This window comes from Neisseria sp. 27098_8_112 (genome assembly GCF_041433235.1).
Lineage (GTDB): Bacteria > Pseudomonadota > Gammaproteobacteria > Burkholderiales > Neisseriaceae > Neisseria.
In genome coordinates this window covers 57,672-288,357 of the sequence record NZ_JAPWBB010000001.1, presented here as the reverse complement: position 1 = coordinate 288,357, position 230,686 = coordinate 57,672, and the positions used below count along the sequence as shown (strand labels likewise).

Below are 230,686 nucleotides of genomic sequence, written 5' to 3'. Positions count from 1 at the left end.
AGACGGCAAAAACCAGGCTGTCATTGATGAAGATATCGGCATTCAGATTGACGGGCTACCCGAATCGGAACATTTGGCAAACAAAGCAGCGGCAGATTTTTGCGTCCCCGCCGCCAAACTTGACAGCTATATTGTCCGCGTAGGTGCCTATATTTTTTCCGAAAGGAAAATTATTGCCTTTGCAGGTGTCAATGAAATACACCCGGGCTTGGTGGTCGGGCAGCTTCACAACCGCACAGGAAAATATCAGCAATTGCGCAAACATCTTGTTCCGGTACGGAATTTCATTTTAAACGGCTCAACCTATGACGGCTGGGGTTTTGCAAATAGGAGTAATGATGAGTAACGCCACAAAAAAACAAATCACAGAAATCGTAGAACAATACAAACAGGCCAAAGGCATTGAAGACGGAAGAGTAGATGTTCATGATTTGGCAGGATGGGCATTGGACAACAAACTTTACCAGCCCAATATGCGCGATGAAATCCAGCTTGCCGCCAATACATTTTCACGCCACTTCAGAGAAGAGCTGCGCGCAGACCCTAAAGGACGCAGCTATCGTGCCAAACACGCGGTAAGAGAAAGTGTTAATGGCAAACAATTGACGCTATGGGCTGATTTAGATGACCCCAACGTCCCCGTAGAACATTTTCATAAAGCATTTTCACAGCGCCGACAACAAATTGTCGGAGATTGTGTCCAGCTTAAAACCGACGTTGACGTATGCAATGATAAAAAAGGCAGTGATATTCCACTTTCTCTCAACTTTGAAGACGACGTAGCAGAAGCTGAATATCTGCGTGACAATCCAGATGCTGCAGCCTAAGTAATATTTTTTACCAGCCCGCCACAAAGCGGGTTTTTCTTTTCCCTATACTTGGCCGTCTGAATATTCAGACGGCCTTTATTTATATAATATTTTCCCTGTAGGTAAAATAAATATCCAAAATAATCAATTAAATGTATTATTATTTACCCTTAGGTATTGTAATTAAATTTCCCCTTGGGTATTATCTCGACATCGAAGCAAAAACAAAGGAAACCGCCATGACTTCAGAAAAATATACCGACCGCGCCCTACGCGCCAAACAAGTCGCCGAAAAGCTGGGGGTCAGCATTCCCTTTGTCTGGGCGAAATGCAACCCCGACAACACCCGCTATGACGCCACTTTCCCCAAACCCTTCAAAATCGCCTGCAACGTAACAGTATGGCTTGAATCCAACATAGACGCATGGTTGGCCGCTCAAGCCGCAAAAACCAACAACCCAAAAGGAGCCGTCGCATGACTACCCAAGTCCAAGAAACCTACCTATTGCGGATTGACGTAAACGCTAACACCACAACCAACTATCTGACCTACTACAGCTGCATCATCCGCAACGAATCCGGCGAAAAACTCGTTAAAACCGGCGGACACCGCGAACCACAGCAAGCAGTCAAAACTGCATTAAAAGAATTAGTACAAACCATCCATTTAGGGAGCATGTGAAATGCAAAATAATTTAGAGATTAAAACAGGCCGAACCTATTCAGCCAAACGCCCAAAAATCATCCGCCTCCCCTTTGAAGGAGATTTTTATAACGATCGACAAGTTATTTATTTTGACGGCATCACTGTTCAATACGATAGCTTAGAAGTCAAACCCGGACAAAATTACCCCAAAGTCCCATTAGAAAAATTTCAAAAATGGGCAAATGAAGATATTACCGAAATTATGCCCAAAGGCTCATGGAGAAAGGCTGATTAAATGAAACGTAAAATCTACCGCACAAAATATGGCCGGCTCATGCTGAAAATTCAAACACAGCATCGCAATAACTACCAATCGATATTCGTGCTTAATATCCCGAATTCACATTTCGAAGCAAGTGGGACAGTTAAATCGATCAACTCCACATGGCAATTCAAATTTCCAAATCGCTCAAAGCAAGACCGAATTTTTAAAGCATTAACGCAAGACCGCGCCGAAATGGTTGCAGAATCATTAATGGACGCAATCCCCGATATTTTTAAGAAAGGCCGTCTGAAATGAAAATCCGATACACACTAATCATCGCCATCCTAGCCGCCGCGCTCGGTTATGGTTGCGCCCCAGCCATTGCCCACCACGAAAATACAGCCGCCCAAGAGTGCAATCCCGATCATGGCTGCATCGATTTTGACGCTCATCCCGAATTAATCGGCGGCGGCATCGTATACGAATAAAACATGCCCACCATCATTAAATTGGCCCTAATCATCATCCAAATCATCATCGAACGCATTATCCGCCATCGGTTCAGCTACTGGGCCGATGGCACACCAAGGAAACAGCATGCAAAAGAGAAAACGGCACCAACCCAAAACCTTTGACGGCATACCACCACACATGATAGCCATCATGAAAACCAGCCGTCGCAGCCTGACCGTCAACGAAATCGACAAAACCATTGGTCCACTACTGAAGTACATCGACCACCTGAAAGCAGGAACAGCCAACGAGACCGACTTATGGGCTGCATGCTGTACCAATTACCTCATGGTTGAATTAGTCCTCATCCTACAAAGTACCAAAATCCAAGCCGATGACACCGTACAAGAAATCGCCCGCATCAAACTAAGCATCGCCCGCGATTATTTTGTAAACCACGTCAGCGACACACTCGAAGCCCAACAAATCCGAAAAAACAACATTGGCCGCTTCGTAGCCACCGGCGACGAAATCAAAATACTCGAATCCGCCACCGAACAAGCAATCGAAATATTAAGCCTGGCCGACTACGGCCACTTAATCCAAGCCCACGCTCAAACCGCGCCGCTACTGAACAAACTAACCAACGACATAAACCACAGAAATCAAAAACAGCAACAAAAACCAAACTAATGACAACACAAAGGCCGTCTGTATGTTCAGACGGCCTGTTTAACCTTAAATCTTCTTAATACTTTCTTCCCACTGCAAACGCTCCTCCTCAATCGCCCGCTTTTCGGCCTCTTCTTTTTCCTTTTTCTCGTCCTGAAGCCTATTCTCTATTTTCTCCACTTCATCGGATACATTGCTGTCATAAACCATAACGGATATTGCATTATCAGGGCATCTTCTTCGATCATACAAATATAGTTTTCTCCCACTTAACGGATTTCCTGACAAATCATCTAAAAAGTTTTTGAATATGCCCGCATTCACGCCCTCTATGGAGGGTAATAAAATGATAAATCTCTTCGCCTCTTTTACATGAATGCAACTTGAGCTGTTTATCGCTTCTTCCTCGACAGATTCAATACCGTACTTATCCGTCAAAGCCTTAGCAATATGGAAAGCCTCATTCCTATCTTCAACAGCCCTTGCAACACCACCCATATCTCCAAGGTTATACGCATCAAGCGTATAATGTATTGCTATGTAGTACAACCTGCCTTGATGAAACTTCATCAATATTTCTGGAGCGGTAAAATCTTCGGTCAAAGCCAAATCTTCATACAACCATCCGTAAGACGACGGATAAAGATCATCTCCTTTCAAAAGCCTCGGTTTCTTACCCTGCTTCTTGGCAATCATTTGTTTGACGTACTGCTCGGAATCACCAATCTTCAAAAAACCGATACCGTCCACCAATGGTTGCGCAACCGTAGCAGCAGATACCAAACAACCAACTACCAAAGCTGCAAAGCGTTTCATCTTTACTTTTCCTTGCGTGATTTAATCGAATTTCATCATGCCAAATTATATTTCCCTTGACAAGCATTTTCTTTCTGCTTTACATTCCGATTCACGAGGTGTCGAAGCCTCTAAATAGTTCAGTTTTGTACAAGGCCGCATCACGGCGGAATCGTGATTTTTTTGCGTCCGTAGTTTTCTTGGTTTCCTTTAGTTTGTTTGTTTCGATACGCCAAGTTTCCTATGGCCGCGAGGGCGACTAATACAATACCCGCTTTGGCGGGGAATACGTCCACCCTAACCTTGTACAGGGCTTCGAACCTCGCGGCCGCCCGTTCCGGGCACACTCGAAAATTAAGTACAAGGAAACTTCAAATGAACCAAGTTCAAAACATCTCTTTCCACGGCCAAACCGTGCCTGTTTTTTCCCAAAATAACCAACACTACGTCGCCATGAAGCCGATCTGCGAAAACATCGGTTTGGACTGGGTATCACAACATAAAAAAATTCAGCGCAACTCTATTCTAAAATCACGAATGGTCATGATGACCATTCGTGGCGAAGATGGCCGACCCCGCGAAACTACCTGCCTACCCATCGAATACCTAAACGGCTGGCTGTTCGGGGTAGACGCAAAGCGCGTCAAACCCGAAATCCGCGAACGGCTATTACAATATCAAGATGAATGCTTCAAGGTTTTAAACGCCCATTTCAACAAACCCATCAACCCGCCGCGCATAGCCTTACCATCAGTGACCGACCAAATGCCCAACCGCAAAGAATTGGAACAGGTCGTCATGATGTTGGGCGACCGCCTGAAAGAAATCCACAACTGGGGCAGTAGCAATTTGGACAGCTATATCGAACGTCAGGCAGGGAAACCCTTAAACCGCTGTACTTATCAAGAAATCGTCGCCCTTATCCGCCGCATGCACCGCGATACGCAGGACCCATCAGGCCGCCCGATTGTGAAAGGCTCGGCAACCACAAATAGAATCAACAGCGAAACCCTGCCCGATGCCGTCAACACAATGGAAACGTCCAATAGCCTAATTCTGTCTGCTGTGGCCGCAACAATGAAAGGCGGCACAAAATGGCGTAACAAAGCCAATCAGGCACTATACGAAGCAGCCAATCTACATGAAGTGCTGCTAAACATCCTGGAAGGAAAACGCTACCGAAACGAATGCCCAGACATCACGGAAACACAAATCGTTACCGCATTGATGGAGGCAGGAAGGCAGCACAACTTTATCAGCTTCCTGATTACTGAATAAATAATACAGCACAGGCCGTCTGAAATTTCAGACGGCCTGTTTCATAATCTCAACGCTGATAAAACATCTTCCAATTACTAAAGAAATCAGTTATCCCTTCCCCATGCAGCCGCGCTACTGCCTGATCATAATCCCGGCGCAAATAATCACTATACCATTGCGCCAGTTCACGCCGCTCATTAAATCTGAATTCTTGAGCTGTCAGATAATGCGGTAAAGAAGAAAACCCCGCCCTCTTTAACGCCGATTTGCTCACATGCCCAAGCGCCAAATCCATCGTCAGAATATCCTTGCCGTTCACCAGGCAGATATTCGTCATCAAGTGTCGGAAGCCGTGCATGGTAGCATTCGATTTACCGGCATGCCGGCCATCATAACCACACCGCTTGATCGCCTGATGCCCAAGCTTTACGCCGACAGTACCCGATACACTATCATCCCTCATGGCCGGAAAAACAAATTCATGCCGACCCGTTACCTCACGCAGCTCAGACAGCAATGCCACCGACCAATCAGACAGCGGAATCAAAAAATCATTCCGCATCTTCATATCTTCGCCTGGCATAAGCCAGACTTTACGATCCAAATCCACATTTTCCCACCGGCTGGCCACTATCGACCCACTCCGTGGCGCAATCAGCGCGGTAAGCAATACCAGATACTTGGCCAAAGCCGTAATTCTTTCATCTTTCAAGAGCGAATAAAAAAACAATGCCAACTCGCTCTCAGCCAAATGCCCTTCAGGCTTGGATTGATAAGGAGTAAGCAAACCCTTGGCCGTTTCGACAGGATTACGCCTATCACTGATAACTATGCCCTTACGAACAGCATAATCCCACACCGCTTCAGCAATCTGCATTACACGCGTTGCCCGCGCTGGTATATTCTTGGCATTCAGCCATTCCACAAACTCAGACATATCCAGCGCCGTAATGGCATTAATATCCGTATTCTTTCGGAAAAATTCATTGATATGCGTAAGGCTAGCCCTGTCGCCATCCAATGTATTTTTAGCCAGCTTGCCTACTCGCGATTCATACCATGCCGCGCCCAAATCGACCATACTTTGCCCACCGGCCGCCACCCGTGCCGCCTGTTTTGCAGACCTTTTCAGCGCCCCCGGGTCTATCCCATCATAAAGCTGCCGCTTTGCCTCAAAAGCCGCATCACGCGCCGCCTTAAGCGTCACGACCGGATAAACACCGATAGACAACACCTTTTCACGGCCACCGTACCGATATTTCAGCCTCCAGTATTTCCCACCGGCAGGATGCACAAACAAAAACAGCCCGCCGCCATCGTAAAGCTTATATGCCTTATCCCTTGGCTTGGCCGTGTCAATTTTCCGCTGCGTCAAACGGTTGGATTCCGCCATTTTTCCTAACCTTTACAAAATATACCCCAGAAAATCCCCCCTAATTAATGTTGCTTTGAGTGGTTTTCCGTATATCGCCGTATATTACAGGCAAAATAAAAACCCGCTTAATATACTGTTTATAAGCAGGTTTGTACACTTCTATATACGGCTGTATATTGTGACCGAATTTAGAAACCATTTTCCATCATAATTTCGCCGGGGATGCGGTTGCGGTGCATAGCGTAGCCCAAATCCATCAGGGCTTGGAAAGTGTCTTTGACCATTGCCGGATTGCCGCAGACCATAAAGCGCGTATCGGCTTTGGTGAACTTGAAGCCGACTTTTTCTTCCAAGCCGCCATTCTTCAGCAATTCGGGAATCCGTTTGCCGCTCAATGCGCCTTCCGTTTCCTCACGCGTGGTAACTGGAACAAAAGTGAATTTATGGAAATATTCTTCAATCAGCGGATGCCCTTTCAAATCAGCAAGGCGCTGGTTGAAAATCAACTCGTCGGCATAAGAGACGGAATGCGCCAAAACCAAACGGTCGAAACGCTGCCAAATTTCAGGCTGCTCGATAATGGAGAGGAAAGGCGCAATGCCAGAACCCGTGCAGAGCATGACCAAGTCTTTGCCGTCGGGGAATCGCTCGGGCAAGAGGAAACCGGTAGCCGTTTTATCCAGCAAAATGGTGTCGCCCTCTTTCATCGCAGCAAAACGCGCCGACATCGGGCCGCCTTCGATTAACACCGCGAAATACTCAAGCGTATCGGCGTATTCGGCAGACACGACAGAATACGCGCGCCAAATAAAGCCCTCGCCGTCACGGAAACCAAGGCGCGAAAACTGTCCTGCCGAAAAACGGTAGGACTCAGAGCGGCTGATGGCAAAAGTCATCAACTTGGGCGTATGGTGTTTGATCCACAAGACTTTTTCTTCGGTAAACTTGGCTTCTGGAGAAGCTGCCATAATAGGTTTCCTTGATATTCGGTATCAGTTTCAAATAGGGCTTATTATAAAGATTCAAAAGGCCGTCTGAAATATTTATTTTCAGACGGCCTTTAATATCATTCACGGCGCAAACGGATGCTGATGCCTTTTTGTTCCAAAATCAAATCGTTACCGTCAAAACGATAGTTCCACACGCTTTGTTTGCGCAAAAACGCATCTTCCAGCTTCATATCTTCACACAGCATCATGCTTACCACAATATGGCCAAAATCAATTTTGTCCGAACCAATCGTATTGGCTTGAAACATCATACCGTTACACCCCATCTTGCCATACGCCTTAGGCATCTCGCTCAAATCCAGATAGGCATCAGTACCGGCCAAATCTTTTTCAGTAAATTTATTGAAAGCAACAACACGCCATTTGGCGGCTAAAGTAGGTTGCGTCGTTTGTTGAGTTTGTACCTGCACTTTAGAGGCTTGTTCAGGCTGAGATGCTGAAGGAGATGTACAAGCTGCCAAAACTACCATACTCATTAATGCGCCGAATAATGTTTTCATATCCATTCCTTAATCATTGCTAAAGGCCGTCTGAAAAACTATTCACCTTCAGACGGCCTTTAAGCCTTATTTACAAAGTCGTATCCAATGCTTTGGAAATATCGTTCCAAATATCGTCCACATCTTCGATGCCAACCGAGAAACGCAGCAGGCCGACTTTGATGCCCATTTCCATTTTCACATCATGCGGCACGCCGCTATGGGATTGGGAATAGCAATGGTTGACCAGACTTTCCACGCCGCCGAGGCTGGAAGCCATTTTGACCAGTTTCATGTTTTTAATCACGCTATTGGCCGCTTCACGCGTGTCGTTTTTGAGATAAACCGTAACCACGCCGCCGATGCCTTTGGGCATTTGTGCTTGGGCGAGTTCGTAATGTTCGTGAGACGGCAGGCCGGGATAGAACACTTTTTCAATGGCAGGATGGGCTTCCAAACGGCGCGCGATTTCGAGTGCGTTTTGGCAATGTGCGTTCATGCGCAAGGCCAGCGTTTTGATGCCGCGCAACACCAGCCAGCAGTCCATCGGACCTGCAATCGCGCCGGTATGCACCATCATGTCGTGCAAAGGCTGAGCCAGCTCTTTGGTTTTAGCAACGACTACGCCCATCAATACGTCGGAATGGCCGCACAAATATTTGGTTGCGGAATGGAACACAAAATCGCACCCCATATCCAACGGCTGTTGCAGATATGGCGTGGCAAAAGTGTTGTCGATACCGACCAGCGCACCGGCTGCTTTGGCTTTCGCGGCAAGCGCTTTAATGTCCACCAAGCGCAAAAGCGGATTGGACGGCGTTTCCAGCCAAACCAGTTTGACATTGTGCGCTTTGAGCAGCTCGTCCAGATTATCCGGATTGCCCAAATCGGCAAAAACAACGTTCACACCCCATTTTTGATAAACATCGACCAATAAATCATAAGCGCCGCCGTAAATATCGGCGACGGCGACAATCGTATCGCCCGGGCGCAGGAAAGTGCGCCATACGGCATCAATCCCCGCCATACCGCTGGAAAATGCGAAACCGGCCGCACCATGCTCCAAATCGGCAACGGTATCTTCCAATACCTGACGTGTCGGGTTGCTCAGGCGCGAATAGCGGTAAGGCACATTTTCGCCAATCTCGTGCAACGCAAACATACTGTTTTGATAAATCGGCGGCATCAGCGCACGGTTGTGTTCGTCGCAATCGTAGCTGGAATGAATGGCTTTCGTGGCGAATTTCATTTGGTCTCTGCCTATGTAGATGTGAATAATCGAAGATTTTATCACTATCTGAAAAATAGAAACAATCAATGCAGGCGGATAAAGCAAGTGATATAATCTCGCATTTGCAAATCGGCCGACACGAGCCGATTCCCTCCACACGCATCTCAACAATCCTATCATGAAGGACATACCACGCATGAACGCCATTGCAGACGTGCAATCCAGCCGCGATTTACGCAACCTGCCGATTAATCAGGTCGGCATCAAAGACCTGCGCTTTCCAATCTCCCTTAAAAGCAAAGAAGGCGAACAATCCACCGTCGCCCGCCTGACCATGACGGTTTTCCTGCCTGCCGACCAAAAAGGCACGCATATGTCGCGCTTTGTCGCCCTGATGGAAAAACAAACCGATGCTTTGGATTTCGATACGCTGCACAAGCTGACCGCCGATATGGTTGCCCTGTTGGATTCGCATTCCGGCAAAATCAGCGTTTCCTTCCCGTTTTTCCGCAAGAAAAGTGCGCCTGTCTCCGGTATCCAATCGCTGCTGGACTATGATGTCACCCTGACCGGCGAAATCAAAAACGGCACATACAGCCACAATCTGAAAGTAATGGTTCCGGTTACTTCATTGTGTCCGTGTTCCAAAGAAATTTCCCAATACGGCGCGCACAACCAACGTTCGCATGTGACCGTCAGCCTGATTGCAAACGCGGATGTAGACATTGAAGAAATCATCGATTACGTCGAAGCGCAAGCAAGCTGCCAGCTCTACGGCTTGCTCAAACGCCCTGACGAGAAGTATGTAACGGAAAAAGCGTACGAAAATCCGAAGTTTGTCGAAGATATGGTTCGCGATGTGGCCACTGCGCTGATTGCCGACAAACGCATCGAGTCGTTTGTTGTCGAAAGCGAAAACTTCGAATCGATACACAACCATTCCGCTTACGCTTATATCGCTTATCCTTAAAAGCCGAGCCGAATAGAAACAAAGGCCGTCTGAAAATTTCAGACGGCCTTTGGCATAGATTGAACGATAACATGAGACTATCGGTCATATATGGGCAACCCTATTTCGATATAATTCAAAAGTATTAGATTTCTCTCGCAATATTTGACATAAATTAAGCCGATTGTTTTTCCATCATTTATAATGACGGTTCCTCAACGGCATCTCCGTAGATACTATGAAAAAATTCCTTTATTTCCTCATTGCATTTTTAGGCTTGAGCAGCTTCGCATTTGCAGTAGATGCCAATGATTTGCTGCCTCCAGAGCAAGCCTTTGTGCCTCAAGTCAATGTAACCGATCAAGGCATCAGCGTGCAGTTCAAGATCGCTGACGGCTACTATATGTACCAGTCCAAAATCGTTGCAGCGACCAATCCTGACAAAGTCTTGGCCGAACCCAAATTCAGCAAAGGCGAAGAAAAAGAAGACGAATTCTTCGGCAAACAAACGGTTTACCACCATACCGCACAGGTTGACCTGCCTTACAAACAAGCCGCGCCGCAATACAAACTGACGCTGACTTATCAAGGCTGTGCCGAAGTGGGTGTGTGTTATCCGCCTGTGGACACCGAGTTTGACGTAAAAGGCAACGGGGTTTACCAGCCTCAAAGCGACGAGCCGGTTTCTGCCAAAGACCGCTTTTTGCAACCGTCTGCCTCTTCAGACGGCCAAATGCCCACGCAACCGAGTACAAACAATCCCGACAGCAGCCGTTTCAAGCTCTCTTGGGATACTTTAAACGCCAACCTGTTGGCGTTTTTTGTCGCAGGTTTGGGTTTAAGCTTTACCGCCTGTATGTATCCGCTTCTGCCGATTGTTTCCAGCATTGTTGTGGGCGATAAAAAAGCCGGCAAAGGCCGCGCGTTCACCTTGTCTATGGTGTATGTACAAGGTTTGGCATTGACCTATACCTTGGTTGGCGTGATTGCCGGTTTGACAGGTGCGCTGTTGACCGTATGGCTGCAACAGCCGTGGGTGGTACTTGCCGCCGCCGCGTTGATGGTGATACTGGCGCTGTCCATGTTCGGCCTCTTTAATATCCAACTGCCAAACTCCGTCCAATCCTATTTCCAAAACCAAAGCAACAAACTCTCCGGCGGCAAAATCATTTCCGTCTTCATCATGGGTATTTTGTCCGCCCTGATTGTCGGCCCTTGCGTTGCGCCTCCGCTGGCATTTGCTCTGGGCTATATCGGCCAGACCGGCGATGCCGTATTGGGTGGCCTTGCGCTCTATACATTAGCACTCGGCACCGGCGTGCCGCTCATCATCATCGGCACATTCGGCGGCCATATCCTGCCCAAAGCAGGCGACTGGATGAACGGTATCAAATACGCATTTGGCTTTATTTTGCTGGCCGTTGCCGTATACCTTGCCACACCGCATCTGCCTTATTTCGCAGTAGTCGGCCTCTACACCTTGCTGATGATTGTTCCCGCCCTTATGCTTTTGGCGAAATCCGGCAAACAAAAAGGCCGTCTGAAAACAGTTGCCGCCGTATTGGGCTTTTTACTGCTAATTGGCGGCTCATGGTTTGGCTGGCAAAGCTTTAATAAACAAACCACTGCCCTGCACCACTTCTTAACGCTGGTTCCGCCATCCGAAGCCGGCCAAGAAACCGACCACGGCAAGATGTTTACCGATGTCGGCGAACTCAAAGCCGCTATGGATGCCGCTTTGAAAGCCGACCCAAGCAAGCCCGTGCTGATTGATTTCTACGCCGACTGGTGCGTATCCTGCAAAGAAATGGCTGCCTACACGCTCAACCAACCGCAGGTACACGAAGCAGTCGATATGCAGCGCTTCTTCCAAATCGACGTGACCGCCAATACTCCCGACCATCAGGCCTTACTGAAAGAATACGGCCTCTTCGGCCCTCCGGGCGTGTTTGTTGTCCGCGCCGACGGCAGTCATAGCGAAGCCTTATTAGGCTTTGTCAAACCCGATGCCTTCATCGAATGGTATCGCAAAAACGAGAAATAGCCGCCTATAAAAAGGCCGTCTGAAAACAGATTTTCAGACGGCCTTTTCCTATGTTCAAAAATTAAAATTCATCTTGATGCCAACGCGTAGAACGCAAAATGCTGGAATCCACATCTTGAATATTGCGGTGACCGGTAAACGCCATGGAAATATCCATTTCTTTATACAGGATTTCCAGCGCACGGGTTACGCCTTCTTCACCATACGCACCCAAACCATACAGGAACGCCCGGCCAATCATCGTACCTTTCGCACCCAAAGCCCAAGCCTTCAAAATATCCTGACCGCTGCGGATGCCGCTGTCCATCCAAACCTCGATGTCGCTGCCCACCGCGCTGACCACATCAGGCAAAGCCTTAATGGCAGACACAGTATCGTCAAGCTGACGGCCGCCATGATTGGAAACGACCAATGCGTCCGCACCGCTTTTCGCTGCCTTTTCCGCATCTTCAGGTTCCATAATACCTTTGATAATCAGCTTGCCGCCCCACAAATCCTTAATGCGCGCCACATCGTCCCAGCTCAGGCGCGGGTCGAATTGTTCGGAAGTCCATGAAGACAGCGAAGACAAATCGCCCACGTTTTTCGCATGACCGACAATATTGCGGAAAGTGCGACGTTCCGTGTTCAGCATTTTCATGCACCATTCGGGCTTAGTCGCCAAATTGATTAAATTGGCGATGGTCGGTTTCGGTGGCGCAGACAAGCCGTTTTTGATGTCTTTGTGGCGTTGACCCAAAACCTGCAAATCGGCTGTCAAAACCAAAGCCGAACATTTGGCATCTTTTGCACGCTTAATCAGGTTTTCCATAAACTCGCGGTCGCGCATCACATAAAGCTGAAACCAAAACGGCGAGCTGGTGTTTTCAGCCACATCTTCAATCGAACAAATAGACATGGTCGACAGCGTAAACGGAATACCAAATTTTTCCGCCGCCCGCGCCGCCAAGATTTCCCCATCAGCGTGCGCCATACCCGTAAAACCGGTCGGCGCAATCGCTACCGGCATTTTCACATCCTGCCCAATCATTTTGGTTTCGAGACTGCGCCCCTCCATATTAACCAATACCTTTTGGCGGAAACGGATATCTTTGAAATCCGAAGTATTTTCACGATAAGTAGTTTCCGTCCAAGAGCCTGAGTCAATATAGTCATAAAACATACGCGGCATTTTACGTTTGGCAACAAGGCGCAAGTCTTCGATACAGGTTATTTTGCTTAAATCACATTTCATTGTCGATTGCCTCTGTTAAGGTAAAGACGGATGGTTCAGGCCGTCTGAACATTTCAAACACCTCATTATTTTACTCCATCAAAACAACTAAATTTTAAGAATAATTTTGATAATCTATATTACTATCAATATTAAATCAAAACATTTTAACCCTGCCATTTGTAGGGTTGATAGCCTTTTTTCAGACGGCCTCAAGTCCAAATTACAGAAAAATAAAGAAAATATTTTCCGATTTAAAAATCAACCCATGCCACCATTTAAACAAACAATCAAACCGAGCCGCTACATACTTGACTGAAACACTCAGATATTAGACAATTCCCCCACTAATAAAAACGCCCACACAGGCAACCACACCATGAGACTGACTACCAAAGGGCGATTTGCAGTAACCGCCATGATAGATTTGGCGATGAACGCGCAAACCGGCGCTGTCAAACTCAGTGCCATTAGTGAACGACAAAGCATATCGCTTTCCTACCTCGAACAATTATTCAGCAAGCTGCGCCGTGCCGGATTGGTTGAAAGCCTACGCGGCCCAGGCGGAGGCTATATCCTTGCCGCACCCGCCGAGCAAATCAATATTGCACAAATCATCTCCGCAGCCGAAGACCGACTGGATGCCACGCAGTGCGGCAGCAAAGCAAACTGCCACCACGGTGCCCCCTGTCTGACCCATGACCTTTGGGAAAACTTAAACAAAACCATCAATGATTACCTCAGCAGCGTTACGCTGCAAAGCATCATTGAACAAAAAAACTGCAGCGACAGCAGTCATGTCGTTACCTTTACACACATTCATTAAACCGACTTGCGGCAAAGACCGCAGGCAGATGACCAAACGAAAGAGCAAACCATGACCGTCAAAACCCCCGTATACCTCGACTACGCCGCCACCACTCCCGTTGACCGCCGCGTTGCCGAAAAAATGATTCCCTACCTGTCCGATATTTTCGGCAACCCAGCCTCCAACAGCCACAGCTTCGGCTGGGAAGCAGAAGAAGCGGTAGAAAAAGCACGCGCAGACATTGCAGCCCTGATTAACGCCGACTCCAAAGAAATCGTTTTTACCAGCGGCGCGACCGAATCCAACAACCTTGCCATTAAAGGCGCGGCGCACTTCTACAAATCCAAAGGCAACCACCTCATCACCGTAAAAACCGAGCACAAAGCCGTGCTCGACACCATGCGCGAACTCGAACGCCAAGGTTACGAAGTGACTTACCTGGACGTACAAGAAAACGGTTTGGTTGATTTAGACGTACTGAAAGCCGCCATCCGCGAAGACACCATCCTCGTTTCCGTCATGTGGGTAAACAACGAAATCGGCGTGGTTCAAGATATTCCTGCCATCGGCGAAATCTGCCGCGAACGCAAAATCATTTTCCACGTTGACGCAGCACAAGCATGCGGTAAAGTACCTGTTGACGTTGAAGCCGCCAAAGTTGATTTGTTGTCTATGTCCGGCCACAAAGTATACGGCCCTAAAGGCATCGGCGCCCTATATGTACGCCGTAAACCACGCGTCCGCCTCGAAGCCCAAATGCACGGCGGCGGCCACGAGCGCGGTTTCCGTTCCGGCACATTGCCGACCCACCAAATCGTCGGCATGGGCGAAGCCTTCCGCATTGCCAAAGAAGAATTGGCACAAGACACTGCACACTACTTAAAACTGCGCGATATCTTCCTCAAAGGCATCGAAGGCATCGAAGAAGTCTATATCAACGGCGACCTCGAACACCGCGCTCCGAACAACCTGAACGTCAGCTTCAACTTCGTCGAAGGCGAAAGCCTGATTATGGCGGTCAAAGAACTCGCCGTATCCAGCGGCTCCGCCTGTACTTCTGCCAGTCTCGAACCAAGCTACGTCCTGCGCGCACTCGGCCGCAACGACGAATTGGCACACTCATCCCTGCGTATCACCTTCGGCCGCATGACCACCGAAGAAGAAGTGCAATTCGCCGCCGAACTGATCAAATCCAAAATCGGCAAACTGCGCGAACTGTCGCCGCTGTGGGAAATGTTTAAAGAAGGTATCGATTTGAACTCGATTGAATGGGCAGCGCATTAATCCGCATTTATAAAAGGCCGTCTGAAAATCAAATTGAGAAAGGTTTTCAGACGACCTAAATATAAAAATTTTATTTCATATTGAACACTGATTACAAATGGAAGAAATAAATACTGTTATTAATATTATTGCAGGTCTTGTCAGTATTTTCTCGGCTGTTAAAGCATGGGGATGGAAAAATGAAACAGAGAAATTAAGAGATGAAATATCTAATCGTAGAGATTTGCATGATATGGTTTTGAATCTACGCTACTGTTATGAAAAAATTGGGAAATTACCTGCTAAACATTTACGAGGAGTGAAAATTGATGCAGAGATCGCAGAAATTGAGAAACTTATGGCAGAAGTATCGCAATTAGCTATTGCTAGTGATGATAAATTTTCGAATCCTATGCTGGGACAAAAGATCAATGGTTGGAAGAATACTCTCGCTAAATATAATCGCTATTATGAACAAGAAAATTCGGAAGAGTCTATCCTGGAAATTAAACATACCTTGCAATCAGATATTGCATCAATGATTTCAAATGGAAATAAATATTTATAAAAGGATAAAAAGATAAAAGGATTTTATGATGTTAGATGAAAGACAGTATTTTGACGTACAAAAACTTCTAGAAAATCAAAAGGAAGAAATTGCAAAAATTAAATTTCATATAAGTATGTTGAATAACTATCAAAATTATGTGAATAATCCGATCGGATCGTTAGTTATTGAGTTTGATTGGTCTGAAGAAGATTTAGATAAAGCCCATGATATATTTGAAAAATATGATAAGAAAATACTTGAAGGAGGACTAGACGGTAATCTACATTCCTTGATGGAAAAAGATTTTAATGAGGATTTAAATCTTGGTTATCAAGAGGTTAAATCTGTTGTATTAGCTTTCTTTCGAGAAAGTCGGTGGGTTAATGTCTGTGTGGAATTTGTAAAATCATATGAATATGAACCAATTGAATTTAGTGAGATTATTTCTTATATCAAAAAATTAAATCAGCAAGCGTAGGTTGGGTTGAAAACCCAACAAGCCTATCAATCTACCCGAAATGTTGGGCTTAACAACCAAACCTACCTAATAAATAAAAAGGTCGTCTTGAAAATCCCAAAAAACCTTTTTAGACGACCTAAAAACCACCACATTAGAATTAAAATCAAGGATATAGAACCATGAACGAACAAGAGCTAGACCTCGACAATCTCGACAACCTACTCGAAGATTTTGACGGCGTTACCGTGGAAGGCGGCGTCGATTCGGAAAACGACGACGGCTGCGAAGGCGGTGCGTGCAAAATCTAAACTTCAGGTCGTCAGAAAACCGGCAAACAAACCACTTAAACCATCAAAAAACATTAAGGAAACCACATCATGGCATACAGCGATAAAGTAATCGACCACTACGAAAACCCTCGCAACGTCGGCACTTTCGACAAAAACGACGAATCTGTCGGCACCGGCATGGTCGGTGCACCGGCCTGCGGCGACGTAATGCGTCTGCAAATCAAAGTTAACGATGAAGGTATTATCGAGGATGCAAAATTCAAAACTTACGGTTGCGGTTCTGCCATCGCTTCTTCCAGCCTGATTACCGAGTGGGTCAAAGGCAAAAGCCTTGACGATGCACTGGCAATCAAAAATAGCGAAATTGCCGAAGAGTTGGAATTGCCGCCTGTGAAAATCCACTGCTCCATCTTGGCTGAAGATGCGGTAAAAGCAGCCGTTGCCGACTATCGCAAACGTCAGGAAAACAAATAACCGGATTTAACGAACCCTTATCGGCAGGTGCCCAAGATTCCCGGCGAGTCTTCGAGAAAAGCAAATCTAATGGTTTCCCCCCTCTTCTTTTGTGAGGCAAAACCAACTGTACAGAAACTTAATCGTTTTGAAGTTGCTACCAAGTTTGGGATTACCTGCCAATCTATCCCCTCTCCTCGCGGGAGAGGGTTAGGGAGAGGGCAATAAGCTACAGCTTATATTTAGTCGTTATACCTGCAAAATCAAAGAAGACGATATGCCTTTTACCGATGAAAAAATCCAATCCCTACTTGCTGTCAAAGGCATAGGTAAAACCATATTGCAGCGTTTGCAGCAAATGGGATTGGATGATATTGCCACTCTGGCGGTTGCGGATTTAGACGATATTTTGGAACAGGGCACACAATTGACCGGCTCAACCTGTTGGAAAAACAGTCCGCAGGCTAAAGCTGCCATTGCCGCCGCAATAGAGTGGGCAAAACAACGTTTTCAGACGGCCTGAAAATCAAGAGGCCGTCTGAAATAAAAAAGCAGGCCAAACAGAAAATGATTGCGAAATGAGGAAAAAAGCATGATTACCATCACAGAAAACGCAGCCAAACACATCAACAGCTACCTGACCAAGCGCGGCAAAGGCTTGGGCGTGCGCTTGGGTGTGAAAACCAGCGGCTGCTCAGGCATGGCATACAACCTTGAATTTGTCGATGAAGTGAACGAGGATGACCTGATTTTTGAAGAACACGGCGCACGCGTTTATATTGACCCGAAAAGCTTGGTTTATTTGGACGGCACGCAAGTTGATTACACTAAAGAAGGTTTGCAGGAAGGTTTCAAATTTGAAAACCCAAACGTTAAAGACTCTTGCGGCTGCGGTGAGAGCTTCCACGTTTAAAATATAAAAAATGGCGGGAAAGTATCAAAACCATCCCGCCATTTTTTGGCTTCTTGCCTATTATAGCTACCCTTGCCTTTTCTTTTTCGTTCTACTTTGTGTCGGAACAAATCGGATTTGACTAAGGCTTTTAAGGCATTGTCTCGTATCTTGCCTTTATTGTGTTGCACCTTACCGGTCATATTGTTTTCCTTTCGTATAAACAGTTTCCGGATTATATCGTAAAATAATCCTCTTCTTTAGATTTTTTCCTTTAATATCATGTCTCAATACTTCAACCTCTTCCAGCTTGAGCCATCTTTCAATATTGATACCGAGGCACTCGAACAAAGCTATCGGGCTTTAGCTGCCCGATTTCATCCTGATAAATTTGCTTCTGCTTCAGCTTTTGAGCAGAAACAAGCCGTTATGATGTCTTCTACAATTAATGATGCCTACCGCACATTAAAAAGTCCTATTGATCGGGCTGCTTATCTCTTGAAAAGCCAAAATATCGATGCTGATGCACCTGAACACACTTCGTTTTCACCAGAATTCCTCATGCAGCAAATGGAATGGCGGGAAACATTGATGGATGCACAAATAGAACAAAACCATGATGCCATCCGGGCACTGGATCAAGAAATTCAAGAAGTACAAAGCAGCCTATATCAAGATTTACAACAAGCATTTGAACAACAGGATTATGAATCAGCCGCACAATGGGTACGGCATGGCCGCTTTCTTAATAAACTTCGCAATGAAATTGCTTCAATTTTATAAAGTACATATGCTGTTACGTTTACCCAAGTTTTATAGCAAATGATTTTATATGTAAAACAAAAACCGTATCAGATAAATCTGATACGGTTTTCTTATATTAACTACCGATTAGCGTTTTTTACCGGTAACAGTAGCAACAGCCAGGTTTTCATTACGTTTCAGGGAAACGCTTTCAACACCTTCTGGCAATTTGACGTCTGACAAGTGCAGAATGTCGCCGGCAACTACTGATGCACAATCCAACTCCAAGAAAGCAGGAATGTTTGCAGGCAAAGCAACTACTTCAACAGAAGTGTTCAACAGAGATACGCGACCACCTTGCAATTTAACAGCTTGAGAGTTTTCAGCGTTAACAATGTGCAGAGGAACACGGATACGTACAACTTGGTCAGCTTTTACAGCTTGAAAGTCGATGTGTTGAACTTCGCGACGGAATGGGTGCATTTGGAAGTCACGAACGATAACGTCTTTAGTCTCACCGTTCAAAGACAGTTTAATCAAAGCAGTATGGAAAGATTCTTTTTCCAATGCGTAGAATACAGTTTTGTGGTCTACAGCGATAGCAACAGGCTCTTGACCTTCACCGTACAGGATGCCAGGGATTTGGCCTTCGCGACGCAGGCGGCGGCTCGCACCAGTGCCTTGGGCTTCGCGAACAGAGGCTTGAATTTCGTAAGTCATGTTTAATACTCCAATTTAGATAAAATCGTCGTCATCGGCCGCGACCAGCTTAAGACGACATCGGGTTATGGCAGCAACATGCCGCCAGTCATCACATCTTCATTGAAAAGATATGAGACGGATTCTTCATTGCTGATACGGCGTACCGTTTCAGCCAGCAAACCGGCAATGGTAACTTGACGGATGCGTTCACATTTTTTAGCTGCTTCAGACAACGGAATCGTATCTGTCACAACTACTTGGTCAATTTCGGAAGAAGCAATTCGATTCACTGCTTCGCCGGAGAATACTGCATGGCTGGCATATGCCAATACACGATCTGCACCGCGCTCTTTCAGGGCAACAGCCGCTTTACACAAGGTGTTTGCCGTATCGATCATATCATCTACGATCAAGCAGGTACGGCCTTGAATGTCACCGATAATATTCATTACTTCAGCCACGTTGGCTTTAGGACGGCGTTTATCGATAATGGCCAAATCAGCATTTAAAGATTTAGCAACAGCACGTGCACGTACAACACCACCGATATCAGGACTGACAACAGTCAGATTGTCGATACGTTGTTGTTTAATGTCGTTCAACAAAATCGGGGTAGCGTAAATATTATCTACCGGAATATCAAAGAAACCTTGAATTTGGTCGGCATGCAAGTCAACAGTCAATACGCGGTCGATACCTGCTGAGTACAACATATTCGCTACCAATTTAGCAGAAATCGGTACACGAACAGAGCGAGGACGACGATCTTGACGCGCATAGCCAAAGTAAGGAATCGCGGCAGTAATACGACCGGCAGAAGCACGTTTGAGTGCATCAGCCATAGTCAAAATTTCCATCAGGTTGTCATTGGTTGGCGCGCAGGTAGGTTGCAAAATAAACACATCGCGACCACGCACATTTTCCAACAATTCAATGGCTACTTCGCCATCAGAGAATTTGGAAACGGTGGCTTCACCGAGTGAAATATCCAAATGTTTGACAACACGTTGCGCCAATTCCGGATTTGCATTACCGGTAAATACCATTAAACTGTCATAAGCAGCCATATCTTCACCTGATTCTAGATTTGATTTACGCTCAGAAAACATTACGCTTCCCTCTGCCCCATGTCTAAGACACTAATTATGCGATTATACGCGTAAAAACGGGTAAAAAAAAGTTTTTCAGCGTTATTTTGCTCTTAGCGTAAAAAAGCGTGTAAGAAAACTTACACGCTTTTATTTGGCTGGGGAGGAAGGATTCGAACCTTCGCATGCTGGAATCAAAATCCAGTGTCTTAACCGCTTGACGACTCCCCAATAAAGGGTGTTGGCTGGGGAGGAAGGATTCGAACCTTCGCATGCTGGAATCAAAATCCAGTGTCTTAACCGCTTGACGACTCCCCAACAAAGGGTTTGGCTGGGGAGGAAGGATTCGAACCTTCGCATGCTGGAATCAAAATCCAGTGTCTTAACCGCTTGACGACTCCCCAACTTACTAAATCATATGAAATAGCGGATGAATATCTAATCCTTCCACACAATAAGCTTCATATGATTGAGAAACCTGTTGGTAAATTGTATGTGCTTCTTGATGAGATCCACTTGCTATAAACAAACAAGCCCCGGAACCAGTCATTAATGCATGACCATATTGGGATAACTCAACATAAGCCTTCCAAACTTCAGGATATTCCTGAAACACAACCGCCTGCATATCATTTTGAAACGGCTGTAACGATTGGAAAGTCGGCATTATGCTGGGTTTGGAATCCCGTGTCAAGCCTTCATGTGCAAAAATTTTAGCTGTTGCCACATGAACGGGGGGCCTAACGATAACATACCATTGTTTAGGGACATCTATTTCAGCCAGTTTCTCGCCCACGCCTTTGGCAAAAGCACTTCTGCCAAAAATAAAAAAAGGAACATCCGCACCAAGACTTACGCCTAAATCAATCAGTTGCTGCCCGCTTAAGCCGCATTGCCACCATTGGTTTAAAATCATTAAAACTGTGGCTGCATCGGAGCTGCCACCGCCTAATCCGCCTCCGGTTGGAATCACTTTATCCAACCAGATTTCAACGCCGTGCAGTACGCTTGCATAGGGCAGTAATAATTTAGCTGCCCGATAAGTCAAGTCTTGCTCAGGCTCAAGCCCTTCGACCGGCGTATGCAGAATAATTTGCCCATCAGTACGCACTTTCAGATGAACGGTATCGTATAAGCCGATCAAACAGAAAATACTTTCCAAATTATGATAACCATCGCTCCTTCGGCCGGTAATCCTCAAATCCAAATTTAATTTGGCCGGCGCAGGAAAGGCTTGGATTTCCTCTGAAACAGACATAGTATCCTCTATTTGCGTGCTGCGCATCGGGTTTGTCCATTCTTATCTAAAGAGTGGTTTACCGTGTCAAACACCAAGCGGATATTAAACTTGGCATTCTCAAGTTGAAGCGTTTTGGGCTGCCCTGAACTATTTAAAGTGCGCGATATCGTCCAGTCAAACTGCTCCAGACGGCCATCAGGCAGAATTTTGTATGGCGCATTGGCAACGCGTTTACCATCTGCCCAAATATGCAAATATTGAACCGGCAAAGCAAAGCCCAAAAGCTGTCTGCTCAATTCCTCAGCCGTTTCCGCCTGATAAACCTTACCCTTACTGTCTACTGCCAATACACCTTCACTGTCTTGACACAGCTGGCCTACGGTATTGCCCAATGGGGTATTCACATCAATGGTTTGAACCGCGTTCTGATAAGTCCAGTCGAAATTGGCATAAGAGCCTTTGCCTTCCACTTTGACAGCCAAACGACCATCTGCGCTAAAATCCTGCACCTGCTCGGCCGCTTGCCAACTGTTTTGCTGAGGTAAGTTTGGCTGCGCACAGGCAGCTAAAAGCAATAAGGCTGCAACCGATGATAATTGTTTTAAATTCATGGATATTCCTTCATAGGCCGTCTGAAATCAAACGCTTTTCAGACGGCCTTTTGGTTTTATTTGTGTTTTTGAGTATGCGGTTTGCTGGGCGTTATACCGAATTTGGACATTGTCTCTTTTAATACTCGGAGATTGCTTCCACGTTTCAAGCCGTCATTCCAGATTTCTTTGGCCTTGTCTTGGTCGCCAAGTGCCCATAGGACTTCGCCCAAATGTGCGGCGACTTCGGCTTCAGGTTCTTTTTCGTAGGCATATTGGATATACGGCAAAGCCATTTGGGCATCGCCTTTAAGATAATAAGCCCAGCCTACACTATCATTAATGGCTGCGCTTTCCGGCTCCATTTGATAGGCCGTCTGAACCATTTTGAATGCCTCCTCCAAATCCTTGCCGTTGGACAACAAGGTATAACCCAAAGCATTCCAACCGTGCGGATTGTCCGGATACAACTCTACAACACGGCGCAAATCGGCAATCGCCTTGCCTGACTGATTCAGCTTCTCATACACCATCGAACGCTGATACAGCACATTGGCAAGCAACTCCGGAGAAGCTTGAGTTTTCAAGGATTTTTCGGTGGAATTTACCAAGCTATTCAAAGCGTTCAACGATTCTTGAAGATTGGTATTTTTAGACAATACAAACAAAGCCGTATTCAGCAAATCACCGGCTTCAAAATAACGTCCTCTTTGCTCGGGCATTTTTTGTGCACGTTGCACCAAAGCCCAAGCCTCTTTATGGTTGCCCTGTTTGGCTTCGATGGAAGCAGCCAAAATGGTTTTATCAAACGTATAAGCCGTTGCCGTTACCTTGTCCAGCCATTGTTTGGCTTTGGCAAAATCCTCTGCATCATTGTAAGAAACCGCACCAATCAACGCCGCACGGCTGCGCTGCTCTTCCGTACCGGCTTTATAAGCCTTTTCCAGATAGCTGTTTACCGCAGAAATATTTTCCGTCTTGCTGGCTGACAATAAGGCGGCCTGAATATACAAATCAGGGTTTGGGTTTTCTTCCAACAAAGTCTGCAAACGCTTGAATGCCTTATTATTTTGGCCATGGGCGATCAAATTGGCGATGTCCAACTCCTGCCAAATCGGAGATAAGGTTTTGGTGTCTGTATCTTTGAAGAAGCCGTCCAAAATATCAGGATGCCGTTGCGCCATCAGCCGCAACGTGACAAAAGTCGGCGGCAAAATTTTATTGTCTAACTTAGCCAATCGCTGCAATGCCGCAATAGCGTGTTTCTTTTGACCATCTTTTGCACTAAAAATTGCATCCGCAATCGCCGCTTCAGGGAAGTCTTTATAATTTAGTGCCGTTTTATGCACCTGTTTGACCGCATCGCTGGTCAGATTCGGCTGTTGGGCAGCGGTTTGTGCCAAAAGCAGGAACACGCGCTTTTGCTCATCTTCACTACCGCCGGCAATTACCTTATCCAATCCGCTTAAATTCTTATCGGCTTTGCCTAGCAGCAAATTGCGCAACCAAGTCATACGCTTTTGTGCTTCACCTGGCTCCGGCTCGATTTCGCGCCATTTTTGGTAAATGGCTTCAGCCTGTTCAAAGGCGTTTAAAGAGACCGCCATCTCCAAAGCGCGTTCGGCCACTTCGGGAGATTTGGTGCGATGCAACGTCAAAATATAAGTAAACAGCGCAGAAGCCGCATCGCCCTTTTGCAGGGCCAGTTCTGAATTTAACAAAGTGAAAACCTGCGAGGTGCGGTTTTGTATACCCAACAGACGTATCCGCTCCTGCTCGCGCTCTTCGGGAGAAAAACGGTCGGCACGGCTTTTCTTTTTGATAATCTTAGCCGATTCAAAAACTGCATTTGAATCGCCGGGCGCAGCAAAAGTTTGTGTAGCGAACAACATCATGACAGCCGCAGCTGCTACTCGAATACGGGATGGGGAAAACAACATAACTATCCTTTTTGAGAACCTGCCGGCATCTTCAGACGGCCTTAAGCACTTGCAAAACAGACGCAAAGCTTTATTTATCATTCAGGCATAACTGTAACACATGCACCCTATTTTGTTGACACAGCAACCGTAAACCTTGTGTAATCCTCATCTGCATAAAACGATCAGCACCAAAAATGAATACCGACCACCTTATCCATTTCTTAACTCAAGCTTCACACTTCAGCAGCCGTATGCAAGCAGAGCGCAATCAATTAGTTACTGCCCACACAGTCAAAGAAGCAGCCGTTTTGGTCGGCATTGTCTTGCATGAAGGAGCGTGGCAAATTTTACTGACCAAAAGGGCCGAGACCTTAAGGCAGCACACCGGACAAATCGCCTTTGCCGGCGGCCGCAAAGATACCCAAGACGACAGCCTAACGGCAACGGCGTTAAGAGAAGCTTATGAAGAAACCGCCATTCCGATTGCCGCATGGCAGACTTTTGCGCCGCTACCCTTTTATGACACGCCTTCCGGCTATCGTGTTACGCCTGTTCCGGCAATTTGCACCCAGCCCGTCAACCCTAAAGCCAATCCCGACGAAGTAGCTGAAATTTTTTATCTGCCTTTAGACTTCGCCTTAAACCTGCAAAACTACACATTCCGTCAACTTCATCACAACAATCAAACCCTCGCCCTCCCCGCCCTGCCTTTCCGACACTACGACATTTGGGGGCTGACAGCCATCATCCTATATGGACTGGCAGAACGTTATCAGCAATATTGCCAAGCTTTTAAATAAGGCAAGGCCGTCTGAAAACCAATATTCAGACGGCCTTGTTTGATTAATCCTCTTTATGCAGCTTCTTCATAGCATTCGACAAATTCTCCAAACCATTTCATCTCATCGCGCAGGGCAACCACTTCGCCAATTACCATTAAAGCCGGACGTTCTGCTTCGGCAGCCAACAAGCCCAAATCTTTCAGACGGCCTGTCCGCACGGTTTGATGCGGTAAAGTCCCATTGGAAATCACGGCAACAGGTGTAGAAGGCTGCCTGCCATAAGCCATCAGTTTTTCCGCAATTTCAGCCGCTTTAAGCGTCCCCATATAGATTACCAGCGTTTGGCGGCTTAAAGCCAAAGTCTGCCAATCGGGCTGATTGCCCTCATGTTTGCTGTGGCCGGTTACAAATAAAGCACTTTGGGCGCAATCGCGATGAGTTAACGGAATACCGGCATAAGCAGTAGCTCCAAGCGCGGCAGTAATACCCGGCACAATGCGGTAGGTGATTCCAGCCTGATGCAGGGTTTGCACTTCCTCCCCGCCGCGCCCGAACACAAAAGGATCGCCGCCTTTCAACCTCACCACGCGCTCGCCTTTTTGAGCGTGTTCAACCAACAGACGGTTGGTTTCTTCCTGCTGAACATGGTGTGCACCCGCCCGCTTGCCTACACTGATTTTCACCGCATCTTTACGCACCATCGCCAAAATCTCATCCGACACCAAAGCATCGTAAAACACGGTATCCGCAGCCTGTATCGCCTGCAAAGCATGTATGGTCAGTAAGCCCGGATCGCCCGGCCCTGCGCCCACCAAAACCACTTCGCCGCCAAACGGCGTTTCCCGATTCAACTGCGTGATCAACTCGCGTTCTGCCGCTTCGATATTGTTTTGAGCCGCAAAAATACCGAAACGGCTGTCGAACAACTTTTCCCAAAAATAACGGCGTCGTTCGACATGATGAATAGTCTGTTTAACCTTTTCGCGCCATTTTCCTGCAATACGCGCCATCGTACCCGTATGCAGCGGAATCAATGTTTCAATAATCTGCCGCCATTTCCGCGCCAATACAGGCGCAGTACCTCCACTGGATATGGCTATCTTCAATGGCCCCCTATCCACCACAGCAGGCACGATAAACGAACACAAGTCCGCCGTATCCACCGTATTGCACAATTTCGCCCGTCGCTCCGCCGCTTCAAAAACACAGCGGTTAAATATACCGTCATCCGTCGCCGCAATAACGAAATACACCTCGTCCAACATGGCTTCTTCAAACAAGCCGCCCAGCCAAACTATTTTCCCTTCGTCCGCCCATTGCTGAAACTGAGGATTCAAAGTTTCCGCAACAACGCGCACGCGCGCTCCGGCAGACAACAGGCTTTCCGCCTTGCGCTCGGCAACCTTGCCCGCACCTGCCAGTAAAACAGGACGGTTTCTCAAATCGGCAAACAAAGGATAATGGCTCATGGTCGTGCTCTTGCTTTATCAATGATTGTCCGCCGATATTAAAGGCCGTCTGAAAAAATAGGAAAGAATGGTTTCTGATTTTCTTATGGTGTTTGGTTATATACCTGCCACAACAAAATAAGTTATAGCGGCAAACACAAAACAGGAGCAGAAAATTTCAAAATAAATGATTGGAAAATTGTGTAACGATATAAAAATTCATTTTTTCACAAATAAATTGCGCCCTCTTCATTTTTCAGACGGCCTTTGCCTGCGTATAATATCGGTCTAATTTACAATTCAAACGAGCTTAGTCCAGCCATGACCGAATCCATCCGCCTGCCCGCTTCTACACTCAAGCCTTCCACCGTTGCCCTGCCCGGTTCCAAAAGCATCAGCAACCGCACGCTACTCTTGGCCGCACTCTCCGACAATGTTTGCGAAATTCATTCTTTGCTCAAATCCGACGATACCGACCGAATGCTTGAAGCACTCGACAAACTCGGCGTACAAATTGAATCTTTACCTGAAGGCCGTCTGAAAGTTCATGGCACCGGCGGCCGCTTTCCCAACCAAACTGCCGATTTATTTTTAGGCAACGCCGGTACGGCATTCCGTCCTTTGACTGCCGCACTTGCCGTTTTGGGCGGCGACTATCATCTGCATGGCGTGCCGCGTATGCACGAACGCCCCATCGGCGATTTGGTGGATGCGCTGCGCATTGCAGGCGCGGACGTACAATATCTGGGCAATGAAAACTATCCTCCGCTTCAGATCGGCAAACGCCAAGACAACGGCGAGCGCGTTATTCCGATTAAAGGCAATGTTTCCAGCCAATTCCTGACCGCCCTGCTGATGGCTTTGCCCTTGACCGGACAAGCCTTTGAAATCCACATGGTAGGCGAGTTGATTTCCAAGCCTTATATCGACATCACACTCAAGCTGATGGCACAGTTCGGTGTGGACATCATCAATGAAGACTACCGTGTATTTAAAATCCCGGCCGGTGCCAAATATCATGCGCCCGAACATTTATATGTAGAAGGTGATGCCTCCAGTGCGTCTTATTTCTTAGGTGCAGGTCTGATTGCCGGTACACCCATCCGCGTGATCGGCATCGGCGCGCACAGCATCCAAGGCGATGTTGCCTTCGCACGCGAACTGGAGAAAATCGGTGCGGATGTCATTTGGGGCGAAAATTTTGTTGAAATTTCCCGTCCTGCCGAGCGCAAGATTCAGGCTTTTGATTTGGATGCCAACCATATCCCCGATGCAGCCATGACCTTGGCCATTGTTGCATTGGCCACCAAACAGCCCTGCACCCTGCGCAATATCGGCTCATGGCGCGTCAAAGAAACCGACCGCATCGCCGCCATGGCAACCGAACTGCGCAAACTGGGTGCAGAAGTCGTTGAAGAAGCCGAGGCCATTCATATTACGCCGCCCGAAACACTTACCCCCGATGCCGTCATCGATACTTATGACGACCACCGTATGGCCATGTGTTTCTCTCTGGCTTCGCTTTTGGGTGTCCCCGTCATCATCAACGACCCGAAATGTACGCATAAAACTTTCCCCGACTATTTCCAAGTTTTTGCATCATTAACCAACTGATTGATTATTTAAAGTTTCAGACGGCCTGTTGCATACAAAAAACACAGGCCGTCTGAAAAATAAAAATAAAACTATACTTTTTCTTAATTTATGCGATAATAGCTAAATAAATTCTTAGCGATTCATATTTCCTTTCGGAGAGAAAACATGTCAGACGAAAAAAGCAAAGCCTTAGCCGCCGCCCTTGCCCAAATCGAAAAAAACTTCGGCAAAGGCTCCATCATGAAAATGGACGGCAGCCAACAGGAAGAAAACCTTGATGTTATTTCCACCGGCTCACTCGGCGTGGATTTGGCTCTCGGCGTTGGCGGTCTGCCCCGCGGCCGTGTGGTTGAAATTTTCGGCCCGGAATCCTCCGGTAAAACCACACTCTGTCTCGAAGCCATTGCCCAATGCCAAAAAAATGGCGGCATCTGCGCATTCATCGATGCCGAGCATGCTTTTGACCCGATTTACGCCCGCAAACTCGGCGTAAAAGTCGAAGAACTCTATCTCTCCCAACCGGATACCGGCGAGCAGGCATTGGAAATCTGCGATACATTGGTGCGCTCAGGCGGTATCGATATGGTCGTTGTCGACTCCGTAGCGGCACTTGTGCCTAAAGCCGAGATCGAAGGCGAAATGGGCGACAGCCACGTCGGCCTGCAAGCCCGCCTAATGAGCCAAGCCTTGCGCAAACTGACCGGCCACATCAAACGCACCAATACATTGGTTGTTTTCATTAACCAAATCCGTATGAAAATCGGCGTGATGTTCGGCAGCCCTGAAACCACGACCGGCGGTAACGCGCTCAAATTCTATGCCTCCGTCCGCCTCGACATCCGCCGTACCGGTCAGATTAAAAAAGGCGATGACGTTATTGGTAACGAAACCAAAGTCAAAGTCATCAAAAACAAAGTTGCGCCTCCGTTCCGTCAAGCTGAATTCGATATTCTTTACGGCGAAGGCATTAGCTGGGAAGGCGAATTGATCGACTTGGGCGTCAAACACGACATTGTTGAGAAATCCGGCGCATGGTACAGCTACAACGGCGCAAAAATCGGTCAAGGCAAAGACAACGTCCGCGTTTGGCTGAAAGAAAATCCTGATGTTGCCAACGAAATCGATGCCAAAATCCGTGCGGCAGTCGGTATCAATATGGATATCACCGAAGGCAAATTGGACGATACCGACGGCGAACGTCCTGAGGAATAAGTCTGTTTGAAATTAAAGGTTAAAAAAAGGCCAAATAAAAGGCCGTCTGAAATCTAACCATTAATCGGATTTCAGACGGCCTTTTATTCAATACTGCTTAAAGCCCTAATGCCTGAGCGTGAAATTCAACATGCGAATCGATAAAGCTGGCAATAAAGAAATAATCATGCCCATAGCCCGGACGTACTTTATATTGAATATTGAAACCTTTTTCGCGTGCTGAGCGGACAAACCCTTCCGGTTGCAGGACTTCAGGATACAAAGCATCTTCACTGCCGACATCAATCAAAACAGGCAATTTATGTGAGGCCGTCTGAAGCAGCTCTGTACTGTCATAGCGTTTCCATGTTTCCATGTTTTGACCCAAATAAGCTGAAAACGCCTGCCTGCCGCCTTCCGTATCGATAGGATGACATAAAGGCGCAAAGGCAGAAACCGCAGCATATCGGCCGGGATAGTTCAAAGCCAAATGCAGCGCGCCATGCCCGCCCATGCTGAAACCTGCAATGCTGCGCTCTTTCGTTACCGGGAAATTATGCTCAATCAAATCAGGCAACTCTTGGCTGATATAGCTTTCCATTTGGTAATGCTGCGCCCAAGGTGCTTCAGTTGCGTTAACATAAAATCCGGCACCCTGTCCAAGATAATGTTCCTCACTGTCGGCAACATGCTGACCGCGTGGCGAGGTATCCGGAAAAACCACGATAATATTCCATTGCGCCGCAAAGCGCTGGATTCCGCTTTGCCGAACCAATTCAGAACCATCACTATTTAAGCCGGAAAGAAAATATAAAACAGGCGCGGGATAACCTTTTAAGACTTGTGGCGGCAGATAGACATCAAATACCATATCCGTCTGGCAGGTTTGAGAAAAGTGGTGGTAGCGTTCCTGATGCCCGTTAAACATCTTTCTGCGTTCCAGCAAATGCAATTCTAAATTTTTCATTTTATCCTTGTAAGGAAACAGCAATAAGCAGAATGTTAGCGTAAAACCTGCCCATCGTGTTGTTACCCCATCTTTTTAAGGCAACCAAATCTGCTTTAAACAAGGCTTGACAATCATGCGAAATCATTACGCCGACAGCATTTAAAATCTATACACAATCTCTGTGGATAAATCTGTTGATAAGCTTTGGGTAATCGTAAAATTTTCTTTAGGAACAAACCAAGTCTTAAATTGACTAAAATTTAATCAAATAAAACTTAATAAAATCAAATAGTTATATTTATAAGATTTTACTATAATCATACAGTGAAAATTTATAGGTAAAACAAGGTTATGCGGCTTTGTGCATAAATTAGGGTTGACATCCCTAAAAATCGCCCCGAATCAAAAGCTGCGTAAAACAACGGCCGATTTCATCAGATGCCATTCAAAAGACGCGCGGCCACACATTTTGCGTTACAATACGCACTTATTTTCAAGAAAGAAAAATACGCCATGAAAGCCTCCCAGTTCTTCATTTCTACCCTTAAAGAAGCCCCTGCCGAAGCCGCACTTGCCAGCCACAAGCTGATGATTCGTGCCGGTTTGATCAAAGCCAACGCATCTGGTCTTTATACTTGGATGCCGATGGGTCTGCGCGTATTGCGCAAAGTTGAAAATATCGTGCGCGAAGAAATGGCCCGTGCAGGTAGTGTGGAGCTGCTGATGCCGGTGGTACAACCTGCCGAACTATGGCAGGAATCCGGCCGCTGGGAGTTTTATGGTAAAGAACTGCTGCGCCTGAAAGACCGTCATGACCGTGATTTCTGCATGGGTCCGACTTGTGAAGAAGTGATTGCCGACATCGTGCGCAAAGAAGTCAACAGCTACAAACAACTGCCGAAAAACTTTTACCACATCCAAACCAAATTCCGCGATGAAGTGCGTCCGCGCTTCGGTGTGATGCGTGCGCGCGAGTTCGTCATGAAAGACGCTTATTCCTTCCATGCCGACTATGTCTCGCTTCAGACGACCTATCAAGATATGTACGACGCTTACTACCGTATCTTCACCCGTTTGGGTTTGGAATTCCGTCCTGTTGCCGCGGATACTGGCAGCATCGGCGGTACTGGCTCTCACGAATTCCAAGTATTGGCTGAAAGCGGCGAAGACGTTATTGCATATAGCGACACTTCCGATTACGCCGCCAATATCGAGCTGGCGCCGACTTTGCCGCTTAAAGGCGAACGCGCCGCTGCTCAGGCCGAGTTAACCAAAGTACATACGCCAAACGTCAAAACCATTGAGTCTTTAGTTGAATTCCTCAATATTCCGGTTGAACAAACCCTTAAATCCATCGTGGTCGAAGGCGAAAACGAAGGCAAACTCGTCCTGCTGCTGTTACGTGGCGACCATGAATTTAACGACATCAAGGCGGAAAAACTGGCCGGCGTGAAATCGCCACTGACCATGGCAAGCCCTGCGGCGATTGTTGAACAGTTCGGCGCAAACGGCGGCTCTCTCGGCCCTGTCGGATTTAAAGGTAAAGTCTATGCGGATTTCGCTACCGAAAAAGGGGCAGATTGGGTTATCGGCGCAAACGAAGACAACTACCACTATACCGGCTTTAACTTCGGCCGAGATGCTGCCGAGCCTGAATTTGTCGATTTGCGCAATGTCATCGAAGGCGATATCAGCCCTGACGAACAAGGCCGTCTGAAACTGGCACGCGGTATTGAAGTCGGCCACGTTTTCCAATTACGCGATAAATATACCCAAGCCATGAACGTCAGCTTCTTGGACAATAACGGCAAATCCCAAATTATGGAAATGGGCTGCTACGGTATCGGTATTACCCGCGTTGTTGCCGCCGCCATCGAGCAAAACAACGACGAAAAAGGCATTGTTTGGACCAAAGCAATGGCGCCGTTTGAAGTCGTGATTGTACCGATGAACTACAAAAAATCAGATGCCGTACGCGAAGCCGCCGACAAAATCTATGCCGAGCTTTTGGCTGCCGGTGCGGATGTATTGCTGGATGACCGCGACGAACGTGCAGGCGTATTGCTGAATGACTCCGAGCTGTTGGGCATCCCTCACCGCATCGTCATCGGCGATCGCGCCTTAAAAGAAGGCAATGTCGAATATGCCGAACGCCGTGACAATCAAGCTCAAGCCGTTGCAGTATCAGAAGTTGTCGCCAAGGTTTTGGCCGCATTGAACGCTTAAGTCTTTTTCAATCATGAAAAGGCCGTCTGAAACTGATTATTTCGTTTCAGACGGCCTTTTTCTATTTTAATAAATAATATTTTTTCCGTAACTCTCTAATATTTCTTTGATTTTCAAAATGGTTTCTTTAGGCGGCGGATGTACGCCTTTTAATTTGTATTCGTCGCCGCACAAAGCCCATTTGTGTGCGCCCAATTCGTGATACGGCAAAAGCTCGACCATTTCGACATTATCCATATCACCGATAAACTCGCCCAATAAATGCGCTGAATGCTCATCATCGGTATAACCGGGAACAACCACATAGCGCACACGCGTCGGCTGATTGCGTTCGGCAAGATAGCGCGCGAATTTCAGCGTTTTGGTATTTGGGATACCGACAAGCACTTTATGAATTTCAGGATCGATTTGTTTTAAGTCGAGCATGACTAAATTGGTATGATCGAGCAAATCATCCAAAATCGAATCATAGTGCAAAGCATAGCCATTGCTGTCGAGACAGGTATGGATATCGTGCTCCCGACAGGCCGTAAACCAATCGCGTACAAACTCATATTGCAATAACGGCTCGCCGCCGGTTGCCGTTACGCCTCCGCCTGTTGCACGCAGATAATGACGATAGGTCATGACTTGCTTCATCACGGTTGCCACATCCAATTCTTGCGCCTGCTCGGTATGCAAATCCCAAGTATCGCGATTATGGCAATACAGGCAGCGCATCAGGCAACCTTGCAAAAAAAGCACGTAGCGCAAACCCGGACCATCGACAGCACCGCAAGATTCAATAGAATGAATAATGCCTTTGCCGTTATAGTGACGGTGGCCAAGGTCTTTCAGTTCCGGCTCGGGGGTAATGGCAAAAGTCGTGGACATAGTGTTCGGCTCAAAAATGTTTTTGCTTATATGGATTGTACGATAATAAAGGCCGTCTGAACATTTCAGACGGCCTTGGAGCTTTGTTTCAAAACAAACCAAATGCAAATTTAGCTTCTGGTTTGTTTCTCCACCCGGATTACATGGTTTCTGTGAACGTACGGGTAATCACGTCAAGCTGTTGTTCGCGGGTCAGCGAGTTGAAGCGAACCGCATAACCGGACACACGAATGGTCAACTGCGGATATTTCTCCGGATTGTGCATCGCATCTTCCAAAGTCTCGCGATTCAATACGTTGACGTTCAAGTGTTGGCCGCCTTCCAAAATACCGTCTTCATGGTGGAAATAACCGTCCATCAGACCGGCAAGGTTGCGTTCGCGAGAATGCTCGTCTTTACCCAACGCGCCGGGAATAATGGAGAAGGTATAAGAAATACCGTCTTTGGCAAACTCAAATGGCAGTTTGGCTACGGAAGTCAATGAAGCGACTGCACCGTTGACGTCACGGCCGTGCATTGGGTTTGCACCCGGACCAAATGGAGCACCTGCACGGCGGCCGTCTGGAGTATTACCGGTTTTCTTACCGTAAACGACGTTGGAAGTAATGGTCAGTACGGACTGAGTTGGAGTAGCGTTGCGGTAAGTTTTGTGGGTCGCCACTTTTTTCATGAAACGTTCAACCAAATCGCAGGCGATATCGTCAACGCGGTCATCGTTGTTACCAAATTGTGGGTATTCGCCTTCGATTTCAAAGTCAACGGCAATGCCGTTTTCGTCACGAATCGGTTTCACTTTGGCGTATTTAATGGCAGACAGGGAGTCGGCAGCCACAGACAAACCGGCGATACCACATGCCATTGTACGGATCACATCACGGTCATGCAATGCCATCAACGCGGCTTCGTAGCTGTATTTGTCGTGCATGTAGTGAATAATGTTCAGCGCGGTAACGTATTGGGTTGCCAACCAATCCATGAATTTGTCCATGCGCTCAAAGACAGTGTCGTAGTCCAAAACTTCGTCCATAATCGGCTCGGTTTTCGGACCAACTTGCTCTTTAGATTTCTCGTCCACGCCGCCGTTGATTGCGTACAGCAGAGTTTTAGCCAAGTTAGCACGTGCGCCGAAGAACTGCATTTGTTTGCCGACCACCATCGGGCTGACGCAGCAGGCAATGGCGTAGTCGTCGCTATTGAAGTCAGGGCGCATCAAATCGTCGTTTTCGTATTGGATGGAGGAAGTATCGATGGATACTTTGGCGCAGAATTCTTTAAAGCCTTGCGGCAGTTGTTCTGACCACAATACAGTGATGTTTGGCTCAGGAGACGGGCCCATGTTGTACAGGGTATGCAGCACGCGGAAGTTGGTGCGGGTTACCAGCGTACGGCCGTCCAAGCCCATACCGCCGATGGATTCGGTTGCCCAAATCGGGTCGCCGGAGAAGAGTTGGTCGTATTCGGGCGTACGCAGGAAACGGACCATACGCAGTTTCATCACCAAGTGGTCAATGAATTCTTGAGCTTGGGTTTCGGTAATCACACCGTTTTTCAGGTCGCGTTCGATGTAAATATCCAAGAATGAAGATACACGGCCGAAGGACATCGCTGCGCCGTTTTGAGATTTAACGGCAGCGAGGTAGGCGAAGTAAGTCCATTGGATCGCTTCTTGTGCATTTTTTGCAGGGCCGGAAATATCGTAGCCGTAAGAAGCCGCCATTTCTTTCATTTGGTTCAATGCTTTATATTGCTCATTGATTTCTTCGCGGCGGCGGATCACTTCTTCCAAGTCCACACCGTTTTCCAAATCGGCTTGCAGTGAGTTGAACTGGTTGAGTTTGTCTTTCATCAAGAAGTCGATACCGTACAATGCCACACGGCGGTAGTCACCGATAATACGGCCACGGCCATAAGCATCCGGCAGACCGGTAATCACGCCTGATTTACGGCAGCGGCGGATGTCGGGCGTATAAACGTCAAATACGCCTTGGTTGTGGGTTTTGCGGTATTTGGTGAAAATTTCGCTGACTTCGGGATTCAATTCAACGTTGTACACTTTGCACGCGTCTTGCACCATTTTCAAACCGCCAAACGGCATGATAGAGCGTTTCAAAGGCTCGTCTGTTTGCAGGCCGACGATGGTTTCCAAATCTTTGTCGATATAGCCTGGAGCATGGCTGGTAATGCCAGAGACGATTTGCGCGTCGATTTTATACGGCTCGTGTGTACGGTTTTCAACCTTGATGCCTTCCATCACTTCCGCCCACAGCTTGGTTGTGGCTTCAGTTGCAGGTGCTAAGAATGAAGCATCGCCCTCATATGGCGTGTAATTTTTTTGAATAAAATCGCGGACATCTACGTTGGTTTCCCAGTTACCACCGACAAAACCTTCCCAAGCGGCAGGACGTTGCTGAACATCATTTGACATATCAAGCTCCTAATTTTATTGAAAATATAGACTGTAAATTTTCTGAAAGGATAACATCAATACCCATTTATTTACAGAGGTTTTTGTGAAATAAAATTACAGATTTAGTTTTTCTTGATTTACGTCAATGAGAATAATTGTTACTTGGTACTACATCTCACTTTCCAAACATTCGTACTTAAAAACAGCGTAAAATACAAAATTCAGCCCTGAAGACAGATGTCGTTCAGGGCTGAATGTTTATTGCATTTCATATAAAAGGCCGTCTGAAAATTCAGACGGCCTTTTATTCACTTAATCAATTAAGCAAACGGATGATGCAAAACGATGGTTTCTTCACGGTCAGGACCGGTTGAAACAATGGCCACAGGCGCACCACACACTTCTTCGATACGTTTCAGATAAGCTTTAGCGTTTTCAGGCAGCTTGTCGTACTCTTTCACGCCGAAAGTCGACTCGCTCCAACCCGGCATGGTTTCGTAAATCGGTTTGCAGGTTTCTACCGCATCAGAGCCGCAAGGCAGAATGTCGGTTTTGCTGCCATCAGGCAATTCATAACCTACACAGATATTGATGTTTTCAATACCATCCATCACATCCAGCTTGGTAATGCACATGCCGGAAATGCCGTTAACTTGAATAGAGCGTTTCAGAGCAGCCGCGTCAAACCAACCGCAACGACGCGCACGACCGGTTACGGAGCCGAATTCATGGCCGCGCTCAGCCAAACCTGCGCCCACTTCATCAAACAATTCAGTCGGGAATGGACCGGAACCCACACGGGTGGTATAGGCTTTAACGATACCCAAAACGTAATCCAGCATTTGCGGACCTACGCCTGCACCTGCAGAAGCGGCACCAGCCAAACAGTTGGAAGAAGTTACAAACGGATAAGTACCGTAGTCGATGTCCAGCAACGTACCTTGTGCGCCTTCAAACAACAGGCTTTCGCCCTTGCGGTTTTTCTCGTTCAAAACACGGGAAACATCGGTAATCATCGGCGTAATGCGCGGTGCAACTTTTTCAATGACCGCCATCACGTCTTCAACTTTTACCGGCTTGGCATTGTGCAGGTGTTGCAACTGAACATTGTAATAAGCCAAAACAGCTTCCAGTTTTTCAACCAGTTTTTCAGGGTGCAACAAGTCCACCACGCGAATCGCGCGACGGGCAACTTTATCTTCATAGGCTGGGCCGATGCCGCGCCCGGTTGTACCAATTTTGCTTTTACCGCGGGAAGCTTCGCGAGCTTGGTCAAGCGCGATGTGGTAAGGCAGAATCAATGGGCAGGTCGGCGCAATTTTCAGACGGCCTTCAACGTTTTTCACACCGGCAGCGTTCAATTCGTCGATTTCACCCAACAATGCTTCAGGAGAAACCACGACGCCTGATCCGATGAAGCAGTCCAAAGTCTCATGCAAAATGCCGCTTGGAATCAGGCGCAAAATGGTTTTTTTGCCACCGACGACCAAAGTATGGCCGGCATTGTGGCCACCTTGGAAACGTACAACACCGCTGGTTTCTTCCGCCAGCCAGTCAACAATCTTACCTTTGCCTTCATCACCCCATTGGGCACCGATTACGACAACATTTTTAGCCATAGCCATCTAACCTTATTTCAGATACAAAATTTCAAAATAAAACTCAATCGTTCAAAGCGATTACTTTCCAAACGCCGTCTACCTGCTTCAGACGGCCTGTAACCTCTTCCGAACCGTTATAGCCGATACCGTAATCGATAACGACACATTGTCCTTGTTCGCGCAAAGCATCTACCGCTTCTTGAGCTGCGGGCATGTCTTTTACATCGACAGCCACCACGGATTCCCGTCCGATAGCAGGAAGGCGGCCGATGAAGCTGCGCAAATCAAAACTGAATCCGGCTGCAGGACGCGCTCGTCCGAAGTATCCGCCCAATCCGTCATAACGGCCGCCGCGTGCTACAGCATCATGACGGTTTGAACCATAAGCTGCGTAAAGCAAACCGGTATGGTAATTGTCAACACGCAGTTCCGACAAATCGATATGCACTTTTTGATTTGGGAACGCATCGCATACTGCCTGCAATTCATCCAAGGCCGCACTGACTGCGGACAATTCCGGTAATTTCTCTCTAGCCACAGTCAGCACTTCACGACCGCCATACAATCGGGGCAACAGTGAAAACGCTTTTGCCCACATACCGTCGAGTTTCCACTCTTTGACCAACTGGCTGACGGCCTCGGCATCTTTGTCCTGCATTGATGAAAGCAGGGTTGCCGATTGCTGCTCATTCAAATGCGCGGCATTTGCCAAAGCACGGAATACGCCGATATGGCCCAATGAAAGCAAGACTTCGCCCATATCGGCAATTTTCATGCTTTTCAGCATCAAATCAATCAATTCAATATCCGCTTCAATGCCTTCCAAGCCGTACATTTCCGCACCCGCCTGCAAAGGCTCGCGCATATTGAGCAATCCGTCAGGCCGCGCATGAAGCACCGAACCGGCATAGCATAAACGGTTGATGCCTTGGTTGGTGGAAAGCAAGTGGGCATCAATGCGCGCCACCTGCGGCGTAATATCCGCACGGATACCGAGCTGGCGGCCGCTGAGCTGATCGACGACCAAAATGGTTTTCAAAGACAAACCGGCATCGATATGCGTCAATAAGGAATGGCTGTATTCCATCAATGGCGGTTGCACCAATTCATAACCATGCACGCGGAACAAAGCCAATAGCCGCTCACGGGCGCTTTCCAGTTGTCGGGCATTGGTCGGTAACACGTCGGCAACGTGTTCAGGAAGCTGCCAAGACTTCATGAGAATCTACCTCTGTTTTTTGTAAACATAAAGGGCTGCTTAAATTTAAAACCAAATCAGCCTGACGACTGAAATTTTCCTGAATGCATCAATAGCAAATCCGATGCAGCTTCAACAAAACTGATTTTAAATTTAAACAGCCCCTGAGTAACGGCTTCAAACCGTCGAGTTATTAAAATCAGACTTTACCATATTAAAACGAATTTTGCACCCTGTTTACAGAGAGCGTAAAAAAACATTAAAAACAAAGGCCGTCTGAAAACCAAATGCATAGCTGCATCATTTTCAGACGGCCTTAATTCATGCCTGAACAACCCGACGCTTAGCGCCAGTAACGCCACCAAGGCATATCGTCAGATCGCCATTCGTGTTGCAAGAACGGGCTTTGCGGGAAGTTGGTTTCCAAAACACGGCGTGTATCGGCAGCCAGTTGCGGCTTGTCCAGTTTTTTGTATGCCAATTCCATCATCGCCAAAGCTTCTTCGACGTAACGGGTATTTTGGTAACGGCTAACGATTTTTTGCGCACGGTTGGCCGCTGCGACATAAGCACCGCGTTTCATGTAATAACGCGCCACAGATATTTCGTTACCACCCAAAGCGTCCACCAGTTTGGCCATACGCTCAGTTGCATCGGCAGCGTATTTGCTGTTTGGATAACGTTGAACCAACTCCGCAAACGCCTGATAAGCATCGCGGTTGGCTTTCGGGTCGCGGTCGGACCAGTCTTGGGAAGCCAGCTTGTTCAAGAAAGACTGGTCTTCGTTAAACAGGACCAAACCTTTCAAGTACAGCGCGTAGTCCATATTCGGGTGTTGCGGATGATGGCGTTGGAAGCGCGCAATGGCAGCCAAGGCTTTTTCCGGCTCATCGTCTTTATAATAGGCATACGCCGTATCCAACTGGGACTGCTGGGCATAGCGGCCGTTTGGAAAACGGGACTCTAAAATTTCGTATAACTTGACAGCTCGCGTATAATTGTTGCTGTTCAATTCGTCTTGCGCTTCGGCATAAAGCTTTTCCACACTCCAATCTTGAGTAATTTGGGCGTCTTTATCGATTGTGCCTTTATTTGCGCAGGCACTCAGTGCCAAACCTAAAGAAACTACTAAAAGAATTTTTTTCATGCAGAATACTTCCTTTGATAACGAAGCCGATTATAGCGATGATTTAGACTTTCCGTCATCCCCTGAAACAGAAAGTTGTGTTAATTTGACCGTTCCGCTCGAAATGGCGGGCGGAAGGCTGGATGCCGTATTGGCCAAACTCATGCCCGACTACTCGCGCAGCCGCCTGAGTTCGTGGATTAAAGAGGGTGCAGTCATTGTAAACGATAAGCCCGCGCAACCCAAAGATAAAATGATAGGCGGTGAATTGATTGCCGTTACGGTACGTCCGAGCGAAGAAAACCTTGCGTTCACGCCCGAACCCATGGATTTGGACATTATTTATGAAGACGATACCGTCATCGTCATCAACAAACCGGCCGGGTTGGTCGTCCATCCTGCCGCAGGCAACTGGAGCGGCACCCTGCTCAACGGACTGCTGGCGCACTGTCCCGAATTAAGTCAAGTGCCGCGTGCGGGCATCGTACACCGTTTGGACAAAGAAACCAGCGGCCTGATGGTGGTCGCCAAGACCTTGCCAGCGCAAAATTCATTAGTTCAACAGCTTCAAGAGCGCACAGTCAAACGCATTTACCGTGCAGTCGCCAACGGCATTGTTCCTTTCGACGGCAAAATCGAAACCCAAATCGGCCGCGATCCGCATAACCGCCTGAAAATGGCAGTCGTCAAATTCGGCGGCAAACCTGCCATTACCCACGTCAAAGTGTTGGAACGTTATCTGGCACACAGCTACATCGAATGCTCGCTCGAAACCGGCCGCACGCACCAAATCCGCGTTCATATGCGCGAAGCCAACCATCCGCTGGCCGCCGACCCGGTTTACGGCAACCTGCGCCATCCATGCAGCGACGCGGTTAAAGAAGCCATCAAAGCCCTTGGTGCGCGCCAAGCCCTGCACGCCTACCGCTTGAGCTTTGTACATCCGAAAACCGGCAAAACCGTTTCCTTTGAAGCACCTATACCTGACGATATGTACCACCTGCTTTCCGTCCTGCGTCTGGAAGCCGGTTTGGATTCGTCCCTAAGCAACGAGGAAGAATGGCAAGAGAAATTCGGCATGGACGATGACGATGATTGGAATGAAGACGACTACGATGTCGAAGTCGTTTATGTAAGGGATTAAACCCATTTTTCAGACGGCCTAAAATATTATTTCAGGCCGTCTGAAATCAATCCGTTCCAATATTTCAGCGACTCAAAGATTATGAAAACCATCACAGATACCCTAAACCTCGCCCCGCAAGACAAGAACTTTTTGACTGCCGACTGGCCTGCCCCTGCCAATGTCAAAACGCTTATTACCACACGCAACGGCGGTGTCAGCGAAGGCGTGTACCGCAGCCTGAATGTCGGTTCGCACGTCGGCGACAATCTGGAAGCCGTGCTCCGCAACCGCGAAATCGTACAGGAACAAGTCGGCCTGCCCGTTGCCTACCTCAATCAAATCCACAGCACCATTGTTGTGAACGCAGCCGAAGCGTTAGGCAATACGCCAGACGCCGATGCCTCGGTGGATACAACGGGAACAGTCGCTTGCGCTTCGATGACTGCCGATTGCCTGCCTGTCTTGTTTTGCGACAAAGCAGGGACAGTCGTTGCAGCAGCTCATGCAGGTTGGCGCGGTTTGGCCGGTGGCGTTTTGCAAAACACTATTGCAGCAATGAATGTCGAGCCGTTGGAAATCATGGCCTATCTCGCCCCTGCCATCGGCCCTGATGCGTTTGAAGTGGGGCAAGATGTATTTGATGCGTTTTGCACCTCTACGCCGGAAGCTGTCGATGCGTTTGAAGACATCGGCAGCGGCAAATACCTTGCCGACATTTACGCTTTGGCGCGCATGGTTCTGCACCGCGAAGGCGTGAACATGATTTATGGCGGCACCCATTGCACCGTCTTGGAACGCGATACTTTCTTCTCCTATCGCCGCGACGGACAAACCGGCCGCATGGTCAGCCTGATTTGGCTGGAAAAATAAGCGTTGTATCTTATAGACAAGGCCGTCTGAAATACTTTCCGTTTACGGTTTCAGACGGCCTAAACATTATTCGTTATAATCCGACGATACCGTAACCGGTTTCAACGAAGGAATATCTAATGAAAAAAATCCTATTGCCAGCACTCGCCCTATTGCTTGCCTCTTGCGGTTTCCACCTGAAAGGCACAGGCGTGACTTCTCAGCCGCTGCCTTATCAGAACTGGCATGTAGAAGGCGGAGCCGTCATGCAAAAAGCGCTGGAAAATGCCTTACGCCGTGCCGACGGCCATCCGGTTAGCGAAGCCGAATCACAAATCACCCTGCGCGTTGTCGACTTTCAAAAACGCCGCGATATCTACACCATCACCCGCGCCGCCGCAATCAACGAATACCTGCTGGCCATGACCGTCAAAGTCCAAGCCTTCCGCAACGGCGAGCCGGTTGGCGAACCGATGGAAGTTAAGGTTCACCGCACCATGGACTACGCCGACAGCGAAGTTTTGGGCAAACAGGAAGAGGAAGAAACCATTTGGTCTGAAATGCGCATCGACGCCGCAGATCAAATCGTCCGCCGCCTGACTTTCCTGAAAGCGCAATAATGGCTGCCGCGCCCATTGAGAGCCTGCGCCCCGATACGCCGCTCAAACCGTTGTACATTATTCACGGCGAAGAGGATTTGTTGCGTATCGAGGCTTTGGATACCCTGCGCGCAGCCGCAAAAAAACAAGGTTATCTCAACCGTGAAGTCTATACCGCCGAAAACAATTTTGACTGGAACGAGCTGTTGCAAAGTGCCGGCAGCGCAGGTTTGTTTGCCGATTTGAAACTGCTGGAAATCCACATTCCCAACGGCAAACCCGGAAAAAATGGAGGCGATGCCCTGCAAACCTTCGCCGAACGCCTGCCCGAAGATACGGTTACGCTCATCCTCCTGCCCAAGCTTGAAAAAGCGCAAATCCAGTCCAAATGGTTTTCCGCATTGGCAGGCAAAGGCATCGTCTTAGAAGCCAAAGCCGTTGCGCCACATGCTTTGCCGCAATGGATACAGGGCCGTCTGAAACAGCAGGGTTTGGATATCGAACCTGAAGCACTCGCCCTTTTTGCCGAGCGCGTCGAAGGCAATCTTTTGGCCGCCCGTCAGGAAATCGAAAAACTCGCTCTGCTCTATCCACAAGGCCATTTGATCAATATTGCCGACGCAGAGGCCGCGGTTGCCACCGTCGCCCGCTTCGACGTATTCCAACTGGCGGGCGCATGGATGAAAGGCGATGCCCTGCGCGTTTCCCGTTTGCTGGACGGTTTGGAAGAAGAAGGCGAAGAGCCGGTTTTGCTGTTGTGGGCGGTTGCCGAGGACATCCGCACCCTAATCCGCCTGACTGCCGCACTCAAGCAGGGACAAAACATCCAAAGCCTGCGCAACAGCCTGCGTTTATGGGGCGACAAGCAGACCCTTGCACCGATGGCAGCCAAACGCATTTCCATCAACCGCCTGCTCGACGCGCTCAAAACCTGCGCCAAAATCGACCGCATCATCAAAGGCGCGGAAGATGGCGATGCATGGACCGAGTTCAAACAGCTCGTCACTTCGCTGGCCGCTTGAAACCGTTGCCACGCGTCAAGAAACTTGCACGCAATACGCCCCAAAAACAGAAAATACTGTAAAATAGCGTAAACTCAAATTCAGGCCGTCTGAACCTCGCATTTCAGACGGCCTCTTCCAGCAAAAACAAGGAAACACCAACCATATGGATAATAAAACCAAACTTCGCATCGGCAGCCTGGCCCTGCTGACCACTGCCGTATTAAGCCTCATCATCGTTCTGATCGTCGATTCATGGCCGCTGGCCATCCTGTTGGCCGTCATCATCGTGGCCGCTGCCGCAGGTGGTTTCGTTTGGACTTCACGCCGTCAGCAACGCCAATTCCTCGAGCGCCTGAAAAAATTCGACATCGATCCGGAAAAAGGCCGTATCAACGAAGCCAACCTGCGTCGTATGTACCACAGCGGCGGCCAACATCAAAAAGACGCAATTACCTTGGTTTGCCTGTCGCAAAAATGTTCCGTTGACGAAGCGCACGCCATCTTCAAAAAACGTCCGACCCGTCAGGAAATGAACCAAATGGCTGCCCAACAGGCACGCGGTCAAAAACGTCCACATCGCTAATCCCGACAGTAACAGGCCGTCTGAACATCCCACTCCGTTTCAGACGGCCTGTTTTTATTTCCATCAAACCCATTTCCGTTTCCATCGCATTATGACCCGTCTTCCCACTGCCCCTCTCAAACGCCGCCTCGCCGCACTGGTTTACGAACTTCTGCTGACCGGCGCCGTTACCAGCATTGCCGCCCTTGCAGCCGGTATTGTCGCCATCTTTCTCAATCCCGTTTCCACGCGCCTGTCCATGCTGGCAACCTGTCTGATTTTGTTCTATGCATGGTGGCTCTACTTCCGCGCCAACTGGCACAAAAAAGGCCAAACCCTTGCCATGCAGACATGGAAAATCGGCTTAGCCGATAAAAACGATACCCAGCCGCCCCTGCCGCAGCTGCGCCTGCGCTTTATTTGGGCCAGCATTTTTATTGTTTTCATTCCCCTGTTTGCCTACGCCGGATTGCGCCATCTGCTCAATATCCCTCCTAAAGGCGCATTCGGCGCCGCGCTCATTTGGCTCATCCTGCCATGGGGCTTTGCCCTGTTCCATCCCGACCGCCAGTTCCTCTACGACTTCTTGGCCGGAACAAGGCTGGTGGATTTGAATCAGAAGAAAACAAACGAATAAAATCCAAAAGCGACTCAAGCTCTTAATAAAATAAAGGCCGTCTGAAACTCAAGATAAGTTTCAGACGGCCTTTAATCATGAAATCAAGTAATAATTATTCTTGCCAACGTTTGAACACCAGCGAAGTATTGACGCCGCCAAAAGCAAAGTTATTGCTGACCACATAATCAGTTTGAATCTCACGTCCGCCTGTTAGAATGTAATCTACCTTGCCGCAACGCGAATCGATGTTTTCCAAATTGACAGTTGGCGCAAACCAGCCATTGTTCATCATTTCAATGGTAAACCAGGCTTCCAATGCGCCACACGCGCCGAGTGTATGGCCGAGATAACTTTTTTGCGAACTCATCGGCACAAAACCAAACACTGCCTCAGTCGCCAATGTTTCGGCAATATCGCCTTTTTCAGTCGCCGTACCGTGGCCGCTGACGTAGCCGACTTTATCAGGCGTAATACCGGCGTCTTTCAGCGCAAGCTCCATACATTTCTGCATAGTTTCTTTTTGCGGTTGGGTAACGTGGCTGCCGTCGCTGTTGGCACCATAGCCGACAAGCTCGGCATAGATTTTCGCACCGCGCGCACGGGCGTGTTCCAATTCTTCCAATACGAAAATGCCTGCGCCTTCGCCGATGACCAAGCCGTCTCGAGCGTTGTCGTAAGGGCGCGGCGTCAGCTCAGGTTCGCCGTTGCGGCGGCTGGCTGCATAAAGTGAATCGAAAACATAAACTTCAGACGGACAAAACTCTTCGCCGCCACCAGCCAGCATCATATCAATCAAGCCGTATTTAATCGCTTCGTAGGCATAACCAATGCCTTGGCTGCCGGACGAACACGCGCTCGATGTCGGGATAATGCGGCCTTTCAAGCCGAAGAAAATGCCGATATTGGCGGCAGTCGTATGCGGCATCATGCGCACATAAGTATTGGCGTTGAAATTGCGCGATGTACCCGTAGTTAGAAGTTCGCCCATATCGCCGATGTCTTTGGTACTGCCGACAGACGAGCCGCACGCTACGCCCATACGGCCGTCTGTAATGCTTTCATCACCCAGCAAACCCGCATCCGTCAAGGCTTGCTCTGCCGCATCGACACACAAATGCGACACGCGCCCCATACTTCTAAGCTGCTTGCGCGTCCAGTGCTCTGGAGGGGAATAGCCTTCAATCGGCGCGCCCAGTTGCGCTTCCAATTCAGGAAAGCGTCCGCTCCAGTCCATGTATTTGACCGCATTTTTTTCGGCTTTAAAGGCCGTCTGAATACTTTGCCAATCACGGCCGAAGGCGGTAATACCGCCGATACCTGTTACTACGACTCTTCTGGTATTCAACACAAACCTCCGTTCACAGCAATCACTTGGCGCGTAATGTACGCCGCTTTCTCATCCATCAAAAAGCGCACCGCATGCGCTACTTCCTCGGGCAATCCCATGCGCGCGGCAGGGACGGCCTTTAAGATTTCTTCGACAGGCACGTTCTCATCGATAATATCGGTATCGATAAGGCCCGGCGCCACGCAGTTGACGGTAATTTTTCGTTTTGCCAACTCAACCGCCAAGGCTTTTGCCGCGCCGATTAAGCCCGCTTTGGACGCGCTGTAATTGACCTGACCGCGGTTGCCCGTCAAACCGGATACTGACGCCATGCACACAATCCGTCCGACTTTGCGGCGGCGAATCATCGGCATGGTCAAAGGGTGCAGCACATTATAAAAACCGTCCAAATTGGTACGCAACACCAAGTCCCAATCATCATCTGTAAAAGCAGGAAACGCATTGTCTCGCGTCAGGCCGGCATTCAGCACCACGCCGTAATATGTGCCGTTTGCCTCAATGTCGGCAGTCAAAATTTCTCGGCAGGCTTCGCGGTCGGACACGTCAAACTGCAACACGCGCGCATTTCTACCCAATGCACGGATTTCTTCCGCGACAGCTTCCGCTTCATCGCGGCGGCTGCGGCAGTGGACAACAATATCAAAGCCGTCCTGCGCCAAACCAAGCGCGACGGCTTTGCCGATACCGCGATTAGACCCCGTAATTAAAATAGTTTCACTCATACGTTTTCTCACTATATCGACAGGCCGTCTGAATCTTTGTCTTTTCAGACGGCCTTGTAAACGGTTTAAATGATTTGACCGTCTTTCGGACTGTACACATTTAAAGAAGCTTTTGCCAGCAAACCATCCGGCGGCAACAGATGCTTCACATCTTCCGGCGCATCCGTCCAGCGCAACTCGCAATCAAATACGCCCATGCCGCCCAAATCCTGAATGGACACATGCGCCCTGACTTCCAGCTCAGTACCGACAGGCACGGAATCGGCAAACAAATCCAGCTTGCGCGTTCCCAATAAAAAACCCAAACGGACAGGCTCTCCGGCCTTTAAAGCCTCAATGCCTGCAAACGCGCCTATGCCCTGCGCCATCAATTCCATATAAGCCATAGACGGCAACACGCCGTCCTGCAGCAAAATATGCTTGTCGCCAACCGGCGCACGGCAAACCGTATAGTCATCGCCAAATTCTTTCACACAGTCGATAAGCACCATATGTCCGCTGTGCGGAAGCAGCGAAGCCACATCATAAATCGGGGCACTCGGTATTGAAGGCATAAAATGTCATCCGGGAATAAATTACGTTACAATATGCATTATAACAGAGCCTAGCTTTTACTAACCCATTTCATTACAATGTATGAAAATGTAAAACATCGAAAGACATCATGCCTCAAAACGTTTGCCGTTTCAGCTTCAATATCGCCGCATGGCAGGCCTCCTCCAGCAAAATCAGTACGCCGGAGCAATGGCAGGACTGGGCGCAGGGAAAACTCGATACCGCCTCCCTGCCGGAGTGCAAACCCGCGCTCTCCTTTTTGCCGCCTATGCAACGCCGCCGCTTGGGAAAAGCGGCACGCTTGGTTTGTGATGCCGCATGGAATCTGGCCGACCAATATCCCGAAAGCGTACCGGTGTACATTTCGCACGACGGCGAAAGCAACCGCAGCTTTGAATTATGGCAAGAGCTTTTGAACACGCATACCGTCTCGCCGACCTCATTCGGTCTATCCGTCCACAACGCAACGATTGGACAATGGTCGATGTTGCGCAAAGACATGAGCGAACATACCGCGTTAGCCGTTGCCGCCGATTCCTTTGAAACCGCGCTGACTGAAGCATTCGCGCTTTTGCAAGACGGCGCGCCGTCTGTTTTAGTGATTGTCGCCGATGATCCGTTGTCTGAAGACTATCCCGTCTTGGCTACACGTGCGCCGTTTGCCTATGCATTGGCACTGGTCATCACAAAAGGCGAAGACTATACCTTAAGCTTGGAAAGCACATCCGCAAGGCCGTCTGAAAATCCTAACGATACAACAGTTGAGCCCTACTGGAGTAGCTTGGAGTGGGTACGCTTCCTGCTTTCAGACGGCCGACAACATACGCAACACTATATCGGTAGAAACTGGCACTGGCAGAAAAACGCATGAAGACTTTAGACTATTTCCGTCGCTTTTTTGCCACACTCTTCGGCTTTATCCTTTTCGGCGTTGCAGGCGTATTGTTCAAAATCGCACTTTTGCCCTATACGCTCAAATCGACCAAAGGCGACATCAAACGCCAACTTGAAGCAAGACGCATGATAGGCAAAGTTTGGCGTTTCTTCGTCGGCTACCTGCAATGGTCGGACGTATTGAGCGTCCGCTTCAACGGCTTGGAAAAACTCGGCAGACCCGGCCAGCTCATTCTTGCCAACCATCCCTCGCTTTTGGATGTCGTCTTGCTGATCAGCCATTATTCCGAGCCAAACGTACTGGTTAAAAAAGACCTGTTGCACAACCCCAGCATGAAAAGCCAGATTATCGCTTCAGGCTACATCCCTAACGATGAAAGTATGGAAATGCTGGAAGAAATCGACGCCGTGTTCAAAAGTGGGCAAAGTCTGCTAATTTTCCCTGAGGGCACGCGCACAGGTTGGGACGGACAGGTTAAAATGCACCGCGGCGCCGTATCACTCGGTTTGCGCAGCGCATCAGTCATCACGCCCGTGTGCATCAAGATGACGCCGCCCAATTTTAAAAAGGGGCAGCCGTGGTACAAAATCCCGCCACAAAAAATTCATTATGAAATTACCGTCGGCGACGATATCCTGCCTGAAGAATGGCTGGCAGAAAAACCCCTGCCTATCGCCGCACGACGTTTAAACGAATACCTGCAAGACTATTTTACAAGGAAAACCACATGAGCAATTTAGAAAACCAAATCAAACAATTAATCATCGACAGCTTGGGCTTGGAGGACATTACCGTTGCCGACATCGGCAGCGAAGATCCGCTTTTCGGCGACGACGGCCTGGGTCTGGATTCGGTTGATGCATTGGAACTTGGTTTGGCCGTACAAAAAACCTTCGGCTTCCAGCTCGACGGTGAAAACGACAACCTGCGCGAAAACTTCGCCAACGTCAAAACTTTAGCCGAGTTCGTCAAGAGCCGCCAAGCATAAGGGAGAGACAAGATGACCGAACAAGAAGTACGCACCCTGCTGACCGATGCACTGGTTAACCTGTTTGAAATCGAACCGGAACGCATCAAACCCGAAACCAACCTCTACGAAGATTTGGAAATCGACAGCATCGACGCCATCGACCTTATCGACCACATCAAACGCGAAACCGGCCGCAAACTGCAAGCCGAAGATTTCCGTAACGTGCGCACCGTAGAAGACGTGGTTCAAGCGGTTTTGAAAGTACAACAAGATTCCTGATTCCGCTTTGAATCAGCATATTTTCAGACGGCCTTGTCAATCCGCAAGGCCGTCTGAAAATCAATCACAACTATGAAAATATTAGGAAAACTCCTACTAACCCTCGCCAGCCTTGCCTACCCACTCCTATGGTATTACGGCAGGGAAAACGGCGCATTTTTCTGGCTTGCAGCGGCTATGTGTGTGTTATGGCTGATACGCGCCACTATGCCGCAAACCACAGCCCAACGCATTACGGCAATTATCCTTGCCGCCTTTTTTGCGGCGGTACTGGTTTTCAGACGGCCCGACTCGATGTATTGGTATCCCGTCGCCGTCAACGCGCTGATGCTTGCCGTTTTCGGCGGCAGCCTGTTTGCCAAACAAACGGTTATCGAACGCCTCGCCCGACTGCAACACCCCGACCTTCCCCCCGAAGGCGTGCGCCACACTCGGCGCGTTACGCAAATCTGGTGCGCGTTCTTTGTCTTCAACGGCGCGACTGCCGCCATTTTGGCAGGCTTGCAATATTACGATTGGTGGGCGGCTTATACGGGCATCGTGTCTTATGTGTTAATGGGAATCTTATTTGCCGGAGAGTGGATTTATCGGAAATTGGTTTTGAAGGTTTAAACCATTAAAAATATTTCATCAATTAGACGAATAACCATAATGAAAAAAATCATCCTACTTACCCTGATTTCCTTCACATTTACCGCATGTTCTTCGACATCTAAAACGCCTTTATCCCCTGAAGAAAAGGCAGAAGCCGAATACAAGAAAAATTATACGGAAGTTGCCAGCCACACCATCAAAACGCGCTCGGGAAACCTGACCGTCATTGACCGAATACACAATCGTTATTCTGACGATACTACAACCAGCAGCATGAATTTGATGATTATTCGGAAATCCAATACGGTAAAAGCAAGGGCTGCGCAAACAGCCGCATTTACAGCAACTTTTGCATTATTCATTCTTGCCGGTAGTAGCGGTCATATTGCATATGAAGGTCCTGACCTGCTGGGCAAACACAGTTTAAGCGGGAAGCCCATTAAACCGAATTTTGCGAATCCTGTTTTTGAACAATTCTCCCCCAAAGTTCGCGATTGGGCGGCAAAACGGTCATTTAAAAGCAATAGTGCCAATAAAAAACTATTTGTCCAACCGGGCCGTTTCTATTTGGTTTATGAAAAATTTAATAAACGAGACCGATTCTTTCTGAACAATGAAGTCAGCCTTTTTTTAGACGGACAAAACGGCAAAACCGATCGGTTACTCCATTGCGTCAAAAGAAGTGAAAGCCATTCATTGGAAGAGTGGCAGGCAAATGATTACGAATTGGTACGCCAAACGACAAACAAACAATACGATGAATGCTTGGCTCAATTCAAAGAAGATACCAAGGCAAATACATCAAAATTATAAAACCTTAGAACCATCATGCACCTAACCCAAATCCTATCCCCCGACCTACCCCAACACGACCTTATCGCCACGCATCCGAATTGGACGCGTGCTGATTTCAACCGTGCGGTTTTTCATCTGTCAGGCCGTCTGAAACAGGCAGGCGTGCAAACGGCCGCGTTGTGGTTTGACGATGCCGCGCTGTTTGCCTGTGCCGTGTTGGCAGTGTGGCATTCTGGCGGAAAGGTTTTATTGTTGCCCAATTTGGCGCAAGACAATTTGGAGTGGGGAAAAACGGCAGAAGCGTTTTTAATAGATTCAACAGATAAAAAGCTATCTTCAGACGGCCTGAACATCTGGCACTTGCCTAATGTATTGACTCAAACAGAATCGGAAGAACTGAGCACCTATCCTGAAAACTATCTGATTCCCGACCATGCCGAAGCATGGCTGAAAACATCAGGTTCCAGCGGCGAAGCGCAGATTATTGTGAAAACCGCCGCGCAAATGCAGGCAGAAGCCCTGACTTTGGCAAATACGCTGCCATTTGGACAACACGGTGAAACCGTGATCGGCAGCGTGATTCCGCAGCATCTTTACGGCTTCACTTTCCGCTTCGCACTCGCGTTGACAATGGGTTGGACTATGGAACGACAGCAGGCGGTTTATCCGGAAAACCTGCTTTCCAGTACGGCCGCACATGATAAAGTGGTTTGGATTGCCAGTCCGGCCGTACTCAACCGCTTGGGCGAAAACCGCAACTGGCAGAGTATCGGCCATAAAATTGCAGGCATTGTCTCAGCCGGAGGCGCGCTTCCTTCAGCCACGGCGGATTTGCTGCAACAGGCTGCCGTCCGCCCGTTTGAAGTCTATGGCAGTACCGAAACCGGCGTGATTGCCTCACGTTGCGAACGCCAAGAATGGCAGCCTTTCGAAGGCGTGGAAATCGGGCAAAACGAAGAAGGCGCACTTTGGGCTTCTTCGCCTTGGTCGCCCGAACGCCGCCAAACCGCCGATTTGATCGAACCGCAAGATGACGGTTTTCTGTTACTCGGTCGCCAAGACCGCATTATTAAATTTGAGGACAAACGCGTGTCGCTGACCCAAATCGAACACGAACTTTTACAACACCCTTGGATTGCCGACGCCCATTGCGGCCGCCATCCGCAACATCAGCGCATCGCCATATGGGCGGCATTGAACGCAGACGGTATCGCCGCCTTGCGCGAGAAAGGCCGCGCTGCGGTTGCCGATACACTCAAACGCCATCTGGCCGCCACGCAGGACACCATCGCCCTGCCGCGTTACTGGCGTTTTACCGACAACCTGCCGCGCAATGCCCAAGCCAAAATCGCTGCGGCGGATTTTCAGACGGCCTTTACCGTTGCCCAAACTTCGCCCGTTTGGTCGAAAACATCATCTGACGATGAAACCAATACCGAAACTTTTATTGGGCGCGTGCCTTTGGATTTGGTTTATTTCGGCGGCCATTTTGCCACCTTCCCGCTGGTTCCCGGCGTGGTCGAGCTGCAATGGGTGCGCAACCTAATCGCGCCCCAGCCATGGGGCAAACAGCGCGTCATCCGCATCGAAAATCTAAAATATCAGCAGTTTATCCGTCCTCACGATGAAGTGTCGGTAGAGCTGAAATTTGATGAAAGTAAAAACAAACTGAGCTTTAAAATCAACAACGGAGAGCATCCGTGTGCATCAGGACGGATTGTGTTTGAGGCCGTCTGAATATACTTATTAACTTTTTAGTGGAAAACCAACAATATGCAACTCTTCCCTGCCCTAGAACAACGCTATTCCCACGAACACCAGTCCGCAGGCGAGGCTCAACGTCTGGCTCAAGAAATCGCTTTTGCACCGATTGTGTTCCAAGTTTCCCGCCTGATGGTGAAATTTGGCATTCTGGATTTGCTGAACGACCATCCAGACGGCCTCACTCAAGCCGAAATCGCCGAAAAAGCGAAAATCAGCAACTACGCGGCACAAGTCCTGCTGGAAGCCTCGCTGTCTATCGGCACTGTCTTGACTCGCGACAACCGCTATTTCATCAGCAAGGCTGGTTGGTTTGTCCTCAAAGACAAAATGGCCCGCGTCAACATGGATTTCACGCAGGAAATCTGCTACCAAGGCATGTTTGATTTGGAAAAAACCCTGCAAACCGGCAAGCCCGAAGGCCTGAAAGTATTCGGCGACTGGCCTACCATTTACGAAGGCCTGTCTTCATTGCCAAGCATCGCGCAGGAAAAATGGTTTGCATTCGACCATTATTATTCCGACAACTCCTTCGCCGAAGCGCTCAACACAGTGTTCGCCAAACCGGTTAAAAAACTGCTCGATGTCGGCGGCAATACCGGCCGCTGGGCGGAGCAATGCGTCAACCACAATGCTGAAGTCGAAGTGACCATCATGGATCTGCCGCAACAAATCGGCTTGATGCGCGAAGCGACTAAAGGCAAAAACGGCGCGGACCGTATCCACGCCCATCCGGCCAACCTGCTTGATCCTGAAATTCCGTTCCCAACCGGTTTTGACGCGATTTGGATGAGCCAATTCCTAGACTGTTTTACCGAAGAACAAGCCACCAGCATTCTTCAACGCGCCGCTGCATCCATGAGCGAAAATACCAGCCTCTACATCATGGAGCCTTTCTGGGACAGACAACGCTATGAAACCGCCGCCTACTGCCTGACCATGACCAGCCTGTATTTCACTGCCATGGCCAACGGCAACAGCAAAATCTTCCATTCTGAAGACCTGATCCGTTGCGTTGAAAAAGCCGGATTGAAAGTAGCGGAAATTTCAGACGGCATCGGTCGCGGCCACAGCATCTTGCGCTGCGTTAAGGCCGTCTGAACATCATCTTTTAAACCCTAAAAAGCAACCGACCCCAACAGCCATTTCGGCTATCAGGGTCGGTTTGTTTTTAGGTATCAGCCTTAAAACATCAACCGCGCAACATCCATACTGCGCACACCAAAGCAATCGCTACCAACAAAGCGGCAAAAAGTTGCCCCATTCCGGCCAATTTAGGCTGCTGGGCATCGATGGTTTTAAAGCCGTTAATCATCGGCGTAATCAAATCCTGTTTTTTCACAAAGCGATACAGCAAAACAGCCGCGATATGTACGCCCGCAAAAACAGCTAAGACATTAAAGAAATTGACATGGATTTTTCGCGCCAGCGTACCGGCGTGTTCGCTGACCAAATGATTCAAAAAGCCGGAATTGGTAAACGTATTTTCATCGGCGGCAAATAAGCCTGTGGCCGTCTGAAAAACCAGGGCGGCCAATAAAGCAATGACCATCAGCGCGCCCAAAGGATTGTGGCCGACCAATTCGTCTTCAGACATTCGGCCTTGCGTATAGCGGCGGATTTCGGAGAACGGACGCATAAATCGGCAGAATTTTGCCGTATCGCTGCCCCATATCCCCCAGCACAAGCGGAAAACCACCAACGCCAGCATCAACAAACCGCCGCGCAAATGCCATACCAGCATATCGCCGCCTTGGGTTGCGCTGTACCACATGAATCCCATCAATAACACCAAGAGCCAATGAAACAGGCGCGTAGGTGCGTCCCAAACTTTTATTTTTTGCTTCATTACCTTTTACTTTCTGATTTAAAATTAAATTTCTTATCTTGGAAGGTTACGCCATGCAGCCCATCTATACGCTTCCTGAATCGCTTCAAGCTTTTCAGACGGCCTTAGCATTTCCCGACGTATTCCGCCCCCGCGCCCAAGAATCGCACAAAGGCACATACGGCACACTTGCCATTATCGGCGGCGCAACGGGAATGAGCGGCGCAGTGGTTTTGGCAGCCACAGCCGCGATGTATCAAGGATGCGGCAAGGTTTGGGTGGGTTTCAACCAAGCCACGCTGCCTTTTGCCATCATTCCCGAACGCCCTGAAATCATGCTCGCCACTGCGGCCCAACTGATGGAGCGCAACGATGTCAGCGCACGGGTAATCGGCTGCGGATTCGGTTTGGACGGATTATCAGATCAGCTGCTGCCACAAATCCTGTCTACACACCATGACCAGCCTTTATTGCTCGATGCAGATGCCTTGACACTGCTGGCCCGTTCTCCCGAATTGGCCGAACGCCTCAAATCGTACAAACATATCATCCTGACACCTCATCCGGCCGAAGCCGCCCGCCTACTCGGTACCAATACTCAATCAGTTCAAACCGACAGACCCAAAGCCGTAACCGAAATCAGCCAAAAATATGGCGCGACTGTCGTATTGAAAGGCCATCATACATTAGTTGCCGCAACTGACGGCATGACCTATACCAACACCAGCGGCAATGCCGGTTTGGCCACCGCCGGCAGCGGCGATGTCTTGAGCGGCATTATCGGCAGCCTGCTGGCACAAGGCATTCCGGCATTCCAAGCCGCCTGCGCCGGCGTATGGCTGCATGGTGCGGCGGCCGATGTTATCAAACACAGCGGCCAAATCGAAACCGGTATGCTCGCCGGAGAAATCGCACCTGCCGCCCGATGGCTGCGCAATATTTTATCAAAAGAGTAATACTGTCTATATCATAAATACAAATTGCAGGCCGTCTGAAAATTAATCCTTATTTTCAGACGGCCTTATTTATTTTAAGCCATTTTGCAAATTAAGGTTAAGGCGTGTATCCTTGGTTTCCCTTAAAAACAACTTCACAACATATTATCATGAATACCCTCAACAAAATCAGCAACTTTATTGGAAAAACATTTTCCCTTTGGGCGGCGCTCTTTGCCGGCATCGCTTTTTCCGCACCTGAAACCTTCAAATGGGTCGGTCCTTACATTCCTTGGCTTCTGGGCATCATCATGTTCGGTATGGGCTTGACGCTCAAACCTTCCGACTTCGACATTTTGTTCAAACGCCCCAAAGCCGTCATCATCGGCGTGATTGCACAATTCGCCATCATGCCAGCAACCGCCTATCTGCTGGCCAAGCTGTTGAACCTGCCTGCCGAAATCGCAGTCGGTGTGATTTTGGTCGGCTGCTGCCCGGGCGGTACGGCTTCCAATGTAATGACTTATCTGGCGCGCGGCAATGTGGCTTTGTCGGTTGCCGTTACATCGGTTTCCACCCTGATTTCCCCATTGCTGACCCCCGCCATCTTCCTGATGCTTGCCGGTGAAATGCTGGAAATACAAGCGGGCAGTATGTTGATGTCCATCGTCAAAATGGTTTTGTTCCCCATCGTTTTGGGCTTGATTGTCCATAAAGTCTTGGGCAACAAAACTGAAAAACTGACCGACGCGCTGCCGCTGGTTTCCGTTGCCGCCATCGTGCTGATTATCGGCGCGGTAGTCGGCGCCAGCAAAGGCAAGATTATTGAAAGCGGCCTGCTGATTTTCGCGGTTGTCGTACTCCACAACGGCATCGGCTATCTGCTCGGCTTCTTTGCCGCCAAATGGACCGGCCTGCCTTATGACGCACAAAAAACGCTAGCCATCGAAGTCGGTATGCAAAACTCAGGCTTGGGCGCCGCGCTTGCCGCCGCACACTTTGCCGCCGCGCCGATTGTTGCCGTTCCCAGCGCATTGTTCAGCGTGTGGCACAATATCTCCGGCTCGCTTCTGGCAACTTATTGGGCAGCCAAAGCCGATAAAAATAAAGAATCCTAAACGTCTTTAATCATAAGGCCGTCTGAACAGGGATAAACGAAATCAACGATTTCTGCCTTACCTGTTCAGACGGCCTTTATTTTAAAATCAAGCAGGATTATTGTTTGGCTGCTTCGATTTGGATATTGATGTTAACTTTTTTGCTCATACCGGCACTTACCAAATAATCCAAGCCCCATTTGGTACGGTCGATGGTGGTGCTGAAGTCGCCGCCACACACTTCTGCTTTTAACATCGGGCTTTGGTAGCAGTTGAATTTGTCGGCTTTGAGTTTCACCGGCGCAGTTTTGCCGTTCATGGTCAGGTTGCCGTCAACGGAAAGCAGTTTATTGCCGTTGAAATTGAATTTGGTGGATACAAAACGGATTTCAGGGTATTTGTCTGCATTGAAAATATCGGCAGATTTCAAATGTTGAGTAAAGCGATCTGAACCGGTTTGCAGTTTGGACAAAGGCAATACGATATCGATTGAGCCTTGGCGTTTGGCACGATCAAATTCCAAATTGCCGGTCAAACCATAAATACCGCCGACGTTGGTGCTGGTGTTGAAATGGTCGATGGCAAAGCGGGCATTGGCATGAAATTCGTCCACTTTATAAACAGCGGCAGACGCAGCAGAAGCCAACATGGCCGAACACAATGCAAACATGATTTTTTTCATCGTCTTATCCTTAGAAATGTGAGAAGTTCCCTATCATATCACTTTTTGATGCCAACATCTTTTGCAACTGGGAAAGACAGCGTTTCATCATAAGAAAACTTCAGGCCGTCTGAAGAAGTGAGCAGCAAATTCAGGTGAAGCAAATACAGTTTAGTTTTATTACAAAATAGCGTGCTTCATCGCTCGTAATTGGTATAAAATACCGAGTTATTTCTACAACGGGCCGCCAATTAACCAGCCTATTTCAGACGGCCTCAGCATAAAACAAAGGAACAAAAATGCCTGAATACCGCTCCAAAACCTCTACCCACGGCCGCAATATGGCAGGTGCGCGCGCATTGTGGCGTGCGACCGGCGTCATGGAAACCGACTTCGGCAAACCGATTATCGCCATTGCCAACTCCTTCACCCAATTCGTCCCAGGCCATGTGCACCTGCACAACATGGGCCAACTGGTTGCCCGTGAAATCGAAAAAGCCGGCGGCATTGCCAAAGAATTCAACACCATTGCCATTGACGACGGTATCGCCATGGGCCACAGCGGTATGCTCTACTCCCTGCCTAGCCGCGACCTGATTGCCGACTCCATCGAATACATGGTCAATGCCCACTGCGCCGACGCGCTGGTGTGCATTTCCAACTGTGACAAAATCACCCCGGGCATGCTGATTGCCGCCATGCGCCTGAACATTCCGACCATCTTCGTTTCCGGCGGCCCTATGGAAGCCGGTAAAGTTATCGGTGTAGCCAACATTCAACCCGAACGCCGTTTGGACTTGATTGACGCCATGATCGAATCGGCTGATGACAATATCAGCGACAAACAAGTCGAAGAAGTCGAGCAAAACGCCTGCCCGACTTGCGGCTCCTGCTCCGGCATGTTTACCGCCAACTCCATGAACTGCCTGACTGAAGCACTCGGCCTTTCCCTGCCGGGCAACGGTTCATACTTGGCGACCCACGCAGGCCGCAAAGAATTGTTCCTCGAAGCAGGCCGCATGATTGTCGAAATCACCAAACGCTACTACGAACAAGACGACGAAACCGTATTGCCGCGCAGCATTGCCACTAAAAAAGCATTTGAAAACGCCATGACCATGGACATCGCCATGGGTGGCTCTACCAATACCATTTTGCACCTGTTGGCCGTCGCCAACGAAGCCGGTGTCGATTTCAAAATGGCAGACATCGACCGCTTAAGCCGCGTTGTACCTTGCATCTGCAAAACCGCGCCAAACAATCACGACTACTATATGGAAGACGTGCACCGCGCCGGTGGCATCTTCGCCATCCTGAAAGAATTGGACAAAGCAGGAAAACTGCACACCGACGTGTACACCATCCACGCGCCGACACTGAAAGACGCGATTGAAAAATGGGACGTGACCAACCCTGAAAACACCCATGCCATCGAGCGTTTCAAAGCAGCTCCCGGCGGCGTGCGCACTACTCAGGCGTTCTCGCAAAACCGTATGTGGAAAACCCTCGATCTCGACCGCGAAAAAGGCTGTATCCGCGATGTCGAACATGCCTACTCGCAAGACGGCGGCTTGGCAGTATTGTTCGGTAATATCGCAGAACGCGGTTGTGTAGTGAAAACCGCAGGCGTGGACGAGAGCATCCTCAAATTTACCGGTCGCGCCCGCGTATTTGAAAGCCAAGAAGATGCAGTAGAAGGCATTTTGGGCAACCAAATCGTGGCTGGCGACATCGTCATCATCCGCTACGAAGGTCCTAAAGGCGGCCCGGGCATGCAAGAAATGCTGTACCCGACTTCTTACCTGAAATCCAAAGGTTTGGGCAAAGCCTGTGCCCTGCTGACCGACGGCCGCTTCTCCGGCGGTACTTCCGGTCTGTCCATCGGCCACGCCTCGCCTGAAGCGGCAGAAGGCGGCGCAATCGGTTTGGTACACGAAGGCGACACCATCGAAATCGATATTCCAAACCGCAGCATCCACCTTGTCATTTCCGATGAAGAGCTTGCCGCACGCCGTGCCGAAATGGAAGCACGCGGCAGCAAAGCGTGGAAACCGGAAAACCGCGACCGCTACGTCTCCGCAGCCCTGCGTGCCTACGGCGCGATGGCAACTTCCGCCGACAAAGGCGCTGTACGCGACGTATCGCAAATCGAACGTTAATTAACCTGACTTTAAGGCCGTCTGAACGCTTTCAAGTGTTTCAGACGGCCTTCATTCAAACGGACAAATATGGACAAATTCATTTTAGCGATGATCGGCATGGCCATTGCCCTGTTGATTATTATTGGCGGCGGATTTATCGCTGTCGAATATTTCAAATCCCATCCTGAAGCATTCCAAGTCAAGCCGCTATCAAAATAATCATTTAACGGCATGAGTTTCAAAGGAAAAGAGCCGCAGCTCAAGGCCGTCTGAACGCAGTACATATAATGAAACACATTCTTTACTGGCTGGGTGGTTTTGCCATCGCCCTCGGCATATTCCAATACTACGAAACCCATCGCTATTCCGAAGACCAGCTCATCTACGCCCAACCGCCGCAAAATCGTTCTGCCGTTGCCGATTTTGACGCCTTGGCGTATTTAAACTTCCTCCGCGACTCAGCCAATCTGCCCACACTGGCGTACTCAGCCACACTCGAACGCGCCGCACGCAATCATGCCCGCTATCTGCTGCAAAACCCTGACGACGGACATGACGAACACAATACGCGCAATCCCTTTTATACAGGCCCACGCCCATCAGACCGCACGCGCAAAGCCGGTTATGCCTATAAAGGCGTGCACGAAAACGTCAGCACCGGCCAGCATCCGCCAAATGAAAAAATCAACGACCACCTACCTGCCCAACATCAGCTGGACAACCTGATGACGGCGATTTACCACCGTCTCTCCTTACTCGATCAAAATATCGACGAAGCCGGAGCGGCATTTGAATCGCAAGGCAAACAAATCGCGCTGAGCATCAATCAGGGCGACAGCAGATTCAACAGCCTCTGCCAAAAAAACCGCCCCCTCTCCGACTTCAGCCGCTCGTTTTATCAAGATGCCTGCCATGGTCATGCCATTGTTTATGCGGATGAAATTTCCAACCGCAAACTCCGGCCTTACATCACCTATCCGCAAGGCAACTTCGCTTCGCCGGTTTTCCATGGCGAACGTCCCGACCCTATGCCGCATTATGAAATGACCGGCAATCCTGTCAGCATCGCGTTCTCAGAACAATCGCCTCCGGTCAAAATGCGTTCGTTCAAACTGTATCGGGACACAAAAGAAATCAGAGATGTCAAAATCTTAGATAAAGATAATGACCCAAACCGCCTCCTAACCGAACGCCAATTTGCACTGTTTCCTTTACAGCCATTGGAATACGACACCAACTACCGAGCCGTGTTCGAATACCGTCAAAACGGAAAAGACAAAACAGCCGAATGGACATTCAGCACGCAAAAACCCGATTATCCTTACTTCATCGTCAAAGGCGGCGAAACGCTGGCCATCGAATCCGGACAAAAATATTTTATCCATTGGCAGGATTTTTGGTGCTTGAAGCAATGCGAACGCTACAACTACCGCATGAACCGCGACACCCAACTCGACATTATCGAACGACAGGCCGGTGGTATCATTATCCGTGTTAACGGAAGCAAAGGCAGCAGCATCCGCTTAATGCCCGAAGGCGAAGACAGGCGCGCCATTACACTTTATTTATGGAAATAAAGCCGTTTTCAGACGGCATGAAGCACCAAAAAGCTGATAAAATACCGCCTCACCATCCTACGGCAAGCCATCCAATATGACCAAACATCCGCAAACAGCAACCAATACCCGCTATGCCTTTGCCAGCATTGCCACCATGTTGGCCGCGTTTTTACTGTTCGTTGCCGTCATGTTGCTGCCTTTGGGGCTGACGGCGGGCACGCAAGTAAGCCTGATACGGCTTTCACTCTACGCAATCGTGCTGTTTGCTGTACTTGGCGGTATTTTTTCTGTACGCGTTGCCTATTTGCGTAAAAAGAACGGAGCATGACATGACCCAAGCCGATAAAATCCCACAAGAAATCCGCCTCCAGCAAGAGCGGCGCGTACTGACTTTGGTCTATGTTGACGGTGCCAAAAGCCTTCCTGCCGAATACCTGCGCGTGTACTCGCCCAGCGCGGAAGTGCGCGGACACGGTCCAGGTCAAGATGTTTTGCAAACAGGCAAAGCCGAAGTCAGCATTACCGATTTAGACCCCGTCGGCCAATACGCATTGAAAATTACTTTTTCAGACGGCCACGACAGCGGCCTTTACGATTGGGACTATCTCTACCGACTGGCGCATAATCAAGATGCGCTTTGGCAAGACTATCTTGACCGCCTCGAAAAAGCCGGCGCATCCAGAACGCCAAGTGCCGAAGATTTAAAACCTAAACACACACATTCCTGCGGTAGCGGCGGTTGCGGCGGAAAGGCCGTCTGAAAAAAGGCGAGACCGTAATATTGGACGACGGCAGGATCATTGACGGCAAAGCGTTCCTCTCCCCACTCAAAAAAGGACAGGTAGCGGCTATCTTCGGCGATACCAAAGCCTGTCCTCATGCAGTGCGCGCCGCACAAAACGCAGACGTTTTGATGCATGAAGCAACCTTTGCAGCAGGCGATGAAGAGACAGTGGAACGAGTGTTCCATTCGACCGTATCCGATACAGCCAAGCTGGCTTTGCAAGCCAATGTGAAACAACTTTACCTAACCCACATCAGCGCACGTTATACCGAAGAAGAGCAACGCCTGATGCTGGAGCAGCAGGCACAAACTATATTTCCCGCGTCGAAAGTGGTTGGCGATTTCGACGTATTCGATATCTGAATCCGTATTATTTTAAGAAGGCAGACACTATGAGCGACCACAAAACCCATTTCGGCTTCTCTACCGTTGACGAAGACGAAAAAGCAGGCAAAGTTGCCGAAGTCTTCCACTCCGTGGCAAAAAACTACGACATTATGAATGACGTAATGTCCGGCGGTCTGCACCGTGTTTGGAAACATTTCACCATCAATACCGCCCGCCTGAAAAAAGGCGACAAAGTATTGGACATCGCCGGCGGTACAGGCGATTTGTCCCGAGGCTGGGCGAAACGTGTGGGTAAAGAAGGCGAAGTTTGGCTGACAGACATCAACTCCTCCATGCTGACGGTCGGCCGCGACCGCTTGCTCAACGAAGGCATGATTCTGCCCGTATCGTTGGCAGACGCTGAAAAATTGCCGTTCCCCGACAACTATTTCAATCTGGTTTCCGTTGCATTCGGCCTGCGCAACATGACGCACAAAGATGCCGCGCTGAAAGAAATGTACCGCGTATTGAAACCGGGCGGCACCCTGCTGGTGTTGGAATTCTCCAAAGTGTACAAACCTTTGGAAGGCGTGTACGACCTCTACTCTTTCAAACTGTTGCCGATTATGGGCAAACTGATTGCCAAAGATGCCGACAGCTACCAATACCTCGCCGAGTCCATCCGTATGCATCCCGACCAAGAAACCTTGAAACAAATGATGCTGGATGCAGGTTTTGACAGCGTGGATTACCACAATATGAGCGCAGGCATTGTTGCCCTGCATAAAGGCGTGAAATTCTAAGGCCGTATGAAACAAACACAAAGGGCGTGATTGATAGACACGCCCTTTGTTTTTAAACCTTACCCAAGCCAAGCTAATACAAAGCAAAGGCCGTCTGAACAGCCGTAAAACGAAATCAAGGATTTCGATTACACCATTCAGACGGCCTTAATATGTTTAAATTAGCTTAGGTTCCTGCTTTCACGCTTTGCCATTGACGGACCATAAATTTCAACGCCGCCGGTTGGATAGGCACCATGATAAAGCTGTTTTTCAAATCCTCCTCGGTTGGGAAAATTGTATTGTCGTTTCTAAACTCTTCATCCATCAGCTCTTGAGCCGGTTTGCTGGATGGCGCATAAGTAACAAAATTGCCGTTTTTAGCCGCAACTTCAGGATCTAAGAAATCATTGATATACGCATGGGCATTGGCCACATGTTTGGCATCTTTCGGAATCACAAACGAATCCACCCAAATCCCCACGCCTTCTTTCGGCATCATCACACGGATTTTTTCCTTGCCGCCTGCTTCTTCGGCACGACGTTTGGCAATGTTCAAATCACCGCCAAAGCCAATCGTTACGCAAGTATCGCCGCGCGCCAAATCATCGATAAAACCGGACGAGGTAAAGCGCTTGATGTACGGACGGTTTTTCTTCAAAACTTCCGTAGCCGCCTTAATATCCGCCGTTTCGCTGCTGTTTGGATTTTTACCCATATAGTTCAATACCATAGGATAAATTTCCGCCGCGCTGTCCAAATAGCTGATGCCGCATTGCTTGAGTTTGGACGTGTATTCGGGGTTAAACACCAAATCCCATTGATTGTCCGGTAGTTTGTCCGTACCCAAAGCCTTTTTCACACGCTCGGTATTGATGGCGAAAGTATTGGTACCCCAATAAAACGGCACTGCATATTCATGCCCCGGATCGACACCTTCCATCAGTTTCATCAACTGAGGATTCAAGTTTTTATAGTTGGGAATCAGGGATTTGTCGATTTTCTGATACGCACCTGCCTTAATCTGCCTACCGACAAACGCATTGGAAGGACCCACGATGTCGTAACCCGACTTGCCGGTCAATACCTTGCTCTCCAGTGTTTCATCGCTGTCATATACATCGTAAGTTACTGCGATACCGTGTTTTTTCTCAAACGCGGCAACCGTCTCGGGATCAACATATTCCGACCAGTTGTAAATACTCAATACCTTTTGATTATCGGTTTGAGCCGCCTTGTCGGCAGAAGTTTTGTCCGAGCCGCCGCAGCCGGCCAGCGCCAGCGCAGTCAGTACGATGAGGGGCAGATGTTTGGTCATTATCATTCCTTGCGTATCCGGTTGAAAATAGAGAGGCATTATAAAGCAGGCAAGCCCGAGCGGATAGGCTTCATTGTTAAAAGATATTGCCCCACTTAAGGCCGTCTGAAATACGGGTTGCAGCCAACTTAAAACCTTTCTGCCGATAGCTTGAAATATGGTTTTGCGGTAAGATACGCCCATTCGTTTTTAATCGCAACGTGCCGTCCGGGCCGTCTGAAATCCTTGTAAAAAATTTATCGAGACATTATGAAAACCACCGAACTACGCCAAAAATTCCTGAAATTTTTCGAATCTAAAGGCCACACCATCGTCCGCTCCTCCTCGCTCGTGCCACACGACGACCCGACCCTGCTGTTTACCAACGCAGGCATGAACCAATTTAAAGACGTATTCCTCGGCTTTGACAAACGCCCATACAACCGCGCCACTACCGCGCAAAAATGCGTACGCGCAGGCGGCAAACACAACGACTTGGAAAACGTCGGCTACACTGCCCGCCACCATACCTTCTTTGAAATGATGGGCAACTTCTCTTTCGGCGACTACTTCAAGCGCGACGCGATCCACTTCGCTTGGGAATTCCTCACTTCCCCTGAATGGTTGAACATCCCTAAAGACAAACTCTTAGCAACCGTTTACGCAGAAGACGACGAAGCCTACAACATTTGGTTGAACGAAATCGGTATGCCTGCCGAGCGCATCGTCCGCATCGGCGACAACAAAGGCGCGAAATACGCGTCCGACAACTTCTGGCAAATGGGCGACACCGGCCCTTGCGGCCCTTGCTCCGAAATTTTCTACGACCACGGCGAAGAAATCTGGGGCGGCATTCCCGGCAGCCCTGAAGAAGACGGCGACCGCTGGATCGAAATTTGGAACTGCGTGTTCATGCAGTTCAACCGCGACGAACAAGGCAATATGAATCCGCTGCCTAAACCATCCGTTGATACCGGTATGGGCTTGGAGCGCATGGCCGCCGTCATGCAGCATGTTCACAGCAACTACGAAATCGACTTGTTCCAAGACCTGCTTAAAGCCGTTGCCCGCGAAACCGGCGCACCTTTCAGCATGGAAGAACCAAGTCTGAAAGTCATCGCCGACCACATCCGCTCCTGCTCCTTCCTGATTGCAGACGGCGTATTGCCTTCCAACGAAGGCCGCGGCTACGTATTGCGCCGCATTATCCGCCGCGCCGTACGCCACGGTTACAAACTGGGTCAAAGCAAACCATTCTTCCACAAACTGGTGGACGACTTGGTCAAAGAGATGGGAGATGCCTACCCTGAATTGAAAGAAAAACAAGTTCAAATCGAAGAAGCGTTGAAAAACGAAGAAAGCCGTTTTGCCCAAACTTTGGAAACCGGTATGGCTTTGTTGGAAAACGTATTACAGTTTGGAAAAGCTAAGTTATTACTTCCTAAATATACAAATGGTAATGCCCAGCAAGGTATAGATTTTATTTCCACTGGTAATACACCGTTTAAGGCACTGAGTCATCGCACAAGAGAGGATATAGAATGTATTGTTATCCCCCTAAAAGATAGTAATACATTAGAAAGTGCTTCATATATTTACCTTCATGATTGGAATGAGAAAGTATCTAAACAAGGGACTCGCATTAACCAATGGATTGAGCCAATTCGTGAATGGAGTCGCAATATGTCTCTTCCTGAAGGAACGATTCAAAAACTCGACGGTGAAATCATCTTCAAACTCTACGATACCTACGGTTTCCCATACGACTTGACTGCCGACATCTGTCGCGAACGCAATATCGAACTGGACGAAGCAGGCTTCGAACGCGAAATGGAAGCGCAACGCGCCCGCGCCCGCGCCGCACAAAGCTTCAAAGCCAACGCCCAACTGCCTTACGAAGGCCAGGATACCGAGTTTAAAGGTTATAGCGAACGTCAAACCGAATCAAAAGTCCTAGCCCTCTACAAAGACGGCGAACAAGTTAACGAATTGAACGAAGGCGACGAAGGTGCCATCGTTATCGACTTTACCCCGTTCTATGCAGAATCCGGCGGTCAAGTCGGCGACGTCGGCTATATCTTCGCAGGCGAAAACCGCTTTGAAGTACACGATACCCAAAAAATCAAAGCGGCCGTATTTGGCCAATTCGGCGTACAAACCTCAGGCCGTCTGAAAGTCGGCGACAGCGTTACCGCCAAAGTGGATGACGAAATCCGCAATGCCAATATGCGCAACCACAGCGCAACCCACTTGATGCACAAAGTCTTGCGCGATGTATTGGGCGAACACGTTGAACAAAAAGGCTCTTTGGTTACCGCCGAATCCACCCGTTTCGACATTTCCCATCCTCAAGCGGTAACTGCCGAAGAAATCGCCGAAGTCGAACGCCGCGTCAACGAAGCCATCTTGGCCAACGTTGCCGTCAACGCAGCCATTATGAGCATGGAAGATGCCCAAAAAACCGGCGCCATGATGCTCTTCGGCGAAAAATACGGCGACGAAGTACGCGTACTGCAAATGGGCGGTTTCTCTACCGAATTGTGCGGCGGTACACACGTTTCACGCACCGGCGACATCGGCCTCTTCAAAATCATCAGTGAAGGCGGTATTGCCGCAGGCGTACGCCGTATCGAAGCCATCACCGGCCTGAACGCACTCAAATGGGCGCAAGAACAAGAGCGTTTGGTTAAAGACATCATTGCCGAAACCAAAGCCCAAACCGAAAAAGACGTACTGGCGAAAATCCAAGCAGGCGCAACACACGCCAAAGCATTGGAAAAAGAATTGGCACGCGCCAAAGCCGAACTCGCCGTCCACGCAGGTGCCAAACTCTTGGACAACGCAAAAGACCTAGGTCCAGCCAAACTCGTTGCCGCCCAAATCGAAGCCGACGCCGCAGCCCTGCGCGAAATCGTAACCGACTTGACCGGCAAATCAGAACAAGCCATCGTATTGCTCGCCGCAGTCAACGACGGCAAAGTTTCCCTGTGCGCAGGCGTATCTAAACCGTTGACTGCCAAAGTCAAAGCAGGCGATCTGGTTAAATTTGCAGCCGAACAAGTCGGCGGCAAAGGCGGCGGCCGTCCTGACTTAGCGCAAGCCGGTGGTACGGATGCTTCCCAAGTTGGCGCGATGCTGGATTCGGCAGAAGGCTGGGTTAGAGAGAAACTGTAATTAGAAAAGTACAGGCTGCCTGAAAGTGGGTTTTCAGGCAGCACAATAGTACAAGGATAAATTCAATGAAAATTAAAAAACTTACTTTACAGAATTACCGATATTTTGAAAATTTAGACATAGATTTTCATGAACGGCTAACTGTAATTGTAGGGAATAACGGTTCGGGTAAAACAGCTATACTTGATAGTATTGCTACAATTTTGTCCAAATCGTTTAATTATTTGTCTACTGCTAATCAACGATTTGAAAAACAAGGTCGTGGTATATTAGATACCGATTTTAGAGTGTATTCCCCTGAAACTACTATACAGAAGAAACTAGTTCAAGAGAAAATCAACTACCAACTTTCTTTTGATAACCCGGAGTTTAAATCACCTGACGTAATAGGATTTGAACCTAACCATATTAGGAATGATATACCTACCTTAGCAGATTTTACCTATCTGAAAATCGAAACAACGAAAGCATCATGGGATACATGGAGTTCTCCTACACAAAATAGGAATAAACCAGAAACAGTAATTGGTGAAAAAGAGTTAAAGGACTACTTATTGGATGTCATTGCAAGTTACGATCAACAAAGAAAACTAACTCCCGTTTTTGTATATTATGATGCAGGTCGTGCCAACATAGAAAATATTGAAAGATTAAAAAAGGGAAATATTAATTATGACTATCCAACAGCGGCATTAATTAATTCACTTTCCATTAATCAAAACAAAGACAGTTTGAGAGAAGCTTTAGAATGGTTTGATGCAGTAGAGGCAACCGAATTGAGAAAAGAAAGGGAAGGTAACGCAGATTATTCTAGCCTTGAAACTGTTCGTATTGCAATTTCAAAAATTTTAGGAGAAGAATACAGCAACCCTAGATTTAATAGCAAACACAAATTTGTCGTTACTAAGAAGCTAAATGGGCAGGATGGTATTGAGCTATCTATTAAACAGTTAAGTCAAGGTTATAGAAGTATGCTTGCGTTAGCAATAGATTTTTCACGCAGATTAAGTATTGCTAATAATCACTTGCAGGATAAAGCACTGGATGCTCCTGCGATTATGCTTATTGATGAAGTGGATTTACACTTACATCCATCATGGCAACAACGCGTATTATCAGACTTGATGAATACATTCCCAAATACGCAAATTATAGTTACCACACATAGCCCTCAGGTATTAACTACCGTCCCAGCGGAATGTATCCGTATAATTGACGGGCAAAATATTTATTTTGCTCCAGCTGGAACAAAGGGGGCAGAAGCCTCTCGGTTGTTAAAGAGGATTTTTGGTGTAGAAAGCCGTCCACCACAAGATGAAAACACTTTGATGTTAGCCGAATATCGCCGTTTAGTTTATAAAGACGAATGGAATAGTGGAGAGGCTTTAAAATTGCGTAAGCAATTAGATGTTATTTTTCAAAATGAAGAACCAGAACTAACAGCTTTGGATTTATACATTGATAATCGTGAATGGGAGATGAGCCTTGAAGAAAATCAATAAGTCCCTACCCCCTAATCCATTAACAGAATTTGCAGAACACAATCCAAATGGCACTTGGGATGATTTTCGTAATGCTCGTCAGCCCTATGATGATTTAAAGAGGCAAATGCTGCAAGACCAAGGAGGTATATGCGCATATTGTGAGAAAAAATTCTCAGATGCCTCACCATCACAAAGAATTGAACATTTTCACGATAAATCCGATATGAATTCGGAGCATAACTGGGCATTGGATTGGAATAATGTTTTGCTTGTGTGTTTGGGTGGTTCAACGCCTGAAGATAAAAAACAATATAGCCCCAATCACTTAAGTTGCGATGCTCATAAAGGCACCATTAAAAAATTACCTGCAGCTTGTGAAGGTTATTTTCTTAATCCAATACATATTCAAACAACTGCCTGCTTATTTATTTTTGACAAAGAAACAGGAAAATTATTAGTTAATTACGATGTTTGCCAACAATTGGCGACGGATAACCTATCAAACCAATATGGAGATAATTGGTGTATGTTAGCAGAGCAAACAATTAATATCTTAAATTTAAACTGTGAAAGATTATGTGCGGACAGATGGGAAGTCTTAAAATTCTACAATAGCCAAATCAAGAAGTATAGAGAAATGGGAGATAGAGCAGGATTGAGTAAATTATCTGAATCTATTTTTCGTAATCGGTTTCCTGAGTTCTTTACGACATGGAGAAGTTTATTAGGTAAACATGCTGAGGAATATCTGCAATCTATCAACTATAATGGGTAGTTTCATTAATTTTCTGCTTATCATCCTATAAAGATAAAATTTTTTATATTAAAAACTCGCTATAACACTATTCTTCAAAAATAAAGGCATGCTAGCAAGATGCCTTTATTTTTCAATCTAGCACTACCTGTCTATCTAGAAGCAATTCTTTAATCAATCTTTCTCAACCGTAAAAAACAGTGCTTCCTGTTTCAAAGCATTGCCGTCTGCATCGGTCATTGCTGCTTCTGCTGCGGAAAACTTGATAACGGCGAGGCTGAGGCTGCCTTGTTCTGTGAGTGCAGTGTTAAGGATGACGCCTGCTTCTTCTTCGCCGACTTTGACGGCAATACCGGCAGCTTCTAAAGAATCGCCGCTTAATACGGCCAGACCGCGTTTGACTTGGCCTCGGTATTGGGCGCGGGCGATGATTTCTTGGCCGGGGTAGCAGCCTTTACGGAAATGAACTGCGCCGATGATGTGTTGGTTAAGCATTTGGGCAACAGCTGCTTCTTTGGTTGCAGCGCAAATCCACGGATAGCCGCTGCGGATTTCGTGCAGGTTCCATGCATTTTCGGCTCCTGCTTGATATTCGGCTGCGTTTTCGGCTGCTGAAATTTTCAGACGGCCTGTGTGCGGCAAGGTAATTTCTACGGCGTTTTCTTGAATTTGAGCTGGGAAAGACAGTTGCGGTTCGGCAGCAGGATGAGGTTCTGCATTGTCTGCCAACTCGCCGCTTACTGCCAAATCAGGCATCAACTCGAAGACGACTTTTGCACGCAAGACAAACATTCTCAGGCGTTTGACGATGGCTTCGGTCAAATCTTGAGCCATGACCAACAGTAAATCTTCTCCGCGATTGACGACCAACATATTCGCCAACACACGGCCTTTAGGCGTATTGTATGTGGCGTAACAAGCCTGACCGGAAGCTAAATTATTAATATCGTTGGATAATTGGCCATGAAGAAATGAAGCTCTGTCTTCACCGCTGACGCGGACAACGCCGAAAAAAGGCAGGCGGGTTTGCATAATCGACTCCTTAAATTGTGGATGCTGAATTATCGCCCAAATTGCCGCTTATTATCAAATAAATAAATTCAGGCCGTCTGAATGTTTCAGACGGCCTATTGTTTGGATTCAAGCAATCAAAATTATTTGATGCTGACTTTACGGATAATCACGGCTTCGGTTGGAACGTCTTGATGATAGCCGCGTGTCGCTGTTTTCACTTTGCTGATTTTACGGACGACGTCCATACCGGAAGTAACTTTACCGAAAACGGCATAGCCGTAGCCTTGAGGGGTTTTGCTTTTGAAATTCAAAAAGTCGTTGTCGGCTGTATTGATAAAGAACTGGCTGGTTGCGGAATTTGGATCGCCGGTACGCGCCATGGCGATGGTGCCGACGTTATTTTTCAAGCCGTTGTCTGCTTCGTTGTTGATGGCTTTATCGGTGGATTTTTGAACCATTTTCTCGGTAAATCCGCCGCCTTGAATCATAAAATTGTCGATAACGCGGTGGAAAATCGTGTTGTCGTAAAACCCTTTTTTGGCGTAATTGACAAAGTTTGCCACGGTTTTCGGCGCTTTGACTTCATCTAGCTCCAGTTGGATGTTGCCCATATTGGTTTCAATTACGGCATGGGTAACCGCTTGCGCTTGCACGGAAAGTGAGAGTGCGAGGGCGCACAGGGTCAGTTTGATGGATTTTTTCATATGTCTTCTCGAATGATGTATTGTGAAAATGGAATATTAACCTTGTTTCGCGTGAAATCCATAAAAAACATGTAAGATTTTTCAAGCAAAAAACATAAGGCAATCAAATTAGGCCGTCTGAAAAGGGATAAAAACCAAATTCTTGCTTTTTATCATTCCCTTTCAGACGGCCTGCTATTACGGTCAAACCGAAATCAGATTAGAAATCCAATTCCGCTTTCAGCCAGTAAGTACGCGGCATACCGACGACGGCGAAGCTGCGGTCGTATTGGCCGCGCTGTACCTGCCAGTAGTTTTTGTTAAACAGGTTTTCTACCGAGCTGCTGACAGTTAAAGTATTTTTGCCGAGCTTGGTTTTGTAGCGCGCGCCTACGTCAACCAAAGTATAGGATGGGAAGGCGTATTGTTTTTGCGTGTCTTGGTAAGACTTACCGAAATACGAAACGTTTCCGTTTAAAGTCAAACCTTTGGCAAACGGTGTGTCCCACTCAATGCCTGCTTTGGCAATCACGCGCGGGTTGGCAACTTGTACGCCGTTAACCAAATTGTCGGCAAAATTCGGATAATCTTTTACGGTTGATTGCAGATACATCAGACCGAAAGTCGGACGCAGGGTTTTGTTCAACAAGTTGGCATAGGTATTGAACTCGATACCGCGGCTGCGTTCTATGCCTTGCTCCGAACCGCTATAAGCCAAGCCTGCATTTTTGCGCGCTGCGAAATCAGTTCCTGAAGTCGTGTTGCCGCGCCAGTAGCCCGGGCGTTTGATTTGGAACGCGTTTAAAGTGGTGACAAAGTCGCCCCAGTTTTTGCGTACGCCGACTTCAAATTGACGGCTGACGCGTGGATCTGCCATCGTTACATGACCGTCATCATCAGTACGGATGTCGGACGGCTCCAAATCTTCCATATAGTTTCCGTAAACCACCAAATCAGGCTGCGGAACCCATGCTGCCATCAACATCGGGCTGAAACGGCTCGCATCTGCTTTGCGGCCGTTTAATTTGTTTTTCTGCTCGACGGCTTGGAAACGTCCACCCAAAGTGAGGCGGTATTTGTTGTCGGCAAAACCAAGTGTGTCGGAAACTGCCAAACTGTTTACTTTGATCACGGTATCCAATGAAGGTGTTGCACTCCATGCACTACCTAAGTTGGAATCCAATTTTGCCAATTGAGTAGGAATGTCGATGCTCGGATCGATAACGCTGCTTCTTGTTTGACGTGCGCCTTGATAAGTAGTGCGTTTGCGGTCGATGCGGTCAAATGCGGTACTCCAGTTGTGGCTTACCGAACCGGTTTCAAATTCGCCGCGTGCAGTCAGATTCATACTGAGCGTTTTAAAACGCTGGTCGGTCAAACGCGCGCGACCGGAATTGTAGGTCAAACCGCTGCTTGTAACGGTAGGAGAGGCGAAATTGCCATAATAGCGCGCATTGTTATAACCAATACCGCCTGTAATTTGGGCATTTTCAAACGCATCCCATTCAAAAGTCAGCATATTGGTCTGACCGCGCGTGTTTTGAGCCTGCCAGCTCGGCGCCAAATTCACTTTGCCTTCAGGTGCGTCAAACAAGCGGCCGTTGGCGTTTTGAATGTCCTGCATACGCGCGCGGCCACCGTTGGTTTTGCGTTTCGCGTAGATGGAATCAAACGCCACGCGCAATTTTTCGCCGCGATAGTCGGCATTCAAAGCAAATTCTTTGTTGTCTTCGCTGTAACCGTGACGCGGAGTGTCGCCGTGGCGCAGTTTACCATTGGCGCGCACGCCGAATTCTTTGTTTTCGCCGAAGCGTTGACCTAAATCGAACGTACCTTGGGCGCGGTTGTTGCTGAACCAGCCCAAACCGATTTTGCGGTTGCCTTCATCGGCGGCTTTTTTGGTCTCGATATTGACGGAACCGGATACCGCGCCTTCAGGATCCATGCCGTTTACGGCAGTGGATGCGCCTTTAATCAGTTGCGCGGAACCGACATGTACGCTGGCCGTGCCTTGCGTGCCGTACATACCTGCCAAACCGTTGACGCTGAATTGGCGCGCATCAAGCTGATAACCGCGGAAATACAGGCCGGTCAATGTGTTGCTTTCGCCGCCGAACTGCCAAACGGAAGCGTCTTTTTTCGCTACGGCATCCACCAAAGTACGCGCTTCGGTGTTGTTGAGGGCTTGTTCGTCGTAATTGACGACGGTAATCGGAGCGGTAAAGGCATTGGCTTTACCCAATACGCCCAAGTTCACGCGGTCGCGCAAGTCGCCGTCGCTGGCGATGGAGTAAGAACGGGCGGCTTTGACGCGTTTGGCGTCGGCGCGGACATTGACTTCCTGCAACTGCTGTTGCACAGGGGTTTCGGGTGTCGCTTCATCGGCGGCGTAAGCGAATGCGCTCATAATCAAAAGCGGCATCAGGGCTAATTTGCTGTTCATAAAAATACCTTCTGGTTTGAAATATTAATAATTCTTATATCGAGTAAAAAATTACAAAGTAATTTAGTTTTATGATTATATTTGATAAGATTTCTGCTTTCCACAAAAACAAATAAGAACCGTTTGTAAATACAAAAATACAACAGTTCAGAAAACTATTATTACAGTTACCATAGTCAAATAAATTTGCCGTCCTTTCAGACGGCCTTTACATCCTTTCAGAGAACACCCCATGCAAAAATGGCAAATCGAGCTTTATTCCACGCCGTCTTGGCTATTGCAGACCTTATTTATGGTCGCCGCAGCCTCGGCGGTCATTCTGTTTTTTGCACGCAACACACGCTTCGGGCGCGAGTTTAGCTATATCCTGCGTCTTTGCCTGACGCCGAAAAGTACCGTCAAAGTTCTGCTGCTGATTACGGCAATGATTACGCTGCTGTTAACCGAAGTACGGCTGAATGTGTTGAGTACCTTTATGTCCAAAGGGCTTTACGACTCGATGCAGGATTTGAACGCCTCCGCGTTTTGGATGTTTGCAGCAATGAATGCAGGCGTGGTGTTGATACGAGCGTTTAACAACGTCGTCAACGACTTTCTCGATCAAGGCTTGGCGATTAAATGGTCAGAGCGGCTCAATGAAGTTTTGACTTCACGCTGGCTTGCCGACAAAAACTACTACCGCCTGCAAATGCGCCGCCACGCGCCAGACAACATCGACCAGCGTATCCAACAGGACGCGCAGGATTTCATCGCCTCGACCATCGAATTTGTGCGCGGCATGGTCAATTCGGTCGTTACCTCGCTGGAATTTGCCGTTGTTTTATGGGGCTTGGCAGGCATCCTGACCGTGCTCGGCTTCGACATTCCGCACGGCATCGTTTGGTTCGTCTTTATTTTTGTGATTTTGGCGACCTTTATCGCCATGTGGATAGGCAACCCGTTGATTCGTTACAACTATGAAAACGAAAAGCTCAACGGCGACTACCGTTACTCTCTTATCCGCGTACGCGACCACGCCGAAAGCGTGGCGTTTTACAGCGGCGAAAAACACGAACACGACCAGCTTTCCGACCGCTTTAAAGCCATTATCCGCAACCGTTGGCGCATTGCGCGGCAAAGCGTCTGCCTGAGCGGCTTTAACGATATGTTCACCAACGGCATCAAACTCTTCCCGATTATTTTGCAAGCTCCGCGCCTGTTTGCCGGACAAATCAAAATCGGCGACATCCAGCAGACCGTCCAAGCCTTCGCACGACTGCAAAACGCGCTGTCTTTCTTCCGGATGTTCTACAACAAATTCACCGCCTACCGCGCCCGATTGGAGCGTCTGTACGGCTTTTTGCTGAGTACGGAAGAAAAACACACCGCACGACAACCCGACCTTATCGAAGTTTCAGACGGCCTGATCTTAGAAAACGTTGCCCTATACCGTCACAACGGCGAAGTTTTATTAGACGGTATCAATATTAACCTCAAAAGCGGCAATTCCCTGCTGATACGCGGCCCGAGCGGTTGCGGCAAAACTTCGTTGCTGCGCACGCTAGCAGGGCTTTGGCCTTTCGGCAGCAGCGGTAAAGTCAGCCATCCGCCGCATCAAGACATCCTATTCCTGCCGCAACGCCCATACACGGCACAAGGCAGCCTGCGCGATGCGATTTGTTATCCCGACATCGACAAACAGCATCCCGAGTTAGCCGAAGCCATGAATACTTGTCGATTAGGTTATCTGGTCGATAAATTAGATAAAACCGATGACTGGCAGCACAAACTCTCCCCGGGCGAACTGCAACGCGTCGCCTTCGTCCGCGCCCTGCTCTCGCAGCCCAAAGTCATCCTGCTCGACGAAGCCACCGCCGCCTTGGACGAACCGACCGAAGCCATGCTCTACCGCGCCTTAAAGCAAAAACTGCCCGACAGCATCATCATCAGTATCGGCCACCGCAGCACGCTCAACGAGTTCCATGATTTATGCCTCGATGTCGGTCATGTACAATGCTGAATTAATGGCATATAAAAGGCCGTCTGAAACAGTGAAAAACGAAATCTAACGATTTTGTCCTCACCGTTTCAGACGGCCTTTTCAAACGCCATGGCATGTTTATTTGCTATACTCTGCATTGTGTTAACGTCGTCAAAAAATATTTATGAAAACCCTGGCCCTTATTCCACATTACAACCATCCGACCACCATCAGCCACGTTGCCCAAACCATGCGTGGCTTTGGTTTAAACGTTTTAATCGTGGACGACGGTTCACGCGAAGAATGCAAACCTGTATTGCAGGCTTTGGTTTCAGACGGCATTGATGTCCTTTACCGTCCCATCAACGGCGGCAAAGGTGCAGCGGTCAAAACCGGCTTGGAATACGCCGAAGAACATGGCTATACCCACGTCTTGCAGGTTGATGCAGACGGCCAACACTACTTGAACGACACTCCCAAATTCCTCGCAGCAGCAGAACAAAACCCCGAAGCCGTTGTTTGCGGCTGGCCGCAATACGGCGATGACGCGCCCAAAGCACGGCTTTACGGACGCAAAATTACCGATTTCTGGAATATGCTGCACACTTGGTCATGCGACATCAAAGACGGCATGTGCGGCTTCCGCCTCTATCCGCTTGCACCCGCGCTATCCGTTGTCCGCGAAGAAACCGTAGGCGACCGCATGGACTTCGACACGGAAATCCTTATTCGCCTGTACTGGCGCGACGTCAAGCCAGTTTGGATTAAAACGCCCGTCCAATACGCCGCCGACGGCGTGTCCCATTTCGATGCCTTTGCCGACAATGTCCGCATCAGCAAAATGCACACACGGCTGTTTTTCGGTATGTTGAAACACCGATTGGGTAAAGTTTTCGGAAAGGCCGTCTGAAACCATGACCGATAATAAACAAACCCATTGGGCGGCGCAGCCCGAACGCGGCAGCCGCTTGTTTCTCGCTCTGACCACATTGATGGTGCGCTATCTGCCGGCTTTTTTCATGAGGCCGTGTATTTGGTTTGTGGTGCTGTATTTTTATGCAACCGCGCCCAAACCGCGCCGTCATGTCTTACGCTATCAAACCCGTCTTCAGACGGCCTTTCCCCATACCGTCCTGCCGAAACACAGCGTATTCAAACAATTCATCGCATTTGGCGAAGCGGTTTGCGACCGTTTTGCCGTGTGGCAACGCAAAATCCGTTATGAAGATTTGGTAATTGAAGATCCGGACGACATCTATTCGCAAGTCAAGCGCAACGAACGCGGCCAGATTTTTGCCTGTTCGCACTTGGGCAATACCGAAGTTTGCCGTGCACTGGTGTCGCACCATAAAAATTTCAGGCTCAATGTATTGGTGCACAGCAAACACGCTCAGGCATTTAACGAGGCATTGCAAAAAGCCGGCGCAGAACATATTCGCCTGATTCAGGTGACAGATTTGGACACCACCCTGATGATGGAATTGAACCGCCGTATCGAAGACGGCGAATGGATTGCCATTGCGGCCGACCGTGTGCCTGTACGCGGCGAGAAAACCACCGACATTAATTTCTTAGGCCATACGGCTCCTATGCCGCAAGGCGCATGGCTATTGGCTTCGCTTTTAAAAACGCAGGTAAACACGCTGTTTTGCGTCAAACAAAACGGCCGCTATCATTTGAAACTGCGCCGCTTTACCGATACTTCCAGCTGGAAACGCGGCAACCGCGAGGCTGCCGTCAAAGACGCGATGCAAGGTTTTGCCGACATTCTGGCGCAAGAATGTGCGCAAAATCCGCTACAATGGTTCAATTTTTATAATTTTTGGGGCGAAGACGCCGTCTGAAACCATCACACTTACTCTTTTAAACCATGAAAAAACACATCTACTGCCAACACAGCTTTGAAACCGAAGTTCCTTTTTTTGACGTAGATGCCATGCACATCGTGTGGCACGGCAACTATGTCAAATACCTTGAAACCGCACGTTGCGCTTTTTTGTCTTCCATCGGTTACGACTACAACGAAATGGGACGGCAGGGGTACAGCTGGCCGATTGTGCAGATGAACCTCAAATACATCCGCCCTGCCCGTTTCGGCCAAAAAATCCGCGTTGATATGGACATCGTCGAGATCGAAAGCTGCCTGCGTATCGATTACACCATTTACGATGCCGAAACCAATGAAAAACTGACCCGCGCTTCGACTACCCAAGCCGCAGTGTCGCTTTCAGACGGCCTGATGCAGTTTCAAACACCGGACAGCTGGTTGGAAGCAGTAAAAAGACATCCGACTTTTAAGGCCGTCTGAAAAATTTAGTGATTAAACAACATATTGCCTGCTTATCAGTATTACCCTTTATAATTTTAAATTTCTGTTTTCAGACGGCCTTTATCCTCAAATCGCACACATTATGCTACTGAACCTCAACCGCTTTGCCTTTCCTGTTTTCTTAAAAGAAACCCGCCTGCTTACTGCCCTCGCCTTGCCTATGCTGTTGGCGCAAGTGGCGCAAGTGGGCATTGGTTTTGTCGATACGGTGATGGCCGGTGGCGCAGGCAAGGAAGATTTGGCCGCGGTGGCTTTGGGCAGCAGCGCGTTTTCCACGATTTACATTACCTTTATGGGCGTGATGGCGGCGTTGAACCCGATGATTGCCCAGCTGTACGGCGCAGGTAAAACCGAAGAAGTCGGCAAAACAGGAATGCAGGGCATTTGGTTTGGCTTATGTTTGGGTCTATTCGGCATGCTGTTGATGTGGACGATGATTACGCCGTTCCGTCATTGGCTGACATTGAACGATTATGTCGAAGACACGATGGCGCAATATATGTTCTTCACCAGTTTGGCAATGCCGGCCGCCATGATACACCGAGCCCTGCACGCCTATGCCTCCAGCTTGAACCGTCCGCGCGTAATTATGTTGGTCAGCTTCGCGGCATTTGTGTTGAATGTGCCGCTGAACTATGTGTTCGTTTACGGCAAATTCGGTATGCCTGCTTTGGGCGGCGCAGGTTGCGGCGTGGCAACGGCAGCGGTATTTTGGTTCAGCGCATTGGCTTTGTGGCTTTATATCACCAAAGAAAAATTCTTCCGCCCGTTTGGCTTGACGGCAAAAATCGGCAAACCCGATTTGGCGGCTTTCAAACAGATTTGGAAAATCGGCGCACCCATCGGCTTGTCTTATTTTCTAGAAGCCAGCGCGTTTTCATTTATCGTCTTTTTGGTGGCGCCATTCGGCGAGGATTATGTCGCCGCGCAACAAGTCGTCATCAGCCTGTCGGGCATCTTGTATATGGTTCCGCAAAGCGTCGGCTCGGCAAGCACAGTACGCGTAGGCTTTTCGCTCGGACAGCGCGATTTTTTGCGGGCACGTTATATTTCAGGCGTGTCGCTGGTGTTGGGCTGGGTACTTGCCACCTGCACCGCGCTGCTCTTGGTCATCTTTCGCTTTCAGTTGGCCGGTATGTACACCAACGATGCGGCAGTATTAGGCATTGCCGCGACCGTTTTATTTTTCGCCTCCCTATTCCAACTGGCAGACGCCACCCAATGTATCGCTTCATATGCGCTGCGCGGCTATAAAGTGACCAAAATGCCGATGTTCATTCATGCCGTGGCTTTCTGGGGTTGCGGCCTGTTGCCTGGCTACCTGCTTGCCTATCATGTCGATATGGGCATTTACGGCTTCTGGACCGCGCTGACCGTTTCCCTGACGATTGCCGCCATCGCATTGGTATGGTGCTTGGAGCTATGTAGCAAAGAGATGGTCAAATCGTATAAGGCCGTCTGAAATTTCTTTCAGACGACCTCCATTGATATTTCATTTACGGCTTATTCACTTTTAAGGAAAAAAATGTTTTCAACTTCCACTATAGAAAAACTTGCTTACTATGTTTATTGCTTGATTGACCCTAGAGACGGCAATATTTTTTATGTAGGTAAAGGCGTGGGCAATCGCGTTTTCCATCATGCCCTAGGTTCATTACAAGAAACAGAAACGCCAAGTGATAAAATTGCTTTGATTAGGGAAATACATAAAAGCGGAAACCAGCCCGTGTATTACATTCTGCGGCACAACATCCAAACAGACAAACAGGCTTTTGAATATGAGGCAATGGCAATAGACCTACTCTCCCTAGTCAAGCCGAGCCAGCAGCCGCTAACTAATATTCAAGGGGGTGCGCATTCTTCAGAAGTAGGATTAATGAGTTTGTCGGAATTAAAACGAAAGTATGATGCTCAAGAATTAAAAACTGATAAACCCATTGTTTTAATTACGATTAATAACGAATACGAGAAACTGAAAAAAGACATTAGATCTGGGAATATTCCTGAAGCCAATAGGGATAAGGAAATTTACGAACGCACACGGAAATATTGGAAAATCGGAAGCCGACGTGAAAAAGCAAAATATGCAGTTGCAGTCTATCGCGGCTGGACATTGGCAGTGTATGAAATCGAAAGATGGATTTCTGCCGACGATATTATTCAAGGCCGTTGGATGTTTGAAGGCAAGCCGTTACCAGAAGGCTCCGACATTTATGAAGAAATCGTGAATAAGCTGACCTATTCTTCCCAAGAAAATTATAAAGCGCCCCAAAACCCCATTACCTATCGTAATTGTTAAATAGTAAGTTTTCAGATGACCTGAATCCACAAAATCACAAATCATCATGCAACCCATCCAATACCAAACCGACCTTACCCCTTACAACACTTTCGGCCTGAAAGCCCAAGCCCAAGCATTTGTTGCACTCAAACACGCCGACGAGTTGCGCGATATCGTCCGGCTGCCCGAGTTCGACCGAGATACTGTTTTATGGCTCGGCGGCGGCAGCAATATCCTTTTGATGGAAGACTATGCCGGTCTGGTTGTGCATATGGAAAACAAGGGAATACGCGAAATTGAGCGTTCAGACGGCCTGGTTTATATCGAGGCTCAGGCCGGGGAAATTTGGCATGATTTTGTTTTGCATACGGTTGGACTGGGTTTAAGCGGGTTGGAAAACCTCAGCCTGATTCCGGGTACGGTCGGCGCGTCTCCGGTACAAAATATCGGTGCATATGGTGTTGAAGCGAAAGATGTTATCCATAGCGTACGCTGCTTTGATTTGGATACAGAAACCTTTGTCGAGCTTTCCAATGCCGACTGTGACTTTGCCTATCGTGAAAGCCTGTTCAAACAGGAAGGCAAAGGACGTTATGTGATTGTTTCAGTTGTCTTTGCGTTGAAAGAGCATTTTGTGCCGAACTTGGGCTATGGCGATTTGGCCGCAGCAGTTACCGAACTGAGCCAAGGCCGAGAGGCGACAGCCAAAGATGTTTCCGACGCAGTGTGTGCAATCCGCAACAGTAAACTGCCTAATCCTAACGTGCTTGGTAATGTCGGAAGTTTCTTTAAAAACCCTGTTGTCAGCGCTGAAAAAGCTGCCGATTTGTTGCAGCAATACCCCAATATGCCACGCTATCCGCAGCCTGACGGTTCGGTCAAACTCGCGGCCGGCTGGCTGATTGACCAATGCCGTCTGAAAGGCCATCAGATCGGCGGTGCGGCCGTGCATAACAGGCAGGCTTTGGTTTTGGTGAATAAAAACAACGCATCCGCGCAAGATGTCCACCAGCTGGCACAATATGTTTGTAATACAGTATTTACTCAATTTCAGGTAGAATTACACGCAGAACCCAACTGGCTGCCGACTTCATACAGCCTATAAAACAAAGGAGTGTATCCCATGCCGCGCATTGCTAAAGTCAACACTTACACACGAATCATCAATGCCAGCCTCGCCTTATTCAACGAAGAAGGCGAGCGCAATATCAGCACCAACCACATTGCCGCCCACTTAGGCATCAGCCCGGGCAACCTCTACTACCACTTCCGCAACAAAGACGAAATCATCGTCCAATTGTTTAAGCGTTACAGCGAAGCCCTGCTTGTCTACCTTAACGAAGCCGTATTGCCGTCTAATGTGGAAGACTCCATCAACTACATGGCCGGTATTTATGATGTGATGTGGGAATACCGTTTCCTTTTCAGCGATGTGAACACCCTGCTTGCCCGCAGTGCCGAATTATTGGGTGAACACAATACCTTTACCCAAGCCAAAGTGTCCCCGCTGTTGGTCAACCTGCTGACCCAGCTCAACGGTCTGAACATCATCAGCGCAGACCAAACCGCGATGAACGACCTCGCCGTCAATATGTGGATGGTAACGAAATACTGGTTCGACTTTGACAGCTCCCTGCGCGGCCGCGCCAAGTTGACCGAAGATTCCAAAGTACGGGGCATCAGCCGCACACTCAGCCTGTTGCGCCCTTACCTCCTGCCGGAACATCGTGCCGAATTCGACCAAAAAATCGGCAGCAACCATTAATTTTTCCATACAAAGGCCGTCTGAAAACGTGGCTTTAACCAAGTTAAAGCTATTTTCAGACGGCCTGTTAATTTTCGGATGCTTTATTTATGCACCTTCCCGATATTTCCATTCTCGGCTTAGGCTATCTCGGCCTGCCGCTGGCGCAAAAATTTTATGAGCAAGGCAGTCAGGTAGCCGCCGTCAAACGCAACCTGACCTCTGACGACATCAATCTGCCGATTGAACTCGACATCATCGATTTGAATCAAGACGATATTTTTCACAGTTCGGCCTTGTGGCAAAACCATATCAACAAGCCGACATGGTTTTGCCTGCTTCCGCCTTCGTCATTAAACCATTACGCCGATACCCTGAAAAAATGGATTCAACTTGCCGAGCAATCTAAGGTACAACACATCATCTTTACCAGCAGCACCAGCGTGTATGGCGACCAAGCACGCATATGCGATGAAACTACACCTCCCGATCCGCAAACCGAATCCGCCCGTCAAATCCTCACAATCGAGCAAGCCTTGCTGAAAAGCGCCGTCCCCCATATCGACATACTGCGACTGGGCGGACTTTATTCTGCCGAACGTCATCCCGTTACCAAGCTGGTTCAAAAAACACGCATTCAAGGCGGCAATCGACCCATCAATATTCTTCATAAGGATCTTGCCGTCCAAGTCCTTTTTCAGACGGCCTGCCAAGCAGACGGCAAACGCATCCGCAATATTGTCGAACCCCTCCACCCAAGCCGGGCCGAATTTTATACTGCCGAAGCGGCCAAACTCGGCCTGCCGGCTCCTGATTTCATCGTTGATGACAAAAGCAACGGCAAAATTGTAAATACCGTTTGCGCAGACGGGCTAAGCCTGTAAAATTGCGACTCAACCCATTAATCCGTTTCAGACGGCATTTAGAGTAAACCATGTCCGCCCTATTTCCCCTTATCAACCACCTGATACAGCAAAATCCAGAGCAACAGCGCGAGCTGTCTGAATTTGCAGGCAGCATCATCTGCATCAGCCTGACCGGTTTCAGACTGACCGGACGCATCAGCGAACAAGGTTTTCTTGAAACCGCACACGAAACCGCCGACACCAACATCACATTCCACAACAGCGCCATCCAAAAAATCCTCCAAGGCGGCCAGCCCGGCGTGGGCGACATCAGCCTCGAAGGCGACTTGGTATTGGGTATGTCCGTCCTTCCTATTTTGGGTGGACTGCGCTATTATCCGAGCGAAGATTTGGCGCGTGTATTCGGTCATGTGGCCGCAGAAAACATCAGCTCGCGCGCAGGCGACATCGGCCGTACCATGAAAAAAATCGGCAAAAGCATTGCCGAGCAAATCAGCGACTTTTCACGCGAACCCGAGTCCCCTGTTATCGACCAAGCCACGCTTGCCGCATGGTTGGAAGAAGTGGACAAACTGCGTGACGACGTTGCCCGCCTAAACGAACGCCTCGACCGCCTCGAGCGCGATATCTGGATAGATTAGACACTTAATTTCAGACGGCCTACTACCATGAAAAGCCCATTTAAAAACATCGGTATCGTTACACGTCCCAATACGCCCGAGATTCAAGATACCGTCCACACATTGGTTTCTTTTCTGCGCGAAAACGGCTTCACCATCTATCTGGATGAATTGAGCGTAGAAGAACACTGCGTCTATATCCAAGATTCCGCCTACTGCGAAACCGTAAACAAAGCCCAGCTGGGCAAATATTGCGACCTCGTCGTTGTACTCGGCGGCGACGGCACTTTCCTCTCCGCCGCCCGCGAAGTCGCCCCGCGCGCCGTTCCCATTATCGGCATCAATCAAGGCCACTTGGGTTTTCTTACCCAAATCTCACGCGACACCATGGTTGAGGGCATCCGCCCCGTACTGGAAGGAAAATATCTGCCCGAAGAGCGCATCCTCATCGAAGCCAGTATCATTCGTGACGGCGAAACCATCGAACGCGCCCTCGCCCTCAACGACACCGTACTGTCCCGTGGCGGCGCAGGCCAAATGATTGAATTTGAAGTATTTATCAATCGAGAATTTGTCTATACCCAACGTTCGGACGGCCTGATTATTTCCACGCCGACAGGTTCGACCGCATACGCGCTTGCCGCCGGCGGCCCCATCATGCAGGCCGGTCTGCACGCCTTCACGCTTGTGCCTATCTGCCCGCAATCCATGACCAACCGTCCGATTGCCATCCCCGACACCAGCGTGATCGAAATTCTCATTACCAAAAGCGGCGACGCACGCGCACATTTTGACGGACAATCCCATATCGACGTGCAAAACTTCGACCGCATCATCATCCGCCGCTATCACAACCCCTTGCGTGTCCTCCATCCCACCGATTACCAATACTTCAAAACCCTGCGCCAAAAGCTGCATTGGGGCGAACAATTGATTTAAACACCACTTCAATAAATAGGCTTACCATGAAAACCATTTCCCAAACCTTAATCATCGCGCTGTGCGCCCTTTCCTCCCTATCCGTCTCCGCGCACGGCATGCACAAAAGCAAACCCTTGTCCTTTGAAGAATTGCCGAAAATCTGCCAGCAATACTTTACCCGAGCAGATGCGTGTTACCAAAAAGCAGGCGATAAAGCATCGTTCCAACGTGACAACACAAAATACCTGCGCCAAATCCTGCCCGCCGCCGACGTAGGCCAACGTGAACGCATGTGCCAAATTGCCATGGATACATTCGCCGAAAAAACAAAAAACTTGAGCTGCGAATAAAGGTCTCAGTCTTAGCTCTAGTAATTTCTGATTCCATAAAAAGGCCGTCTGAAACATTGGATTGTTTCAGACGGCCTTTTAATATTTTATAACTAATTATTAATAGCTAGTCTATACTGAATTTTACAAATATTTATAATTATTGATAATAATCAAAAATAATTAAAATAGACATGTTTATTCATGATAATTACCGTAGAAAAGATATATCATGACGCCTTTCGTAATGTGATATCAATAAAGGATAAGCGGTGAAACAACAATTTTTATGTAACAAAAATAAAATGTTATGTGCCATTTTGACTGTTTTCTCAGGCCAGTCATTTGCGGAAGAACTTCCTCAAGTAGATATACCTGAAGTCAAAGTTGTCGGTAATGCGCCTTCAAGTAACTGGCGTTTGCAGCCTGGCGCAAAAGACTACCTAAGAGATGGAGAAGTTTTAACTACAAACGATTTAAAAACAAAGCGCGCCGTATCGCTCGGACAGACTGTGGAACAAGTCTCCGGCGTTCAAAACAATGCTTACGGCCCCAATACCGGCGTACCGCAAATCCGTAGCTTGAGCGGCTCGCGCGTATATGTCAGTGAAAATGGTTTGGGTATTTCGGATGCCGCTTCTGTCAGCCCTGACTTACCGCTGATGGTCAATCTGTTCATGGCGGAAAAGATTACCGTTTTAAAATCATCGGCAGCAGTCTTGTATGGCGGCAATGCGATTGGCGGCGCAGTTGATGTTGATACCGGCGTGATTGCCACAGAACTGCCTGAAAAAGATTTAAACGGCAAAGTCGAAGTCAGCGGTGGCTACAATACGCCGCGTGTCGCAGCGTTCAAATTAAACGGCAAGGTCGGCAATGTGGCTTGGCATTTATCGGGGGCAGACACTCATGCCAATGATTACCGTATTCCGGGCAATTCCAAACCGGCCGCCTGTTACGATCATGCCAATATTTATAGTTCTCGCCTGATGTGGGCATGTCAGGTTACGCCCAACATTACCGAAACCTTAAACAAAGGCTATTACCGTTATGTCGCGAAAGACATTCCGGCTTTCATTGAACAATGGAAACGCTATAACGACGGCTCGGAACCTGATGAATCTGAATTGTACAAATTAAACAAACCGTTTTGGGGCAATTGGGTAGAAAATCCGCTTTATGACGGCAGTCCAAACTTTAGAAATAAAGTCATCAATGCCATGAAAGACGATATGCCTGTTGAAAAAGGCCGTCTGAAAAACAGCCATCTGAGCAATCAAAACTTTGCTTTCGGCTTGAGCCATATCGGTGAACGCAGCTATGCAGGCTTATCCGTCAGCCGCTTCTTGAGCAAATCCGGTATTGCAGGCTTTGGCTATTACAATTTTGCCGAATCAGGCCACCACCACGGCGGTACCCGCAAAGCACCGGTACGCGAATACGCTTCCGTACGCGCCCAACAAACCCGTTGGCAGGCAGAAGCCATGTACCGTCCATTGACGCCATGGATTGAAAACATCAAATTCCAAGCCGCCTATACACAAAACCCAACATCCGAATACTTGGGCGACACCAAAATGCAAACTTTGGACAGCAAAACTTTCCAAAGCCGTTTGGAGTTCAACCACAAAGCTGGTTCTTGGTTGAAAGGTACATTGGGCGCAGATTGGAAACAGCGCAGCACCGAATCTTCAGGCATCAACGGCAAACGCACCGGAAACTATGCCTACCTGCCCGATACCGACAGCAAAGAATACGGCATTTTCGCTTTGGAAAACTTCAAGTGGAAAAACTGGAATGCATCTTTGGGTTGGCGACATGGCGAAGTCCGTCACTCGGTCGACATCGGCGATTACAAACCTGGACGCAACAGCTCGACCGTTAAAGGATTGGAAGAGAGAGGCCGTCTGAAATACAGCTTAAACCACTATCATGCAGGCTTAGGTGTAGATTTATTTGACTTCTTAAAACTGGGCGCACGATACAGCCGTTCACAACGCGCCCCTGAAGTCAACGAGTTGTATGCAGGTGGCGATCACTATGCCCTGATGGCTTCAGAATCACACTGGGGAGTCGGTGTCCTACGTCCGGAAACAGCAGGGACTTGGGAAGTAAACGGCGAAATCGGTTGGAAAGACGGCCACTTCCGTGCAAGCTGGTATAAAACCCAATTTAAAGACTACACCTTCCTCGTAGATGCCGCACATGACGGCGGCCAACGCCTGCCAACCAAATACTGGCGCTCCGGCGATACCCAGCTTCACGGCGTGGAATTGGAGGTAAACCAATGGTTTGACCTGAATAAATACGGCACATTGGAAGCCCGCCTGTTCGGCGATTTCGTACACAACCGCGCTGATTTGGACGACGAGCGCAACAGCACATTAGGCAATGGTAACCGTGTCCGCAACAACGGTTATTACATGCCCAATATGCCCGTATCCCGCTACGGCGCGGGCCTGACATGGAATAAAGGCAACTGGCAACTGGGCACCAGCCTGACACGCTACCGCCCAGCCAAACATACAGGAAACATGGCTGCTAACTACAAAGAGCCTGTTTTAGGCGGCTATACCATGTGGGATATGTACATGAGCCATACCACCAAACATGGAAAATCGACAGCCGAATGGTTCCTCGATGCACGCAACCTTGCCAACCGTACCGCAAGACCGCAAAACTCCATGCTCAAATATATCGCACCATTGCCGGGCCGCTCTGTCCGCGCCGGTGTAAGACTGACATTCTAAGTTAAAAATAAAAAAACCGGATTCCCAGTTGATGGAAATCCGGTTTTCTTTTTTGATTATTTGATTTTCAGACGGCCTGATTACAAGCCTTTTACCTGTTAAGAAGAAACCACAAAATCCACTGTATGTGCTTCACTGTAATCAGGGATTTCCAGCTTTTCTATCATGCGGTGCAACACATCATTCGGCACAGAATGTTCGCGGTTACGGTTTTGCGATAGTAATTGCGTGTAAGGCACCTCCAAATAAATGAGATGCACGCGTGCGCCGTAATCGGTAAACATCGGCAGCCATTTGCTGCGCAGGTCGCGGTTAAGATTGGTCGCATTAAAGACAAATGACGTACGGGCACGCAGGTATTCTTTTGCCTGCTCTTTACCCAAACGCACTGCTTCGGCGGTATGTTTGGAATCTGCGGGATTGAGTTTACGCTCACGGCGAATCTCATCCAGTGACAGCATAGGCAGATGGGCAAGATATTGCCTGATGTAACTATCTTTGCCGCTACCTGCTATGGCACACATGGCATACACATCAAAGGTCTGATCATCAAATGGCTGATAATCCGGCATTTCGCTACGGCCGTTAAGATAGAGATAGCGTCCGTAGTAGCTGGCAAAAGTACGTGCCTTGCCCCAACAAGCATTTTCTTCACAGAGTTCACGAAACAAATCAATGCGCAGCAAAATATCCTGTTGGTCGCAACATATACGACCCAGAACATCGGCTTTAGCCAGCATGGCAAGATGCGCAGTATTGACCTGCAAACTGGCCGCTATGACAGCTCGATCAGGATTAGGCTTATTAATCGCCCATAAGGGCAATCCGTGTAAGCGCACGAGTTTGGCGATTGATTCTCTTACGGCAAACGGAGCGGCAAGTTCGGTATACAGTAAAGTACGGGCGGTATGCTCGCCTTTTTTTGCGTGATGCGGCGAAACAATACGCTCTTTGCCGTTTTCTATTTCACGCTTGGTCGTACTGCGTTTTTCCACATCATGCAGCATGGCGGCAGCAAACAGAATATGCTGCTCCTGCTCATCAAGCGCTTGAAACTCGGGCAGTTTTAAAAGGGCTTCGCACACCATTTTGGTATGCGTAAATACATCGCCTTCGGCATGCCATTCAGGATCTTGAGGAACGTCCTTCATATCGGCAAACCAGCTGAAACGACGTTCTAATGCTTGCCAATCAGGAAGTTGACCGGGTATGTAATATGGGAATGTCCACATAATTGTCTTTCTTATTATTGGATAATTGGACTTCAGGCCGTCTGAAACTGCCAGCTTTGCCAATGGTATTTGTCGTAATCAATAAGACGGGCAGGCTTCCAAGTTTTCGTCCAATGAACGTCGGTTTTAACGTGTTTGGCTCGTACCAATTTGAAAAGATTGTCGAATTCATTGGATTGAACAGGCAGGTTGCCGTTGTTGGTGGCAAAATCAGTTGCATTACGGATAACGAAACCTTCACTACATGCCGCTCCTGTGTTCGGATCGTAGCCGCCAAGCTTGCCGGCAGTTTGTACGCTGTCCGTCCACAGCTCTCCCAAATTAGCAGCAAGCCATTGCGCTAAAGCAATATCTTCATTGGCGTATTTTTGAGTGAAATCTGCAAGCGGCTGGACGATGGAGATTTCTGGTGCAGTCGGAAAATCAAACAGCTGCGCATAAAATTTAACCTCTTCCCATGAAAGCCAATGTCCGCCGCGTCGGACTGCAAACAGGTAAAAATAGCTTTCCAGTTGTGAATAGGCAATCGAATGAATGCCATACATATTCTCGCCAAAAAGTTCCAGATCGCCTAAATCATCTTTGATTTGCTGCCATCGTTGCAGCAAAGGTTTATCCCACGGATGCTGGGTAGGCGCAGCATGACTACGGGCATAGAGGCCGTGCGCGGCAAAGCAGTTGTTTTGCCCATCTAATTTTTCGGTTAAAACCAATTTCGGCAGCTCGGCAAAATATGAAAGAAAGCCGCGCGGCATAAAGCGGTCGTCTGAAGTCGTGCCGAGGCTGATGGGCGCATGCAGGCTGCGGGCGTATTTTTGAGGTTCGGTTGTCGTCATAATATTTTTTCCTTTTTATTCATTTTTTAATTTTCTTTTCAAGTCTTCCCAGCGACTTGTTATATTTTCCCCGCCATATTTCCTTGTTTAGAAACCAAAAGTTGGTCTATTTTCAAATTTTCGGTATCGATGATTTCAAACTTATAACCGGCATAAACCAGAAAATCCGTGCGTTTCGGGATTTTTCGCAGGGAATACATCATAAAGCCGGCGATGGTTTCGTAGTTTTCCGAATTGGGAAACTCTTCAATATCCAATGCGCGCATAACATCGGTAAGCGGCGTAGCACCGTCCACCAACCATGTATCTTCGGTACGGCGGATGATTTGCGGCTCTTCTTCGGTATTAACCAGCTCGCCCATAACAATGCTCATCACATCTTTCAGCGTTACCACGCCAACCACCAGCGCGTATTCGTTCACTACTACGGCGAAGTCTTCGCCGGAAGTTTTGAAGGTCTCCAATACATCATAAAGCGACAGCGTGTCGGGGATAAACAAGGCTTTACGCAATACACGCTTGTCGGTCAGACGGACATCTTTTTCTTTTAAAAACAAGGTCAGCAGCGTATGCGATTCGATATAGCCGATGACGCGTTCCAAGTCCCCGTCACATACGAGGAATTTATTGTGCGGTTTGTCCGACATCATTTCCAACACGGTATCGCTGTCGTCGTGTTTGTCAAAATAGGCGATATATTCGCGCGTACTCATGGTAGAAGTGACCGTGCGCTCCTGCATATCGAAAATGTTTTCAATCAGATAGTGTTCTTGTTCTTTCAATACACCAGCCTGCGCGCCGGCATCAACGACGGCATAAATATCTTCCGAGGTCAGCTGCTCCTGGCGGACGGTTGAAATTTTGAAGAGTTTGAATATTGCGTTTGCCAACCCGTCAAAAACCCAGACAAGGGGTTTTAATATAAAAATCAAAAACATCATCGGACGCACAATGCGTACCGCCACCGCTTCGGGATGGGTCATTGCCATACGCTTGGGCATCAGGTCGGCAATTAAAATAAAGCTGCCTGTAACCAGCGAGAAAGTCAGCAAAGAGGCAACTGTGCTGCCCCAACTGCCTGCGTTCTCCAAAAGTTTGCCAAAATAAGGACGTATTGCTGCCTCGCCGACAATACCGGCAAGAATGGCGACGGCGTTCAAACCGATTTGGACGACAGTAATAAAACTGCCTGGCTGCTGCTGCATATTGATTACGTCAAGCGCGCGCGTATCGCCGCCGTCTTTCGCCATGACCTGCAATTTGATTTTGCGTGCCGAAGCAAGCGCTAGTTCGGAACAGGACACAAACGCGCTAATGACAATCAGCAGGCACAATAATAGTAAGGCTTCAAAAATATTCATGAAAAAGTGTGTGTATGGTATAGGTTAAAAATATTCAAACAGCAAAGGCCATCTGAAAAATTCAATTTGATTTTAGATTTGCGTTTTATTTGTCAGTGATGCGTGAAGTAAATGATGTTTTGGAATAAATTTTACTTAGAAGTAAGTCATATTTTTTTCAGATAATCTTGAGGAAAACCTCATTATCTAGACAGATAAGGCACGACACTTTCCTTCAATATTTCTATCAACTCTTCATCCATGTATCTGTAATCATCAGGAATATCTAAAACAATCATTTCCTTATATTGCAAAGCACGGGGAAACTGTGCCAGCAGACGGCTCTTATGTTTTTGTTCCATTACGAAAATCTTATCCGCCCATGCAATATCATCTATGGAAACAGTATACCGCGCATTGGGGCTGGTCCCTGCAGAACGTGCCTGTACATTTGGATAACGTCGAAATACGGTTTCAGCGGTAGGACTGCGCCATTGGTTACGACTACAAATAAAAAGTGCATTCATAAAAATTAAAAAAGGCGGAAAGTATCCGCCTTGTGAAAACCATCTCGATTGAATCGAAAATGTATCTTTTGAGTTAATCAAACCATTCAGCATCAAATTCATGCTGTCTGAACGGATAAATAAAACCCAGTTTTTGTGCACGTTTGATTTTATTGCTGCGGAGATACATCAAATCCCACTTTTTTTCGGGTTTATATTTCAAAGGATTTTTGCCATGTACACGATGACTAGGGCGTTGCTCTTGATGTCGTCGCCATGCACGGCTACGACCTTGATCTAAACTGTCCATTATCTGCTTTCTAATTTTGTTTCGGAAATCGGGTTCAGCAGCCGCGATTTTTTATGTATTCGATTATTCGGCAAGAAAATAGGATGACAAAATTATAGCGAAATTAAAGATATAATGCCAATATTAAACAATTTATCACGCTCAAAATAGCCAAAGGCCGTCTGAAACTTGAGACACATTTACTGTTTTAATCATCCAGCGCATCTTCATCCAAGGATTTCAACCATTTCAGCTTTTCGCCAATTTTGATTTCCAGTCCGCGCGGAACGGGTTGATAGAAATCAGGTTCATCCAAGCCGTCGGGCATATAGCTTTCGCCGGCGGCGTAGGCGTTCGGTTCGTCGTGGGCGTAGCGGTATTCGCGTCCGTAGCCTAATTCCTTCATCAATTTGGTCGGGGCGTTGCGCAGGTGGACGGGTACTTCGTTGCTGGCGTTTTCTTTGACGAAGCGGCGCATTTGGTTGTATGCCTTGTAGCCCGCGTTGGATTTAGCGGCGGCGGCAAGGTACAGCACGGCTTGCGCCAGCGCGAGTTCGCCTTCGGGTGAGCCTAAACGTTCGAAGGTGGCGGCGGCATCGTTGGCGATTTGGAAGGCGCGCGGGTCGGCAAGCCCAATGTCCTCCCACGCCATGCGCACGATGCGGCGGGCGAGGTAGCGCGGGTCGGTGCCGCCGTCGAGCATACGGCAAAACCAATACAGCGCGGCATTCGGATGCGAGCCGCGCACGGATTTGTGCAGGGCGGAGATTTGGTTGTAGAAACTCTCGCCGCCTTTGTCGAAACGGCGGATTTGCGCGCCCAAGCTGTCGGCGAGAAATTCGGCGGTTAAGGTTTTCAGACGACGTGTATCGGCAGCGCGTAAAAGTTGTTCTAATAAATTCAACAATCTGCGCGCATCGCCGTCGGCGGTATTGACGAGCAGCTCATGCGCATCGGCTTCAACCGTGAAATCCCGGTATTCGGGCAACGCCAACACTTTGGCAATCAGTTTCTTGAGGTCGTCTGAAGACAAGGATTGCAAAACATACACCGGCGCTCTGCTGAGCAATGCCGGATTGACTTCAAATGACGGGTTTTCCGTGGTGGCGCCGATAAAGGTTAATAGGCCACTTTCGACATAAGGCAAAAATGCGTCCTGTTGCGCTTTGTTGAAGCGGTGTACCTCGTCAACAAACAAAATTGTCGCGCGCCCTTGCTGCAAAGCGATTTCGGCTTTATCGATTGCCTCGCGTATGTCCTTCACGCCGGAGAATACGGCGGAAACAGGCAAAAACTGGGCATTGAAACTCTGCGCTAAAATCCGCGCCAACGTCGTTTTGCCCACGCCCGGCGGCCCCCACAGCAACATAGAATGCGGTTTTCCTCCCTCAACCGCCACGCGCAAAGGTTTGCCTTCGCCGATTAAGTGCTGCTGCCCAATGACATCGTCTAAAGAATGCGGGCGCAGACGTTCGGCAAGTGGCGCATCGGGTTGGCGGATAAAAAGGTCAGACATGGCAGTTTCCGTGAAAGAGGGTTTTCAGACGACGTGGATTATAGCAGGTCGTCTGAAAACGGACGGATGGCAAAGAGAACAATAAAGACAGGGAACACCACAACCGTCATTCCCGCGCAGGCGGGAATCCGTTTTTGAATTTCAGTTGATTGATTTTTATGACTTTACCTATCCTCAAAGATGGATTCCCGCCTGCGCGGGAATGACGGCATGGCTCTACCATAACTTACTGGCAGATTTTCTTGTCCGTGTATCCTATATCAGGATGACCATCCTTGTTTCTTGGCGAATCATGATTACAGCTGCCGTAATTAATCTGGATTGACATATTTTTTGCATTGGATTGTATCGGCAGGACAGGTTGAACATTGAAATTATTCAAGCCGGCATTGGATTGGGCGTTAAGGTCATTTTTGAATCTAACGTCCGTATTAATATCAATTGCAGGATCGTCATGACCGGTATTCTCAGGATTACCGTCGTCAATGCCATCAATATTGGTACTGATATAACCTTTTGGCATAATTTGCAGAGCTTTTCCGCTGATGACGATACATTCCTTACCTAATTTTTCAGCTGGTATTTTCCATTCTTCAATGTCATCGATTTTAGTATTATCAGTAGTCGGTGGGCAGAAAACCTTGGTGTCCCCCAAATTCCACGCCATATAGCCGTATAGAGCGTTGTTGCGTTGTTCGGGAATCGAAGAACATTCAATGTTTTTTTCCGTTTTTTCTTCTTCTGAAAGAATAGAACATTTGAAATTTTGTTTTAATTTTATTAAGTCATTTTTATCAATGCCGTTAGTTTCCTGAGAACCGTTGTTTTGTTGGAAGTTATTATGCAATAAGTACCATGAGGAGTTTCTAGGAATTTCAATGGCATGGGTAAAGTTTAAGATTCTTGTTTTATCTGGCAAAGCTAATATAAGTATATTCATAACTATAGCAAGTATCGTGAGTATATTAATAATAAATTCTTTGAGGTTTGAATTTTCAAAAAGCTTGTTGCGGAGAAAATTTCCTATTATTAAAAAAAATAGAGGTATAAATAAAATATATATATTCCCATCTATTTTTGGAAATAAATATTCTAAAAAAGATTTGAGGAATTTAGGAAGTAACCAAAAATTGATAGATAAGATAATTAATATATAAAATAATCCCAGAATAATTTCATTAGAGTTATCATTAGAGTTATTTTCCTTAGGAGATTTTGAGTTTCTATAGTTCTGTATTGTAAGAAGTAATTTTCTAATGAATGGAAATAATATTAAAAGCAAATGTAATGAAAGATAGTACAACAAAATTATAATAATAAAAATAGGTATGAAAATTGTAATCGCAGCTATCAAGTTAGAGGGATTGCTTATTACTTCAGGAAGAATACTTAATTGGTCAATCTTTAAGAGATAGATATATATAACAGATCCCCCGAATAGTATCCCTAATACTGTCGATATTCTGGAAATTTTGCTGAAGATTTCAAAATAGTCAATTGTTTGTGTTCTTTGTTGTGCAGGCTGTTTATTTTCAACTGAATGCTCTTGAATACCTTCATCAGTCATTTTGTTTTGATTCTCTTTAGGGTTTTGCGTGTTTTCGTTTGAGTTATCCATTGATCAATCCTCTATTTTCCCAAAAAAGACGGATTATACCCCGACTTTCCCCAATCCCCCATCTCACACTGCTTACGGTATAATACGCACCTGTTTAAATATTATGCGGGGCGTTTCAGACGACCTTGCGGCAAGGGATGGCTATGAATATAAAAAAGATTGTTGCCGTTGCTTCTGTGGCGGTGTTGTTAGGCGGTTGCGCTTATGATTCTGATTCTGCGTTCGGCGGTTTGGGCGGCGGTACGGGTATCGGCGGCAGCGTGGTGAAAATGGCGGTCGATCATCAATGCCGTTCGGAGTTGAACAAGCGCAATGAGTGGCGTTTGGTCGCGCTGACGATGAGCGCGGACAAGCAGCGCGAGTGGGAAGACAAAATCTGCGGCTGCGCGAGCGAGGAGGCGCCGAATCAGGTGTCCGCGCAAGAGTTGATGGATGTTTTGAATCCTTCTTCGCGCGATCGGGCGATTGCGTCGGTAACGGTGAAAACCGTCAATGCTTGTTTCAAGCGTTTGTATAGATAATGTTTTTCAGATGACCTCTGTGTATCGGGGTTGTCTGAAAGTTTATAGTGGATTAAGGTCAGGATAGGGCGGCTTGCGGGATGGTTCGCAGGCGGGTTTCCTGTTTTGACCGGCAATATTTTTGTTTTTATAGAGAAGAAATCATGAAATACATCAGCACCCGCGGTGCAACCGCACGCAAGCAATTCAGCGAAGTTTTATTGATGGGCTTGGCTCCTGACGGCGGTTTGATGCTACCTGAGCAATACCCTCAAATCGACCGTGCTACCTTAGACCAATGGCGCACACTCAGCTATCCTGAGCTGGCGTTTGAAGTCATGAGCCTGTTTGCCACCGACATCCCTGCTGATGATTTACGCGACATCATCAACCGCACCTACACCGAAGAAGTATTCGGTACCAAAGCCATTACTCCGGTGCGTACACTTTCAGACGGCATCAAAATTCAAGCCCTCTCCAATGGCCCGACTTTGGCATTCAAAGACATGGCCATGCAATTCTTGGGCAATGCGTTTGAATATGTATTGAACAAAGAAGGCAAAGAACTCAATATCTTGGGTGCCACCAGCGGCGACACCGGCTCTGCCGCCGAATATGCCCTGCGCGGTAAAAAAGGCGTCAATGTCTTCATGCTGTCTCCGGAAGGCAAAATGAGCGCATTCCAACGCGCGCAAATGTTCAGCCTGCAAGATGCCAACATCCACAACATCGCCGTTGAAGGCATGTTTGACGACTGCCAAGACATTGTCAAAGCCGTACAAAACGATGCCGAATTCAAAGCCAAATACCACATCGGCACTGTCAACTCCATCAACTGGGGCCGTATCGTCGCCCAAGCCGTGTACTACTTCGCCGGTTATTTCAATGCCACTTCGAGCAATGACGAAAAAGTCAGCTTCTGCGTGCCAAGCGGCAACTTCGGCAATGTCTGTGCCGGACATATCGCTCGTCAAATGGGCCTGCCTATTCACCGCTTGATTGTCGCCACCAATGAAAACGACGTATTGGACGAATTTTTCAAAACCGGCGCATACCGCCCGCGCAACAGCGAACACACCCACGTTACTTCCAGCCCGTCTATGGATATTTCCAAAGCCTCCAACTTCGAGCGTTTTGTATTTGACCTGATGGACCGCGATGCAGACGAAATCAAAACCTTATGGGCTGAAGTAGGCTCCGGCAAAGGTTTCAATTTGGAATTTGTCTTAAACAAAGTACATCAACAATATGGCTTTGTTTCCGGCAAATCGACCCATGCCAACCGCCTTGCCACCATCAAACAGGTTTACAAACAAGACCGTGAATTGATTGATCCGCATACAGCCGATGGTGTCAAAGTAGCGCGTGAAGTACGCGAAACCGGCGAAACCATTGTCTGCCTCGAAACCGCATTGGCTGCCAAATTTGAAGCCACCATCCATGAAGCCGTCGGCGAAGTTTCCATCCCCCGCCCTGCCGCATTGGAAGGCTTGGAAAACCTGCCGCAACGTGTCCGTGTTGTCCCTAATAACGCAACGACAGTAAAAGACATCATTAAGGAAGCTTTGGCTTAACCGGTTGTCTTTGACGACTAAAAAGGCCGTCTGAAACTTTTTCAGACGGCCGCGACTGGTACTTGAGAAGTGGATAACATTATTGCCAATCCTACCTCATCACAGTCGTTCTTATTATAAAATCAAGGCGTTAAAACAATACCAACTCCTTTTGACTTTCAATTGCAAACATTGTAATGACAGATATTTTCGTTTAGAATTGCATGTTTGCTCTAAATCTGGATTGATATGCAGACAACACAAGCCACATCCAACTGGGAGCTGTACAAGCGTTTGCTTGGATATTTAAAAAGCTATTGGAAGATGTTTATCGTCTCCGTAGTGGCCATGCTGATTGTCGCCGGTACGATGCCGGCTTTCGGTTACTTGCTCAAACCTTTGATTAATGAAGGTTTTGTCGATAAAAACATGAAAAGCATGTCATGGTTGCCGCTGGCAATTGTGGCGCTGTTTTTCGTTCGCGGCCTGTTCAACTTCATTAATGAATATTGCACGACTTATCTGTCCAGCCACTTGGTGCAGCGCTTGCGCGGTGAAATGTTCAACAAAATGATGCACCTGCCGACTTCGTATTTCAGTAGCAATACCGGCGGCCGTCTGATGTCGCGCATTTTAAGCGACGTCAACCAAATTACCGATGCAGGATTTAACGTCATTACCGTGATCGCCAAAGACGGTGTGAGCGTGGTCGGCCTGTTGGGCTTACTGACTTATCTAAACTGGCGTTTGACCCTGATTACTTTTATTATTTTGCCGGTCGTCGCCGTATGTATCCAAACGGTCAGCAAACGCTTGCGCAAATTGTCTGCCAACAACCAAATTTATCTTGGCCAGCTGATGCAGGTTTTGGGCGAAAGCATTAATGGTGAACGCGTTGTAAAAATCTACGGCGGTCAGGATTATGAAAACCGCCGCTTCAACCGTATTGCCGACGATGTGCGCCGCAACCTGCTCAAACAGGTTTCCGCCAGCTCTGCCGGTACCGGCATTACGCAATTAATGGCTTCAGTTGCTCTGGCTGCAATTATTTACGCAGCAGCCCGCCAAGCAGGGCTTTCAGGATTTAGTGCAGGCGATTTTATGTCGTTTTTGTCCAGCATGATCATGATGTTTGACCCCATCAAACGCATGACCGGCGTGATGCAATCCCTGCAACGCGGTTTGGCGGCAGCTGAAAGTGTCTTCACCTTTTTGGATCAACCTGAAGAAAGCAACGAAGGCAAACAGATTCTCAGCCCAAACCCTGGCGATATCGAATTTTGCAATGTTGTACACCGCTATCCTGAAGCCGAACGCAACAGCTTGAACCACATCAACCTGCTTGTACCGCAAGGAAAAGTTACCGCATTGGTCGGCGCATCAGGCTGCGGTAAAACCACCTTGGCTAATATGTTGCCGCGCTTCCTTAATCCGGATGAAGGCAAGGTTTTGATTGGCGGCGTCAACATCAATGAATATACACTCGAAAGCCTGCGCAGCCGCATGGCTTTCGTCGGCCAAAACGTTGTCCTGTTTAATGGTACGATTGCTGAAAACATTGCCTATGCTCAAGCTGACAAATTCAGTGAAGAAGAAATTATCAATGCTGCAAAAGCCGCGAATGCTTGGGAATTTATCCAAAAAATGCCGCAAGGTTTGCACACTGAAGTTGGCGAAAACGGTTTAAAACTGTCCGGCGGCCAACGTCAACGCCTCGCCATTGCGCGTGCGCTTTTGAAAAATGCGCCGATTTTGATTTTGGACGAAGCCACCAGCGCATTAGATAATGAATCCGAACGTTTGGTACAAACCGCATTGGAAAACCTGATGCAAAACCGTACCACATTGGTGATTGCCCACCGACTTTCAACCATCGAAAAAGCCGACAATATCGTTGTGATGCACGAAGGCAATGTAGTCGAACAAGGCACTCATCATGAATTGATCAACGCAGGCGGACGCTATTCCGACCTGCACAGCCTCAGCGAAAAATCAGCCAAACCGGCAAGCAAGTAGCTGAACACCATATTCCATTCTTTTTATTAACCTCGGCCGCCCCTACCTATTCTTTTCAGACGGCCTTATCCGACAGGAAATATCAATGGCAGCATTCAACACCCAGAAAGTCTTGTCCGTACACCACTGGACCGACGCTTACTTCACTTTCACCTGTACCCGTGACGAGTCTTTGCGCTTTGAAAACGGCCAATTCGTCATGGTCGGCCTGATGGTAGACGGCAAACCGCTGATGCGCGCATACAGCGTGGCTTCTGCCAACTGGGAAGAGCATCTGGAATTTTTCAGTATCAAAGTACAAGACGGCCCATTGACCAGCCGCCTGCAACACCTTAAAGTCGGCGACGATGTCCTCATCAGTAAAAAACCGACCGGTACACTGGTTGCCGGCGACCTGAATCCGGGCAAACATCTCTACCTCTTGAGCACCGGTACCGGTATCGCCCCTTTCTTGAGCATTACCAAAGACCCTGATGTTTATGAGCAATTCGAAAAAATTATCTTGGTTCACGGCGTACGCTACAAAAAAGACTTGGCATACTACGACCGCTTCACCAAAGAATTGCCCGAACACGAATACTTGGGCGACTTGGTTAAAGAAAAACTGATTTACTACCCGATCGTTTCACGCGAAGAATATGTACATCAAGGCCGTCTGACCGATTTAATGCGCAGCGGCAAACTCTTTGAAGACATCGGCCTACCTAAAATCAATCCGCAAGACGACCGCGCTATGCTGTGCGGCAGCCCAGCCATGTTGAAAGACACCTGCAACGTTTTGGACGAATTCGGACTGACCGTTTCTCCGAAAACCGGCGTTCGCGGCGACTACCTGATTGAGCGCGCATTCGTCGATCAATAACGTACGTTAGCAACAGGCCGTCTGAAACCCTTCTTTCAGGCGGCCTAAACCTTAATAATTTATCCCACATTATGCCTACTCTACTCATCATCCGTCCGTCCAACCGTCCACAGCAAGATATCCAAACCTGCCATACAGCCGGTTGGCAGGCTCAGGTATTGAGTCCGATCGAAATAGAGGCAGACCGTTCGACACTAAACAAACTTCCCGAACAATTCAAGCAAGCCGATGTGGTGTTTTGGGTCAGCCCGACCACTATTGAAACTGCAGCGCCGCACTTGAACTTTTCAGACGGCCCCAGAGCGCACATTACCGTCGGCCAAACCAGCCAACATACTTTGGCACAATTCTCCCCCTATCCCGCCTTCTCTCCCGAAGATGGTAACGACAGCGAAGCCGTCTTGAGAATGCCTATTTGGAAAAACCTGCCACCCAACGCCCGAGTTCTAATCATTCGAGGCCATAGAGGCCGTGATTTTCTAGCAGACAAACTGACCGAACTGGGTTTCCAAATCAACATTGCCGAAATCTATTTCAGACGGCCACACGCCATCGATTGGCAGAACTTTAAAACTGAAGACATCGCTGCCGCCTACGTCACATCCGGCGAGCTCGCGCGCGAATTTTTCCATCAGATTCCGCCGCAATTTTCCCGATTCTTCGAATCCTTGCTATACTTTACCCACCATCCGCGTATTGCCGATGCACTTCGCATTGTCGGCGCCAAACATGTAGAAACCGTCACTTCTTTATCCGCTGCACTTTCATCCATGCCACAAAGGAGCCAAGCAGTGAACCCAGTCGAAGACAATAAAGATACCCAACAAGTTGCCAATACGGCAGCTCCGGTGCCTGAACGTTCTGAAAACACAAGGCCGTCTGAACAAATCAAACCTACCCAACCTCAGCGAGTGGAGGCGAGCATGCCCGAGTCCAACAATCTCCCACAAAACAACGCCCCTGTTATCATCAAACAATCTGGCGGCAAAGCCTTGGCCGCAGGTGCAACCGTCTTGGCACTGCTTAGCTTGGGCGCGAGCGGATTCCTGTTTGTACAGGGCCAAAATGTTTTAAAAAACCAAGAGCTCGAATTCAACCAAAAAATCGACAAAGCTGCATTGGGCGAGTCTGAAAACGCCAGCCTTTTAAAAGACAACCTCAGCCGCCAAACCGCTATTCAAGCCGAGTTAGACCGCCTGAACAACGGTCAAAAAAACAATAGCGATCAAATCCTGCAAACGCAGAAAGCTTATCAAGAGCTGCTCAAAGGCCGTATCAACTGGCTGGTCAACGAAGCCGAATCCATGTTGAACACTGCTTCGCAACAATTGATGCTGTCAGGCAACCTCCAAGGCGCGGTCAGCGTATTGGAACACATCGACAGCCGCTTAAGCCGTTTTGAACAGCCTGAGCTTATCCCCGTCAAACAAGCCATCAGCAATGATTTGGCCGCGCTAAAAAACCGTCCTTATGTCGATATTTCCGCCACTGCCTTGCGTATCGACCGTTTGGAAACCGGTATTTCAGGCCTGCCTTTGGTTTTGGACGGCGTATTGAAACCGAGTGCCGCGCCTGTCGAAGCCGCCAATTCAGGAACTTGGTGGGAAAACACATGGGAAAAATCCCTCAATACCCTCAAAGGATTGGTTGAAGTCCGCCATCTGGACAGCAACGACGCCATGTTGATTTCACCCGATCAAACCTACTTCATCCGTGAAAACCTGCGCCTGCGCCTTTTGGATGCGCGCATTGCCCTGTTGCAACACAACGGCGAAGTGTATCAAAGCGATTTGAACAACGTTGAAGCAACCGTGAAGCAATACTTCGACAGCAAATCCCCTGCTACCCAGTCATGGCTGAAAGAGTTGGCCGAACTCAAAGCCCTTGATGTCCGTATGATTTCAGACGACAGCCTGAAAGCCAGCTTGAGCGCCGTTCGCGCTTATCAAGAAGGTTCGCGTATACAAATGACGACCGAAGAAGCTGCACAAACCCAAGCTGCCGAGAAAACCGCTTCCGCTCCGGCTGCAACTACCGAGCAAACCACAACTTCCGCACCGGCGGCCGCTTCCGCTCCTCAATCTTTAGAAGCACCTGCATTGCCCTCTGAAAACAAAAAAGAACCGGCCGCCGAAGCTGCCAAACCACAAAACCAAACCAAGCCTGCTGCCAAAATTAAAGGAGAGCAAGCATGAAAACCGTCGTTTGGATTGTCATTCTGTTTGCCGCCGCCGTCGGTTTAGCGTTGGCTTCCGGCATTTATACCGGCAACGTGTATGTCGTGGTTGAGCAAACCATGCTGCGTATCAATCTGCATGCCTTTGTTTTAGGCCTGCTGTTGAGCGTATTCGTCTTGTATTTCCTGATTAAATTCGTGTTCGGCCTCTTAAATATTCCGGCGCGTATGCAACGCTTCGGCATTGCCCGCAAAGGCCGTCAGGCTTCTGCCTCTTTGAACAGCGCAGGTTTGGCATATTTTGAAGGCCGTTTTGAAAAAGCCGAACAAGAAGCCGCCAAAGTCTTGCAAAACAAAGAAGCAGGCGACAACCGCACCCTGGCTTTGATGTTGGGCGCGCATGCGGCCGACCAAATGGAAAACTTCGAATTGCGCGACCGCTACCTGCATGAAATCGAACACCTGCCACAAAAACAACAGCTTTCCCGTCATCTTTTGCTGGCCGAATCTGCGCTGAGCCGCCGCGATTATCCGACTGCCGCACAAAACCTTGAAGCCGCAGCAAAAATCAATAGCAACTTAAGCCGCCTGGTCCGCCTGCAATTACGTTATGCCTTTGATCATAGCGATGCTTCAGATGTCTTGGCAAAAGTGGAAAAACTGGTCAAAGCCGGCGCCATCAACGATTACGAAGCCGAACAGTATCAAAATTGGGCATATCGCCGCCTCTTAAGCGAAGCAACCGATGCAGGCAGTCTGAAAGCTTGTTTGAAACACATTCCTGAAAGCATGAAATCAGGCGAATTGTGTGTTGCGATTGCCGAAAAATACGAGCGTTTAGGTTTGTATGTCGATGCAGTCAAATGGGTTAAAACCCATTATCCGCAAACCCGCCAGCCTGAGCTCTTGGAAGCATTTGTCGAATCCGTACGCTTCCTAAGCGAGCGAGAGCAACAAAAAGCCATCGACTTGGCAGACTCTTGGCTGCAGGAACAACCAAACAATGCACCGCTGTTGATGTATCTTGGCCAACTGGCTTACGGCCGCAAACTTTGGGGCAAAGCCCAAGGCTACCTCGAAGCCAGCATCGCCCTGCAACCCAGTGTATCTGCACATTTGGTCTTAGCTCGCGTGTTTGATGAAACCGATCAGCCGCAAAAAGCGCAAGAACAACGCAATCTGGTTTTGGAAAGCGTGGCCGAAGAAGAACATCCGGCAGCCCTTCCTCAACCAAATTGATGTGCTGATTTCGCATTAAGCGATAGTATGAAATCTACAACAGAACCAACTATTTAATCATTTCAGACGGCCTCAATACATATCTAAGGCCGTCTGAACTTTGTCCAACACACCAAATCAGAAAGCCTATTTATCATGACTGCTCTGAAAAACGACACTTTCCTCCGCGCCCTGCTCAAACAGCCTGTCGAATACACTCCCATCTGGATGATGCGCCAAGCCGGACGCTATCTGCCTGAATACAAAGCCACGCGCGCACGCGCAGGCAGCTTTCTCGATTTGTGCAAAAACACCGAGCTGGCGACCGAAGTCACCATCCAGCCTTTAGAACGTTTTGATCTGGACGCCGCAATTCTGTTTTCCGATATTCTGACTGTTCCCGATGCCATGGGTTTGGGCCTGTATTTTGCCGAAGGCGAAGGCCCGAAATTTGAACGCGCCTTGCAACACGAAGCCGACATTGCAAAACTGCAAGTTCCCGACATGGAAAAACTGCAATACGTCTTTGATGCCGTAACTTCCATCCGTAAAGCACTGGACGGCCGAGTTCCGCTGATCGGCTTCTCCGGCAGCCCGTTCACACTCGCCTGCTACATGGTTGAAGGCGGCAGCAGCAAAGAATTCCGCACCATCAAAACCATGATGTATTCGCGCCCTGATTTGCTGCATAAAATCCTCGACACCAATGCCCAAGCCGTTACCGCCTATCTCAACGCCCAGATTGATGCCGGCGCACAAGCCGTACAAATTTTCGACACTTGGGGCGGCGTGTTGAGCGATGCAGCGTTTAAAGAGTTCAGCCTGAAGTACATCCGACAAATCGTTGCCGGACTCAAACGCGAAAGCGAAGGCCGCCGCGTGCCTGTTATCGTATTTGCGAAAGGCGGCGGCTTATGGCTGGAAAGCATGGCAGAAATCGGCGCAGATGCATTAGGCTTGGACTGGACCTGTAACATCGGCGAAGCCCGCCGTCGCGTCGGCGAACAAGTTGCCCTGCAAGGCAATTTTGATCCGTTCGCCCTCTTTGGCACACCGGAATCTATCCGCACCGAAGTCGCACGCATCCTTGCCGACTACGGCAACGGCAGCGGCCATGTATTCAACCTCGGACACGGCATCAACCAACACACCAATCCGGAACACGCCAAAATCTTGGTCGATACCGTACACGAATTGTCCCATCAGTATCACGCTTGATTGAGCGCGTAACGTAAAAGGTCGTCTGAAACCGTATTTGTTGTTTCAGACAACCTCTTGGCTCAAACCCTGAGAACCGCATGCGTGCGTTCTGCACACATCCTACTTGTTAAGTTTAGGTTTCATATGGGCTACGGCTTGCTCATGATTCATGGTTATTCTCCTTTTCTAGTTTGCAACAAGTTGAGGTTATCTAAAACAAGATTTAATTCAGTCATAAGCTTCTCATGATGAAAAATGTAAACATGGTTTTCTATAACTTATTCTATTAATTATGTATTCAATAAACTCAAATCATCATTTGTTGGAATGGTAAGGTGATTTTCATTATTTCTAAATTCCCCATTAACATATTCTGAGAATGCACATGTTTTGCAGCAATAAACTAATCTATTAGTCTCGATTTCCTTCCATAAATCAAAACCATAGGTGCCATGGCAAATATTACATTCCATATCTGGTTCTTGAATAATAAATAAATTCTCTAAAAAATTTTGTAGCAATTGATAAATATATGGATTATTTCTTTGCATGGAAATATCTATTTGCCGTTTAAGAGCTTTTAAATCGTAAAAACTAATTAGTGATTTTTTTATTGGATAATTAGAGATATCTAAAATTTCTATATTCATAAATATAGAAATATTTGAACGGTGATCTAAAAATTCTTTCTCTAAACTAGGATAATCATGTAACCATTTAAGAATTAAAGTTGCGAGTAAGATATGATCTACATTATTACCTATACCCTCTATTTTTTCTTTTAAAGAAAGTATTATTTTTTTTTTGCATAATTACTGCCCTTTCACTGGATATGTTGTGATTAAATTTCCCATTTCGTCAGTAAATATCTTAATATATCTAGTTGATGTTCCTCCTTCCTTCAAACTAGTTATACCAATATTCTTACCAGTATCGACTACACGGACAAACTGACCGCCAGGGATGGCTGTTACTGGAGAGGATATCGTATTTCTACTTTGTAAAATAACTTTTAATTCATTTGGAGTTATTGAAAAAATAGAACGGCTATTTTCAACTGGCCTATAAAATGGCCGTCTATTAGAGTTAGCATAGGTAGTGTCGCCGCCGCTCAAGCCGATAAATAAAGGTCGTCTGAAACAGTTTCCTAGTTTTCAGCCAACCTACATTGCATAATGAGGAGAATATCTTAAATAACCAAGTATCCTCAATCATAATTTAGAGAAATTATTTTTTCAGAGTCTAACTCTGTTAATATAATTAACTTATTAACTTTATCTATTTCCCAATCTGATATTATATCGGTAAATACTGAATTCTCTCTTGTTAATTTTTTATCTGTAATAATTGCACCCAACTCATGAATAATACAAATTTTTTGATTCTCTAATAAATAAATATCAAAAAATATGCCATCTATATTTAGCATATTAACTCTTAAATTTTGTATAGAAATACAAAAAACAACTGAATCAAATCCAATAAAAATATTTTTATCACCAAATATTAATACTTTTGGGAGAACGCTTATACAGGAAATAGCCAGCCCAATACCTATATTGAATTCTTTATGAAAAGAAAGAATAAAACATCGATAAATTTCCTTTCCTTCCTCTCGTAGAATAATATATTTTTGATAGGTATTTAGTAAATAGTCTTCTAACTCTCTTATGGAATTATAAGGATATTTCGTTAATTTCATTATTTGAGACCTTTGCAAAATTCCCCCAAATCCCCTAAATTCCCACAAAGACATTTATGGGATTTCTCATGAGTACCTTCTTTCAGCAAACCGCCCAAGCCATGATTGCCAAACACATCGATCGTTTCCTACTATTGAAATTAGAGCAGGTCATTGATTGGCAGTTAACCAAGCCAGCAACTGCTTATTCAGTATACACGTTTCCGTTGCTATGTTAACCGTGTTGCACGAGCTGACAACCTTGGACTCTACAGCATTCTTTCCCCTCGTACTGATCGACCTGCCCACAGGTGCAGCATTGACTGTATTGTTTAGTGGTTTAACACCCCAAAACCGACGAAAAACAAGACCTAAAGGCCGTCTGAAAGCAAAAACACGATTATCGTGTAAATTTGTTTTCAGGCGGTTTTTCTATATACTTAATATCTGAAGCTTATCAGCTGACACCTTCAAACTTAAAAACACATCCACTCCCGCTACCGAATATGAATTTTTTAAAAGACATCACCTGGACCGAAATTTTCATCTTCGCCCACACCTGCGCCGCACTCGTCTGCATGCTGCGCGTGTTATACAAACAAAAAAACATCGGCTCAACCTTTGCCTGGCTGATTATCCTATTCCTTTTCCCCGTATTCGGAACCATCGCCTACATCCTTATCGGCGAGCCTCGTCTCGGCACGGCCCGCGCCAAACGTACCGGCGAAATGAACCGCTTCTACCGTAACTTTGCCGCCACCCATCTAGCCGATATCTATCTTGACATTGCCGACCAAGTCAAATCACGTTACCACGGCATCAGTAAAGTTGCCGAAAAAGGAACGGGGCTGGGTGCCACCAAAGGCAACGCCATGAGCCTGCTCTCGACTACCAATTCCATCATCGACAACATGCTCGCAGACATACGCGCCTCAACCCATTCCTGCCTGCTGGCCTTTTACATTATCGAGCCCAAGGGCCGCATCGAAGAAATTTTAAATGAAATTCTTGCCGCCGCAGATCGAGGCGTTGACTGCGCCATTCTGGCTGATGCCGTCGGCAGCAGGAGTTTTTTTGAAAGCGATTGGGTAGAGATACTGCGCCAAGCAGGCGTTGAAGTACATACCTCATTGCCTGTCGGCATCTGGCGTACATTATTCACGCGCACAGACCTGCGCAACCACCGCAAAATCCTCGTTATCGACAGCAAAATCGGTTACACCGGCAGCTTCAACCTTGTCGACCCGCGCTATTTCAAACAAAACTCCGGCGTCGGAGAATGGGTCGATGTCATGATGCGCTGCACAGGGCCTATGGTTTTGGAACTGTCTGCCGTCTTCTTCGCCGACCTCGCCGTCGAAACCGATGAAAACCTCCAAAACGTACAAACATACCTTAACCAAGCCCAGAGCCTGTTGCCCCAAATCCTTCCTGAAAAAATGCAGCAAGGCAATATTGTTGCCCAAATCATTCCATCTGCCCCCGAGCAAGGCAGCTTTGTCATCTACGAAACCATCATCAGCGCCATCTATGCCGCCACCAAACAAATCACAATTACCACCCCCTACTTCGTCCCCGACGAGCCGCTTCTCATGGCGTTAACCGTTGCCGCCAAACGCGGCGTCAAAGTGACCCTGATACTGCCTGCCAAAGTCGATTCACTGATGGTGCGCTATGCCTCACGCGCCTACTACCCTATGTTGCTGGAAGCCGGTGTCAAGATCGCCATGTTTGAAGGCGGTCTTCTACATGCCAAAACCATGACCATTGACGAAGACTACTCCCTCTTCGGTACGGTCAACATGGACATGCGCAGCTTCTTCCTCAACCTCGAAATCAGCCTCGCCATCTACGATCGCGACACCACTAAACAAATCTGCCACCTACAGCGCAGCTACCTTAAAAACAGCAGCTATATTGCCATCAAATCATGGCAACAACGCTCCAAACTCCGCGGCCTCGTAGAAAATGCCGTCCGCCTGATGAGCCCTTTGCTGTAAAACATAAATATTTAGGCCGTCTGAAAAATATTTTTCAGACGGCCTTTTAAATAAAACACTGATAGATAAAATTCTTTATTGACAGATATTCAAGCTATCCCTTCTCTCCCTCTCGGAAAAAGTAAGACTCAACCCATTTCCCAATCAAAGAATCTTTACTAAATTTAACTAAAATATAAACTAATTGATTTTTATAAAAATCATATTAATTTTAGATTGAAATGAAACAGAATATATTTATTAATATTTATTAAGAATTTGATAATCATTATTATAATAATTAGAATAAGCAGTCAATTTTTTACTTAGGAAAAATCATGAATAAGGTCTCCTCTCCTGTATTCCGCCTTAGTATCATTACACTCGCATTATCAACAAGCTTCGCTCATGCCGAAAATTTGCAACCCGCAGAAACTGCCGAGCTGAATGAAATTAAGGTCACCGGTACTGCCGTACCGACCCGCGTTACCCGCAATCAGCTTGACCGCGAAATTTCGACTGATTTAAAACAAGTCATGAAAGATCAAATCGGTATGGATGTCGGCGGCGGCAACGGCGTGGCGCAGTTTTACAGCATCCGTGGCGTTGGTGAAGACAAAATTAACCTAGAAGTCGACAACACCAGCCAATCCACTAAAATCTTCCACCACCAAAGCCGCTTCCAACTTGACCCCGCTTTGGTAAAAAGCATCAACGTCGAAAAAGGCACAGGTGCGGCGAGCGCGAGCTTGGGCGCGGTCGGCGGTACCATCCGCGTAACAACGGTTGACGCAAAAGACCTGCTGACCGACGGCAAACCTTTCGGTTTCAAACTGGGCGCAGGCTTGAGCAGCAATAAAGGCTCAACCGGCAGCGCAGCGGTTTACGGCTATCAAAACGGCTTCGATGCCCTGTTTGCAGGCAACTTCCTCAACAACCGTGACTACAAAGACGGCAACGGCAATGTCAATCTCGGCAGTCGTCTAAAACAGCACAGCTACCTCGCCAAACTCGGCTACGATTTCAACGACGACCACGGCATCCGCCTGACCTACCGTCAGGAATACCAAAAAGGCAACCGCACCGACAAAGCCGAGTTCCAAAACGTTGACAGCTACATCGGCGTGGACGGCACTTATCAAAAAGAGCAGACCTACAATCTGGAATACCGCGGCCGCAACGTCGGCTTTATCGACAAAATCGACGCCAATGTCTTCCAAATCAACACCGACGACACCAAACCGCCTAAAGGTGCGCCTTCTCCAAAAGCCCAAGCTTCCGGCACTGCGCAAGGCGGCGTTCCTATCGGCAAACTTGAGTTAAGCAAAATCAAAGCGACCGGCGCTAACCTGAACCTCGCCAGCTCTTTCGGCGACGGACACATGGTGAAATACGGCGTCAACTACCGCCACGAAACCTCCGAGCCGTCTGACAAAGGCGCATGGCTGAAGATTCTCGGCCTATATGACCGCGACAAAGAGAAAAAAGCCGAATACGGCGTGTACGCGGAAGGCATCTGGAACCTGAACCCCGTTACCCTGACTACGGGCTTGCGTTACGACCATTTCAAATACAACGCCGCCAGCAAACAAAGCGCGTCGCACGGACAACTCAACCCCAGCATCAGCGCGATTTGGGACATCAACGACAACTTCTCCCTCTTGGCAAACCTCAATCAGGCAAGCCGTGCGCCGCGTCTGAACGAAACCTTGTTGGCTAACGAACGCGCAGGCGCCGCCGCCGATTTGGACAGCAACCTCAAAGCTGAAACTGCCCGCCGTGCTGAAATTGGCTTCAAATGGCGCAACGACAACTTCAACGTCAGCGGCAGCGTGTTCCACCAACGCATCAAAGACCTCATCGTCTATCGTTGGGCAAAAATCAACAACAACACCGCCTCCATCACCGAACGCGGTAAGATTTACAACGGCGGCACGCTCAAAACCTACGGCTACGAACTTGACGCATCCTACCGCTGGGGCGGCCTGACCGCGCGTGCCGGCGTGTCCTACGTCAAACCCCGTCTGAACGGCGAAATGTACTACGGCGAAAGCCCGATTCAAGCGGAAGACCACGAAAGCTCGTTCACCTTCTGGAACACCGGCCGCCAATGGCTGACCGGCCTGTCTTATCAGTTTGAAAACCCCAAACTCGAAATCGGCTGGCGCGGCCGCTACGCCCAAAGCGTGAAATACACCGACGTCGCCCGCGGACAAGGCACGATACACGGCAAGAAATCAGGTTACGGCGTACACGACATCTACGCCAACTGGCAGCCGCTGAAAAAAGACAACCTGAACGTCAACTTCGCCGTCAACAACATCGGCAACAAGCAATACCGTTCGCACAGCCAACGCTTCCCCGACGGCAACGGACGCGTGCCCTTCTACGAACGCGGCCGCGAGTTTGCCTTGGGCGTGAACTATCGTTTCTGATAATACGAACGACGTTATAAAGAAACCAAAAGGCCGTCTGAAATTCAATTTTCAGACGGCCTTTTATAATTCGTAGACAATTTGATTTTAAAGTATCTCCTCTCCCTTGCTAGTTACACAACGGATTATCCAGTCTTCAAATCTTCTCCATTGGACTTCTTTTCCAAATCGGTCATGATTTGATTCCTTCTGAAAACTGACTATCAATTCTTCCAATATAAATAAAATATTATATAGATCATCTCCAGTGCCGTCTGAAAATATCAGGCTGTATTTTTACATTTAACCATACCGTTGGAGATTGATTCTATTTGTGCGTTTAAAAAATACAATGCAAATATTCATTACACTTTTACTGTAAACCATTTGACAAAGTCATCTTTAAAGCTATAATATTTCTCATATATGATTTTTGTTATATGTGTTTATTTATAGACAATCCATTCTTAAACAAGGAGCAATAAAATGAAACGAAACTTGGGTACTTTGGATCGCGTAATCCGTATTGTTATCGGTGTAGCACTAATCGCTGCAGCCGCTACCGGACAAATTGGCTGGTGGGGTTGGCTGGGCATCGTCCCTCTGGGTACAGCACTGATTGGCAACTGTGCGCTGTACAGCTTATTGGGCATCAACACCTGCCGCATCAACAAAAAATAACAAAGGCAAAACATGAGTACGGTCGGACAACTCCCGCGAATTACACCTTCCGAAGCAATGGCAAAAATCCGTGAGGGCGCGTTGGCAGTGGACATCCGAAGCCAAGCCGAATATCGGGGCGGGCATATTGGTGGTGCATTATCCCTGCCGCCTAAACGGCAGCGAGACAAGCTGCCCGATGATACAGCCCCATGCCTGATTTTTTATTGCCTGAGCGGTAAACGTACAACTCAGGCAGAAACTATATTGTCAGCGCTTGGCCAAAGTCGAGAATGCTATATTCTAGAAGGCGGCTTACAGGCATGGAAGGCTGCAGGGCTTCCTATTGTTGCCGACCGTGCCACACCGGATATCATGCGGCAGGTGCAAACCATAGCGGGCAGTTTGATTCTGTTGGGCGTGCTGGCAGGTTGGTTGGTATCGCCTTGGTTTTATCTGATAGACGTGATGGTCGGCGCAGGCCTATTAACGGCCGGACTAACCGGATTCTGCGGCATGGCACGCCTGCTGGCCAAAATGCCATGGAACCATTAAGCAAAGGCCGTCTGAAAGTTGCTGCTGAGGCCATTATGACTGATAATTCGACCTCCTCATTTGCCGACAAGCGTGAAAAATGACCACTGCCGACAATCAACCGCCCTACGAAGAAGCCAGCGCTTTTCTCAAACTTCTTGCTAATCCCAATCGCCTCGCCGTATTGTGCAAACTACATGAAAGGCCGCACAATGTAACCGAGTTGGCTGAGTCATCCGGACTGCCGCAAGCGGCAATGTCCAGCCAATTAGCACTACTGCGTGAAGCCGGTTTGGTATCGTTTGAAGTGAACCATCGTGAACGGCAATATTACATTGCCGACCCGAGAGTAACCGAGATGATACAGTTGCTGTATTCCTTTTTCTGTGCAGAAAAATCTTGAAATGTTACCGAAATAGGATAGTCAAAAAATCTATCCATTTATAATTTTAAAGGCCGTCTGAATTTTTTTCAGACTGCCTTTGCTGTAATTTTTAGTCTTGCCATATAATCTCGTGTTTAGAACCATAAGTAATCTTCTTGATATTGCTTTCAAGAGCGATTTCTTTATCTAATGTTCCTGAGTATTCCGAACCTGCTAATTTTTGAAATAAAGTAATATTCAGCTCATCGTTGCGACTCATTATTTTGATATCTGAAATACCCATTGCGCTATTGCCTAATAAACCTGTCAAATGAACCTGTCTATTATCCTTAGCTTCATTGACAGTAATTTTAAAATTCCAAATATCTTCCAACTTAATTTCATCACTGGAAAAGCAGCCGGACAATATCAAGCCTGTTACTCCCAGCATCATTACCTTCATTTTCATAATAATTCCCTGTTCGATTTAGTAATCTTAGGTTCGATTTTCAAAACTGACAGTTTCAGTATTTTCAGACGGCCTTTATTTTATACTACTTCTGTATCCGCACTTAAAGCCTGCGTGAGTATCGCTGCTACCTTCAGGTTTTATCCAGCCTACAGCTTGCTACGCGTACTCTTTTAAAATACAAGCTTGAAATATTTGGCTTAAACTTCATATATTATCAAGTAACTTATGTAAATATTCTAATTGGAGGCAAAATGCTTGAATGTGTCACAAATCCAGATATTATTAATTTTGTATGGGGAACGATCCAGAGTATGACACAGAATGCTTTGTATGATGGAGTAAAAAAAATATTAGGTACTAAGTTTGAGAAACTATTTAATTATAAGGAGAAGGATGACATGGCTAGATTTTCTCAATTATTGGGAACGGAATTAGAAGAAAATCCAAAGTTAGCTGAAGAAATAGGAAGAATCATGTTAAATAAATCTAAAACATGTATAGAATCCAAAATTAGCATAGTTGGTGATATTAATTCAAATGGTGGTCCAGTAAATATTGGAAATATTACTCATGGTTAATCAAAAAACAAGTGTATCGACAGGTAATATAAATTCCAATGGAGGGAATATATCTATTGGGAATCAACAATATATTACAAATATTTTCCACTCTTCAGAGTGGAAAAAAATGGAAGAGGAAAAAGAAAAATTAGAAAAGGATATTAATTTCTGTGAATCTTTATTATTAAAAGAGGGAAATTGTGATGATGAAGGCATTATCAAGAGATTAAGTGAAGCCAAAAACGATCTAAAAAATAAACTTAAAGAGATGGAGGATTTTAAGCATGGTATTTTACAATTAGCTGAAACATTTTCAAAAATAGAAATTGATTCTGAAAGATTGCAAGAAGCCTATAAGCTATTTTTAGAAGGGAAGTATTCGGAAGCTCGTACAATTCTAATGATGGAACAGGCTTTGAATGAACATAATGATCTCCTTGAGAAAAGAGATAAATTATCTCAAGATATAGCAGAAAATGAAAGGAAGCTAAAACAAAAAGCTAAAGAAAGCTTTCTTTTAGCTAATTTACAGGCTGTAAATTATTCTATAGGTCCATCAAGAGTTGACGAGGCTAGTAAATATTTTCAATTGGCAATAAGAGAGCATAAATGTTTCGAATATTTAATTAATTATGCTAGTTTCCTTCGTCAAAATAATAGACGTCAAGATGCTGAAAAAATTTGTCAAGAAACAATATCTTTTATTAAAGAGAATTATCAAGAAACTGATGAAGAAAAGCAGAATTTGGCTGAAATACTAACTGAATATGTACAAGTTTTAATTGTATTTCCTGATCGGTTATCTTTTGCTGAAGAGACTGCTAGGGAGGCATTAGCAATTTATTCCTCTTTAAAAATAATTCCTAAAAAGTCAATTGTTACTTTTGTAAAAATACTAAATGAATTAGGTAATGTATTAGATGAGTTGGGAAAGTACTCTGATGCAGAGAATTTTTATGAAAATGGATTTGGAATTATTAATAGTTATAGGTATAAAGATCCAATTTTATTTGCGAAACTCCTGCATGATTATGCTATTCTACTTTCCAAAAATGAGAAAAAATTTGATCAGGCAGAGAAATATTTACGAAAAGCTTTGAAAATTAGAAGTTCCATATCTTATAATGATAACTCAGTTAAAATTATTGAAATTTCTAGGGCGTTATTATCATTAGGGAACTTACTATCTAAACAAAATAGTCGTTATAAGGAAGCCAGAAATTGTTATGGTGCAGTATTGGCTAATTTAGCTAAAATTATTGAACGGGGGGATTATGAACTTATCTTTTGGGAAGCTTTATGTCTAGGTAATTTGGCAAGATTGTTAAATGATATGGCACAGGTTGATATTAGTCTTTATCCTGAGGCAGAAAAAAACTATATTTTGGCAATAAAAAAATATAAAAAATTACGGGAGATAGAGCCTGGGGCTTATACACATCATGTATCAAGACTCTTGCAAAACTATGGCACACTTCTCATGGAGCTGGGAAAGGATCAAGAAGCTGAAAATAATTTTTTGGAAGCTATCCAAATATTAGAATCTATTAAGGGGGAAGAAAATTTTGAAGTTTTTGATGATATTGTTTTAGTTAAAAAAAATTTAGCTAATTTATACATGATAAATAATAAATATGATAAGTTTAGAGAGTTATACGTTGATATTTTAGAAAAAATGATATTATTATTTATTAATAACCCTAAATTTTATGAACATGATTTGAAGGGAACTAAGAATTATATAAATAGTTTTTTACAGGCTCATAAAATAGAAAATGGGAAGTTATTTGATATGTGTGTCAATGCAAGTACTTTATTAGCTAAATATGAGCAAAAGATAAAAAGAAGAAAGTTGTATTACTAAAAAATAGATACTAAGTTCCAAACAAACCTAATTTCCAGTTAAAAGGTCGTCTGAAAATTTTTCAGACGACCTTTTAACTAGCCTCTAATTTGCTACCACTCTTTCTTTCAAAGTCTTCAACACACTCTTCACCATCTTAATTCGCGTTTCCACATCCTCCATCTGAGCCGTAAACCTCAACTTATCCGCTCCAGCCAGCCGGTATTTTTTATCTGTCTGAATTAGCAGGATGATTTCTGTCGGGTCGATTCGGTGGTGTTTGCCGAAGGTAATGGTTACGGCTTCGCTTGTGGCGTCGATGGCGTCTATACCCAATTCTTTTGCCATAAGCCGTAAGTGGTGGCTTTCAATGAGGGTTTTGACGGGTTGTTCGGGTAGGCCAAAGCGGTCGACCAGTTCTTCATGTATGGCGTTGATTTGCTGCACGGTTTCGCAGACGGCGAGGCGTTTGTAGAGGACGAGCCGTTCGTGAATGTCGGGGCAGTAGTCTTCAGGCAATAATGCCGGGCTGTGCAGTTTGATTTCGGTGGTAATACCCAATGGCGCGTCAAGGTCGGGCTGACGGCCTTTTTTGAGGTCGCGCACGGCTTGTTTGAGCATTTCAGTGTAGAGCGTGAAGCCGACCTGTATCATTTCGCCGGATTGTCCTTCGCCAAGGATTTCGCCTGCGCCGCGGATTTCCAAATCCTGCATGGCGAGGGTGAAACCTGCGCCGAGTTCGTCTGCCGCCGCGATGGCGTCGAGGCGTTTTTCTGCGTCTTTGGTGATGTATTCGGGCGTGAGCAGGTAGGCGTAGGCTTGGTGGTGGCTGCGGCCGACGCGCCCGCGAAGCTGGTGCAGTTGCGCCAGCCCGAATTTGTCGGCGCGGTTGATGATGATGGTGTTGGCGTTGGGGATGTCGATACCGGTTTCGATGATGGTGGAACAGAGCAACACGTTAAATCGTTGCTGTAAAAAGTCGCGCATGACTTGTTCCAGCTCGCGCTCGCGCAGTTGTCCGTGCGCCACGCCGATGCGGGCTTCGGGCAGCAGGGTTTCCAGCCGCTCACGCATATTCTCAATCGTATCTACTTCATTGTGCAGGAAAAACACTTGTCCGCCGCGTTTGAGTTCGCGCAATACGGCTTCGCGCACGCTGCCTTCGCTGAAGGGTTTGACAAAGGTTTTGACAGCAAGGCGGCGGCTGGGAGCGGTAGTAATCAGTGAGAAGTCGCGCAGACCTTCGAGCGCCATGCTGAGGGTGCGCGGAATCGGCGTGGCGGTCATGGTAAGGATGTCGACATTGGCGCGCAGGCGTTTGAGCTGCTCTTTCTGTCGCACGCCGAAGCGGTGTTCTTCGTCGATAATCACTAAGCCTAAGTTTTTGAATTTTATGTCGTCCTGCACCAATTTGTGCGTGCCGATAACGATATCGACCGTGCCGTTCGCCATGCCTTCCAGCGCGGCTTTGGTGGCTTTGCTGTTGTTGAAACGCGAAAGGCTGGCGACTTTCACGGGGAAATCGGCGAAGCGGTCGGCGAAGTTTTGCGCGTGCTGCTCGACCAGAAGCGTGGTCGGGGCGAGTACGGCGACTTGTTTGCCGCCCATTACCGCCACAAACGCGGCGCGCAGGGCGACTTCGGTTTTGCCGAAACCGACATCGCCGCACACAAGGCGGTCCATCGGCTTCGCCTGTGTCAAATCTTTAATCACGGCGGCAATGGCGGCGGCCTGGTCTTCGGTTTCTTCGTAGCCGAAGCCGTCGGCAAACGCCTGATAGTCCAACTCGTTGATTTCAAACTTGTGTCCCGATTGGGCGGCACGTTGGGCGTAGAGGTTGAGCAACTCGGCGGCAGTGTCACGCGCTTTTTCGGCGGCTTTGCGCTTCGCCTTGTTCCACGCGCCGCTGCCGAGCTTGTGCAAGGTAACGTTTTCATGCGCCTGACCGGAGTAGCGGCTGATTAAATGCAGCTGCGAAACAGGCACATAAAGCTGCGCCTCGCCCGCGTATTCGAGCAACATCATTTCGTTGGTTTCATCGCCCAAGTCCATTGTGACCAAGCCCATATATCGGCCGATACCGTGTTCTTCGTGAACGACAGGGTCGCCAATATTGATTTCGGCAAGGTCGCGCAACAGGCCGTCTGAAACAGCGGCGTGTTTCTTACGATGATGTTTGCGCGAGCGGGCGACGTATTGATAAAGATCGGATTCGGTAATGACCGCGATGTTTTGATCTTCTAATTTAAACCCGTAAGCCAACGGTGCCACTGTAATCATCAGCGGCTCATGCGCCGACAAAAAGCCCTGCCAGTCGGACACGCTTTTGGCTTTCAAACCGTTTTGCTGCAAGAAGCCGAGCATGGTTTCGCGCCGTCCCAAACTTTCGGCGCACAGCAAAATTCGTCCGTTAAAGGCCGTCTGAAAATCCTTCAATGCCTGCAACGGTTCATCTGCTTGGCGGTTGACGGCCAAGTTTGGCAACGTATGTTCATCACCAAAAATATCCGGCAATACCTGACCATAATTTTTCAGACGGCCTGCAAAAACATCAGCAGAGAGATACAAATACTGTGGAAGCAAAGGCGGATAGGTTTCGTCGCCCTGCGCCATGGCGTAACGCGATTTGACGTCGCTCCAAAAGCGGTTTGCCTCAGCATGAACATCGCCCAAAGAGACAAACAACGCATCTTCGCCGATATAGTCAAACAGCGTTTCCAACTCGTTTTCAAAAAACAGCGGCAGGTAATATTCCACGCCCGCACCGAAATGACCGTTGCTGACGGCTTTGTACACAGCGGCATCGTTCGGATTGCCATCGACTTCTTCGCGGAAGCGGCTGCGGAAAATCTTTTGCGCCTCGCTGTCGGTGGGGAACTCGTGCGCCGGCAGCAGGCGGATTTCGGAAACGGGAGAAATGGTGCGTTGCGTTTCGGTATCGAAAGTTTTGATGCTGTCGATTTCATCGTCAAACAAATCGATGCGGTATGGCATTTCGCTGCCCATCGGGAACAAATCGACAATGCCGCCGCGCACGGCAAATTCGCCTGCCGCAACAACGTGGGACACATGGTTATAACCTGCATCCACCAAATCACTTTTCAGACGGCCTATATCCAAAGTCTGCCCCGTTTTCAGCCAAAACGTACGGCCTGCCAGAAACGGCACAGGCGGCAGCTTCTGCATCGCCGTCGCAACCGGCACGAACAACACGTCCGCCGCGCCGCTCTTAATCTGCCACAATGCCGACAAGCGCTCCGACACCAAATCCTGATGCGGCGAAAAACGCTCGTAAGGCAGCGTTTCCCAGTCCGGCAGGAACACCGCCGTATCGTGCGGACGGAAAAACAGCCAGGCCGTCTGAAGGCGTAGCGCCTGTTCCGCATCTTGGGTCAAGACAACCTTGAGCTGCTTATGCGGCAGATAACGCGCCAAAGCCAAGGGCAGCGAGCCTTGCGAAAGATTGAGCCAACGGGATTTTTCACGGGGTTTGGGAATCGGATAGGTCATGACAAAACAGTTTGTAATAAGTAAATACAAGCACCATAGGCCGTCTGAAAAGTTTTCAGACGGCCTTTAGCGATCAAATCAATTTTCAATTTTACTGGATACAGGTTTAAAAGAATATAAGGCCCTACATTCAGACGGCCACGCCTGCCAGTTTTCCAATAAATCCGGTTATCACCAATGCCGCAACGCCCCACAGACACACGCGCAAAACAGCAGGAACGATAGGTGCCCCGCCGAGTTTGGCGGAGGCATAGCCCAGTCCGGCCAGTCCGCACAAAGTGGAAACTGCCAAGGCTGGAACAATGGCACTAGAAGCTGTCAATGCAACCAGTAAAGGCAAAATTGCGCCGGCACAAAATGAAGCGGCAGAAGCCAGCGCGGCCTGCATGGGTTGGGCGGCAGAGGCTTCGGTAATGCCGATTTCATCACGCGCGTGGGCGGCGAGTGCATCGTGTTCCATCAAGGCTTTGGCCACCTCTGCGGCGAGCGGGTCGGACAAACCGCGGCGGCGGTAAATTTCAGTCAGCTCTTCAAGTTCGGCATCAGGATTATTTGCCAATTCGTAGCATTCTTTGTGCAAATCGGCTTTTTCCGTATCCGATTGGCTGGACACGGAAACGTACTCCCCCGCCGCCATTGACACCGCGCCCCCGATAAGCGCCGAAACGCCCGTCAACAGCAGGGTTTGGAAATCAGGCGCGGCAGCGGCTACGCCCGTCAACAGCGAGGCAGTGGAAATCAGGCCGTCATTGGCACCCAATACGCTTGCCCGAAGCCAGTTGTTGCGGTCGCTGAAATGGCGTTCGCTGTGGTATGAATACATATATGCTCCGATAAATTGGCGGTTTCCAGATGATAACATTGTATTGTTTTTTGAAATCCATGTCAGTTTATCCCTTCAGATCAAGCATTCTTAAATCTTTCTGCTGCCATTCAAACCATAAAAACCAACACTCTTCTTTGGATTTTTTTCAGACGGCCTGAACGCTTTTACAAGCAAATTTATTGTTCCAAGTCATGGCATTATCACAAGGCAGTTTTGTGCTACTTGGTTTATCCGTTTAAAGATGCTATCTTTATGAATCTTTCCACTCCTCAATCCATTGAAAGGATGTATCATGGCCGAAGAAAACAAAATCAAAGTAAACGATTTGCCTGAAGATAAAAAAGAGCAAACCGAAGAAACCGAACTGCCCGTTATCAACAACGAAGAAAAACGCGGCGGTCACAGCGAAGGCGGTTGCTGCGGCGCATGCGGCGGCTAAATCTTCCCGACAAAGCCTCCGAGGCCGTCTGAAAAGTCTTACTTTTCAGACGGCCTTTTCCTTTCTAAACAATTACAGGTAAATCAATGAAAGGATGCGGGAGAAGAATTTAAACCCAACCGCGTTTGTGCTACATTCACATCTTTACAAACCACAACAATCTGCACACGCAGACACACAAGGAAGAAAAAAATGTTTTGGTATATCGTTGGTTTTTTCGCCTTCATCGTTTCCCTGCTTTCCCTTTGGGTCAATGCCAGCGCATTCGGCATGGAAGAGGATGGCACGCCGCAATCCGAATATGAAAAAATGTTGGGTTTGGGTGCGAAATTGAAAGATAAAGAGACAGCCGCAAAAGAGCGCGAAGCGGCGCGCTTTCACCCTGACGATTAAGCCTTACCGACTGGACAATCTTGCCAAACTGGGCTAATGTTCCAAACGCATAATGCACACCAACACAACTATACGAGAAGGTAAGAGAAATGACTGTACGAATCGAACACGATTTATTGGGCGACCGCGAGATCCCTACTGAAGTATATTGGGGCATCCATACTTTGCGCGCCATTGAAAACTTTAAAATTTCCACACAAAAAATTTCCGACGTACCGCAATTTGTCCGCAGCATGGTCATGGTTAAAAAAGCCACTGCGCAAGCCAACGGCGCATTGGGTGCCATCAAGCCGGAAATCGCGGCCGCCATCGAAAAAGCCTGCGATGAAGTATTGGTCAAAGGCCGCTGCCTCGACCAATTCCCGTCCGACGTTTATCAAGGCGGCGCCGGTACTTCGGTCAACATGAATACCAACGAAGTCATTGCCAACCTCGCATTGGAAGTCTTGGGACACGAAAAAGGCCACTACGACATCGTCAATCCGATGGACCATGTCAACGCCAGCCAATCCACCAACGACGCCTACCCTACCGGCTTCCGTCTTGCCGTGTATTACAGCATCGGCGAATTGCTCGACAAACTGGCCATCCTGAAAAACGCCTTTGCCACCAAAGCCGAAGAATTTAAAGACGTTTTGAAAATGGGCCGCACCCAGCTTCAAGATGCCGTGCCGATGACTGCCGGACAAGAGTTCCAATCTTTCCAAGTGTTGCTGGAAGAAGAAATCCTCAACCTCGACCGTACCCGCTCCCTGCTGCTTGAAGTCAACCTCGGCGCTACCGCCATCGGTACCGGCGTGAATACGCCTAAAGGCTATGCGGCTTTAGTCGTTGAGAAACTCTCCGAAGTCAGCGGCCTGCCTTGCAAACTGACTGAAAACCTGATCGAAGCGACCTCCGACTGCGGCGCATATGTAATGGTACACGGCGCATTGAAACGCACAGCCGTCAAACTGTCCAAAATCTGTAACGACTTGCGCCTGCTCTCTTCCGGTCCGCGCGCCGGTTTGAAAGAAATCAACCTGCCTGAATTGCAGGCCGGTTCTTCCATCATGCCTGCCAAAGTCAATCCCGTGATTCCCGAAGTCGTCAACCAAGTCTGCTTCAAAGTCATCGGCAACGACACCACCATCACTTTCGCAGCCGAAGCAGGTCAGTTGCAGCTGAACGTTATGGAGCCGGTCATCGCCCAATGTATGTTTGAAACCATTTCCCTCTTGGGCAATGCCGCGGTCAACCTGTCCGACAAATGCGTCAAAGGCATTACGGTCAACCGCGAAATCTGCGAACACTATGTCTTCAACTCCATCGGTTTGGTCACTTATCTGAACCCATACATCGGCCACCGCAATGGCGACTTGGTCGGCAAAATCTGCGCCCAAACCGGCAAAGGCGTGCGCGAAGTCGTATTGGAGCGCGGTCTGTTGAGCGAAGAAGAGCTCAACCGCATCCTCTCCCCAGAAAACCTGATTAATCCTCATCTGTAATCAGGATTTGAAATCAAAGGCCGTCTGAAACTTTAAACGTTTAAAGTTTCAGACGGCCTCTTCGTATTGATATTTATCGAATTTTTTTGCGAAATTCAGAATTAAAAGATAGCCTGACCGGCAGGTTTGATTTAACATGGTGTTGCCCCAGCCTGTTTCCTCATTAAGGTTATGCCGGTAATGATACCTCAAAAGGAACCGGATATTGGAATAACATCTTCATTTATTAGGAAAACCAGATGAATCAAATTACACGCGAACAAATGCTGCAAGTATTCGAAAATCGCTGCTCCACCCGTTATTACGATCCCAACAAAAAAATCAGCCAAGAAGATTTTGCAGCGATTTTAGAATTTGCCCGCCTCTCGCCCAGCTCTGTCGGCTCCGAGCCATGGAAATTCTTGGTGATTCAAAACAAAGCCCTGCGTGAGAAAATCAAGCCTTTCAGCTGGGGGATGCAATCCCAACTGGACGACTGCAGCCATCTGGTGATTATCCTTGCCAAGAAAAATGCCCGTTACGACACCCCTTTCTTCCGCAGTGTTGCCGAACGCAGGGGCCTGCAAGGAGAACAACTGGAAAAAGCATTGGCAAGATACAAAAGCTTCCAAGAAACCGACATTAAAATTGCCGACGACCAACGCGCACTCTTTGACTGGAGCGGCAAGCAGACCTATATTGCTTTGGCCAATATGCTCACAGGCGCAGCGGCCATCGGCATCGACTCCTGCCCAATCGAAGGCTTCAACTACGACAAAATGAACGAAGTATTGGCGGCAGAAGGCCTGTTTGATGCCAATGAATGGGGCGTATCCGTAGTGGCAACATTCGGCTATCGTGCCAAAGAAATCACCAAAAAATCACGCAAACCGATTGAAGAAATGGTGACTTGGGTCGAATAAGCAGTTTGTATTCTCAGGGCGGCAAATACCGCCCTTTTACTTTTCTAAAAAGAAAAGCAAATTCCGTAACAACAAATACTTCTAAATTTAAAATCAGAAGGCCGTCTGAAACCCTGTGTCAGAAATCCTAGATTTCATTTCACACCGTTTCAGACGGCCTGATTTAATACGCTTCTACTTAAAACGATACTTTCAAACTGCCGTAGAAGGCACGTCCATGCTCGTTGTAAGTTTGTGCGCCGGCAGTTGTGCGGTACAGTTTTTTGTCAAACAGATTGCTGATACCGCCACGGACGGCCACGCGTTTGTTCCAGTTGTAGCCTGCATTGATGCCCCAAATGCCGTAAGAGCCGACTTGCGTTTGGTTATGTTCGGAAGTTAAAGGCGTGATACCTGCACGTGGATTACCGTCTCGTTCCAGTCTATTAATCGCTACGCCACGCGGCTTGGTGCGGCCGTAATGGGTAAAGGTCAGGTTGGCATCAAAACGTTCGTTCGGCGTCCAAGACAATGTGCTGTTGATGGTATGTTTCGGCACCAAAGACAATGGATTGCCTTGATAATCTTCAGATTTGTGCATATAAGTGAAATTGTTGCTCCACTTGAGTGTGTCATGCAACGGAATCACCAAGTTACCTTCGATACCCGAAATAGTCGCTTTCGGCGTATTTTCCCATTGCAAAAGCCAGTTGCCGATATCGCTGGTGGCAATGATATTTTCACCAATCACGATTTTGTTGCGGTACGCATTATGGAAATAAGTCGCGGAAGCCTGCCAGCCGTTTTTGTTGAACTCAAGACCAATCTCTTTATTGATACTGGTTTCAGATTTCAAATTGCTGTTGCCCATGTAATAGCAACGGACTTTGTTCGGCGCATTGAGCGGACAGCCCTGACCGCGTGTGTACAGGATAAAGTCAGGATTGGTTTGATACAGGTTTGGCGCTTTGTACGCACGGGCAATACCGCCTTTGACCAACCAGTTTTCGCCGATTTGATGCGAGAAGTTCAAAGCCGGACTCCAGTTGCTGCCGCTATCGCTGTTGTGGTCGAAGCGGATGGCCGGAATCAGATGGGTTTTGTCGGTCAACGAAATATTGTCTTCAACGTAGGCAGCCCAGTTGCGTTGCGAAGCCTTGCCGCCGCGCGTTGCGGAGATACCGTTAAACACATCGGTTTTACCTTGGTCTTCAAATCCCTGAGTATTGGAGGCAGGATCGTCCAATTTGCTGTCAGTAAATTCTGCACCGACCGTCAATACATTATCGACTCCAAGTTTAAACGGAATATTCGCTTCGCTGCTGAGGCGCAGGTTTTTCAGACGGCTTTGAACAAAATCCAAGCCTGTATAGCTGCCTTCCGGACCGCCGGCCAAACCTTCAGGCAAGTGGCTGTTGACTGTACGCTCATAACTGATCACGTTTTTGGTATCGCCCCATTCCCATGCGCCATCATGAGTAAGCGAGAAAGCAGAACGATATAAGCGGGCGGTTTCAGCCTTAGAGTTAACCAGACCATTATATAGCGCTACTTTATCGCGTACTGGCGGATTGCTGTTTTGCGTATCGCCGTTGTAGATATTGCCCTGACGGCTGTAACTGCTGTCCAAAATCAGCGTTTGCGCTGGGCTGATTTTCCATTGCAGACGGCCTGCAATGTCCTTATTGCGTACGCCTTCGACACCGGCCGCGCTGTCATTGCCGTGTCCAGTATTAATATCGGCAGCATCTGCATCCGTTTTATTCAAATTGCCGTAAATGCGGAAGCCCAAAGTATCTTGGATAATTGGACCGCTCAAATTGAATCCGATACGGCGGGTTGCGCCCTCTTTGCTGTCTTGCGGCTGATTGGCGTAAAGATTGACTTGGCCTTTAAATTCCTTAGACACTTTTTTGGTAACAATATTGACCACGCCGCCCATCGCGCCGGAGCCGTAACGGGTCGCCGCCGGACCGCGCAAAACGGTAATGGATTCGATTTCTTCAACCGGTACCCAGTTGCTATCGCCACGCGTATTGCGTTCACCGCGCATACTGATACGTTCGGACTGGCGCGAATTAACCGGCTTGCCGTCAATCAGAATCAATGTGTTTTCAGGGCCCATACCGCGCAAGTCGATTTGGCGTTTGTTGCCACGCTGACCTGTTGCTGTATTGCCGGTCAGGTTGACACCCGGCATGGTGCGGACAAATTCGGAAATATCGTTGACGGCCGGACGCTTGTCGATATCGTCTTTAGAAATACGCGATACGCCAAGCGACTGTTGCAGTTGCTTCTCAGCAGTAACGTAAACGGTATCGACTTCAGCCTGTTCAACTGCTTTCTCTTCAGCTGCGTGTGAGAATGCGCTGATTAACGCCAAAGGCAAAATGGCGAGTGTGAATGTTTTCATTGCATTGTTTCTCTTGGTTTTGTTTGTTTAAAATCAAAATAAAAATTATTCGAGATTTTAAATAAACTTAACAGAGTTTTCAATGCAATTAAGAGTGATTTACAATTATTCGTTAAATTAAGCTAATAAAAATAACCAAATGCCTAATAATTAAAAAGGCCGTCTGAACCGGCATGAAAGGGAATCTGAGATTTCCATCATACCGTTCAGACGGCCTTATTCAATTTTTAATTATTTGCCTGCTGCTTTTTGCAGAAGAGCATACAATTCGTCTTTGAGTTTGAGTTTGGCTTTTTTCAGCTCTTCAATCTCTTCGGCACCGCTGGTAACAGGGTTGTTAACCAAACCGGTAATTTTATCGTCCAGCTCATTGTGCTCGTCAAACAAACGGGCAAAGTGTGCATCTTCTTGTTTCAGTTTAGAAATCAAATCGCGATATTCTGGAAACATTTTGTTTTCCTCTCTTGTTAATTAAATAAAAAAGTACTGCTGTCAAAAACTAGGACGAATCAATCTTTAGCTTCATTATAACAAACACGGGCGTTTTATCCAGTCTTTTTTAAGTCGAAACTGTTTTATGTCAAAATTAATAATATCAACATAAGTTAGTGCAAAAATAGAGAGAAACGGCTTTATAGACGGCTTGCCGACTTGGGCATACAATCGGGCTTATGCGTTTACACAATGGCCGAACCACCCTATTCCGTCATATCAACGGCATGGACGGACAATTTATCCTGCTTGAAAACCATCCTTCATGGATGCCGATCAATGATGCCGATTTCAACCATGCCGCGCCCCTGCCCGACGGTTTGGCCGTGCACGAAGAATCGTTTTATCCATTTGAAAAAATAAATGCTACTGAATCGGCAGACAATATCAAGATCTTCAGCGAAGAAGCCCTACGGCTGGAGAAAGAACGCTTAAATGCGGTAGCCTTGGTAGAACTGGCAAAAAATCTCAAAGCCGCCCAAGCCGAAGCCGATTTAGCCGCGCTTCTGGAAAAAATGGATTTTCATTTAAAACAAGATGATATTTTCAAATAAACCCTTCAATCTCAGGCCGTCTGAAACCAAACACCCGACACAATTGTTGACAATGCAAGAAAAATAGTTCATCTTGAACCAATTCGCAGCACTCCATCCCATATTTTCTTTTCAGCCCATCACAAAGGAATCGAGAACATGTTTTCAAAAAGCGTTACCCTCGCACAATATGACCCCGATTTGGCAGCAGCCATTGCCCAAGAAGACCAACGCCAGCAAGACCACGTCGAGCTGATCGCCTCTGAAAACTACGTCAGCTGTGCCGTTATGGAAGCCCAAGGTTCGCAATTGACCAACAAATACGCTGAAGGCTATCCTGGCAAACGCTACTACGGTGGCTGCGAATACGTTGATATTGTCGAACAATTGGCGATTGACCGCGCTAAAGAGTTGTTTGGCGCAGAATATGTCAATGTCCAACCGCACTCCGGCTCGCAAGCCAACCAAGCCGTATATGCTTCAGTTTTGAAACCGGGCGACACCATTTTGGGCATGTCTCTGGCACACGGCGGCCACTTGACCCATGGCGCAAGCGTTAACATCTCCGGCAAACTCTACAACGCCATTACTTATGGTTTGGATGAAAACGAAGTTCTCGATTATGCCGAAGTAGAACGCTTGGCGCTTGAACACAAACCTAAAATGATTGTGGCCGGTGCGTCTGCCTACGCGTTGCAAATCGACTGGGCAAAATTCCGCGAAATTGCCGATAAAGTCGGCGCATACCTCTTTGTCGATATGGCGCACTATGCCGGACTGATTGCCGGTGGCGAATATCTTAACCCGGTGCCATTCTGCGACTTCGTAACCACCACCACCCACAAAACCCTGCGCGGCCCTCGCGGCGGTGTGATTTTGTGCCGTGACAATACCCACGAAAAAGCGTTGAATTCCGCCATCTTCCCAAGCCTGCAAGGCGGTCCGTTGATGCACGTTATCGCTGCTAAAGCCGTAGCGTTTAAAGAAGCGTTGCAACCTGAGTTCAAACAATACGCGAAACAAGTAAAAATCAATGCTGCCGCTATGGCGGAAGAGTTAGTTAAACGCGGTTTGCGCATCGTTTCCGGCCGTACTGAAAGCCACGTTTTCCTCGTTGACCTGCAACCGATGAAAATCACCGGCAAAGCCGCCGAAGCCGCTTTGGGCAAAGCTCACATCACCGTCAACAAAAATGCCATCCCGAACGATCCGGAAAAACCATTCGTTACCTCCGGCATCCGCATCGGCTCCGCCGCCATGACCACACGCGGCTTTAACGAAGCCGACGCGCGCGTATTGGCAAACCTGGTTGCCGACGTATTGGCCAACCCTGAAGACGAAGCCAACCTCGCCAAAGTCCGCGAACAAGTGACTGCTTTGTGCGATAAATATCCGGTTTACGGCGCATAAGCATTTCGCCTTGGATAAAATAACAGGCCGTCTGAACAACAGACGGCCTTTTTTATTTCAACTTTTCTTTTAAATTTCAAAACTGTTTGTTTCGCTGACTTTGCGTATCATGCCTGCTGCGACAGTATGGTTGGTGGCTTCGTCAATCAAAATAAACGCGCCTTGGGCATGGTTGTCCTCGTATGCGGCAGCAGCAAGAGGCTGTTGGGTTTTGAAACTGACGCTGCCGATGTCGTTGAGCTTGAGCGTTTCGGCGGATTCGACGCGGCTGAGGGTGTTCACGTCCCAAACGTAGGCAATTTCGCTGATTTTTACGGGCGTGGTTTGGGTAGTGTGCTTCAGCAAATATTTACGGCGCAGATTGAGCGGAATATCGTCAAACCAGCAAAGCGCGGCTTGAAATTGTTGTTCGGGAACAATGGCACTGTCGGCTGAAACAATGCTGTTGCCGCGTGAAATATCGATGTCCGTATCCAAAACAACAGTCAACACTTCCCCTGCCTCGGCAGATTCGTTTTTACCGTTTGCATTATAGATCTCGGCAACCTTGGCAACATGGCCGCTGGGCAGGACTTTAACTTCATTGCCCACTTTCAGACGGCCCGCTTCCAATCTGCCTTGATAACCGCGGAAGTCGTCGCTGCTGCTGCCGTCTTGGCGCGCCACACGTTGTACGGGAAAATGCGTGGCTTGGTCGGCGGCGTTTTGACGGTTGACAGGCAGGCTTTCAAGCAAAGGTAGAAGCGGCAAACCTTGATACCACGGGGTTTGACTGCTTGCATTGACGATATTGTCGCCTTTTAACGCGCTGATGGGCAGGAAGTGGATTTGTGCTTTGAGGCCGATTTGTTCCGCCAGTTTGCGGTAGGCTTCGGTAATGGCTTGATATTTGACTTCGTCAAAGTCGAGCAGGTCGAGTTTGTTGACGGCGACGATGATGTTGGGGCAGCCCAAGAGTTTCAGAATCGCACTGTGGCGTTTGGTCTGCGGCAGAAGGACAGGTTCGTTGCCTGAAAAATCGACGCGTGTAGCATCAACCAAAACAATAGCAGCATCGGCAGTCGATGCGCCGGTAACCATATTACGCGTGTATTGCTCATGTCCCGGCGTATCGGCAATGATGAATTTGCGTTTGGGCGTGGCGAAATAACGGTAGGCCACGTCAATGGTAATGCCTTGTTCGCGCTCGGCGGCAAGGCCGTCTGTCAGGCTGGCGAAGTCGGGCGTTTCGCCGTTTTCAGCAGCGCGGTTGAGCTTGTCAAGCTGGTCGGTCAGTAAGGTTTTGCTGTCGTAGAGCAAGCGGCCGATGAGGGTGGATTTGCCATCATCGACACTGCCGGCGGTAATGAAGCGTAAAAGCGGAGCGGAAGCTGCGGTCATGATTCTTTCCCATTTCTCGTGATTTCTCAAACTGACTGCTACTTTAAACAGGCCGTCTGAAAATGGGAAAGAATGTTTGGTTGTTAAAAAAGCTGTTTTCGTTATATCGCAAAGCTATGGGATATTGCTTCACGCCCCCCGTTTTCTCCGGGTTGCCAACCAACACACAATCGATCCTAAACACACCATTCCCGCACCCTGCCAAAACGTCATGGACAAAGGCGCGCTAATCAAAAATGATGACACTACCGCTGACAATACGGGAATGAAATAAGATGCGCCTGCCAATACGGTCAGGTTGCCGCGTGAAATACCGATATTCCACACTGCATAGCCCAAGCCCATACAAGACGCGGCGGCAACGGCATAGCCGAACGATACGGAATCAAAACTCAACGTATCCGCGCCGCTGAGAAAATACTCTATCCACAACAGTATCGACACCAGCGCAAAGAAGAAGCCGACGCTGCTGCCTTCCGCTTTCACACGCGCCGTCAGCGTACAATATGCCGCCCAAAACACTGCGTCCGCAAATGCCATGATGTAGCCGCCGGGATTGGTGCGGACATTGTGGTAGATGCCGGAAATCGACAAGCCGACATCGCCGCCCAATACAGTGGCAATCCCTAAAAACGACAGCACAAAGCCGATGACTATCCACCATTTTGACGGCTGTTTGTTGAAATATACCGCTCCGACGATGGTAAACGTCGGCCACAAATAATTGACCATGCCGATTTCCACCGCCTGTCTCGCGTTTTGCGCAAAACCGACCGATAGCGACAAACACAGTTCGCAGCCGACAAAAAACACGCTTGCCCAAAACAAATAGCTGCGGTTGTAATTGCGCAAATGCGGCCGGCCGAAAATCAGCCAAATCAATACGGTAGACAGGGTGTACATCATTGCCGCGCCGCCCACTGCCCCCATATGCAGGCTCAAAGAGCGTATCAGAGAAATGACAAAGCTCCACAAAGCAACGGCAAGCAGCCCGATGGCAGTAGCTTGTTTGGAGGAGATGTTTTGAGATAAGAAATGAATCATGGCGTATGTGTTGAAGATGTTATTAGGTTTATCGTAGTTTGAAAATATCGTTTCTACATTAATTATTTTAACGGTTTCAAGGCCGTCTGAAAATGATTGTTTCAGACGGCCTTCTATTTGCAATTAGTCCTAAACATGACTATAATCCGCATCCAATTAGTCAATATTGAGACCAATTTATGAATCAGCTCGACCAACTCGGTATGCGCATCAGCCACATAGACAGCGCATTTGACCAATGGATTAAACAGCAAAACACCAACTACAATACCTTCGCCGTTCTCTACACCTTAGCCACCGAAGGCAGCCGCACTCAAAAATACATAGGCGAAGAATGGAGCCTGCCCAAGCAAACCGTTTCCGGCACATGCAAAACACTGGCGGAACAAGGCTTGCTGACATTTCACGAAAGCGAACAAGACAAACGCGAACGTTTATTGTCGCTGACCGAGCAAGGCAAGGAATCCGCTGCACCATTGGTGCAAAACATGCAGGAATTCAGCAAACGAATTTTTACCGCCTTCGGTGAAAAACGTGCAGCCCGACTGTTTGCCGATTTGGACGCGTTGGCCGAATTAATGGCGCAAACCCTCAATACTAAATAAGGAGGGCAACCATGTGGAAAATGTTGAAACACATCGGTCAAACACACCGCCGCAAACTCATCACAACATTCTCTCTCGTCGGCTTGGATAATCTGCTCTTGCTGGTATATCCCGTGTTTGGCGGCTGGGCGATTAATGCCGTTATGGAAGGCAACGTCTGGCAGGCAATGTTGTATGGTGTGGTGGTTTTATTAATGTGGATAATCGGCGCCGCCCGAAGGATAGCTGATACGCGCACATTTACCAAAATCTATACTGAAATAGCCGTTCCGGTCGTCTTGGAACAGCGCAAACAAGAAGTACCGCATTCCGCCATTACCGCACGCGTCACCCTATCGCGTGAGTTTGTCAGTTTTTTTGAAGAACACCTGCCCATCGCTGCTACTTCGCTGGTCTCCATCTTCGGTGCATGTATGATGTTGCTGATACTGGAATTTTGGGTGGGTGTATTGGCTGTCGCGATACTTGCCCTGTTTTTATGGTTGCTGCAGCGTTTTGCCGCCATCAGCGAAAATCTATATTTCCGTTTAAACAACCGGCTTGAACGCGACAACTACCTTATCCGCGACGGCAACGAGCATCAGCTCTACCGCCACTATGGCTGGGTTGCCAAACTACGCGTGCTGATTTCCAACCGCGAAGCCTTAGGCTATCTCAGTATCGGCATGGCAATGAGCGTATTGTTCGGCTTCGCCTTTATACACATGACGCTTAAAGGCTATGGCAGCGCCGGCCATATCTATTCCGTCAGCACTTATTTATGGATGTTTGCAATGAGCTTAGACGATGTACCGCGCTTGGTCGAACAATACTCCAATCTAAAAGATATCGGACAACGCGTTGAACTCTTGGAAGAAAACAATCTTTCCAAGGCCGTCTGAAACCTTAACACACTATCAGGATATATTATGAGTTGGTTTTATTTAATCTTAGCCGGTATGCTGGAAATCGGCTGGCCATTAGGCTTGAAGCTGGCACAACAGGAAGGCTACCGCTGGCATGGCTTTGCCGCCGCGCTTGCCTGCATCATCGGCAGCGGATACTTCCTTTACCTTGCCCAAAAAAGTATTCCGATGGGTACAGCCTACGCCGTCTGGACAGGCATAGGCGCGGCGGGGGCTTTTTTGGTAGGCGTTGTATTTTTCAACGATGCTGCCAACTTCGGCCGCTGGCTTGGCGCATTTCTCATCATCTCCGGCGTCGTAGTGATGAAACTCTCCAGCGGAAACTGAAAATCTCGTTTCTATCCAATCCAAGGCCGTCTGAACGAGCATGTTCAGACGGCCTAATACCTTCCCGAATATAACGAAATCATCTTAAATTAAAACCAAGCATTCTTTCCTTTTTTCAGACGGCCTGTTTAAAGTGGCGACTGTCCATTACTCAAACAATCGGTTATAGCCGTCCAACAAAGGAATCCAAATGAGCCAAGCCAATCCGCTTCCACCCGAACTCTCCGTCCAACTCTCCACACTATCCCCCACCCAACTTGCCTGGCTCTCCGGCTATTGCTGGGCAAAAAGCCAAGGCATATCCGGTATAGCAGCCGAACCATCTGTCCTGCAAACAGCCACTTCGACAGTCAACCGCCGCGTATTAGTCCTCTCCGCCTCACAAACCGGCAATGCCCGCAGCGTTGCCGAATCCTTACACGCCAAACTTCAAGCCGCCGGCGTAGAAGCCCGCCTCAGCAGCGCAGGCGATTTCAAAAGCAAAACCCTGCCCGACGAAGACATCGTCCTTTTAGTTACCTCCACCCAAGGCGAAGGCGAACCGCCCGAAGAAGCCCTACCCTTGTACAAATTCATCTACGGCAAAAAGAAACCTGATCTCAGCAAACTCACCTTTGCCGTCTTGGGCCTTGGCGATTCCTCCTATCCCAACTTCTGCCAAGCAGGCAAAGACTTTGATGCCAAATTTGCCGAACTGGGCGCAGGCCGTCTGAACGACTTGGGCATTTGCGACTTAGAATTCCAAGCCGATGCCGACGCATGGATTGCCGCCGTCGTACCCAAAGTAGCCGAGTTAACCGCCCAAGCAGCAAGCCCAAGTACAACCGCTGCACCAAACGGCTCAGCCACACCAAGCAACGATGCCGTCTACACCAAAGAAAGCCCCTACACAGCCACCCTATCCGTGCGCCAAAAAATCACCTCGCGCGACGCAGAAAAAGACGTCGAACACATCGAAATCGACCTCAGCGACTCAGGTCTGCATTATCAGGCAGGCGACGCACTCGGCATATGGCCGCTGAATGCCGCCGACCTCGTTCAAGAAATCCTCGACCTCAACCAACTGAACGGCAACGAAACCGTCCAACTTTCAGACGGCCGCGAAACCGACATCCGCACCGCCCTGACCGAATCCGCAGACATCACCCAAAACACACCGGCATTCGTCCAACAATACGCCGAATTAATAAACAACGAGGAACTCAAAACCATAGTTGCAGATAAAGCCCAACTGGATGCCTACCTCGCCGCCACACCGCCCGTCGGCGTATTTGCCGCCCATCCACACCCACTGGATGCACAAACCCTATACAGCCTCTTCCGCCCACAAACCCCGCGCCTCTATTCCATCGCCTCCGCACAAGACGAAGTCGGCGAAGAAGTCCACCTTACCGTAGGCGTCGTCCGTTTCAACCACCACGACCACACCTACACCGGCGCAGCATCCGGCTACTTGGGCGAACGCCTCGAAGAAGGTAGCGAAATCCGCGTCTTTGTCGAACCCAACCCCAACTTCCGCCTGCCCCAAAACGGCGATACCCCCATCATCATGATCGGCGCAGGCGCAGGCGTCGCCCCCTTCCGCTCCTTTATGCAACAACGCGCAGCCAATGGCGACAGCGGTAAAAACTGGCTCTTCTTCGGCAACCAACGCCTGGCTGACGACTTCCTCTACCAACTCGAATGGAGCGAATGGCGCAAAGACGGCCTCCTCACCCGTGCCGACCTCGCATGGAGCCGACAAGGCGAACACAAAGTCTATGTCCAACACAAAATCGCCGAACGCACCGCCGAAGTTTGGAACTGGCTGCAACAAGGCGCACACATCTACGTCTGCGGCGACGCCGCACGCATGGCACGCGATGTCGAAAACGCCCTGATCGAAGTCATCGAAACCCAAGGCAAACTCAGCCGCGACGAAGCCGACGACTACCTCAACGACTTGCGCGAAGACAAACGCTACCAACGCGACGTTTATTGATTGGATAAACAAAAATAAAGGCCGTCTGAAAGCTGAATTTCAGACGGCTTTTTTAAAGAGCCTGCTCGGATTGTTATCAATTCACTCGGTTTTGCATTATAATTGTGCAAATTTGACTCACTCGAAAGAAAATAAATTAGAAGGATTACAACAACTTGTAGATTTATTGGTGGGTTTTGTCGATTGGATATTGAAATTACTGGCATTCTTGTTTTAAACTACGTTCCATTCTTTTATACATTAAAGACGTATTTTCATCATGCAAACCGCGCAACGCTCTGCTACTTTCTTCTATTGGTACCACACAAACGTGCGGTACTTTTTTGCGCTTGTCTGAAACAGACCAAATTGAAAATACGCAAATTAGAGCCGCCTCATTTGAGCGGCTTTTTTTATACCCACCATGGCCGCTTAAATCCACCCATTTTTAAGAAATAAGGAATACAGCCATGACTGCCTCAACTAAAATCCACAGCCAAACACAAATGTTACACACCTGCCGCATGGTCGTTGACAGCAACAGCCACCACAGCATGCTCAACATGCACACTTTGCCTGATTCGCCTGACAGCCTCATCAGCGAAGCCTTGATTCCGCAAGTGCGCACCATCGCGACTTTGATTGCCGCAGAGCGCCACGACTTTAATCAAAGCAGCCCCAACGTTTTTACTGATGAAGCGGATTTCTTCGCAGCGCGTATTTTGGTTCTAGGCGTACGCCGTTTCCATTTGGATATTACCCTGCTACCTATGCTCAAAACCGCCAACAAACGCGCCGAAGCTTTCGCCAAACGCCATCACATGCCCTTCTCTCCCGCTGAAATGCAAATGTCCCTGCACACCCGCCGCCCTGCCAACCTACTGATTATCGAAACCGAACACGAAATGCCTGCACTGGGCAATCTGGCTGCTAACAGCCGTGCATTTGCAGCGCAACTTTCCAATATTATTTTGTAAAACCACTTGAAAAACAGGGAAATGGTTTAATATTAGGCAAACACACTCCGCCGAAATCTCGGCAAAGACAAACTTCTCTCAGGAAAAACAATGAAAAAACTGATTGCCTTAGCCGCCCTTTCCACTTTTGCCCTCGCTGCCTGCAAAGACAATACCCAAGCGCAGCTTGAGCAACAACAAAAACAAATCGAAGCATTGCAACAACAGTTGGCACAACAAAACGGCCAACAAGAAGACAATACGGTTTACCAGCTCACGCCTGAAGCCGTGAAAGACACCATTCCTGCCGAAGCACAAGCCAACGGCAACAACGGCCAACCGGTAACCGGTACAGACGGCCAACAATACATCTACGACCAATCCACCGGCAGCTGGCTGCTGCAAAGCTTGGTGGGTGCGGCAGCCGGTGCATTTATCGGCAACGCATTGGCGAACAAATTCACACAAGCAAGCAATCAAAACAGCCCGATTGCCCGTCAAGCCCGTACCAACTATTATCAAACCGCACGTCCAAACGGACGCACCAGCCAACAGCTGAATACGCGTACCCTGCGTGCCCAACAGCAAAATGCGCAACAACAAAATGCGCAACAACAAAACGCTCAACAGCAACAGCGTTACCGCGAAACCGCGCGCCAGCCTTCCAACTACCGCCGCCCAAGCATGGGTCGGGGCTTTGGCCGCCGTCGCTGATTCGGTTTATATTCCATCTTTCGTGCTGAAGCACACACCTTACGCATGGATTTTAGGTTTCATGCAGGCTACAGTTTGTTTGAGAATATGTTTTTTGTATTTCTTTACACTTTTTTTGATATTCAGGGTGAGCTATTAAGAAATCAGATATTGCAATATTAAAGTAATGATATGCTAAATTAATAGGTATAATTAATTCTTCAGGATTGAAATCATCTCCAACTGAAAAATAAATAGAAGGAGCTTTATCAATATACTCAAATCCATTTACCTCTTCATAATCTCCAATCCATCTGGTAGCATCTATTTTTTCATATTGAGCACCTATTACTCCAAAATGTCCGGTAGTTGTAATATTTTTAAAACACTCTAAAAGCGTATCTTTAGTTTCAAATTGGTAAATTGTTTCAAAAAAAATCGAAATAACAAAATGGTTGTTATTTATAGATTTTTTCTTTAAGTTTAGAAAAATATTATTTTTCATAATTTTTCCTTTAAATTATTCTGGGTGAATGTTTGTAATTCTTCCTGTATTTACATCAAAATATGATCTAAATTTGATTCCGTCAAAGGTTTCTGAGAATTGAATGACATTTTTTCTTTCCAATATTGATTTAGTTCTTTCATTTTGAGCAATTTTAGAGGCTTTTGAATATCCTTGTGAAGCAGCTTTTTGAGCCATTTGAAGTATTTTATCATCAGAAAATTTTTTAGGATCATAAACAGTTTTTATACTTGAAATTTCCTTAAATCCACCATCAGGTTTACCTGTCCTGTCTAGTGTAGGAATCTCATATTTAATTCGGGTAATGCCTTCAATATCAGTTTGGGTTTCAGATTTTACGCGTCCTCCTCGTGAATTTAGTTCTGCCATAAAATTGGTGCGGTTATGGGCTCCTTTAATGCCCTGTTTTTGACTAAAACCATCAGCATTTGCCAGATGTCTTTTTAGGTTTGTATCGAAACTGATGCCTTCCGGGTATTTGACATTAGTAATAGGTGTATTTTGTTTTACAAACCCTCTTGGTATTGGAATGAATCTAGGATTAACTCCTGGATATAAACGCTCCCAATATAAAAGGCCGTCTGAAAATCAGATTTTCAGACGGCCTTTGGTTTTCTCTATTTTCTTATTGCAGACTTGTCAGGTCTGTTTGTATGCGTTATGCCCAAAAGTCTCGCGGAGCGTCCAATACAGGTTTGACGATGCCGGTACGGATGGCGAAATCGCCAAAACCTTCCTCATCCAAACGGTTTCGAGACCAATCTGCCACCCAACCTTCAACAATTTCGAGGATTTCAGGTTCAGTAATGTTTTCTTTAAACAGGCGCGGGATGCGGGTGCCTTCGCGGTTGCCGCCTGCGTAAAGGTTGTAGCGGCCGACAGCTTTGCCGACCAAACCGATTTCCGCCAGCATGGCGCGGCCGCAACCGTTGGGACAACCAGTTACGCGCAAAACGATGTATTCGTCTTCCAAGCCATATTTAGCGAACATTGCGTCGATTTTATCGGAGAATGTCGGCAGGAAACGTTCCGCCTCCGCCATTGCCAGCGGACAGGTCGGCAAGGCAACGCAGGCCATCGAGTTCTCACGCTGGATGGTAATCGATTTGCTGATAAGGCCATGATCTTTGGCAATTTTATCAACCATGCCTTTCAATTCGGGCGGTACATTGGCAACCACCAGATTTTGGTTGGCCGTCAGACGGAAGTCGCCGGGATGGATTTTAGCAATTTCGCGGATACCTGTTTTCAACGGCCTGCCGGGATAATCGAGCAGGCGGCCGTTTTCAATAAACAAAGTCAAATGCCAGTTGCCTTCATGCCCTTGTACCCAGCCGATATGGTCGCCGCGATGGGTAAACTCGTAAGGGCGGATGGGCTCAAACTTAATGCCCATGCGTCTTTCGACTTCTTCTTTGAACACATCCACACCGACGCGTTGCAGCGTATAGCGTGTACGCGCTGCTTTACGGTCGCTGCGGTTGCCCCAGTCGCGCTGTGTGCTGACGACGGCTTCGGCGGCGTTGAGGGTGTATTCCAGCGGAACGAAACCAAATTCGTAAGAAGTGTTCGGATAAGTTTTGGTATTACCGTGTTCGCTGGATAAACCGCCGCCGACCAATACATTGAAGCCCACCAACTTGCCGTTTTCTGCAATCGCCACAAAACCCAAATCGTTGGAATGAATGTCCACATCATTGTCGGGCGGAATTACGACGGCAGTTTTGAATTTGCGCGGCAAATAGGTTTTACCCAAAATCGGCTCTACGTCGTCGGCAATTTCTTTATTGCGCGGCTCGGTCGGCTCGGTTGTAAACACTTTTTCACCGTCCAGCCATACATCGGCATATGCCATGGTGCGCGGCAGAAGGTGCATACTGATGCGCGCCGCCCATTCATAGGCTTCTTGGTGCAACATACTTTGCACCGGATTGCTGGTGCACAACACATTGCGGTTGACATCGCTGGCTGTGGCAATGGAATCCAAACCAAGTTTGTGCAATACCTGATGTGCCTGTTTTAGATCGGTTTTCAGAATGCCGTGGTATTGGAAAGTTTGACGGTTAGTCAGGCGGATAGAGCCGTAAATCGTATTTTCACCGGCAAATTTGTCGATACCCAGCCACTGCTTCGGCGTAATGATGCCGCCGGGCAAACGGCAACGCAACATCATGTTTTTTAAAGGCTCAAGTTTTTGTTCGGTACGCTCGGCACGAATATCGCGGTTGTCCTGTTCGTACATGCCGTGGAAGCGGATAAGCTGAAAGTTGTCGGCAGTAAAGCCGCCGGTAAAGTCGTCTTTCAACTCTTCCTTAATCGTACCGTGTAGATAATCGCTGCGCTCTTTCAAGGCTTCGTTGCCGGACAAAGGCGTCTCAGGCAGCTTGGCGCGTGGGTCGGTTGTGGTAGCAGTCATTGAAGCACTCCTTATTTTTGGTATAGGCGTTACTTTAATGAGGCCGTCTGAAAATGAGAAAGAATGGTTTGTTTGTTTTAAAGACGATTTTGTTATATTGGTTTGAAACATAAAAAGGCCGTCTGAACTTTGCTTTCAGACGGCCTTGATATTGGATGGGACAAACCGATTAAGCTTGTTTGTTCCAACGTTCGATAGATTCTTTGATAACTTGTTTCGCTTCTTCTACATCACCCCAAGATTCAACTTTAGTGGTACCTGCTTTTTTCAGGTCTTTGTAGTGGTTGAAGTGGAACTCGATTTGTTTGATCAGTTGTTGCGGCAAATCGGCCAAAGTTTTGTAGGCGTTGCCGTTGTTGCGGTCGTCGGCCGGAACGCAGACGATTTTGTCGTCCACTTCGCCGTCGTCAACGAATTTCATCACGCCGATAACGCGTGCTTCCAAGAAAATACCAGTTGCCAAAGGCTGCTCGGTAACCAGCAATACGTCCAATTCGTCGCCGTCTTCGTCCAAAGTTTGCGGAATGAAGCCGTAGTTGGTCGGTTTGGCGAAAATTGCCGGTTCAACGCGGTCGAGTTGGAAAGCGGCCAGTTTGCGGTTCCACTCGATTTTGTGGTTGCTGCCTGCTGGGATTTCGTTGACAACGTTAATGATGCCGCCGTCCACGTCGCCCGGGGTCAGGATTTTATTGAAGTCTGCCATGATGGTTTCCTTTGATTTTAAAGAGAGTCAAACGGCGAAAGTATAGCAAACCCAAGGCCGTCTGAAAATGTGAAACTGTCGTATTCAGACGGCCTTTTTGGCATTCAGCCTTTTGACCAATTCTAAAATTGCGCGTTTATTGGAAGGAGAAAACACTTTTTCCGCCGCTTCTTCCGCACCAAACCAACCGTAGGCAACGTGTTCGTCCGGTTGCAGGACGATGGGCGTATCGCGCGGAATTTGGGCGGAGAAGATGTGTTCGCGGTTTTCAAAAACGCCTTTGGGATAGCGATGGCGCCAGTGATGATAGATTTCATAAACGGTGCTGTCGTGCCAGTTTTCCAGCTGTCCTTCTGCAAGGCGGATACCGGTTTCTTCCCACACTTCGCGCCATGCGGTTTCTTCGATACGCTCGCCTTCTTCCAAGCTGCCGGTAACCGACTGCCAAAAACCTTGCGGCGCCGTGCGTTCAATCAGCAGGATATTGCCGTCTTTATCATACAAGACGACCAAAGCGGAAACGGGATACTTCAAAGGCTTACCGCTCATGACTTGTCCTTGCCGATTTGGTTGGGGAGGCTGATTTTTTGTAGTAAGTAAGCCAAAAGGTTTTCCATGTATCACTCAAAAATGGGAAATTGATATTCAGACGGCCTTTGCCGGAAATCCGCAAAGGCCGTCTGAAATTATACCTGATTTAACTGCGCCAGTTTCCGAGACACCAGCTCAGCCGCTTCTTCCGGCGAGTTGGCCTTCACCCCTGCTTCGCCAAAATACGAAATTTTAGGCAAACCACACAAAAACTTATCGACATCTTGCGCCGTCAAAAAGCGGCCGTGCAAATCGAATCCGACATTTAAAGCACGCCCTTTGATTTCCGCCACCCTGTCATGCAAATGGCCGTATAAGTGATACCAGCCCTGATAGCAACCGTCCCACTCCTGAATCGGATAGTGAAAGAGAACCAGCGTATTCTTAATTTCCGGCAATTTGAGCTTCAAATACGGCCGTATGGACGACAGCAGCGGATGGCCGTCATGCTTGGTTTGGCTGCGGAAAAAATCAGCATGCTGCCGAATCACATGATCATGATTGCCGTAAATCAAGTGATGCTGCCCGTTCAAACGCGACAAAACGCGCTCTATCTGCTTATGGTCTTGGGCAAAGGAAAAATCGCCCAAGTTGTACACCGTATCTTCAGGCGTAACGGTTTCATTCCATGTTTGGATTAAAAATTCATCCATTTCTTCCACATTGTCGAACGGTCGAAATTGCGGGCAGAATTTGGCGATGTTTTTATGTGAAAAATGTAGGTCTGATGTAAAGTAGGTTTTGCTCATGCCGTGCTCTCTGCGTTGCAAGCTTGAATCGTATCACGCGCGGGCGTATGCTGAGGAATGTTTATTGTATGCTTCAAGGAGTTTTTATGCGTTTGGTTATTGCCGCGCCGGCCAACGGCGCAATATTGAAAGGTGCGCTCAAAGCGCATCTGCAAAACGACCCGCGCGTCAACAGCTTGGTCGATTTATCCTCGCCCGGAGGGACCTATCCGCAACTCTCGTTTGCCGCGGCCGAAGAAGTAGCGGCAGGACGCGCCGACCGTGCGCTGTTGATTTGCGGCACCGGCGTGGGCACGGCAATCGCCGCCAATAAGGTGCGCGGCATACGGGCGGCGACAGCGCACGATTTGCTCACGCTCCGCGGATCGGTGGAAAACTATGATGCACAGGTTTTATGTATGGGGCAAAACGTCATTGCCGCCCCGGCCGCTTGGGCATTGGTCGATATCTGGTTGGATTTGCGCCACGACACAAACAGCGGCTATGCACCTAAAGTCGGCGAAATCGAAGCGTACGAGCGCGGAAAATAAATACGCGTTTCTCCATATATTTTCAGACGGCCTTACAACTGTCTCAAAAACGCCTGAATGAACGCGATTTTATCCAATTCCGACATGGCATTGAATGTTTCCTGATGCTCGTGGATGTAGTCGATCAAAGGATAAAATTCTTCATCAACATGGCGTTTGTCCAGTTTGCGGCCGATATTGCCTTCATTGCTTCGTCCCAGAAACTTGGAGATCAGGTAATACGGCGATTTGAGTTTGAACAGCATTTCGCCGTTTTGCGCATCAAATACCATAAAGCCTTCGTGTTCCACATTTTTCAGACGGCCTTTCAGTTCGCCGAACGTGATGTTTTTCAGCATTTCGGGACGACGGATACCGTATTGTTTGCCGATTTTGTCCAATTCCGCTTCGCTAAACTGACGGCCGGTCGCCACATCAATGCAGCCGATTAAGGTTTCGCCCAATGCTTCGCGGATGATGTGCACGTCTTTCGCATCTGTGATTTCAAACAAAAAAGTATGGTTCGGATATGCACGGAACAAGGTTTCGTATTGTACGCAATGTGCGGCGGTCATGTCGGCAAACGCGCTATCAAGCGAACCGGTAGTCGAATACAGCACTTTGCCGTCAAACGCTGCGCCGTGGGACGGATGATCGTCTGAAAGCGAGACGAAAGTGCAGCAACCGAGGAAGCCGTTTACTTTCACCACCGCATCCACCAGTCTCTCGTCGCCGACTCGGATCGGATAACGGCTGCCTTTGGCAATACGTTCCGAATAATTGAACACTTTTTTAAACGGGCGCACGATGATTCGATTATGTGCGTCGATAATCAAACCGCGCATTTCCAGCAAAGCATCATCAAAGCGGTTGTTATAGAACACGCTGCGTGCGTATTTCAACACGCGCAATTCAGGATAACGCTTGGATGCTTTGGCAGTAAAGTTACGGCTGCCGTGTTGCAGATAGTGATCGGTCACAAAGGTTTGCTGCGCCTCATCAAACACCAGCGGCTTATGCTCGATAGCCTGCATCTGTTCGATTTTTTCTAACTGTTCCGCATTTGCCGGCTGCACGGCCTCGATATGGATTTCGTTTGCCACTCGGTTTTGGTTCAACTTGATATACGCCGCCAACACGTCATGCTCTTTTACACCGTGCAGGTTGGGATAGAAATTGTGCAGTCGATAAACTTCTGTTTCAAAACCGCTTTTCTCCGCCTGATCCAATAAATGACGGCAACGCGAAGCTTTTTGATTGGTATTGGAATGAATGATCAAAATATTTCGATTCGGATTTTGGCGTCCAAGTCTCAAAGTTTCAGTCATCAAGGCATTGCCGCGTTGCTGCGCCTTATCCACTGCTTCGCCCGACCAACGATATTCACCGTATTCATCGGTAATGAACAAATCATTTTCAATACGGACCACTTCCGCATCCGGATACTGCGCTTTAAATTCGGCGGCTTTTTGTTCGGCAAACGTCGATTTTCCCGAACCTTGATGACCGCGGATTAAGATGAATTTTTGCATTTTATTTCCTTATTCTTTTTCTCAGCTTGCCCTGAATAAATAGGCCGTCTGAAAAATATTTCCACCCTTTTTTCAGACGGCCTTAGCTTCAGTTCACAGCTGCCAACTGTGTTTTCTCAATCTCTTCTACCCAGAAATCTGTACCCATACCTCGTTCGGCAAAGGAACCAATCAGGGAGAATACTTGATCGGAGAAGCCACCGATGTTCAAGATATCCTGACGGTTTCGTGCTTGAGCCTTGGTGTAGGGCTGGATATCCAGACAAACGAGTTTGGCTTCTGGGCAACGTCGTTTCAGAATATTCCACTCCTTCATCAGGCTGGTTGTTGCGCCCCATTGTTGGCTGTCATCTGCCCAACTTTCGTTGTCTGACACAATGACAACCAAATCCACTTCGGCTTTTTCACGGTTCAACATGGCGAGCGGTGCGCTGCAAGCCGTTCCGCCGCCACCGACATTGGCGAGTTTTTCGGCGTTGGTCATGATGCTGTCGCGCGGGTTGAGCTTCACGTTTACCGTGATTTGCTCAAACGGTATCACGCGGGCTTGCGGATTGGTACGCAACATAGCGGCGGACACGAGCGCGGCGATGTCGATACAGCGGGTTTTGGTGGATGCACTGCCGCAATAGCCGGTAGCCGGACTGTGCATAGAGCCGGAGACGTCCGGGCAAACCACGACTTTGCCTTGGATTACCGGTACGTTTTGTACGGCAGTTTCCATCGCATCTTGCAGGGCTTCGCGAATTTCAAACGGCATCTGTTCAGATGTCGCCTGATACGCAGTCAGCAACTGGTAAGGGAGGACACGGGCGCGGGCAATGGCGGTTTCGTCACGCAATTTTTCTGCCACCATTTTGATGTTTTTGCTTTTGGCAAACACTTCGTGGCGCAGGAAAGTGTTCAGGTTTTGACGAACCTGCTGCCATGAGCCGTTATGGGCGATTTGCGCCCAGCCGCCGCTGTTCAAGTCTAAAGCTGTAAGCATTTGGAAAGGAACATTGGGCAATTCGCCTTCTCGGCTTTGTTTGTAGTCTTCAAAAGCGCGGGTAATGGGCGGCAATGCTTCGCGGTCGTACGGTTTGCCGATCAGCCATGCAAACCATGCGGCACGCCATGCTTCACGCGGTTTCGGATGCACCATTTTGACCACGTCTGCCAGCGACGGCGAATTGCCGATGGCGGCGTTCAACAGTTGTTTTTCGGTGGCGGTCAAAAGCCAGGTCTGCATCAGTTTTTTCGGACGGTTGCCGAAGGATTTTCTGCCGACTGCGCCGCTGCGGATAATTTGTGCGAAATTGCGCAACATTTTACCGTTGTCCACCACTTGGTCGAATACGCGGGCGAGCATGTTCACATCTTTTTGCGCCAACACGGCAAGCAACAGCGCAGGCATATCTTTCATAAAACCTTTTTGACGGGCATATACGGCGGTTTTGGCGATAAACTCGGCATCCAGGCTTTCTGCCAATTTCAACACTTGGTCAAGCTGACTTTGGGCGTCGGCATAGTAGGTATTGTTCAGACAACCGGTAGCGGCAAGCTGGGCAAGCTGTTGTTTAGGTGTCAACGTGTAGGCGATGCCGCCGGCTTCATTATGGGTATCGGTTTTAGTAAAACGGTTTTTAATCGATTGAAACAAGGTAGTATTAGCCATTTTCATTTTCTTTCATATTGTTGGTTTGAGGCCGTCTGAACTTGTTTTAGCTTTGTTTTTCAGACGGCCTTGAATGGGTGGCAGTGTGGCGGCTAAAGATGAAGAGAAGCGTTTTTAACTGAAAGCTAATGTATTCTCTTCCGGGCATCCGCCTACTGCCGTAGGGCGACTAGTTTAATTAGGATCATTCGGGTTTGTAGCAAGGAAGGAATGTAATCCTAATGGTATTCGCCCATAAGGGGGTGGCACATTGGGCAACAAAGAGTGGAGAAATTTTTACGCGCTCTATCCACTAAGCTACTCTGCCATAGTTGGCGGCAGAGACGGGACTCGAACCCGCGACCTCGAGCTTTACAGGCTGTAATTTCTCCGGCATTTGCCGAATGCACCGAAAACGGTTTTTATATCGGTCCGCCCGAATATTTCAGACGGCCTCGAATGGGGGCGGCGTAGCTGATAAACATGAAGAGAAACGGTTTTAACGTGAAAGGTTAATGTACCCTCTCCGAGCATCCGCCTGCTGCCGTAAAACTAATATGGCACGCAACAAGTTTTTAAGGGAAACATGCCTTGGCTCTACCAACTGAGCTACTCTGCTATTTGGAACAACAGAGACAGGACTCGAACCTGCGACATAAGGATATCCATGTTGTAGTTTCCCTAGGCATTTGCCTGCCATATTGGAAAAGGGTGGGCGACTAAATAAACAAGATGTTCAACGTCTATCAGACGAGACAGGATTCGAACCTGTTAATCCAAATGTAGTCTTGTTGGCATTCGCCCTGTAACCACACAGCAACTAAATTTACGGAAAATTTTTCTCTGGTAACTGTATTTCCCGAAGCATCTGCTGTATCGTTACATTCACAACATAGCCAACAGCGTGCCAAGAATAAAATATTTATAAAAATAATTTTTAATTTATTGAATATAAAGAAAATATATTTTAAAGTAGCTTTTATCAGCAAAAAGCGTAGAATGCTGAAAAATATATTTATAGATAGTTATATAGAAAATAAAATATACAAGGATATATGATGAGATTCGATGATTTGGACAAACGCTTGCGACAATACGAAACTGCTTATGATTTTTGCGTACCACAGGAAAATTTTATTGTTGTCCGCTTAGACGGGCGCGGTTTTACACGACTAACCAAGGAAATTTGGCAGTTTGAAGCCCCGTTCGACATTCGTTTCCGCGATCTGATGGCGCACACCGTCCGTCATTTGATGAAATGTGGCTTCAATGTGGTGTACGGCTATTCGGAAAGCGATGAAATTTCACTATTGCTGCGTCGAGACGACGATACGTTCAAACGCAAAACGCGCAAAATCATTTCTGTATTGGCTGGTGAAGCCAGCGCCGCCTTTTCTGTGGCGCACGGGCAACCTGCTGCTTTTGATGCACGGGTTTGCGTTTTGCCGAACGAAAAACCGGTGGTCGATTATTTCCGTTGGCGACACGAAGACTCATACCGCAACGCGCTCAACGCCCACTGCTATTGGATGCTGCGCAAGAAAGGAGAAAGCGCGTCCCGCGCTACAGATGCCGTCAGCGGCCTGACACGCGTGCAAAAGCACGATTTGTTATTTGAAAACAATATTAATTTCAACGAACTGCCTGCGTGGCAGAAACGCGGCTTCGGTGTGTATTTTCAGACGGCCTTAAAAGAAGGCTTTAATCCGAAAACTGACGAAACCGTACAAGTAAAACGCCAAATCCTGCATACGGATTTCGAGCTGCCGTTGGGCGATGATTACGGCGTGTTTGTCCTGGAAAGAATTGTTTAATTTGTTTAGAGGTCGTCTAAAAATGAATACCGCTACAAAAGGACAAATCCCCGCTGTTCTTATCATTGATTTGGAAGTCGATCCAAAAACCGACAAGCCGTTCAAAATCGGTGCATTCCGCCCCGACTCAGGTTTGTTTTTTGAAAAAGTTTTTCGTGGAGAAAAGGGGTTTCATACCGCCTTGTGTGAAATGGCTCATCTGACCAGTGGATTAAAGTGGCTGATGGGGCACAACATCCTCCGGCACGATTTGAAATATTTGAAGGCCGTAGTGCCCGAAGCCGCATGGCTTAAAGTGCCTGTTATCGATACGCTGTGGCTCTCGCCTTTGGCATTTCCGCAAAATCCGTATCACCGACTAATCAAAAACCATAAAATCATCTCTTCTGAAATTAATTCCCCACTCGCCGACTGTCACGCTTGCTGGCAGCTTTTTCAAGACCAATGCACTGCGTTCGGAAAAATCAAAGCCGAAAAGCCCGAGGAGTTTGCGCTGTGGACAGCCCTGTCTGATATACCCCTGCCGTATCGTCTTTCAGAAGACATTATGATTCCCGAGCATGATACATCGCCAGATATCAAGAAACTGATCGACACTATTTGGTTGATAATGCAGGACAACAATAATCAAGGTCGTCTGAAAGTCTGCCGCACACGTTTTTTGGAGTTAATGAAAACTGACATCCGCAATCCTGCCATATATCCTTCCCTCGGCTATGCCTTATCTTGGTTAAATGTCTCTGGTGGTAATTCTGTGTTAGCTCCGTGGGTGAGGCACCAGTTTCCCGATACGGCTCGGCTGATTGCCGAATTGCGCGACCATGATTGCGGTAGTACGGAATGCCGTTATTGTCAGGATACGCTCAATCCTGAGGCGCAGTTACAGCGTTATTTCAAACTGCCTACTTTTCGCGATGTAAAAGGATTTGATGGTGGACAACGTGCTGTGGTGCAATCAGGTATGAAGGGGTTGCATACGCTGGCGGTGCTGCCCACGGGCGGCGGCAAATCCTTGTGTTATCAGTTGCCAGCACTCAACCGCTACTACCGCAACGGAGGCTTGACAATAGTTGTTTCACCTTTGCAATCGCTGATGAAAGATCAGTTGGACGGTTTGGAGAAAAAAGGAGCTACCTGCGCTGCTATGCTTAACGGCTTGGTTGAGGTGGTTGAACGCGCCCAAATTTTAGACAAAATAGCCTTAGGCGATATCGGCATTTTGTTTGTCGCGCCTGAACAGTTCCGCAACACCAGTTTTATTAACGCTATTTCGCAACGCCAAATCAACGGCTGGGTATTCGATGAGGCACATTGTCTGTCTAAATGGGGCCATGATTTCCGTCCCGATTATCTATACGCAGTTAAATTTATCGCTGAACACAGCAAAAACAACGGTACGATGGCCCCAGTAAGTTGTTTTACTGCTACTGCCAAACCCGATGTCCTCGCCGACATCACTAACCATTTCCGTGAGGAGGCTGGTATTGAGTTCCGCCAATTTATTGGTGACAACGAGCGCGACAATCTGTTTTACGATGTGCTGGAGATTTCAGATGGCCTTAAGAAGCAAAAAATCAACGAGCTGTTGCATCGTGAACTTGATCATCAAAGCGGTGGAGCCGTGGTATTTGTCGGACGGCGGAAAAGTGCGGAAACCTATTCGGCTTACCTGAAAGAACAAGGCTGGGCATGTGAGCATTTCCATGCAGGCTTGGGGAACAACGAAAAAGCCGATATTCAAAACCAGTTTATTGGCGGTAGTTTGCGCGTTATTGTCGCCACCAACGCCTTTGGTATGGGCGTGGATAAACCTGACGTACGCTTGGTTATTCACGCTGAAATCACCGGATCGCTGGAAAATTATTTGCAGGAAGCGGGCAGAGCAGGGCGTGATCAGGCAGATGCAAAATGCGTGTTGCTGTATGACGGCAAAGACGTGGACACACAGTTTTCCATCAGCAAAATGTCGCAAATCGAATTGCGCGATTTGAAATCAGTGTGGAAGAAAGTTGGTTGGCTGAATCAGGCGGCATACGGCAAAGACCATTGCGGTGAAATCGTGGCAACAGGTGGAGAAATCTTGCGCGACACCGAGGAGTACATGAGTTTTGACAGCGATGATAGACAGGCAGATACCAAAGTCAAAACCGTATTGGCATGGTTGGAACGTGCAGACTTATTAGAGCGTAAGGAAAATCAAACCCGTATTTTCCCCGCACGTTCAGGTCGTCTGAATCTAGATGAGGCACTGGCGATTATTGAAAAAAACAAGTTCAGTAAGCGTATCTCGGAAATTTACCAAACCATTGCCGAAATTGTGTTTAAAGCGCCAGAGGACGCGCCTTTGAGTACCGATGATTTGGTGCAGGCAACAGCATGTAGTTTCACCGAATTGCGAGGTCATCTAAAAAAGCTGGAGGAATTGGGTATCCTTACCAACGATACGCATATGACCGTCATTTTGCGTACCGATAACATAAAGTCTGCCGACAAACGTCTGGCACAAGTTATCGCCTGTGAGGAAAAAATCTGGCAGATTTTAAAAAACGAAATTCCAGAAGCAGATCAAGGTATTTGGCAAAACCTCTCATTGAGCGCTGTCTGCCACCAAATGCATGAGGTAGGTTTAGAAACCAATCCTGCTGAAATCAAACTTCTGATGCAGTCGCTTGCCGATGATAAAGCAGCAGAGCGAACAAACAGCAGTGGAAGTTTCCAAATCCGTGATGTTGGCAACAACCTTTTGAAAGTACGTTTCAAGAATCCCAAAAGCGACAGTTGGGAAAACCTACAAAACAATGCCGAACTTCGCCGTAATATCGGTCTGTGCCTTTTACCATTCCTGATGGCAAAAACCAATGGAGTGCGTCAAAAAGACGTAATGGTTGAAACCCGTATGGGTGAATTGGTGCAGCAGCTTGCCGACGATTTGGTATTATCGGTACAAATCCCGGCTGACCGTCGCGAGCTTCTGCTCAGGCAGACACTGCTGTTTATGCACAAACAAGGCATTATCAAACTCAATCACGGCATGACCATTCTGAGACATGCCATGACTATTACACCCAATCCAAAAGCACTCTCAGATAAACGCCAGTATCTTGCGGAGGACTATAAACCGCTTTCCATTTTTTACGGCGAAAAACGCTTTCAAATCCATGTGATGCAGGAATATGCCCTTCGCGCACTGAAAAATCTTACTGAAGGGTTGAATTTGGTGCGTGATTACTTTGGCTTGGAAGAAAAGAATTTTAAAAATAAATGGTTTAAAGGTCGTCTGAAAGAATTAGACGAGCCTGCATCGCCACAAACCCTGCGCGAAATTACAGACGGGCTGAATGAGATGCAGAAAGCCGTTGTTACCGACCAAAGCGGCAGCAACCGTCTTATTCTTGCCGGACCGGGTTCAGGAAAAACGCGAGTTATTGTACACCGTGTTGCCTACCTTTTACGGGTGCAACATGTTCCCGCATCCGCCATCATTGTATTGACTTTCAACCGTTTGGCGGCTCAGGAGGTCAAGCGCCGCCTGTTCGGACTGGTCGGCCCTCTTGCTGCTACCGTTACGGTTATGACTTATGACGGTATGGCAATGCGGCTTTTGGGTGTGCGCTTTGACGGCAACAACCGAGAATACGGCAAAAGTCAGTTTAAAGAATGGTGCAGGCAGGCTGCCGCTATGCTTTCAGACGACCTTGAAAACGATGATGGTAACGATGAAACACGCGAACGTATCATGGCAGGCTTCCGCTATATTCTGGTAGATGAATACCAAGACATCAGTGAAGAACACTACCGGCTTGTTTCTGCGCTTGCGGGTAGGAAGCGGGCTGAAGAAGACAAGCTGACCATTCTGGCGGTCGGCGACGATGACCAAAACATCTACGCCTTCAACGGCACCAGCAACGAGTACATCCACCGTTTCCAAAAAGACTACGACGTTGCCCAACCTGACTATTTGACCTACAACTACCGCAGTACGCAGCACATCATCAGCGCTGCCAACAGCGTGATAAATGGTCTGACAGGTCGTCTGAAAACACTGCATCCGATTGTTATCAACCCTGAACGTCAAACACAGCCCAACGGTGGCGTATGGGCTGCAACAGACAGCATACGGCAGGGGCGTGTGCGCCACATCAGCCTGCCGTTCGGTAGCAGCAGCAACATACAGGGACAAGCTGTTATCACTGAAATAGGTCGTCTGAAAACCTTGGGCGCAGTCGCATGGAATGAGATTGCAGTTTTATCCCGTCATAATGCTAGTCTCAAACCTCTGCAGGCATGGTGTGAACAAAACGGCATACCTTATTTTTTGAGTGCCGACAAAAGCAGCAAAATCAAATTACGCCACACCCGTGAGTTTGTCCGCCTGATTGATGGCGTGGAAAAACAAACCGAAGGCCTTACATCACAAGCTTTTGCAGAACTTATTAGTGAACAAGTGAAAAAAAGTGGGGGTAGTTGGTGCGTTTGGTTTAGGCAATTACAAACTGATTTCTTAAACGAATATCCACTGCAAGATGAGAAGCTACCTGAAAAGTCAGATAACCTTGCAGATAGTCGTGAGGCAGAAATTAAAGTGTCGCCCATAGAAGACAGCGGGTCGTGTGAAAACGGTAGTGGCACTGTTAACCGATATTCGTCCTCCTTTCTGAAAAGCTGGCTCTACGAGTATGTAGGTGATGAACATGAAACCCGTTCGGAAGGTATATTTCTAGGCACGGCACATGCAGTCAAAGGATTGGAGTTTAAGCACGTCTTTATTTTAGACGGAGGTTGGCAGGGAGCTGACGAAGCCGAACAGAGGCTTTATTACGTTGCTATGACTCGTGCCATAGAAACATTGACCCTACTGCAAACTACTCCAGAGCATCCTTGGATGGCAAAGCTACCTGATAATATTGAAAGAGTGGCTCAAATCTTTACCGAATTACCTGATTTGAATACCGAATACAGACGTTTGGCAGCTTATCGAAACACGGCAGCAGAGGGAAAAATCGACAGCAAAAGTGATTTGGATATCGACTTCATCGTTTGTCACAACAATGTCGAAACTGTGAAACAACGCCTGTTTACTGCTGCGAAACTGAAAAAAGACGATCCACTGGAAATGAAACGAACGGAGGATGGCAGATATATTTTCCTTTCTGATGATATTGAAGTTGCCCGTACCGTTAAATTACCACCATTGCCGACAAAAACTACCGCCTACGCCAACACTTTCAGAGTACGTTATTTAGACGAAGTAGGAGAATCATTTCGCCAACGTATCCCAGAAAAAATCGGTACTAAACAGCTGGAAAAATGGACGCTTGTTATTCCTATGTTAGTGATACCGCCTGAGTAAAAAGAGTTTTTCAGGCCATCTCAAACATGAAGAAGGCAGCTTGAATACAAGGCTATCTGAGACTCGAACGGAATAAACGGAATAAAAGATGAGTAACAAAAAACAAGTCGCCGTCAGCTTTCTCGGTACGGTATTGGACAGTGGTTTCGGTCAAGGGCGTTGGTTGAAATGGCGGCCGAATGTCGCCATGAATCAGCGTCAGGATTTTCATCTTGACCGCATGGAGCTGTTTTATGCTGAAAAATACCGCGAACTGGCTGATCATGTAAAAGCCGATATTCAGCAAGTATCGCCGCACACAGTCGTCAATCTCGTGCCTATGGAGCTGGCAAACCCGTGGGACTTCTCAGAGGTTTATACCAAGCTGCACGATTGGGCAGCAAGCTATCCATTTGATACAGAAGAGGAAACCTATCTCACCCACATCACGACAGGTACACACGTTGCCCAAATCTGCCTGTTTTTATTGGTGGAATCGCGTCAAATCCCCGGCGTACTGTTACAAACCGCGCCGCCGAAAAACCAAAGACGCAGTATGGAGGACGGCAATGTCGGCAGTTATGAAATTATCGATTTAGACTTGGCTCGTTACGACGTATTAGCTGAACGCCTTGCCGCCGTACGTGATGACGCAGTGCGCTACCTGAAAAGCGGCATTTCCACCCAAAACGCCGCCTTCAACCGCATGATTGCCGAAATCGAACAAGTCGCGCTCAATTCCCCTTCCCCCATTCTGCTTTCCGGCCCCACAGGCGCAGGCAAATCCATGCTGGCACGTAGGATTTTTGAATTGAAAAAAGCGCGCCATCTGATTAAAGGCACATTTATCGATGTAAACTGCGCCACCCTTCGCGGCGACGGCGCAGCGTCTGCCCTGTTCGGCCACAAAAAAGGCGCCTTTACAGGCGCTGCAGAAAAACGTGAAGGCTATTTGAAAACTGCCGATGGCGGCGTATTGTTTTTAGATGAAATCGGAGAATTGGGCTTAGACGAGCAAGCCATGTTGCTCAAAGCAATTGAAGAAAAACACTTTTATCCCGTCGGCAGCGACAGCGAAGTCAAAAGCGACTTCCAACTCATCGCCGGCACCAACCGCGACCTGCGCCATGAAATCCGCGCCGGACGCTTCCGCGAAGACCTGTTCGCCCGCATCAACATCTGGAATTACCCACTGCCCGCACTCGCCAACCGTCGCGAAGACATCGAGCCCAACGTCGAACACCAGCTTGCCCTAGCCTCACAAGAACTCGGCCGCACTACCCGCTTCAACAAAGAAGCCCTGGCCGCCTACCTCGACTTTGCCCACTCCAACCAAGCACCGTGGCGCGGCAACTTCCGCGACCTCGCCGCCAGCATCATGCGCCTGGCCACACTCGCGCCGCAAGGCAGGATACAGGTAGAACAAGTCCAAGCCGAAATCGAACGCCTCAAATGGCTATGGTCGGAAGAACCCTTTTCAGACGGCCTCCTACATAACAGGCCGTCTGAAAAAGAACAAGACTACCCCGATAAAGTCGATTGGGAGACATTGGATTTATTCGACAAACTACAACTGCAACACGTTATCGACGAATGCCGCAAACATCCCAACATGGCCGCCGCCGGCCGTGCATTGTTCAACGTCTCCCGAACAGAAAGAGCAAAAGTCAATGACAGCGACCGATTGAGGAAATATTTACAGCGATTCGGATTGGAATGGGGAGATATTTAAGCAGAGTGAGCAAGTAGGTTTTGCAAAGTCCTCCTTATGCTGATTCTAGAAAGAAGCTCATTTTAATAGTACTTTTATTATTATTTATAAAAATAAAAGGCATCAGATTGATGCCTTTTATTTTCGTTAACATAAAAAATTAACGTTCATACCAACATTTGGTCGATTCACCAATCACTTCTTCGACTTACTTCAAAAATGCCGCATGATAGGCAATATGCTCACCAATAAAACTGGCAATGAAGTAATAGCTATGATCATAGCCTTTGTGGAAGCGCACATCGGCCGGTTGATTTGCCTCACGACAGGTTTCGATAAAATCTTCAGTACGCAATTGTGTTGGCAAAAACTCATCTTCCAAGCCCTGATCAATGCGCATACCTTGCACTTTATAGCCTTGTTGGATGAGCGAGCTGGCATCATATTGCTGCCATTTTTCGCAATCTTTTCCTAAATAGGCAGAAAAGGCTTTTTCTCCCCAAGGCACAAGGCTTGGCGACAAAATGGGCGAAAAGGCAGAAACACTTTGATAACGTTCCCGGTTTCGCAATGCTAATACCAATGCGCCGTGCCCGCCCATTGAATGTCCCATAATGGAACGTTTGCCGTTGGTAGGAAATTTTTCCTCAATCAGACTAGGCAACTCATTCAAAATATAATCATACATTTGATAATTTGTCGCCCAAGGCTGTTCGGTCGCATTAAGATAAAAGCCTGCACCTTGCCCTAAATCATAAGCAGCATCGTTCGACACTTGCTCTCCGCGAGGGCTGGTATCAGGCGCAACCACAATCACTTGATGTTCTGCCGCATAACGCTGAAAGCCTGATTTGGTAATGAAATTTTGTTCAGTACACGTTAAGCCGGAAAGCCAATAAATCACACCAAGCGGTCTATTTTCCTGATTATCCGGCAAATAGACGGCAAATTTCATTTCGCATTGAAGTGTTTGGGCATAGTGTGCCCAAACTTGCTGCAAACCACCAAAAATTTGATGTTGTTCAATCAGTTTCATCGCGTACCTTAGTAATGAATAACAGCGCGGATCGATTTACCTTCGTGCATTAACTCAAAGGCTTCATTGATTTGATCGAGTGTCATTGTGTGGGTTACAAACGGTTCTAACTCGATATCGCCTTTCATTGAATCTTCCACCATTTTCGGCAGTTCAGAGCGACCTTTCACGCCGCCAAATGCCGTGCCTTTCCAAACACGACCCGTTACCAACTGGAACGGACGCGTTGAAATTTCTTGTCCTGCACCCGCTACGCCGATGATAATGGATTGTCCCCAACCACGATGTGCGCTTTCTAATGCTTGACGCATTACGTTTACATTGCCGATACATTCAAAGGTATGGTCAATGCCCCATTTATTGATGTCTAACAACACATCTTTAGATCGGTTTATCGTAATCGTTTGGGTTCAAACAATCAGTTGCACCAAACTGTTTTGCCAGCTCGAATTTTGAAGGATTGGTATCAATAGCGATAATGCGACCGGCTTTGGCTTGACGCGCACCTTGCACCACCGCCAAACCAATCGCCCCCAAGCCAAACACCGCCACAGAGTCGCCTTCTTGTACTTTTGCCGTATTATGTACCGCACCAATACCTGTGGTAACGCCGCAGCCAAGCAAACATACTTGTTCATGGTTTGCTTCTGGATTGATTTTCGCCAGTGAAACTTCGGCAACAACTGAGTATTCACTGAAAGTCGAACAGCCCATATAGTGATAGATCGGCTGACCTTGATAAGAAAAACGCGTCGTGCCGTCCGGCATTAAACCTTTACCTTGCGTATCTCGCACTGAGACGCATAAGTTGGTTTTACCTGAACGACAAAACTCACATTCGCCACATTCAGCGGTGTAAAGAGGAATGACGTGATCACCCGGTTTTACGCTTGACACACCTTCGCCCACAGCAACAACCACACCCGCACCTTCATGCCCAAGCACCACAGGGAATACGCCTTCAGGATCGCTTCCTGATAACGTAAATGCATCAGTATGACACACGCCCGTGTGAGTGTTACGAATTAACACCTCGCCTTTGCGTGGCATTTCCACGTCGATTTCCACAATTTGTAAGGGTTGATTCGGTGCGAATGCCACCGCTGCACGAGATTTGATGGTTGAATTGGTTTGTTTATTTTCCATTATTTTTGCCTTTAAATTCATTAATAAAGTTATCTAGCCTAAGTAAGATAACCACAGTTTATACTTTGGCCTCCACTCTAAAGCAAGCGTTTTATGCAATTTTGGCTCCGGCAGTAGCATGATCGACTGATGGGCCGCCATGCAATCGACGGTCAAATGGTTCCGAGTATTTCCCTAAGTCATGTAGCTTTCCCGTCTGACAGGCCTGTTCCTGCGCACCGAATACCCAAGCAAACTCCGCCGCCATTTCACCAACATTGACCGAATGGCTTTGCAAGGTTTGCCAATGTTCGTAAGGTAAGAGATTGCCGAGTTCGTCTTGCGCGGAATGGGCGTAGTAAATTAGGGGTTTCATATTGAAATTCTAAAAAATTCAGATTGATATCATGCAATGATAATATGATATTAAATTTAATATGTAAATAGAAAAAATGCCGTCTGAAACTTTTTCAGACGGCATTGTCATTTATTAACCTTTATAACTTGCTTCTAATATCCTCTACTGCTTTCACTAAAGCCTCAGAAAGCGAAGGATCAAAAGAAGAGTGGCCTGCTTAGGTAATATTTGAACATACAGCCACCCAAAGGCGGCTAACGGGATAGGTCAGCATAGAGTTCGTAGTTGCTGAAGTTTCAACACACAGCCGCCTGAAGGCGGCTGGCTGATGGCATGGTTTGTGTATAGGTAAAGCTTAGGTTTCAACACACAGCCGCCCGAAGGCGGCTGGACTTTGGTTTCAATTCCTGAATTGGAAACTTGGATTGTTTCAACACACAGCCGCCCGAAGGCGGCTGGTAGGTCAACATACTTGTCAGCCTATCAGCCGTACGGTTTCAACACACAGCCGCCCGAAGGCGGCTGGATTCCAAACACCTTTACTGAATTGGGCATTTGAAAGTTTCAACACACAGCCGCCCGAAGGCGGCTGGCAGCAACTGGCACAAAATCCGAGAATGTTGAACGTGTTTCAACACACAGCCGCCCGAAGGCGGCTGGGAAAGGGACGAAGATAATATGTACCTCACATCTCAAGTTTCAACACACAGCCGCCCGAAGGCGGCTGGAACTGTTACCCGATTCAACCGAATCAATACAGGCGTTTCAACACACAGCCGCCCGAAGGCGGCTGGATCAGACGGCCTGTTTATCAAGCTAACCTCGGACGTTTCAACACACAGCCGCCCGAAGGCGGCTGGTGCGGCGCATGGCGGCATAGGCGCAATCGATAACGGTGTTTCAACACACAGCCGCCCGAAGGCGGCTGGGAACTCTGCCGACAAGTCAACAGACATTTCTTGCAAGGTTTCAACACACAGCCGCCCGAAGGCGGCTGGGACGTAGATTGTGTCAGGTGACAGGCGATATTTAGTTTCAACACACAGCCGCCCGAAGGCGGCTGGGAAATTCGTTCACCTGAACATGGCGGATTCTACCGTTTCAACACACAGCCGCCCGAAGGCGGCTGGGAGTGTGCTGTCTTTAAGCAGGCTGCTATGAAAGTTTCAACACACAGCCGCCCGAAGGCGGCTGGGTCGTGCTATGTATTATGGCATTTCAACTGTTATTGTTTCAACACACAGCCGCCCGAAGGCGGCTGGTTTGATGAAGACAGAATCGACAAGTTGACTCAGGTTTCAACACACAGCCGCCCGAAGGCGGCTGGGCGCGCGAAGCCGAAGCCAAAGCCGCCGCCGACTACGTTTCAACACACAGCCGCCCGAAGGCGGCTGGCGAAATCCAGCCATCCCCCTAATACCCAATACCACAGTTTCAACACACAGCCGCCCGAAGGCGGCTGGGGCGAAGACGAACACGCTATCGCCCTCTACGAGGTTTCAACACACAGCCGCCCGAAGGCGGCTGGGATTGAGCTGACCAGCCAAGATTTCAGCGTAAACGTTTCAACACACAGCCGCCCGAAGGCGGCTGGGTGAAAAACGGCCTGCCTTTCAATCCCTATAAGGATGTTTCAACACACAGCCGCCCGAAGGCGGCTGGTATTCGTACATGTCGTAAGGGTCTTTATACGGCTTGTTTCAACACACAGCCGCCCGAAGGCGGCTGGACACCACTGAAGGCGCAATGGAGCATGAATACCCTGTTTCAACACACAGCCGCCCGAAGGCGGCTGGAGCCTCTCTCAAAAGCCTTGCTCCATCAGGTTTCGCAGCCCCAATTTCGCTAAGCTCCCAAGAAAAGCAGAAATGCGAGTATAACACAGCCTTTTCTGTTATACCCACATTTGCAATATCCTGATTGTTAAAGAACAATCCTAATTCGCTAATCCTGCCACATTTTCATGAGAACAACAGGTTGGCGATTCACACAATCAACGTATCCTTAAACACATCCACCGTCGGTTTTGCGCCGTGGTGTTCCACTTTCCGCCGCCATTTGCTGCCCAGATGGTAAAAGCGCAGGCTGTCGGTTTCGGGGTTGTAGGTTTTTAAGAGTTTGTCTTTTAAAACGACCCACTGATCGGGCGCGATGTCGCATTCGAACACCGAATATTGCACGCGCACGCCGTAGTCCAGACACAATTTCGCTACGCGCCGCAGCCTTGCCTGTCCTTCCGCGTCTTCCAGCGAAATATCGTAAGTAATCAGCATCAGCATTTTGTATTCCCATGTGCAAGGCTGCTTTAGAGACCGTCTGAAAACATCCAACCCGTTTTCAGACGACCTGCAAACCTATCTCATCAAAAACGGCGGATATTCCGCCAAATCCCCGCGCAAGTGTCGCGCCAACAGCATTGCCTGAATATACGGCAGCAGCCCGATTTCCACTTCTTCGCCCAAAAACGGATGCACAATTTTCTCCTGCTTTTTCGCCTGCAAGGCTTGGAACAAGAGCTTACGCGCATCGGCTTTCAGGCTAACCGCGCCGCTTGCCTCGGCAACAAAATCCTGCGGTTTGATTTGTCCGCGGTTAATCAGCGAAAGCACCAACCTATCCGCCCACCACGCGCGGAATTCTTCCAAAATATCCTGCGCCAAACTGTCGCGCCCCGGTCGGTCGGCGTGCAGAAAACCCACCTGCGGATCCAGCCCCACGCCTTGCAGCGCGCCGCTGATGTCCTTGCCCAAAATGCTGTACACAAACGACAACAGCGCATTCACCCCGTCTCTGGGCGGACGGCGGTTGCGCCCGTCAAAAGAAAAGCCGCTTTTTTCGTTCAAAAGCTGCCCGAACACACCGAAATAACGTGCCGCCGCATCGCCTTCGATGCCGCGCACTACGTCCAGCCCGTCCGCGCCCTTCAACTGCCGCAGCGAAATGTTCAAAGAATCGACCGCATTTTGAATCGCCGCATTCTCGCCGTAATTGCGAATCTGCCGCTGAAGCACCCGCTTACTCGCCTGAATCTTCGCCGCGATGATATTGCGTGCAATTGGTACGGGATTTTGCTCCGACACCCGATACTGCGCCCGACGCAAAAGCACATTGCCACTCTGCCGCCCCTGAAGCCGCCCTAAGAAACGCCCGTTTTCGGTAAAAAACGCCAAATTCACATTATTTTCGCCGCAAAACCCCAATAAAAACGGCGACACCAGCACATTCCCAAAACAGAAAATATGCCCGATGGAATGCACCGGCAACTGCGCCACCTTCTTGCGTTCCTGCTCCACCACCAACGTCTCCCGCTCCTTATGCAGATAGCTGCCTTGGGTGGTGATATAGAGCGTGTTTTGCAGTTTGCGCATGGGAAAACTCCTTGGGGTTTGACCGCACTTTTTTGGGCGTTTAACAGGGTTGGGCTACCTGAAAAATGGTAGGTCGGATTCTTGAATCCGACATTTTCAAAATTGCAGCAACAATTTTAAATTACATAAATATCAAACGGTTGTCGGATACAAGTATCCGACCTACTCTGACTTTCTTTTGTTAATGATTCGACCACCTAAAAATAATTGTTAGGTTGCTAAGATATTTCAACTAGTTTCACATTAATACAAACTTCTTTTTCAACACATCTAGTGCTATTAGGAATAACTTTACACACTTTATAATCACAACGAATAGTTTCTGAACTAATAAGTTTTAATTTTGCATCACTAGAAAATAAAACTTCTTTTTCATTTCCCTTGTCTGTACCTTTTATCTTGTAAGAAAAAACTCTTGTATCTGGTTGAGTTACTTTTAAAACTAATAAATCAATCACTCCAGCATCATAGGCTTTTCCTCCCCACTCGGCATTGCGCAAAGCAACTTGCGGGCAAAATGATGTAGAAAATGGTGATGATGTTATATATTCTGTTCCAATAGAATTCTCTCCCATCCAACAACCACCATGAAATAGGAATTGCCCGTCGCTTAAAATACAATCTATTTTATTTATCTCTTGTACAACACTATTATCAAAAGTATGTTTTCTTTGATAATTAGTTAACTGAATGGGCGTTTTGCTAGGCATAGTTTGTCGCCAAATTTTAAAATTAGAGCTTGAATTTAATGCTTTATTAATATGATCTTCTAATGCATTATCCGCTCCTATTAAAGCCATATGAACCGCCGCTTCGTATGCATTTGATATGCTTTTTTCTAACTTATCACGTACTTGAAAAATAGGACGTCCATACTCCTGTAAGTGTTGGATACCTTCATCTAAGGTTGCATTTCTGTATGTCCATATTTCATAAGGTGTTTCAAATACATCAACTATTGGTAATGAATTCATTCTTATACTCCATTAAATTTATCTTCCCCAAACAACCCCGCCACATACCCCACACTCCTATCCCGTTTCCCCAGCAATTCCGGCTGGCAAATCTCCAGCAGTGAGCAGGCTTTGCAGCGTTTGCCGTAGTTAGGCGGCGGAGTTTGTCCGCTGTTCAAGAGTTCGCGCACGGCGGCGATGGTGGTGAGTGTTTGGGCGCGCAGGTCGTCTGAAAACACGACGGGGACGCGGTGGCGGGTTTGCATATACCACAGCGCGCCCTCAGAAACGGTTTGCGCCGTCATTTCTTCCAAACACAAACCTTGGGCGCAAAGCTGGATTTCGTCCATTGGGTCGGGTTTGGGCTTGCCGCGTTTGTATTCCACGGGTTTCAGACGGCCTGTCTTCGTATCCACTTCCACCAAATCCAACACGCCGCTGATGCCCAGCTTCTCCGCCGACACATGCACCGTCCGCTCAAAGCGCACGCCTTTGCGCGTTTCCGGTTCGCCCGAATCCACCCGCTCATGCAGCGCCTTGCCCTGCGCGGTCAGATAGTTCTCCGCCCACGCCTGCTCGTTATGAATCAAGGCGCATTGGCGCGGGCAGAAGGCGTAGTGTTGCAGAGCAGAAAGGGGAATCAGGCGCATGTACTGATTTTCCCTTTGGCTTTCGGTTGAAAGTGCGGTCATTTTTTCAATATTTTCAATAAATTTTTGTTATAGACAAAAAATTCTCTCTATCCATTCATCTTTATCGTATGGACCATGGACACTCTTAAAGCACCCCCTACTTTCAACACTTCTATCCAAATCTTTAACTATCCAGTCAATAACACAAATGACTTTGTTTGTTTCGGCAATAACGCCTTTAACAATACCTATATGTAAGATTCTGATTTCAGATGATCCTTGCCCCTTCATTCGCTTGATTGCAATTCGATCACCTACTTGTATTTGTTCTCCTCTTTGAAATTGTTCAGGTTGATCTTCTGCTCCCCATCCCAGCATCCAATAACCATTTTTAACAAAAAACTGATCTTGATGATCCTGTCCTCCCCAAGAGGCTCCAACTAACCAATATTTCATATCGTTACTCCTGACTTATTAAAAACTTACAAATACTCTTCCACACTCACGCCATTCAGGCCGTCTGAAACCACGCTGATTTTGTAATCGCCAAAACCGCTTGCGGGCGTACCTGATTCGCCGTTTACGCGTTCGACTTTCACGGCGTCAAACAGTTTATGTGCAGGCTGGCTGCCGAGTGCGCTGTCGTGTTTAAAAACAATCAGTTTGCGCGCCGCCATTTCGCCACGGGCGGCGGAGCGGTCGTGTTCAAACATCAGCGTCAGGGCTTGCCAGAGTTTGGCTAAATCGTTGTCTGAAAAACCGGTTTTGGCGGCAAGGTTGGCGGAGATAAAGCCATGCACGCGGTATAGCGCGTAAGGGACGATGTATTTGCGCCCCATGGTGCGTTCTTTTTCCAAGTCTTTTTCGTTGGTTACCGCCATGCGAGTGATGGAAACTTCCAGCGGCACGATGGGGTCGATGGATTGGGCGAATGCCAGTTGCACCGGGCCGCGCACTTGCCCGCTGTTGACTTCGGTGGTCATCACGGCGCCGAAGGTACGGATATCAAAGAAGTTTTTACACATCCAAGCGGTAATGTCGCGGGCTTTGGCTTCGTCTTTTGGCAGTTTTTTTTCTTTAGTATTTGGTTCAATCCCTAAAGCCTCATAAGCGCGTTTGTTTTGCAGGTTCAACACGCTTTTTTCTTTAACGTAGATTTCATAACCGGCTTCGTTTTCGCTGCTGATTTCTACAAAATTACGGATTTTGCGTTTCAGGCAGACATCGGTTACCAAGCCTTTGCTGGATTCGGGATCGAGGCGCGGCATATTGCCCGCATCGGGATCTCCGTTGGGGTTGCCGTTGGTTACATCAAAAAAGTAAACAAATTCATAGCGGTTTTGAATGGCAGACATTTTCTGGCTCCTTAGTTTTCAATGGTTTCAGCGGTTTCTTTTTTAGCAAAATAGCTTTGTTTTTGATGGTAATAGCCGATGGCGAAGCGGCCTTGCTCATCAATGCTCAAATGGCGCGGAAAGGTCTCGGGCAGTTTGGCAATGATTTCGCCCAAATCTTTATCCAAATTCACCGCCATGCCGGCTTTGTCTTTACGCAAGCGCGACAAATGGTGTTTTGCACCCGACAAAAGACGCGGAAAAACGGAAAACGGCACAGCGGATGCAGAGCCATAATAGCGGTCGGCAATGCCGGCGTTTAATTCGCCCAACGCCTGATATTGAATGCGCTCCAACACGGCAAACAGCCGCCCTAAAAGATAGGCGCGATTCGGGCTTTCATTGTTCAAACTCATAGGAACTCCTTCTTCGATAAAATCTTTTCTAAAACGCCGCTCTAATACGGCTTTAATCATTGCCACGCGCAGTCCGTTTACATCGCCGTCGGCGCGGATTCGGGTAATCAGTTGCGACAGCAAACTTAATGGGTACGGTGTGCCGCAAATCACGGCGCGGGTCATTTCGCCTGCCAATACGGGCGAGATGTTTTCGCTTTTGCCCAACACGGCAGTTTGCAATAAGAGTCGCCAAATAGACGGCGGCGTTTTCCATGCGCAAGGTTCAATAGCTAAATCTTGCCAATGCTTCGCCAAATTTTCCGCCAACTGCCCAAACGTGGTATCCAGCCAAAACCGAACAGAAATCCGCGCGGCATTAGGGGCAAGCCCTAAGATATAAAAACGGGTATTGGCAGAAAGTTCGGGCGCAATTTCTTGCAGCGGACGACCTTTGCTGATTTGTTCCAATACGTTGAAGACTTTGGCGCTTTCTTGTTCGTCATCCGGCGGCGTGAACACTTGCGCGAAAAAGCCTTCGGCAGCCTGCGCCGTGGCGTTATCGTCGGCTTCCGCCCAAAAGACCGTGCTGGCATCGCCGATGGTCAGGCAGTGATTATTTTCGCGGCGTAACAGATAGTTCAGCGCAGTGGTGTAGGCAAAGGCGGATTGTTCGGAAACGGGCGCATTTGCGCCTTGCTCCTTGCCAAAGGAGGCAAAGGCTTCTTTATTGAATGAAATAATCGAACCACCGGAGCTTTGCCCGCCAAACACGCCTTTAATCGCCGGATGCAGCCGTGCAATCGGAGCGGTGTCGCCGCTAATCAAGCACAAGCCTTCGAGTGCTTCGTCGCGTTTCAGGCAGCCTGCCCACAAGGTTTGCGCAGCTTCGCGTTTATGGATAAGTGCGGTTGGTTTTTCAAGAGAAAATGCGATGTTGGCATCGAGCATTTCGGCAGGCAGATTTTCGGCAGCAAAATGTGCAGGCTGCCAGTTTTGCAGAAAACGGCATAAGGCTTGCAAGCCTTCATCTTCGCTGTTTTGCAGTAAATCGAGATGGTATTGCTTAAAGGCGTCAAAGGTTTTTTCAGACGGCGTAAACGGTTTTTCTTTGGCTTCGGCTTTGTTTTTATTGGCTTCTACGCCGAGCGCGTAGGCGGTTTTATCCCACAAAAAATTCGGTTTGATGCCCGATGTGCGTTTTTCAGGGCGCGGCACGCTCATCAGCTTCGGTTGCGGCTTTTTATCGACAGTCAGATTCGGCACAACGGTTTTCAGACAACCCTCTTTATCCAACACCAAAATCCAGCCGATTTTCTCCTCACTAAAGCCATAAGGCGGCACTTTCGGATTGCCCATGTCATCGTTTTCCGCTGCCAAACGGCGGTAATAGCGGGCAAGGGACGCAAGAATCATGCTTTCACCTCCTCGGCGTAAAACGGCGGCACATCAATCACACCGTCTTTCATTTCCGCACGGAAAAAATGCGGTGTGTTGCCGCGATCAAAATCAATATCGTGCAGCATCCAGCCCAAATCGCGGTTTGCCTCGCTTTCCAATAATGCCGACGGCGGCAGCAGCTCGCCTTCGTCAATCAACGCAAAATCGGCAGGAAATTCACGCACGCCCAAACAAGGCTGCTGAAAGCATTGCCCCTTTTTCGCACGGCGTTTGAACATCTCGATATGCTTGGTAACGGTCTCATCCGCCCCCGCTTTTGTCGTCAGCACCGCATGGGCTTCAATCACATAAGCCACGTCTTTAAGCACCGTCGCCGCGCGCTGCTGGCGGTCGTCTTCAATCAGCGTATATAAATCGGCAATGCTCTTACGCTTCATCGCCCCGCTGACCTTACCCGCCGAAATCTTGCCGCCCAACTCATTGCGCCGCACCGACTCAAACCGAATCGGCTTTAACACATAAATCCGGTCAATCACCCACCGAATCGCGGGTTTCCAATGCACCGCCGCCAAAATCCCGCGCGCCGCCGACGGCGTGATGACATCATAAGACACCCGCTCCACCTTCATCTCCGGACGGGTAAAACAGGCATAATCGCCCCAAATATGTAGGCGGATTTGGTTCATTTGGTTCTCCTTTTAGTTGGGACGTGTGGTTTCAGACGACGTTTTATGGATTTTCATGTTCGTCTCAATTCTTTTGGAAGAAATTTATCTATCTCCTCATCAGAAAATGTCATATCTTCCATGTTTTTAAGGGCATCCTGTGCTTTTTTATAAGCTTTAAAATTTGTACTCGGTGCGCCGGAATAAATACTATGCAAATCTTCTAGTAATTTATCCCTTTGTAAGCAAATTTCATCAAGTGATTGCTGTTTCATGTGAAGGGCAGTTAAAAGTGTCAGATATTTTTCACGAATAAGCCAAATTTCTGCGGCTACTTGACGATGTTTTTGTGCAATTGCTCCCAAGTCATAATCTTTTGTATAAGAATTAAGAACAAGTAGGATAGTGGATATTATTGCTACAATAACTTCGGCAAGTTTTTTATATTCAGGGCAAAATTCAAAAAGCATGGTAATTACTCCACCAGCAATAATTGCTGAAAGAATAATCTGTCCCCATTTTATACAAGAATTTTTTTTGATTAGAGCATCCGCATGCTTTTCATGTGTTTTATGAGTGTAAACTACTCGCCCATAACATTCTCGTAACTGCCCTTCTAAAATTTTTTCTTCATTAGTCATAATCACTTCCATCCGTAACAATTGGAACATGGATTCTATCTTTAGCTACAACCACGCCATTTTTAACGCAGTAGCATTCAACGATATGATCACCATAAAAATCTGTTTGTTCTTTTCTTTGTTTATACCCTTCATCTTTAAAGATTTGCCCTCGAATACAATCTCTTCTTTTAGCTTCTTCTCCTCTATTTAATACTTTCCAATAAATATCATAAGGTTCAGAAACTGAACATTCCACTATATGAAATAATAAGTTCTTTCTAGATTTTAGAGGAATTCTATGCAGCAAAGCATATCTGAGTAAAAATTTGCGAAAACCGTTTTGTTTTACTTCACAGTCAATCTTTAGATATTCACGAATATCAATCGGAAATTTATCTTCAATAAATTCTTCCGTATTCTTCCAACCCTGAGAATAACTTTTAGAAAGAGACTCCATTGCCATTTCAGTTTTTTTAGCAGGAAACGGTCGTCCATAAATTTTTTTCCATTTATCATTTACACTGCTTTGATTTTCGGCATCAATAGCCTTCGAGCACAAGTCATAGGCTTTTTTTGCTTTCTTCTGAAATTTTTTCTTTACCTTGACTCTTTGTTTGCTACCCAATGCAGCATATTCTGTTTGTTCTGGTAATTCAGACAAGTATTTAAAAAAGTCTCTACTGAGCCAATCATAATAAGAAAAACTTTTATCATCATAATAATCTGTTGATTTCAAAAAATTATAAGCTAGCGTATCAATAAGTAGTCCTCCCATTGCTACACCATGTTTATTTTTCCAAGCTCGTGCCATTTTGCACAAACACCGTAAATTCTGATTTTTATCTTTATCAGCAGAAGAAATTTCATCTATTTCTTCTCGTGGTTTGGTAATTTTCCAACTTCCTCCATTTTTAGTATCAGGATATTTAAAACTCCCATCTTCCTGTTCAAAAACAGGCTGAACCTCAATATAGAAATTAGAAAAAGTTACAGTAACAACTAATCTATCAACACTAACAGCCGTGCGTGGATAACGTTTTAAAATAGCCTCTTTTGTGTCAGAAAGTAGTTTGTATTGCCCATTTTGAGAATTTTTATAGGTATCCCAACGAGACTTTGGCATGATGTACAACATATCTAAGTCAGAAATTCCATTGATACCTGTTTTCCGCCCAAACGATCCCACCTTTAAGGTATTTGCTGTTTCGGAATCGGTATTGCGAAACTGCTTATTTAATGTTTTAGTTAATTCTGCATAACGATCACTTATTGTCTGTTTATTAGAAATCGCCAGGTTATCAATAAACTCTTCAAACATCTGTGAAATACTCATTTTGTTTTCCTTTATGGTTAATATAATTTTATTAATATCTCAAAAAACTAAATTCTCAGTTTTGATAAAAGCATTATCCTCCCAAGAAAGCCCTGCCACGTCATCATACAAATCCAGTCCAATCAGCGTATAAAACTGTTTACCGAAGTTTTTCTCGTTAATCGGTTCGATACGCCCGGCTTTATATAAAGCGGCGAGAGCTTTTTCGGGGATTTGGACGGTGTAGGGTTGCAGTTTGCGTAAGAGTCCGCCGATGTGGTCGGCGTGGTGCAGGCTGCTAATGAGGTTTTCTGCATCAACATCGAACGGAATAATCAGCGGCTGCATATGGCTTTCAATCATGCGGAATTGGTCGGCGATGGTTTGGAATGGGAAATCAAGGCTTTGCCCTGTATCGTTGTGCACTTTCAGAATTTTTTTATTGTCCAGTTCGCTGCCTTTTAATTGATAAAGCTCGGCGAAGTAGGCGGCGACGGCTTGGGTGGATAAGAGGTCGTCTGAAAAGCTGTCGGCGGTCAGGCGCATAACGGCGGCTTGGACGGCAAGTTCAGGCGGGGCTTTCCATTGTTCTTCGGGCGCGAATATCCAGACAAAGCTGTTTTCAGACGGCCTTTTGCCTTCGCGGTTGCAACGTCCGGCGGCTTGGGCAACGCTGTCTAAACCGGCTTCGGCGCGCATCACCAGCGGAAAATCGACATCAACGCCAGCTTCAATTAAGGAGGTGGCGATAACGCGGCAGGGTTCGCCGTTTTTCAGACGACCTCGAATCTCATCGAGCTTTTGGCTGCGGTGTTTGGCGCACATTAAGGTGGTCAGGTGGAACGTGCCGTCAAGGTGTTTGGCTTGGTCGTACAGGCTGCGGGCATGGCGGCGGTTATTGACGATAACGAGTATTTGCGGGTGTTCGGCAAGTTTGGCGAACAAGTCGGCGTCGGTTTGTGTGCCGATGTGTTGCACGGTGGTACGGCGCAGTTTGTCGAAAAGTGCGGTCGGTTTTGGGGCTATTTCACGCACGTTTTCAAAGCCGCGATAGAAGCCGTTTTCGGCTTGCACGGCTGGCTGGGTGGCGGTGCACATGACGACGCTGCAGCGGTAGTTTTGCGCCAATTCTTTGATGACTTGCATGATGGGCAGCAAAAGATTGAGCGGCAGCATTTGCGCTTCGTCGAGGATGATGACGGAGCCTGCGATGTTGTGCAGCTTGCGGCAGCGCGAGGAGCGGTCGGCAAAGAGCGATTCGAAGAATTGCACGGCGGTGGTCACGACAATCGGCACATCCCAGTTTTCCGAGGCAAGGCGAAATTTATCTTTGGTGGCCTCATTTTGCAGTTTGCCGTCGTCGAAGGTGCTGTGGTGTTCCAACACGGCTTGTTCGCCCAATTCGCCAAAGGCTTTGCGGAATTCGGCGGCATTTTGTTCGATGATGCTGGTGAACGGAATAACGTAAATTACGCGCCGCATGTCGTGCCGTTTGGCGTGTTCCAGCGCAAATGCCATGGAAGTGAAGGTTTTACCGCCGCCCGTTGGCACAGTGAGCGTGAACAGCCCTTGCGGTTGTGCCGCTTGTTCTACGGCATGATCAAGAATTTCGCTACGCAGGCGGTTTAAGGCGGCATTGCGTTTTTCGGCTTCGGTTTGCTCTGAGGCTTGGGCGATACGTCGTCTGAAATCATTGATAAATTGATTGAAATTATGTTGTAAGGCGTTTAAATCGGGATAATCGCCGCGCTCGACGGCTTCGTTTTCTAGGTTTGAATAAAAGGCTTCGGTGTCGAGGTAATCAGCATCCACCAAGCAGGAATAGAGCATTCGGGTGAAGAAGGCGTAGGAGAAAAAAGGATGATGCGCGTCGGCTTTGAGTGGTGGGGCGGACAGGTTTTGAGGGAGCTTGATTTCTTGTTGCCACAAGTTATCGAGAGCGGAAATATCTGCGCCGAATTGCAACGCTAAACGATCCTTTAACGTGCGGCGGTTATCGCCTTCACCACTCCCATTTGCTAACCCGGCATGGTGCCCCGCAATGCAAAACGCTATCAGTTTGCCAATCACATTTCCCCAGCGTTCGACAGCAATTTTGGCTCCGGCAGTAGCATGATCGACCGATGGGCCGCCATGCAATCGGTGATTAAAGGCTTCCGAATATTTCCCTAAGTCATGAAGCCGTCCCGTCTGGCAGGCAATTTCCTGTGCACCGAATACCCGAGCAAACTCCGCCGCCATTTCCCCAACATTGACCGAATGGCTTTGCAAGGTTTGCCAATGTTCGTAAGGCAAGAGATTGCCGAGTTTATCTTGCGCGGAATGGGCGTAGTAAATTAGGGGTTTCATATTGAAATTCTAAAAAATTCAAATTGATACAGATGCAATGATAATATGATATTAAATTTAATATGTAAATAGAAAAAATGCCGTCTGAAACTTTTTCAGACGGCATTGTCATTTATTAACCTTTATAACTTGCTTCTAATATCCTCCACTGCTTTCACTAAAGCTTCGGAAAGCGAAGGATCAAAAGAAGAGTGGCCTGCTTGGACGATTCTCAATTCTGCTTCAGGGAAGGCTTGCGAAAGTTCCCACGCGCTTTGCATCGGGGTGCATAGGTCGTAGCGGCCTTGGACGATGATGGTTGGGATATGGCGGATTTTGTCGATGTTTGCCAAGATAGCTTTATCGCCCTGCAGCCAGCCTTCGTTCACGAAGTAATGGTTTTCCATTCTTGCGATGGCAAGGGAGGCTTGCGGGTCTTCATCCACGTCTTTGGGTTCAAACTGAATAAGGTAGCTTTCCCAATCTGCCCATGATTTAGCTGCTTTGAGGCGCGTAGCTTCATCTTCGCTGAACAGCATTTCATGGTAGGCTTTGATTAGGGCTTGGCGTTTGTTTTCCGCTACGGGGGCGATGAATTTTTGCCATTGAGCCGGATAAATTTGGCTGACGCCGCCTGCTTCGTTCAACCATGCCATTTCAGACGGCCTGCACAGGAAAATACCGCGCAAAACTAAGCCACTGACGCGCTCGGGATGGGTTTCGGCATAAGTCAGCGACAAGGTGCTGCCCCATGAACCGCCGAAAACCAACCATTTTTGAATGCCGAGCATTTCGCGTACTTTTTCAATATCGGCAACCAAATCCCATGTAGTATTGTCTTCGATACAGGCATAAGGTTTGGAGCGTCCGCAACCTCGTTGGTCGATAATAACGATGCGGAAATACTCTGGGTTGAAAAAGCCTCGACAGGCCGGTGATGCGCCTGCTCCGGGGCCGCCATGCAGGAAAATCACGGGATGGCCATCAGGATTTCCTGATTCTTCCCAGTAGATTTCGTGAATGTCGGATACGCGCAAAAGGCCGCTATTTCTTGGTTCTTGAATCGAATGCATGAGCTTTCTCCTTTGTCTGATGAATATGTTGATTGTAACACTTTGCCTGCTGATTTTTCAGACGGCCTACATAGGTTTATCGCAACAAATGGCGTAAAATAGCACTTTTTTGACAGGATTATTTATGGCTGACAACAAACAAACACATGCTGCACCCGAAGGACAACTTTTATTGCGTACGGTAGCCATGCCGCGCGATACCAATCCTAATCAGGATATCTTCGGCGGCTGGATTATGTCGCAAATGGATCTAGGCGGTGGTATTTTGGCGGCAGAAATCGCACAGGGACGAATTGTAACCGTGGCCGTTCAAGAAATGAATTTCATCAGACCGGTAAAGGTCGGCAACGTCGTGTGCTGCTACGGTCATTGCGTCCGCGTAGGCAATACTTCTTTGCAACTGAAAATCGAAGTGTGGGTGAAGACTTTGATGAACGACATGGTAACGGAAGACCGCCAACTGGTCACCGAAGCAGTGTTCACTTACGTCGCCATCGATGCACAAGGCAATCCGCGCCCTATCCCTCGCGAAGGCAATGCAAAGCTGGCTCATTTGTAAGTTTAAAAATTCAAAACAAGGCCGTCTGAAACCTCAACGTTCAGACGGCCTTTTTTCATACAGAAGCAAAATGTAATAATATTTCTTTTGAGCTAAAGCAAGGCGAAGTATCTGTTTTTTAGGTTTAATTCAGGCTGATTGATAAAACAAAGACCGTACACCGGCTCCCTATAACACTGCCCTACCGCGACAGTTTGCGCCACTTTTGAAACGGCGTTTCCTCCTCAATCCACTTTAAGGAACATCATGGCTTCGCGCGATTTATACCCACAGGAAATTTTACAGGTTGTTCTCGACAAAAGCTGCGCCAAAGCACAATCCAGCATCCCCACTCTGGCAATCTTGAGCATTTTGGCCGGCGGATACATCGGCTTCGGTTATCTTGCCTATTTAAAAGTAGTCAGCGGCATTCCGCACGAATGGGGCGGAGTTGCAACTTTACTCGGTGCCGCCGTGTTCCCAATCGCCTTGATTTGTATCCTGCTTGGCGGCGGCGAGCTGGTAACCAGCAACATGATGATCATGTCTTTAGGCAGATTGGCCGGACGGATTTCCTCCAAAATGCTGCTGCGCAACTGGGTTATCGTTTGCATGGGCAATTTGGTGGGCACGCTGGCAATGGCTTTTTTCCTCGGATACTATGTCGGTATGATTGAAGGCAGCGTGGCAGAAAAAACCATTGCTGTGGCGGAAGCAAAAGTCCATATGGATTTCGGCCGCGCTTTTGTATCGGCGGTCGCATGTAACTGGATGGTCTGCATGGGCGCGTGGCTGCACTTTGCCGCTAAAAACACAACCGGACGAATGCTGGCCATTTGGTTCCCCGTCATGATTTTCGTATTAAACGGCTTCCAACACCTTGTCGCCAATATGTTCGTTATCCCAGCGGGTATTCTGGCAGGCGCAAACATCACTTGGGGGCAGTTTTTCTTCAATATGATTCCCGTATTCCTAGGCAATGTCGTCGGTGGCGCATCCTTTGTCGGCGCATCTTATCTTTATACTTATAAAGATACGCTGAAAGATAGTGCCGAATAGCCTGCTTTATAAACAACAAAACCTGCTTTTGAGAAAGCAGGTTTTGTTTCAGACGGCATTGGTATTAAGTTTTAAAATCTATTTGGACACATTATTCAGATAAATCATCCAAACGAAAAAAGAGCCGTTTTTAAAACGGCTCTTTCCAATTCTTTGGTCGGAGTGAAAGGATTCGAACCTTCGACCCCTTGCACCCCATGCAAGTGCGCTACCAGACTGCGCCACACTCCGACTCGATAAGCTGTGAATTTTAGTTTCAAACGCTGATTTTGACAAGTGCTTTTTAGAAAAGGAAATTTACTCGTTTGAAAACATTTAAATTATTTGTAAGCAAAAAAAGGCCGTCTGAAACCGTTCAGACGGCCTTTGATTATCCAGGCAAATATCAAGCTTCAACCGGAATAATACCGATTTTAGCCTGCCATTGTTTTGGCGCAATGGCGTGAACCGATTCGCCGTTACTATCTACCGCAACGGTAACAGGCATGTCTTTGACTTCAAATTCGTAAATCGCTTCCATGCCCAATTCTGGGAACGCCAAGACTTTAGACGCTTTAATGGCTTTGGCAACCAGATATGCCGCGCCGCCGACAGCCATCAAGTAAACGGCTTTGTTATCGGCAATGGCTTGGCAAGTTGCTGCGCCGCGCTCGGATTTACCGATCATACCCAAGAGGCCGGTTTGTTCCAGCATTTGGCGGGTAAATTTATCCATACGGGTGGAAGTAGTCGGACCGGCCGGGCCAACAACTTCGTCACGGACTGGATCAACCGGGCCAACGTAGTAAATCAGTTTGTTGGTGAAATCTACCGGCAATTCTTCGCCTTTGTTGAGCATGTCAACCAAACGTTTGTGCGCGGCATCGCGGCCGGTCAGGATTTTACCGTTCAGCAACAATACGTCACCGGTTTTCCATGTAGCCACTTCTTCTTTGGTCAGATTGTTGACATCGACACGTTTGCCGTTGTCAGGGCTGTAAGTCAGATCCGGCCAGTCTTCCAAAGATGGGGCTTCCAGTTTGGCCGGGCCTGAGCCATCCAATTCAAATTCGATGTGGCGGGTTGCCGCGCAGTTTGGAATCATGGCAATCGGTTTGGAAGCCGCGTGGGTTGGGTAGTCAAGGATTTTGACATCCAGCACGGTGCTCAAACCGCCCAAACCTTGTGCGCCGATACCCAAGGCATTTACTTTTTTGTAGAGTTCCAAACGCAGGGCTTCGGTTGTAGACAATTCTGCACCTGAATCGGCTTTTTCTTTGAGTTCCTGAATATCGATATGGCTCATCAGGCTTTCTTTGGCCATCAGCACTGCTTTTTCAGGCGTACCGCCGATACCGATACCCAAGATGCCCGGAGGACACCAGCCGGCACCCATTTGAGGAACGGTTTTCAATACCCAATCAACGATATTGTCTGAAGGGTTGAGCATGGCAACTTTGGTTTTGTTTTCAGAACCGCCGCCTTTGGCTGCGCAAGTGACTTCGACTTTGTCGCCTTTTACGATTTCCATATGTACAACGGCAGGGGTATTGTCTTTGGTATTTTGACGTTTTCCAGCCGGGTCGGCCAATACAGAGGCGCGCAGTTTGTTGTCAGGATAGGTGTATGCACGGCGTACGCCTTCGTTAACCATTTCCTGTACGCTCATCTCGGCATCCCACTGTACATCCATGCCCACTTTCAAGAATACGGTCGCAATACCAGTATCCTGACAAATCGGACGATGGCCTTCAGCACACATACGGCTATTGACCAAAATCTGCGCCATCGCATCTTTGGCGGCAGGATTTTCTTCTTTTTGGTAAGCCTTGTATAAAGCCTGAATGTAGTCTTTAGGATGGTAGTAGCTGATGAATTGGAAAGCGTCGAAAATACTTTGGATAAAGTCTTCTTGCTTGATGACGGTCATGATTGTGTTCCTTTTCGGGAGTCATGGTAGGGAGGGTTTGTTTATTTCTTAAGAGACCGATTCTTTCAGACGGCCTTCAATAATGTAATAGTGCTTTCAAATGAATGACCCAGACAATATCATTTTCATACCTTATTGATTTAAATAGAATTTAATATCGCATTAAATCACTTGGTTATTGATAATCTATATCCACTGACCACTCACTTACATAGAAATAAAATTACATTATTTTTAAATGATAATCTTATTCCAAGGCCATCTGAAAATGCTTGCCTTAAGTATCTGAGAAAAAATTTAGTATCCTGTATTTAAAAGGAAACTACCTAAATTTCAGACGGCCTTTCTTATTTTCCAATACAATACATAATTGTAAAATCTGTGTTATTTTCTCCCTCAATCTTCTTGACTGATATCAAACTTGTTTGATTTTCTGAAATTTTATAACAGTCTTTTCACTTGCTCACATACCCAAATATTATTCAATATATACAACAATCTATGCAAAATCATCTAACATATAATAATGATTTTTACTAGTAAATATACGAATATTTTAAAATTTATAATAAAAAAGTAATTTTATTTTACTTTTAAAATCAAATTTTTGTAATAAATTTGTCTAAATAATAGGCATATTTTGTTTGCAATCCTCCTTCTATAAAACCTTAGGTTACCCCTATCATCAAAACCACTAAATTCTGATACACTTCGCCTTATATAGATAAACATTGATTTTAAAAGAATTTCTGAGTAAATCACTTGGATATTTTCCTCATACGCAATAAATGTAATAAAAATACAATTAATCAAATTACCCACTATTCCAACTTCCAATTTTACAGGAACAAACCATGAGTGAAAATTTGTTAACCCTGACCATAGACGGCCATGAAGTCAAAGCTTCCGCCGACTCGTCAATCATCCAAGCCTATGCCCGTTCAGGCAATGCGATTACTGCCAATGTCGGTTGTATGGGTCAAGGCGTATGCGGTTCATGCCGCTGCATGATTCGTAAAGAAGGCGAGCGCGAAGTAACCACTGCACTGGCATGCGAGACCAAAGTCGAAGAAGGTATGCAGGTCAGCTTCTTGGATTACTTTATTCCAGAGCACATCCAATATTACGACGTCGGCGAGATTGGTGATGGCTGGAACTGGTTGGACGATACCGCCAAAGCTTTCCCTGAAGCACAAAACTGCCGTCATTGCGGCGGTTGCAATCGAGCCTGTCCTAAAGGTTTGCAAGTGGAAAACGGCGTAGCGCAGGTAGTTTCCGGCGATTTCGGCGCGGCTGCGCTGACCTTTGACCAATGCGTGATGTGCAACCTCTGCACCCTCTCCTGCCCCGAACACATCCGTCCGAACCACTTGGGCCTGTTCGCCCGCCGTATGAAAGCGGCGCGTACGTTGCGCCCTGTGGATTTGATGCGCCGCCTGCGCGAAATCGACAGCGGCAAAATGAAAGTCGAATTTGAAGAGGAGTCAGTGTAATGGTTAACAAAATCCAAGGCATAGACTACGAAACCGCCCTTGCCAACCTGCGTGCGTCCTCATTGGAGCTGCGCGGCGATTTACCTGAAAAAAACGAATTACTGAGCCAATTTCACCCTGACTATCAGGCAAATGCACGTGTGAAACTGCCTATCGGCCCAAACCAAGGCGATTACTGTCATCCTGATTTGGCCAAACTCTTAATCAGTCAGCCTCTGATTGACGACTATGATTTGTCAGGCGCAGAACATTTGAACACTGACGTATTGGTCATTGGCGGCGGCGGAGCAGGCGCGGCAGCGGCATTGTCTGCAACCGAAGCAGGAGCGCGCGTGATTATGGCGAACAAGCTGCGTATCGGCGACAGCAATACCGTAATGGCCGAAGGCGGTATTCAGGCGGCGGTCGGCGCGGAAGACAGCTTGCAGCAACACTTTGACGACACCATCAAAGGCGGCCACAACGCAGGCAAAAAAGAATTGGTGGCGCAAATGGTTACCGATGCACCATCTGCCATTCGTTGGCTGATTGGCTTGGGCATGACTTTTGACTTGGCTAAAGGTGCAGACAACAACGGAATGTTAAGCCGCAAACGCGCAGGCGGTACGACCGTACCGCGCATCCTGAGCTACCGCGACTTTACCGGCCTCGAAATGATGCGCGTGCTGCGCGAGGCGGTCGAACTCGACGAAAACATCACCCAACTCAACCGCCACCCCGCCATCGAATTATTGTCGGACGAACACGGCCGCTGCGTCGGCGCGATTTTGTACGATTTGGAAAAACGTTCTTTGGTGTTGGTTCACGCCAAAGCCGTAGTATTGGCAACCGGCGGCAGCGGACGCCTGCATTTGCAAGGTTTCGCCACTTCCAACCACTATGGCGCGACTGCAGACGGCCTGGTAATGGCTTACCGTATCGGCACCAAACTGCGCGATGTCGATTCTTTCCAATATCACCCAACCGGCGTTGCCCACCCTCCACACTTGGCAGGCGCGCTGATTTCTGAAGCCGTGCGCTCTGCAGGCACCAAGCTGGTCAACGGTTTGGGTGAACGTTTCGTTGACGAATTGCAGCCGCGCGACGTTGTTGCCGCCGCCATTTTGCGCGAGTGCCGCGAAGGCCGCGGCGTGGTACGCGACGGTCAAGTCGGCGTATTCCTCGACACCCCGCGCCTGATTGCTAATGACCCTGACGTATTGAATCGTTTGGTAACACTCGGCCACGTTGCCCACAAATGCGACATTGACCCTGTTGTTGAACCGGTCATGATTCATCCGACCCTGCACTATCAAAACGGCGGTATCGAAATCAACGGCGACGGCGCAACCTGCGTCGAAGGCCTCTATTGCGCCGGTGAAGTAACCGGCGGCATTCATGGCCGCAACCGCCTGATGGGCAATGCGCTTTTGGACATCATCAGCTTCGGCCGCCGTGCCGGTAAAGCCGCGGCAAATTGCGGCCTGCCGCTGAAAAAAGTACGCGGCGGTGTCGGTCACGTCCACGACCTGCAACGCGAAATGACCCGTGCCGGTCTGACCAGCGACATCAAAGCCCCCGTTTTATATCCCGACTACGGCAAATTCGATTTGCGCGAACACGCCGGTTTGCAGGAGCAACAATCATGAATCAAGCCAATCAAAACTTACTGCATCCTTCCCGCCAAGTCGGCGCAGATTTAGCCGCATGGCGTAAAGTCGGCGGTGGCGAAGGTCTGCTGGCTGCGCTTGCCGATCCTCAAAGCATTGTTTCCAAACTGCAAGATGCCAATCTTTGCGGTATGGGCGGTGCAGGTTTCCCGACTTGGCGCAAATGGGAGGCCGCCGTTGCCGCCCAAAGCAAAAATGGCGACAAATATGTTGTCTGCAATGCCAACGAAGACGAACCGGGTACATTTAAAGACCGAGTACTGCTGGCAAATACGCCGCACCAAGTCATCGAAGGCGTCCTGATTGCCGCCGTTGCCTGCCGTGCCAACAAAGCGATTCTGTACGTCAACCCTCATCAAACCGAATCCATCGCTTCCATCACACCGGCCATCGAGCAATGGAAAAACAGCGATTTGTTTATCCGTATCGAAAACTACTTGGGTAAACCTTTGGACTTGCAACTGGTTGAAACTTCAGGACGTTATATCGGCGGTGAAGAAACTGCCGTGATTTCATGGCTGGAAGGCGGTTTCCCCTTCCCCCGCCGCAAGCCGCCTTTCCCTGCCGAAAGCGGTGTCAACGGTGAGCCGACCCTTATCAACAATACCGAAACCTTCGCCAATATTCCACAAATCCTTGCTAAAGGTGCGGAATGGTACAAATCTTTGGGTTTGGGCGATGCAGCCGGTACGAAACTCTACTCACTCTCCGGCGACGTATTGAACCCGGGCCTGTACGAACTGCCGATGGGCACGACCCTGCAATCGCTGATTTACGATCACGGCGGCGGTATGCTTGAAGGCCGCACGTTTAAAGCCGTATTTACCGGCGGCCCGTCAAACACGCTTTTGACCGTAAAAGATTTGGATGTGCCTTTGGACTTCGTTTCCGTACGTGAACGCAAATCCAGCCTCGGCACCGGCGCGATGATTGTGATTTCCGAAGGCACCAGCGTGGTGCGCAAAGTGGCTGAGTATGTGGAATTTTTCGCTTCCAATTCATGCGGTCAATGCCCACCTTGTAAAGGCGGCACATTCCAGCTTTCCCGCCTGCTCAACCGCGTGGACACCGGCATCGGCACTCCCGACGACCTGCGCGCCCTGCAAAGCCTGTGCCAACTGTTGCCACGAAGCGGCCGTTGCGGTTTGATTGACGGCGCGGTAACTGTGTTGCAAAGCTCGTTGCGTACCTTCCCCGAAGAATACGGCCTACCGCAAGAACAGGAGTAAAACGGCGTTGTTTTCAGACGGCCTGTTACTGTGAAGGCCGTCTGAAAAACGATACCCGAATCCCTTTCTCTTCTTTCCAAGATGGAAGAGAAGCCCAATAAGAAAAATACCTTCCGAACCTACCAAAATACGTTCAGACAGGCTTCAGTAACACTCAGGCCGTCTGAAAACAGATTTCCCAATACTTCAATCCTCAAATTAGGAGATTCAACATGGGCTTCAAGCCAATTCCTGCCGCGGTCGCACTTGTGCTGACGCTGCTTATCTGGTTCGTTATCCCCGTTCCTCAAGGCGTATCGCCTGACGCATGGCATCTTTTAGCATTATTTGTCGGCATCATTGCCGGCATCATCGGCAAAGCCATGCCTATCGGCGCAATGGCGATTTTGGGCATTACCTTGGTTGCACTGACCGGCGTGACCAACGAAAAAGCCGCCGACGCAACCAAAGACGCTTTGAGCAGCCTCAACAACTCACTCATCTGGATGATCGGTATCGCCATCATCATCTCGCGCGGCCTGTTGAAAACCGGCTTGGGTATGCGTATCGGCTACCTGCTGATCTCCCTCTTCGGAAAACGCACGTTGGGCGTAGGTTACAGCTTGGCACTGGCCGACTTGGTTATCGGTCCGGTAACGCCGAGTAATACCGCGCGCGGCGGTGCCATCGTGCATCCGATTATGAAATCCATTGCCTTAAGCTTCGACTCCGACCCTAAAAAAAGTACGGAAGGCAAAATTGGTAAATACCTTTCACTGGTCAACTTCCACTCCAATGTGATTACCTGTCTGATTTTTATCACTGCCACCGCACCCAATCCGCTGGTAGTCGAATTGGTTGCCAAAGCCACCAATTCGCAAATCCAACTCTCTTGGGGCACTTGGTTCTTGGCAATGGTCGTACCCGGCCTGCTTGCCATGCTGCTGATGCCGCTGGTGCTGTATTTCCTGTATCCACCTGAAATCAAACAAACCCCTAACGCCACTGCATTGGCAAAAGAGCATTTGGCTGCCATGGGGCCGATGAAGCGTGAAGAAAAAATCATGCTGGGCATTTTCTTGGTTCTGCTGCTGTTATGGGCGGGTATTCCCGAGATGTTGTTCGGTGTGAAAGTTGATGCTACCGCCACCACCTTCCTCGGCTTGAGCCTGTGTCTGTTGACCGGCGTATTGACTTGGGAAGATGCGTTGAAAGAAAAAAGCGCGTGGGATACCATTGTTTGGTTTGCTGCCTTGGTGATGATGGCAAACTTCCTCAACAAACTGGGCCTCATCAGTTGGTTGTCCGACTCCATGCAAAACGGTATCGCCCACATGGGCTTGGGTTGGGAAGCCGGTTGTGCCCTGTTGATGCTGGCCTACCTCTACGCCCACTACGTTTTCGCCAGCGGCACGGCACACGTTACCGCCATGTTCGGCGCATTCTACGGCGCAGGCTTGGCCTTGGGTGCACCACCGATGCTGTTTGCCCTGGTTATGGCATCCGCTACCGGCATCATGATGTCGCTGACCCACTACGCCACCGGTTCCGCTCCTGTAATTTACTGCTCCAACTATGTAACCATGACCGAATGGTGGAAAGCCGGCTTCATCATGAGCGTGCTCGAAATCCTGATTTTCGGCACTGTCGGTATCTTGTGGTGGAAAGTTTTGGGCTACTGGTAACCTTCTGGCTTATTTAAAACTCAGGCCGTCTGAAAACTCCAATTTCAGACGGCCTTTTGTTACAATTTCATTTTTACCGAACACACTCAATTACCGTGAAAATACTCATCCTCGGCAGCGGCCAAGTCGGCTCGACCGTCGCCCAAAACCTTGCCTCCGTTCCCAGCAACGACGTTACCATCATCGACATCGACGAAAAAGCGCTCAACCGCATCAGCAGCCGCCTCGATGTCCAAACCATCGTCGGCAACGGCGCATCGCCCTTTACCCTCGAACAGGCAGGTGCGGCGGACTCCGACCTCCTGCTTGCCCTGACCCGCAGCGACGAAACCAACATCGTTGCCTCCAAAATCGCCGCCGACCTGTTCAACATCCCCGGCCGTATTGCACGCGTACGCTCAAGCGAATACCTCGAATATCCGGTTGCCGGCAGCGACAAACCCGAAGAAGGCAGCCTCAACATCTTCGGCATTACCGAAACCATCAGCCCAGAACAACTGGTTACAGAACAACTTGTCGGACTGCTCAGCTACACCAGCGCATTGCAAGTACTCAGCTTTGCCAACGACCAAGTCCGCATGGTGATTGTTCAAGCTCGCAAAGGCGGTTTGCTGATCGACCGTGAAATTGCCGACATCAACCAACATCTCCCCGAAGGCGCGGACTGCCAAATCTGTGCCATATACCGCAACAACCGCCTTATTGTCCCCACACCGCAAACCGTCATCATCGAAGGCGACGAGGTACTTTTTGCCGCCGACATCAGCAGCGTTGAAGCCATCATGCGCGAATTGCGTCCGAAAGAAGCGCGTACCCGCCGCATCATGATCGCCGGCGGCGGCAACATCGGCTACCGCCTCGCCAAGCAGCTCGAGTCCAAATACGACATCAAAATCATCGAATACAAACCCCACCGCGCCGAATGGCTGGCCGAGAATCTGGACAACACCCTCGTCCTACAAGGTTCTGCCACCGACGAAACTCTGCTGGACGAAGAATACATCGACGAAATCGACGTCTTCTGCGCGCTGACCAACGACGACGAAAACAACATCATGTCCAGCCTATTGGCAAAAAACCTTGGCGCCAAACGCGTGATTACCATCGTCAACCGCTCAAGCTACGTCGATTTGCTCGAAGGCAACAAAATCGATATCGTCGTTTCCCCCCACCTGATTACCATCGGCTCCATCCTCGCCCACATCCGCCGCGGCGACATTGTTGCCGTCCACCCCCTGCGCCGCGGCACGGCCGAAGCCATTGAAGTGGTGGTACACGGCGACAAAAACACTTCCGCCATCGTCGGCCGCCGTATCAGCGGCATCAAATGGCCAAGCGACTGCTACATCTCCGCCATCGTCCGCGGCGCAACCGGCGAGGTCATCATGGGACACCACACCGAAACCATCCTCCAAGACGGCGACCACATTATCTTCTTCGTCTCACGCCGCCGCGTTCTGCCGGAACTGGAGAAACTCATTCAAGTTAAAATGGGCTTTTTCGGTTAAACCCAAAATCCGTTTGCTTGAAGCCATAAAAAGGCCGTCTGAAAACCTTTTCAGACGGCCTTTATTTCTTGTTTTATTTATGCTTTGGCAACGCTGTTTTTACGGCCAAACCAAACAAAACCAATCGCACCCAATACAATCATCGGCACGCTCAACCATTGACCCATAGACAAACCCAAGGTCAGCAGGCCGAGATAATCGTCAGGCTGACGGGCAAATTCGGCAATAAAGCGGAACAAACCGTAACCGCCCAAGAACAATGCCGCCGTTTGACCGGCCGGACGCGGTTTTTTCGAGAAAATCCAAACGATGACAAACAGGCAAATGCCTTCAAGGGCAAACTGGTAAAGCTGAGACGGGTGGCGCGGCAGCATACCGTATTGTTGCAGCCATTCGGCCCACAAAGGATTGTGCGCTGCAGCTTCCGCATCTTCGTAACGCGCTTGCGGGAAACCCATTGCCCAGAAAGCATTGAGTTCGGTCACGCGTCCCCAAAGTTCGCCGTTGATAAAGTTGCCGATACGGCCGGAAGCCAAGCCCAGCGGTACGAGCGGTGCAACGGTATCCATCAATTTTAAAATACTGATGTTATGCTTGCGGCCAAACAGCCACATGGCAACGACCACGCCCAAGAAGCCGCCGTGAAACGACATACCGCCTTCCCAAACTTTGAAAATATCCAACGGGTTGGCCAGATAGTCGGAAAATTTATAAAACAAAACGTAGCCGATACGGCCGCCCAAGATGACACCCAAGATACCCCAAGTCAGGAAATCGTCGAGTGTTTCTTTGGTAAACACAGAATTGCCCTGCGCTATACGGCGGCGGCCCAAAATCGTAAACAGGATAAAGCCGACGATATAGCTCAAGGCATACCAGCGGATGGCAAGCGGGCCGATGCTGATCAGCACCGGATCAAACTGGGGATGTATCATCATAATGTGTGTTCCTTATCTTAAAGGCCGTCTGAAAGCCTGAACTTTCAGACGGCCTGTATGCGGTGTCGGATGGTTTAACGCAAATCGCCAACCACATTCAAAATAGCAGACAGCATTGCCTCGCCCAAGCGCAGCGAGCGTTGGCCGTTCCAGCCGAAATCATCGTCCGGCAGATTGGCATTGTCTTTAAACGGCATTTCCAAAGTATAGGCAAGGCAGTTGAAATGATTGCCGACCCAGTTGGTCGCCAAAGTCATGTTTGACTGACCCGGCGCATCTTTGTCATAGCCGTAATCGTCTTGGAAATCGGGGCTGGCATTGAGCAACGCAAGTTTGAATTGATCTTCTAAGGCTTCGATGCGCTCGTTGTAGTTCGGCACGCCTTCGATACCGGCCACAAAGACAAACGGCAGACCTTCATCGCCGTGAATATCCAAGAACAAATCCACGCCGGTTTCCATCATTTTTTCGCGGACGGTAAAAACTTCGGGGCTTCGCTCCAAAGTCGGGTTTTCCCATTCGCGGTTGAGGTTGGCGCCGGCGGCATTGGTGCGCAGGTTGCCCAATACCGAGCCGTCCGGATTCATATTCGGCACAATGTAGAAAGTCGCACGGTCAAGCAGCATGCGCGCAGTCGGATCTTGCGGATCGAGCAGACGGCCCAGCAAACCTTCGACAAACCATTCCGCCATGGTTTCGCCCGGATGCTGACGGGCGATAATCCAGACTTTCATGTCGCTTTCGACTTGGTTGCCGATGGTCAGAAGATTGATGTCGCGGCCTTGAACGGTGCTGCCCAAGTCATCGATACGGCACAAACCGCTGCCCTGCGCATCACCCAAAAGGTTCAAATGCTGCTCGTTGGAATAAGGCTCGAAATAGGCATAGTAAACGCTGTTGGACAAAGGCGTATGGTTGATGGTCAACACGCCGTTTTCATAGCTGGTCGGCACGCGGAACCAATTTTGGCGGTCGTAAGAAGCGCAAGCCTGATAGTCCTCCCAGCCCAAAGGATACGCAGCGTCCGCCGCATTTTCAAAATGCATCACGCAGTTTTGATAGGCCGCACCCTGCAAACGGAAGTAAAACCATTGGGCAAACTCCGAAGCATTGTCGGGACGCAGGGCGAGACGGATATCGGCAGGGTTGCTCAAGTCTTTGACAACGACCGAACCGGCATCGAATTGGGTGCTGATTTTCATCATGGGTATCCTTAGTAATCGGCAAAGAGGCCGAAGCAAACCGTCATTTTACCGTTTGCATGAGGCTGGTTTCAACCATTTAACTGATTTAACAGGATTTCAAGCGCTTGGAAATATTGTTTCAGACGGCCTTTGGGATTAAGATAAAGGCCGAAATCATGAAACAAGGTTGAAACCATGACCCAGCAACAATCTGTCTCCCCTGCCATCAAGGCGCGCGTCCTTGCCGAATCTTTACCTTATATCCGCCGTTTTTCCGGCTCCATCATCGTCATCAAATACGGCGGCAACGCCATGACCGAACCTGCCTTAAAAGAGGGTTTCGCACGCGATGTCGTCCTGCTCAAACTAATCGGTCTGCATCCCGTCATCGTTCACGGCGGCGGTCCACAAATCAATGAAATGTTGGAAAAAGTCGGCAAAAAAGGAGAATTTGTTCAAGGCATGCGCGTGACCGACAGCGAAACCATGGACATCGTAGAAATGGTTTTAGGCGGACACGTCAATAAAGAAATCGTTTCCATGATTACTACCTTCGGCGGTCGCGCCGTCGGCATTACCGGCCGGGACAACCACTTCATCAAAGCGGAAAAACTCCTGATTGACACGCCCGAACAAAAAGGTGTGGACATCGGCCAAGTCGGCACCGTGGCCGACATCGATACCCGTTTGGTGGAAGGCTTGGTCGAACGCGGCTGCATTCCTGTCATCGCACCCATCGGCGTAGGTCAAAACGGCGAAGCGTTCAACATTAATGCCGACTTGGTTGCCGGCAAACTGGCGGAAAAACTTCAAGCCGAAAAACTGCTGATGATGACTAATATCCCCGGCGTACTGGATAAAGAAGGCAAATTATTGACCACCCTGACACCAAGCCGCATCGACGAACTGATTGAAGATGGCACGCTATACGGCGGTATGCTGCCTAAAATTGCCTCCGCCGTCGAAGCCGCCAAAAGCGGCGTCAAAGCCACGCACATCATAGACGGCCGCGTTCCCAACGCCCTGCTCTTGGAAGTGCTGACTGATGACGGCGTAGGCTCAATGATTTTGGGTGAAGGCTAATCCGTTTTTCAGACGGCCTTATGCCTGATTTAATCAGCTTTTCACCCTAAAAAGGGTAAAAAATGTTACACTATACGGCTTATGTTTGTTTGAGCGATATTGACGTGAAACAAACTTACAGTCGGTTTCATACCGACGCCGATGCCATGCCCGGCAAAGACGGTATAATGGCTGCATTCATCAGACTTTGGCAATCATCCTTAAGGCCGTCTGAAACGTAACAAAGCTACTTTTCTTTTACCATCCTATTTGGAGATATTCATGAGCGCAATCGTTGATATTTTTGCACGCGAAATCTTAGACTCTCGCGGCAATCCTACCGTAGAGTGTGACGTATTGTTGGAATCCGGCGTCATGGGACGCGCAGCCGTACCAAGCGGCGCATCAACCGGCCAAAAAGAAGCTTTGGAACTGCGTGACTGCGACAAATCCCGTTACTTGGGCAAAGGCGTATTGAAAGCCGTTGACCACGTCAACAACCAAATCGCGCAAGCCCTCATCGGTATCGATGCCAACGAACAATCTTATATCGACCAAATCATGATCGAATTGGACGGTACTGAAAACAAAGGCAACTTGGGTGCCAACGCCACTTTGGCCGTTTCTATGGCCGTAGCACGCGCGGCCGCTGAAGATTCAGGCCTACCGCTGTACCGTTACTTGGGTGGCGCAGGCCCAATGGCCCTGCCGGTTCCAATGATGAACGTTATCAACGGCGGCGAACATGCCAACAACAGCCTGAACATCCAAGAATTCATGATTATGCCTGTCGGCGCAAAATCTTTCCGCGAAGCTCTGCGTTGCGGTGCCGAAATTTTCCACGCGCTGAAAAAACTGTGCGATAGCAAAGGCTTCCCAACTACCGTTGGCGACGAAGGCGGTTTCGCACCCAACCTGAACAGCCACAAAGAAGCCCTGCAACTGATCGTAGAAGCTACGGAAGCCGCCGGCTACAAAGCAGGCGAAGACGTATTGTTCGCCCTGGACTGCGCATCCAGCGAGTTCTATAAAGACGGTCAATATCATCTGGAAGCCGAAGGCCGCTCTTACACCAGCGCAGAATTTGCCGAATACTTGGAAGGCCTGGTTAACGAATTCCCAATCATTTCCATCGAAGACGGCATGGACGAAAACGACTGGGAAGGCTGGAAACTGCTGACCGAAAAATTGGGCAAAAAAGTTCAATTGGTCGGCGACGACTTGTTCGTAACCAATCCAAAAATCTTGGCCGAAGGCATCGAAAAAGGCGTGGCAAACGCATTGCTGGTCAAAGTCAACCAAATCGGTACATTGAGCGAAACCCTGCAAGCTGTTGACTTGGCCAAACGCAACCGCTACGCAAGCGTAATGAGCCACCGTTCCGGTGAAACCGAAGACAGCACTATTGCCGACTTGGCAGTTGCCACCAACTGTATGCAAATCAAAACCGGCTCCCTGTCCCGTTCTGACCGCATGGCGAAATATAACCAATTGTTGCGCATCGAAGAAGAATTGGCCGAAGCCGCTTACTACCCTGGCAAAGCCGCATTCTACCAATTGGGCAAATAAGCAGAATATAGGATATTGATTGTATGAAGTGGGTGACTTTTGTTTTAACCTTCGCACTTTTGTGCTGTCAGTACAGCCTTTGGTTTGGCAAAGGCAGCGTCGGGCATACGGAAGAATTGCAGGAGCAGCTCGTCCGTCAGGAGGAAAAAAACCAAACGCTCACTTTGCGCAACAATTTCCTCAATGCGGAAGTTGAAGATTTGGCACACGGACAAGAGGCTATCGCCGAAATTGCCCGCGTCGAATTGGGCTATGTCCAAGACGGCGAAGTGTATTACCGAATCATCGACCGCCGTTAAACCTTGCAAAACAAAGGCCGTCTGAAAACATATTTTTCAGACGGCCTTTTTTATCGCAATCGCTATATAATCACATATCCCAAAATCAAATCACACCCATCATGTATGACGTAAACACCCACGATGTCCGCCGATTCTTTGCCCACGTCTGGCAACACAGGCTCGCACCGCTCCAATTGGACGGCCTGCAACAAAAAGCATTGCGCATTATCGAAGCCCATCCCGAATACGGACACTATCTCGAAGACATCGAGCAATATTTAGATAAAGAATGGCTGCCCGAAGACGGCGAAAGCAACCCATTCCTGCATATGTCGCTACACCTTTCCCTGCAAGAACAAAGCGCCATCGACCAGCCACCGGGCATCCGTGCCATCCACCAACAACTTTGCGCCCATTACAACGGCGACTGGGTCAAAGCCGAACACGACATGATGGAAGCCTTGGCAGAAACCATCTGGGAAGCACAACGCTACGGACGTGGCCTTGACGTCAATGCCTACATGACCCGATTACGGAAATTGGTCGGCTTAGGCCAAGAAGAAAAAGCCCGCCTCAATCCCCATGAAGTCAGCCTGATGGATACAAAGTAACTTCTTTTCAGACGGCCTCAACCCATACAAATCCTTACGCTTGCCAAAGCCAACGTTTCCATATTTCATGCTAAATTATTTTTTTAAAATCCGCATTACAAGGAAAACCAAAATGCTCCGCCCAGCCATTACCGCCCTACTGCTAGCTGCCTCCCTGCCCGTAGCAGCAGAAAGCCTCAACTACAACATCGTTGAATTTTCCGAATCCGCCAACATGGAAGTGCCGCGGGATACCATGACTGCGCATTTCAGCGTCAATGCAGAAGGTAAAGACCGTCAAGCCGTCAACCAAGCCTTCATGAAGAAATTCAACCAGTTCAACAAAATCTCCCAAAACAGCAAATTTAAAACCGAGCTAATGGAGCGCAACGCTTCCCCACGCTATCAATACACCAACGGCAAACGCACCCAAACCGGCTGGGAAGAACACGCCTACTTCAAAGTAGAAAGCAAAGACTTTGAAGCACTCAACCGCCTAATTGCCGACAGCATCAATATCGCCGTTTTGGAGAGCACCTCATTTTCCGTATCCAAAGAAAAACGCGAAGAAACCGTTGATCAACTGAGCAAGGCCGTCATCCTGCGCTTCAAAGACCGCGCCCAAAACCTCGCCCAAACACTCGGTTTCTCCAGTTACAAAATCGTTAAACTCAACCTGGGCCATATCGGCAACCGCCAAGTCGGCGGCGACTTTGCACACGCCAAAATGCTGCGTGCAATCCCTGCTGCAGAAGTAGCTGCAGGAATAGAAGATGGCGTACCAACCTCCCCAGGTTCGGAAGAAATCAGCCTGACCGTCAGCGGCTCGGTGCAAATGTAGGATTTTCTTTTGAATCATTTGAAAGGCCGTCTGAAAGTATATTTTTCAGACGGCCTTTTGTAGCTTCACTTGCTTTATTCACGCATAATCAGTCAATCTTAATATATTCCACCGACAAAATCTCTATAACCTCACGACCTTCCGGTGTATCCAAGACAACTTCATCGCCTTCGCGTGCTTTTATCAGGCTGCGCGCCAAAGGGGAAATCCATGAGATTTTGTTTTTAGCGGTATCAATTTCATCTACGCCGACGATTTTGACGGTTTGTTCACGACCGTCTCCGCGCAATAAGCCAACGGTGGCGCTGAAAAAAATCTGGTCCGTGGCTTCGCGTGCTTCAGGATCGACGACGACGGCGGCTTCCAAACGTTTGGTTAGGAAGCGGATACGGCGGTCGATTTCGCGCATACGGCGTTTGCCGTAAAGATAGTCGCCATTTTCGCTGCGGTCGCCATTGCTTGCCGCCCAGTTAACGATTTGGACGATTTCCGGGCGTTCTTTGTTGACCAGATGATAAAGTTCGTCTTTCAGTGCCTGCCAACCGGTAGGTGTGATGTAATTTTTGGTTTCGGTACTCATGATGTGTCTAAAACATAATTAAAGGCCGTCTGAACATTAATTTTCAGACGGCCTTTATTGTAAGTCAATTTACTTTATTCTTCATCATCATCGCTATCGCTGATACTGATGCTGTGTTCCATTTTGCTTGGATGAACTTTCAAGCCGCCACAACCTGATTTTTCGGTAGAGAGACGGTTTAGATACACTTCATCGATATCGCCGGTTTGATAGACACCATTAAAGCATGAAGAATCAAAGGATTCGATTTTTGGATTGAGTGCTTTGACTACTGCTTCCAAGTCTTCTAAGTTTTGGAAGACGATGCCATCCGCGCCAATCTCGGCTGCGATTTCTGCCACGCTGCGGCCGTTTGCAATCAGTTCTTCACGGGTCGGCATATCGATACCGTACACATTCGGATAGCGCACTTCGGGAGCTGCAGAAGCAATATAGACTTTGCGTGCACCTGCCGCGCGTACCATTTCGACGATTTCACGGCTGGTCGTACCGCGTACAATGGAATCATCCACCAATAAAACGCTTTTGCCGTTAAACTCGGTTTCCATCGGGCTGAGTTTTTGGCGCACTGATTTTTTGCGTGTTGCTTGGCCGGGCATAATAAAGGTACGGCCGATATAGCGGTTTTTAATCAGACCTTCACGGTAAGGTTTTTCAAGATGAACGGCAAGCTCCATCGCGCTGGGTCGGCTGGTATCGGGAATCGGCATCACGACATCGATATCATCGACAGGTAGCTCGCGTTTGATTTTTTCTGCCAAAGATACGCCCATATCCATACGGGACTGATAAACGGAAACGCCATCGATGACGGAGTCTGGGCGGGCAAAATAAACATATTCAAAAAGACAAGGGCTTAATTTGGCTTTATCGCTGCATTGACGGGAAATAATCGTGCCGTCAAAACCAATAAATACGGCTTCGCCCGGCTGGATATCGCGTTCCAAATCATAGGCAAGTGCATTAAAGGCAACGGATTCGGAGGCAACGGCATAAGATTTTTTGCCGGATTCGTCAATTTGCGAACCCAAAACCAACGGACGGATACCGAAAGGATCCCGGAAAGCCAGCATGCCATATCCGGCAATCATGGCTACGACACCGTATGCGCCACGCACCAAACGGTGTACTTCGGAAACGGCGTTGAAAATATTGTCGATGGTAAGTTGATAAGGGGCTGTATTTTTAGAGACTTCGCGGCGTAATTCGTGCGCGAATACATTGAGTAATACTTCGGAATCGGAGCTGGTATTAACGTGGCGCAGGTGTTTGTTGCATACGTTTTCATACAGCTCTTCAGTATTGGTCAGATTACCGTTGTGCGCCAAAACAATGCCAAATGGTGAGCTGACATAAAACGGCTGAGCCTCTGCGCTACTGCCCGCATTGCCTGCAGTCGGATAGCGGACATGCGCGATGCCGGCATTACCGACCAAGTCGCGCATATTGCGGGTGCGGAACACTTCGCGCACCATGCCTTTGCCCTTGTGCATATGAAATATATTGCCTTCGGCAGTAACAATACCTGCTGCGTCCTGACCACGGTGTTGCAACATCTGCAAACCATCATACAACATCTGATTGACCGGCTCATGACTAACCAAACCTAATACACCACACATATCGTGCTTCTCCGAGTTTGAAGATTAAATGGGTAAGCCGTCATTATAAAATAATTTAGATGAGTTTGCTCGAATTGTTGACAATATAATGCTACCTTCAGACAAATAAAAACGGTTTCAGACGACCTTCAGGCCGTCTGAAACCATTAATATTAATCATCCGCTTCCTCATGCATATCTTCTTTTCCCGGCAGATACGGCATTGCGGCATCGGCAAGTGATTCAAAATACGGAATCGTATGGGAACTTTGCCACTCTTCCGTCTTCGGCAAATCGGTATGCGAAAAAACCATCACAGCCAGTGTTACCAAAATCACACCTTTCACTGCACCGAATACGCCGCCAAGCAAACGGTTGATGCTTCCCAAACCAATGGCAGACATTAAACTGCTCAACAGCGATCGTGCCAGTTTCTGCAACAGCCATGCCAGAAAAAACACGGCGACAAAACCCATGGCAACCGCTAAGGAATGCGGCTCAACCGATTTAAAGACCACATCGGCAAACGGCATAGCGAGCGTTCTGGCTGCAATGAACGATACCACCCACGCCACCATCGCCCCTGCTTCTGCAATAATACCCCGTGTCAACGAGATAATGATGCAAATGACGATGACGGCGGCCGCCAATAAATCGGCAACAGGCAGATTACTCACTGGTCACCTGACCGGCAATGCCATGTACACGCAATTTGTTCAAATCGCGTTCTGCATCGCGTGCATTTTTATAACTGGCTGATTTCACGCGATACACCTTACCTTTATCGGTCATCACTTCAGTAATGGTCGAATCGATACCTGCGGCTTTCATTTTACGTTGCAGGCTTTGTGCGCGTTCTTTTTCAGCATAACCAGCCTGAATAGCGGCCTTTTTAGCAGGTTTGGCTTCTGCTTTTTCTTTTTCAGCTTTAGGTTTAGCTTTTTCAGAAGGCTTCTCGGCAGTTTTTACCTTATCGGCTTTTTCTGCTTTGGCCGTTTCCGGTTTAGCTTTTTCATTTTTTGGTTTTTCAACTTTGGCTTCTGCTTTCTTGGCAGGTTCGGCCTTGTCTTTTACGCTGTCTTTGCTGTTTTTGGCAGATTTACGCTCGGCAATGGCTTTCTCTGCTTTTTCCAATTGTGCCAATTTATTGCGTTCGGCAGCGGCTTCACGCTCTGCTTTTTCAGCACGCGCTTGAAGTGCGCGTTTTTTAGCAGCCAATGCGTTTTCTTTTTCATCCGCTTCCTGTTGGGCTTGTGCCTTGCGTGCCGCAGCACGTTGTTCTGCCTGGCGTTGGCGGCGTTCTTCGGCTCGGCGTTCGGCAGCTTCGCGTTTGGCGGCCTCAGCTCGTTGAATACGCTCAGACTCTTCCAAACCTTTAATATTGCCGTCATCCAAAGTATCATTAATCAAAACCAACGGCTCGCCGACATCTTCGGGAGCAGATTCACGGTTTGGCTTCAATACTTCAACCGGCGCATTGTCTTCTTCATCGCCGGCATTTTGAGGTTTGCTTTGCGCTTCGGCATCCGCATGGCGGGCAGCTTCTTCAGCCATCGCAACATCCTCTTTATTCGGCTCTAGGACAACAGCCTTACTGGGCTCATCCGCCGTTTTGACTTGAGTCTGACCGACAGGTGCTTCCTTAAACGGTGAATTTTTATCGTCGCCCGATGTCAGCGCCAGGCCAAACAGCATACCTGAAGCCACCACCAAGCCGGAGGCCAAAACCAAGCGGCGGCGGTTGCGACGTTTGAGTTGTTCGTAACCGTCTAAATCGTATCCGTTTGGAGTTTCTTTTTGTTTATTGTCGGACATGATAATTTCCTCGTTAGTGTTCTTTCAAAACAGCCATTACATCGGCAACAGTATGGAATGAGCCGAAAACAACGATTCTATCATTTTCGGTTGCTTTCGCCAAAGCAGCGCGGTAGGCTGCGGCGACAGTTTCAAAAACATTTACATTGTCGATGCCGTGTTCAACCAATTTGGCCTGCAAAGCCTCCACCGTCATGCCGCGCGGTACATCTAAAGGCGCAATGTTCCACTCGTCAAACTGGTCTTTAACGATTTCCAGCACACCGTCAATATCTTTGTCGGACAACATACTGAATACGGCGGTCCGTTTTTGGGCAAAGGCAAGGTTAATCAGACTGCGGCGCAAAGCACGGGCTGCGTGCGGATTGTGGCCGACATCCAAGACCACCAGCGGACGGCCGGGCAAAACTTGGAAACGTCCAGGATTCTCAACCAACAGCAAACCGCGTTTAATCGCGCCGATATCAACCGGCAATTGTTCGTTCAAACATTCCAACACCGTCAATGCACACGCGGCATTGGACAACTGATAGGCACCGCGCAAAGCAGGAAACGGCAAGGAATTGCGGTTACGGCTTTGGCCGTCTGAAGATTGAGGATGGAAGCGGTAGTTCCACTGTACGCTTTCCATTGACGCAAAATCAAAATCTCGTTGAACCATCAACAGTTTTGCGCCGATTTCTTCTGCGTGTTTGAGCAATGATTCAGGCGCAGGATTCTGTCCGCATACGGCAGGTTTGCCGCTACGGAACACTCCGGCTTTTTCAAAACCGACCTGCTCGACAGTATCGCCCAAAAATGCCTGATGATCCAAATCCACGCTGGTAACGACCGAGCAGTCGCCGTCAAATACATTCACAGCATCCAACCGTCCGCCCAAACCGACTTCTAAAATCATTACGTCCACATTTTCATGCATGAAAATATCAACGGCCGCCAAAGCATTAAACTCAAAATACGTCAGAGAAATTTCGCCGCGCGCCGCTTCGATACGCTCAAATGAGGAAACAATCAATTCATCTGAAACCGGCTGAGTGTTAATGGCGATTCGTTCGTTGTAACGCAGAAGATGAGGACTGGTCAGCGTACCGACTTTAAAACCGGCTTCTTTATAAATATGCGACAAATAGGCACATACGGAACCTTTGCCATTCGTACCCGCCACCACGACGACAGGACATTGCGGCACCAAATTCATGCGTTTTTTCACTTCTCCCACGCGTTCCAAACCCATATCGATAAGGCCGGAACTATGGGCAGTCTCCAAATGAGACAGCCAGTCTTGTAATGTTTTCATTGTATTTATCGCTTCAAAAGGCCGTCTGAAACAGCCGTTTAATCCATATCTGCCGCAAGTTCTACTTTGTCTTCTTTTTCACGACACCAACGCGCCCACACTTTCAGACGGCGATAGGCATCGCGGTCGGCCATATCAGGCAAGATGCAGTGCTTGACTATTTTCCCGTCAACATTCCATTGCAAAAACAAAGCATAAACCGTCAACATACTGCTGTCTTGCAAAACCGCGCTTCTTCCCTCTTCCTCGTCATTCAAGTAAACCGTCGCACGGTATTGGCGGTCGATGATGATTTTTCCGACCGCATTTCGAGTCTGAAAATTAACGCTGCGCCAAGCATAGGCAAAACTGCCGGCCAATGCCGCCAAACCCAGCCACATCATCCAGCCGTAAAACTCAGCAAGACATAAGGCAACCGCCGAAAGGTGTAAGAAGACAATCAGAATTTTCAAAGAACGCGAGGGCTTTAAGGCCGTCTGAAAACTGCGCACGGCTTTACATCATATTGTCGAAAACAGGCGTAATGTTCAATTCCGCCTCTTCCATATCCAAAACCATATCGTGGATTTCGGTATCGAAAAATTCCCAAAAAGCCTTCAAGCTCATGTCTTGCGGCCATTTGCTTTTATCGATGTCCCAACCTGCCAATTCGGCTTCAAAAATCTGCTGGTAGCGTTCGTCAAAATAGGAAATGACGGATTCGGGTTCGTCAAATTGCGGCACAAGGAATACGGAACAGTTAGTGCGCAGTTGCTCGACGGTCAGGTCGGGCATATTTTCATCGGCGGATTTCAGCCATTCCAAAAAACGGGCGGTCGGCTTCAGCACAACAGCGGTACGGTCAACAAAATACATTATTTTCAACTTTCAAAATCATTCAAACTGACAATGCCGTCTGAAATTTCAGACGGCCCGAGTTTAATGTGTCATCACCTGTTGCAGGAACTGTTTGGCACGCTCGTGTTTCGGATTGGTAAAAAATTCTTCCGGCGTTTCATCTTCCAGAATCTGGCCTTTATCGACAAAAATCACACGGTCGGCGACTTCGCGCGCAAAACCCATCTCATGGGTTACACACATCATGGTCATGCCGCTTTCCGCCAAGTCTTTCATCACTTTCAATACTTCGCCGACCATTTCAGGATCAAGTGCGGAAGTCGGCTCGTCAAACAACATCACGCGCGGCTCCATCGCCAAACCGCGTGCAATCGCTACACGCTGCTGCTGACCGCCGGAAAGCTGGCCGGGCAGCACGTCTTTTTTATGCGCCAAACCGACGCGTTCCAAAAGCTCCATCGCTTTCTTTTCCGCCTCTTCACGGCTTTGGTTTTTCACTTTCATCGGAGAAAGAATAATATTTTCCAAGACAGTCAAATGCGGATACAGATTGAACCCTTGGAACACAAAGCCCACTTCTTCGCGCACTTTGTTCAAATCGGTTTTCGGATCGGCAACATTGATGCCGTCCACCCAAATCTCGCCGCTTTCAATGAGCTCGAGTTGGTTTACCGTACGAATCAGCGTCGATTTGCCACTGCCTGAAGGACCGCATACAACGACCACTTCGCCTTGTTTGACTTCCAGATTCACGCCGTTGATAACGTGCAAATCTTTAAAATGTTTGTGTACATTTTTGAATTTAATCATTATTTCTTTCCAAACTGCCAAAATTTTCGGGGCTTGAGTTGCGATTGCCGCTGCCAAAGCAAAGGAATAGCCGTTTCCAGCCAAAAGCGGCAACTGACTATGCCGCCGGAGATTCCGCCTTGATTATACTGATTGACTTTAAATTGCTCTTCCCTATCGAGACGATACCCGGTCAATACCCAAACTGCGCCGATAATTGCCGCTTCAAAACGGTGCCGCTCAGGCGGCATATCTTTACCGGAAAAATACTGCGCCAACTCGAGCCACAAATATGAATCACCCAGAACCCCCCATTGAATAGGAGGTTGCTTAAAAATTGCCATTACTGTTTCAGACGGCCTTTTGAACCAGATAATTGCTCAATTCCACATATTTCTCAGCGGCAATGTGTTCTGCCCTGTCCTGCGGATTAATGCCGACTGCCTGCAAATCATCATCGCCGGCAAGCTCCTTCAAATTATTGCGTATGGTTTTACGGCGTTGATGGAAAGCCAGTTTCACCAGTTTGGCAAAATGTTCAAAATCTTCCGCTTTACCGATGCGGTGTTTCACCGGAATCATGCGCACGACGGCTGAATCCACTTTCGGCGCTGGATCAAAGGATTCAGGCGGTACTTCAATCAACATTTCCATATCGAAGAAATATTGCAGCATTACGCCCAGACGGCCATAGTCGTTGGTTTTCGGCTGCGCCACCATGCGTTCGACCACTTCTTTTTGCAGCATAAAGTGCATATCGATCACATCGTCTGCCACTTCGCTCAATCGGAACAAAAGCGGCGTGGAAATATTGTACGGCAGGTTGCCGACAATTTTTTTCTTGCCTTCAATGCTGTTGAAATCAAACTGCAATACATCGCCTTCATGTATCACCAATTTATCTGCAAACGGCAAGGTCTTCAGACGGCGTACGATGTCGCGGTCGATTTCGCAGACATGCAGGCAGTTGAGTTTCTTCGCCAAAGGCTCGGTAATGGCTGCCAAGCCCGGGCCGATTTCAATCACGATATCATCGGGCTGCGGTCTTACCGCGTTGACAATATCGCTAATAATCCGCGTATCCTGCAAAAAATTCTGCCCGAAGCGTTTCCGGGCCTTATGTTCTTTCATATCTTTCTTCAAGCAAGCTGTTTAAGGCAGTATTGTAACTGAAACAGGCGTTTTTGTCGGCACGCTTTCAGACGGCATTTGCCTAATTTTAAGCAAACGGCGGCGCTTCCAAACCCAAAGATTTCAGTAGTTGCGCGGTCTCATAAACCGGCAAACCCATCACGCCCGTAAAGCTACCCTGCAAATGCTCGACAAATACGCCGCCCAAGCCCTGAATCCCATACGCACCGGCTTTATCCATCGGCTCGCCGCTGGCAACATAGGCTGCAATTTCCTCAGCCGTCAACGTTTTAAAGCGCACTTCACTCGTCTGCACCACATCATGGCGCACGCCTTGCCAGTAAACGCATACAGCCGTCAGCACTTGATGCGTCCGTCCGGACAAGCGTTCCAGCATATCGAGCGCATCCGCATCGGATTCCGGTTTACCTAAAATAGCCTCACCATCCGCCACCGTCGTATCCGCCGTCAATACGGCAAACTCAGGCTCTTGATCATGAGCAGCAAACCATTGCGCCACCGCTGCCTGATTTTTCTCGCATGCCATACGGCGCACATACTCTACTGCGGCTTCGCCTTCTTTAGGGGTTTCATCAATATCCGCAGGAAGGCGGCGTACCGTGAAACCCAAATTCTCCAAAATCTCACGACGGCGCGGACTGCCCGAAGCCAGATAAATTGCGTTCATTGTATTGGTTGTCCTTATTTTGAAATTTTATGCTGGCCGGACAGACGGACATAATGCGCAGAGGAATACGTCAAAAATGCCTTTTCCTCATCAGTTAGCGGACGCACTTGTTTCACAGGCGAGCCAACGTATAAAAAACCACTTTCCAAACGCTTGCGAGGAGGCACCAAACTGCCCGCGCCTATCATCACATCATCTTCAACAACCGTATCATCCAAAATAATCGAGCCCATGCCCACCAACACGCGATTCCCAATTCGGCAGCCATGCAGCATGACCTTATGCCCAATCGTCACATCATCGCCGATAATCAAAGGCGAACCGTCAGGCTTCGCCGCATTCTTATGCGACACATGCAAAACGCTGCCGTCCTGCACATTGCTGCGTTTGCCGATAGAAATGCTGTTCACATCGCCACGCAATACGGCATAAGGCCAAACGGATACATCTTCCGCCAGCGACACTTCACCAATCACAACCGAAGTCTCATCTATAAAGCAAGACTCATCAACCGACGGCACATAATCCAAAAACGCACGAATAGGGTTTGCCATTTCCAATTATCCTTTTCTCAAAACCAAAACTGATCAGGCCGTCTGAAAACACGGCGTAAAACGATTTTATACTACAACAATACGAAATCAAGCCAGAAAATCATCAAAAGGCCGTCTGAAACAGTTTTCAGACGGCCTTTCATCATAAACCCTTTATCTTGGCTTACGGCTCTTTATCATTAGCGCTCCAGCTATATTTTATGGAATAATCGTCTTCATTTGATTGATGGAGAAGCCGATGGAGACAGGTTCGGGAAATTATGCAGTGCCCCTATTGGTCGTCGGCTGCGTCGTCTTCGGCTTGGGCAGCTTGATCGTCAAATTTGTCGATGTCGGCTCTTACGCCATCGCATTCTGGCGCTTGCTGATTGCCGCCCCTATATTCTTCCTGCTCGGGCGTTTTTTCAGACAAAAAATGCCCACAAAAAGAAAAACAGTCGGCTACGCAATCTTATCCGGCGTTTTCCTCGCATTCGACCTCGCCCTTTGGCACGAAAGCATTCACGCCGTGGGTCCCGGCATTTCCACCTTGCTCAACAGCCTGCAGATTTTCTTTTTAGCCGCCATCGGCTTCTTCTTTTATTCAGAACGTTTAAGCACCCTGCAAATTTTAAGTTTGATATTGGCCACCATAGGCGTCGCCTTGATCGGCAGCCCAGAGTTCGATCATAACGACAATGCCGCATGGGGATTTGTCAGCGGCGTAGTATCCGGTGCCATGCTGGCCCTGTCTATGGTCTTTGTACGCAAAACCCATGAGCAGGAAAAAGTCGGTTTGTTTCCGCTGATGATGATTTTAAGCTTCGGCGGCGCAATAGCGCTGGTCATCCCATCTCTACTATTCGATGCTACCCATCTTTACCCCAAAACTTTAAACGATGTGATTCTAGTCTCCATCTACGGCATCGTTATGCAATGCTTCGCTTGGGCATTGATTGCTTACGCCATCCCGCTTTTATCCCTATCGCTGACCGGCCTACTACTGCTCTCCGAACCAGTTGCTGCCATGTTGATCGATTATTTCTGGCTGGATAAACCGATTAATATCGTCCAATGGAGTGGCGCCACTTTAACTTTATTAGCGATTTATTTAGGTTCGTTAAAAAACAAAAAATAAATACAAAAAAGGCCGTCTGAAAAATTTCAGACGGCCTTTTAATCTGTTTATTGCTTATTGGATGCTGGTACCGATACGGCTGAGTTCGCCAAAGTTCATCCAAACAAAGAAGGCTTTACCGACAATCAACTTGTCATCGACAAATCCCCAATAACGGGAGTCGGCACTATTGTCGCGGTTGTCGCCCATCGCGAAATAACGGCCTTCGGGAACTTTACAGATAAAACCATTGCCGTCTTCTGCGTATTCGCAATTTTCCAAACCGCTTGTTTCAAGCGAGTAATTGCTTTCAGGCATCACTTCGGAGGTATATTTGTTCAATACGGCAATAGATACGGAAGGCTGACCGGCCTCCTTGACCACATCAAAGTTTTTGCCATTCAAGGCCGTCTGAAAACGCTCAAGCGTATGAATCATAGACGGATCGGTATCATCTGCGTATTGATAATTGCCGTTTGGTTTTTCAGAAATAATTTCACCGTTAACAGTCAAAACCTTATCACGGTATTCCACAACGTCGCCCGGAATACCGACGATACGTTTGATGTAATTCATCTCAGGCTGAAGTGGGTAATTGAACACCACAACATCGCCTCGTGCAATGTTGCCGACAGGGATAATGACCTTATTCAAAATCGGCAGGCGGATACCGTAAGAGAATTTGTTCACCAAGATAAAATCGCCTTTGACCAAGCCCGGACGCATGGAACTGGACGGAATTTGGAACGGCTCGGCAATAAAGCTGCGCAACACAAAGATAACCAAGATGATGGGAAAAAAGCCGCCCATGTAGTCGGTAAAATGCGCATTGTCTTCGCCGGTCTCACTTTTTTTCAGACGGCCTTTATGGATTGCCCAAACAATACCAGTAAACACGACAAACACCAGCAATACGGCGGTAAAGCTCATAAATTCGGACAAAATGCCGAATACGCCGACCATGCACAAGAGATAACTCCATTGCAGGCCGGAGCTCCATTCGCCGTTTTCCTGACGCTCTTTGCTGCTTTTGAAGTTGAGGACCAAGCCGGCCAGCAGTACAACGATTGCGCCTAAAGTCAGATTTATACTCATTATTTATCACTCACTTGCAGAATAGCCAAGAACGCGCTTTGCGGGATTTCCACATTGCCCACTTGTTTCATGCGGCGCTTACCTGCTTTTTGTTTTTCAAGAAGTTTTTTCTTACGCGTAATATCGCCGCCGTAACATTTCGCCAAAACGTTTTTACGCAGGGCTTTGACGTTTTCGCGGGCGATAATCTGGCTGCCGATGGCGGCTTGGACGGCGATGTCGAACATCTGGCGCGGAATCAGTTCGCGCATTTTTGATGCCAGCTCGCGACCTCGGTGAACGGCGCTTTGACGGTGGACAATCAGGCTCAGGGCATCGACTTTTTCGCCGTTGACCATAATGTCGAGCTTAATCAAATCAGACGGTTGGAACTCTTTGAAATGGTAGTCCAACGAAGCATAGCCGCGCGAAGTCGATTTAAGCTTATCGAAGAAATCCATTACGACTTCGTTCATCGGCAAATCATAAGTCAGCATGACTTGACGGCCCATGTACTGCATATTGACCTGCACGCCGCGCTTTTGGTTACACAAAGTCATGACGTTGCCGACGTACTCCTGAGGTACAAGAATAGTCGCAGTGATAATCGGCTCAAGAATGGTTTCGATGGTACTGATTTCAGGCAGTTTGGACGGGTTTTCAACTTCGATTTTCTCGCCGTTCTTCAACACGACTTCGTAAACCACCGTCGGCGCAGTGGTAATCAAGTCCATGTCGAACTCGCGCTCCAAGCGTTCCTGCACGATTTCCAAGTGCAACAGACCCAAGAAGCCGCAACGGAAGCCGAAGCCCAATGCTTGGGAAACCTCAGGCTCAAATTTCAACGAAGCATCGTTCAGCTGCAATTTTTCCAAAGCGTCACGCAAGGCTTCGTAGTCGTGACTTTCCACGGGATAAAGGCCGGCAAATACTTGGCTTTGTACTTCTTGGAAGCCGGGCAGCGGCTCAGAAGCGGGGTTGGCAACCAACGTAACCGTATCGCCGACTTTCGCCTGTCCCAATTCTTTCACGCCGGTAATCAAAAAGCCTACTTCGCCGGCTTTCAGTTCTTGTTTTTGAACTGATTTTGGTGTGAATACGCCCAGCTGCTCGACCTGCGTTTCCGCCTTAGTACTCATAAAGCGCACTTTGTCTTTCAGCTTGATGGTGCCGTTTTTCACACGAATCAGCATAACCACGCCGACGTAGTTGTCAAACCATGAATCGACAATAACTGCTTGCAACGGCGCATTTTCATCGCCGGTCGGCGCAGGGATTTTGGCAACGATTTCTTCCAAAACATCTTCCACACCAATGCCGCTTTTAGCAGAACATTGCACCGCACCAACGGCATCAATGCCGATGATGTCTTCAATTTCCTGCTCCACGCGCTCGGGTTCTGCGGCAGGCAAGTCAATTTTGTTCAAAACAGGCACAACTTCCACACCCAAATCAATCGCGGTATAGCAGTTCGCCACGGTTTGCGCTTCCACGCCTTGCGATGCGTCAACGACCAAAAGCGCGCCTTCGCAGGCAGACAGCGAACGGGAGACTTCGTAAGAAAAGTCGACGTGTCCCGGAGTATCAATCAGGTTGAGCTGATACACCTGCCCGTCGCGTGCTTTATAGTTGAGCGCGGCGGTTTGCGCTTTAATGGTAATGCCGCGCTCTTTTTCGATGTCCATGGAATCGAGCACCTGCGTACTCATTTCGCGCAAATCCAAACCGCCGCAGTATTGGATAAAACGGTCGGCAAGCGTCGATTTGCCGTGGTCGATGTGGGCAATAATGGAGAAATTCCGTATGTTTTTCATATTGTTATTAAGATAAATGCAATTAAAGGCTGAAAGGCCGTCTGAAAAAACAGGGATTCGGTTTTCAGACGGCCTTAGAATAAGGTTGAATCGTTCCGTATTCTAACGGAAATTCAACGCTTTTGCATGGTTTTATAGCGATTTGACAATCTCGGTAACCATCTTCGCCGAGCTGACGGCAGCCGTTTTCAAAAACTCTTCAAAGCTGATGTCCGCTTTCTCATCTGCCGAATCGGATACGGCGCGAATAATCACAAACGGCACTTCCAACTGATGACAAGTTTGCGCAATCGCCGCAGCTTCCATTTCCACTGCTTTTACGTCAGGAAAATGACTGCGAATTTCCGCGACACCTTCGCTGCTGTGTACAAAACGGTCGCCACTGACAATCAAGCCTTGCGTTACAGCCGCACCTTCAAATACTTGCGCCGCCTTTTCTGCTTGACGAATCAGGTTTTCATCCGATGCGAACACAGCAGGAAGTTGCGGTACCTGCCCCCAAACATAACCAAAAGCCGTTACGTCAACATCATGATGCGCCACAGTTTCGCCGATGACCACATCACCGACCTTCAGTTCCTTACCCAAACCACCTGCACTGCCGGTATTGATGACGCAATCCGGTGCAAACTGATGAATGACCCAAGAAGTCGAAACCGCCGCATTGACCTTACCGATACCGCTCAAAACCAATACCGTGCGTTTTCCAGCCAATTCGCCTTCATATGCCGAGAATTTACCGAAGGACACATGTTTGACATTGGACATGCTTTCACGCAAAAGCTCAATTTCCTGTTCCATAGCGCCGACCACGGCAATTGTTTGTGCTGACATCTCGTTACCTTTCCATTCACTAATCGAGCAACATTATAACAGCAGAATTTAAAATCACAGGGATACTGAAAAATCTGCTATATTCCTAGCACGACACTCAATTTAAAACAGATAGCCACTTTAGTGGGCAAAACAGCAAATAATGATTGCTTCTGTTATAATTATTCTCAATAAAATAACTTAATATTAACTATCTGAATTCTTATGTTTGACGAAAATACTCCGGGCGCAAAAGAAGAATTGTTTGCTTGGCTACGCCATATGAACAAATACAAAGGCTCCGACCTTTTCATTACCACCAACTTCCCGCCGGCCATGAAAGTGGACGGCAAAATCATGCGGCTGACCGATGAGCCGCTGAGTGCTGAAAAATGTATGGAAATCGCTTTTTCGATTATGTCTTCCAAACAAATCGAAGAATTTTCTACCACCAACGAATGCAATTTCGCCATCAGCCTGCCCGACACCAGCCGCTTCCGTGTCAATGCCATGGTTCAACGCGGCGCAACTGCTTTGGTGTTCCGCTCCATTACCGGCAATATCCCTAAATTTGAAACGCTCAATCTGCCCCCTATTCTGAAAGACATCGCCCTCAGGAAACGCGGTCTGGTTATTTTTGTCGGCGGTACAGGTTCGGGCAAGTCCACCTCCCTCGCCTCCCTTATCGACTATCGAAACGAAAACAGCTTCGACCATATTATTACCATCGAAGATCCGATTGAGTTTATCCACCAACACAAAAACTGCATCATCACCCAACGTGAAATCGGCGTAGATACCGAAAATTGGCCGATTGCGCTGAAAAACACCCTGCGCCAAGCACCGGATGTCATTCTGATTGGCGAAATCCGTGACCGTGAAACCATGGACTACGCTATTTCCTTCGCGGAAACCGGCCATTTGTGTATGGCGACACTGCATGCCAACAGCACCAACCAAGCGCTCGACCGCATCATCAACTTCTTCCCCGAAGAGCGCCGTACCCAGTTGCTAACCGACTTATCGCTCAACCTGCAAGCCTTTATTTCCCAACGCCTGATTCCCCGTGAAAGCGGCCGGGGTCGTGTGGCGGCGGTCGAAGTTTTACTCAATTCGCCGATTATTGCTGACTTGATTCAAAAAGGCGAAGTCCACAACATCAAAGAAATGATGAAAAAATCAACCGGCATGGGCATGATCACTTTTGACCAAGCCTTGTATGATTTGTATGAAAACGGCGATATCAGCTATCAAGACGCTATTAAAAATGCCGACTCCGCCCATGACTTGCGCTTAGACATTCAATTACGAAGCCGTCGTGCGCAAAATGCCGGCCCGGATTTAGAATTGATTTAACAGATTTAAAGCATAAAAAAGGCCGTCTGAAACCTCACTACGAGTTTCAGACGGCCTTTATTCCATCAAATAATCAAGCCTGTTTCAGTTTTGCATCAGCATCACGCAATGCAGTACGCAGACCTTCCTCGATAACCGGATGGTAGAACGGCATATCTAGCATTTGCGGAATCGTCATCTTCATTTGATGTGCCCAAGCCATCAAGTGTGCCAAATGTTCGGCAGCAGGGCCGACAACTTCCGCACCAATGAAACGGCCGGTCGCTTTCTCAGCATACAGACGCATATGGCCTTTGTTGACCAACATAACGCGGCTGCGGCCTTGGTTTCGGAAGGAAACTTCTCCAATTACAAACTCATCAGGTTGATATTTCGCCGCAACTTGCGCGTATTTCAAACCGATAGTGGCAATTTGCGGACTGGTAAATACCACACCGATTACGCTACGGCGCAAACCGCCCTCAATATTCGGGAAAATAGCGGCATTGTGACCGGCAATTTTGCCTTGGTCGGAAGCTTCGTGCAGCAGAGGCAATTGATTGGACGCATCGCCTGCGATAAAGATGTGCGGAATGCTGGTTTGCATGGTCAGCGGATCGGCAACAGGCACGCCGCGCGTGTCTTTTTCGATATTGATGTTTTCCAAACCGATATTGTCAACGTTCGGACGACGGCCTACGGCTGCCAGCATATATTCGGCAACGAACACACCTTTTTCGCCATCTTGTTCCCAATGAACTTCAACATTGCCTTCCGCATCCAATTTGACTTCGGTTTTAGCATCCAAATGCAAAGCCAACTCTTCGCCAAAAACAGCTTTGGCTTCTTCAGCAACAACAGGGTCAGAAATACCGCCGATGGCTCCGCCTACGCCGAAAATCTCAACTTTCACGCCCAAACGGTGCAAAGCCTGACCCAACTCTAAGCCGATTACGCCAGGACCAAACACGGCCACACTCTTAGGCAGGGTATCCCAAGAGAAAACATCATCGTTCACAATCAAGCGATCGCCTAAAACTTCCCACTGAGGGAAAATCACAGGGCGCGAACCGGTAGCAATCACAAAACTCTTTGCAGTGATTTGAGTGTGGTCATCGATTTGGACGGTGCGTTCGTCAACAAATTTTGCCGTACCCATAATACGCTTGTCGGCAGGCCACTCTTCTACATCGCTGACTACAAAACCAACAAAACGGTCGCGTTCGGACTTCACGCGGTGCATGACTTCTTCGCCGTTTACCGTTACGCTGTCTTTATCCAAATGCACGCCAAACGGATCGGTATGCAAAGCATGATGGCGCGCTTCTGCTGCGGCAATCAAGAGTTTAGAAGGCATACAGCCCACACGCGCGCAGGTCGTGCCGAACACATTGTTTTCAATCAGGTAAACATTGTCTGTATGAAGGCGGGCATTGCGAAATGCGCCCATACCGGCTGTACCGCCGCCCAGTACCACCACATCTGCTTGAATCTTTTTCATATTTTATCCTTACTGTCTATATCCAAACCGATATTGCCATCAGGTTATCCGTTTTCAGACGGCCTAAACTTTATAAACTATCAAAATTTAAAAATCAATAGCCAATGCCTAAATATCGATTTAAAACAATAATCTCAAATTCTACTTGTAAATATAGAGTTATTCAGAACGCCGATTTGCAAACGTCGTCTGAATAACTCTATATTTGGGTATTTCAGACGGCCTTTTCAAGCCGTCTTAAGCATACAGGCAATTAGTTTTTAGCCAAGTAAGCTTCCAAGTCTTCGCTGCCGCCGATGTATTTGCCGCCGATGAATACTTGAGGAGCAGTCATCTTGCCGGTAATAGCGCGTACGGAAGTAACAGTTGCATCTTTGCCCAATACAATTTCTTCGTAAGACAAGCCTTTGTCTTGCAGAGCTTTTTTAGCTTTAGCACAGAACTGGCAGCCAGGTTTGGTGAAGATGGCAACAGACTCTTGAGCTTTCCACTCGGGAGCAATAAATTTCAACATAGTGTCAGCGTCAGACACTTTGAAAGGATCGCCTGGTTCTTCAGGTTCGATAAACATTTTTTCAACCACGCCGTCGTTAACCAGCATGGAGTAACGCCAAGAGCGTTTGCCGAAGCCCAAGTCTTCTTTGCCAACCAACATGCCCATGCCTTCAGTGAATTCACCGTTGCCATCAGGGATCATGTAGATGTTGTCGGCTTCTTCTTCAGCAGCCCAAGCGTTCATTACGAAAGTGTCGTTTACAGATACGCAGTAGATTGCGTCAACACCGTTTTCTTTGAACGCGCCAAACAATTCGTTGTAGCGTGGCAGGTGAGAAGAAGAGCAAGTTGGAGTAAATGCGCCAGGCAGAGAGAACACGACTACTTTTTTGCCTTTGAACAAATCATCAGTAGAAACATCTTTCCAAGTGTCGCCAACGCGAGTGCGGAATACTACGGAAGGTACTTTTTGACCGGTACGATCTTGCAAAGCCATTTTTAAGCTCCTTAAAAATTCGGGTTTGAGAAATGAATCAATGCTTGCATTCTAATGCAGGCCTATCGATTTGTATAATTTATAGTTCAAATAATATTAATTAAATCAAACTATCAATTCAATTAAACCGAAAACAGCTGTTTCTTTAAATGAAGGCCATCTGAAATAAAACAAGTACCTGACTGAAATTATTTTTTAGGTAAGGGCTGAACGGGAGAATCAGAAGCCACAATTTCGCCGATGGCTGTCTCCGCAATATCCTTCAAAGCATAGCGGTCTTTATCCGGCATGTCTGTCGGTTTGTACTGAGGCAAGAAATCCAAACGAATACGGATTTTCTTCATAGAAACAATGCGCCATAAAGACTGAAACAGATTTACCTCCGCATAGGATGGCAGATCCGTCCGTTGTCCTTCGCCATCATAATAGCGTAAGGTTACCGCCTGAATCGGCGCTTTCGCATCAATAGCCGATTGGAACAGGGCTGCCTTAAACGGCAAAATACCCAAACCGGAAGAAGTGCGCGCCTCGGGGAAGAAGCTGACATTCTGCCCTGCTTTCAATGCCGCACAAATCGCCTGATTAATCGGCTCGACATCACGGCGGGAATTGCGGTTAATAAACACCGTGCCGGCATTTTTACCCATTTTCCCCAAAACCGGCCAGCCGCTGATTTCCTTTTTTGCAATAAAACTGCTCGGATAAACGGCGCTCATGGCAAAAATATCCAACCAAGACACATGGTTAGCCACGACCAAAGTACCACTTACATTTCCTTGAGGCGGTACGCCGATTTCCAATTCGATATCCAAAGCATCCAACGCACCTTTTCCCAAAACAACCACGGCGTGATTGCGTTCCTCTGCATTGTTACCATCGATGGCACGCAAATCTCGAGCGGTTCTGAATAACCAAGCCGCCAAACGGCAAAGTCTGCCCAGTCGTTTTAAAAAAGGAGCTTTTTGTTTAGACATAAAATTTCTTCTGTATTGTGCTCATTATTTTCAGACGGCCTCTGACATTTAAGGCCGTCTGAAACTATTTCTGGCAATTTGGACAATAAAATGTTCCACGCTGCCCCAAAGTTTCTTTAAAAATCAGTCCGCCACATTGGACACAAGGCTCATTGTGGCGGCCATAGACCGTATATTCCTGCTGAAAATAGCCGCTTTTTCCATCGCTATTAACAAAGTCTCGCAGCGTACTGCCGCCGGTTTCAATCGCCCTTTGCAGAACCGCTTTAACAGTCTCTACCAATAATGCGCATTCTTTTTTGGTCAACTTATTCGCCGGACGCAATGGCGAAATACCTGCCTTAAACAGACTTTCATTCGCATAAATATTGCCGACGCCAACCACCACCGCATTATCCATCAGCGCTAATTTGACTGCACGCTTTTGGGTTTTCAATTTCTGATACAGGTAATTTGCATCAAAATCACCCGAGAGCGGCTCCGGCCCCAGTTTTTCCAACAAAGGATGATGTTCGGCAATACCCTCATACCACAACACCGCACCAAATTTACGCGGATCGTGATAACGCAATACGGTACCGTCATCAAATACAAAATCTAAATGATCGTGCTTATCCGGCGTGACGATACGCTCATCATTGGCGGTAAAAATCCGCAAACTGCCGGACATACCCAAATGAATAAGTAAAATACCCGTTTCAAAAGTAATAATCAAATACTTCGCACGCCGGTTGCATGCCAAAACTTTGCGACCGGCCAAAATTTGCGCCAAGTCTGGATGAATAGGCCATCTCAATTTAAACTGACGAATAATGACTTTTTCTATCTTTTTGCCATCAATATGCGGCACGATTCCGCGTAAAGTCGTTTCCACCTCTGGTAATTCAGGCATCATTATTCTCCAAATTCGTCATTATATATAGGCCGTCTGAAAACTATTCGGCCAAACGTGCCGTACTTAAAGCAACCGTATTGCCATCGAATGCAGATTCCAATTCAGGCAAAGGACGGACACCAATCAAATGTTTCGTTAAAACCACACCATACACCGCCGCACACTGTGGCCACCACCTATCCCCAGCCTTTTCCATAAACCGCCAGAACTTCAAAGCAGATGGCGAATTCACCGCAGGCAGATAATCCATAAACTGCCCATATTCCATTTCAAAACCAATATCTGCAATTCTTCGTTTCAACTCAGCCAGAACCAAACATTGAGATTTCATAGGCAGTCTTTTGCCATCAAACCACGAGCTCAATCCCCACAAAGATTTAGGGTTAAACCCCGTCAAAATCAACCTGCCCTCGGGTTTTAATATCCTAAATACTTCTTTCAATACCAAATCCGCAGTTGAAATTTCCAAAAAATGGGGCATCAATAACACATCCACGGAATGCGTTTCAAATGCCAATATTTCAGCATCCATCCGCACATCGCGCGGCACCACAATCATATTTTCAGACGGCCTCTGCCATATACCGCCTAATTGAACCGCCACTTGACCGTTCAAATATTGCAAATGCCGTCTAAAAAAATCCGCCTCTTTTTGAGCAAGATATTGCCCCATTGGCGTTTGCATAAAAAAAGTTTCCATTAAATGCTCCCCTATGCATCCCGACTTGTGTGACAGAATTTTAACACCACGACCACATCATACACGCAAATTCCCTGCCCGACTTGACGTTTGAATGCTGAAACGATACCATCGAAAGGACAAAATTTTATTATATATTTGATAACTCTATTTACTATGGCAAAACTAAAAACCATCGTTCTGACCGTTTCAAGCCTGTCGGCAGTTTCCGCCACAGCCTACGCGCAAAACGCTACGCCCAACCAAGTCGGCATGGCAATGATGCGCCTCAACTCTTCCCTGCTCGACCAAGCCAAAGCACAAACCTTCGGCTCTGGTAGCTTGTGGGCATCCTTACGTAAAGACTTCCGTATTAACGAAGTCAACACAGAACTGGTTCGCCGCCATGAAAACAAATTTGCTGCAAACAGTGCATATTTCGACCGCACCATCTCCCGCAGCAAACCTTATATGTACCATATTGCCAATGAAGTTAAAAAACGTAATATGCCCGCCGAAATCGCTTTGCTGCCTTTCATTGAAAGCGCATTCGTAACCAAAGCCAAATCACACGTCGGCGCATCCGGCCTGTGGCAATTTATGCCGGCTACCGGCCGCCACTTCGGCTTGGAAAAAACACCTTTGTATGACGGCCGCCACGACGTTTACGCCGCTACCGATGCTGCATTGAACTACCTGCAATACTTGCACGGTATGTTCGGCGACTGGTCTTTGGCCCTTGCCGCTTACAACTGGGGCGAAGGTAATGTTGGTCGCGCCGTAAGCCGTGCCCGCGCGCAAGGTTTGGAGCCGACATACGAAAACCTGCGTATGCCGAACGAAACACGCAACTACGTTCCAAAACTTTTGGCCGTCCGCAATATCGTTGCCAATCCGCAAACCTTCGGTATGAATATCAGCGAAATCAGCAATCAGCCGTATTTCAAATCTGTCAGCATCGACAAACCTATTGATAACAGCACAATTGCTCGCTTTGCAAACATCAGCGAAAGCGAACTGTTGGCGCTCAACCCAGGTTTCAATGCCCCGGTATTCATCCCTAAAAACAATCGTCGTCTGTTGTTACCGGTTTCTGCGGTTTCCGCATTTGAGAAGAACTACCGCAATGCCAATCCAGATACCCTGATGTCTTGGGATATTTATACTGCTTTGGGCAACAAAAAGCTTAATGCCATCGCCAACGATACCGGCATGAGCGTAGCCGAACTCAAACGCCTCAACGGCCTGAGCGGCAGCGCCATTTCTGAAGGCCGCAGCATTTTGGTGGCTAAAAACTCAGCTACCCAAAGCCAAGACATTATTAACTTTATCGACAAAGACAATACGCCGGATACTTACCAATCCAATATGCCGGCCATGTCTCCGATTATTGCTTCCAACGTAGTAGAACCGGTTAAAGTCGCTCAAAATACCGTGAACAATATTGTTGCACCTGTTGTTCCACAGTCCAGCAAACCGGTTGACTTTATTGCACGCAGCAAAGCTGAAAACGTTACTTCCGTAGCGGTAACAGAAACCAAAGCGCAGCCTCAAGTTGCAAATGCGGAAGTAGCCGCCCCTGTTGTAGCTACGCCCCACACTGCTGAGCCTGCTGCTACAAATGTTGCAGAAGCACCCAAAGCAGCTATCCCTGCAGACTTGACTGCACCGACTGTTGCCGCAAACGATGTAGCCCCTACTCCTGCAGTTGAATCTATTGCTGCTGCGCCGGCTCAAGAAGAGCATGATGACCTGATGGCCTTAGTACAAAGCCGACCTGCAGATGAACCTGCAGCGACTGTTGCTGAAGCGACTCCTGAAGCCAAACAAGTTCAAACTGTTGTCACTGCCGAAAGCGCTCGTACAGAACGTATCGCAGCCAATACCGTTAAACAACAAAGCCGAATCAATGCACGTCTTGCCCGTGTAAGTGGTCAACAAAACACACAAACTGCAGCACTTGCAGCAGGCACACACCGCGTGGAAGATGGTGATACGCTGTTTAACATCTCCAAACGTTACAACTTAAGCGTAGCCGATTTGATTATTGCCAACAACATCAAAGGCAACAATATCAAAAAAGGCCAAATCCTCCGCGTTACAGCTGCTCCGGCAAAAGTCCGCAGCAACCCGATTCAAAACGTTTCCTACACTGTACGCAAAGGCGATACTTTGAACACCATTGCCAGCCGTTTCAATGTTGATGTTAATGATATTCGTCGTTGGAACCGCAATACCCGTACGGTGACCCCTGGTCAACGTTTGAAACTGATGGGTAGCTAATACTTACTTCAAAACAAAAGCCGTCTGAATTATTCAGACGGCCTTTTTCTTTATGGTAAATAATAAATTCAATTTTTAAAAATAAAATAGCTATCTCTTCACGCCATAAACATCAATGCAATAACTACCATATAGAAAAAAGAGTGTGTAAAAACACACTCTCCTCTTCAAACAGATTGCCATCAAATTCTACTCTTAACACCTGCATTCAAACATATAAATCCTGTATACATATGATTATGCCGGTGAAAAAGCATCACAGAAGAAGGCATCTTCCGGTAAAGCGCATTTTTGAGTCAGCAAACTTTGTGCACTCTCCGTCATAGCTGGTGACCCGCAAGCATAAACTTCATATTGGCTCAAATCAGGATAATTTTGTGCGGCAACATTTTGCACGTATCCATTCTCCCCTTTCCAATCGGAATCAGGCTTAGAAAGAACAGGCGAGAATTTCGCATTTTTCAGACGGCCTATTAATGCTTCTGCTTCTTCCAATGCATACAAATCCTCCTGCTGACGTGCCCCCCAGTAAAAATGAACCTGACGTTCGCTATTCTGATGAATCAAATCAAGCAAAATACTGCGGATAGGTGCGTAACCCGTACCCGTTGCCAACAAAATCATCGGTTTATTGCTGTCTTGTTGCAAAGTAAACGTACCCAATGGGCCTTTAACGCGGACAATGCCTTTTTCTTTGATTTTAGGCTCGGCACCAAAAATCATTTCCGAACATACGCCGTTTTCACGTTTGCGGATATGCAGCTCCAAAACGCCCTCCTGGTCAGACGAATTGGCGATTGAATAGCTGCGGCTGATATTGCCGGGAAGCAGCAAATCAATATATTGTCCGGCATAAAATGCAAATGACGGCGCTTTAGGCAAAGCCAATCTCAACAAAGCAACATCCTGTTTGATTTCAATCGTCTCAATGCGCACAGGCAAAGTGCGCACAGGCAAAGCATTCGGATTAAACCCCGGCACATTGATTTTCAGGTTGCTCTTCGCAGTAGTGCAGCACAATAGCACTTTACCCTGCGCTTTTTCTTCTGCGCTGATGGCTTTATCGATATGATCGCCCATTTCAAATTCGCCACTCATTAACTCGGCCTTACATTGTCCGCAAGCGCCACTTTTGCAAGAATGGGGTAAATTTAAATTCTGACGTGTCGCGGCAGCAAGAACGGTTTCATCCTCGTTTGCCGTAAATGTGATTTGATCTGATAAGGTAATAGTATGTGTCATGGTATTTAGAATAATTTTAGAATCAAAAATAAAGGCCGTCTGAAAAATAAGACCTATTTTTCAGACGGCCTGTCCTATCTATCAAGCTAATTTGGCTTTAATCAGCTCTTGAACTTGAGCCGGATTGGCCTTGCCTTTACTTGCTTTCATCACTTGGCCGACAATCGCATTCAGGGCTTTCTCATTACCGGAACGGAATTGCTCAATGGCTTTCGCATTGTTTGCCAACACTTCATCTACCATCGCTTCAATTGCACCAGTGTCAGTAATTTGTTGCAAACCATGTTTCTCGATGATCTCAGCAATACCTGCTTCAGGCTCTGCCCACATTGCTTCAAAAGCTTTTTTCGCCAGTTTGCTGCTTAATGTTCCATCTGCAACTTTAGCAACCAACTCAGCAAGACGTGGAGCTGTAATCGGGCTTTCAGTCAGTTCCAAACCTTCTTTGTTCAAGGTAGCGGCAAGCTCGCCGTTCATCCAGTTTGCAGTCAATTTACCTTGGCCACAGGCTTTGGCCGCTTCTTCAAAATAGGCGGCTTGAGCGCGGCTGGCAGTCAACAGACGTGCATTATAGTCAGACACGCCGTAATCGGCAACAAAACGCGCCGCCATTTCATGTGGCAATTCAGGCATTTCGTCCTTGGCTTTTTGCAACTGGCCGTCTGAAATAATGACCGGCAACAAATCCGGATCCGGGAAATAGCGGTAATCGTGCGCATCTTCTTTCAAACGCATCACACGGGTTTCGCCTTTTTCAGGGTCAAACAACATGGTTGCCTGCTGTACTTTACCGCCGTCTTCCAAGATTTCAATTTGCGCTTCCACTTCATAATTGATGGCTTGTTCCAAGAAGCGGAAAGAGTTGAGGTTTTTGATTTCACGGCGTGTACCAAACTCTGCCTGACCTTTTGGACGTACAGAAACGTTGGCATCAACACGGAACGAGCCTTCCGCCATATTACCGTCGCAAATATCCAGCCAAGTCACCAAACCGTGTAACGCTTTAGCGTATGCCACGGCTTCGGCTGCGGAACGCATTTCAGGCTCGGAGACAACTTCCAACAAAGGCGTACCGGCACGGTTCAAGTCGATACCGGTGGCACCGTTCAAACCTTCATGTACGGATTTACCCGCATCTTCTTCCATGTGCGCACGGGTAACATTGATGGTTTTAACCTCATCGCCTACTACAATTTCCAGTTTGCCGTGTTCAACAATCGGCAAATCCAACTGGCTGATTTGATAGCCTTTTGGCAAATCAGGATAAAAATAGTTTTTACGGTCGAATACGTTTTTCTGGTTGATTTTCGCATCCAAAGCCAAACCGAGTTTGATGGCTTTTTCGACGACTTCGCGGTTCATTACCGGCAATACGCCCGGCAACGCACACTCAACCACGCTGGCGTGGGCATTAGGCTCGGCACCGAATGCAGTGGATGCGCCGCTGAAGATTTTGGATTGGGTGTTGAGTTGGACGTGGATTTCCAGTCCGATTACGGTTTCCCAAGTCATAAGGGCCTTTCTGTCGAAAAAAAGTTAATCGGTTAAATAAGTAATTCGTTTTTCAGACGGCCTGAATAAAAAAACATAACAGGCCGTCTGATAAGATAAGTTTATTTCCTGCGGCGTTGGAAACCAGGCAGTTGCCAATGGAAACGGTATGCAGTCAGGCGAAACAACAATCCGCCGGCAAAAAGCAGGTTTAACGTAAAGATATTAATCCAGCCCAAATGTCCGAACAGATAAATCAGCCCGCCAATTAAAATGGCCACGCTGCCGTAAAGGTCGGTGCACAAAATCATCGGCACATCATTGACCAAAATATCGCGCGCAATACCGCCGCCAACGGCTGTCACAAAAGCCAAAGAAATAACGCCGAACAGATTGAGCTGCAAGGCCATACCGATTTGTGCGCCGGTAATGCTGAACGCTGCCAAACCGACGGCATCGGCAATAATAAAAGCAGCGGCCAAATAGGTGCTGCGATAACGTTGCACCCTTATCAACCATGCAATGGCAAACGTGGCAAACACAACAATCAGCGCATCGGTTTGCAAAAATACTTGCGGAATCCGGCCGACCAAGCTATCGCGTATCATGCCGCCGCCGACAGCCGTCAGTAACGCAGTAATGACGACACCGAGTACATCCAAACGCTTGTTGTAGCCGACCAAATAGCCGGAAATGGCAAACGCGGCCGTCCCAATGATTTGAATGAAGTCGGTTGTATTCATATATATGTTTAATTCATCAGATGATAGTTTATTTTATAGGCACTAAACCATTTCTTATTTGCTCTTCTATTTCATCTAACATCTGATAACGCTTACGATACATAGACCGTTTTTTGCTTTCAATTTCCTCAAAATCTTTACGTACCGGCTCTTTTGGAAGATGCCATAATCCATCAACACCTTTTTGAGCACCATGCTCCTGCCAAAATTGGTCATAGTTCATTTTGACACGTTTCTTCAAGCGCCAACGTAGCTTAACTTGTCTATCTTGTGTGATACCAATCACACCATCCAGCTTTAATGCAATAGCAAAATATTGCAATGCATGCACCATCAATTGCTGAGGACGCAATCCATGTAGCTTCTTAGTTAAACCCCGTACAGTATCTTTCGCCTCTTCTCCTGCTGGCCCCTGAAGAGAGGCTGCAAGCAGCATATTATTTACAAAGGCGAATGTTGTCATATACAGACGTTTTCCATTGCTTTCTCGTAAAGAAAGAGACCACATTCCCTCATCGACGCAATTGTCATTTCGGTTAAGCCAAATCTCAAGGCCGTCTGAAGGTTTTGCCAAAACAATATAAAAGGAACGGGTTTTCATACCCATTACTCTTTCTTTTCCAAACAGCTTTTCTGCAGCCTCAAAATCTGACTGCATAATTTTTAGCCTATCTTGACCACCAAGTTTCTTATCAACAAACTCATGTATCAAAGGATAGGCATCTTGGGGCATTTGACTAAAAAAACTTTGGCATATTTCTGAAGCATTTACAAACTGCTCAAATGCCTTAATTTCTTTACGATACCACAATGTCCGCAATGTAAATTTTAAATGTTGCGTTTTAAACTTTGGAGCATTCTGATAAACAGTTTTAAATCCCGGAAAAGAAAACTTTTCAGGCATATAGACTCCCTACCCTTATTCCGGCGCTTTAGTGTGCCAATCGCTGTTCAATTGAACCTGATGTGCGGCACCCAAAATTTTGGCTTCGGAGAAATAGTTGCCGATAAATTGCACACCAATCGGCAGGCCGTTTGCGCTGAAACCGGCTGGCAGAGTCAATGCGGGCAAACCGGCAAGGTTCACGGCGATGGTGTAAATATCGGACAAGTACATTTGTACAGGGTCGTGGATGTCGCTGCCGAGTTTCGGCGCGGCAGTCGGCGCAGTCGGCGCCAGAATGAAATCACATTGACCAAAGGCCGTCTGAAAATCATTGGCTACAAGGTGACGCAGTTTTTGCGCTTTCAAGTAGTACGCATCGTAGTAACCATGACTCAATACATAAGTACCGATCATGATACGGCGTTTGACCTCGCTGCCGAAACCTTCGGCACGGGTGTTGCTGTACATTTCTTCCAAATCGCCGAATTGCGCTGCACGATGGCCATAACGTACGCCGTCGAAACGGGATAAGTTAGTACTTGCTTCCGCAGAGGCGAGAACGTAATAAGCAGGGATCGACAATGATGTTTGCGGCAGGGAAACCTCAACAGTCTCCGCGCCTTGTGCTTTGAGCAAATCGATAACGCTTTGTAAGGCCGTCTGAACATCGGCATCTGCGCCTTCGCCGAAATATTCTTTAGGCAAACCGATTTTCAAACCTTTGAGCGGCTTGTCCAAATCACGGGTGTAATCTTCTTTGTCGCGCTCCAAACTGGTGGAATCGCGCTCGTCAAAGCTGGCCATGGCGTTCAACAAAATCGCACAGTCTTCGGCCGTTTGCGCCATAGGGCCGGCTTGGTCGAAGCTGGAAGCATAAGCAACCATACCGAAACGTGAAACCGTACCGTAAGTCGGCTTGATACCGGTAATACCGCAATGCGATGCAGGCTGACGGATAGAACCGCCGGTATCCGAACCCAACGCAGCAGGTGCCAAACGCGCCGCAATCACGGCAGCCGAACCTCCTGACGAACCGCCGGGAACATGTTCAAGATTCCATGGGTTTTTGGTTGCGCCGTAGAACGAAGTCTCATTGGTCGAACCCATGGCAAATTCGTCCATATTGGTACGGCCAAGAGTAACCATGCCGGCATCCAACAAGTTTTGCACCACAGTGGCAGTATAAGGAGAAACAAAGTTATCCAACATTTTGGAGCTGCATGCACTGCGCCAACCTGTTTGGCAGAAAATATCTTTGTAAGCAACCGGCACACCGGTCAAAGCCGTTGCATTGCCGGCTGCGATACGCGCATCGGCTGCTTTGGCTTCAGCAAGGGTCTTATCTTGATCGATGGTAACGTAGCCGTTGATGGCAGGGTTTTTCGCAGCAATAGCGGTCAAATATTCGGTCGCCAATTCGACTGCGGAAATTTGTTTGGATTGCAGCAGGCTGCTGGCTTGTTTGAGCGTGTAAGCGGTCATTGTGCCGTACTTTCTATAAAACAGTTTTTGCTTTCAAAACAGATATTGAAAACATCCGTTTAAATCAATAAATCGGGCCGTCTGAACAAAGTATCCTTTCAGACGGCCTTGCAATAGGGGCTTGCCGATAAGCAAAGGCCGTCTGAAACCTTATTCTTCAATCACTTGAGGAACGATATACAGGCGGTTGCGCACTTCTGGGGCAACAGCCTGATATTCTGCAGCGTGGTCAGTTTCAGTCACTTTATCTTCGCGCAGACGCAAAGCGGCTTCGTGCGGATGCGCCATGGGTTCGATGCAGTCGGTATTGACGCTTTGCATGTTTTCAACCATGGCAAAAATGTCGTTCAACTCGGCAAGCGTTTTGTTTTTTTCTTCGTCCGTTAAAGTGAGGCGCGAGAGTTTTGCGATTTTTTCCACATCATTTAAGCTTAAAGCCATAAAAAATCCTTGTCTGATAGCAATGCACCTTGGGTTTGGGGTATCATTGCATTTCGTCTTCTATGAAGCGAAGAATTATAACCGAAAACCAAACAGGTTGGCATGGTGTTTTAATTCAGACGGCCTTTAAAGGGTGCATTTATCCGTCTAAAACCGTGTACCTGTTTTTCTTATTTTAAATAATGCTAAACACATCCGGGCTGGGCCGGAATTTCAGGAATCCTAATGTTTCGTCTTTTATCTCGTTTCCTCTCCAATGATATTGCCATCGACTTGGGCACGGCCAACACGCTGATTTTTGTACGCGGCAAAGGGATTGTTTTGGATGAGCCGTCCATGGTTGCGATTCAATCCGGCACAGGCAATAAAAGTAAAATTATGGCAGTGGGCACGGAAGCCAAAAAAATGCAGGGCCGCGCGCCGCGCAATATCGAAATCGTCCGCCCGATGAGAGACGGTGTAATTGCCGATTTTGTGATTACCGAGCGTATGCTGGGTATGTTGATTAAAAAAGCCACTGAAGGACGGTCTTTGGTTCCGCCCCGTGTGGTTATCTGTGTTCCGGGCGGCTCTACCCAAGTAGAACGTAAAGCGATTTTGGATTCGGCGTTTGCCGCCGGCGCGGCAAGCGTGCATTTGATTGAAGAACCGATGGCCGCCGCTTTGGGCGCAGGCTTGCCGATTGAAGATGCGGCAGGTTCGATGATTGTCGATATTGGTGGCGGTACGACTGAAATCGGCATTCTTTCACTGGGCGGTATGGCCTATTCTGCTTCTGTCCGCGCAGCCGGCGATGAATTCGATAAAAGCATCATCCATTACCTGCGTCGCCATCGCGGTGTCTTGATTGGCGAAGCTACAGCCGAAGAATTGAAGAAACAAATCGGCTCTGCCTCGGGCTTTGAAACCGAAACAGCCATGCGCATTAAAGGCCGTGATCTGGCTGAAGGCACGCCTAAATCCTTGGCAGTTACTTCAGATGAAATCCGTGAAGCATTGAGTGAAACGGTGAATCAAATCATCCGTGCCGTCCGTCTGGCTTTGGAACAGGCTCCGCCCGAACTGGCCGGCGACATCGCCGACCGCGGTATTATGCTGACCGGCGGCGGCGCGCTTCTGCACGGTATCGATACCGTCTTGGCCGACGCAACCGGCCTGCCCGTCGGTATTGCCGACCAGCCTCTGAACTGCGTCGCCTATGGTGCCGGTAAGGCTTTGGACTATATTGGCAAATGGGATACCGTGTTTACGGAAAACCCATAAGGTAGATGGTTATGGAACGCTCTTCTTTGCGCTTTGACGAGGCAAAAGGCTCTAAGCTGTTGCCTCGTTTTGTCGTTTATATCGCTCTGGCTGCCGGCCTGATGGTGGCAGATTACCGCTTTTCATTGATGCAGCCTGTACGTGCTGCAGTAATGCCCATGCTCTATCCTGTTCAATGGCTGGCAAATCAACCTGTTCAACTTTATCAATATTTTGCCGACCTCTCCCAGTCCAAATCCGAGCTCTTGGAACAAAATCGCCAACTTCTGGAAGAAAATGGCCGTCTGAAAATCGATTTGCAGCGGGATAAAGTCAATACCGATGAATTGCGCGAATTAAAAAAACTGTACGGTTTGCAACAAAAAGGTATTCACAACGTTATCGGTGCGGAAGTCATTTCCAATGGTAAAGATCCGCTTTCCGAAAGACTGATTATCGGCAAGGGCGGCCAAGATGGTTTGAAAGTTGGCGATGCGGTCATCGATCAAAGCGGTTTGATTGGCCTATTGACACAAGTTCACACACAAAGCGCGGAAATTGAACTGATCTCAAGCGGACAAAGCATTGTCCCCGTAGCCGTCAGCCGCACCGGCGAACGCAATTTGGCATACGGCAATGGCAACGGTTTGGATTTGCGCTATTTCCCAACCGGCTCAGACTTGAAACCCGGCGATATTCTGCTGACTTCCGGTTTGGACGGTACTTATCCGGCGGGGATTCCCGTTGCAACTGTCAGCAAGGTTGTCCGCGCATCAGGAACGCCTTATTACGATACGCAACTGACGTCTTTGGCCGCTTTACGCAGCAGCCGTTTTGTCTTGGTACTTTCTTCCGGCCCTTCTTCCCCACGCTGATTTCATGAACGATTTTGACGATTCTTACCGTGCAGTACCGCTGCACATCATGGCGGCCAGTCTCATTATGATGATGATACTGGACTTTATGCCGTTTTCCTTTGACGGATTCTTCTGGCTGCCTGAAATGACGGCACTGATGTTGCTGTATTGGGCATTGCACCAACCGCAACGCGCAGGCATGGGACTGGCTTTTGCCATCGGTCTGATTGTCGATGCAGCAACCGCCGCGACTTTGGGATTACATGCCCTGTCTTACGTCGTGATGACTTATTTCATCTTAAACCGCCGCCGCCAAATCATGCTTTACGGCCATATTATGCAATTGGCCGCTGTCTTGGCTGCGCTGCTTCTCAATCAGGCCGTCTTAACTGTTGCCCGTCTGTTCCTCAATCATCAGGTCATTACTTTGCAAGGCTTTGTTGCCCCATTTGTCGGCGCATTACTTTGGCCGATACTCAGCCAGCTAATGTTGATTGTGACCCGTATTTACCGCTCCCACTGAAAAGATGAAACCGACTCTTCCACGCCGTCTTTCCGGTGGTCAACATACCAAGAAACCTTCCGCTCAGGCAGCACAAGCCGACGCTTTGTTGCGCCTGCTCGTTGCTTTTATCCTGATCGTCATCTTCTTTTCCATCTTGCTGGCGCGGTTCTTTTACCTGCAAGTGACTCAGCACAACGAGTTTTCCGGTCAAGCATCGAGCAACCGCATCACCCTGATTCCAACGCCGCCCGTACGCGGCGAAATCGTCGATATCAACGGCGTTCCTTTGGCCAAAAACTATCCTGTCTTTTCGCTCGAAGTTATTCCCAGCCGCATCGAAGGCAAGATGGAAGATGTCATTGAAGCATTGAAAAAATACGTCGATATCACGCCGACAGATTTAAAACGCTTCAAAAAATACCGCGAAAGCTATAGAAAATTTGAAAATATCCCACTCAAACTCAAACTGACCGATGAAGAAGCCGCCCGTTTGTCCGTACATCTGCGCGAATTCAAAGGCGTAGAGGTCAATTCACGCACTTTCCGCGAATATCCTTACGGCAAACTGACTTCCCATTTCTTAGGCTATATCGGCCGTATTAGCGACAAAGACAAAGAAATGCTGGAAGAAGAAGGCCTGACCGCCCTCTACCGCGGCAGTACACATATCGGCAAATCCGGCTTGGAAAAATATTACGAACACCAGCTTCATGGCATTCCAGGCTATCAGGAAGTCGAAAAAGACGCTTACGGCAACATCGTCCGCGTATTGAAAAATGTTCCGTCCAAAATGGGGCAAACCTTGCGCCTAGGTATGGATATCCGTATGCAACAGGAAGCCGACCGCATCTTGGGCGACCGCCGTGGCGCATTGGTGGCCATCAATCCGCAAGACGGTACTGTTTTGGCTTTTGTTTCCAAACCTTCCTTTGATCCCAACCTCTTTATTGACGGCATCGACAGCGACACTTGGAAAATGCTGAATGACGATTGGAAAAAGCCTTTGATCAACCGCGTTACCCAAGGCCTTTATCCGCCGGGTTCTACATTCAAACCCTTTATGGGCATGGCTTTGTTGGAAAGTGGCAAAATTACTCAAAACACTATCGTCCCTGCACCCGGCGCATGGAGCATACCCGGCAGCCGCCATATCTTCCGCGACTCCGTCCGCAGCGGTCACGGCTCGGCCAACTTGAGCAAAGCCATTCAAGTATCCTCAGATACCTTCTTCTACCGTTTGGGTTACGAAATGGGTATCGATAAAGCCTCTCCGTATCTGGCGCAATTCGGTTTCGGCCAGAAAACCGGCATTGACCTGCCCAGCGAATACACAGGCGTTTTGCCCAGCCGCGAATGGAAAGCCAAACGCTTTGCCAAATCTTCCGACCCGACTGCCAAAGAATGGCGCGCCGGCGAAATGGTTTCCGTCAGTATCGGCCAAGGCTACAACGCCTACACGCCTTTGCAAATGGCACATGCGACAGCTTCTCTGGCCAACAACGGTGTCGTTCATCAGCCGCATTTGGTCAAAGAAATATTGGATTTCGGCGCGCGCAAAATTACCCGTATCAATCCTAATCCCGAACGTCAAATTCCGTTCAAAGCCGACAACTTCGAATACGTCAAACGCGCAATGGAGAAGGTATTAAAACCGGGCGGTACGGCGCACCGTATCGGTGGCGGACTCGCCTATACGATGGGCGGTAAAACAGGTACGGCCCAGGTCGTACAAATCAAACAGGGCGGCCGCTACAATGCCGCAGCCCTGCGCGAACAACACCGCGACCACGCATGGTTTATCTCGTTTGCGCCATTGGAAAAACCTGAAATCGCCATTGCCGTGATTTTGGAAAACGGCGGCTGGGGTGCGTATGCCGCGCCATTGGCTCGTGAAATGACTGATTTTTATATGTTTAACGTCAAGCCGCAACAGTTTTCAGACGGCCTTGAGTCAGATTCGGCCAAAACTAAAACAACGGACAAGCATCAGCCTATTACCAGCATTTTCCAATCTGCCTACGGACTGACTCCGACAAGCCCTGCCTCACAGCCGGAGGTTCATCATGAATAACACATCAGCGTGGAAAAATTTCAAATCCACCATTGCAGCCCCGATTGACCCTTGGCTGTTTTTTGCCATGCTCGCCATCTACATCATGAGCCTGTTCCTGCTCTATTCTGCAGACGGGCAAGAGTTCGGCCAATTGGAAAACAAAACCATCCATACCGTTTTGGGCTTTGCCCTTTTATGGATTATCGCCGTATTCAAACCGCAAACGGCTGCCAAAGTTGCCCTGCCTATTTACATTGTCGGCGTACTACTGCTGATTGGCGTCGAAATCGCTGGCGTTACCGTCAACGGCTCGACCCGTTGGCTGAGTCTCGGCTTTACCCGTATCCAACCTTCCGAAATCATGAAAATCGGTATTCCCATGACTGTGGCGTGGTATTTCCAACGCTATGAAGGCCGTCTGAAATGGATACATTATATTGTCGCCCTTGTGCTGATTCTTGCTCCTGTCGCCCTGATTTTGAAACAGCCCGACCTCGGTACAGCCGCGCTGATTATGGCTTCGGGTATTTTTGTCATCTTCTTTGCCGGATTGCCTTGGAAGGCTATTTTTGCCGCTATTATTGCCTTTGTAGCCACCTTGCCGCTCTTGTGGAATTACGGCATGCACGACTATCAGAAAACCCGCGTCCTCACCCTGCTCGACCCAACCAAAGACCCATTAGGTGCAGGCTACCACATCATCCAATCCATGATTGCCATCGGCTCGGGCGGCGTATGGGGTAAAGGTTGGCTCAATGGTACGCAAACCCATTTGGACTATATTCCCGAATCAACGACTGACTTTATTTTCGCGGTATTCGGCGAAGAATTCGGTCTGATTGGCAATATCCTTTTACTGCTGGTTTACCTTATCATTCTGGCACGCGGATTGTGGATTGCCGCGCAAGCGCAATCCCTTTACAGCCGTACTCTGGCAGGTGCGTTGACCATGACTTTTTTCTGTTATGCCTTTGTAAACATGGGCATGGTCAGCGGTATTTTGCCCGTTGTCGGCGTCCCCCTCCCCTTGGTAAGCTACGGCGGTACAGCTACGCTTTCCATCATGGTGGTACTCGCCCTGTTGATGGGTATTGCTAATGAACACAAAAACCTCCGCCGCCGTAATGCGGATAACGATGACCTAACTGAAAGCGAGGAATAATATGGAACTGGGTGTAGAAATCGGCAAGCTGCTTGTGGCATTTCTCGTGCTGATTAATCCTTTCAGCGCGCTCTCAATCTATCTTGATCTGACACAAAACCACAGCACCAAAGAAAAGCGCAGAATCGCGCGTACTGCCGCATTGGCCGTTTTCATCGTAATCATCGTCTTTGCACTGAGCGGCGGTATCTTGTTGAAAGTACTCGGCATCAGCGTCGGCTCTTTCCAAGTCGGTGGCGGGATTCTGGTTTTGCTGATTGCCATCTCCTTAATGAACGGCAACGACAACCCGGCCAAACCCAAAATTGATCCCCATTCAGAAGAACATCAAAGTGCGCAACAAGTCCGCCGCAATGAAAAAGCCATTGCCGTCGTACCCATTGCCATTCCGATTACCATCGGTCCCGGCGGTATCTCCACTGTCATCATTTATTCCTCTGCCGCCAAAAATTACAGCGATATTGCCCTAATTATCATCTCCGGCTTTTTGGTCAGCCTGATTTGCTATTTCATTTTGGTCGTGGCCGGACGCATCAGCAAACGCTTGGGCACTACCGGCCTGACCATCCTCAACCGCATCATGGGCATGATGCTTGCCGCCATTTCCGTAGAGATTATTGTTGCCGGCTTAAAATCCATTTTCCCCCAACTGGTCGCTTGAAGTACAATCATCACAATAAAAGGGCCGTCTGAAACATTTTCAGACGGCCTCATAAAAACATAAAAACAAAGGAGCCAATCATGTTTCACAGCACCCATGTCTTCACCGGAGAAACCATTTACCGCCGACCAGCGCAAAGCTATACCGAATTCACCGACGAATTAAACCGCCTCCAAACCCTTCAACAAACCTTCGCCCAATCAAGCATTATCGAGCGCACCGCACTCTTACAGCAATTTGCCGACAGCCTTACCCAAAACCAAGAACGCCTTGCCGAAATGGTTTGCGAAGAAGTCGGACGCTGCCTGCACGAATGCCGTGCCGAAATCAGCAAATCCATCGAGCTTATCCGCTACTACGTCCGCCTTGCCCCCGAACTGCTTGCCCATAAAACCATCGCCACCCAAGCCAGCCTCAGCCAAGTCCGCTTCGAGCCTTTGGGCGTTGTTTTGGCGGTCATGCCGTGGAATTACCCTGTTTGGCAGATTTTACGATTTGCCATCCCTGCCCTGTGCGCCGGCAATGCCTGTGCGGTCAAACCTGCGCCCAGTGTCGCCCGCGTCAGCGAGGTCCTCTTCGGTCTTGTCCCCGAAGGTTTGCCGCTTATCGGCGCATGGTTAAGCCATGAAGACACGCTTCAAGCCATTGAAGATACCGATGCCGTGGCATTTACCGGTTCGACCCATACCGGCCGCCTGCTGGCCGCACATGCAGGCAGACATCTGAAAAAAACTGTCCTTGAACTAGGCGGCAGCAATCCGTTTATCATCCTGCCCGATGCCGATCTGCAACGTGCAGCCATCGATGCCTGCTATTCGCGTTTCCGTGATGCCGGACAATCCTGCAATGCCGCCAAACGCATCATCGTTACCCAAGATATTGCCGAACAGTTTATCCCGCTTTTCCTTGCTGAGTGCGCCAAACTGCAAACCGGCAACCCCAAAGACCCGAACACCACCCTTGCCCCACTTCACCGCCAAGACCTGCGCCAAAACGTGCACGAGCAGGTTCAAGATGCAGTTGCACACGGCGCGCAATGCTTGAGCGGCGGCTATATTCCTGATGGACAAAGCTGGTTTTACCCGGCTACCGTCTTGGATCGAGTCAATCCAAACTGCCGCGTTTGGCACAAAGAAGTCTTCGGCCCGGTCGCCATGATCTTACGCGCCGACAATCCGGATCACGCCGTTGCGCTTGCCAATGACACACCTTTCGGCCTCGGCGCCTGTATCTACACAGCCGACACGGCAAACGCATGGCAATACGCTGAAAAAATCCAAGCAGGCTCTGTCTTTATCAACCGCCACACCAGCAGCGACTTGCGCCTCCCCTTTGGCGGCGTCAAAGATTCAGGCTACGGACGGGAACTATCCGAATTCGGACTGTACGAATTCGTCAACGTCAAAACCTATTGGCAAAAATAAACTGTTTCATTAACTCAGGCCGTCTGAAAACCCAATTTCAGACGGCCTGATGTTGTTTAAAAAGCTGGCAAAAATATTGTATTTAATCCCATACAAATTCTGCAAAATCAAAATACTTCAAAAATAAGAAACCTATCTTTTAGAAAGCAATTCATATTCCCACGTCGATTTTGAATCAGCAGATTAGTCACGATTTTTACATTAAGCCGTTTCTAAAATACCCAATAAACAAAAATGCCGTCTGAAATACAACTTTCAGACGGCATTTTCAATCAAATACTACTTACCGGATTACAATTTCAAACCGGCCAGTTTAGCAGCGTACGCATCCAAATCAGCGATTGGACGGGTAGCTACGCCGCTTTCCATAGCTGCTTTAGCGGTAGCAGAAGCAACGCGAGGCAACAGGCGGGAGTCGAATGGGGTAGGAATCAGGTATTCCGCACCGAATTCAAATTTCTTACCGTAAGCGGCAACCACTTCTTCAGTTACCTCTTCCATCGCCAAATCAGCCAAAGCATACACGCAGGCGCGTTTCATTTCTTCGTTGATGGTGGTCGCGCCGACATCCAATGCGCCACGGAAGATGAATGGGAAGCACAATACGTTGTTCACTTGGTTCGGGAAGTCTGAGCGGCCGGTACCGATCACCACATCCGGACGGGTTTCTTTTGCCAAAGGAGGCAGAATTTCCGGATTTGGGTTTGCCATGGCGAACACGATTGGTTTTTCGTTCATGGTGTTCAGCATTTCAGGAGTCAGCAGGTTTGCACCGGACAGACCCAAGAAGATATCTTTACCTTTAACGGCATCAGCCAATACGCGTTGGCCGTTATCTTCAATGGCGTAGAACTGTTTGGACTCGTCCATACGGTCTTTGTCTTCGCGAGTTTTGTAAATCACGCCTTTGGAGTCGCAAACGGTCACGTTTTCGCGTTTCAAACCCAAATCCAGCAATTGGTTCAAGCAGGCAATCGCTGCGGCACCTGCGCCGGAGCACACCAAAGTCGCTTCCTCAATTTTGCGGCCTGTATAACGCAAAGCGTTCAATACAGCGGCAGCGGTAATGATGGCAGTACCGTGTTGGTCGTCGTGGAATACAGGGATTTTGCAACGTTTGCGCAATTCGCGTTCGATGTAGAAGCACTCAGGCGCTTTGATGTCTTCGAGGTTGATGCCGCCGAAAGTTGGCTCCAAAGAAGCGATGATGTCTACCAATTTTTGTGGGTCTTTTTCATCGATTTCGATATCGAATACGTCAACACCGGCGAATTTTTTGAACAATACACCTTTGCCTTCCATTACAGGTTTACCGGCCAATGCGCCGATGTTGCCCAAACCCAACACTGCGGTACCGTTGGAAATCACGGCAACCAAGTTGCCTTTGGCTGTGTATTTGTAGGCAGTTTGAGGATCGGCATGGATTTCCATACAAGGAGCGGCTACGCCCGGAGAGTACGCCAACGCCAAATCTTTAGAAGTGGCCAGAGATTTGGTTGGGGTAACGGAGATTTTGCCCGGCACGGGGAATTCGTGGAACTGCAGGGCGGCTTCTTTTAATGAATTTTCCATTTATCGATCCTGTTTGCGAGAGAGATTTTACAGCGAACAAGTCTGAAACAGGCTGCTTCAGACGTTTAAAATTTCTAAAGTCGGGTTGTTAACAGACCGGCTTTGTAAGGGACCGTAATTTTATCATGTTCTTTTGGTGGCGCATACCGATATTTATTACATTTGTTTTGATATTTCGTTTTATTTGGTTTTATGTCTAAAAACTTCTGTAATAATATTTCTTCGCTACACTACCCTTCTTTCAGACGGCATTTTATTTAAACTTAAACATTCAATCCAAAATGACTGTCTAGCGCGGTTTCAATCTGATTTTTTACTGCATCCAGACTTTGGCTGCTGTCGATGACGGCATAGCGTTCTGGCTGTTCGTTAGCACGTTGCAGATATACTTCGCGCACCCGATTGAAAAACTCGGCTTCTTCTTGTTCAAAGCGGTCTTTCTCACGCGTTTGATTGATTCGCGCCATTGACACTTCCAAAGGCACATCCAACAGCAAAGTTAAATCTGGGCGGAAATCGCCCTGCACCCAATGCTCAAGCATGGCAATATCTTGCAAGGGAACGCCTCGTCCGCCGCCTTGATAGGCAAACGTTGCATCGGTAAAGCGGTCGGAAACGACATGTGTGCCGTTTTTTAGGGCAGGCAGAATGACGGTTTCCAAGTGTTGCTGTCTGGCGGCAAACATCAGCAGGGTTTCAGTACGCAGGCTGACTTGGGTGGCAGGGTTGAGCAGGATTTCACGCAATGCTTCTCCGGCCGGAGTGCCTCCCGGTTCGCGCGTAAACAATACGGGCAGTTGGTGTTTCTCAAACCATGCTTTCATTACGGCGAGGTTGGTGGATTTGCCTGCGCCGTCTATGCCGTCAAGGGTAATAAATCTAGGTTTCATATGGATATCGTCAATTTAAAGGCCGTCTGAAACAGGATTATAAATGTTTCAGACGGCCTATTCGGTTTATTTCTTCAAAATATATTTGCGTACGGCAGCGTTGTGTTCAGAAAGGTTGTGGCTGAACTCGCTCAAGCCCGTACCATCCATTTTTGAGACGAAATACAGATATTTTTCATCAGACGGATGACCCGCCGCTTCAAGCGCGGCCTTGCCGGGAAGCGCAATCGGCGTCGGCGTCAAACCGCTGCGCGTATAGGTATTGTAAGGCGTATCGCGTTGCAGGTCGGCTTTGCGGATTCTGCCTTTATACGCATCGCCCATGCCATAGATAACGGTCGGGTCGGTTTGCAGGCGCATGCCGATATTCAGGCGGTTGACGAATACGGCGGCCACATGGGCGCGGTCGTCTTCGTGCGCGGTTTCTTTTTCAATCAGACTCGCCATAATCAGCATTTCGTACGGATTTTTATAAGGTAGGCCGCTTTGACGATCTTCCCATGCTTCTTGCAGGTTTTCCCGCATTTTACGGTAAGCGATTTTGTAAATTTGAAGATCGCTGCCGCCGGCATCAATTTCGTAACTATCCGGGAAAAACTGTCCTTCAGGATTGCTGCTCAAAGCATCGGGCGCTACTTCGGCCATCAGTTTTTCATCGCTCCAACCGCGCGTATCGTGGGCAATATCGGCAGTGTTGTCGATAATACGGCGCATTTGTGCAAACCGCGCGCCTTCCAAAATTTGCACGCTGACCGAGTCAGGACGGCCTTTTTTAATGCGTTTTAAAATGTCCCAAGCCGATACTTTGGCAGACAGGCGGTAAGAGCCGGCATTGAGTTGGTTGTGTACGCCCATCACATATGCGGCGGCTACCAGCACATAACGGTTATAAACAATGCCGTCTTGAGCCAGTTTACGGCTGACGGAAGAGATACCTTGATTCTTAGCAACGGTAATACGGTATGGTTTGCCGTTGTTTTTCGGAACAAACAACAATGCGGCAACCACGGCGGCAAATGCCGTCAAAAATACGGCCAGCCATTTCAACAATTTTTTCAGCATGGTAGGATTCTTGGTTTGTGAACGTGTCGGGCGACAGTATAACCGAAAACAAGCGCATTAAGCCTGCCACCTTCCCCAACGTATGTTTTCCTATCCCGAAAGGCCGTCTGAAACCATGAATTCCCCTTCCAAAAACATTTGGCAAAACGGCCGTTGGCTGAATGCACGCCAAACTCATTCGCCCAATTTCAGCCCGCGCGAGCCGGATGAAAACGTCTCATTGGTTGTCCTCCACAATATTTCCCTCCCTCCTTTTGAGTACAACACAGGGGCAGTGGAAAAATTGTTTACCAACCAAATCAACCCTGACGAGCACCCTTTTTTCAGCATCATTCACACCTTGCGCGTCTCCAGCCATTTTTTCATCAGCCGTAAGGGCGAAACCGTCCAATTCGTTTCCTGCGACGACATGGCCTATCATGCCGGCGTATCGTCGTTTCAAGGCAGAGAAAAATGCAATGCCTTTTCCATCGGTATCGAATTGGAAGGCTGCGATTTCGAGCCTTTTACCGAAGCACAATACACCAGCCTGCAAGCCTTGCTGACCGCCATTTCCGAACATTACCCGATTCAGGCCGTTACCGGCCATCAAGACATCGCGCCGGACAGGAAAACCGATCCCGGACATTTCTTCGATTGGCCTCGCCTTCAAAAAGCAGGTTTCCCCATCCGGCGCGGATAACTTTCAGACGACCTGAACAATGATTGGCAGACATAATGCTGTCACAACCGTTTATTTTCGTTATAATTCAGCTATTCATTCGGACGCATAAAGTCCGGCTCCAACGAACTTCCCACGCAGCAAGATTCCGCACCCTGAAAAAGACGGAATGCTGCCTTTTTAAAAAGTGATTACTCCATGATTTTCATCGTCTTAGCCCTCGCCGCTCTTTTGGCGGTCATCGGTTACAACATGTACCAGGAAAACCAATACCGCAAACAAGTGCGCGAACAATTCGGCCATTCCGATAAGGATGCACTTTTGACCAGCAAAACCAAGCACGTCCGCGACAGCAAAGAAACCGGCGGCCAAGGTTTGTTTATCAAGAAAAACAAAAAAACCGAAGAGGCATTGCGCAACCTGCAAGAGCAAGATGAAATCTACGCGGCCAAAGCCAAACTGGCTCACCCTGCCCAACTTAAAACCGATGTCGAGTTGACTGTGGAAGACGACTTTTCCGCAGAAGAAAAAGTCCAACACACCGTTATCGGCTTAAACAACGAAATTACCGTCAGCCCTACCGAAGCCGCTTCTGCTCCGGTTGAAACCGCAGCCGAGCCTGTGGCACAAGTACCATTGATCAGCTTGGACGAATTGTCGCAAGTCGAGCTGCCTTGGTTTGACCCGCGCTTCGACTACATGGCCTACATCTCCCTGAAACAAGCCCAAGAATTGCACGCCCTGCCGCGCCTTTCCAGCACTCACCGCTTCCAAATCATCGGTTGCACCATGGACGACCATTTCCGCGTTGCCGAGCCGATTCCGGGCGTTTACTACCAAGGCTTCGTTATGGGCCTTCAGGCTGTCAGCCGCAACGGTTTGGCCGCGCGTGAAGAGCTGCAACACTTCGACCAACAGGTTGATGCTTTTGCCCAACTGATGGACGGCAAAGTTTTGCATACCGACTTGGACGCGTTCACCGAAGTCGCGCAAGCCCTCGACCAATTCTGTGCGCGTGTTGACCAAACCATCGCCATTCACTTGGTTTCCCATTCCAATATCAGCGGCGTAGAGTTGCGTGCCGCCGTGGAAGATACAGGCTTCAAACTAGGCGAAGACGGCGCGTTCCACTTCGGTGACAACAACAACCCTCAACTGTTCTCCATCCATACTTTGGACAACAAACCGTTTACCAATCCTCTGTTGGACAACCAAGCCTACCGCGGTTTCAGCATGCTTTTGGATATTCCGCATGTTCCTGCCGGCGAAAAAACTTTCGACAAATTTATGGACTTGGCAGTCAAACTCTCCGGCCAACTTAGCTTGGATTTGGTTAACGACCAAATGGAAGAAGTTTCCACTCAATGGCTTAAAGACGTACGCAACTACGTTTTAGCCCGTCAGGAAGAAATGCTTAAAGTCGGTATCAAACCCGGCAGTAAACAAGCCCTGCGCCTGTTCTCTTAAACTTCCCCAATCAAAAAGCGGATATGCAATGACGGCATATCCGCTTTTTTTCAGGTAAAATCTCTTCATCTTCAATATTCATCGATTTTCAGACGGCCTCTCTATCATCAGGCCGTCTGAAAACTCTATTTCGATTGCACATGAACCCGACCGCACAACGTATCAAATACCTGACCGACCTCCTCAACCGCTACGCCTACGAATACTACACCCTAGACGCTCCCAGCGTACCCGATGCCGAATACGACAAATTGTTCCGTGAGCTCGAGGCATTGGAGCGAAACTACCCCGAGTTCAAACTGCCCGACAGCCCGACCCAACGTGTCGGTGGCGAGCCTTTAGCAGGCTTTGCCGAAGTACGCCACGAAATACCGATGCTGTCGCTGACCAACGCCTTCTCGCCACAAGACGAAAACGGCGTGTTCGACCATGCCGAAATGTATGCTTTTGATGAGCGCGTTCGTGGCGGATTAAACGGAGAAAAACCGGAATACGTTATCGAGCCTAAATTTGACGGTCTGGCCATCAGCCTACTGTACCGCGACGGCGTATTGACTCAAGCAGCAACCCGTGGCGACGGCACAACAGGCGAAGACGTTACCCAAAACGTCAAAACCGTATCCAACATCCCCCTGCGCCTGCATGGAGAAAACATTCCCGAGCTTATCGAAATACGCGGCGAAGTACTGATGCTCAAAGCCGATTTTGCCGCTTTAAACGAACGACAGGCTGAAAACGGACAAAAACCTTTCGCCAATCCGCGCAATGCCGCCGCCGGCAGTCTGCGTCAACTCGATTCGCGCATTACGGCACAGCGCAAACTGCATTTCTTCCCCTATTCTATCGCCCGACAACAAGGCGGTTTTATCGCAGAAGAACACCTACAAGAGCTGAGCTACTGTAAAGAGCTTGGCTTCAGCCTGCCCGATGATAATTTCGGCTGCTTCCCAAATATCGACGAAGTATTGGCGTTTTACGAGCAAATGCAGCAAAAACGCCCTACTTTACCTTATGAAATCGACGGCATGGTGGTCAAAGTCAACAGCTTGGCGCAACAAGAAAAACTGGGTTTCATCTCACGCGCGCCGCGCTGGGCCATTGCCCACAAATTTCCTGCCGAAGAAGCATTGACCATTGTCGAAGCCATTGATGTACAAATCGGGCGCACCGGCGCAGTAACCCCTGTTGCCCGCCTGCAACCTGTATTCGTCGGCGGCGTTACCGTTACCAACGCCACCCTGCATAATCAGGACGAAGTATCTCGAAAAGACGTGCGCGTTGGCGACACAGTTGTCGTACGCCGCGCCGGAGACGTGATTCCCGAGGTGGTGCGCGTAATTTTTGAACGTCGCCCAATGCAGGAGACCAATATTTCCGTTTCAGACGGCCTGCAAGACGATTTGTTTGCCGAAACACCTTCTAAAACACAAGCCGAACCGCTTCACAAACCCTACCGCCTGCCTACCCATTGCCCTATCTGTCACAGCGAAATCGAACGTGAAGAAGGCGAAGCGGTTGCCCGATGCAGCGGCGGCATGCTTTGCCAAGCACAACGCGCGCAAGGTTTAATCCACTTTGCCTCACGCAAAGCCATGGACATCGACGGACTTGGTCAAAAACAAATCGAGCAGCTGGTCGCACAAGATTTGGTTCGTCATTTCGCCGACCTCTATCGCCTCGATATTCCAACCCTGCAAAAAATGAAGGAAACAGCGGATAAAGCATCGACTAATGAGGAAGAATCATTAAACAGTGATATTGAAGACTTTGAAAGCGAGACCGGCAATGCCCTGCTTAGCAA

Annotated in this window: 218 protein-coding genes, 4 tRNA genes, 4 pseudogenes and 1 CRISPR repeat array (2 of these 227 only partly in view); of the genes and pseudogenes, 122 read left to right on the top strand and 104 right to left on the bottom strand. The window is 48.1% G+C overall.

The genetic code is table 11. The features are described from left to right. The 9 genes from O3682_RS01390 to O3682_RS01350 form a co-directional block, all read left to right on the top strand. Positions 1–346, top strand: the end of a protein-coding gene (locus O3682_RS01390; protein WP_371508092.1) for a HigA family addiction module antitoxin. 797 nt of this gene lie to the left of the window's left edge; 346 of the gene's 1,143 nt are visible here — the last part of the coding sequence; the start codon falls outside the window, past its left edge; the stop codon is at positions 344–346. Beyond that, entirely contained in the window at positions 339–827 is a 489-nt protein-coding gene (locus O3682_RS01385; protein ID WP_371508091.1) for a hypothetical protein, read from the top strand. The genes O3682_RS01390 and O3682_RS01385 overlap by 8 nt, the downstream gene beginning before the upstream one ends. A 221-nt stretch (positions 828–1,048) precedes the next feature. Then, positions 1,049–1,288 carry a helix-turn-helix transcriptional regulator gene (locus O3682_RS01380; protein WP_049349602.1) on the top strand — a complete coding sequence of 80 codons (240 nt, stop codon included), beginning with the start codon at positions 1,049–1,051 and terminating at the stop codon, positions 1,286–1,288. Next, positions 1,285–1,491: a hypothetical protein gene (locus O3682_RS01375; RefSeq protein ID WP_049349604.1), complete on the top strand. Its 207-nt coding sequence runs from the start codon at positions 1,285–1,287 to the stop codon at positions 1,489–1,491. The genes O3682_RS01380 and O3682_RS01375 overlap by 4 nt, the downstream gene beginning before the upstream one ends. 1 nt (position 1,492) lies before the next feature. Next, on the top strand, positions 1,493–1,750 hold the full coding sequence (locus tag O3682_RS01370; RefSeq protein WP_308538465.1) for a hypothetical protein: 258 nt from the start codon (positions 1,493–1,495) through the stop codon (positions 1,748–1,750). Next, a complete protein-coding gene (locus O3682_RS01365; RefSeq protein ID WP_049343814.1) occupies positions 1,751–2,035 on the top strand; it encodes a hypothetical protein in 285 nt (94 codons plus the stop codon). Further along, entirely contained in the window at positions 2,032–2,208 is a 177-nt protein-coding gene (locus O3682_RS01360) for a hypothetical protein (RefSeq protein WP_314273561.1), read from the top strand. The genes O3682_RS01365 and O3682_RS01360 overlap by 4 nt, the downstream gene beginning before the upstream one ends. A gap of 3 nt (positions 2,209–2,211) precedes the next feature. Beyond that, on the top strand, positions 2,212–2,355 hold the full coding sequence (locus O3682_RS01355) for a hypothetical protein (protein ID WP_371508090.1): 144 nt from the start codon (positions 2,212–2,214) through the stop codon (positions 2,353–2,355). Then, positions 2,318–2,866 (top strand): hypothetical protein, encoded by a 549-nt coding sequence (locus O3682_RS01350; protein ID WP_371508089.1) that lies wholly within the window; start codon positions 2,318–2,320, stop codon positions 2,864–2,866. The genes O3682_RS01355 and O3682_RS01350 overlap by 38 nt, the downstream gene beginning before the upstream one ends. Positions 2,867–2,911: 45 nt before the next feature. Here O3682_RS01350 and O3682_RS01345 read toward each other — a convergent pair whose 3' ends face one another. Then, the gene (locus O3682_RS01345) at positions 2,912–3,661 is read right to left on the bottom strand and encodes a hypothetical protein (RefSeq protein WP_371508088.1); all 750 of its coding nucleotides are present in this window, start codon (positions 3,659–3,661) and stop codon (positions 2,912–2,914) included. A 354-nt stretch (positions 3,662–4,015) separates the two neighbouring features. Between O3682_RS01345 and O3682_RS01340 the strand changes: the two genes are divergently transcribed. Next, positions 4,016–4,918 (top strand): phage antirepressor N-terminal domain-containing protein, encoded by a 903-nt coding sequence (locus O3682_RS01340; RefSeq protein ID WP_371508087.1) that lies wholly within the window; start codon positions 4,016–4,018, stop codon positions 4,916–4,918. Between the two features lie 49 nt (positions 4,919–4,967). Here the strand turns inward: O3682_RS01340 and O3682_RS01335 are convergent, their stop codons facing one another. The 4 genes from O3682_RS01335 to O3682_RS01320 all read right to left on the bottom strand — a co-directional run bounded on the left by O3682_RS01335 (position 4,968) and on the right by O3682_RS01320 (position 9,013). Further along, on the bottom strand, positions 4,968–6,293 hold the full coding sequence (locus O3682_RS01335; RefSeq protein ID WP_371508086.1) for a tyrosine-type recombinase/integrase: 1,326 nt from the start codon (positions 6,291–6,293) through the stop codon (positions 4,968–4,970). 170 nt (positions 6,294–6,463) lie between these two features. Further along, complete coding sequence (locus tag O3682_RS01330; protein ID WP_371508085.1) at positions 6,464–7,243, bottom strand: ferredoxin--NADP reductase; 780 nt, start codon at positions 7,241–7,243, stop codon at positions 6,464–6,466. A gap of 98 nt (positions 7,244–7,341) precedes the next feature. After that, positions 7,342–7,785 (bottom strand): META domain-containing protein, encoded by a 444-nt coding sequence (locus O3682_RS01325; RefSeq protein WP_371508084.1) that lies wholly within the window; start codon positions 7,783–7,785, stop codon positions 7,342–7,344. A 70-nt stretch (positions 7,786–7,855) separates the two neighbouring features. After that, complete coding sequence (locus O3682_RS01320) at positions 7,856–9,013, bottom strand: trans-sulfuration enzyme family protein (RefSeq protein ID WP_049344451.1); 1,158 nt, start codon at positions 9,011–9,013, stop codon at positions 7,856–7,858. Between the two features lie 178 nt (positions 9,014–9,191). Between O3682_RS01320 and folE2 the strand changes: the two genes are divergently transcribed. Beyond that, positions 9,192–9,965 carry a GTP cyclohydrolase FolE2 gene (gene folE2, locus O3682_RS01315; protein ID WP_107791863.1) on the top strand — a complete coding sequence of 258 codons (774 nt, stop codon included), beginning with the start codon at positions 9,192–9,194 and terminating at the stop codon, positions 9,963–9,965. Positions 9,966–10,182: 217 nt separating this feature from the next. After that, positions 10,183–11,988, top strand: coding sequence for a protein-disulfide reductase DsbD (locus O3682_RS01310; RefSeq protein ID WP_371508083.1), 1,806 nt, complete (start codon positions 10,183–10,185; stop codon positions 11,986–11,988). Positions 11,989–12,049: 61 nt separating this feature from the next. Here the strand turns inward: O3682_RS01310 and O3682_RS01305 are convergent, their stop codons facing one another. Next, positions 12,050–13,222: an alpha-hydroxy acid oxidase gene (locus tag O3682_RS01305; RefSeq protein ID WP_049335278.1), complete on the bottom strand. Its 1,173-nt coding sequence runs from the start codon at positions 13,220–13,222 to the stop codon at positions 12,050–12,052. Positions 13,223–13,580: 358 nt separating this feature from the next. Between O3682_RS01305 and iscR the strand changes: the two genes are divergently transcribed. The 8 genes from iscR (at position 13,581) to iscA (ending at position 17,938) form a co-directional block, all read left to right on the top strand. After that, positions 13,581–14,027: a Fe-S cluster assembly transcriptional regulator IscR gene (gene iscR / locus O3682_RS01300; RefSeq protein WP_004519894.1), complete on the top strand. Its 447-nt coding sequence runs from the start codon at positions 13,581–13,583 to the stop codon at positions 14,025–14,027. Positions 14,028–14,078: 51 nt separating this feature from the next. Then, positions 14,079–15,293 carry an IscS subfamily cysteine desulfurase gene (locus O3682_RS01295; protein WP_004519895.1) on the top strand — a complete coding sequence of 405 codons (1,215 nt, stop codon included), beginning with the start codon at positions 14,079–14,081 and terminating at the stop codon, positions 15,291–15,293. A gap of 97 nt (positions 15,294–15,390) precedes the next feature. After that, positions 15,391–15,840 (top strand): hypothetical protein, encoded by a 450-nt coding sequence (locus O3682_RS01290; RefSeq protein ID WP_107859141.1) that lies wholly within the window; start codon positions 15,391–15,393, stop codon positions 15,838–15,840. A 25-nt stretch (positions 15,841–15,865) separates the two neighbouring features. Further along, positions 15,866–16,300 carry a hypothetical protein gene (locus O3682_RS01285; protein ID WP_141756585.1) on the top strand — a complete coding sequence of 145 codons (435 nt, stop codon included), beginning with the start codon at positions 15,866–15,868 and terminating at the stop codon, positions 16,298–16,300. Between the two features lie 161 nt (positions 16,301–16,461). Continuing rightward, positions 16,462–16,590 (top strand): hypothetical protein, encoded by a 129-nt coding sequence (locus O3682_RS01280; RefSeq protein WP_003712319.1) that lies wholly within the window; start codon positions 16,462–16,464, stop codon positions 16,588–16,590. A gap of 69 nt (positions 16,591–16,659) precedes the next feature. Beyond that, positions 16,660–17,046, top strand: a complete 387-nt coding sequence (gene iscU / locus O3682_RS01275; RefSeq protein ID WP_003674559.1) for a Fe-S cluster assembly scaffold IscU — start codon at positions 16,660–16,662, stop codon at positions 17,044–17,046. A gap of 256 nt (positions 17,047–17,302) precedes the next feature. Then, entirely contained in the window at positions 17,303–17,548 is a 246-nt protein-coding gene (locus tag O3682_RS01270) for a recombinase RecA (RefSeq protein ID WP_371508082.1), read from the top strand. Positions 17,549–17,617: 69 nt separating this feature from the next. Further along, positions 17,618–17,938, top strand: a complete 321-nt coding sequence (gene iscA, locus O3682_RS01265; protein WP_003685774.1) for an iron-sulfur cluster assembly protein IscA — start codon at positions 17,618–17,620, stop codon at positions 17,936–17,938. Here the strand turns inward: iscA and O3682_RS01260 are convergent. Beyond that, positions 17,898–18,120 (bottom strand): annotated as a pseudogene (locus tag O3682_RS01260) (alternative ribosome-rescue factor A). The gene iscA and the pseudogene O3682_RS01260 overlap by 41 nt on opposite strands. Positions 18,121–18,199: 79 nt before the next feature. Between O3682_RS01260 and hscB the strand changes: the two are divergent. Next, positions 18,200–18,700 carry a Fe-S protein assembly co-chaperone HscB gene (hscB, locus tag O3682_RS01255; RefSeq protein WP_070461776.1) on the top strand — a complete coding sequence of 167 codons (501 nt, stop codon included), beginning with the start codon at positions 18,200–18,202 and terminating at the stop codon, positions 18,698–18,700. Between the two features lie 108 nt (positions 18,701–18,808). On the opposite strand, the gene O3682_RS01250 is transcribed toward hscB, so the two are convergent. The 8 genes from O3682_RS01250 to O3682_RS01215 form a co-directional block, all read right to left on the bottom strand. Beyond that, positions 18,809–19,381, bottom strand: a complete 573-nt coding sequence (locus tag O3682_RS01250; protein WP_371508081.1) for a 50S ribosomal protein L25/general stress protein Ctc — start codon at positions 19,379–19,381, stop codon at positions 18,809–18,811. A 65-nt stretch (positions 19,382–19,446) separates the two neighbouring features. Beyond that, the gene (locus tag O3682_RS01245; protein WP_101755247.1) at positions 19,447–20,430 is read right to left on the bottom strand and encodes a ribose-phosphate pyrophosphokinase; all 984 of its coding nucleotides are present in this window, start codon (positions 20,428–20,430) and stop codon (positions 19,447–19,449) included. A 176-nt stretch (positions 20,431–20,606) separates the two neighbouring features. Then, positions 20,607–20,682, bottom strand: a tRNA-Gln gene (locus O3682_RS01240). A gap of 11 nt (positions 20,683–20,693) precedes the next feature. Further along, a tRNA-Gln gene (locus O3682_RS01235) sits at positions 20,694–20,769 on the bottom strand. Positions 20,770–20,779: 10 nt separating this feature from the next. Next, positions 20,780–20,855 (bottom strand) — tRNA-Gln (locus O3682_RS01230). A gap of 5 nt (positions 20,856–20,860) precedes the next feature. Then, a complete protein-coding gene (gene ispE / locus O3682_RS01225; RefSeq protein WP_371508126.1) occupies positions 20,861–21,709 on the bottom strand; it encodes a 4-(cytidine 5'-diphospho)-2-C-methyl-D-erythritol kinase in 849 nt (282 codons plus the stop codon). A gap of 8 nt (positions 21,710–21,717) precedes the next feature. Then, a complete protein-coding gene (gene lolB, locus O3682_RS01220) occupies positions 21,718–22,302 on the bottom strand; it encodes a lipoprotein insertase outer membrane protein LolB (protein ID WP_070824019.1) in 585 nt (194 codons plus the stop codon). A 56-nt stretch (positions 22,303–22,358) separates the two neighbouring features. After that, the gene (locus tag O3682_RS01215; protein WP_371508080.1) at positions 22,359–24,221 is read right to left on the bottom strand and encodes a tetratricopeptide repeat protein; all 1,863 of its coding nucleotides are present in this window, start codon (positions 24,219–24,221) and stop codon (positions 22,359–22,361) included. A gap of 176 nt (positions 24,222–24,397) precedes the next feature. Here O3682_RS01215 and O3682_RS01210 point away from each other — a divergent pair, with 176 nt between their 5' ends. Further along, entirely contained in the window at positions 24,398–25,003 is a 606-nt protein-coding gene (locus tag O3682_RS01210) for a CoA pyrophosphatase (RefSeq protein WP_070649757.1), read from the top strand. Positions 25,004–25,056: 53 nt separating this feature from the next. Here O3682_RS01210 and cysG read toward each other — a convergent pair whose 3' ends face one another. Further along, positions 25,057–26,454 (bottom strand): siroheme synthase CysG, encoded by a 1,398-nt coding sequence (gene cysG / locus O3682_RS01205; RefSeq protein WP_371508079.1) that lies wholly within the window; start codon positions 26,452–26,454, stop codon positions 25,057–25,059. 300 nt (positions 26,455–26,754) lie between these two features. On the opposite strand from cysG, the gene aroA reads away from it, so the two are divergent. Both aroA and recA read left to right on the top strand, forming a co-directional pair. Then, positions 26,755–28,047, top strand: a complete 1,293-nt coding sequence (aroA, locus tag O3682_RS01200) for a 3-phosphoshikimate 1-carboxyvinyltransferase (RefSeq protein ID WP_371508078.1) — start codon at positions 26,755–26,757, stop codon at positions 28,045–28,047. Positions 28,048–28,194: 147 nt separating this feature from the next. Then, entirely contained in the window at positions 28,195–29,241 is a 1,047-nt protein-coding gene (gene recA / locus O3682_RS01195) for a recombinase RecA (RefSeq protein WP_049328492.1), read from the top strand. Between the two features lie 97 nt (positions 29,242–29,338). Here the strand turns inward: recA and fghA (O3682_RS01190) are convergent, their stop codons facing one another. Next, positions 29,339–30,187: an S-formylglutathione hydrolase gene (gene fghA, locus O3682_RS01190; RefSeq protein WP_371508077.1), complete on the bottom strand. Its 849-nt coding sequence runs from the start codon at positions 30,185–30,187 to the stop codon at positions 29,339–29,341. A gap of 495 nt (positions 30,188–30,682) precedes the next feature. Here fghA (O3682_RS01190) and O3682_RS01185 point away from each other — a divergent pair, with 495 nt between their 5' ends. After that, the gene (locus O3682_RS01185) at positions 30,683–32,395 is read left to right on the top strand and encodes a proline--tRNA ligase (protein ID WP_371508076.1); all 1,713 of its coding nucleotides are present in this window, start codon (positions 30,683–30,685) and stop codon (positions 32,393–32,395) included. Positions 32,396–32,461: 66 nt separating this feature from the next. Here the strand turns inward: O3682_RS01185 and pflA are convergent, their stop codons facing one another. From pflA to bamD, 5 genes are all read right to left on the bottom strand, one after another. Beyond that, on the bottom strand, positions 32,462–33,268 hold the full coding sequence (gene pflA, locus O3682_RS01180) for a pyruvate formate lyase 1-activating protein (protein ID WP_371508075.1): 807 nt from the start codon (positions 33,266–33,268) through the stop codon (positions 32,462–32,464). A 139-nt stretch (positions 33,269–33,407) separates the two neighbouring features. Then, complete coding sequence (gene pflB, locus O3682_RS01175; RefSeq protein ID WP_371508074.1) at positions 33,408–35,693, bottom strand: formate C-acetyltransferase; 2,286 nt, start codon at positions 35,691–35,693, stop codon at positions 33,408–33,410. A gap of 302 nt (positions 35,694–35,995) precedes the next feature. Then, positions 35,996–37,294 carry an adenylosuccinate synthase gene (locus O3682_RS01170; RefSeq protein WP_371508073.1) on the bottom strand — a complete coding sequence of 433 codons (1,299 nt, stop codon included), beginning with the start codon at positions 37,292–37,294 and terminating at the stop codon, positions 35,996–35,998. Between the two features lie 43 nt (positions 37,295–37,337). Beyond that, a complete protein-coding gene (locus O3682_RS01165) occupies positions 37,338–38,495 on the bottom strand; it encodes an ATP phosphoribosyltransferase regulatory subunit (protein ID WP_371508072.1) in 1,158 nt (385 codons plus the stop codon). A gap of 322 nt (positions 38,496–38,817) precedes the next feature. Continuing rightward, positions 38,818–39,621 (bottom strand): outer membrane protein assembly factor BamD, encoded by an 804-nt coding sequence (gene bamD / locus O3682_RS01160; protein WP_003680807.1) that lies wholly within the window; start codon positions 39,619–39,621, stop codon positions 38,818–38,820. Between bamD and rluD the strand changes: the two genes are divergently transcribed. The 6 genes from rluD to O3682_RS01130 all read left to right on the top strand — a co-directional run bounded on the left by rluD (position 39,620) and on the right by O3682_RS01130 (position 44,377). Further along, on the top strand, positions 39,620–40,744 hold the full coding sequence (gene rluD, locus O3682_RS01155; protein ID WP_371508071.1) for a 23S rRNA pseudouridine(1911/1915/1917) synthase RluD: 1,125 nt from the start codon (positions 39,620–39,622) through the stop codon (positions 40,742–40,744). The two genes, bamD and rluD, sit on opposite strands and share 2 nt — an antisense overlap. Before the next feature lie 81 nt (positions 40,745–40,825). Beyond that, complete coding sequence (pgeF, locus tag O3682_RS01150; protein ID WP_371508070.1) at positions 40,826–41,596, top strand: peptidoglycan editing factor PgeF; 771 nt, start codon at positions 40,826–40,828, stop codon at positions 41,594–41,596. A 119-nt stretch (positions 41,597–41,715) separates the two neighbouring features. Further along, positions 41,716–42,195, top strand: a complete 480-nt coding sequence (locus O3682_RS01145) for an LPS-assembly lipoprotein LptE (protein ID WP_070765016.1) — start codon at positions 41,716–41,718, stop codon at positions 42,193–42,195. After that, positions 42,195–43,196: a DNA polymerase III subunit delta gene (gene holA, locus O3682_RS01140; RefSeq protein ID WP_371508069.1), complete on the top strand. Its 1,002-nt coding sequence runs from the start codon at positions 42,195–42,197 to the stop codon at positions 43,194–43,196. The genes O3682_RS01145 and holA overlap by 1 nt, the downstream gene beginning before the upstream one ends. A gap of 145 nt (positions 43,197–43,341) precedes the next feature. Next, positions 43,342–43,761: a hypothetical protein gene (locus tag O3682_RS01135; protein WP_128582562.1), complete on the top strand. Its 420-nt coding sequence runs from the start codon at positions 43,342–43,344 to the stop codon at positions 43,759–43,761. A 91-nt stretch (positions 43,762–43,852) separates the two neighbouring features. Then, positions 43,853–44,377, top strand: a complete 525-nt coding sequence (locus O3682_RS01130; RefSeq protein WP_070765014.1) for an RDD family protein — start codon at positions 43,853–43,855, stop codon at positions 44,375–44,377. A 94-nt stretch (positions 44,378–44,471) separates the two neighbouring features. On the opposite strand, the gene O3682_RS01125 is transcribed toward O3682_RS01130, so the two are convergent. From O3682_RS01125 to O3682_RS01115, 3 genes are all read right to left on the bottom strand, one after another. Further along, a complete protein-coding gene (locus tag O3682_RS01125; RefSeq protein ID WP_371508068.1) occupies positions 44,472–45,707 on the bottom strand; it encodes a beta-ketoacyl-ACP synthase in 1,236 nt (411 codons plus the stop codon). Next, entirely contained in the window at positions 45,701–46,429 is a 729-nt protein-coding gene (gene fabG / locus O3682_RS01120) for a 3-oxoacyl-ACP reductase FabG (protein ID WP_371508067.1), read from the bottom strand. Before fabG ends, O3682_RS01125 begins: the two co-directional genes overlap by 7 nt. Before the next feature lie 65 nt (positions 46,430–46,494). Next, on the bottom strand, positions 46,495–46,983 hold the full coding sequence (locus tag O3682_RS01115) for a hotdog family protein (RefSeq protein WP_049348188.1): 489 nt from the start codon (positions 46,981–46,983) through the stop codon (positions 46,495–46,497). Positions 46,984–47,093: 110 nt separating this feature from the next. Between O3682_RS01115 and O3682_RS01110 the strand changes: the two genes are divergently transcribed. From O3682_RS01110 to O3682_RS01075, 8 genes are all read left to right on the top strand, one after another. Continuing rightward, positions 47,094–47,855: a beta-ketoacyl synthase chain length factor gene (locus tag O3682_RS01110; RefSeq protein ID WP_371508066.1), complete on the top strand. Its 762-nt coding sequence runs from the start codon at positions 47,094–47,096 to the stop codon at positions 47,853–47,855. After that, on the top strand, positions 47,852–48,610 hold the full coding sequence (locus O3682_RS01105; protein ID WP_371508065.1) for a lysophospholipid acyltransferase family protein: 759 nt from the start codon (positions 47,852–47,854) through the stop codon (positions 48,608–48,610). The genes O3682_RS01110 and O3682_RS01105 overlap by 4 nt, the downstream gene beginning before the upstream one ends. Beyond that, a complete protein-coding gene (apeE, locus tag O3682_RS01100) occupies positions 48,607–48,867 on the top strand; it encodes an ApeE family acyl carrier protein (RefSeq protein WP_003680822.1) in 261 nt (86 codons plus the stop codon). The genes O3682_RS01105 and apeE overlap by 4 nt, the downstream gene beginning before the upstream one ends. A gap of 12 nt (positions 48,868–48,879) precedes the next feature. After that, entirely contained in the window at positions 48,880–49,128 is a 249-nt protein-coding gene (locus O3682_RS01095; RefSeq protein ID WP_003680823.1) for an acyl carrier protein, read from the top strand. Between the two features lie 72 nt (positions 49,129–49,200). Next, on the top strand, positions 49,201–49,740 hold the full coding sequence (locus O3682_RS01090) for a COG4648 family protein (protein ID WP_371508064.1): 540 nt from the start codon (positions 49,201–49,203) through the stop codon (positions 49,738–49,740). 39 nt (positions 49,741–49,779) lie between these two features. Further along, on the top strand, positions 49,780–50,535 hold the full coding sequence (locus tag O3682_RS01085) for a hypothetical protein (RefSeq protein ID WP_371508063.1): 756 nt from the start codon (positions 49,780–49,782) through the stop codon (positions 50,533–50,535). Positions 50,536–50,550: 15 nt separating this feature from the next. Next, a complete protein-coding gene (locus tag O3682_RS01080; protein ID WP_371508062.1) occupies positions 50,551–52,254 on the top strand; it encodes an ApeI family dehydratase in 1,704 nt (567 codons plus the stop codon). Between the two features lie 36 nt (positions 52,255–52,290). Continuing rightward, positions 52,291–53,379, top strand: coding sequence for a FlxJ family methyltransferase (locus tag O3682_RS01075; protein WP_003685414.1), 1,089 nt, complete (start codon positions 52,291–52,293; stop codon positions 53,377–53,379). A 91-nt stretch (positions 53,380–53,470) separates the two neighbouring features. Here the strand turns inward: O3682_RS01075 and O3682_RS01070 are convergent, their stop codons facing one another. Beyond that, entirely contained in the window at positions 53,471–54,127 is a 657-nt protein-coding gene (locus O3682_RS01070) for a cytochrome b/b6 domain-containing protein (protein WP_371508061.1), read from the bottom strand. Between the two features lie 53 nt (positions 54,128–54,180). Between O3682_RS01070 and O3682_RS01065 the strand changes: the two genes are divergently transcribed. Both O3682_RS01065 and O3682_RS01060 read left to right on the top strand, forming a co-directional pair. Beyond that, positions 54,181–55,062, top strand: a complete 882-nt coding sequence (locus O3682_RS01065; RefSeq protein ID WP_371508060.1) for an NAD(P)H-hydrate dehydratase — start codon at positions 54,181–54,183, stop codon at positions 55,060–55,062. A 149-nt stretch (positions 55,063–55,211) separates the two neighbouring features. Then, positions 55,212–56,159, top strand: coding sequence for a bile acid:sodium symporter family protein (locus tag O3682_RS01060; RefSeq protein ID WP_371508059.1), 948 nt, complete (start codon positions 55,212–55,214; stop codon positions 56,157–56,159). A gap of 97 nt (positions 56,160–56,256) precedes the next feature. Here the strand turns inward: O3682_RS01060 and O3682_RS01055 are convergent, their stop codons facing one another. Next, positions 56,257–56,820, bottom strand: coding sequence for a YceI family protein (locus tag O3682_RS01055; RefSeq protein WP_371508058.1), 564 nt, complete (start codon positions 56,818–56,820; stop codon positions 56,257–56,259). A 278-nt stretch (positions 56,821–57,098) separates the two neighbouring features. On the opposite strand from O3682_RS01055, the gene ilvD reads away from it, so the two are divergent. The 7 genes from ilvD to ubiE all read left to right on the top strand — a co-directional run bounded on the left by ilvD (position 57,099) and on the right by ubiE (position 62,413). Next, positions 57,099–58,958, top strand: coding sequence for a dihydroxy-acid dehydratase (gene ilvD, locus O3682_RS01050; RefSeq protein ID WP_003746398.1), 1,860 nt, complete (start codon positions 57,099–57,101; stop codon positions 58,956–58,958). 69 nt (positions 58,959–59,027) lie between these two features. Then, complete coding sequence (locus tag O3682_RS01045) at positions 59,028–59,159, top strand: hypothetical protein (protein WP_256388404.1); 132 nt, start codon at positions 59,028–59,030, stop codon at positions 59,157–59,159. Between the two features lie 68 nt (positions 59,160–59,227). Further along, entirely contained in the window at positions 59,228–60,517 is a 1,290-nt protein-coding gene (locus tag O3682_RS01040; protein WP_371508057.1) for a CAP domain-containing protein, read from the top strand. A gap of 76 nt (positions 60,518–60,593) precedes the next feature. Beyond that, positions 60,594–60,827 (top strand): cytochrome b6, encoded by a 234-nt coding sequence (locus O3682_RS01035; protein WP_371508056.1) that lies wholly within the window; start codon positions 60,594–60,596, stop codon positions 60,825–60,827. 1 nt (position 60,828) lies between these two features. Further along, the gene (locus tag O3682_RS01030) at positions 60,829–61,260 is read left to right on the top strand and encodes a gamma-butyrobetaine hydroxylase family protein (protein ID WP_063075864.1); all 432 of its coding nucleotides are present in this window, start codon (positions 60,829–60,831) and stop codon (positions 61,258–61,260) included. Continuing rightward, positions 61,239–61,646: an MBL fold metallo-hydrolase gene (locus tag O3682_RS01025; protein ID WP_371508055.1), complete on the top strand. Its 408-nt coding sequence runs from the start codon at positions 61,239–61,241 to the stop codon at positions 61,644–61,646. Before O3682_RS01030 ends, O3682_RS01025 begins: the two co-directional genes overlap by 22 nt. A 29-nt stretch (positions 61,647–61,675) precedes the next feature. Then, positions 61,676–62,413, top strand: coding sequence for a bifunctional demethylmenaquinone methyltransferase/2-methoxy-6-polyprenyl-1,4-benzoquinol methylase UbiE (gene ubiE / locus O3682_RS01020; protein WP_004519946.1), 738 nt, complete (start codon positions 61,676–61,678; stop codon positions 62,411–62,413). Positions 62,414–62,579: 166 nt separating this feature from the next. Here the strand turns inward: ubiE and O3682_RS01015 are convergent, their stop codons facing one another. Then, the gene (locus O3682_RS01015; RefSeq protein WP_107867254.1) at positions 62,580–63,710 is read right to left on the bottom strand and encodes a polyamine ABC transporter substrate-binding protein; all 1,131 of its coding nucleotides are present in this window, start codon (positions 63,708–63,710) and stop codon (positions 62,580–62,582) included. Between the two features lie 249 nt (positions 63,711–63,959). On the opposite strand from O3682_RS01015, the gene alaS reads away from it, so the two are divergent. The 3 genes from alaS to O3682_RS01000 all read left to right on the top strand — a co-directional run bounded on the left by alaS (position 63,960) and on the right by O3682_RS01000 (position 69,122). Beyond that, on the top strand, positions 63,960–66,863 hold the full coding sequence (gene alaS / locus O3682_RS01010; RefSeq protein WP_371508054.1) for an alanine--tRNA ligase: 2,904 nt from the start codon (positions 63,960–63,962) through the stop codon (positions 66,861–66,863). A gap of 65 nt (positions 66,864–66,928) precedes the next feature. Beyond that, positions 66,929–68,365: an AAA family ATPase gene (locus O3682_RS01005; protein WP_371508053.1), complete on the top strand. Its 1,437-nt coding sequence runs from the start codon at positions 66,929–66,931 to the stop codon at positions 68,363–68,365. After that, a complete protein-coding gene (locus O3682_RS01000; RefSeq protein ID WP_371508052.1) occupies positions 68,349–69,122 on the top strand; it encodes a retron system putative HNH endonuclease in 774 nt (257 codons plus the stop codon). The genes O3682_RS01005 and O3682_RS01000 overlap by 17 nt, the downstream gene beginning before the upstream one ends. A gap of 153 nt (positions 69,123–69,275) precedes the next feature. Here the strand turns inward: O3682_RS01000 and ygfZ are convergent, their stop codons facing one another. The 3 genes from ygfZ to O3682_RS00985 form a co-directional block, all read right to left on the bottom strand. Beyond that, complete coding sequence (ygfZ, locus tag O3682_RS00995) at positions 69,276–70,133, bottom strand: CAF17-like 4Fe-4S cluster assembly/insertion protein YgfZ (RefSeq protein WP_371508051.1); 858 nt, start codon at positions 70,131–70,133, stop codon at positions 69,276–69,278. A 122-nt stretch (positions 70,134–70,255) separates the two neighbouring features. Further along, positions 70,256–70,819 carry a peptidylprolyl isomerase gene (locus O3682_RS00990; RefSeq protein ID WP_070629721.1) on the bottom strand — a complete coding sequence of 188 codons (564 nt, stop codon included), beginning with the start codon at positions 70,817–70,819 and terminating at the stop codon, positions 70,256–70,258. A 199-nt stretch (positions 70,820–71,018) separates the two neighbouring features. Beyond that, on the bottom strand, positions 71,019–73,241 hold the full coding sequence (locus O3682_RS00985) for a TonB-dependent receptor (protein ID WP_371508050.1): 2,223 nt from the start codon (positions 73,239–73,241) through the stop codon (positions 71,019–71,021). Positions 73,242–73,473: 232 nt separating this feature from the next. Between O3682_RS00985 and O3682_RS00980 the strand changes: the two genes are divergently transcribed. The 13 genes from O3682_RS00980 (at position 73,474) to O3682_RS00920 (ending at position 87,041) form a co-directional block, all read left to right on the top strand. Beyond that, positions 73,474–75,240: an ABC transporter ATP-binding protein/permease gene (locus tag O3682_RS00980; RefSeq protein ID WP_371508049.1), complete on the top strand. Its 1,767-nt coding sequence runs from the start codon at positions 73,474–73,476 to the stop codon at positions 75,238–75,240. Between the two features lie 145 nt (positions 75,241–75,385). After that, the gene (locus O3682_RS00975; protein ID WP_371508048.1) at positions 75,386–76,111 is read left to right on the top strand and encodes a glycosyltransferase family 2 protein; all 726 of its coding nucleotides are present in this window, start codon (positions 75,386–75,388) and stop codon (positions 76,109–76,111) included. A 4-nt stretch (positions 76,112–76,115) separates the two neighbouring features. After that, the gene (locus O3682_RS00970) at positions 76,116–77,045 is read left to right on the top strand and encodes a lysophospholipid acyltransferase family protein (RefSeq protein ID WP_371508047.1); all 930 of its coding nucleotides are present in this window, start codon (positions 76,116–76,118) and stop codon (positions 77,043–77,045) included. A gap of 26 nt (positions 77,046–77,071) precedes the next feature. After that, a complete protein-coding gene (locus O3682_RS00965) occupies positions 77,072–77,509 on the top strand; it encodes an acyl-CoA thioesterase (protein ID WP_004519960.1) in 438 nt (145 codons plus the stop codon). A 103-nt stretch (positions 77,510–77,612) separates the two neighbouring features. Next, positions 77,613–78,992 (top strand): MATE family efflux transporter, encoded by a 1,380-nt coding sequence (locus tag O3682_RS00960; protein WP_371508046.1) that lies wholly within the window; start codon positions 77,613–77,615, stop codon positions 78,990–78,992. Between the two features lie 63 nt (positions 78,993–79,055). Further along, positions 79,056–79,829, top strand: a complete 774-nt coding sequence (locus tag O3682_RS00955) for an LEM-3-like GIY-YIG domain-containing protein (protein ID WP_371508045.1) — start codon at positions 79,056–79,058, stop codon at positions 79,827–79,829. A 46-nt stretch (positions 79,830–79,875) separates the two neighbouring features. Continuing rightward, entirely contained in the window at positions 79,876–80,916 is a 1,041-nt protein-coding gene (gene murB, locus O3682_RS00950; RefSeq protein ID WP_371508044.1) for a UDP-N-acetylmuramate dehydrogenase, read from the top strand. 18 nt (positions 80,917–80,934) lie between these two features. Then, positions 80,935–81,576 (top strand): TetR/AcrR family transcriptional regulator, encoded by a 642-nt coding sequence (locus tag O3682_RS00945; RefSeq protein ID WP_004519965.1) that lies wholly within the window; start codon positions 80,935–80,937, stop codon positions 81,574–81,576. Positions 81,577–81,665: 89 nt separating this feature from the next. Continuing rightward, on the top strand, positions 81,666–82,439 hold the full coding sequence (locus O3682_RS00940) for a Rossmann-fold NAD(P)-binding domain-containing protein (RefSeq protein ID WP_371508043.1): 774 nt from the start codon (positions 81,666–81,668) through the stop codon (positions 82,437–82,439). A 50-nt stretch (positions 82,440–82,489) separates the two neighbouring features. Then, positions 82,490–83,062: a ubiquinone biosynthesis accessory factor UbiJ gene (locus O3682_RS00935; protein ID WP_371508042.1), complete on the top strand. Its 573-nt coding sequence runs from the start codon at positions 82,490–82,492 to the stop codon at positions 83,060–83,062. A gap of 27 nt (positions 83,063–83,089) precedes the next feature. Continuing rightward, positions 83,090–83,980 carry an NAD(+) kinase gene (locus tag O3682_RS00930; RefSeq protein ID WP_371508041.1) on the top strand — a complete coding sequence of 297 codons (891 nt, stop codon included), beginning with the start codon at positions 83,090–83,092 and terminating at the stop codon, positions 83,978–83,980. Positions 83,981–84,006: 26 nt separating this feature from the next. Then, entirely contained in the window at positions 84,007–84,312 is a 306-nt protein-coding gene (locus tag O3682_RS00925) for a hypothetical protein (protein WP_049332487.1), read from the top strand. Between the two features lie 284 nt (positions 84,313–84,596). After that, entirely contained in the window at positions 84,597–87,041 is a 2,445-nt protein-coding gene (locus O3682_RS00920; protein WP_371508040.1) for a TonB-dependent receptor, read from the top strand. A 98-nt stretch (positions 87,042–87,139) separates the two neighbouring features. Here O3682_RS00920 and O3682_RS00915 read toward each other — a convergent pair whose 3' ends face one another. The 7 genes from O3682_RS00915 to O3682_RS00885 all read right to left on the bottom strand — a co-directional run bounded on the left by O3682_RS00915 (position 87,140) and on the right by O3682_RS00885 (position 94,378). Next, complete coding sequence (locus O3682_RS00915) at positions 87,140–88,273, bottom strand: AAA family ATPase (RefSeq protein WP_371508039.1); 1,134 nt, start codon at positions 88,271–88,273, stop codon at positions 87,140–87,142. 32 nt (positions 88,274–88,305) lie between these two features. Further along, the gene (locus O3682_RS00910) at positions 88,306–89,109 is read right to left on the bottom strand and encodes an RNA ligase family protein (RefSeq protein WP_371508038.1); all 804 of its coding nucleotides are present in this window, start codon (positions 89,107–89,109) and stop codon (positions 88,306–88,308) included. Positions 89,110–89,168: 59 nt separating this feature from the next. Then, positions 89,169–90,470 carry a polyamine export protein PaeA gene (gene paeA, locus O3682_RS00905; protein WP_371508037.1) on the bottom strand — a complete coding sequence of 434 codons (1,302 nt, stop codon included), beginning with the start codon at positions 90,468–90,470 and terminating at the stop codon, positions 89,169–89,171. Between the two features lie 182 nt (positions 90,471–90,652). Beyond that, a complete protein-coding gene (locus O3682_RS00900) occupies positions 90,653–91,078 on the bottom strand; it encodes a low molecular weight protein tyrosine phosphatase family protein (RefSeq protein ID WP_371508036.1) in 426 nt (141 codons plus the stop codon). Beyond that, positions 91,050–91,265, bottom strand: coding sequence for a hypothetical protein (locus O3682_RS00895; protein ID WP_036491173.1), 216 nt, complete (start codon positions 91,263–91,265; stop codon positions 91,050–91,052). The genes O3682_RS00900 and O3682_RS00895 overlap by 29 nt, the downstream gene beginning before the upstream one ends. A gap of 187 nt (positions 91,266–91,452) precedes the next feature. After that, a complete protein-coding gene (locus tag O3682_RS00890) occupies positions 91,453–92,760 on the bottom strand; it encodes a replication-associated recombination protein A (RefSeq protein WP_371508035.1) in 1,308 nt (435 codons plus the stop codon). 226 nt (positions 92,761–92,986) lie between these two features. Beyond that, a complete protein-coding gene (locus O3682_RS00885; RefSeq protein WP_371508034.1) occupies positions 92,987–94,378 on the bottom strand; it encodes a hypothetical protein in 1,392 nt (463 codons plus the stop codon). A 143-nt stretch (positions 94,379–94,521) separates the two neighbouring features. Between O3682_RS00885 and O3682_RS00880 the strand changes: the two genes are divergently transcribed. The 8 genes and pseudogenes from O3682_RS00880 to hemE all read left to right on the top strand — a co-directional run bounded on the left by O3682_RS00880 (position 94,522) and on the right by hemE (position 103,921). Then, positions 94,522–94,899, top strand: a complete 378-nt coding sequence (locus O3682_RS00880; RefSeq protein ID WP_070585636.1) for a hypothetical protein — start codon at positions 94,522–94,524, stop codon at positions 94,897–94,899. Between the two features lie 143 nt (positions 94,900–95,042). Then, the gene (gene thrC / locus O3682_RS00875) at positions 95,043–96,452 is read left to right on the top strand and encodes a threonine synthase (RefSeq protein ID WP_371508033.1); all 1,410 of its coding nucleotides are present in this window, start codon (positions 95,043–95,045) and stop codon (positions 96,450–96,452) included. 228 nt (positions 96,453–96,680) lie between these two features. Next, on the top strand, positions 96,681–98,447 hold the full coding sequence (gene msbA, locus O3682_RS00870; RefSeq protein WP_070826913.1) for a lipid A export permease/ATP-binding protein MsbA: 1,767 nt from the start codon (positions 96,681–96,683) through the stop codon (positions 98,445–98,447). Positions 98,448–98,532: 85 nt separating this feature from the next. Continuing rightward, on the top strand, positions 98,533–99,309 hold the full coding sequence (locus tag O3682_RS00865) for a ferredoxin--NADP reductase (RefSeq protein WP_049328975.1): 777 nt from the start codon (positions 98,533–98,535) through the stop codon (positions 99,307–99,309). A gap of 71 nt (positions 99,310–99,380) precedes the next feature. Next, positions 99,381–100,123 (top strand): annotated as a pseudogene (locus O3682_RS00860) (uroporphyrinogen-III synthase). A gap of 109 nt (positions 100,124–100,232) precedes the next feature. Next, positions 100,233–101,504, top strand: coding sequence for a uroporphyrinogen-III C-methyltransferase (locus tag O3682_RS00855; RefSeq protein ID WP_371508125.1), 1,272 nt, complete (start codon positions 100,233–100,235; stop codon positions 101,502–101,504). Then, the gene (locus O3682_RS00850) at positions 101,501–102,724 is read left to right on the top strand and encodes a heme biosynthesis protein HemY (protein ID WP_371508032.1); all 1,224 of its coding nucleotides are present in this window, start codon (positions 101,501–101,503) and stop codon (positions 102,722–102,724) included. Before O3682_RS00855 ends, O3682_RS00850 begins: the two co-directional genes overlap by 4 nt. A 135-nt stretch (positions 102,725–102,859) precedes the next feature. Next, complete coding sequence (gene hemE / locus O3682_RS00845; RefSeq protein ID WP_371508031.1) at positions 102,860–103,921, top strand: uroporphyrinogen decarboxylase; 1,062 nt, start codon at positions 102,860–102,862, stop codon at positions 103,919–103,921. A 272-nt stretch (positions 103,922–104,193) separates the two neighbouring features. On the opposite strand, the gene O3682_RS00840 is transcribed toward hemE, so the two are convergent. From O3682_RS00840 to O3682_RS00830, 3 genes are all read right to left on the bottom strand, one after another. Continuing rightward, the gene (locus O3682_RS00840; protein WP_371508030.1) at positions 104,194–104,553 is read right to left on the bottom strand and encodes a hypothetical protein; all 360 of its coding nucleotides are present in this window, start codon (positions 104,551–104,553) and stop codon (positions 104,194–104,196) included. Between the two features lie 162 nt (positions 104,554–104,715). Beyond that, positions 104,716–105,018, bottom strand: coding sequence for a hypothetical protein (locus O3682_RS00835; RefSeq protein ID WP_371508029.1), 303 nt, complete (start codon positions 105,016–105,018; stop codon positions 104,716–104,718). Positions 105,019–105,110: 92 nt separating this feature from the next. Then, positions 105,111–105,605, bottom strand: coding sequence for a hypothetical protein (locus O3682_RS00830; RefSeq protein WP_371508124.1), 495 nt, complete (start codon positions 105,603–105,605; stop codon positions 105,111–105,113). A 68-nt stretch (positions 105,606–105,673) separates the two neighbouring features. On the opposite strand from O3682_RS00830, the gene O3682_RS00825 reads away from it, so the two are divergent. The 6 genes from O3682_RS00825 to O3682_RS00800 all read left to right on the top strand — a co-directional run bounded on the left by O3682_RS00825 (position 105,674) and on the right by O3682_RS00800 (position 111,574). Continuing rightward, positions 105,674–105,823, top strand: a complete 150-nt coding sequence (locus O3682_RS00825; RefSeq protein ID WP_371508128.1) for a hypothetical protein — start codon at positions 105,674–105,676, stop codon at positions 105,821–105,823. Between the two features lie 267 nt (positions 105,824–106,090). Then, entirely contained in the window at positions 106,091–107,584 is a 1,494-nt protein-coding gene (gene cls, locus O3682_RS00820; protein WP_371508028.1) for a cardiolipin synthase, read from the top strand. Positions 107,585–107,901: 317 nt separating this feature from the next. Further along, the gene (locus O3682_RS00815) at positions 107,902–109,998 is read left to right on the top strand and encodes a TonB-dependent receptor plug domain-containing protein (protein ID WP_371508027.1); all 2,097 of its coding nucleotides are present in this window, start codon (positions 107,902–107,904) and stop codon (positions 109,996–109,998) included. Positions 109,999–110,463: 465 nt separating this feature from the next. After that, positions 110,464–110,658, top strand: coding sequence for a YgaP family membrane protein (locus tag O3682_RS00810; protein WP_003746314.1), 195 nt, complete (start codon positions 110,464–110,466; stop codon positions 110,656–110,658). Between the two features lie 12 nt (positions 110,659–110,670). Next, positions 110,671–111,192 carry a rhodanese-like domain-containing protein gene (locus tag O3682_RS00805; protein ID WP_371508026.1) on the top strand — a complete coding sequence of 174 codons (522 nt, stop codon included), beginning with the start codon at positions 110,671–110,673 and terminating at the stop codon, positions 111,190–111,192. 79 nt (positions 111,193–111,271) lie between these two features. Continuing rightward, on the top strand, positions 111,272–111,574 hold the full coding sequence (locus tag O3682_RS00800; RefSeq protein WP_070625688.1) for an ArsR/SmtB family transcription factor: 303 nt from the start codon (positions 111,272–111,274) through the stop codon (positions 111,572–111,574). A gap of 91 nt (positions 111,575–111,665) precedes the next feature. Here O3682_RS00800 and O3682_RS00795 read toward each other — a convergent pair whose 3' ends face one another. After that, positions 111,666–112,004 carry a hypothetical protein gene (locus O3682_RS00795; RefSeq protein ID WP_371508025.1) on the bottom strand — a complete coding sequence of 113 codons (339 nt, stop codon included), beginning with the start codon at positions 112,002–112,004 and terminating at the stop codon, positions 111,666–111,668. 254 nt (positions 112,005–112,258) lie between these two features. Between O3682_RS00795 and O3682_RS00790 the strand changes: the two genes are divergently transcribed. Both O3682_RS00790 and O3682_RS00785 read left to right on the top strand, forming a co-directional pair. Continuing rightward, positions 112,259–112,585, top strand: coding sequence for a hypothetical protein (locus O3682_RS00790; RefSeq protein ID WP_371508024.1), 327 nt, complete (start codon positions 112,259–112,261; stop codon positions 112,583–112,585). Beyond that, a complete protein-coding gene (locus tag O3682_RS00785) occupies positions 112,578–114,431 on the top strand; it encodes a tetratricopeptide repeat protein (RefSeq protein WP_371508023.1) in 1,854 nt (617 codons plus the stop codon). The genes O3682_RS00790 and O3682_RS00785 overlap by 8 nt, the downstream gene beginning before the upstream one ends. An 84-nt stretch (positions 114,432–114,515) precedes the next feature. Here O3682_RS00785 and mfd read toward each other — a convergent pair whose 3' ends face one another. Next, entirely contained in the window at positions 114,516–117,920 is a 3,405-nt protein-coding gene (gene mfd, locus O3682_RS00780) for a transcription-repair coupling factor (protein WP_371508022.1), read from the bottom strand. Between the two features lie 130 nt (positions 117,921–118,050). Continuing rightward, positions 118,051–118,743: a VIT1/CCC1 transporter family protein gene (locus O3682_RS00775; protein WP_371508021.1), complete on the bottom strand. Its 693-nt coding sequence runs from the start codon at positions 118,741–118,743 to the stop codon at positions 118,051–118,053. 295 nt (positions 118,744–119,038) lie between these two features. On the opposite strand from O3682_RS00775, the gene O3682_RS00770 reads away from it, so the two are divergent. The 4 genes from O3682_RS00770 (at position 119,039) to O3682_RS00755 (ending at position 121,967) form a co-directional block, all read left to right on the top strand. Beyond that, positions 119,039–119,185, top strand: a complete 147-nt coding sequence (locus O3682_RS00770) for a hypothetical protein (RefSeq protein ID WP_003685706.1) — start codon at positions 119,039–119,041, stop codon at positions 119,183–119,185. A gap of 192 nt (positions 119,186–119,377) precedes the next feature. Next, entirely contained in the window at positions 119,378–119,578 is a 201-nt protein-coding gene (locus tag O3682_RS00765) for a hypothetical protein (protein WP_003746297.1), read from the top strand. Between the two features lie 89 nt (positions 119,579–119,667). Beyond that, on the top strand, positions 119,668–121,065 hold the full coding sequence (gene aspA, locus O3682_RS00760) for an aspartate ammonia-lyase (protein WP_371508020.1): 1,398 nt from the start codon (positions 119,668–119,670) through the stop codon (positions 121,063–121,065). A gap of 239 nt (positions 121,066–121,304) precedes the next feature. Beyond that, positions 121,305–121,967, top strand: coding sequence for an NAD(P)H-dependent oxidoreductase (locus O3682_RS00755; protein WP_371508019.1), 663 nt, complete (start codon positions 121,305–121,307; stop codon positions 121,965–121,967). A gap of 178 nt (positions 121,968–122,145) precedes the next feature. Here the strand turns inward: O3682_RS00755 and O3682_RS00750 are convergent, their stop codons facing one another. Continuing rightward, complete coding sequence (locus O3682_RS00750) at positions 122,146–124,359, bottom strand: FepA family TonB-dependent siderophore receptor (protein ID WP_128581260.1); 2,214 nt, start codon at positions 124,357–124,359, stop codon at positions 122,146–122,148. Positions 124,360–124,590: 231 nt separating this feature from the next. Further along, complete coding sequence (locus O3682_RS00745) at positions 124,591–124,809, bottom strand: HP1242/YdcH family protein (RefSeq protein WP_003685475.1); 219 nt, start codon at positions 124,807–124,809, stop codon at positions 124,591–124,593. A 221-nt stretch (positions 124,810–125,030) separates the two neighbouring features. Between O3682_RS00745 and O3682_RS00740 the strand changes: the two genes are divergently transcribed. After that, the gene (locus tag O3682_RS00740) at positions 125,031–125,405 is read left to right on the top strand and encodes a hypothetical protein (RefSeq protein ID WP_371508018.1); all 375 of its coding nucleotides are present in this window, start codon (positions 125,031–125,033) and stop codon (positions 125,403–125,405) included. Between the two features lie 138 nt (positions 125,406–125,543). Next, positions 125,544–126,794: a serine hydroxymethyltransferase gene (gene glyA, locus O3682_RS00735; RefSeq protein WP_371508017.1), complete on the top strand. Its 1,251-nt coding sequence runs from the start codon at positions 125,544–125,546 to the stop codon at positions 126,792–126,794. 69 nt (positions 126,795–126,863) lie between these two features. Here the strand turns inward: glyA and cysN are convergent, their stop codons facing one another. Together cysN and yddG are read right to left on the bottom strand one after the other, a co-directional pair. Next, positions 126,864–128,174: a sulfate adenylyltransferase subunit CysN gene (gene cysN / locus O3682_RS00730; RefSeq protein ID WP_371508016.1), complete on the bottom strand. Its 1,311-nt coding sequence runs from the start codon at positions 128,172–128,174 to the stop codon at positions 126,864–126,866. Positions 128,175–128,303: 129 nt separating this feature from the next. After that, positions 128,304–129,218, bottom strand: a complete 915-nt coding sequence (gene yddG, locus O3682_RS00725) for an aromatic amino acid DMT transporter YddG (protein ID WP_371508015.1) — start codon at positions 129,216–129,218, stop codon at positions 128,304–128,306. Between the two features lie 179 nt (positions 129,219–129,397). Here yddG and O3682_RS00720 point away from each other — a divergent pair, with 179 nt between their 5' ends. The 6 genes from O3682_RS00720 (at position 129,398) to O3682_RS00695 (ending at position 134,685) form a co-directional block, all read left to right on the top strand. Next, positions 129,398–129,823, top strand: a complete 426-nt coding sequence (locus O3682_RS00720; protein WP_003685715.1) for a MarR family winged helix-turn-helix transcriptional regulator — start codon at positions 129,398–129,400, stop codon at positions 129,821–129,823. Between the two features lie 11 nt (positions 129,824–129,834). Then, positions 129,835–130,704, top strand: a complete 870-nt coding sequence (locus O3682_RS00715) for an ABC transporter six-transmembrane domain-containing protein (protein WP_371508014.1) — start codon at positions 129,835–129,837, stop codon at positions 130,702–130,704. Between the two features lie 27 nt (positions 130,705–130,731). Beyond that, positions 130,732–131,055: a DMT family transporter gene (locus tag O3682_RS00710; protein WP_107723417.1), complete on the top strand. Its 324-nt coding sequence runs from the start codon at positions 130,732–130,734 to the stop codon at positions 131,053–131,055. 190 nt (positions 131,056–131,245) lie between these two features. Further along, positions 131,246–133,036 (top strand): assimilatory sulfite reductase (NADPH) flavoprotein subunit, encoded by a 1,791-nt coding sequence (locus O3682_RS00705; RefSeq protein WP_371508013.1) that lies wholly within the window; start codon positions 131,246–131,248, stop codon positions 133,034–133,036. A gap of 449 nt (positions 133,037–133,485) precedes the next feature. Beyond that, positions 133,486–133,992 carry a hypothetical protein gene (locus O3682_RS00700; protein ID WP_003685697.1) on the top strand — a complete coding sequence of 169 codons (507 nt, stop codon included), beginning with the start codon at positions 133,486–133,488 and terminating at the stop codon, positions 133,990–133,992. A 90-nt stretch (positions 133,993–134,082) separates the two neighbouring features. Further along, positions 134,083–134,685, top strand: a complete 603-nt coding sequence (locus O3682_RS00695; RefSeq protein WP_371508012.1) for a hypothetical protein — start codon at positions 134,083–134,085, stop codon at positions 134,683–134,685. 52 nt (positions 134,686–134,737) lie between these two features. Here O3682_RS00695 and O3682_RS00690 read toward each other — a convergent pair whose 3' ends face one another. The 6 genes from O3682_RS00690 to O3682_RS00665 form a co-directional block, all read right to left on the bottom strand. After that, positions 134,738–135,169, bottom strand: a complete 432-nt coding sequence (locus O3682_RS00690) for a hypothetical protein (RefSeq protein ID WP_039406457.1) — start codon at positions 135,167–135,169, stop codon at positions 134,738–134,740. Positions 135,170–135,184: 15 nt separating this feature from the next. Beyond that, the gene (locus O3682_RS00685) at positions 135,185–135,589 is read right to left on the bottom strand and encodes a CdiA family toxin C-terminal domain-containing protein (RefSeq protein ID WP_371508123.1); all 405 of its coding nucleotides are present in this window, start codon (positions 135,587–135,589) and stop codon (positions 135,185–135,187) included. 259 nt (positions 135,590–135,848) lie between these two features. Then, positions 135,849–137,606: an assimilatory sulfite reductase (NADPH) hemoprotein subunit gene (gene cysI, locus O3682_RS00680; protein WP_371508011.1), complete on the bottom strand. Its 1,758-nt coding sequence runs from the start codon at positions 137,604–137,606 to the stop codon at positions 135,849–135,851. Positions 137,607–137,775: 169 nt separating this feature from the next. After that, the gene (locus O3682_RS00675) at positions 137,776–138,309 is read right to left on the bottom strand and encodes an inorganic diphosphatase (RefSeq protein ID WP_003678634.1); all 534 of its coding nucleotides are present in this window, start codon (positions 138,307–138,309) and stop codon (positions 137,776–137,778) included. Positions 138,310–138,393: 84 nt separating this feature from the next. Beyond that, positions 138,394–138,858 carry a dihydroneopterin triphosphate diphosphatase gene (gene nudB / locus O3682_RS00670; RefSeq protein WP_371508010.1) on the bottom strand — a complete coding sequence of 155 codons (465 nt, stop codon included), beginning with the start codon at positions 138,856–138,858 and terminating at the stop codon, positions 138,394–138,396. A 137-nt stretch (positions 138,859–138,995) separates the two neighbouring features. Continuing rightward, positions 138,996–139,649: a metallophosphoesterase family protein gene (locus O3682_RS00665; RefSeq protein WP_371508009.1), complete on the bottom strand. Its 654-nt coding sequence runs from the start codon at positions 139,647–139,649 to the stop codon at positions 138,996–138,998. Positions 139,650–139,735: 86 nt separating this feature from the next. Here O3682_RS00665 and O3682_RS00660 point away from each other — a divergent pair, with 86 nt between their 5' ends. Further along, the gene (locus tag O3682_RS00660) at positions 139,736–140,179 is read left to right on the top strand and encodes an RpiB/LacA/LacB family sugar-phosphate isomerase (protein WP_371508008.1); all 444 of its coding nucleotides are present in this window, start codon (positions 139,736–139,738) and stop codon (positions 140,177–140,179) included. Between the two features lie 32 nt (positions 140,180–140,211). Here the strand turns inward: O3682_RS00660 and O3682_RS00655 are convergent, their stop codons facing one another. Both O3682_RS00655 and O3682_RS00650 read right to left on the bottom strand, forming a co-directional pair. Next, positions 140,212–141,690 (bottom strand): RNA ligase, encoded by a 1,479-nt coding sequence (locus O3682_RS00655; RefSeq protein WP_371508007.1) that lies wholly within the window; start codon positions 141,688–141,690, stop codon positions 140,212–140,214. 88 nt (positions 141,691–141,778) lie between these two features. Beyond that, positions 141,779–143,353 (bottom strand): vWA domain-containing protein, encoded by a 1,575-nt coding sequence (locus O3682_RS00650; protein ID WP_371508006.1) that lies wholly within the window; start codon positions 143,351–143,353, stop codon positions 141,779–141,781. A gap of 1,031 nt (positions 143,354–144,384) precedes the next feature. On the opposite strand from O3682_RS00650, the gene O3682_RS00645 reads away from it, so the two are divergent. From O3682_RS00645 to rtcR, 3 genes are all read left to right on the top strand, one after another. Next, positions 144,385–145,140, top strand: a complete 756-nt coding sequence (locus O3682_RS00645) for a tRNA(His) guanylyltransferase Thg1 family protein (RefSeq protein WP_371508122.1) — start codon at positions 144,385–144,387, stop codon at positions 145,138–145,140. A 22-nt stretch (positions 145,141–145,162) separates the two neighbouring features. Further along, positions 145,163–150,490, top strand: a complete 5,328-nt coding sequence (locus O3682_RS00640; protein WP_371508005.1) for a RecQ family ATP-dependent DNA helicase — start codon at positions 145,163–145,165, stop codon at positions 150,488–150,490. 88 nt (positions 150,491–150,578) lie between these two features. Further along, complete coding sequence (rtcR, locus tag O3682_RS00635) at positions 150,579–152,201, top strand: RNA repair transcriptional activator RtcR (protein WP_371508004.1); 1,623 nt, start codon at positions 150,579–150,581, stop codon at positions 152,199–152,201. Positions 152,202–152,388: 187 nt separating this feature from the next. Here the strand turns inward: rtcR and fghA (O3682_RS00630) are convergent, their stop codons facing one another. The 15 genes and pseudogenes from fghA (O3682_RS00630) to pip form a co-directional block, all read right to left on the bottom strand. Beyond that, complete coding sequence (fghA, locus tag O3682_RS00630) at positions 152,389–153,216, bottom strand: S-formylglutathione hydrolase (RefSeq protein WP_371508003.1); 828 nt, start codon at positions 153,214–153,216, stop codon at positions 152,389–152,391. Between the two features lie 8 nt (positions 153,217–153,224). Continuing rightward, positions 153,225–154,362 (bottom strand): annotated as a pseudogene (locus O3682_RS00625) (S-(hydroxymethyl)glutathione dehydrogenase/class III alcohol dehydrogenase). A gap of 94 nt (positions 154,363–154,456) precedes the next feature. Then, a pseudogene (locus tag O3682_RS00620) lies at positions 154,457–154,717 on the bottom strand (HD domain-containing protein); the annotation flags it as partial. A 275-nt stretch (positions 154,718–154,992) separates the two neighbouring features. Next, positions 154,993–156,495: direct repeats of the CRISPR family, unit length 32 nt; unit sequence GTTTCAACACACAGCCGCCCGAAGGCGGCTGG. A 189-nt stretch (positions 156,496–156,684) separates the two neighbouring features. Next, positions 156,685–156,978 carry a CRISPR-associated endonuclease Cas2 gene (gene cas2 / locus O3682_RS00615; protein WP_003746238.1) on the bottom strand — a complete coding sequence of 98 codons (294 nt, stop codon included), beginning with the start codon at positions 156,976–156,978 and terminating at the stop codon, positions 156,685–156,687. 75 nt (positions 156,979–157,053) lie between these two features. Next, positions 157,054–158,067 carry a type I-C CRISPR-associated endonuclease Cas1c gene (gene cas1c, locus O3682_RS00610; protein WP_371508002.1) on the bottom strand — a complete coding sequence of 338 codons (1,014 nt, stop codon included), beginning with the start codon at positions 158,065–158,067 and terminating at the stop codon, positions 157,054–157,056. Positions 158,068–158,285: 218 nt separating this feature from the next. Next, positions 158,286–159,041 carry a hypothetical protein gene (locus tag O3682_RS00605; protein WP_371508001.1) on the bottom strand — a complete coding sequence of 252 codons (756 nt, stop codon included), beginning with the start codon at positions 159,039–159,041 and terminating at the stop codon, positions 158,286–158,288. A 2-nt stretch (positions 159,042–159,043) separates the two neighbouring features. Beyond that, positions 159,044–159,712: a CRISPR-associated protein Cas4 gene (gene cas4, locus O3682_RS00600; RefSeq protein WP_371508000.1), complete on the bottom strand. Its 669-nt coding sequence runs from the start codon at positions 159,710–159,712 to the stop codon at positions 159,044–159,046. A 27-nt stretch (positions 159,713–159,739) separates the two neighbouring features. Beyond that, positions 159,740–160,108 carry a hypothetical protein gene (locus tag O3682_RS00595; RefSeq protein ID WP_371507999.1) on the bottom strand — a complete coding sequence of 123 codons (369 nt, stop codon included), beginning with the start codon at positions 160,106–160,108 and terminating at the stop codon, positions 159,740–159,742. A gap of 26 nt (positions 160,109–160,134) precedes the next feature. Then, positions 160,135–161,007 carry a type I-C CRISPR-associated protein Cas7/Csd2 gene (gene cas7c, locus O3682_RS00590; protein ID WP_371507998.1) on the bottom strand — a complete coding sequence of 291 codons (873 nt, stop codon included), beginning with the start codon at positions 161,005–161,007 and terminating at the stop codon, positions 160,135–160,137. A gap of 11 nt (positions 161,008–161,018) precedes the next feature. Continuing rightward, complete coding sequence (gene cas8c / locus O3682_RS00585) at positions 161,019–162,797, bottom strand: type I-C CRISPR-associated protein Cas8c/Csd1 (RefSeq protein WP_371507997.1); 1,779 nt, start codon at positions 162,795–162,797, stop codon at positions 161,019–161,021. Further along, positions 162,794–163,468 carry a type I-C CRISPR-associated protein Cas5c gene (cas5c, locus tag O3682_RS00580; protein ID WP_371507996.1) on the bottom strand — a complete coding sequence of 225 codons (675 nt, stop codon included), beginning with the start codon at positions 163,466–163,468 and terminating at the stop codon, positions 162,794–162,796. Before cas5c ends, cas8c begins: the two co-directional genes overlap by 4 nt. A gap of 53 nt (positions 163,469–163,521) precedes the next feature. Then, entirely contained in the window at positions 163,522–164,088 is a 567-nt protein-coding gene (locus tag O3682_RS00575; protein ID WP_371507995.1) for an SLATT domain-containing protein, read from the bottom strand. Then, on the bottom strand, positions 164,081–165,403 hold the full coding sequence (locus tag O3682_RS00570; RefSeq protein WP_371507994.1) for a nucleotide-binding domain-containing protein: 1,323 nt from the start codon (positions 165,401–165,403) through the stop codon (positions 164,081–164,083). The genes O3682_RS00575 and O3682_RS00570 overlap by 8 nt, the downstream gene beginning before the upstream one ends. Before the next feature lie 39 nt (positions 165,404–165,442). Continuing rightward, positions 165,443–167,731, bottom strand: a complete 2,289-nt coding sequence (gene cas3, locus O3682_RS00565; protein ID WP_371507993.1) for a CRISPR-associated helicase Cas3' — start codon at positions 167,729–167,731, stop codon at positions 165,443–165,445. Between the two features lie 122 nt (positions 167,732–167,853). Then, the gene (gene pip, locus O3682_RS00560; protein ID WP_371507992.1) at positions 167,854–168,783 is read right to left on the bottom strand and encodes a prolyl aminopeptidase; all 930 of its coding nucleotides are present in this window, start codon (positions 168,781–168,783) and stop codon (positions 167,854–167,856) included. Between the two features lie 124 nt (positions 168,784–168,907). On the opposite strand from pip, the gene yciA reads away from it, so the two are divergent. Together yciA and O3682_RS00550 are read left to right on the top strand one after the other, a co-directional pair. Further along, complete coding sequence (gene yciA, locus O3682_RS00555) at positions 168,908–169,342, top strand: acyl-CoA thioester hydrolase YciA (RefSeq protein ID WP_049332732.1); 435 nt, start codon at positions 168,908–168,910, stop codon at positions 169,340–169,342. A 246-nt stretch (positions 169,343–169,588) separates the two neighbouring features. Then, positions 169,589–170,380 carry a formate/nitrite transporter family protein gene (locus O3682_RS00550; protein ID WP_281773216.1) on the top strand — a complete coding sequence of 264 codons (792 nt, stop codon included), beginning with the start codon at positions 169,589–169,591 and terminating at the stop codon, positions 170,378–170,380. 154 nt (positions 170,381–170,534) lie between these two features. On the opposite strand, the gene O3682_RS00545 is transcribed toward O3682_RS00550, so the two are convergent. Next, a tRNA-Pro gene (locus O3682_RS00545) sits at positions 170,535–170,611 on the bottom strand. 154 nt (positions 170,612–170,765) lie between these two features. After that, a complete protein-coding gene (locus O3682_RS00540) occupies positions 170,766–172,289 on the bottom strand; it encodes a fumarate hydratase (protein WP_003746217.1) in 1,524 nt (507 codons plus the stop codon). Between the two features lie 854 nt (positions 172,290–173,143). Between O3682_RS00540 and O3682_RS00535 the strand changes: the two genes are divergently transcribed. The 5 genes from O3682_RS00535 (at position 173,144) to trkA (ending at position 179,832) form a co-directional block, all read left to right on the top strand. Further along, a complete protein-coding gene (locus O3682_RS00535; protein ID WP_070608671.1) occupies positions 173,144–173,782 on the top strand; it encodes a 2Fe-2S iron-sulfur cluster-binding protein in 639 nt (212 codons plus the stop codon). Continuing rightward, complete coding sequence (locus tag O3682_RS00530) at positions 173,782–175,410, top strand: FAD-binding protein (protein ID WP_371507991.1); 1,629 nt, start codon at positions 173,782–173,784, stop codon at positions 175,408–175,410. The genes O3682_RS00535 and O3682_RS00530 overlap by 1 nt, the downstream gene beginning before the upstream one ends. Further along, positions 175,407–176,660, top strand: a complete 1,254-nt coding sequence (locus O3682_RS00525; protein ID WP_070460286.1) for a complex I 51 kDa subunit family protein — start codon at positions 175,407–175,409, stop codon at positions 176,658–176,660. The genes O3682_RS00530 and O3682_RS00525 overlap by 4 nt, the downstream gene beginning before the upstream one ends. 212 nt (positions 176,661–176,872) lie before the next feature. Continuing rightward, positions 176,873–178,324, top strand: coding sequence for a DASS family sodium-coupled anion symporter (locus O3682_RS00520; RefSeq protein WP_371507990.1), 1,452 nt, complete (start codon positions 176,873–176,875; stop codon positions 178,322–178,324). 95 nt (positions 178,325–178,419) lie between these two features. After that, complete coding sequence (trkA, locus tag O3682_RS00515) at positions 178,420–179,832, top strand: Trk system potassium transporter TrkA (protein ID WP_371507989.1); 1,413 nt, start codon at positions 178,420–178,422, stop codon at positions 179,830–179,832. A 77-nt stretch (positions 179,833–179,909) separates the two neighbouring features. Here trkA and lgt read toward each other — a convergent pair whose 3' ends face one another. Together lgt and O3682_RS00505 are read right to left on the bottom strand one after the other, a co-directional pair. Continuing rightward, a complete protein-coding gene (gene lgt / locus O3682_RS00510) occupies positions 179,910–180,770 on the bottom strand; it encodes a prolipoprotein diacylglyceryl transferase (RefSeq protein WP_004520768.1) in 861 nt (286 codons plus the stop codon). Between the two features lie 74 nt (positions 180,771–180,844). Continuing rightward, positions 180,845–181,975 carry a M14 family metallopeptidase gene (locus tag O3682_RS00505; protein WP_371507988.1) on the bottom strand — a complete coding sequence of 377 codons (1,131 nt, stop codon included), beginning with the start codon at positions 181,973–181,975 and terminating at the stop codon, positions 180,845–180,847. Between the two features lie 174 nt (positions 181,976–182,149). On the opposite strand from O3682_RS00505, the gene argB reads away from it, so the two are divergent. From argB to O3682_RS00475, 6 genes are all read left to right on the top strand, one after another. Beyond that, positions 182,150–183,037: an acetylglutamate kinase gene (gene argB / locus O3682_RS00500; RefSeq protein WP_049328699.1), complete on the top strand. Its 888-nt coding sequence runs from the start codon at positions 182,150–182,152 to the stop codon at positions 183,035–183,037. Between the two features lie 62 nt (positions 183,038–183,099). Beyond that, complete coding sequence (locus O3682_RS00495; RefSeq protein WP_159068726.1) at positions 183,100–183,258, top strand: hypothetical protein; 159 nt, start codon at positions 183,100–183,102, stop codon at positions 183,256–183,258. A 40-nt stretch (positions 183,259–183,298) separates the two neighbouring features. Further along, a complete protein-coding gene (gene eno, locus O3682_RS00490) occupies positions 183,299–184,585 on the top strand; it encodes a phosphopyruvate hydratase (RefSeq protein ID WP_371507987.1) in 1,287 nt (428 codons plus the stop codon). 23 nt (positions 184,586–184,608) lie between these two features. Next, a complete protein-coding gene (ftsB, locus tag O3682_RS00485; protein ID WP_003679613.1) occupies positions 184,609–184,884 on the top strand; it encodes a cell division protein FtsB in 276 nt (91 codons plus the stop codon). Between the two features lie 101 nt (positions 184,885–184,985). Next, positions 184,986–185,477, top strand: a complete 492-nt coding sequence (locus O3682_RS00480; RefSeq protein ID WP_371507986.1) for a DUF1841 family protein — start codon at positions 184,986–184,988, stop codon at positions 185,475–185,477. A 112-nt stretch (positions 185,478–185,589) separates the two neighbouring features. Beyond that, positions 185,590–186,297: an SIMPL domain-containing protein gene (locus O3682_RS00475; RefSeq protein ID WP_371507985.1), complete on the top strand. Its 708-nt coding sequence runs from the start codon at positions 185,590–185,592 to the stop codon at positions 186,295–186,297. An 88-nt stretch (positions 186,298–186,385) separates the two neighbouring features. On the opposite strand, the gene greB is transcribed toward O3682_RS00475, so the two are convergent. The 12 genes from greB to O3682_RS00415 all read right to left on the bottom strand — a co-directional run bounded on the left by greB (position 186,386) and on the right by O3682_RS00415 (position 195,589). Beyond that, a complete protein-coding gene (gene greB, locus O3682_RS00470) occupies positions 186,386–186,877 on the bottom strand; it encodes a transcription elongation factor GreB (protein WP_003685038.1) in 492 nt (163 codons plus the stop codon). Positions 186,878–186,951: 74 nt separating this feature from the next. Next, positions 186,952–188,499 (bottom strand): amidophosphoribosyltransferase, encoded by a 1,548-nt coding sequence (purF, locus tag O3682_RS00465; protein WP_371507984.1) that lies wholly within the window; start codon positions 188,497–188,499, stop codon positions 186,952–186,954. A gap of 152 nt (positions 188,500–188,651) precedes the next feature. Continuing rightward, entirely contained in the window at positions 188,652–189,155 is a 504-nt protein-coding gene (locus O3682_RS00460; RefSeq protein WP_371507983.1) for a CvpA family protein, read from the bottom strand. Beyond that, complete coding sequence (ftsN, locus tag O3682_RS00455; protein ID WP_371507982.1) at positions 189,148–190,293, bottom strand: cell division protein FtsN; 1,146 nt, start codon at positions 190,291–190,293, stop codon at positions 189,148–189,150. The genes O3682_RS00460 and ftsN overlap by 8 nt, the downstream gene beginning before the upstream one ends. Positions 190,294–190,306: 13 nt before the next feature. Then, positions 190,307–191,590, bottom strand: a complete 1,284-nt coding sequence (gene folC / locus O3682_RS00450) for a bifunctional tetrahydrofolate synthase/dihydrofolate synthase (RefSeq protein ID WP_371507981.1) — start codon at positions 191,588–191,590, stop codon at positions 190,307–190,309. A gap of 38 nt (positions 191,591–191,628) precedes the next feature. Further along, positions 191,629–192,081 carry a protein YgfX gene (locus tag O3682_RS00445; RefSeq protein WP_371507980.1) on the bottom strand — a complete coding sequence of 151 codons (453 nt, stop codon included), beginning with the start codon at positions 192,079–192,081 and terminating at the stop codon, positions 191,629–191,631. A gap of 4 nt (positions 192,082–192,085) precedes the next feature. Further along, positions 192,086–192,445 (bottom strand): hypothetical protein, encoded by a 360-nt coding sequence (locus O3682_RS00440; RefSeq protein ID WP_003747228.1) that lies wholly within the window; start codon positions 192,443–192,445, stop codon positions 192,086–192,088. A 63-nt stretch (positions 192,446–192,508) separates the two neighbouring features. After that, the gene (locus tag O3682_RS00435) at positions 192,509–193,237 is read right to left on the bottom strand and encodes an amino acid ABC transporter ATP-binding protein (RefSeq protein ID WP_371507979.1); all 729 of its coding nucleotides are present in this window, start codon (positions 193,235–193,237) and stop codon (positions 192,509–192,511) included. After that, the gene (locus O3682_RS00430) at positions 193,237–193,560 is read right to left on the bottom strand and encodes a hypothetical protein (protein WP_285069859.1); all 324 of its coding nucleotides are present in this window, start codon (positions 193,558–193,560) and stop codon (positions 193,237–193,239) included. Before O3682_RS00430 ends, O3682_RS00435 begins: the two co-directional genes overlap by 1 nt. 7 nt (positions 193,561–193,567) lie before the next feature. Further along, positions 193,568–194,347, bottom strand: a complete 780-nt coding sequence (rsmA, locus tag O3682_RS00425; protein WP_049329405.1) for a 16S rRNA (adenine(1518)-N(6)/adenine(1519)-N(6))-dimethyltransferase RsmA — start codon at positions 194,345–194,347, stop codon at positions 193,568–193,570. A gap of 88 nt (positions 194,348–194,435) precedes the next feature. Further along, the gene (locus O3682_RS00420) at positions 194,436–195,035 is read right to left on the bottom strand and encodes a Maf family protein (RefSeq protein ID WP_285069858.1); all 600 of its coding nucleotides are present in this window, start codon (positions 195,033–195,035) and stop codon (positions 194,436–194,438) included. Positions 195,036–195,049: 14 nt separating this feature from the next. After that, complete coding sequence (locus O3682_RS00415; protein ID WP_285069857.1) at positions 195,050–195,589, bottom strand: gamma carbonic anhydrase family protein; 540 nt, start codon at positions 195,587–195,589, stop codon at positions 195,050–195,052. Positions 195,590–195,827: 238 nt separating this feature from the next. Between O3682_RS00415 and O3682_RS00410 the strand changes: the two genes are divergently transcribed. Beyond that, positions 195,828–196,706 (top strand): DMT family transporter, encoded by an 879-nt coding sequence (locus tag O3682_RS00410; protein ID WP_285069856.1) that lies wholly within the window; start codon positions 195,828–195,830, stop codon positions 196,704–196,706. Positions 196,707–196,760: 54 nt separating this feature from the next. Here the strand turns inward: O3682_RS00410 and lepB are convergent, their stop codons facing one another. The 3 genes from lepB to O3682_RS00395 all read right to left on the bottom strand — a co-directional run bounded on the left by lepB (position 196,761) and on the right by O3682_RS00395 (position 200,407). Continuing rightward, positions 196,761–197,780, bottom strand: coding sequence for a signal peptidase I (lepB, locus tag O3682_RS00405; protein ID WP_070646797.1), 1,020 nt, complete (start codon positions 197,778–197,780; stop codon positions 196,761–196,763). Further along, positions 197,780–199,573 (bottom strand): translation elongation factor 4, encoded by a 1,794-nt coding sequence (gene lepA / locus O3682_RS00400; protein ID WP_070504767.1) that lies wholly within the window; start codon positions 199,571–199,573, stop codon positions 197,780–197,782. Before lepA ends, lepB begins: the two co-directional genes overlap by 1 nt. Before the next feature lie 132 nt (positions 199,574–199,705). Beyond that, positions 199,706–200,407 carry a 5'-methylthioadenosine/adenosylhomocysteine nucleosidase gene (locus O3682_RS00395; protein ID WP_254324718.1) on the bottom strand — a complete coding sequence of 234 codons (702 nt, stop codon included), beginning with the start codon at positions 200,405–200,407 and terminating at the stop codon, positions 199,706–199,708. A 204-nt stretch (positions 200,408–200,611) separates the two neighbouring features. On the opposite strand from O3682_RS00395, the gene O3682_RS00390 reads away from it, so the two are divergent. Continuing rightward, positions 200,612–201,742 (top strand): PilT/PilU family type 4a pilus ATPase, encoded by a 1,131-nt coding sequence (locus tag O3682_RS00390; protein WP_254324717.1) that lies wholly within the window; start codon positions 200,612–200,614, stop codon positions 201,740–201,742. Positions 201,743–201,815: 73 nt separating this feature from the next. On the opposite strand, the gene O3682_RS00385 is transcribed toward O3682_RS00390, so the two are convergent. The 5 genes from O3682_RS00385 to O3682_RS00365 all read right to left on the bottom strand — a co-directional run bounded on the left by O3682_RS00385 (position 201,816) and on the right by O3682_RS00365 (position 206,782). After that, a complete protein-coding gene (locus O3682_RS00385; protein WP_254324716.1) occupies positions 201,816–203,222 on the bottom strand; it encodes a dihydrolipoyl dehydrogenase in 1,407 nt (468 codons plus the stop codon). A 253-nt stretch (positions 203,223–203,475) separates the two neighbouring features. Beyond that, entirely contained in the window at positions 203,476–204,213 is a 738-nt protein-coding gene (locus O3682_RS00380; protein WP_003685261.1) for a redoxin family protein, read from the bottom strand. A 188-nt stretch (positions 204,214–204,401) separates the two neighbouring features. Next, entirely contained in the window at positions 204,402–205,187 is a 786-nt protein-coding gene (locus O3682_RS00375; protein ID WP_371507978.1) for a 1-acylglycerol-3-phosphate O-acyltransferase, read from the bottom strand. A 64-nt stretch (positions 205,188–205,251) separates the two neighbouring features. Continuing rightward, the gene (gene mutM / locus O3682_RS00370) at positions 205,252–206,079 is read right to left on the bottom strand and encodes a DNA-formamidopyrimidine glycosylase (protein ID WP_371508121.1); all 828 of its coding nucleotides are present in this window, start codon (positions 206,077–206,079) and stop codon (positions 205,252–205,254) included. Positions 206,080–206,122: 43 nt separating this feature from the next. Beyond that, the gene (locus O3682_RS00365) at positions 206,123–206,782 is read right to left on the bottom strand and encodes a class I SAM-dependent methyltransferase (protein WP_371507977.1); all 660 of its coding nucleotides are present in this window, start codon (positions 206,780–206,782) and stop codon (positions 206,123–206,125) included. A 156-nt stretch (positions 206,783–206,938) separates the two neighbouring features. Here O3682_RS00365 and O3682_RS00360 point away from each other — a divergent pair, with 156 nt between their 5' ends. Further along, complete coding sequence (locus O3682_RS00360) at positions 206,939–209,044, top strand: LysM peptidoglycan-binding domain-containing protein (protein WP_371507976.1); 2,106 nt, start codon at positions 206,939–206,941, stop codon at positions 209,042–209,044. Between the two features lie 237 nt (positions 209,045–209,281). Here the strand turns inward: O3682_RS00360 and O3682_RS00355 are convergent, their stop codons facing one another. From O3682_RS00355 to gatC, 6 genes are all read right to left on the bottom strand, one after another. Then, positions 209,282–210,286, bottom strand: coding sequence for an FAD-binding oxidoreductase (locus tag O3682_RS00355; RefSeq protein ID WP_371507975.1), 1,005 nt, complete (start codon positions 210,284–210,286; stop codon positions 209,282–209,284). 81 nt (positions 210,287–210,367) lie between these two features. Further along, positions 210,368–211,798, bottom strand: coding sequence for an Asp-tRNA(Asn)/Glu-tRNA(Gln) amidotransferase subunit GatB (gatB, locus tag O3682_RS00350; protein ID WP_371507974.1), 1,431 nt, complete (start codon positions 211,796–211,798; stop codon positions 210,368–210,370). 101 nt (positions 211,799–211,899) lie between these two features. Next, positions 211,900–212,520 (bottom strand): trimeric intracellular cation channel family protein, encoded by a 621-nt coding sequence (locus O3682_RS00345; protein ID WP_371507973.1) that lies wholly within the window; start codon positions 212,518–212,520, stop codon positions 211,900–211,902. A gap of 28 nt (positions 212,521–212,548) precedes the next feature. Then, positions 212,549–213,424, bottom strand: a complete 876-nt coding sequence (locus O3682_RS00340) for a VirK/YbjX family protein (protein ID WP_371507972.1) — start codon at positions 213,422–213,424, stop codon at positions 212,549–212,551. Positions 213,425–213,439: 15 nt separating this feature from the next. Continuing rightward, positions 213,440–214,888: an Asp-tRNA(Asn)/Glu-tRNA(Gln) amidotransferase subunit GatA gene (gene gatA, locus O3682_RS00335; RefSeq protein ID WP_371507971.1), complete on the bottom strand. Its 1,449-nt coding sequence runs from the start codon at positions 214,886–214,888 to the stop codon at positions 213,440–213,442. A 150-nt stretch (positions 214,889–215,038) separates the two neighbouring features. Continuing rightward, complete coding sequence (gatC, locus tag O3682_RS00330) at positions 215,039–215,329, bottom strand: Asp-tRNA(Asn)/Glu-tRNA(Gln) amidotransferase subunit GatC (RefSeq protein WP_070608153.1); 291 nt, start codon at positions 215,327–215,329, stop codon at positions 215,039–215,041. A 225-nt stretch (positions 215,330–215,554) separates the two neighbouring features. Between gatC and O3682_RS00325 the strand changes: the two genes are divergently transcribed. The 7 genes from O3682_RS00325 to O3682_RS00295 all read left to right on the top strand — a co-directional run bounded on the left by O3682_RS00325 (position 215,555) and on the right by O3682_RS00295 (position 223,233). Beyond that, positions 215,555–216,592 carry a rod shape-determining protein gene (locus O3682_RS00325; protein ID WP_101755080.1) on the top strand — a complete coding sequence of 346 codons (1,038 nt, stop codon included), beginning with the start codon at positions 215,555–215,557 and terminating at the stop codon, positions 216,590–216,592. An 11-nt stretch (positions 216,593–216,603) separates the two neighbouring features. Further along, on the top strand, positions 216,604–217,446 hold the full coding sequence (gene mreC, locus O3682_RS00320) for a rod shape-determining protein MreC (protein ID WP_371507970.1): 843 nt from the start codon (positions 216,604–216,606) through the stop codon (positions 217,444–217,446). 4 nt (positions 217,447–217,450) lie between these two features. Beyond that, the gene (mreD, locus tag O3682_RS00315; RefSeq protein ID WP_371507969.1) at positions 217,451–217,951 is read left to right on the top strand and encodes a rod shape-determining protein MreD; all 501 of its coding nucleotides are present in this window, start codon (positions 217,451–217,453) and stop codon (positions 217,949–217,951) included. 4 nt (positions 217,952–217,955) lie between these two features. Next, positions 217,956–220,004, top strand: coding sequence for a penicillin-binding protein 2 (gene mrdA, locus O3682_RS00310; RefSeq protein WP_371507968.1), 2,049 nt, complete (start codon positions 217,956–217,958; stop codon positions 220,002–220,004). After that, the gene (rodA, locus tag O3682_RS00305; protein WP_371507967.1) at positions 219,997–221,148 is read left to right on the top strand and encodes a rod shape-determining protein RodA; all 1,152 of its coding nucleotides are present in this window, start codon (positions 219,997–219,999) and stop codon (positions 221,146–221,148) included. The genes mrdA and rodA overlap by 8 nt, the downstream gene beginning before the upstream one ends. A 1-nt stretch (position 221,149) precedes the next feature. Next, entirely contained in the window at positions 221,150–221,809 is a 660-nt protein-coding gene (locus O3682_RS00300; RefSeq protein ID WP_049328611.1) for a MarC family protein, read from the top strand. A gap of 80 nt (positions 221,810–221,889) precedes the next feature. Beyond that, entirely contained in the window at positions 221,890–223,233 is a 1,344-nt protein-coding gene (locus tag O3682_RS00295; RefSeq protein WP_371507966.1) for an aldehyde dehydrogenase family protein, read from the top strand. A gap of 291 nt (positions 223,234–223,524) precedes the next feature. Here O3682_RS00295 and O3682_RS00290 read toward each other — a convergent pair whose 3' ends face one another. From O3682_RS00290 to mltG, 3 genes are all read right to left on the bottom strand, one after another. Further along, on the bottom strand, positions 223,525–224,805 hold the full coding sequence (locus O3682_RS00290; protein ID WP_083306184.1) for a malic enzyme-like NAD(P)-binding protein: 1,281 nt from the start codon (positions 224,803–224,805) through the stop codon (positions 223,525–223,527). 263 nt (positions 224,806–225,068) lie between these two features. Continuing rightward, a complete protein-coding gene (gene tmk, locus O3682_RS00285) occupies positions 225,069–225,695 on the bottom strand; it encodes a dTMP kinase (RefSeq protein WP_250580424.1) in 627 nt (208 codons plus the stop codon). A 66-nt stretch (positions 225,696–225,761) separates the two neighbouring features. Next, a complete protein-coding gene (gene mltG / locus O3682_RS00280; RefSeq protein ID WP_371507965.1) occupies positions 225,762–226,757 on the bottom strand; it encodes an endolytic transglycosylase MltG in 996 nt (331 codons plus the stop codon). A 115-nt stretch (positions 226,758–226,872) separates the two neighbouring features. Here mltG and ampD point away from each other — a divergent pair, with 115 nt between their 5' ends. From ampD to ligA, 3 genes are all read left to right on the top strand, one after another. Then, positions 226,873–227,439: a 1,6-anhydro-N-acetylmuramyl-L-alanine amidase AmpD gene (gene ampD, locus O3682_RS00275; protein ID WP_371507964.1), complete on the top strand. Its 567-nt coding sequence runs from the start codon at positions 226,873–226,875 to the stop codon at positions 227,437–227,439. Positions 227,440–227,616: 177 nt separating this feature from the next. Further along, positions 227,617–228,885, top strand: a complete 1,269-nt coding sequence (locus tag O3682_RS00270; RefSeq protein WP_371507963.1) for a cell division protein ZipA C-terminal FtsZ-binding domain-containing protein — start codon at positions 227,617–227,619, stop codon at positions 228,883–228,885. 140 nt (positions 228,886–229,025) lie between these two features. After that, positions 229,026–230,686, top strand: partial view of an NAD-dependent DNA ligase LigA gene (ligA, locus tag O3682_RS00265; RefSeq protein WP_371507962.1) — the 5' portion only. It continues 808 nt past the right edge of the window; the window shows 1,661 of its 2,469 coding nt (coding positions 1–1,661); it begins with the start codon at positions 229,026–229,028; its stop codon lies beyond the right edge, outside the window.

Excerpts from the sequence above, each read along its gene's own strand:
- purF (WP_371507984.1), bottom strand. The coding sequence starts at position 188,499 with ATGTGTGGTGTATTAGGTTTGGTTAGTCATGAGCCGGTCAATCAGATG.
- O3682_RS01045 (WP_256388404.1), top strand. The coding sequence starts at position 59,028 with ATGGACAAATTCATTTTAGCGATGATCGGCATGGCCATTGCCCTGTTG.
- O3682_RS00420 (WP_285069858.1), bottom strand. The coding sequence starts at position 195,035 with ATGAACGCAATTTATCTGGCTTCGGGCAGTCCGCGCCGTCGTGAGATT.
- O3682_RS01270 (WP_371508082.1), top strand. The coding sequence starts at position 17,303 with ATGCCTTTTACCGATGAAAAAATCCAATCCCTACTTGCTGTCAAAGGC.
- O3682_RS00525 (WP_070460286.1), top strand. The coding sequence starts at position 175,407 with ATGAATCAAGCCAATCAAAACTTACTGCATCCTTCCCGCCAAGTCGGC.
- O3682_RS00660 (WP_371508008.1), top strand. The coding sequence starts at position 139,736 with ATGCGTTTGGTTATTGCCGCGCCGGCCAACGGCGCAATATTGAAAGGT.
- O3682_RS01080 (WP_371508062.1), top strand. The coding sequence starts at position 50,551 with ATGCACCTAACCCAAATCCTATCCCCCGACCTACCCCAACACGACCTT.
- O3682_RS01015 (WP_107867254.1), bottom strand. The coding sequence starts at position 63,710 with ATGACCAAACATCTGCCCCTCATCGTACTGACTGCGCTGGCGCTGGCC.
- O3682_RS00715 (WP_371508014.1), top strand. The coding sequence starts at position 129,835 with ATGTGGAAAATGTTGAAACACATCGGTCAAACACACCGCCGCAAACTC.
- greB (WP_003685038.1), bottom strand. The coding sequence starts at position 186,877 with ATGAGTACCGAAACCAAAAATTACATCACACCTACCGGTTGGCAGGCA.
- O3682_RS01290 (WP_107859141.1), top strand. The coding sequence starts at position 15,391 with ATGGAAGAAATAAATACTGTTATTAATATTATTGCAGGTCTTGTCAGT.
- eno (WP_371507987.1), top strand. The coding sequence starts at position 183,299 with ATGAGCGCAATCGTTGATATTTTTGCACGCGAAATCTTAGACTCTCGC.
- O3682_RS00930 (WP_371508041.1), top strand. The coding sequence starts at position 83,090 with ATGAAAAGCCCATTTAAAAACATCGGTATCGTTACACGTCCCAATACG.
- mreD (WP_371507969.1), top strand. The coding sequence starts at position 217,451 with ATGAACGATTTTGACGATTCTTACCGTGCAGTACCGCTGCACATCATG.
- cas2 (WP_003746238.1), bottom strand. The coding sequence starts at position 156,978 with ATGCTGATGCTGATTACTTACGATATTTCGCTGGAAGACGCGGAAGGA.
- O3682_RS01130 (WP_070765014.1), top strand. The coding sequence starts at position 43,853 with ATGACCCGTCTTCCCACTGCCCCTCTCAAACGCCGCCTCGCCGCACTG.
- O3682_RS01110 (WP_371508066.1), top strand. The coding sequence starts at position 47,094 with ATGCCTCAAAACGTTTGCCGTTTCAGCTTCAATATCGCCGCATGGCAG.
- yddG (WP_371508015.1), bottom strand. The coding sequence starts at position 129,218 with ATGATTCATTTCTTATCTCAAAACATCTCCTCCAAACAAGCTACTGCC.
- O3682_RS00380 (WP_003685261.1), bottom strand. The coding sequence starts at position 204,213 with ATGGCTTTGCAAGATCGTACCGGTCAAAAAGTACCTTCCGTAGTATTC.
- cysI (WP_371508011.1), bottom strand. The coding sequence starts at position 137,606 with ATGACTGCTACCACAACCGACCCACGCGCCAAGCTGCCTGAGACGCCT.
- O3682_RS00940 (WP_371508043.1), top strand. The coding sequence starts at position 81,666 with ATGCACCTTCCCGATATTTCCATTCTCGGCTTAGGCTATCTCGGCCTG.
- mfd (WP_371508022.1), bottom strand. The coding sequence starts at position 117,920 with ATGACCTATCCGATTCCCAAACCCCGTGAAAAATCCCGTTGGCTCAAT.
- O3682_RS00530 (WP_371507991.1), top strand. The coding sequence starts at position 173,782 with ATGGTTAACAAAATCCAAGGCATAGACTACGAAACCGCCCTTGCCAAC.
- O3682_RS01380 (WP_049349602.1), top strand. The coding sequence starts at position 1,049 with ATGACTTCAGAAAAATATACCGACCGCGCCCTACGCGCCAAACAAGTC.
- mrdA (WP_371507968.1), top strand. The coding sequence starts at position 217,956 with ATGAAACCGACTCTTCCACGCCGTCTTTCCGGTGGTCAACATACCAAG.
- O3682_RS01090 (WP_371508064.1), top strand. The coding sequence starts at position 49,201 with ATGAAAATATTAGGAAAACTCCTACTAACCCTCGCCAGCCTTGCCTAC.
- cas4 (WP_371508000.1), bottom strand. The coding sequence starts at position 159,712 with ATGACCGCACTTTCAACCGAAAGCCAAAGGGAAAATCAGTACATGCGC.
- O3682_RS00865 (WP_049328975.1), top strand. The coding sequence starts at position 98,533 with ATGGCAGCATTCAACACCCAGAAAGTCTTGTCCGTACACCACTGGACC.
- O3682_RS00605 (WP_371508001.1), bottom strand. The coding sequence starts at position 159,041 with ATGAATTCATTACCAATAGTTGATGTATTTGAAACACCTTATGAAATA.
- O3682_RS00290 (WP_083306184.1), bottom strand. The coding sequence starts at position 224,805 with ATGGAAAATTCATTAAAAGAAGCCGCCCTGCAGTTCCACGAATTCCCC.
- O3682_RS00640 (WP_371508005.1), top strand. The coding sequence starts at position 145,163 with ATGAATACCGCTACAAAAGGACAAATCCCCGCTGTTCTTATCATTGAT.
- cas3 (WP_371507993.1), bottom strand. The coding sequence starts at position 167,731 with ATGAAACCCCTAATTTACTACGCCCATTCCGCGCAAGATAAACTCGGC.
- O3682_RS01355 (WP_371508090.1), top strand. The coding sequence starts at position 2,212 with ATGCCCACCATCATTAAATTGGCCCTAATCATCATCCAAATCATCATC.
- bamD (WP_003680807.1), bottom strand. The coding sequence starts at position 39,621 with ATGAAAAAAATTCTTTTAGTAGTTTCTTTAGGTTTGGCACTGAGTGCC.
- O3682_RS01185 (WP_371508076.1), top strand. The coding sequence starts at position 30,683 with ATGAAAGCCTCCCAGTTCTTCATTTCTACCCTTAAAGAAGCCCCTGCC.
- O3682_RS00740 (WP_371508018.1), top strand. The coding sequence starts at position 125,031 with ATGCGTTTACACAATGGCCGAACCACCCTATTCCGTCATATCAACGGC.
- ubiE (WP_004519946.1), top strand. The coding sequence starts at position 61,676 with ATGAGCGACCACAAAACCCATTTCGGCTTCTCTACCGTTGACGAAGAC.
- O3682_RS01070 (WP_371508061.1), bottom strand. The coding sequence starts at position 54,127 with ATGAAGCAAAAAATAAAAGTTTGGGACGCACCTACGCGCCTGTTTCAT.
- O3682_RS00885 (WP_371508034.1), bottom strand. The coding sequence starts at position 94,378 with ATGGATAACTCAAACGAAAACACGCAAAACCCTAAAGAGAATCAAAAC.
- rtcR (WP_371508004.1), top strand. The coding sequence starts at position 150,579 with ATGAGTAACAAAAAACAAGTCGCCGTCAGCTTTCTCGGTACGGTATTG.
- lolB (WP_070824019.1), bottom strand. The coding sequence starts at position 22,302 with ATGAATTTAAAACAATTATCATCGGTTGCAGCCTTATTGCTTTTAGCT.
- O3682_RS00705 (WP_371508013.1), top strand. The coding sequence starts at position 131,246 with ATGAGCCAAGCCAATCCGCTTCCACCCGAACTCTCCGTCCAACTCTCC.
- ygfZ (WP_371508051.1), bottom strand. The coding sequence starts at position 70,133 with ATGCAAACCCGCCTGCCTTTTTTCGGCGTTGTCCGCGTCAGCGGTGAA.
- fghA (WP_371508077.1), bottom strand. The coding sequence starts at position 30,187 with ATGAAAAATTTAGAATTGCATTTGCTGGAACGCAGAAAGATGTTTAAC.
- mutM (WP_371508121.1), bottom strand. The coding sequence starts at position 206,079 with ATGCCTGAATTACCAGAGGTGGAAACGACTTTACGCGGAATCGTGCCG.
- O3682_RS00665 (WP_371508009.1), bottom strand. The coding sequence starts at position 139,649 with ATGAGCAAAACCTACTTTACATCAGACCTACATTTTTCACATAAAAAC.
- O3682_RS00540 (WP_003746217.1), bottom strand. The coding sequence starts at position 172,289 with ATGACCGTCATCAAGCAAGAAGACTTTATCCAAAGTATTTTCGACGCT.
- O3682_RS00535 (WP_070608671.1), top strand. The coding sequence starts at position 173,144 with ATGAGTGAAAATTTGTTAACCCTGACCATAGACGGCCATGAAGTCAAA.
- O3682_RS01105 (WP_371508065.1), top strand. The coding sequence starts at position 47,852 with ATGAAGACTTTAGACTATTTCCGTCGCTTTTTTGCCACACTCTTCGGC.
- O3682_RS00925 (WP_049332487.1), top strand. The coding sequence starts at position 84,007 with ATGAAAACCATTTCCCAAACCTTAATCATCGCGCTGTGCGCCCTTTCC.
- O3682_RS00910 (WP_371508038.1), bottom strand. The coding sequence starts at position 89,109 with ATGACGACAACCGAACCTCAAAAATACGCCCGCAGCCTGCATGCGCCC.
- O3682_RS01305 (WP_049335278.1), bottom strand. The coding sequence starts at position 13,222 with ATGAAATGTGATTTAAGCAAAATAACCTGTATCGAAGACTTGCGCCTT.
- O3682_RS00880 (WP_070585636.1), top strand. The coding sequence starts at position 94,522 with ATGAATATAAAAAAGATTGTTGCCGTTGCTTCTGTGGCGGTGTTGTTA.
- O3682_RS00480 (WP_371507986.1), top strand. The coding sequence starts at position 184,986 with ATGTATGACGTAAACACCCACGATGTCCGCCGATTCTTTGCCCACGTC.
- O3682_RS01280 (WP_003712319.1), top strand. The coding sequence starts at position 16,462 with ATGAACGAACAAGAGCTAGACCTCGACAATCTCGACAACCTACTCGAA.
- O3682_RS01005 (WP_371508053.1), top strand. The coding sequence starts at position 66,929 with ATGAAAATTAAAAAACTTACTTTACAGAATTACCGATATTTTGAAAAT.
- O3682_RS00855 (WP_371508125.1), top strand. The coding sequence starts at position 100,233 with ATGCCCGAGTCCAACAATCTCCCACAAAACAACGCCCCTGTTATCATC.
- O3682_RS01115 (WP_049348188.1), bottom strand. The coding sequence starts at position 46,983 with ATGCCTTCAATACCGAGTGCCCCGATTTATGATGTGGCTTCGCTGCTT.
- O3682_RS00365 (WP_371507977.1), bottom strand. The coding sequence starts at position 206,782 with ATGGAAACTTTTTTTATGCAAACGCCAATGGGGCAATATCTTGCTCAA.
- O3682_RS00655 (WP_371508007.1), bottom strand. The coding sequence starts at position 141,690 with ATGCAAAAATTCATCTTAATCCGCGGTCATCAAGGTTCGGGAAAATCG.
- mltG (WP_371507965.1), bottom strand. The coding sequence starts at position 226,757 with ATGCTGAAAAAATTGTTGAAATGGCTGGCCGTATTTTTGACGGCATTT.
- O3682_RS00810 (WP_003746314.1), top strand. The coding sequence starts at position 110,464 with ATGAAACGAAACTTGGGTACTTTGGATCGCGTAATCCGTATTGTTATC.
- O3682_RS00965 (WP_004519960.1), top strand. The coding sequence starts at position 77,072 with ATGAAAAAACACATCTACTGCCAACACAGCTTTGAAACCGAAGTTCCT.
- mreC (WP_371507970.1), top strand. The coding sequence starts at position 216,604 with ATGGAACGCTCTTCTTTGCGCTTTGACGAGGCAAAAGGCTCTAAGCTG.
- msbA (WP_070826913.1), top strand. The coding sequence starts at position 96,681 with ATGCAGACAACACAAGCCACATCCAACTGGGAGCTGTACAAGCGTTTG.
- pflA (WP_371508075.1), bottom strand. The coding sequence starts at position 33,268 with ATGTCCACGACTTTTGCCATTACCCCCGAGCCGGAACTGAAAGACCTT.
- O3682_RS00690 (WP_039406457.1), bottom strand. The coding sequence starts at position 135,169 with ATGAAAAATAATATTTTTCTAAACTTAAAGAAAAAATCTATAAATAAC.
- O3682_RS00790 (WP_371508024.1), top strand. The coding sequence starts at position 112,259 with ATGCTTGAATGTGTCACAAATCCAGATATTATTAATTTTGTATGGGGA.
- ampD (WP_371507964.1), top strand. The coding sequence starts at position 226,873 with ATGAATTCCCCTTCCAAAAACATTTGGCAAAACGGCCGTTGGCTGAAT.
- O3682_RS00980 (WP_371508049.1), top strand. The coding sequence starts at position 73,474 with ATGCAAAAATGGCAAATCGAGCTTTATTCCACGCCGTCTTGGCTATTG.
- aspA (WP_371508020.1), top strand. The coding sequence starts at position 119,668 with ATGACTGTACGAATCGAACACGATTTATTGGGCGACCGCGAGATCCCT.
- O3682_RS00935 (WP_371508042.1), top strand. The coding sequence starts at position 82,490 with ATGTCCGCCCTATTTCCCCTTATCAACCACCTGATACAGCAAAATCCA.
- O3682_RS00495 (WP_159068726.1), top strand. The coding sequence starts at position 183,100 with ATGTTACACTATACGGCTTATGTTTGTTTGAGCGATATTGACGTGAAA.
- O3682_RS00645 (WP_371508122.1), top strand. The coding sequence starts at position 144,385 with ATGAGATTCGATGATTTGGACAAACGCTTGCGACAATACGAAACTGCT.
- argB (WP_049328699.1), top strand. The coding sequence starts at position 182,150 with ATGACCCAGCAACAATCTGTCTCCCCTGCCATCAAGGCGCGCGTCCTT.
- O3682_RS00440 (WP_003747228.1), bottom strand. The coding sequence starts at position 192,445 with ATGTATTTTGTTGACCGTACCGCTGTTGTGCTGAAGCCGACCGCCCGT.
- O3682_RS01170 (WP_371508073.1), bottom strand. The coding sequence starts at position 37,294 with ATGGCTAAAAATGTTGTCGTAATCGGTGCCCAATGGGGTGATGAAGGC.
- alaS (WP_371508054.1), top strand. The coding sequence starts at position 63,960 with ATGAAAACCACCGAACTACGCCAAAAATTCCTGAAATTTTTCGAATCT.
- O3682_RS01165 (WP_371508072.1), bottom strand. The coding sequence starts at position 38,495 with ATGAAGTCTTGGCAGCTTCCTGAACACGTTGCCGACGTGTTACCGACC.
- gatC (WP_070608153.1), bottom strand. The coding sequence starts at position 215,329 with ATGGCTTTAAGCTTAAATGATGTGGAAAAAATCGCAAAACTCTCGCGC.
- folE2 (WP_107791863.1), top strand. The coding sequence starts at position 9,192 with ATGAACGCCATTGCAGACGTGCAATCCAGCCGCGATTTACGCAACCTG.
- O3682_RS01310 (WP_371508083.1), top strand. The coding sequence starts at position 10,183 with ATGAAAAAATTCCTTTATTTCCTCATTGCATTTTTAGGCTTGAGCAGC.
- thrC (WP_371508033.1), top strand. The coding sequence starts at position 95,043 with ATGAAATACATCAGCACCCGCGGTGCAACCGCACGCAAGCAATTCAGC.
- O3682_RS00840 (WP_371508030.1), bottom strand. The coding sequence starts at position 104,553 with ATGAATATAGAAATTTTAGATATCTCTAATTATCCAATAAAAAAATCA.
- O3682_RS01370 (WP_308538465.1), top strand. The coding sequence starts at position 1,493 with ATGCAAAATAATTTAGAGATTAAAACAGGCCGAACCTATTCAGCCAAA.
- O3682_RS01350 (WP_371508089.1), top strand. The coding sequence starts at position 2,318 with ATGCAAAAGAGAAAACGGCACCAACCCAAAACCTTTGACGGCATACCA.
- O3682_RS00800 (WP_070625688.1), top strand. The coding sequence starts at position 111,272 with ATGACCACTGCCGACAATCAACCGCCCTACGAAGAAGCCAGCGCTTTT.
- rsmA (WP_049329405.1), bottom strand. The coding sequence starts at position 194,347 with ATGAAAGAACATAAGGCCCGGAAACGCTTCGGGCAGAATTTTTTGCAG.
- O3682_RS00390 (WP_254324717.1), top strand. The coding sequence starts at position 200,612 with ATGTTTGACGAAAATACTCCGGGCGCAAAAGAAGAATTGTTTGCTTGG.
- O3682_RS01365 (WP_049343814.1), top strand. The coding sequence starts at position 1,751 with ATGAAACGTAAAATCTACCGCACAAAATATGGCCGGCTCATGCTGAAA.
- O3682_RS01210 (WP_070649757.1), top strand. The coding sequence starts at position 24,398 with ATGAATACCGACCACCTTATCCATTTCTTAACTCAAGCTTCACACTTC.
- O3682_RS01295 (WP_004519895.1), top strand. The coding sequence starts at position 14,079 with ATGACCGTCAAAACCCCCGTATACCTCGACTACGCCGCCACCACTCCC.
- cas8c (WP_371507997.1), bottom strand. The coding sequence starts at position 162,797 with ATGATTCTTGCGTCCCTTGCCCGCTATTACCGCCGTTTGGCAGCGGAA.
- O3682_RS00945 (WP_004519965.1), top strand. The coding sequence starts at position 80,935 with ATGCCGCGCATTGCTAAAGTCAACACTTACACACGAATCATCAATGCC.
- O3682_RS00850 (WP_371508032.1), top strand. The coding sequence starts at position 101,501 with ATGAAAACCGTCGTTTGGATTGTCATTCTGTTTGCCGCCGCCGTCGGT.
- O3682_RS00975 (WP_371508048.1), top strand. The coding sequence starts at position 75,386 with ATGAAAACCCTGGCCCTTATTCCACATTACAACCATCCGACCACCATC.
- O3682_RS01035 (WP_371508056.1), top strand. The coding sequence starts at position 60,594 with ATGACCAAACATCCGCAAACAGCAACCAATACCCGCTATGCCTTTGCC.
- O3682_RS01075 (WP_003685414.1), top strand. The coding sequence starts at position 52,291 with ATGCAACTCTTCCCTGCCCTAGAACAACGCTATTCCCACGAACACCAG.
- fghA (WP_371508003.1), bottom strand. The coding sequence starts at position 153,216 with ATGAAACTGATTGAACAACATCAAATTTTTGGTGGTTTGCAGCAAGTT.
- ftsB (WP_003679613.1), top strand. The coding sequence starts at position 184,609 with ATGAAGTGGGTGACTTTTGTTTTAACCTTCGCACTTTTGTGCTGTCAG.
- O3682_RS00650 (WP_371508006.1), bottom strand. The coding sequence starts at position 143,353 with ATGAAAATGGCTAATACTACCTTGTTTCAATCGATTAAAAACCGTTTT.
- O3682_RS00720 (WP_003685715.1), top strand. The coding sequence starts at position 129,398 with ATGAATCAGCTCGACCAACTCGGTATGCGCATCAGCCACATAGACAGC.
- O3682_RS00550 (WP_281773216.1), top strand. The coding sequence starts at position 169,589 with ATGGCTTCGCGCGATTTATACCCACAGGAAATTTTACAGGTTGTTCTC.
- O3682_RS00955 (WP_371508045.1), top strand. The coding sequence starts at position 79,056 with ATGTTTTCAACTTCCACTATAGAAAAACTTGCTTACTATGTTTATTGC.
- O3682_RS00920 (WP_371508040.1), top strand. The coding sequence starts at position 84,597 with ATGTTATGTGCCATTTTGACTGTTTTCTCAGGCCAGTCATTTGCGGAA.
- O3682_RS01145 (WP_070765016.1), top strand. The coding sequence starts at position 41,716 with ATGAAAAAAATCCTATTGCCAGCACTCGCCCTATTGCTTGCCTCTTGC.
- O3682_RS00395 (WP_254324718.1), bottom strand. The coding sequence starts at position 200,407 with ATGTCAGCACAAACAATTGCCGTGGTCGGCGCTATGGAACAGGAAATT.
- O3682_RS01215 (WP_371508080.1), bottom strand. The coding sequence starts at position 24,221 with ATGTTGTTTTCCCCATCCCGTATTCGAGTAGCAGCTGCGGCTGTCATG.
- lepB (WP_070646797.1), bottom strand. The coding sequence starts at position 197,780 with ATGAGTATAAATCTGACTTTAGGCGCAATCGTTGTACTGCTGGCCGGC.
- O3682_RS01065 (WP_371508060.1), top strand. The coding sequence starts at position 54,181 with ATGCAGCCCATCTATACGCTTCCTGAATCGCTTCAAGCTTTTCAGACG.
- O3682_RS01325 (WP_371508084.1), bottom strand. The coding sequence starts at position 7,785 with ATGAAAACATTATTCGGCGCATTAATGAGTATGGTAGTTTTGGCAGCT.
- O3682_RS00695 (WP_371508012.1), top strand. The coding sequence starts at position 134,083 with ATGAAAAAACTGATTGCCTTAGCCGCCCTTTCCACTTTTGCCCTCGCT.
- recA (WP_049328492.1), top strand. The coding sequence starts at position 28,195 with ATGTCAGACGAAAAAAGCAAAGCCTTAGCCGCCGCCCTTGCCCAAATC.
- yciA (WP_049332732.1), top strand. The coding sequence starts at position 168,908 with ATGGCTGACAACAAACAAACACATGCTGCACCCGAAGGACAACTTTTA.
- O3682_RS01335 (WP_371508086.1), bottom strand. The coding sequence starts at position 6,293 with ATGGCGGAATCCAACCGTTTGACGCAGCGGAAAATTGACACGGCCAAG.
- aroA (WP_371508078.1), top strand. The coding sequence starts at position 26,755 with ATGACCGAATCCATCCGCCTGCCCGCTTCTACACTCAAGCCTTCCACC.
- O3682_RS00785 (WP_371508023.1), top strand. The coding sequence starts at position 112,578 with ATGGTTAATCAAAAAACAAGTGTATCGACAGGTAATATAAATTCCAAT.
- O3682_RS00675 (WP_003678634.1), bottom strand. The coding sequence starts at position 138,309 with ATGGCAGACTTCAATAAAATCCTGACCCCGGGCGACGTGGACGGCGGC.
- iscR (WP_004519894.1), top strand. The coding sequence starts at position 13,581 with ATGAGACTGACTACCAAAGGGCGATTTGCAGTAACCGCCATGATAGAT.
- O3682_RS00340 (WP_371507972.1), bottom strand. The coding sequence starts at position 213,424 with ATGCCTGAAAAGTTTTCTTTTCCGGGATTTAAAACTGTTTATCAGAAT.
- lgt (WP_004520768.1), bottom strand. The coding sequence starts at position 180,770 with ATGATGATACATCCCCAGTTTGATCCGGTGCTGATCAGCATCGGCCCG.
- O3682_RS01250 (WP_371508081.1), bottom strand. The coding sequence starts at position 19,381 with ATGACTTACGAAATTCAAGCCTCTGTTCGCGAAGCCCAAGGCACTGGT.
- O3682_RS01095 (WP_003680823.1), top strand. The coding sequence starts at position 48,880 with ATGACCGAACAAGAAGTACGCACCCTGCTGACCGATGCACTGGTTAAC.
- O3682_RS00755 (WP_371508019.1), top strand. The coding sequence starts at position 121,305 with ATGAATCAAATTACACGCGAACAAATGCTGCAAGTATTCGAAAATCGC.
- O3682_RS01375 (WP_049349604.1), top strand. The coding sequence starts at position 1,285 with ATGACTACCCAAGTCCAAGAAACCTACCTATTGCGGATTGACGTAAAC.
- hemE (WP_371508031.1), top strand. The coding sequence starts at position 102,860 with ATGACTGCTCTGAAAAACGACACTTTCCTCCGCGCCCTGCTCAAACAG.
- O3682_RS00805 (WP_371508026.1), top strand. The coding sequence starts at position 110,671 with ATGAGTACGGTCGGACAACTCCCGCGAATTACACCTTCCGAAGCAATG.
- O3682_RS00750 (WP_128581260.1), bottom strand. The coding sequence starts at position 124,359 with ATGAAAACATTCACACTCGCCATTTTGCCTTTGGCGTTAATCAGCGCA.
- O3682_RS01385 (WP_371508091.1), top strand. The coding sequence starts at position 339 with ATGAGTAACGCCACAAAAAAACAAATCACAGAAATCGTAGAACAATAC.
- O3682_RS00575 (WP_371507995.1), bottom strand. The coding sequence starts at position 164,088 with ATGACTAATGAAGAAAAAATTTTAGAAGGGCAGTTACGAGAATGTTAT.
- holA (WP_371508069.1), top strand. The coding sequence starts at position 42,195 with ATGGCTGCCGCGCCCATTGAGAGCCTGCGCCCCGATACGCCGCTCAAA.
- cysN (WP_371508016.1), bottom strand. The coding sequence starts at position 128,174 with ATGACCGCAGCTTCCGCTCCGCTTTTACGCTTCATTACCGCCGGCAGT.
- ispE (WP_371508126.1), bottom strand. The coding sequence starts at position 21,709 with ATGTCTGTTTCAGAGGAAATCCAAGCCTTTCCTGCGCCGGCCAAATTA.
- rluD (WP_371508071.1), top strand. The coding sequence starts at position 39,620 with ATGCAGAATACTTCCTTTGATAACGAAGCCGATTATAGCGATGATTTA.
- O3682_RS00830 (WP_371508124.1), bottom strand. The coding sequence starts at position 105,605 with ATGAAATTAACGAAATATCCTTATAATTCCATAAGAGAGTTAGAAGAC.
- O3682_RS01345 (WP_371508088.1), bottom strand. The coding sequence starts at position 3,661 with ATGAAACGCTTTGCAGCTTTGGTAGTTGGTTGTTTGGTATCTGCTGCT.
- O3682_RS00795 (WP_371508025.1), bottom strand. The coding sequence starts at position 112,004 with ATGAAAATGAAGGTAATGATGCTGGGAGTAACAGGCTTGATATTGTCC.
- fabG (WP_371508067.1), bottom strand. The coding sequence starts at position 46,429 with ATGAGTGAAACTATTTTAATTACGGGGTCTAATCGCGGTATCGGCAAA.
- O3682_RS01030 (WP_063075864.1), top strand. The coding sequence starts at position 60,829 with ATGACCCAAGCCGATAAAATCCCACAAGAAATCCGCCTCCAGCAAGAG.
- cysG (WP_371508079.1), bottom strand. The coding sequence starts at position 26,454 with ATGAGCCATTATCCTTTGTTTGCCGATTTGAGAAACCGTCCTGTTTTA.
- O3682_RS00300 (WP_049328611.1), top strand. The coding sequence starts at position 221,150 with ATGGAACTGGGTGTAGAAATCGGCAAGCTGCTTGTGGCATTTCTCGTG.
- O3682_RS00960 (WP_371508046.1), top strand. The coding sequence starts at position 77,613 with ATGCTACTGAACCTCAACCGCTTTGCCTTTCCTGTTTTCTTAAAAGAA.
- O3682_RS00765 (WP_003746297.1), top strand. The coding sequence starts at position 119,378 with ATGTTTTGGTATATCGTTGGTTTTTTCGCCTTCATCGTTTCCCTGCTT.
- iscA (WP_003685774.1), top strand. The coding sequence starts at position 17,618 with ATGATTACCATCACAGAAAACGCAGCCAAACACATCAACAGCTACCTG.
- O3682_RS00895 (WP_036491173.1), bottom strand. The coding sequence starts at position 91,265 with ATGGACAGTTTAGATCAAGGTCGTAGCCGTGCATGGCGACGACATCAA.
- cas7c (WP_371507998.1), bottom strand. The coding sequence starts at position 161,007 with ATGTCTGCCATTCAAAACCGCTATGAATTTGTTTACTTTTTTGATGTA.
- glyA (WP_371508017.1), top strand. The coding sequence starts at position 125,544 with ATGTTTTCAAAAAGCGTTACCCTCGCACAATATGACCCCGATTTGGCA.
- O3682_RS01135 (WP_128582562.1), top strand. The coding sequence starts at position 43,342 with ATGGATAATAAAACCAAACTTCGCATCGGCAGCCTGGCCCTGCTGACC.
- O3682_RS00270 (WP_371507963.1), top strand. The coding sequence starts at position 227,617 with ATGATTTTCATCGTCTTAGCCCTCGCCGCTCTTTTGGCGGTCATCGGT.
- O3682_RS01360 (WP_314273561.1), top strand. The coding sequence starts at position 2,032 with ATGAAAATCCGATACACACTAATCATCGCCATCCTAGCCGCCGCGCTC.
- O3682_RS00430 (WP_285069859.1), bottom strand. The coding sequence starts at position 193,560 with ATGGCAATTTTTAAGCAACCTCCTATTCAATGGGGGGTTCTGGGTGAT.
- O3682_RS01085 (WP_371508063.1), top strand. The coding sequence starts at position 49,780 with ATGAAAAAAATCATCCTACTTACCCTGATTTCCTTCACATTTACCGCA.
- folC (WP_371507981.1), bottom strand. The coding sequence starts at position 191,590 with ATGAAAACATTACAAGACTGGCTGTCTCATTTGGAGACTGCCCATAGT.
- tmk (WP_250580424.1), bottom strand. The coding sequence starts at position 225,695 with ATGAAACCTAGATTTATTACCCTTGACGGCATAGACGGCGCAGGCAAA.
- O3682_RS01340 (WP_371508087.1), top strand. The coding sequence starts at position 4,016 with ATGAACCAAGTTCAAAACATCTCTTTCCACGGCCAAACCGTGCCTGTT.
- O3682_RS00520 (WP_371507990.1), top strand. The coding sequence starts at position 176,873 with ATGGGCTTCAAGCCAATTCCTGCCGCGGTCGCACTTGTGCTGACGCTG.
- O3682_RS00815 (WP_371508027.1), top strand. The coding sequence starts at position 107,902 with ATGAATAAGGTCTCCTCTCCTGTATTCCGCCTTAGTATCATTACACTC.
- O3682_RS00890 (WP_371508035.1), bottom strand. The coding sequence starts at position 92,760 with ATGTCTGACCTTTTTATCCGCCAACCCGATGCGCCACTTGCCGAACGT.
- O3682_RS00825 (WP_371508128.1), top strand. The coding sequence starts at position 105,674 with ATGAGTACCTTCTTTCAGCAAACCGCCCAAGCCATGATTGCCAAACAC.
- O3682_RS00505 (WP_371507988.1), bottom strand. The coding sequence starts at position 181,975 with ATGATGAAAATCAGCACCCAATTCGATGCCGGTTCGGTCGTTGTCAAA.
- O3682_RS01055 (WP_371508058.1), bottom strand. The coding sequence starts at position 56,820 with ATGAAAAAAATCATGTTTGCATTGTGTTCGGCCATGTTGGCTTCTGCT.
- O3682_RS00745 (WP_003685475.1), bottom strand. The coding sequence starts at position 124,809 with ATGTTTCCAGAATATCGCGATTTGATTTCTAAACTGAAACAAGAAGAT.
- O3682_RS00970 (WP_371508047.1), top strand. The coding sequence starts at position 76,116 with ATGACCGATAATAAACAAACCCATTGGGCGGCGCAGCCCGAACGCGGC.
- O3682_RS01285 (WP_141756585.1), top strand. The coding sequence starts at position 15,866 with ATGATGTTAGATGAAAGACAGTATTTTGACGTACAAAAACTTCTAGAA.
- cls (WP_371508028.1), top strand. The coding sequence starts at position 106,091 with ATGAATTTTTTAAAAGACATCACCTGGACCGAAATTTTCATCTTCGCC.
- gatB (WP_371507974.1), bottom strand. The coding sequence starts at position 211,798 with ATGACTTGGGAAACCGTAATCGGACTGGAAATCCACGTCCAACTCAAC.
- O3682_RS00410 (WP_285069856.1), top strand. The coding sequence starts at position 195,828 with ATGGAGACAGGTTCGGGAAATTATGCAGTGCCCCTATTGGTCGTCGGC.
- cas1c (WP_371508002.1), bottom strand. The coding sequence starts at position 158,067 with ATGCGCAAACTGCAAAACACGCTCTATATCACCACCCAAGGCAGCTAT.
- gatA (WP_371507971.1), bottom strand. The coding sequence starts at position 214,888 with ATGACCGCTTACACGCTCAAACAAGCCAGCAGCCTGCTGCAATCCAAA.
- O3682_RS01060 (WP_371508059.1), top strand. The coding sequence starts at position 55,212 with ATGAATACCCTCAACAAAATCAGCAACTTTATTGGAAAAACATTTTCC.
- O3682_RS00385 (WP_254324716.1), bottom strand. The coding sequence starts at position 203,222 with ATGAAAAAGATTCAAGCAGATGTGGTGGTACTGGGCGGCGGTACAGCC.
- pip (WP_371507992.1), bottom strand. The coding sequence starts at position 168,783 with ATGCATTCGATTCAAGAACCAAGAAATAGCGGCCTTTTGCGCGTATCC.
- hscB (WP_070461776.1), top strand. The coding sequence starts at position 18,200 with ATGTCTCAATACTTCAACCTCTTCCAGCTTGAGCCATCTTTCAATATT.
- apeE (WP_003680822.1), top strand. The coding sequence starts at position 48,607 with ATGAGCAATTTAGAAAACCAAATCAAACAATTAATCATCGACAGCTTG.
- O3682_RS00570 (WP_371507994.1), bottom strand. The coding sequence starts at position 165,403 with ATGAGTATTTCACAGATGTTTGAAGAGTTTATTGATAACCTGGCGATT.
- pflB (WP_371508074.1), bottom strand. The coding sequence starts at position 35,693 with ATGTCAAATGATGTTCAGCAACGTCCTGCCGCTTGGGAAGGTTTTGTC.
- O3682_RS00415 (WP_285069857.1), bottom strand. The coding sequence starts at position 195,589 with ATGGCAAACCCTATTCGTGCGTTTTTGGATTATGTGCCGTCGGTTGAT.
- O3682_RS00355 (WP_371507975.1), bottom strand. The coding sequence starts at position 210,286 with ATGACACATACTATTACCTTATCAGATCAAATCACATTTACGGCAAAC.
- O3682_RS00345 (WP_371507973.1), bottom strand. The coding sequence starts at position 212,520 with ATGAATACAACCGACTTCATTCAAATCATTGGGACGGCCGCGTTTGCC.
- O3682_RS00775 (WP_371508021.1), bottom strand. The coding sequence starts at position 118,743 with ATGTATTCATACCACAGCGAACGCCATTTCAGCGACCGCAACAACTGG.
- ilvD (WP_003746398.1), top strand. The coding sequence starts at position 57,099 with ATGCCTGAATACCGCTCCAAAACCTCTACCCACGGCCGCAATATGGCA.
- iscU (WP_003674559.1), top strand. The coding sequence starts at position 16,660 with ATGGCATACAGCGATAAAGTAATCGACCACTACGAAAACCCTCGCAAC.
- O3682_RS00700 (WP_003685697.1), top strand. The coding sequence starts at position 133,486 with ATGACTGCCTCAACTAAAATCCACAGCCAAACACAAATGTTACACACC.
- O3682_RS00375 (WP_371507978.1), bottom strand. The coding sequence starts at position 205,187 with ATGTCTAAACAAAAAGCTCCTTTTTTAAAACGACTGGGCAGACTTTGC.
- O3682_RS00325 (WP_101755080.1), top strand. The coding sequence starts at position 215,555 with ATGTTTCGTCTTTTATCTCGTTTCCTCTCCAATGATATTGCCATCGAC.
- O3682_RS01040 (WP_371508057.1), top strand. The coding sequence starts at position 59,228 with ATGAAACACATTCTTTACTGGCTGGGTGGTTTTGCCATCGCCCTCGGC.
- paeA (WP_371508037.1), bottom strand. The coding sequence starts at position 90,470 with ATGAATATTTTTGAAGCCTTACTATTATTGTGCCTGCTGATTGTCATT.
- O3682_RS00900 (WP_371508036.1), bottom strand. The coding sequence starts at position 91,078 with ATGAATTTGATGCTGAATGGTTTGATTAACTCAAAAGATACATTTTCG.
- O3682_RS01245 (WP_101755247.1), bottom strand. The coding sequence starts at position 20,430 with ATGGCTGCTTATGACAGTTTAATGGTATTTACCGGTAATGCAAATCCG.
- cas5c (WP_371507996.1), bottom strand. The coding sequence starts at position 163,468 with ATGAACCAAATCCGCCTACATATTTGGGGCGATTATGCCTGTTTTACC.
- O3682_RS00360 (WP_371507976.1), top strand. The coding sequence starts at position 206,939 with ATGGCAAAACTAAAAACCATCGTTCTGACCGTTTCAAGCCTGTCGGCA.
- O3682_RS01330 (WP_371508085.1), bottom strand. The coding sequence starts at position 7,243 with ATGGCAGCTTCTCCAGAAGCCAAGTTTACCGAAGAAAAAGTCTTGTGG.
- O3682_RS00915 (WP_371508039.1), bottom strand. The coding sequence starts at position 88,273 with ATGTGGACATTCCCATATTACATACCCGGTCAACTTCCTGATTGGCAA.
- murB (WP_371508044.1), top strand. The coding sequence starts at position 79,876 with ATGCAACCCATCCAATACCAAACCGACCTTACCCCTTACAACACTTTC.
- O3682_RS00595 (WP_371507999.1), bottom strand. The coding sequence starts at position 160,108 with ATGAAATATTGGTTAGTTGGAGCCTCTTGGGGAGGACAGGATCATCAA.
- ftsN (WP_371507982.1), bottom strand. The coding sequence starts at position 190,293 with ATGTCCGACAATAAACAAAAAGAAACTCCAAACGGATACGATTTAGAC.
- O3682_RS00770 (WP_003685706.1), top strand. The coding sequence starts at position 119,039 with ATGGCCGAAGAAAACAAAATCAAAGTAAACGATTTGCCTGAAGATAAA.
- pgeF (WP_371508070.1), top strand. The coding sequence starts at position 40,826 with ATGAAAACCATCACAGATACCCTAAACCTCGCCCCGCAAGACAAGAAC.
- nudB (WP_371508010.1), bottom strand. The coding sequence starts at position 138,858 with ATGAGCGGTAAGCCTTTGAAGTATCCCGTTTCCGCTTTGGTCGTCTTG.
- O3682_RS01320 (WP_049344451.1), bottom strand. The coding sequence starts at position 9,013 with ATGAAATTCGCCACGAAAGCCATTCATTCCAGCTACGATTGCGACGAA.
- rodA (WP_371507967.1), top strand. The coding sequence starts at position 219,997 with ATGAATAACACATCAGCGTGGAAAAATTTCAAATCCACCATTGCAGCC.
- O3682_RS00435 (WP_371507979.1), bottom strand. The coding sequence starts at position 193,237 with ATGATTAAATTCAAAAATGTACACAAACATTTTAAAGATTTGCACGTT.
- lepA (WP_070504767.1), bottom strand. The coding sequence starts at position 199,573 with ATGAAAAACATACGGAATTTCTCCATTATTGCCCACATCGACCACGGC.
- O3682_RS00985 (WP_371508050.1), bottom strand. The coding sequence starts at position 73,241 with ATGAACAGCAAATTAGCCCTGATGCCGCTTTTGATTATGAGCGCATTC.
- O3682_RS00710 (WP_107723417.1), top strand. The coding sequence starts at position 130,732 with ATGAGTTGGTTTTATTTAATCTTAGCCGGTATGCTGGAAATCGGCTGG.
- O3682_RS00475 (WP_371507985.1), top strand. The coding sequence starts at position 185,590 with ATGCTCCGCCCAGCCATTACCGCCCTACTGCTAGCTGCCTCCCTGCCC.
- O3682_RS00990 (WP_070629721.1), bottom strand. The coding sequence starts at position 70,819 with ATGAAAAAATCCATCAAACTGACCCTGTGCGCCCTCGCACTCTCACTT.
- O3682_RS00295 (WP_371507966.1), top strand. The coding sequence starts at position 221,890 with ATGTTTCACAGCACCCATGTCTTCACCGGAGAAACCATTTACCGCCGA.